Source organism: Caulobacter sp. Root487D2Y (genome assembly GCF_001427165.1).
Classification (GTDB): Bacteria; Pseudomonadota; Alphaproteobacteria; order Caulobacterales; family Caulobacteraceae; genus Caulobacter.
The window spans coordinates 220,033-446,924 of sequence record NZ_LMFD01000010.1 but is presented as its reverse complement, the minus strand read 5'-3'; the positions used below and the strand labels follow the sequence as shown (position 1 = coordinate 446,924).

General features: G+C 67.3%; 201 protein-coding genes and 2 tRNA genes (2 of these 203 only partly in view). 114 read left to right on the top strand and 89 right to left on the bottom strand.

The annotated features are described in order from the left end of the window. The 4 genes from leuC to ASD38_RS11925 form a co-directional block, all read right to left on the bottom strand. Positions 1 to 1,334, bottom strand: the 5' portion of a protein-coding gene (leuC, locus tag ASD38_RS11940; RefSeq protein WP_056440247.1) for a 3-isopropylmalate dehydratase large subunit. The gene continues 109 nt to the left of window position 1, outside the view; 1,334 of the gene's 1,443 nt are visible here — the first part of the coding sequence; its start codon is at positions 1,332 to 1,334; its stop codon lies off the left edge, out of view. Between the two features lie 449 nt (positions 1,335 to 1,783). Further along, the gene (gene rplS, locus ASD38_RS11935; RefSeq protein ID WP_156390679.1) at positions 1,784 to 2,173 is read right to left on the bottom strand and encodes a 50S ribosomal protein L19; all 390 of its coding nucleotides are present in this window, start codon (positions 2,171 to 2,173) and stop codon (positions 1,784 to 1,786) included. 4 nt (positions 2,174 to 2,177) lie between these two features. Beyond that, positions 2,178 to 2,915, bottom strand: coding sequence for a tRNA (guanosine(37)-N1)-methyltransferase TrmD (gene trmD, locus ASD38_RS11930; protein WP_056440249.1), 738 nt, complete (start codon positions 2,913 to 2,915; stop codon positions 2,178 to 2,180). 47 nt (positions 2,916 to 2,962) lie between these two features. Beyond that, positions 2,963 to 3,157, bottom strand: coding sequence for a hypothetical protein (locus ASD38_RS11925; RefSeq protein WP_056440250.1), 195 nt, complete (start codon positions 3,155 to 3,157; stop codon positions 2,963 to 2,965). Between the two features lie 283 nt (positions 3,158 to 3,440). Here ASD38_RS11925 and ASD38_RS11920 point away from each other — a divergent pair, with 283 nt between their 5' ends. Next, positions 3,441 to 4,241: an isocitrate lyase/PEP mutase family protein gene (locus ASD38_RS11920; RefSeq protein ID WP_056440252.1), complete on the top strand. Its 801-nt coding sequence runs from the start codon at positions 3,441 to 3,443 to the stop codon at positions 4,239 to 4,241. On the opposite strand, the gene ASD38_RS11915 is transcribed toward ASD38_RS11920, so the two are convergent. Further along, complete coding sequence (locus tag ASD38_RS11915) at positions 4,238 to 5,500, bottom strand: TonB family protein (protein ID WP_162250230.1); 1,263 nt, start codon at positions 5,498 to 5,500, stop codon at positions 4,238 to 4,240. The genes ASD38_RS11920 and ASD38_RS11915 overlap by 4 nt on opposite strands. 223 nt (positions 5,501 to 5,723) lie before the next feature. Between ASD38_RS11915 and polA the strand changes: the two genes are divergently transcribed. Further along, positions 5,724 to 8,630, top strand: coding sequence for a DNA polymerase I (gene polA, locus ASD38_RS11910; protein ID WP_156390678.1), 2,907 nt, complete (start codon positions 5,724 to 5,726; stop codon positions 8,628 to 8,630). A 295-nt stretch (positions 8,631 to 8,925) separates the two neighbouring features. Next, complete coding sequence (locus ASD38_RS11905; protein ID WP_056460288.1) at positions 8,926 to 10,851, top strand: methyl-accepting chemotaxis protein; 1,926 nt, start codon at positions 8,926 to 8,928, stop codon at positions 10,849 to 10,851. 68 nt (positions 10,852 to 10,919) lie between these two features. Here the strand turns inward: ASD38_RS11905 and ASD38_RS11900 are convergent, their stop codons facing one another. Next, positions 10,920 to 11,723: a LytTR family DNA-binding domain-containing protein gene (locus tag ASD38_RS11900; RefSeq protein WP_082554711.1), complete on the bottom strand. Its 804-nt coding sequence runs from the start codon at positions 11,721 to 11,723 to the stop codon at positions 10,920 to 10,922. An 87-nt stretch (positions 11,724 to 11,810) separates the two neighbouring features. On the opposite strand from ASD38_RS11900, the gene ASD38_RS11895 reads away from it, so the two are divergent. The 14 genes from ASD38_RS11895 to ASD38_RS11830 all read left to right on the top strand — a co-directional run bounded on the left by ASD38_RS11895 (position 11,811) and on the right by ASD38_RS11830 (position 30,527). Further along, positions 11,811 to 12,368 (top strand): DUF2306 domain-containing protein, encoded by a 558-nt coding sequence (locus tag ASD38_RS11895; RefSeq protein WP_056440260.1) that lies wholly within the window; start codon positions 11,811 to 11,813, stop codon positions 12,366 to 12,368. A gap of 89 nt (positions 12,369 to 12,457) precedes the next feature. After that, entirely contained in the window at positions 12,458 to 13,180 is a 723-nt protein-coding gene (locus tag ASD38_RS11890) for a TetR/AcrR family transcriptional regulator (protein WP_056440262.1), read from the top strand. A gap of 198 nt (positions 13,181 to 13,378) precedes the next feature. Next, the gene (locus tag ASD38_RS11885; RefSeq protein WP_056440264.1) at positions 13,379 to 15,634 is read left to right on the top strand and encodes a TonB-dependent receptor; all 2,256 of its coding nucleotides are present in this window, start codon (positions 13,379 to 13,381) and stop codon (positions 15,632 to 15,634) included. Between the two features lie 92 nt (positions 15,635 to 15,726). Continuing rightward, positions 15,727 to 17,058, top strand: coding sequence for a spinster family MFS transporter (locus ASD38_RS11880; protein ID WP_056440266.1), 1,332 nt, complete (start codon positions 15,727 to 15,729; stop codon positions 17,056 to 17,058). Positions 17,059 to 17,206: 148 nt separating this feature from the next. Beyond that, positions 17,207 to 20,518 carry a glycosyltransferase gene (locus tag ASD38_RS11875; protein WP_235523824.1) on the top strand — a complete coding sequence of 1,104 codons (3,312 nt, stop codon included), beginning with the start codon at positions 17,207 to 17,209 and terminating at the stop codon, positions 20,516 to 20,518. 240 nt (positions 20,519 to 20,758) lie between these two features. Next, positions 20,759 to 21,958 carry an ADP-forming succinate--CoA ligase subunit beta gene (sucC, locus tag ASD38_RS11870; RefSeq protein WP_056440270.1) on the top strand — a complete coding sequence of 400 codons (1,200 nt, stop codon included), beginning with the start codon at positions 20,759 to 20,761 and terminating at the stop codon, positions 21,956 to 21,958. A gap of 5 nt (positions 21,959 to 21,963) precedes the next feature. Continuing rightward, entirely contained in the window at positions 21,964 to 22,848 is an 885-nt protein-coding gene (gene sucD, locus ASD38_RS11865) for a succinate--CoA ligase subunit alpha (RefSeq protein WP_056460284.1), read from the top strand. 171 nt (positions 22,849 to 23,019) lie between these two features. After that, positions 23,020 to 25,983 carry a 2-oxoglutarate dehydrogenase E1 component gene (locus tag ASD38_RS11860; protein WP_056440274.1) on the top strand — a complete coding sequence of 988 codons (2,964 nt, stop codon included), beginning with the start codon at positions 23,020 to 23,022 and terminating at the stop codon, positions 25,981 to 25,983. A 155-nt stretch (positions 25,984 to 26,138) separates the two neighbouring features. After that, positions 26,139 to 27,374: a 2-oxoglutarate dehydrogenase complex dihydrolipoyllysine-residue succinyltransferase gene (gene odhB / locus ASD38_RS11855; RefSeq protein ID WP_056440276.1), complete on the top strand. Its 1,236-nt coding sequence runs from the start codon at positions 26,139 to 26,141 to the stop codon at positions 27,372 to 27,374. 127 nt (positions 27,375 to 27,501) lie between these two features. After that, positions 27,502 to 27,771 (top strand): antitoxin, encoded by a 270-nt coding sequence (locus ASD38_RS11850; protein WP_056440278.1) that lies wholly within the window; start codon positions 27,502 to 27,504, stop codon positions 27,769 to 27,771. Continuing rightward, complete coding sequence (locus ASD38_RS11845; protein WP_200941418.1) at positions 27,768 to 28,178, top strand: PIN domain-containing protein; 411 nt, start codon at positions 27,768 to 27,770, stop codon at positions 28,176 to 28,178. The genes ASD38_RS11850 and ASD38_RS11845 overlap by 4 nt, the downstream gene beginning before the upstream one ends. Beyond that, a complete protein-coding gene (locus ASD38_RS11840; RefSeq protein ID WP_056440281.1) occupies positions 28,175 to 28,534 on the top strand; it encodes a DUF3088 family protein in 360 nt (119 codons plus the stop codon). Before ASD38_RS11845 ends, ASD38_RS11840 begins: the two co-directional genes overlap by 4 nt. Before the next feature lie 187 nt (positions 28,535 to 28,721). Then, on the top strand, positions 28,722 to 30,122 hold the full coding sequence (gene lpdA / locus ASD38_RS11835; RefSeq protein ID WP_056440283.1) for a dihydrolipoyl dehydrogenase: 1,401 nt from the start codon (positions 28,722 to 28,724) through the stop codon (positions 30,120 to 30,122). Between the two features lie 78 nt (positions 30,123 to 30,200). Then, entirely contained in the window at positions 30,201 to 30,527 is a 327-nt protein-coding gene (locus tag ASD38_RS11830; RefSeq protein ID WP_056440284.1) for a hypothetical protein, read from the top strand. A 154-nt stretch (positions 30,528 to 30,681) separates the two neighbouring features. On the opposite strand, the gene ASD38_RS11825 is transcribed toward ASD38_RS11830, so the two are convergent. Beyond that, positions 30,682 to 32,664: a methyl-accepting chemotaxis protein gene (locus tag ASD38_RS11825; protein ID WP_056460282.1), complete on the bottom strand. Its 1,983-nt coding sequence runs from the start codon at positions 32,662 to 32,664 to the stop codon at positions 30,682 to 30,684. A 266-nt stretch (positions 32,665 to 32,930) separates the two neighbouring features. On the opposite strand from ASD38_RS11825, the gene ASD38_RS11820 reads away from it, so the two are divergent. Continuing rightward, positions 32,931 to 34,955, top strand: coding sequence for a sulfatase-like hydrolase/transferase (locus ASD38_RS11820; protein ID WP_056460280.1), 2,025 nt, complete (start codon positions 32,931 to 32,933; stop codon positions 34,953 to 34,955). Positions 34,956 to 34,982: 27 nt separating this feature from the next. Here the strand turns inward: ASD38_RS11820 and ASD38_RS11815 are convergent, their stop codons facing one another. Continuing rightward, positions 34,983 to 35,930: a tyrosine recombinase XerC gene (locus ASD38_RS11815; RefSeq protein ID WP_056460278.1), complete on the bottom strand. Its 948-nt coding sequence runs from the start codon at positions 35,928 to 35,930 to the stop codon at positions 34,983 to 34,985. 157 nt (positions 35,931 to 36,087) lie between these two features. Continuing rightward, a complete protein-coding gene (locus tag ASD38_RS11810; protein WP_056440292.1) occupies positions 36,088 to 36,768 on the bottom strand; it encodes a DUF484 family protein in 681 nt (226 codons plus the stop codon). Positions 36,769 to 36,935: 167 nt separating this feature from the next. Here ASD38_RS11810 and ASD38_RS11805 point away from each other — a divergent pair, with 167 nt between their 5' ends. After that, on the top strand, positions 36,936 to 39,098 hold the full coding sequence (locus ASD38_RS11805) for a primosomal protein N' (RefSeq protein ID WP_056460276.1): 2,163 nt from the start codon (positions 36,936 to 36,938) through the stop codon (positions 39,096 to 39,098). Positions 39,099 to 39,130: 32 nt separating this feature from the next. Here the strand turns inward: ASD38_RS11805 and ASD38_RS11800 are convergent, their stop codons facing one another. Beyond that, positions 39,131 to 40,714, bottom strand: a complete 1,584-nt coding sequence (locus ASD38_RS11800) for an MDR family MFS transporter (protein WP_056460274.1) — start codon at positions 40,712 to 40,714, stop codon at positions 39,131 to 39,133. Positions 40,715 to 40,926: 212 nt separating this feature from the next. Next, positions 40,927 to 41,706, bottom strand: coding sequence for a TerC family protein (locus ASD38_RS11795; RefSeq protein WP_056460272.1), 780 nt, complete (start codon positions 41,704 to 41,706; stop codon positions 40,927 to 40,929). Between the two features lie 118 nt (positions 41,707 to 41,824). On the opposite strand from ASD38_RS11795, the gene ASD38_RS11790 reads away from it, so the two are divergent. The 4 genes from ASD38_RS11790 to ASD38_RS11775 all read left to right on the top strand — a co-directional run bounded on the left by ASD38_RS11790 (position 41,825) and on the right by ASD38_RS11775 (position 46,010). Further along, positions 41,825 to 42,922: an acyltransferase family protein gene (locus ASD38_RS11790; protein WP_056461390.1), complete on the top strand. Its 1,098-nt coding sequence runs from the start codon at positions 41,825 to 41,827 to the stop codon at positions 42,920 to 42,922. A gap of 67 nt (positions 42,923 to 42,989) precedes the next feature. Beyond that, the gene (locus tag ASD38_RS11785; protein WP_156390677.1) at positions 42,990 to 43,694 is read left to right on the top strand and encodes a CHAP domain-containing protein; all 705 of its coding nucleotides are present in this window, start codon (positions 42,990 to 42,992) and stop codon (positions 43,692 to 43,694) included. A 51-nt stretch (positions 43,695 to 43,745) separates the two neighbouring features. Then, positions 43,746 to 44,705 carry a magnesium transporter CorA family protein gene (locus ASD38_RS11780; protein ID WP_056440302.1) on the top strand — a complete coding sequence of 320 codons (960 nt, stop codon included), beginning with the start codon at positions 43,746 to 43,748 and terminating at the stop codon, positions 44,703 to 44,705. A gap of 69 nt (positions 44,706 to 44,774) precedes the next feature. Next, complete coding sequence (locus tag ASD38_RS11775; RefSeq protein WP_056440303.1) at positions 44,775 to 46,010, top strand: pentapeptide repeat-containing protein; 1,236 nt, start codon at positions 44,775 to 44,777, stop codon at positions 46,008 to 46,010. A 23-nt stretch (positions 46,011 to 46,033) separates the two neighbouring features. Here the strand turns inward: ASD38_RS11775 and ASD38_RS11770 are convergent, their stop codons facing one another. Then, a complete protein-coding gene (locus ASD38_RS11770; protein WP_156390676.1) occupies positions 46,034 to 46,810 on the bottom strand; it encodes a MipA/OmpV family protein in 777 nt (258 codons plus the stop codon). 211 nt (positions 46,811 to 47,021) lie between these two features. Then, entirely contained in the window at positions 47,022 to 47,876 is an 855-nt protein-coding gene (locus ASD38_RS11765; RefSeq protein WP_056461387.1) for a crotonase/enoyl-CoA hydratase family protein, read from the bottom strand. Positions 47,877 to 47,979: 103 nt separating this feature from the next. On the opposite strand from ASD38_RS11765, the gene ASD38_RS11760 reads away from it, so the two are divergent. Further along, complete coding sequence (locus ASD38_RS11760) at positions 47,980 to 48,774, top strand: SH3 domain-containing protein (RefSeq protein WP_056440307.1); 795 nt, start codon at positions 47,980 to 47,982, stop codon at positions 48,772 to 48,774. A gap of 145 nt (positions 48,775 to 48,919) precedes the next feature. Here the strand turns inward: ASD38_RS11760 and ASD38_RS11755 are convergent, their stop codons facing one another. Further along, on the bottom strand, positions 48,920 to 49,378 hold the full coding sequence (locus ASD38_RS11755) for a DUF488 domain-containing protein (protein WP_056460267.1): 459 nt from the start codon (positions 49,376 to 49,378) through the stop codon (positions 48,920 to 48,922). Between the two features lie 73 nt (positions 49,379 to 49,451). Here ASD38_RS11755 and ASD38_RS11750 point away from each other — a divergent pair, with 73 nt between their 5' ends. Next, positions 49,452 to 50,372, top strand: coding sequence for an alpha/beta fold hydrolase (locus tag ASD38_RS11750; RefSeq protein ID WP_056460266.1), 921 nt, complete (start codon positions 49,452 to 49,454; stop codon positions 50,370 to 50,372). Next, positions 50,372 to 50,830 carry a hypothetical protein gene (locus ASD38_RS11745; RefSeq protein ID WP_056460265.1) on the top strand — a complete coding sequence of 153 codons (459 nt, stop codon included), beginning with the start codon at positions 50,372 to 50,374 and terminating at the stop codon, positions 50,828 to 50,830. The genes ASD38_RS11750 and ASD38_RS11745 overlap by 1 nt, the downstream gene beginning before the upstream one ends. On the opposite strand, the gene ASD38_RS11740 is transcribed toward ASD38_RS11745, so the two are convergent. From ASD38_RS11740 to ASD38_RS11715, 6 genes are all read right to left on the bottom strand, one after another. After that, positions 50,827 to 51,777: a thioesterase family protein gene (locus ASD38_RS11740; RefSeq protein WP_056460264.1), complete on the bottom strand. Its 951-nt coding sequence runs from the start codon at positions 51,775 to 51,777 to the stop codon at positions 50,827 to 50,829. The two genes, ASD38_RS11745 and ASD38_RS11740, sit on opposite strands and share 4 nt — an antisense overlap. 117 nt (positions 51,778 to 51,894) lie before the next feature. Next, on the bottom strand, positions 51,895 to 52,626 hold the full coding sequence (locus ASD38_RS11735) for a hypothetical protein (protein WP_056460262.1): 732 nt from the start codon (positions 52,624 to 52,626) through the stop codon (positions 51,895 to 51,897). 77 nt (positions 52,627 to 52,703) lie between these two features. Further along, complete coding sequence (locus tag ASD38_RS11730; RefSeq protein WP_156390675.1) at positions 52,704 to 53,192, bottom strand: Fur family transcriptional regulator; 489 nt, start codon at positions 53,190 to 53,192, stop codon at positions 52,704 to 52,706. 189 nt (positions 53,193 to 53,381) lie between these two features. Next, a complete protein-coding gene (locus tag ASD38_RS11725; RefSeq protein ID WP_056460260.1) occupies positions 53,382 to 54,146 on the bottom strand; it encodes an acid phosphatase in 765 nt (254 codons plus the stop codon). Between the two features lie 64 nt (positions 54,147 to 54,210). Continuing rightward, positions 54,211 to 55,263 carry a 1,9-bis(guanidino)-5-aza-nonane synthase gene (locus ASD38_RS11720; protein ID WP_056440320.1) on the bottom strand — a complete coding sequence of 351 codons (1,053 nt, stop codon included), beginning with the start codon at positions 55,261 to 55,263 and terminating at the stop codon, positions 54,211 to 54,213. A 294-nt stretch (positions 55,264 to 55,557) separates the two neighbouring features. Continuing rightward, positions 55,558 to 56,817, bottom strand: coding sequence for a type III PLP-dependent enzyme (locus tag ASD38_RS11715; protein ID WP_056460258.1), 1,260 nt, complete (start codon positions 56,815 to 56,817; stop codon positions 55,558 to 55,560). A gap of 306 nt (positions 56,818 to 57,123) precedes the next feature. Here ASD38_RS11715 and ASD38_RS11710 point away from each other — a divergent pair, with 306 nt between their 5' ends. From ASD38_RS11710 to ASD38_RS11685, 6 genes are all read left to right on the top strand, one after another. Beyond that, a complete protein-coding gene (locus ASD38_RS11710) occupies positions 57,124 to 57,936 on the top strand; it encodes a phosphonate ABC transporter ATP-binding protein (protein ID WP_056460256.1) in 813 nt (270 codons plus the stop codon). Beyond that, positions 57,933 to 58,970, top strand: a complete 1,038-nt coding sequence (gene phnD, locus ASD38_RS11705) for a phosphate/phosphite/phosphonate ABC transporter substrate-binding protein (protein WP_056460254.1) — start codon at positions 57,933 to 57,935, stop codon at positions 58,968 to 58,970. Before ASD38_RS11710 ends, phnD begins: the two co-directional genes overlap by 4 nt. 20 nt (positions 58,971 to 58,990) lie before the next feature. Next, positions 58,991 to 59,806: a phosphonate ABC transporter, permease protein PhnE gene (gene phnE / locus ASD38_RS11700; protein ID WP_056440329.1), complete on the top strand. Its 816-nt coding sequence runs from the start codon at positions 58,991 to 58,993 to the stop codon at positions 59,804 to 59,806. A gap of 160 nt (positions 59,807 to 59,966) precedes the next feature. Next, complete coding sequence (locus ASD38_RS11695; RefSeq protein WP_056460252.1) at positions 59,967 to 61,220, top strand: OprO/OprP family phosphate-selective porin; 1,254 nt, start codon at positions 59,967 to 59,969, stop codon at positions 61,218 to 61,220. 74 nt (positions 61,221 to 61,294) lie between these two features. Then, on the top strand, positions 61,295 to 62,338 hold the full coding sequence (locus ASD38_RS11690; RefSeq protein WP_056440333.1) for a substrate-binding domain-containing protein: 1,044 nt from the start codon (positions 61,295 to 61,297) through the stop codon (positions 62,336 to 62,338). 110 nt (positions 62,339 to 62,448) lie between these two features. Continuing rightward, entirely contained in the window at positions 62,449 to 63,741 is a 1,293-nt protein-coding gene (locus ASD38_RS11685; RefSeq protein ID WP_056440336.1) for a hemolysin family protein, read from the top strand. Positions 63,742 to 64,427: 686 nt separating this feature from the next. Here the strand turns inward: ASD38_RS11685 and ASD38_RS11680 are convergent. The 3 genes from ASD38_RS11680 to ASD38_RS11670 form a co-directional block, all read right to left on the bottom strand. Further along, entirely contained in the window at positions 64,428 to 65,537 is a 1,110-nt protein-coding gene (locus tag ASD38_RS11680; RefSeq protein WP_056460250.1) for an aromatic ring-hydroxylating oxygenase subunit alpha, read from the bottom strand. A gap of 176 nt (positions 65,538 to 65,713) precedes the next feature. Then, positions 65,714 to 67,186 carry a M20 family peptidase gene (locus ASD38_RS11675; RefSeq protein WP_056460247.1) on the bottom strand — a complete coding sequence of 491 codons (1,473 nt, stop codon included), beginning with the start codon at positions 67,184 to 67,186 and terminating at the stop codon, positions 65,714 to 65,716. Positions 67,187 to 67,288: 102 nt separating this feature from the next. Continuing rightward, positions 67,289 to 67,849, bottom strand: coding sequence for a sugar O-acetyltransferase (locus ASD38_RS11670; protein WP_056440342.1), 561 nt, complete (start codon positions 67,847 to 67,849; stop codon positions 67,289 to 67,291). An 81-nt stretch (positions 67,850 to 67,930) separates the two neighbouring features. On the opposite strand from ASD38_RS11670, the gene ASD38_RS11665 reads away from it, so the two are divergent. Further along, the gene (locus tag ASD38_RS11665) at positions 67,931 to 68,896 is read left to right on the top strand and encodes an NAD-dependent epimerase/dehydratase family protein (RefSeq protein ID WP_056460246.1); all 966 of its coding nucleotides are present in this window, start codon (positions 67,931 to 67,933) and stop codon (positions 68,894 to 68,896) included. A 229-nt stretch (positions 68,897 to 69,125) separates the two neighbouring features. Further along, on the top strand, positions 69,126 to 70,331 hold the full coding sequence (locus ASD38_RS11660; RefSeq protein ID WP_056460245.1) for an MFS transporter: 1,206 nt from the start codon (positions 69,126 to 69,128) through the stop codon (positions 70,329 to 70,331). A gap of 139 nt (positions 70,332 to 70,470) precedes the next feature. On the opposite strand, the gene ccrA is transcribed toward ASD38_RS11660, so the two are convergent. Next, positions 70,471 to 71,745, bottom strand: coding sequence for a crotonyl-CoA carboxylase/reductase (ccrA, locus tag ASD38_RS11655; protein ID WP_056460243.1), 1,275 nt, complete (start codon positions 71,743 to 71,745; stop codon positions 70,471 to 70,473). A 294-nt stretch (positions 71,746 to 72,039) separates the two neighbouring features. On the opposite strand from ccrA, the gene ASD38_RS11650 reads away from it, so the two are divergent. From ASD38_RS11650 to ASD38_RS11615, 9 genes are all read left to right on the top strand, one after another. Next, positions 72,040 to 72,771 carry an enoyl-CoA hydratase/isomerase family protein gene (locus ASD38_RS11650; RefSeq protein WP_056461379.1) on the top strand — a complete coding sequence of 244 codons (732 nt, stop codon included), beginning with the start codon at positions 72,040 to 72,042 and terminating at the stop codon, positions 72,769 to 72,771. Positions 72,772 to 73,140: 369 nt separating this feature from the next. Then, positions 73,141 to 73,266: a hypothetical protein gene (locus ASD38_RS23905; RefSeq protein WP_156390673.1), complete on the top strand. Its 126-nt coding sequence runs from the start codon at positions 73,141 to 73,143 to the stop codon at positions 73,264 to 73,266. A gap of 9 nt (positions 73,267 to 73,275) precedes the next feature. After that, positions 73,276 to 73,608: a DUF6481 family protein gene (locus tag ASD38_RS11645; RefSeq protein WP_056440355.1), complete on the top strand. Its 333-nt coding sequence runs from the start codon at positions 73,276 to 73,278 to the stop codon at positions 73,606 to 73,608. Further along, the gene (locus ASD38_RS11640) at positions 73,608 to 73,856 is read left to right on the top strand and encodes a hypothetical protein (protein ID WP_056460241.1); all 249 of its coding nucleotides are present in this window, start codon (positions 73,608 to 73,610) and stop codon (positions 73,854 to 73,856) included. The genes ASD38_RS11645 and ASD38_RS11640 overlap by 1 nt, the downstream gene beginning before the upstream one ends. 83 nt (positions 73,857 to 73,939) lie before the next feature. Beyond that, positions 73,940 to 74,170, top strand: coding sequence for a hypothetical protein (locus ASD38_RS11635; protein WP_056440358.1), 231 nt, complete (start codon positions 73,940 to 73,942; stop codon positions 74,168 to 74,170). Between the two features lie 312 nt (positions 74,171 to 74,482). Beyond that, entirely contained in the window at positions 74,483 to 76,642 is a 2,160-nt protein-coding gene (locus ASD38_RS11630; RefSeq protein WP_082560741.1) for a type I secretion system permease/ATPase, read from the top strand. Continuing rightward, entirely contained in the window at positions 76,639 to 78,060 is a 1,422-nt protein-coding gene (locus ASD38_RS11625) for an HlyD family type I secretion periplasmic adaptor subunit (protein ID WP_056460240.1), read from the top strand. Before ASD38_RS11630 ends, ASD38_RS11625 begins: the two co-directional genes overlap by 4 nt. A 704-nt stretch (positions 78,061 to 78,764) precedes the next feature. Further along, positions 78,765 to 79,313: a toxin-activating lysine-acyltransferase gene (locus tag ASD38_RS11620; protein ID WP_056460238.1), complete on the top strand. Its 549-nt coding sequence runs from the start codon at positions 78,765 to 78,767 to the stop codon at positions 79,311 to 79,313. A 211-nt stretch (positions 79,314 to 79,524) separates the two neighbouring features. After that, positions 79,525 to 82,179, top strand: coding sequence for a glycoside hydrolase family 3 C-terminal domain-containing protein (locus ASD38_RS11615; RefSeq protein WP_056460236.1), 2,655 nt, complete (start codon positions 79,525 to 79,527; stop codon positions 82,177 to 82,179). Positions 82,180 to 82,266: 87 nt separating this feature from the next. Here ASD38_RS11615 and ASD38_RS11610 read toward each other — a convergent pair whose 3' ends face one another. From ASD38_RS11610 to ASD38_RS11600, 3 genes are all read right to left on the bottom strand, one after another. After that, entirely contained in the window at positions 82,267 to 82,998 is a 732-nt protein-coding gene (locus ASD38_RS11610) for a helix-turn-helix transcriptional regulator (RefSeq protein WP_056460234.1), read from the bottom strand. Between the two features lie 235 nt (positions 82,999 to 83,233). Then, positions 83,234 to 84,325 carry a glycosyltransferase family 4 protein gene (locus tag ASD38_RS11605; protein ID WP_056460233.1) on the bottom strand — a complete coding sequence of 364 codons (1,092 nt, stop codon included), beginning with the start codon at positions 84,323 to 84,325 and terminating at the stop codon, positions 83,234 to 83,236. Then, the gene (locus tag ASD38_RS11600; protein WP_056440371.1) at positions 84,325 to 85,155 is read right to left on the bottom strand and encodes a UDP-2,3-diacylglucosamine diphosphatase; all 831 of its coding nucleotides are present in this window, start codon (positions 85,153 to 85,155) and stop codon (positions 84,325 to 84,327) included. Before ASD38_RS11600 ends, ASD38_RS11605 begins: the two co-directional genes overlap by 1 nt. A 275-nt stretch (positions 85,156 to 85,430) precedes the next feature. Between ASD38_RS11600 and ASD38_RS11595 the strand changes: the two genes are divergently transcribed. Together ASD38_RS11595 and ASD38_RS11590 are read left to right on the top strand one after the other, a co-directional pair. Continuing rightward, the gene (locus tag ASD38_RS11595) at positions 85,431 to 86,060 is read left to right on the top strand and encodes a TetR/AcrR family transcriptional regulator (protein WP_056440372.1); all 630 of its coding nucleotides are present in this window, start codon (positions 85,431 to 85,433) and stop codon (positions 86,058 to 86,060) included. A 124-nt stretch (positions 86,061 to 86,184) separates the two neighbouring features. Beyond that, entirely contained in the window at positions 86,185 to 86,742 is a 558-nt protein-coding gene (locus ASD38_RS11590; protein WP_056440374.1) for a dihydrofolate reductase family protein, read from the top strand. Positions 86,743 to 86,862: 120 nt separating this feature from the next. On the opposite strand, the gene ASD38_RS11585 is transcribed toward ASD38_RS11590, so the two are convergent. Then, a complete protein-coding gene (locus ASD38_RS11585; RefSeq protein WP_056460231.1) occupies positions 86,863 to 87,330 on the bottom strand; it encodes an Lrp/AsnC family transcriptional regulator in 468 nt (155 codons plus the stop codon). A gap of 119 nt (positions 87,331 to 87,449) precedes the next feature. Here ASD38_RS11585 and ASD38_RS11580 point away from each other — a divergent pair, with 119 nt between their 5' ends. Then, positions 87,450 to 87,710: a DUF6356 family protein gene (locus tag ASD38_RS11580; protein WP_056441146.1), complete on the top strand. Its 261-nt coding sequence runs from the start codon at positions 87,450 to 87,452 to the stop codon at positions 87,708 to 87,710. Positions 87,711 to 87,725: 15 nt separating this feature from the next. Here the strand turns inward: ASD38_RS11580 and ASD38_RS23900 are convergent, their stop codons facing one another. Further along, complete coding sequence (locus ASD38_RS23900) at positions 87,726 to 88,151, bottom strand: hypothetical protein (RefSeq protein ID WP_056460229.1); 426 nt, start codon at positions 88,149 to 88,151, stop codon at positions 87,726 to 87,728. A 335-nt stretch (positions 88,152 to 88,486) separates the two neighbouring features. Here ASD38_RS23900 and ASD38_RS11570 point away from each other — a divergent pair, with 335 nt between their 5' ends. From ASD38_RS11570 to ASD38_RS11555, 4 genes are all read left to right on the top strand, one after another. Next, a complete protein-coding gene (locus tag ASD38_RS11570; RefSeq protein ID WP_156390672.1) occupies positions 88,487 to 89,938 on the top strand; it encodes an amino acid permease in 1,452 nt (483 codons plus the stop codon). 38 nt (positions 89,939 to 89,976) lie between these two features. Then, positions 89,977 to 92,256, top strand: a complete 2,280-nt coding sequence (locus tag ASD38_RS11565) for a S8 family peptidase (RefSeq protein ID WP_056460225.1) — start codon at positions 89,977 to 89,979, stop codon at positions 92,254 to 92,256. Positions 92,257 to 92,420: 164 nt separating this feature from the next. Further along, complete coding sequence (locus tag ASD38_RS11560) at positions 92,421 to 93,569, top strand: acyl-CoA dehydrogenase family protein (protein ID WP_056440386.1); 1,149 nt, start codon at positions 92,421 to 92,423, stop codon at positions 93,567 to 93,569. A 138-nt stretch (positions 93,570 to 93,707) separates the two neighbouring features. After that, positions 93,708 to 95,300, top strand: a complete 1,593-nt coding sequence (locus ASD38_RS11555) for a globin-coupled sensor protein (RefSeq protein ID WP_056460223.1) — start codon at positions 93,708 to 93,710, stop codon at positions 95,298 to 95,300. Positions 95,301 to 95,521: 221 nt separating this feature from the next. Here the strand turns inward: ASD38_RS11555 and ASD38_RS11550 are convergent, their stop codons facing one another. After that, entirely contained in the window at positions 95,522 to 95,833 is a 312-nt protein-coding gene (locus ASD38_RS11550) for a hypothetical protein (RefSeq protein ID WP_012284370.1), read from the bottom strand. A 420-nt stretch (positions 95,834 to 96,253) separates the two neighbouring features. Between ASD38_RS11550 and ASD38_RS11545 the strand changes: the two genes are divergently transcribed. From ASD38_RS11545 to ASD38_RS11485, 13 genes are all read left to right on the top strand, one after another. Next, on the top strand, positions 96,254 to 98,221 hold the full coding sequence (locus tag ASD38_RS11545) for a methyl-accepting chemotaxis protein (protein ID WP_056440390.1): 1,968 nt from the start codon (positions 96,254 to 96,256) through the stop codon (positions 98,219 to 98,221). Then, a complete protein-coding gene (locus ASD38_RS11540) occupies positions 98,221 to 98,508 on the top strand; it encodes an STAS domain-containing protein (RefSeq protein ID WP_056460221.1) in 288 nt (95 codons plus the stop codon). The genes ASD38_RS11545 and ASD38_RS11540 overlap by 1 nt, the downstream gene beginning before the upstream one ends. After that, entirely contained in the window at positions 98,505 to 98,870 is a 366-nt protein-coding gene (locus ASD38_RS11535) for a response regulator (protein ID WP_056440394.1), read from the top strand. Before ASD38_RS11540 ends, ASD38_RS11535 begins: the two co-directional genes overlap by 4 nt. 50 nt (positions 98,871 to 98,920) lie before the next feature. Continuing rightward, a complete protein-coding gene (locus ASD38_RS11530; RefSeq protein WP_056460220.1) occupies positions 98,921 to 101,215 on the top strand; it encodes a chemotaxis protein CheA in 2,295 nt (764 codons plus the stop codon). A 4-nt stretch (positions 101,216 to 101,219) separates the two neighbouring features. Next, positions 101,220 to 101,687 carry a chemotaxis protein CheW gene (locus ASD38_RS11525; RefSeq protein WP_056440398.1) on the top strand — a complete coding sequence of 156 codons (468 nt, stop codon included), beginning with the start codon at positions 101,220 to 101,222 and terminating at the stop codon, positions 101,685 to 101,687. A gap of 1 nt (position 101,688) precedes the next feature. After that, a complete protein-coding gene (locus ASD38_RS11520) occupies positions 101,689 to 102,573 on the top strand; it encodes a CheR family methyltransferase (RefSeq protein WP_056460219.1) in 885 nt (294 codons plus the stop codon). Then, positions 102,573 to 103,601 (top strand): protein-glutamate methylesterase/protein-glutamine glutaminase, encoded by a 1,029-nt coding sequence (locus ASD38_RS11515; protein ID WP_056440402.1) that lies wholly within the window; start codon positions 102,573 to 102,575, stop codon positions 103,599 to 103,601. Before ASD38_RS11520 ends, ASD38_RS11515 begins: the two co-directional genes overlap by 1 nt. A 4-nt stretch (positions 103,602 to 103,605) precedes the next feature. Next, complete coding sequence (locus tag ASD38_RS11510; RefSeq protein ID WP_010918325.1) at positions 103,606 to 103,995, top strand: response regulator; 390 nt, start codon at positions 103,606 to 103,608, stop codon at positions 103,993 to 103,995. Further along, positions 103,992 to 104,567, top strand: a complete 576-nt coding sequence (locus ASD38_RS11505) for a chemotaxis protein CheD (RefSeq protein ID WP_056440404.1) — start codon at positions 103,992 to 103,994, stop codon at positions 104,565 to 104,567. Before ASD38_RS11510 ends, ASD38_RS11505 begins: the two co-directional genes overlap by 4 nt. Before the next feature lie 4 nt (positions 104,568 to 104,571). Beyond that, complete coding sequence (locus ASD38_RS11500) at positions 104,572 to 104,958, top strand: hypothetical protein (protein ID WP_056440405.1); 387 nt, start codon at positions 104,572 to 104,574, stop codon at positions 104,956 to 104,958. A 3-nt stretch (positions 104,959 to 104,961) separates the two neighbouring features. After that, positions 104,962 to 105,546 carry a response regulator gene (locus ASD38_RS11495; protein WP_056460218.1) on the top strand — a complete coding sequence of 195 codons (585 nt, stop codon included), beginning with the start codon at positions 104,962 to 104,964 and terminating at the stop codon, positions 105,544 to 105,546. After that, positions 105,543 to 106,022 (top strand): hypothetical protein, encoded by a 480-nt coding sequence (locus tag ASD38_RS11490; RefSeq protein WP_056460217.1) that lies wholly within the window; start codon positions 105,543 to 105,545, stop codon positions 106,020 to 106,022. The genes ASD38_RS11495 and ASD38_RS11490 overlap by 4 nt, the downstream gene beginning before the upstream one ends. A 333-nt stretch (positions 106,023 to 106,355) precedes the next feature. Beyond that, entirely contained in the window at positions 106,356 to 109,358 is a 3,003-nt protein-coding gene (locus ASD38_RS11485) for a TonB-dependent receptor (RefSeq protein ID WP_442857035.1), read from the top strand. A 109-nt stretch (positions 109,359 to 109,467) separates the two neighbouring features. On the opposite strand, the gene nagA is transcribed toward ASD38_RS11485, so the two are convergent. The 3 genes from nagA to ASD38_RS11470 are packed head-to-tail and all read right to left on the bottom strand — an operon-like array spanning position 109,468 to position 112,505. Continuing rightward, positions 109,468 to 110,619, bottom strand: a complete 1,152-nt coding sequence (gene nagA, locus ASD38_RS11480) for an N-acetylglucosamine-6-phosphate deacetylase (protein WP_056460214.1) — start codon at positions 110,617 to 110,619, stop codon at positions 109,468 to 109,470. Then, positions 110,619 to 111,710 carry an SIS domain-containing protein gene (locus tag ASD38_RS11475; protein ID WP_056440414.1) on the bottom strand — a complete coding sequence of 364 codons (1,092 nt, stop codon included), beginning with the start codon at positions 111,708 to 111,710 and terminating at the stop codon, positions 110,619 to 110,621. The genes nagA and ASD38_RS11475 overlap by 1 nt, the downstream gene beginning before the upstream one ends. Before the next feature lie 51 nt (positions 111,711 to 111,761). Beyond that, positions 111,762 to 112,505, bottom strand: a complete 744-nt coding sequence (locus ASD38_RS11470; RefSeq protein ID WP_056440415.1) for a GntR family transcriptional regulator — start codon at positions 112,503 to 112,505, stop codon at positions 111,762 to 111,764. 257 nt (positions 112,506 to 112,762) lie between these two features. Between ASD38_RS11470 and ASD38_RS11465 the strand changes: the two genes are divergently transcribed. The 8 genes from ASD38_RS11465 to ASD38_RS11430 all read left to right on the top strand — a co-directional run bounded on the left by ASD38_RS11465 (position 112,763) and on the right by ASD38_RS11430 (position 127,547). Then, the gene (locus ASD38_RS11465; RefSeq protein WP_056440417.1) at positions 112,763 to 115,549 is read left to right on the top strand and encodes a TonB-dependent receptor; all 2,787 of its coding nucleotides are present in this window, start codon (positions 112,763 to 112,765) and stop codon (positions 115,547 to 115,549) included. 269 nt (positions 115,550 to 115,818) lie between these two features. After that, a complete protein-coding gene (locus ASD38_RS11460; RefSeq protein WP_235523822.1) occupies positions 115,819 to 118,137 on the top strand; it encodes a family 20 glycosylhydrolase in 2,319 nt (772 codons plus the stop codon). Positions 118,138 to 118,164: 27 nt separating this feature from the next. Then, positions 118,165 to 120,675 carry a phosphoenolpyruvate--protein phosphotransferase gene (gene ptsP, locus ASD38_RS11455; protein ID WP_056460210.1) on the top strand — a complete coding sequence of 837 codons (2,511 nt, stop codon included), beginning with the start codon at positions 118,165 to 118,167 and terminating at the stop codon, positions 120,673 to 120,675. A 3-nt stretch (positions 120,676 to 120,678) separates the two neighbouring features. Then, positions 120,679 to 122,424 (top strand): N-acetylglucosamine-specific PTS transporter subunit IIBC, encoded by a 1,746-nt coding sequence (gene nagE / locus ASD38_RS11450; protein WP_056460208.1) that lies wholly within the window; start codon positions 120,679 to 120,681, stop codon positions 122,422 to 122,424. Positions 122,425 to 122,454: 30 nt separating this feature from the next. Continuing rightward, a complete protein-coding gene (locus tag ASD38_RS11445; RefSeq protein ID WP_056460206.1) occupies positions 122,455 to 124,029 on the top strand; it encodes a tryptophan halogenase family protein in 1,575 nt (524 codons plus the stop codon). Continuing rightward, positions 124,026 to 125,624, top strand: coding sequence for a tryptophan halogenase family protein (locus tag ASD38_RS11440; protein ID WP_056460204.1), 1,599 nt, complete (start codon positions 124,026 to 124,028; stop codon positions 125,622 to 125,624). Before ASD38_RS11445 ends, ASD38_RS11440 begins: the two co-directional genes overlap by 4 nt. Then, entirely contained in the window at positions 125,621 to 126,343 is a 723-nt protein-coding gene (locus ASD38_RS11435) for a DUF6445 family protein (protein ID WP_056460202.1), read from the top strand. Before ASD38_RS11440 ends, ASD38_RS11435 begins: the two co-directional genes overlap by 4 nt. 367 nt (positions 126,344 to 126,710) lie before the next feature. Further along, the gene (locus ASD38_RS11430) at positions 126,711 to 127,547 is read left to right on the top strand and encodes an alpha/beta fold hydrolase (RefSeq protein WP_056440430.1); all 837 of its coding nucleotides are present in this window, start codon (positions 126,711 to 126,713) and stop codon (positions 127,545 to 127,547) included. 180 nt (positions 127,548 to 127,727) lie between these two features. Here ASD38_RS11430 and ASD38_RS11425 read toward each other — a convergent pair whose 3' ends face one another. The 11 genes from ASD38_RS11425 to traA form a co-directional block, all read right to left on the bottom strand. Continuing rightward, entirely contained in the window at positions 127,728 to 129,419 is a 1,692-nt protein-coding gene (locus tag ASD38_RS11425; protein WP_056460201.1) for an alpha-glucosidase, read from the bottom strand. Positions 129,420 to 129,502: 83 nt separating this feature from the next. Further along, the gene (locus tag ASD38_RS11420) at positions 129,503 to 131,101 is read right to left on the bottom strand and encodes a hypothetical protein (RefSeq protein WP_056460197.1); all 1,599 of its coding nucleotides are present in this window, start codon (positions 131,099 to 131,101) and stop codon (positions 129,503 to 129,505) included. A 275-nt stretch (positions 131,102 to 131,376) separates the two neighbouring features. Next, positions 131,377 to 131,529 carry a hypothetical protein gene (locus ASD38_RS23895; protein WP_156390671.1) on the bottom strand — a complete coding sequence of 51 codons (153 nt, stop codon included), beginning with the start codon at positions 131,527 to 131,529 and terminating at the stop codon, positions 131,377 to 131,379. Between the two features lie 396 nt (positions 131,530 to 131,925). Continuing rightward, positions 131,926 to 134,604: a DEAD/DEAH box helicase gene (locus ASD38_RS11415; protein ID WP_056460195.1), complete on the bottom strand. Its 2,679-nt coding sequence runs from the start codon at positions 134,602 to 134,604 to the stop codon at positions 131,926 to 131,928. Continuing rightward, positions 134,601 to 136,244: a site-specific DNA-methyltransferase gene (locus tag ASD38_RS23390; RefSeq protein ID WP_082560740.1), complete on the bottom strand. Its 1,644-nt coding sequence runs from the start codon at positions 136,242 to 136,244 to the stop codon at positions 134,601 to 134,603. The genes ASD38_RS11415 and ASD38_RS23390 overlap by 4 nt, the downstream gene beginning before the upstream one ends. Beyond that, positions 136,241 to 138,031, bottom strand: coding sequence for an AIPR family protein (locus ASD38_RS23385; RefSeq protein WP_082560739.1), 1,791 nt, complete (start codon positions 138,029 to 138,031; stop codon positions 136,241 to 136,243). The genes ASD38_RS23390 and ASD38_RS23385 overlap by 4 nt, the downstream gene beginning before the upstream one ends. A 10-nt stretch (positions 138,032 to 138,041) precedes the next feature. Beyond that, entirely contained in the window at positions 138,042 to 140,360 is a 2,319-nt protein-coding gene (locus tag ASD38_RS11405; RefSeq protein ID WP_056460189.1) for an AAA family ATPase, read from the bottom strand. Continuing rightward, a complete protein-coding gene (locus ASD38_RS11400; protein ID WP_056460186.1) occupies positions 140,357 to 140,542 on the bottom strand; it encodes a hypothetical protein in 186 nt (61 codons plus the stop codon). Before ASD38_RS11400 ends, ASD38_RS11405 begins: the two co-directional genes overlap by 4 nt. Beyond that, the gene (locus ASD38_RS11395; RefSeq protein ID WP_056460184.1) at positions 140,539 to 143,394 is read right to left on the bottom strand and encodes an SNF2-related protein; all 2,856 of its coding nucleotides are present in this window, start codon (positions 143,392 to 143,394) and stop codon (positions 140,539 to 140,541) included. Before ASD38_RS11395 ends, ASD38_RS11400 begins: the two co-directional genes overlap by 4 nt. Positions 143,395 to 143,849: 455 nt before the next feature. Then, positions 143,850 to 144,539, bottom strand: coding sequence for a DUF6118 family protein (locus ASD38_RS11390; protein WP_056460181.1), 690 nt, complete (start codon positions 144,537 to 144,539; stop codon positions 143,850 to 143,852). A gap of 9 nt (positions 144,540 to 144,548) precedes the next feature. Next, a complete protein-coding gene (gene traA / locus ASD38_RS11385; protein WP_056460178.1) occupies positions 144,549 to 147,407 on the bottom strand; it encodes a Ti-type conjugative transfer relaxase TraA in 2,859 nt (952 codons plus the stop codon). 171 nt (positions 147,408 to 147,578) lie between these two features. Between traA and ASD38_RS11380 the strand changes: the two genes are divergently transcribed. The 3 genes from ASD38_RS11380 (at position 147,579) to ASD38_RS11370 (ending at position 150,476) form a co-directional block, all read left to right on the top strand. Further along, entirely contained in the window at positions 147,579 to 147,845 is a 267-nt protein-coding gene (locus ASD38_RS11380) for a conjugal transfer protein TraD (RefSeq protein ID WP_056460175.1), read from the top strand. Continuing rightward, complete coding sequence (locus tag ASD38_RS11375) at positions 147,826 to 148,167, top strand: conjugal transfer protein TraD (protein ID WP_235523821.1); 342 nt, start codon at positions 147,826 to 147,828, stop codon at positions 148,165 to 148,167. Before ASD38_RS11380 ends, ASD38_RS11375 begins: the two co-directional genes overlap by 20 nt. A 179-nt stretch (positions 148,168 to 148,346) precedes the next feature. After that, positions 148,347 to 150,476, top strand: a complete 2,130-nt coding sequence (locus ASD38_RS11370) for a DUF262 domain-containing protein (RefSeq protein ID WP_056460172.1) — start codon at positions 148,347 to 148,349, stop codon at positions 150,474 to 150,476. A 323-nt stretch (positions 150,477 to 150,799) separates the two neighbouring features. Here the strand turns inward: ASD38_RS11370 and ASD38_RS11365 are convergent, their stop codons facing one another. The 4 genes from ASD38_RS11365 to ASD38_RS23380 are packed head-to-tail and all read right to left on the bottom strand — an operon-like array spanning position 150,800 to position 152,583. Then, entirely contained in the window at positions 150,800 to 151,294 is a 495-nt protein-coding gene (locus tag ASD38_RS11365; protein WP_056460170.1) for a hypothetical protein, read from the bottom strand. After that, positions 151,287 to 151,628: a sigma factor-like helix-turn-helix DNA-binding protein gene (locus ASD38_RS11360; RefSeq protein WP_056460167.1), complete on the bottom strand. Its 342-nt coding sequence runs from the start codon at positions 151,626 to 151,628 to the stop codon at positions 151,287 to 151,289. The genes ASD38_RS11365 and ASD38_RS11360 overlap by 8 nt, the downstream gene beginning before the upstream one ends. Beyond that, positions 151,628 to 152,089 (bottom strand): hypothetical protein, encoded by a 462-nt coding sequence (locus tag ASD38_RS11355; RefSeq protein WP_056460165.1) that lies wholly within the window; start codon positions 152,087 to 152,089, stop codon positions 151,628 to 151,630. The genes ASD38_RS11360 and ASD38_RS11355 overlap by 1 nt, the downstream gene beginning before the upstream one ends. Beyond that, positions 152,086 to 152,583: a hypothetical protein gene (locus tag ASD38_RS23380; RefSeq protein WP_082560738.1), complete on the bottom strand. Its 498-nt coding sequence runs from the start codon at positions 152,581 to 152,583 to the stop codon at positions 152,086 to 152,088. The genes ASD38_RS11355 and ASD38_RS23380 overlap by 4 nt, the downstream gene beginning before the upstream one ends. 545 nt (positions 152,584 to 153,128) lie before the next feature. On the opposite strand from ASD38_RS23380, the gene ASD38_RS11345 reads away from it, so the two are divergent. Beyond that, positions 153,129 to 153,329, top strand: coding sequence for a helix-turn-helix transcriptional regulator (locus tag ASD38_RS11345; protein ID WP_056460159.1), 201 nt, complete (start codon positions 153,129 to 153,131; stop codon positions 153,327 to 153,329). Between the two features lie 44 nt (positions 153,330 to 153,373). On the opposite strand, the gene ASD38_RS11340 is transcribed toward ASD38_RS11345, so the two are convergent. The 8 genes from ASD38_RS11340 to ASD38_RS11305 all read right to left on the bottom strand — a co-directional run bounded on the left by ASD38_RS11340 (position 153,374) and on the right by ASD38_RS11305 (position 159,826). Continuing rightward, positions 153,374 to 153,964, bottom strand: coding sequence for a PIN domain-containing protein (locus ASD38_RS11340; protein WP_056460157.1), 591 nt, complete (start codon positions 153,962 to 153,964; stop codon positions 153,374 to 153,376). 3 nt (positions 153,965 to 153,967) lie between these two features. After that, a complete protein-coding gene (locus ASD38_RS11335) occupies positions 153,968 to 154,516 on the bottom strand; it encodes a helix-turn-helix domain-containing protein (protein ID WP_200946005.1) in 549 nt (182 codons plus the stop codon). 240 nt (positions 154,517 to 154,756) lie between these two features. Next, complete coding sequence (locus ASD38_RS11330; RefSeq protein ID WP_235523820.1) at positions 154,757 to 156,091, bottom strand: tyrosine-type recombinase/integrase; 1,335 nt, start codon at positions 156,089 to 156,091, stop codon at positions 154,757 to 154,759. Positions 156,092 to 156,214: 123 nt separating this feature from the next. Beyond that, a tRNA-Ser gene (locus tag ASD38_RS11325) sits at positions 156,215 to 156,304 on the bottom strand. 138 nt (positions 156,305 to 156,442) lie between these two features. Beyond that, positions 156,443 to 156,919 (bottom strand): PaaI family thioesterase, encoded by a 477-nt coding sequence (locus tag ASD38_RS11320; RefSeq protein ID WP_056460154.1) that lies wholly within the window; start codon positions 156,917 to 156,919, stop codon positions 156,443 to 156,445. 77 nt (positions 156,920 to 156,996) lie between these two features. Further along, the gene (locus tag ASD38_RS11315) at positions 156,997 to 157,839 is read right to left on the bottom strand and encodes an MBL fold metallo-hydrolase (RefSeq protein ID WP_056440474.1); all 843 of its coding nucleotides are present in this window, start codon (positions 157,837 to 157,839) and stop codon (positions 156,997 to 156,999) included. A gap of 110 nt (positions 157,840 to 157,949) precedes the next feature. Continuing rightward, complete coding sequence (locus tag ASD38_RS11310; protein WP_056460151.1) at positions 157,950 to 158,651, bottom strand: hypothetical protein; 702 nt, start codon at positions 158,649 to 158,651, stop codon at positions 157,950 to 157,952. Between the two features lie 107 nt (positions 158,652 to 158,758). Beyond that, positions 158,759 to 159,826 carry an RluA family pseudouridine synthase gene (locus tag ASD38_RS11305; protein ID WP_082560736.1) on the bottom strand — a complete coding sequence of 356 codons (1,068 nt, stop codon included), beginning with the start codon at positions 159,824 to 159,826 and terminating at the stop codon, positions 158,759 to 158,761. Positions 159,827 to 159,922: 96 nt separating this feature from the next. Between ASD38_RS11305 and ASD38_RS11300 the strand changes: the two genes are divergently transcribed. Continuing rightward, positions 159,923 to 162,445 carry a TonB-dependent receptor gene (locus ASD38_RS11300; RefSeq protein ID WP_056460149.1) on the top strand — a complete coding sequence of 841 codons (2,523 nt, stop codon included), beginning with the start codon at positions 159,923 to 159,925 and terminating at the stop codon, positions 162,443 to 162,445. 87 nt (positions 162,446 to 162,532) lie between these two features. On the opposite strand, the gene ASD38_RS11295 is transcribed toward ASD38_RS11300, so the two are convergent. Beyond that, positions 162,533 to 162,838, bottom strand: a complete 306-nt coding sequence (locus ASD38_RS11295; protein ID WP_056440478.1) for a ferritin family protein — start codon at positions 162,836 to 162,838, stop codon at positions 162,533 to 162,535. Between the two features lie 81 nt (positions 162,839 to 162,919). Between ASD38_RS11295 and ASD38_RS11290 the strand changes: the two genes are divergently transcribed. Next, the gene (locus tag ASD38_RS11290; protein ID WP_056461364.1) at positions 162,920 to 164,629 is read left to right on the top strand and encodes an alkaline phosphatase D family protein; all 1,710 of its coding nucleotides are present in this window, start codon (positions 162,920 to 162,922) and stop codon (positions 164,627 to 164,629) included. 43 nt (positions 164,630 to 164,672) lie between these two features. On the opposite strand, the gene ASD38_RS11285 is transcribed toward ASD38_RS11290, so the two are convergent. Then, positions 164,673 to 165,338, bottom strand: coding sequence for an O-methyltransferase (locus ASD38_RS11285; RefSeq protein WP_056460146.1), 666 nt, complete (start codon positions 165,336 to 165,338; stop codon positions 164,673 to 164,675). A 93-nt stretch (positions 165,339 to 165,431) separates the two neighbouring features. On the opposite strand from ASD38_RS11285, the gene ASD38_RS11280 reads away from it, so the two are divergent. Then, positions 165,432 to 166,070, top strand: a complete 639-nt coding sequence (locus tag ASD38_RS11280; protein WP_056461361.1) for a TetR family transcriptional regulator — start codon at positions 165,432 to 165,434, stop codon at positions 166,068 to 166,070. A 24-nt stretch (positions 166,071 to 166,094) separates the two neighbouring features. Here ASD38_RS11280 and ASD38_RS11275 read toward each other — a convergent pair whose 3' ends face one another. The 3 genes from ASD38_RS11275 to hisI all read right to left on the bottom strand — a co-directional run bounded on the left by ASD38_RS11275 (position 166,095) and on the right by hisI (position 168,163). Beyond that, positions 166,095 to 166,736, bottom strand: coding sequence for a LysE family translocator (locus ASD38_RS11275; RefSeq protein ID WP_056460144.1), 642 nt, complete (start codon positions 166,734 to 166,736; stop codon positions 166,095 to 166,097). Between the two features lie 59 nt (positions 166,737 to 166,795). Continuing rightward, entirely contained in the window at positions 166,796 to 167,602 is an 807-nt protein-coding gene (locus tag ASD38_RS11270) for a hypothetical protein (protein ID WP_056460141.1), read from the bottom strand. Positions 167,603 to 167,758: 156 nt separating this feature from the next. Further along, the gene (gene hisI / locus ASD38_RS11265) at positions 167,759 to 168,163 is read right to left on the bottom strand and encodes a phosphoribosyl-AMP cyclohydrolase (RefSeq protein ID WP_056461360.1); all 405 of its coding nucleotides are present in this window, start codon (positions 168,161 to 168,163) and stop codon (positions 167,759 to 167,761) included. A gap of 42 nt (positions 168,164 to 168,205) precedes the next feature. Between hisI and ASD38_RS11260 the strand changes: the two genes are divergently transcribed. After that, entirely contained in the window at positions 168,206 to 169,042 is an 837-nt protein-coding gene (locus tag ASD38_RS11260) for a DUF817 domain-containing protein (protein WP_056461359.1), read from the top strand. Here the strand turns inward: ASD38_RS11260 and ASD38_RS11255 are convergent. From ASD38_RS11255 to ASD38_RS11245, 3 genes are read right to left on the bottom strand one after another with little or no spacing between them, the layout of a single operon-like run. After that, entirely contained in the window at positions 169,039 to 169,359 is a 321-nt protein-coding gene (locus ASD38_RS11255) for a type II toxin-antitoxin system PemK/MazF family toxin (protein ID WP_056440484.1), read from the bottom strand. The genes ASD38_RS11260 and ASD38_RS11255 overlap by 4 nt on opposite strands. Continuing rightward, positions 169,353 to 169,619: an AbrB/MazE/SpoVT family DNA-binding domain-containing protein gene (locus tag ASD38_RS11250; RefSeq protein ID WP_056440486.1), complete on the bottom strand. Its 267-nt coding sequence runs from the start codon at positions 169,617 to 169,619 to the stop codon at positions 169,353 to 169,355. The genes ASD38_RS11255 and ASD38_RS11250 overlap by 7 nt, the downstream gene beginning before the upstream one ends. Before the next feature lie 43 nt (positions 169,620 to 169,662). Further along, positions 169,663 to 171,192 (bottom strand): UbiD family decarboxylase, encoded by a 1,530-nt coding sequence (locus ASD38_RS11245; RefSeq protein WP_056460137.1) that lies wholly within the window; start codon positions 171,190 to 171,192, stop codon positions 169,663 to 169,665. A gap of 140 nt (positions 171,193 to 171,332) precedes the next feature. On the opposite strand from ASD38_RS11245, the gene ASD38_RS11240 reads away from it, so the two are divergent. Continuing rightward, positions 171,333 to 173,123: a DUF4153 domain-containing protein gene (locus ASD38_RS11240; protein ID WP_156390670.1), complete on the top strand. Its 1,791-nt coding sequence runs from the start codon at positions 171,333 to 171,335 to the stop codon at positions 173,121 to 173,123. A gap of 180 nt (positions 173,124 to 173,303) precedes the next feature. Then, positions 173,304 to 174,419, top strand: coding sequence for a hypothetical protein (locus ASD38_RS11235; RefSeq protein ID WP_056460133.1), 1,116 nt, complete (start codon positions 173,304 to 173,306; stop codon positions 174,417 to 174,419). On the opposite strand, the gene ASD38_RS11230 is transcribed toward ASD38_RS11235, so the two are convergent. From ASD38_RS11230 to ASD38_RS11220, 3 genes are all read right to left on the bottom strand, one after another. Next, complete coding sequence (locus tag ASD38_RS11230) at positions 174,403 to 176,190, bottom strand: ABC transporter ATP-binding protein (protein ID WP_056460131.1); 1,788 nt, start codon at positions 176,188 to 176,190, stop codon at positions 174,403 to 174,405. The genes ASD38_RS11235 and ASD38_RS11230 overlap by 17 nt on opposite strands. A 48-nt stretch (positions 176,191 to 176,238) precedes the next feature. After that, positions 176,239 to 176,529: a DUF454 family protein gene (locus tag ASD38_RS11225; protein WP_056460128.1), complete on the bottom strand. Its 291-nt coding sequence runs from the start codon at positions 176,527 to 176,529 to the stop codon at positions 176,239 to 176,241. 622 nt (positions 176,530 to 177,151) lie between these two features. Beyond that, complete coding sequence (locus ASD38_RS11220; RefSeq protein ID WP_056460125.1) at positions 177,152 to 177,532, bottom strand: hypothetical protein; 381 nt, start codon at positions 177,530 to 177,532, stop codon at positions 177,152 to 177,154. An 88-nt stretch (positions 177,533 to 177,620) separates the two neighbouring features. On the opposite strand from ASD38_RS11220, the gene ASD38_RS23370 reads away from it, so the two are divergent. The 4 genes from ASD38_RS23370 (at position 177,621) to ASD38_RS23885 (ending at position 179,504) form a co-directional block, all read left to right on the top strand. Continuing rightward, positions 177,621 to 178,190, top strand: a complete 570-nt coding sequence (locus ASD38_RS23370) for a DUF4272 domain-containing protein (protein WP_082560735.1) — start codon at positions 177,621 to 177,623, stop codon at positions 178,188 to 178,190. Positions 178,191 to 178,284: 94 nt separating this feature from the next. Beyond that, positions 178,285 to 178,593 (top strand): hypothetical protein, encoded by a 309-nt coding sequence (locus ASD38_RS11215; RefSeq protein ID WP_056460123.1) that lies wholly within the window; start codon positions 178,285 to 178,287, stop codon positions 178,591 to 178,593. 112 nt (positions 178,594 to 178,705) lie between these two features. Further along, positions 178,706 to 178,993 carry a hypothetical protein gene (locus tag ASD38_RS23890; RefSeq protein WP_156390669.1) on the top strand — a complete coding sequence of 96 codons (288 nt, stop codon included), beginning with the start codon at positions 178,706 to 178,708 and terminating at the stop codon, positions 178,991 to 178,993. Positions 178,994 to 179,027: 34 nt separating this feature from the next. Continuing rightward, entirely contained in the window at positions 179,028 to 179,504 is a 477-nt protein-coding gene (locus tag ASD38_RS23885) for a hypothetical protein (protein WP_156390668.1), read from the top strand. Positions 179,505 to 179,538: 34 nt separating this feature from the next. Here ASD38_RS23885 and ASD38_RS23880 read toward each other — a convergent pair whose 3' ends face one another. From ASD38_RS23880 to ASD38_RS23360, 3 genes are read right to left on the bottom strand one after another with little or no spacing between them, the layout of a single operon-like run. Further along, positions 179,539 to 180,501 (bottom strand): hypothetical protein, encoded by a 963-nt coding sequence (locus ASD38_RS23880; protein WP_156390667.1) that lies wholly within the window; start codon positions 180,499 to 180,501, stop codon positions 179,539 to 179,541. Positions 180,502 to 180,509: 8 nt separating this feature from the next. Beyond that, on the bottom strand, positions 180,510 to 181,643 hold the full coding sequence (locus tag ASD38_RS23365) for an AAA family ATPase (protein ID WP_082560734.1): 1,134 nt from the start codon (positions 181,641 to 181,643) through the stop codon (positions 180,510 to 180,512). Next, complete coding sequence (locus tag ASD38_RS23360) at positions 181,640 to 182,803, bottom strand: DUF262 domain-containing protein (protein ID WP_082560733.1); 1,164 nt, start codon at positions 182,801 to 182,803, stop codon at positions 181,640 to 181,642. The genes ASD38_RS23365 and ASD38_RS23360 overlap by 4 nt, the downstream gene beginning before the upstream one ends. Before the next feature lie 293 nt (positions 182,804 to 183,096). Between ASD38_RS23360 and ASD38_RS11210 the strand changes: the two genes are divergently transcribed. Beyond that, positions 183,097 to 184,155 carry an IS110 family transposase gene (locus ASD38_RS11210; protein ID WP_056460120.1) on the top strand — a complete coding sequence of 353 codons (1,059 nt, stop codon included), beginning with the start codon at positions 183,097 to 183,099 and terminating at the stop codon, positions 184,153 to 184,155. Between the two features lie 564 nt (positions 184,156 to 184,719). On the opposite strand, the gene ASD38_RS11205 is transcribed toward ASD38_RS11210, so the two are convergent. Together ASD38_RS11205 and ASD38_RS11200 are read right to left on the bottom strand one after the other, a co-directional pair. Then, a complete protein-coding gene (locus tag ASD38_RS11205) occupies positions 184,720 to 185,106 on the bottom strand; it encodes a helix-turn-helix domain-containing protein (RefSeq protein WP_056460117.1) in 387 nt (128 codons plus the stop codon). Positions 185,107 to 186,261: 1,155 nt separating this feature from the next. Then, a complete protein-coding gene (locus ASD38_RS11200) occupies positions 186,262 to 186,654 on the bottom strand; it encodes a hypothetical protein (protein WP_200946004.1) in 393 nt (130 codons plus the stop codon). Positions 186,655 to 186,992: 338 nt separating this feature from the next. On the opposite strand from ASD38_RS11200, the gene ASD38_RS23875 reads away from it, so the two are divergent. Then, entirely contained in the window at positions 186,993 to 187,691 is a 699-nt protein-coding gene (locus tag ASD38_RS23875; protein WP_156390666.1) for a hypothetical protein, read from the top strand. 246 nt (positions 187,692 to 187,937) lie between these two features. On the opposite strand, the gene ASD38_RS11190 is transcribed toward ASD38_RS23875, so the two are convergent. After that, on the bottom strand, positions 187,938 to 188,180 hold the full coding sequence (locus tag ASD38_RS11190; protein ID WP_056460110.1) for a helix-turn-helix domain-containing protein: 243 nt from the start codon (positions 188,178 to 188,180) through the stop codon (positions 187,938 to 187,940). Between the two features lie 97 nt (positions 188,181 to 188,277). On the opposite strand from ASD38_RS11190, the gene ASD38_RS11185 reads away from it, so the two are divergent. The 6 genes from ASD38_RS11185 (at position 188,278) to ASD38_RS11165 (ending at position 192,756) form a co-directional block, all read left to right on the top strand. Continuing rightward, positions 188,278 to 188,835 carry a hypothetical protein gene (locus tag ASD38_RS11185; protein ID WP_156390665.1) on the top strand — a complete coding sequence of 186 codons (558 nt, stop codon included), beginning with the start codon at positions 188,278 to 188,280 and terminating at the stop codon, positions 188,833 to 188,835. A gap of 87 nt (positions 188,836 to 188,922) precedes the next feature. After that, complete coding sequence (locus ASD38_RS11180) at positions 188,923 to 189,132, top strand: hypothetical protein (RefSeq protein WP_156390664.1); 210 nt, start codon at positions 188,923 to 188,925, stop codon at positions 189,130 to 189,132. Positions 189,133 to 189,145: 13 nt separating this feature from the next. Continuing rightward, positions 189,146 to 190,834: a recombinase family protein gene (locus ASD38_RS11175; RefSeq protein ID WP_056460099.1), complete on the top strand. Its 1,689-nt coding sequence runs from the start codon at positions 189,146 to 189,148 to the stop codon at positions 190,832 to 190,834. A 322-nt stretch (positions 190,835 to 191,156) separates the two neighbouring features. Then, on the top strand, positions 191,157 to 191,405 hold the full coding sequence (locus tag ASD38_RS11170; RefSeq protein ID WP_056460096.1) for a hypothetical protein: 249 nt from the start codon (positions 191,157 to 191,159) through the stop codon (positions 191,403 to 191,405). 141 nt (positions 191,406 to 191,546) lie between these two features. After that, positions 191,547 to 191,681: a hypothetical protein gene (locus ASD38_RS24890; RefSeq protein ID WP_268760965.1), complete on the top strand. Its 135-nt coding sequence runs from the start codon at positions 191,547 to 191,549 to the stop codon at positions 191,679 to 191,681. 46 nt (positions 191,682 to 191,727) lie between these two features. Continuing rightward, positions 191,728 to 192,756 (top strand): UbiA family prenyltransferase, encoded by a 1,029-nt coding sequence (locus tag ASD38_RS11165; protein ID WP_442857029.1) that lies wholly within the window; start codon positions 191,728 to 191,730, stop codon positions 192,754 to 192,756. A 114-nt stretch (positions 192,757 to 192,870) separates the two neighbouring features. On the opposite strand, the gene ASD38_RS11160 is transcribed toward ASD38_RS11165, so the two are convergent. Beyond that, entirely contained in the window at positions 192,871 to 193,212 is a 342-nt protein-coding gene (locus ASD38_RS11160) for a lysozyme inhibitor LprI family protein (protein WP_056461355.1), read from the bottom strand. A gap of 70 nt (positions 193,213 to 193,282) precedes the next feature. Here ASD38_RS11160 and ASD38_RS11155 point away from each other — a divergent pair, with 70 nt between their 5' ends. Continuing rightward, on the top strand, positions 193,283 to 194,260 hold the full coding sequence (locus ASD38_RS11155; RefSeq protein WP_056460090.1) for a fatty acid desaturase family protein: 978 nt from the start codon (positions 193,283 to 193,285) through the stop codon (positions 194,258 to 194,260). Here ASD38_RS11155 and ASD38_RS11150 read toward each other — a convergent pair. Then, positions 194,257 to 194,703: a PEGA domain-containing protein gene (locus tag ASD38_RS11150; RefSeq protein ID WP_056460087.1), complete on the bottom strand. Its 447-nt coding sequence runs from the start codon at positions 194,701 to 194,703 to the stop codon at positions 194,257 to 194,259. The genes ASD38_RS11155 and ASD38_RS11150 overlap by 4 nt on opposite strands. Positions 194,704 to 194,820: 117 nt before the next feature. Here ASD38_RS11150 and ASD38_RS11145 point away from each other — a divergent pair, with 117 nt between their 5' ends. The 3 genes from ASD38_RS11145 to ASD38_RS11135 all read left to right on the top strand — a co-directional run bounded on the left by ASD38_RS11145 (position 194,821) and on the right by ASD38_RS11135 (position 196,614). Then, positions 194,821 to 195,492: a class I SAM-dependent methyltransferase gene (locus ASD38_RS11145; protein ID WP_056441162.1), complete on the top strand. Its 672-nt coding sequence runs from the start codon at positions 194,821 to 194,823 to the stop codon at positions 195,490 to 195,492. Between the two features lie 43 nt (positions 195,493 to 195,535). Continuing rightward, on the top strand, positions 195,536 to 195,880 hold the full coding sequence (locus tag ASD38_RS11140; protein WP_056460083.1) for a VOC family protein: 345 nt from the start codon (positions 195,536 to 195,538) through the stop codon (positions 195,878 to 195,880). A 245-nt stretch (positions 195,881 to 196,125) separates the two neighbouring features. Beyond that, on the top strand, positions 196,126 to 196,614 hold the full coding sequence (locus ASD38_RS11135; protein WP_235523819.1) for a YkgJ family cysteine cluster protein: 489 nt from the start codon (positions 196,126 to 196,128) through the stop codon (positions 196,612 to 196,614). A gap of 150 nt (positions 196,615 to 196,764) precedes the next feature. Here ASD38_RS11135 and ASD38_RS11130 read toward each other — a convergent pair whose 3' ends face one another. Then, positions 196,765 to 197,640 carry an NAD-dependent epimerase/dehydratase family protein gene (locus ASD38_RS11130; RefSeq protein WP_056460077.1) on the bottom strand — a complete coding sequence of 292 codons (876 nt, stop codon included), beginning with the start codon at positions 197,638 to 197,640 and terminating at the stop codon, positions 196,765 to 196,767. A gap of 46 nt (positions 197,641 to 197,686) precedes the next feature. On the opposite strand from ASD38_RS11130, the gene ASD38_RS11125 reads away from it, so the two are divergent. Together ASD38_RS11125 and ASD38_RS11120 are read left to right on the top strand one after the other, a co-directional pair. After that, positions 197,687 to 198,046 (top strand): MmcQ/YjbR family DNA-binding protein, encoded by a 360-nt coding sequence (locus ASD38_RS11125; RefSeq protein WP_156390663.1) that lies wholly within the window; start codon positions 197,687 to 197,689, stop codon positions 198,044 to 198,046. 63 nt (positions 198,047 to 198,109) lie between these two features. Further along, a complete protein-coding gene (locus ASD38_RS11120; protein ID WP_056440510.1) occupies positions 198,110 to 198,949 on the top strand; it encodes an aldo/keto reductase in 840 nt (279 codons plus the stop codon). A 24-nt stretch (positions 198,950 to 198,973) separates the two neighbouring features. On the opposite strand, the gene ppk2 is transcribed toward ASD38_RS11120, so the two are convergent. Then, on the bottom strand, positions 198,974 to 199,735 hold the full coding sequence (gene ppk2, locus ASD38_RS11115) for a polyphosphate kinase 2 (RefSeq protein WP_056460074.1): 762 nt from the start codon (positions 199,733 to 199,735) through the stop codon (positions 198,974 to 198,976). A 46-nt stretch (positions 199,736 to 199,781) separates the two neighbouring features. On the opposite strand from ppk2, the gene ASD38_RS11110 reads away from it, so the two are divergent. Then, complete coding sequence (locus tag ASD38_RS11110) at positions 199,782 to 200,498, top strand: 16S rRNA (uracil(1498)-N(3))-methyltransferase (protein ID WP_056460071.1); 717 nt, start codon at positions 199,782 to 199,784, stop codon at positions 200,496 to 200,498. Positions 200,499 to 200,633: 135 nt separating this feature from the next. Further along, a complete protein-coding gene (locus ASD38_RS11105) occupies positions 200,634 to 201,992 on the top strand; it encodes a glutamate--cysteine ligase (RefSeq protein WP_056460068.1) in 1,359 nt (452 codons plus the stop codon). A gap of 24 nt (positions 201,993 to 202,016) precedes the next feature. Here ASD38_RS11105 and ASD38_RS23870 read toward each other — a convergent pair whose 3' ends face one another. Together ASD38_RS23870 and ASD38_RS11100 are read right to left on the bottom strand one after the other, a co-directional pair. Beyond that, positions 202,017 to 202,172 (bottom strand): hypothetical protein, encoded by a 156-nt coding sequence (locus tag ASD38_RS23870; RefSeq protein ID WP_156390662.1) that lies wholly within the window; start codon positions 202,170 to 202,172, stop codon positions 202,017 to 202,019. 113 nt (positions 202,173 to 202,285) lie between these two features. After that, complete coding sequence (locus ASD38_RS11100) at positions 202,286 to 202,840, bottom strand: DUF427 domain-containing protein (protein WP_056440519.1); 555 nt, start codon at positions 202,838 to 202,840, stop codon at positions 202,286 to 202,288. A 183-nt stretch (positions 202,841 to 203,023) separates the two neighbouring features. On the opposite strand from ASD38_RS11100, the gene ASD38_RS11095 reads away from it, so the two are divergent. Both ASD38_RS11095 and ASD38_RS11090 read left to right on the top strand, forming a co-directional pair. Then, positions 203,024 to 204,925: a peptide MFS transporter gene (locus ASD38_RS11095; RefSeq protein ID WP_056440520.1), complete on the top strand. Its 1,902-nt coding sequence runs from the start codon at positions 203,024 to 203,026 to the stop codon at positions 204,923 to 204,925. 132 nt (positions 204,926 to 205,057) lie between these two features. Further along, positions 205,058 to 206,803 (top strand): flavin monoamine oxidase family protein, encoded by a 1,746-nt coding sequence (locus ASD38_RS11090; RefSeq protein ID WP_056460065.1) that lies wholly within the window; start codon positions 205,058 to 205,060, stop codon positions 206,801 to 206,803. Between the two features lie 12 nt (positions 206,804 to 206,815). Here the strand turns inward: ASD38_RS11090 and ASD38_RS11085 are convergent, their stop codons facing one another. After that, positions 206,816 to 207,283, bottom strand: coding sequence for a cupin domain-containing protein (locus ASD38_RS11085; RefSeq protein WP_056460060.1), 468 nt, complete (start codon positions 207,281 to 207,283; stop codon positions 206,816 to 206,818). A gap of 2 nt (positions 207,284 to 207,285) precedes the next feature. Further along, positions 207,286 to 208,032, bottom strand: a complete 747-nt coding sequence (gene gloB / locus ASD38_RS11080) for a hydroxyacylglutathione hydrolase (RefSeq protein WP_056460057.1) — start codon at positions 208,030 to 208,032, stop codon at positions 207,286 to 207,288. Between the two features lie 102 nt (positions 208,033 to 208,134). On the opposite strand from gloB, the gene ASD38_RS11075 reads away from it, so the two are divergent. Together ASD38_RS11075 and ASD38_RS11070 are read left to right on the top strand one after the other, a co-directional pair. After that, complete coding sequence (locus tag ASD38_RS11075) at positions 208,135 to 208,941, top strand: class I SAM-dependent methyltransferase (RefSeq protein WP_056440528.1); 807 nt, start codon at positions 208,135 to 208,137, stop codon at positions 208,939 to 208,941. A gap of 29 nt (positions 208,942 to 208,970) precedes the next feature. Beyond that, positions 208,971 to 209,315 carry a P-II family nitrogen regulator gene (locus tag ASD38_RS11070; RefSeq protein WP_012284474.1) on the top strand — a complete coding sequence of 115 codons (345 nt, stop codon included), beginning with the start codon at positions 208,971 to 208,973 and terminating at the stop codon, positions 209,313 to 209,315. A 9-nt stretch (positions 209,316 to 209,324) separates the two neighbouring features. Here ASD38_RS11070 and ASD38_RS11065 read toward each other — a convergent pair whose 3' ends face one another. Continuing rightward, entirely contained in the window at positions 209,325 to 210,881 is a 1,557-nt protein-coding gene (locus ASD38_RS11065; RefSeq protein WP_056460054.1) for an MFS transporter, read from the bottom strand. Between the two features lie 92 nt (positions 210,882 to 210,973). On the opposite strand from ASD38_RS11065, the gene ASD38_RS11060 reads away from it, so the two are divergent. Next, the gene (locus tag ASD38_RS11060) at positions 210,974 to 212,509 is read left to right on the top strand and encodes a phospholipase D-like domain-containing protein (RefSeq protein WP_056440531.1); all 1,536 of its coding nucleotides are present in this window, start codon (positions 210,974 to 210,976) and stop codon (positions 212,507 to 212,509) included. Here ASD38_RS11060 and ASD38_RS11055 read toward each other — a convergent pair. The 3 genes from ASD38_RS11055 to metX form a co-directional block, all read right to left on the bottom strand. After that, entirely contained in the window at positions 212,439 to 213,242 is an 804-nt protein-coding gene (locus ASD38_RS11055) for an endonuclease/exonuclease/phosphatase family protein (protein ID WP_056440533.1), read from the bottom strand. The two genes, ASD38_RS11060 and ASD38_RS11055, sit on opposite strands and share 71 nt — an antisense overlap. After that, positions 213,239 to 213,907: a methionine biosynthesis protein MetW gene (gene metW / locus ASD38_RS11050; protein WP_056440534.1), complete on the bottom strand. Its 669-nt coding sequence runs from the start codon at positions 213,905 to 213,907 to the stop codon at positions 213,239 to 213,241. The genes ASD38_RS11055 and metW overlap by 4 nt, the downstream gene beginning before the upstream one ends. A gap of 154 nt (positions 213,908 to 214,061) precedes the next feature. After that, positions 214,062 to 215,213, bottom strand: a complete 1,152-nt coding sequence (metX, locus tag ASD38_RS11045) for a homoserine O-acetyltransferase MetX (protein WP_056440536.1) — start codon at positions 215,211 to 215,213, stop codon at positions 214,062 to 214,064. Between the two features lie 77 nt (positions 215,214 to 215,290). On the opposite strand from metX, the gene ASD38_RS11040 reads away from it, so the two are divergent. The 5 genes from ASD38_RS11040 to ASD38_RS11020 are packed head-to-tail and all read left to right on the top strand — an operon-like array spanning position 215,291 to position 219,466. After that, positions 215,291 to 215,803 (top strand): SixA phosphatase family protein, encoded by a 513-nt coding sequence (locus ASD38_RS11040; protein WP_056460050.1) that lies wholly within the window; start codon positions 215,291 to 215,293, stop codon positions 215,801 to 215,803. After that, positions 215,800 to 216,144: a DUF952 domain-containing protein gene (locus ASD38_RS11035; protein ID WP_056460047.1), complete on the top strand. Its 345-nt coding sequence runs from the start codon at positions 215,800 to 215,802 to the stop codon at positions 216,142 to 216,144. The genes ASD38_RS11040 and ASD38_RS11035 overlap by 4 nt, the downstream gene beginning before the upstream one ends. Further along, on the top strand, positions 216,141 to 217,208 hold the full coding sequence (locus ASD38_RS11030) for a quinone-dependent dihydroorotate dehydrogenase (protein ID WP_056460044.1): 1,068 nt from the start codon (positions 216,141 to 216,143) through the stop codon (positions 217,206 to 217,208). Before ASD38_RS11035 ends, ASD38_RS11030 begins: the two co-directional genes overlap by 4 nt. After that, positions 217,205 to 217,942 carry a TVP38/TMEM64 family protein gene (locus tag ASD38_RS11025; protein WP_056460042.1) on the top strand — a complete coding sequence of 246 codons (738 nt, stop codon included), beginning with the start codon at positions 217,205 to 217,207 and terminating at the stop codon, positions 217,940 to 217,942. Before ASD38_RS11030 ends, ASD38_RS11025 begins: the two co-directional genes overlap by 4 nt. A gap of 9 nt (positions 217,943 to 217,951) precedes the next feature. Further along, positions 217,952 to 219,466: a sensor histidine kinase gene (locus tag ASD38_RS11020; protein WP_056440546.1), complete on the top strand. Its 1,515-nt coding sequence runs from the start codon at positions 217,952 to 217,954 to the stop codon at positions 219,464 to 219,466. Between the two features lie 53 nt (positions 219,467 to 219,519). On the opposite strand, the gene ggt is transcribed toward ASD38_RS11020, so the two are convergent. Further along, complete coding sequence (ggt, locus tag ASD38_RS11015; protein ID WP_056460039.1) at positions 219,520 to 221,235, bottom strand: gamma-glutamyltransferase; 1,716 nt, start codon at positions 221,233 to 221,235, stop codon at positions 219,520 to 219,522. A 228-nt stretch (positions 221,236 to 221,463) separates the two neighbouring features. On the opposite strand from ggt, the gene ASD38_RS11010 reads away from it, so the two are divergent. Beyond that, positions 221,464 to 221,540, top strand: a tRNA-Arg gene (locus tag ASD38_RS11010). Between the two features lie 119 nt (positions 221,541 to 221,659). Further along, the gene (locus ASD38_RS11005; RefSeq protein WP_056460034.1) at positions 221,660 to 221,968 is read left to right on the top strand and encodes a DUF1244 domain-containing protein; all 309 of its coding nucleotides are present in this window, start codon (positions 221,660 to 221,662) and stop codon (positions 221,966 to 221,968) included. A gap of 84 nt (positions 221,969 to 222,052) precedes the next feature. On the opposite strand, the gene ASD38_RS11000 is transcribed toward ASD38_RS11005, so the two are convergent. The 3 genes from ASD38_RS11000 to ASD38_RS10990 form a co-directional block, all read right to left on the bottom strand. After that, positions 222,053 to 222,892: an outer membrane beta-barrel protein gene (locus ASD38_RS11000; protein ID WP_056460030.1), complete on the bottom strand. Its 840-nt coding sequence runs from the start codon at positions 222,890 to 222,892 to the stop codon at positions 222,053 to 222,055. A 114-nt stretch (positions 222,893 to 223,006) separates the two neighbouring features. Further along, positions 223,007 to 223,645 (bottom strand): response regulator, encoded by a 639-nt coding sequence (locus ASD38_RS10995; protein WP_056440554.1) that lies wholly within the window; start codon positions 223,643 to 223,645, stop codon positions 223,007 to 223,009. A gap of 1 nt (position 223,646) precedes the next feature. Continuing rightward, complete coding sequence (locus tag ASD38_RS10990; protein WP_056460028.1) at positions 223,647 to 226,700, bottom strand: sensor histidine kinase; 3,054 nt, start codon at positions 226,698 to 226,700, stop codon at positions 223,647 to 223,649. A gap of 157 nt (positions 226,701 to 226,857) precedes the next feature. On the opposite strand from ASD38_RS10990, the gene ASD38_RS10985 reads away from it, so the two are divergent. Next, on the top strand, positions 226,858 to 226,892 hold the start of the coding sequence (locus ASD38_RS10985) for a hypothetical protein (protein WP_056460024.1). Its footprint extends 322 nt past the window's final position; 35 of the gene's 357 nt are visible here — the first part of the coding sequence; the start codon lies at positions 226,858 to 226,860; its stop codon lies beyond the right edge, outside the window.

Below are 226,892 nucleotides of genomic sequence, written 5' to 3'. Positions count from 1 at the left end.
CGGCCCTCGAAGTTGCGGTTGCTGGTCGAGGCGCAGCGCTCTTGCGGCTGCAGCTTGTCGGGGTTCATGGCCAGGCACATCGAGCAGCCCGGCTCGCGCCAGTCGAAGCCGGCGGCCTTGAAGATGGCGTCCAGGCCCTCTTCCTCGGCCTGTTCCTTGACCAGGCCCGAGCCCGGCACGACCATGGCCTTGACGTGCGGGGCCACCAGGCGGCCATGCAGGAAGGCTTCCTGCACCACGGCGGCGGCGGCGCGCATGTCCTCGATCCGGCTGTTGGTGCACGAGCCGATGAAGACCCGGTCGATACGGGCTTCCGAGATCGGCTGGCCGGCGGTCAGGCCCATATAATCGAGCGCCCGGTGGGCGGCGGCGCGCTTGTCCGGGGTGGCGAAGCTTTCCGGATCGGGGACGTTGCCGGTCACCGGGATGACGTCCTCGGGCGAGGTGCCCCAGGTGACCATCGGAACCAGGGCCGAGCCGTCGATCACCACGGTGCGGTCGAAATGGGCGTCCTCGTCGCTGACGAAGCTCTTCCAGTAGGAAAGCGCCATGTCCCAGGCCGCGCCCTTGGGAGCCGAGGGCTTGCCCTGGATATAGGCGAAGGTCTTGTCGTCCGGCGCGACCAGGCCCGCCTTGGCGCCGCCCTCGATGGTCAGGTTGCAGAGGGTCATACGGCCTTCCATCGACAGGTCGCGGACCACGTCGCCGGCGAACTCGATGACATAACCGGTGCCGCCGGCCGTGCCGATCTCGCCGATCACGGCCAGGGCCACGTCCTTGGCGGTGACGCCGGGGCCCAGCCGGCCGTCGACGCGGACCAGCATGTTCCGGGCCTTCTCCTGGCGCAGGGTCTGGGTGGCCAGGACGTGCTCGACCTCGGACGTGCCGATGCCGTGGGCCAGGGCCCCGAAGGCGCCGTGGGTCGAGGTGTGGCTGTCGCCGCAGACGATGGTCATGCCCGGCTGGGTGCGGCCCTGCTCGGGACCGACCACGTGGACGATCCCGTTGCGGATGTCGCCCATGGGGAAGAACTCGATGCCGTTGTCCTGGACGTTGCGGGCCAGGGTCTTCAGCTGCAGGCGCGCTTCCTCGTCCGCCACCGCGTCGACGCCCAGGGCCTGGCCCTCGGTCGGGATGTTGTGGTCGGCCACGGCGAGCGTGCGGTCGGGCCGGCGCACCTTGCGGCCGGCCGCGCGAAGCCCGGCGAAGGCCTGCGGGGTGGTGACCTCATGGATGAGGTGCAGGTCGATATAGAGGATCGCCTCGCCGTTGGTTTCGCTGACGACGTGGGCGTCCCAGATCTTGTCGTAGAGGGTCTTGCGTGCGCGGGTCATGATACCCGCGCATCTAGGCCCTGGGGACGGGCGCGTAAAGCGAGGAACGCCGAAAATTCACGTTCACCGGCCGGTGACGCGATCAATCCTGCCCCAAGGGCGCCGCATGCGGACGTTTTGACGCAGTTTCTTGCCTCTGAACACCGCCACGGGGCCTGAAATGGAAAGAGGGCGCGCTCTGTGGCGCGCCCTCATATCAAATTTCCTTCAGTGGCCATGACGCCGTTTCTGAAGAGGGCCACTCCCTTGCAAGGGGGCGGTCTATAAGCCCGTCGCAGAGCGGTGGGGGTGCATTCACCAAACACCAAAGAACGATGTTTTGTCAATATATTCGTGCGGTTGCACTGAAGCTTGACCATGCAAACCCCGGCTGCTCGCCGAAAAACCGCCCAAAGAAAAAGGCCCCGGCGTTTCCGCCAGGGCCTCGTTCAATTCGCTGGAAGCGAGCCCTATTCGGCGGCCTCGGTCTTGCGGACGTTCGAACGCTCGGCGATGCGGGCCGACTTACCGCGACGGTCGCGCAGGTAGTACAGCTTGGCGCGACGGACGACGCCGCGACGCTTGACTTCGATGCTTTCGATGCTCGGCGAGAGCAGCGGGAACAGACGTTCCACGCCTTCGCCGAACGAGATCTTGCGGACAGTGAAGCTCTCGTGCACGCCGCCGCCCGAACGGGCGATGCAGACGCCCTCGTAGGCCTGGACGCGCTCGCGCTCGCCTTCCTTGATGCGGACGTTGACGCGCAGGGTGTCGCCCGGCTCGAACTCGGGGATGGCGCGGGCGGCCAGCAGACGCTGGGCTTCTTCGCGCTCGAGTTCCTTGATGATGTTGATCGCCATAACTCTAGTCTCCTTTGGGCTTACCCGTTTTCGGGCCGCCTTTTGCCTGTTGATTGGCGAGATGCGCTTCCCAGAGATCTGGACGCCGCTCGCGGGTGGTTTCTTCACGCATGCTGGTCCGCCACTGGGCCACCTTCTTGTGGTCGCCCGACAGCAGCACCTCGGGGATATTCAAACCTTCGAACGTCCGCGGTCGCGTGTACTGCGGATGCTCGAGGAGGCCGTCCTCGAAGCTTTCTTCCTGCGTGCTCTCGAAATTGCCCAGAACCCCTGGAGCCAATCGAACGCACGCCTCGATCACGACCATCGCCGCCGCCTCGCCACCGGCTAGAACGGCGTCTCCGACCGAGACTTCCTCGAACCCCCGGGCGTCGAGCACCCGCTGGTCCACCCCCTCGAAACGGCCGCACAGGACGATGACGCCCGGAGCCTTGGCCCATTCCTTGACGCGCGCCTGGGTCAGGGGCCGACCCCGGGCGCTCATGTACAAAAGCGGCCGCCCACCGACCTCCACGCTGTCGAGCGCGGCGGCGATGACGTCCGCTTTTAGCACCGCTCCCACGCCGCCACCCGCGGGGGTGTCGTCGAGGAAGCCGCGCTTATCCTTGGAAAACCCCCGAATGTCCAGTGTTTCCAATCGCCACAGGTCCTGCTCCTTCCACGACGTGCCGATCAGCGAGACGCCGAGCGGGCCGGGAAAGGCCTCGGGGAACATGGTCAGGACGGTGGCGGTGAACGGCATGGGCGCTCCATAGCGCCCAAAGCCGCCAAAAATCTAGTTAGAGCAATCTAGGTCAGGATGGTTTTGGGCAGGGGTTTGCCGGCCTCGGCGGGCATCAGCGGCGGGGTCAGCTTGACCGGCTCGCTGGTCATGTCCGCGGGCGGCGCGACGTGATGCACGGGGGCCACGGCCAGCACGGCGGCGGTGGTCAGGGTGGCGGCGACGAGCGCCGTACCGACACGGATCTTCTTCCATGAAACCATGGGAAACGGACATCCTGCTGTTTTCTGGTTGCCCAAACCAAAGCCCGGGAGAGGAGGAGGTTCCCGTTTTTCAGCCCTGGCGGACGCTCTGCCTCTAGGTGAAGCAATCGACCTCGCCAAGGCGGCAATACGACGCGTTCGCCGCATTTCGCCGAACGCCGTCTTCGCGAGCAGCCGCCGCCAACGGATGTCAGCAGCGGGTCATCAAGGTCCGATTTCCGCGAGACGACTAGGGCTGGATTGCTCAATAATCCGGCCGCCTGATCCCCTGGGAGCCGCCGTCATGACCACGACCGCCGATCGCTTTCACGCCCTGCACGCCGGTCCTGACGTGCTGGTCCTGCCCAACGCCTGGGACGCGGCCAGCGCCGCACTGATGGAGGACGCCGGGGCCCGGGCGGTCGCCACCTCCAGCGCCGCCGTGGCCTGGGGCCGGGGCTATGCCGACGGCGACGCCCTGCCGGTCTCGGTCCTGATCGACGTGGTCGCCGGGATCGCCCGGGTGATCAAGGTTCCGCTGACCGCCGACATCGAGGGCGGCTACACCGACGACCTGCCGACCCTGGCGGAGACCATCAAGGCGGTGGTCGGGGCCGGGGCGGTCGGCGTCAACCTGGAAGACGGCCTCCGCGATCCGACGCTTCACGCCCGCAAGGTCGAGACCGCCCGAACCGCCGCCGGCCAGGCGGGCGTGAACCTGTTCATCAACGCCCGCACCGACGTCTATCTGAAGGGGCTGGCCGGGGGCGAGGCGGCCCTGGCCGAGACTCTGCGCCGCGCGGCGCTCTACGCCGAGGCCGGCGCCAGCGGCATCTTCGTGCCGATGCCGGTCGAGGAGGACCTGCTGTCGAAGCTGGCGGCCGGCATCGCCCTGCCGGTCAACGCCATGGGCCGCCCGGGCATGCCCTCGGCCAGCCGCCTGGCGCGGCTGGGCGTGCGCCGCCTGAGCTCGGCCACCGGCCCGTTCCGCGCCGCCTACGGCGCGATGCTGGCGGCGACCCGGACCTATCTGGAGGACGGCGACACCACCGGTTTCGCGGCCTCGGGCAAGGACCTGCCCGACCTCAACGACCGGTTCGGCTAAGGCTTGGCGGAGGGCGCGGGCGGGGTTGAGGGCGCGTCAGCGGGCGGGTCCTGCCAGTTGAACCGGATCGGCAGCACGATCGGCAGGCCGTCCAGCGGTTCGCCCTCCTTGCTCCAGGGGTTCATCGCCATCAGCTTGGCCGCCTCCATGGCCGCCGCCCCGAAGTCCAGGCCGACAGGATCCTCGCGCCGAACCTGGCAGTCGGTCAGCTCGCCCCGGATGTCGACGACGCAGGCGACCACGCCCGTGCCGGTCCTGACTCCGGCCTTCAGCGCCGCCTTGGGATAGGCCAGGGCCATGCCCTCGGCGGTCATGGTGCGAGTCCATTTCGGCTTGGTGATCTTGCGGGTGTCGGGACCCGCCGGATCCCGGAAATGGAAGGGCACATCGACGGTGTAGCTGCTCAGGGTCTTGACCTGATCTGGGGCGAAGGCGACCCCGAAGGCAGGCGCCAGGGAGCGCGCCGCCTTGCCGAAGCCCTTGTCCGCCGGGATTTCGGACAGGGTCCGGCAGAACTTCAGACCGCCCGTCCTGTTCAGTTCACAACGCAGCGTCACTTGACCGTTGGCGACGCCCGTGGCCTCGATGGGCCAGGCAGCGCGGACCTGCGCGCTAGTCGGAGTGCTGGTCCACGGCGGATCCAGAACTAGGCTGTTCACCGGGCCGTTAGGCATGGGCGCGTTTTCGAAGCCGTCCCAGTGGACGGGGATGGTGACCTCGCCTTCCACGGGCTTGCCGCCCCGGATCTTCGGCGTCATGCGGAACAGCGGCGAAAGCGCCAAGGCCGCGGCGCCGAAGCCCATGTTCTCCGGCGACTGTAGAGTGACCTGACAATCGCGCAGAAAGCCCTCTTCGTTCACCTTGCACTTGATCTCGGCTCGGGCGTTCGCCGGCGGCCTGTTTCGCGCCGCGACCGGATAGACGCCCATCAGCTGCGAAGCCGTGGGCTTGGTCGCCCAATCGGCGTTGGAATCGCCCGGCGCCAAGAACGAGAACCAGCTGTCGAACCGCTTGCCCACGATCGAAACGCCCATGGCGTCGCGGGTCTTGACCCGTTCCTTGGTCACCAGCGTCAGGGCGGCCTCGCCGAAGCCCATGCCGACGGGGTCTTCCTCAGCGACCTTGCAATCGACCTCGCGGCCCTCCCCGTCGGCCGTGCAGTCCAGTCTGACCGAGCCGGAAATCTTTTGGTCGAAGGCGGCCTTGGGGTAGGCCGCCTGGCGTTCGGCGTCGGTCACTTTGCGGGCCGTCTGCGCCATGACCCTCTCTTCGGCCATCGCCGCGCCGCTCGCTCCAGCCGTCGCGACCGCCGCCAGAATCCAAATCCGCATCATTCCCCCAAACGCACAGCGCTCCGACGCACCCCGCGAGGCGACTTCCCAACTCATGGTCGTGTTTAAAGGGGCTCGGTCGCGAGCGCCAGTATGGCAACGTACGTCTCGGGTGTTCCCGCCTCGCTCCTGACCGCCTATCTTCCCGACCATGACCGACACGCTCGCGCCCGATTCCGCCGCTCCGCCAGAAGCAGACCGCCCGCTGACCCAGGACGGCCCCGCCGTGCGGCTGTTCCTGGTCGACGGCTCGGCCTATCTGTTCCGCGCCTATCACGCCCTGCCGCCGCTGACCCGCAAGAGCGACGGCCTGCCGGTGGGCGCGGTCCAGGGCTTCTGCAACATGCTGTGGAAGCTGATGCGCGACATGCAGGGCGACGCGCCCACCCACCTGGCGGTGATCTGGGACCATTCCGAGAAGACGTTCCGGAATAACCTCTATGACAAGTACAAGGCCCACCGCCCGCCGCCGCCCGAGGACCTGATCCCACAGTTCCCGCTGGTGCGCGAGGCGACCCGCGCCTTCGGCGTTCCGGCCATCGAGCTGCCCGGCTACGAGGCCGACGACCTGATCGCCGCCTATGCCTGCAGGGTCCGCGATCTGGGCGGCGAGGCGGTGATCGTCTCGTCCGACAAGGACCTGATGCAGCTGGTCGGCGAGGGCGTGTCGATGTTCGACCCGATGAAGGGCGCGCGCATTGACCGCGAGCAGGTGTTCGAGAAGTTCGGCGTCTATCCCGAGCGGGTGGTCGACGTGCAGTCGCTGTGCGGCGACAGCGTCGACAACGTGCCCGGCGCCCCGGGCATCGGTATCAAGACCGCCGCTCAGCTGATCAACGAATACGGCGACCTCGACACTCTGCTGGCCCGGGCCGGCGAGATCAAGCAGCCCAAGCGCCGCGAGACCCTGATCGAATTCGCCGACCAGATCCGCCTGTCGCGCCAGCTGGTCCAGCTGGACTGCGACACCCCGCTGCCCGAGCCGATCGATGACCTGGTCGTGCGCGAGCCGGACAAGCAGGTGCTGGCCGACTTCCTGGAGCTGATGGAGTTCCGCTCCCTGGCCCGTCGGGTCGGCGACGGCAACGCCGCCGCCGCGCCGCGCACCCTCGATCGCCCGCCCAGCGCCCCGACCGCGCCGGTGCTCGGCGTGTCCTACATGGGCGCCGCGGCCCGGGCGGCGGCCAATCCGGTGGCCGAACCGGCCAACGTCGACACCGCCTCCTACGTCCGCATCCAGGACATCGAGACCCTGAACGCCTGGGTCGCCAAGGCGACGGCCAAGGGGATCGTGGCTTTCGACACCGAGACCGACGCGCTCTCGTCGGCCACGGCCGGCCTGTGCGGCGTGTCGCTGGCCATCGCGCCGGGCGAGGCCTGCTACATCCCGGTCGGCCACTGCGAGAAGGACGGCCTGGCCCTGGAGGCCGCCGCCGACCTCGTCCAGATTCCTCTGGAAGAGGCGATCGCCGCCCTGAAGCCGCTGCTGGAGGATCCGGCGGTGCTGAAGGTGGCCCAGAACGCCAAGTACGACATCGCCGTCCTGGCCCGTCACGGGATCGATGTGGGTCCGATCGAGGACACCATGCTGATCAGCTACGTGCTGGAGGCCGGACTGCACGGCCACGGCATGGACGAGCTGTCGGAGCTGTGGCTGGGCCACAAGCCCATTCCGTTCAAGCAAGTGGCCGGGACCGGCAAGGCGCAGATCAGCTTCAAGCACGTGGGCCTGAACGAGGCGACCGCCTATGCCGCCGAGGACGCCGACGTCACCCTGCGGCTCTACAACGTGCTCAAGCCGCGCCTGGCCCGCGAGGGTCTGCTGACGGTCTACGAGACCCTGGAGCGCCCGCTGCCGGCCGTGCTGGCGGCGATGGAGAACGACGGCATCCGCGTCGATCCCGAGACCCTGCGCCGGCTGTCCAACGAGTTCTCGATGCGCATGGTCCAGTACGAGGCCCGGGCGCAGGAACTGGTCGGCCGGCCGTTCAACCTGGGCAGCCCCAAGCAGATCGGCGACGTGCTGTTCGGCGAGATGGCGCTGAAGGGCGGCAAGAAGACCGCCACCGGCCAGTGGTCGACCGACAGCGACGTGCTGGAGGCCCTGGCCCTGGAGCACGAGCTGCCGCGCGTGCTGCTCGACTGGCGCCAGCTGTCCAAGCTGAAGGGCACCTATACCGAAAACCTGATCGCGGCGATCGCGCCGGGCGGCGGCAACCGGGTGCACACCTCCTACGCCCTGGCCTCGACCACCACGGGCCGGCTGTCGTCGTCCGACCCCAACCTGCAGAACATCCCGATCCGCACCGAGGAAGGTCGCAAGATCCGCAAGGCCTTCATCGCCGCGCCGGGCAAGGTGTTGATCAGCGCCGACTACAGCCAGATCGAGTTGCGCCTGCTGGCCCACATCGGCGACATCCCCCAGCTGAAGAAGGCCTTCCAGGAGGGGCTGGACATCCACGCCATGACCGCGTCGGAGATGTTCAACGTGCCGATCGAGGGCATGCCCAGCGAGGTGCGCCGCCGGGCCAAGGCGATCAATTTCGGCATCGTTTACGGCATCAGCGCGTTCGGTCTGGCCAACCAGCTGTCGATCCCGCAGGGCGAGGCGGGCGCTTACATCAAGACCTATTTCGAGCGCTTCCCGGGGATCCAGGCCTATATGGAGGCGACCAAGGCCTTCGTGCGCGAGCACGGCTATGTCACCACCATCTTCGGGCGGAAGATCAACATCCCCGACATCGGCGGCAAGTCGGTGGCCCACCGGCAGTTCGCCGAGCGGGCGGCGATCAACGCCCCGATCCAGGGCGCGGCGGCCGACGTGATGCGCCGGGCCATGGTCCGCATGCCGGGCGCGCTGAAGGCGGCCGGCCTGTCGTCGCGCATGCTGCTGCAGGTGCACGACGAACTGGTTTTCGAGGCGCCCGAGGCCGAAGCCGAGGCCACCTGCGCCGTCGCCCGCCAGGTCATGGAGACCGCGGCCGAACCGGCGGTGGCCATCACCGTGCCGTTGACGGTCGAGGCCCGAGCCGCCGCCAACTGGGACGAGGCCCACTGACGAGTCTCGCCGGGTCGAAATTTTTCGTCCCGGCGACATGCGCGACTTGAGGTTGGATCGCGCGAGAGAAGGCGCTCTATCCCCGACTCTGTGCAATCTTGGGTGAGTGTTACTCGCAGAACGTTGTTATTATTGAGGAATAGATTCCGCAGGTGCGACGTTGCGCCACAGCACGGTTAATGTCGCGGAAACCTCGCCGCCTTCACTGGTTAACCGTGCGACGCTTGCTTCTGGCTGCGGCTTAAAAATTCGTGGTCCATCAAGTTTGCGTCGCGGTCCAATCTGGAGCGCGGCCATGAAGTTCGGCGACCTGAAAATTCCGCATAAGCTGCTGGCGGTTTTCGCCGTGATGCTTGCGACCATCGCGGTGATGGGCGTGGTGCTCTTCGTCAACCAGATGGAATACGAAGGCTCGGTCCAGCGCACGGAGCGCGCGCACCAGGCGCTGCGCGCCGCCGACACCGCCGCCTTCCGCCTGACCCGCCAGGAAAACTCGCTGCGAGGCTTCCTGCTCTCGGGCGACGAGTACTACGTCAAGCGGCTGGAAGAGGCTCACAAGCCCAAGTTCCTGGCCGCCGTCGACCAACTGCGGACCCTGGCCGCCGGCGACGAGGCTCAGCTGGCCCGGATCGCCGCCGTCGAGGACGGCTACGCCAACTACCGCAAGCTGGCCATCGAGCCGGGCGAGACCCTGGCCCGCGATCCGGCCACCCATCAGCAGGCCGTCGACCTGGTCAAGCATGACGGCGTCGCCGACCAGGCGGTCTCGGTGGTCGAGGACGCCATCGAGGCGATCGTCAACACCTCGGAAGCCGTCGTCGCCGCCGAAGCCGCCGCCCAGAAGAAGTCGTCGCTGGAAGCGCGCCTGACCCTGCTGATCGGCACGGCCATCGCCATCGCCATCGCCTTTGGCGGCGGATTGCTGCTGTCGGGCGCCATCGCCGCGCCTGTGTCGGCCATGACGGCCGCCATGCGCCGTCTGGCCTCGGGCGACAACGGGATCGACATTCCGGCCACCGGCCGCAAGGACGAGATCGGCCAGATGGCCGCCGCGGTGGTCACCTTCAAGGAAGCCGCCCTGGCCAAGATCCGCCTGGAAGCCGCCGCCGAGGAGACCCGCCTGGCGGCCGAAGGCGAGCGCGCGGCCAATGACGACGAGCGACGCGTGGTCGCCGCCGAGCAGACCGCCGTGGTCGACGTGCTGGCCTCGAACCTGGCGCGGCTGGCCCAGGGCGACCTGACCTGCAGCATCGACGCCGAATTCACCGGCCGCTACCGCCAGTTGCGCGAGGACTTCAACCTGGCGGTCGTCAAGCTGCGCGAAGCCATGGAGGCGATCATCGTCTCCACCAACGGGGTCCGCAGCGGTTCCGACGAAATCGCCGACGCCTCCGACAGCCTGGCGCGCCGCACCGAACAGCAGGCGGCCAGCCTGGAGGAGACCGCCGCGGCGCTGGACGAGATCACCGCCACGGTGCGCAAGACCGCATCGGGCGCCAAGGAAGCCTCCACCGTGGTCGCCACCGCCCGCACCGACGCGGAGAAGTCGGGACGGATCGTCGCCCAGGCCGTTCAGGCCATGACCGAGATCGAAACCTCGTCGGCTCAGGTCAGCCAGATCATCGGGGTGATCGACGAGATCGCCTTCCAGACCAACCTCCTGGCCCTGAACGCCGGGGTCGAGGCAGCCCGGGCCGGTGACGCCGGCCGCGGCTTCGCGGTCGTCGCCCAGGAGGTCCGGGCCCTGGCCCAGCGCTCGGCCGAGGCGGCCCGGGAGATCAAGACCCTGATCTCGACCTCCACCCAGCAGGTCGGGGCCGGGGTCGACCTGGTCGGCCAGACTGGCGACGCCCTGCAGCGCATCGTCATCCAGGTGGCCTCGATCGACGAGCTGGTCACCGAGATCGCCGCCTCGGCCGTCGAGCAGTCGACGGGCCTGCAGGAGGTCAACAACGCCGTCAACCAGATGGACCAGGTGGTGCAGCAGAACGCCGCCATGGTCGAGGAGGCGACGGCCGCCAGCCACTCGCTGAAGAACGAGGCCAGCCAACTGGCGGCCCTGGTCGACCGCTTCCAGGTCGGCGAGGCGTCCGCCGCGGCCCCGGCCAAGCGCCCGCCCGCCGCTCGTTCGGCCCACGCCCGGCCCGCGACCTTCGTACGCCCCGGCAGGTCGGGCGGCGCCGCGACCGCGGTCAAGGCCAACGAGTGGCAAGAATTCTGATCGGCGTCCCCTCGACGATCGGATGACGGAAGGCTCCCCGATGTCCCTCGGGGGGCCTTTTTCCTATCTCAGTACCAGCCCGCTTCGCGCAGCGTCCGGGCATAGGCCCGGCTGACCGGCGCCTCGACGCCGTTGGCCAGGGTCAGGGTGGCGCGGCCGTCGCCGCGTTTGGCGTCGCGGACCGCGGCCTTGGCCACCCACCACGAGCGGTGGGTCTGGGCGCCCTCGATGCCCTCCAGCTCGGCCACGGCGTCCGACAGCCGCAGCAGGATCAGGTCCTGGCCCTTGGAGGTGTGCAGGCGCAGATAGTGGTCCTCGGCCTCGACCGCGTAGATCTCGCCGCCGCGCAGGCGCGGGGGCAGGCGCTCCAGGAAGCGCGGCGGCGGGGCCTCCGGCGGCGCGGCGTGGGTTTCGATCGGGCGACGGGTGGCCAGGGTCATCAGGGCCGTCATGCCGCTGGTCATCACCAGGGTGACGCCGAAATAGGTCGCCAGCACGCGCGGCGTCAGGCGCGCGTGGCCGCCGGCGAACCAGACCAGCGCCGTGAACAGCGGCGTCAGCACCGCCACGATGACCAGGGCCCGCCACCAGGTCGAGCCCAGGCCGGGCCAGACGCGGCCGACGATCTGGGCCGTCGTCGCGCCCAGCACCGCGCCCAGGACCGACAGGCCGATCCAGTAGGCCAGCCGCGGACCCAGCGGCATGTCGAGGGTGCCCAGCGCGCCGATCAGCGCCAGGAAGGCGCCGGCGACCACGGCGACGGCCAGCGGGCGGACATAGATCTGCAGAAAGGCCGGGACCGACGTGTTCGTTGGCGCTTCGCCACTGGCGGCGGCCCGCCGTTCACGAACTGCCGACGCTTTCTCACGCACCTTCGGATGACCCCTGCCGCCGTCGATCCTAAGCCGGATCCGACCTTGATCGCCCTACCACGGCGCGATCGCTTCGGGAGAAACAAGATGTCCGACACCAGCCTGTCAATCGGTCCGGCCCGCTTTCTGCGCATGGTGGTCGTCGGCCTGGCCGTCACCGTGGGCCTGATCCTGGCGGCGGGAGCGGCCCGAGGTCACGGGCCGGCCGCGATGCTGGCCGGCTTCCTGCATCTCAAGGGACAACTTCACACCCCAAACTTCGGGCTGCTGGCGGTCGCGCCGATCCAGATCAAGATTCACGTCGCGGCGGTATCCACGGCCCTGGCCATCGGGATCGTCCTGATGCTGGGCCTGAAGGGCAATACGGTTCACCGCACGCTCGGCTGGATCTGGGTGACGGCGATGGCGACGGCGGCGATCTCGTCGCTGTTCATCCATCGCGCCAACGCCGGAAGCTTCAGCTTCCTGCACCTGTTCGCGGGCTGGACCCTGATCGCCCTGCCCATGGGCGTGTTCGCCGCCCGCAAGCACAAGGTCCGCCTGCACGGTCGGACGATGACCGGGCTGTTCGTCGGCGGCCTGCTGATCGCCGGCGCCTTCGCCTTCCTGCCGGGCCGGCTGATGTGGCAGGTCGTGTTCGGCTAGAGGTCCAATGGGCGGCCGGGACGCGCCGCGCTTGCCAGGTCCGCGATAGGAGGCCTACGAACGGTCAAGCAATGCGCGGACCACAGAGCATGACGTCGCAAGTTCGAGCCCCTCGCGCCCAAGCGGCCCTTACCGCCAAGCCGGCCGGACGCGGCCGACCCTCCAAGGCCACCGGGCGGGACCTGAAGGAGACCATCCTCGACGCCGCCGAGGGGCTGTTCGCGCGCCACGGCTTCCACGGCGTCACCATCCGCCAGGTCGCCGCCGAGGCCGGCGTCGACACCGCCCTGATCCACTACTATTTCGGCGCCAAGCGCGAGCTGTTCGACTCGGTGTTCCTGCGTCGGGCCGAGATCCTCAACACCGCCCGCGGCCTGTCGATGGACGCCTACGAGAAGAGCCACGCCGGGACGATGACCGTCGAGGGGGTGATCGAAGCCTTCATCGAGCCGCTGCTGCGCATCTCCCAGGACGGCGGCCAAGGGTGGAAGAGCTATTTCGCCCTGGTGGCCCAGGTGAACAACACCCCGGCCTGGGGCGGCGAGACCATGGCGCGGTTCTTCGACCCCGTCGTCCACCGCCTGGTCGAGACCCTGAAGGTGGTGCGTCCGGACGCGGAATATCGCGACCTCTACTGGAGCTACCAGTTCCTGACCGGCTCGATGATGCTGGCCCTGTCGGAGACCGGCCGCATCGACTCCCTGTCGGAGGGGTTGTGCCATTCCAGCGACCTCCCCGCGGTGCGGGCCCGGCTGTTCGCCTACTGCGCCGCCGGCTTCGAGGCGGTGATCGCCCGCGCGCCGCAGGGCTGATTTCTCAACCTTTCCAAAAGCTTGAACAGCCTTGCGTCTTGATTTCATCAGATGATGAAAAAAAGCTGGCGCAAAGCTCCGGTCTGGGTGACAGTGTTATCCAATTCGCGGACAAATGAATTCGCGGAGGCCGGGAAATGCGTCCGTTCAACGGGCCGATCCGGCACGGGACGGAACGCATAGGGGAGGGGAAACCCAATGAAAACGATGCTCAAGCTGGCGTTGCTGGCTGGCGCGGCCTGGTCGGCCGCCGCGACCACCGTGGTCGCTCAAGAAGCGCCCGCCGGCGCCCCAACCAGCGCTGGGGCCGCGCAGGTCGAGGAACTGATCGTCACCGCCCGTCGCCGCGAGGAAACCCTCAAGGACGTGCCGGTCGCCGTTTCGGCCTTCAGCGCCGAGACCCTGGAGCGCCAGGCCGCCAACGACATCACCACCCTGTCGCAGACGACGCCGAACATCACCGTGCAGACCGCGCGCGGCTCGAACTCGACCCTGATCTCCTACATCCGCGGCATCGGCCAGCAGGATCCGCTGTGGGGCTACGAGCCCGGCGTCGGCCTCTATGTCGACGACGTCTACATCTATCGTCCGCAGGGCGCGGTGCTGGACGTGTTCGACGTCTCGCGGATCGAGGTGCTGCGCGGCCCGCAGGGCACGCTGTACGGCCGCAACACCATCGGCGGCGCGATCAAATACGTGACCAATCGCCTGGGCGACGAGGCCGGCGGCAAGGTTCGCGCCACCTACGGCAGCTACAATCAGACCGACCTGCTGGTCGAGGGCCACACCCCGGTCGCCGGCGGTCTGTCGGTGGGCGGCGCCTACGCCCTCTACAAGCGCGACGGCTACGGCAAGAACCTGACCACCGGCGCCGAGCACTACAACAAGGACGTCCAGGCCATCCGTCTGAGCGCCGAATACAAGCCCACCGAGGACCTGTTCTTCCGCCTGGCCTATGACAAGGTGGAGGACGACTCCAATCCCCGCCACGGCCACCGCGAAGTGCCGGCCCTGGTCGGCGGATACAAGGTGCTGGACGTCTACGACACCCAGGCCGGCTTTGGCGACGACAACTCGGTCGAGACCGAGGGCGTGGCGCTGACCGGCGAATATCACGCCAGCGAGAGCCTGACCTTCAAGTCGATCACCGCCAGCCGCAAGGGCCACACCGACACCGTCATCGACTTCGACGGCACGCCGGTGAACACCCTCGACGTTCCGGGCACCTATGACGACCGCTCGTTCTCGCAGGAACTGCAGGCGGTCTATTCGGACGAGACCGTCCAGGGGGTGTTTGGCCTCTACTACATGAACAGCCAGGCCTCGGGCGAGTTCGACACCATCGCCGGCAATCTGGGCGTGGCGATCGCCGACGGCGGCAAGGTCAGCACCCAGAGCTTCGCGGCCTTCTTCGACGTCAGCGCCAACTTCACCGAGCGCTTCAAGATCTCGCTAGGCGCCCGCGGCACGCGCGACCACAAGCGCAGCAACACCTTCCGCTACTACTACCTGGGCGCCACGCGCACGCCTTTCCAGGGCGGCACGCCGCGGCCGATCCTGCAGGTGCGCACCAACTACAGCGCCGAGAAGACCTTTTCGGAATTCACCCCGCGCCTGTCGGCCTCGTACGAGCTGACCGACGAGCTGAACAGCTATGTCTCCTATTCGAAGGGCTACAAGTCCGGCGGCTGGGACATGCGCGGCGACGCCTTCCTGACCCCCCAGACCGTCAACGGCTACAATCCCGAAACGGTCGACGCCTACGAGGCGGGCCTGAAGGGCAACCTGTTCGACCGCCGGGTGTCGTTCGCCTCGGCCATCTTCCTGTCGAAGTACAAGGACCAGCAGGTCACCACCCAGGTGGTCGTGCCCTCGGGCATCGCCAGCTCGGTCGACAACGCCGGCGCCTCGACGCTCTACGGCGCCGAGTTCGAAGCCAAGGCGGTGTTCGACCAGCACTTCTCGGGCACGGTGGCCCTGGGCTACATCCACGCCAAGTACGACACCTTCAACCGCTTCGTTCCGGCCGGCGCGCCCAATCCCATCGACCCGTCGCAGACGATCCCGGCCGGCGGGCAGGTCGTGAACGTGGCCGATCTCTACGGCTTCCAGAACACCCCGGAATGGACGGGCAATGTCAGCTTGAGCTGGCGCGGGGCCCTCGCCGGCGGCGAGCTGACGGTCACGCCGATGGTCAGCTATCGCGACAGCTACCAGCAGTTCGAACTGCCCCTGCCGCTGCTCGACCAGAAGGCCTTCACCCTGATCGACCTGACCGCCAGCTGGGCGCCCGAGAGCGGTCGCTACCGCATCTCGGTGGCCGGCAAGAACCTGACCGACGAGCGCTATCGGATCGGCGGCTACAACTTCGCCGGCGCGACCTACAACAACTCGGTGATCGGCTTCTACGGCCCGCCGCGCACCTACTCGGCCTCGCTCGAGGTCAAGTTCTAGATCCTTTCCACCCCTCGACTGACCGGCGGCGGCTTGCTGAAACGAGCCGCCGCCGTTTCTTTGTCCACCTTACGAATCTCGGCGGGACCCCGATGAGCGACACCAAGATCCAAGCCGCCGGCGGCTCGCGCTACCGCTACGTCGTGCTGGCCATGCTGATCCTGGTCTACACGCTCAACTTTCTGGACCGGCAGATCCTCGGCATCCTGGCCAAGCCCATCAAGGAGGAGTTCGGCCTGACCGACGGTCAGTTCGGCCTGATGAGCGGCCTGGCCTTCGCCCTGCTCTACACCACCCTGGCCATACCGATCGCCTGGCTGGCCGACCGCTTCAGCCGGGTGTGGATCATGACCACGGCCCTGACCCTGTGGAGCGGCTTCACCGCCCTGTGCGGCTTCGCCGGCGGGTTCCCGCAGCTGTTCCTGGCCCGGATGGGCGTGGGCATTGGCGAGGCGGGCGGGGTGGCCCCGGCCTATTCGATGCTGTCGGACTATTTCCCCAAGTCTCAGCGGGCCCGGGCCCTGGCGGCCTACGCCTTCGGCATCCCCCTGGGCACGGCGGCCGGGACCTTGGTGGGCGGCCTGCTGGCCGTGCATTTCGGTTGGCGCACGGCCTTCATCGTGGTGGGCCTGCTGGGCGTGGCCCTGGCCCCGATCTTCCGCCTGGTCGTGCGCGACCCGCGCCGCGGCGGGGCCGACATGGCCGCCGGCGACACCACCACCGTCCAGGCCCCAGCCGCGCCGCTGGGCGAGGTGGTTCGCGTGCTGGCCGCCAAGCCCAGCTTCTGGCTGCTGGCGTTCGGGGCGGCCTCATCCTCGGTCTGCGGCTACGGGGTGGCCCTGTGGCTGCCCTCGTTCTTCATGCGCAGCCTGGGCCTGACCCTGCGCGAGACGGCCTGGTACTATTCCGGCATCGCCTTCTTCGGCGGGCTGATGGGCATCTGGCTGGGCGGAGCTGTGGCCGACCGGCTGGGGGCCAAGTCCAAGGCCGGCTATCCGCTGACCCCGGCCGTCGCCTTCCTGATCTCGGTGCCCTGCTTCCTGCTGGCGATGAACAGCGGGTCGCTGGTCGGCGGCTTGGGTGGCCAGGGGGGCGGCGTCGCGGCCCTGGCCCTGGCCTTCGCGATCTTCCTGATCCCCACGGGGCTGAACCTGGCGTGGCTGGGACCGATCACGGCGGCCGTGCAGCATCTGGCCCCCGCGCCGATGCGCACCACGGCCTCGGCCCTGTTCCTGCTGATCAACAACCTCTTGGGAATCGCGGTCGGCACCTATTATTTCGGCCTGGTCTCGGACCTGCTGAAGCCGGCGTTCGGCCAGGAATCCCTGCGGTGGTCGATCTATACCGGCATGGGCTTCTACCTGGTCGCGGCCCTGCTGTTCTTCCTGGCCTCGCGCCGCCTGGCGCGCGACTGGGTGGAGTGAGCCGGGGTTCGAATAGACCCGCCGCCGAAAACGCCACCGTTCCGACACGTTCAGGTTTCAAGAGCCCGCTGACGAACGCGGGACCGCGACCATGGGCAGTGACGAGCGGCATATCTTCCACGACCCCACCGGACGGCGCGACCGGAGGATGCGGTTGATCCTGGGGATCATCCTGTCGGCCCTGGCCGCCATCGTCGCGGCCTTCCTGGCCACCCTGGCCTTCGCGCCGCGCCTGCCGTCGGTGACCTTGCGGGACCCGCATGTCCTGTCCTCGCTGCACAAGGAGTCGGCCCACAGGCTGAAGCCCGAGCTGGCCTGGCGCAAGGTTCCGCGGCCGACCGCCGCCGCCCAAGGCGAGGGCGCGGCCCAGGTGCGGCCGATCAGCGTCGGCTTCTATGTCAGCTGGGACGAGGACTCCCGCGAGTCCCTGCGCCGCAACATCGACAAGCTGGACGTGGTCTCGCCGCAATGGGTGGCGCTGAGGGGTTCCGACGGCGACGTCGCCCTCGACGACGATCCCCAAGGCGTGGCCCGGATCGCCGCCGCCCCCAACCATCCGGCCGTGCTGCCCCTGGTCCACAACTCGGCCAACGCCGCCTTCAACGGACCGCTGGCCGACGCCCTGCTGGCCAATCCGAAGGCCCGGGCCAAGTTGATCGCCGGTCTGGCCGACCTGGCGGTCAAGCGCGGCTACGGCGGCTATGTCTTCGACCTGGAGAACCTGTCGCCGAAGGGCCTGGCGAACTATTCCAAGCTGCTGAACGAGGCCCGGGCGGTCCTCAAGGCGCAGGGCCGCGAGGTCTGGGTCACCGCGCCGTTCGACGCGCAGGGCTGGCCGCTGAAGGCCTTGCAGGCCGCCTCCGACACCCTGGTCCTGATGGCCTACGACCAGCACTACGCCGGCGGCGATCCTGGGCCCAACGCCGGCCAGGACTGGTACGAGAGCGAACTGGCCAAGCGCTTCGCCAACCTGGATCCGGGCCGCACGATCCTGGCCCTGGGCGCTTACGGCTACGACTGGACGCTGAACAAGGCCGGCAAGGCCGTCGCCGGCTCGCCGGCGACCTTCCACGAGGCGATCCGCAACGCCCAGGACGCCGGCGCGACCATCGACATGGACGACGACGCGCTGAACCCGACCTACGACTATGTCGACGACAGCGGCGACAGCCACGAGGTCTGGTTCCTGGACGCCGCCACCTTGTTCAACCAGGTCAAGGTCACCGACGCCTGGAAGCCGCGCGGCTATGGCCTGTGGCGGATGGGCATGGAGGATCCGGGCGTCTGGAGCGTGCTGGGCAAGCCCTACGGCCGGGCCTCGGCGGCCGGCTTGGCCCGCATCCCGAGCGGTGCGAGCGTCGACTTCGACGGCGGCGGCGAAGTGCTGCGCGTCTCGGCCCTGCCCACGCCCGGCAAGCGGACCCTGGCGTTCGACCCCGACACCGGCCTGATCGCCGACCAGACCTACGACGTCCTGCCCAGCTCCTACGTGATCGAGCGCTATGGCCAGAAGCCGGGCCTGGTGGCCCTGACCTTCGACGACGGCCCCGACGCGCGCTGGACGCCGAAGATCCTCGACATCCTCAAGAAGAAGAACGCTCCGGCCACCTTCTTCGTGGTCGGCGAGAACATGCAGGCCCGGCCCGACCTGGTGAAGCGCGAGGTCGCCGAGGGCCATGACGTCGGCAGCCACACCTGGACCCATCCCAATATCGGCGAGACGCCGATCGCCCAGACCGACGTCGAGCTGAACGCCACCCAGCGGCTGTTCGAGGTGATCACCGGCCGCTCGATGCGGCTGTTCCGCCCCCCCTTCTTCGGCGACGCCGAGCCGTCGACCCCGCACGAGGTGGCCCCGCTGGTGATCGCCCAGACCCTTGGTTACATGGTCGTCGGCCTGCGGATCGACCCCGACGACTGGCAGAAGCCCACGCCCCAGACGATCATCGACCGCACCCTCCAGCGCCTGGACCATCCGGGCGACCGGCCGGGGCAGGTGGTGCTGCTGCACGACGCGGGCGGCGACCGCTCGCGCACGGTCGCGGCCCTGCCGGGCCTGATCGACGCCATCCGGGCGCGGGGCTACCGGCTGGTCACCGTCGGCGAGCTGGCCGGCATGAGTCCGGCCCAGGCGATGCCGGTCAGCGGCCGCGATCCGGTGGCCCTGGGTCTGGACCGGGTGGGTTTTGGCCTGTTCCGCGGCGTGAAGGTTCTGCTGACCACCCTGTTCCTGACCGCCATCGCCCTGGGCCTGGCGCGGCTGGTGTTCCTGGCGGGGCTGGCCCTGGTCCATCGCTGGACGCACGAGAGCCCCGAGAACCTGGATTCCGAGACCGGACCGCTGGTCAGCGTGCTGATCCCCTGCTTCAACGAGGAGAAGGTGATCGCCGCCTCGGTGGCGCGGATCCTGGAGTCGGAGTGGAGGAACATCGAGGTCCTGGTCCTCGATGACGGGTCCACGGACGCCACCGCCGACGAGGTCCGCCGGACCCACGGCGACAATCCGCGCGTGACCCTGCTCAGCTTCGAGAACGGCGGCAAGGCGCGGGCGGTCAATCGCGGCCTGGCCGTGGCCAAGGGCGATTATGTCGTGGCCCTGGACGCCGACACGCTTTTTCCGCCGAAGACCATTGGGCGCCTCGTACGCTGGTTCCAGGACCCCCGGATCGGGGCGGTGGCCGGCAACGCCATCGTCGGCAACCGGATCAACATGGTCACCCGCTGGCAGGCCCTGGAATATGTCACCGCTCAGAACCTGGAGCGTCGGGCCCTAGCGGCCCTCGGCGCGGTGACCGTGGTGCCCGGCGCGGTCGGCGCTTGGCGCAAGAGCGTGCTGGACGAGCTGGGCGGTTATCCGGCCGACACCCTGGCCGAGGATCAAGACCTGACCATCGCCTGTCAGCGGGCGGGTTGGAAGGTGGCCTTCGACCCCTCGGCCCAGGCCTTCACCGAGGCTCCCGACACCGTGAACGGCCTGCTCAAGCAGCGTTTCCGCTGGTCGTTCGGCACCCTGCAATGCGTCTGGAAGCACCGCGCGGCCCTGTTCAACCCCAAAACGCCCGCGCTCGGCTTCGTGGCCCTGCCGCAGATCTGGCTGTTCCAAATCCTGCTGGCGGTCGCCGCGCCCCTGGTCGACCTGGCGGTGGTCTGGAGCCTGATCTCGGGCCTCTACGGCGCGATCGCCCATCCGATGGAGTGGTCGCCCGACGACACGATCCGCGGCCTGCTCTACTGGGCGGTGTTCATCCTGGTCGACCTGTCGGCCGGCGCCCTGGGCATGGCCCTGGAGAAGCGCGCGCCCTGGGCCGACCTGCCGTACCTGCCCGTCCAGCGTTTCGGCTACCGCCAGCTGATGTACTACGTGGTGGTCAAATCGGTGCTGACCGCCGCGCGCGGCGGGCGCGTGGGGTGGGGAAAACTCGAGCGCCGGGCGACCGCGACGGTCAGGCCCGGGGTATGACAAGGCTGTCATTCGCGATTGCGAGTGGTAGCGGTACCTTCTTTCGTCATGACCAAGGGTCAGCTTGACCCTTGGGAACTCCTTGTTCGGTGAAAAAGCCCAAGGAGTTCCGGGCTTGCGCCAGTTGGGCCCACTTTTTCAGATAGGCCGAACAATCGGTCCAAGCGCGGTTGCGCCTGCGAAATCACGCTCCTATAACCCGGCCACAATTTCAGAAGCCGTCGTTGAGACCGGTCCCTCATGAACATCCACGAACACCAAGCCAAAGCCGTCCTCGCTGAGTTCGGCGCTCCAGTTCCGCGCGGCTATCCCGCCTTCACCGTCGAGGAGGCCGTCGCCGCCGCCGAAAAGCTGGGCGGTCCGGTGTTCGTCGTGAAATCCCAGATCCACGCCGGCGGGCGCGGCAAGGGCAAGTTCGAGGGCCTGGGCCCCGACGCCAAGGGCGGCGTCCGCGTCGTCAAGTCGGTGGAAGAGGTCAAGACCAACGCCGCCGAGATGCTCGGCCGCGTGCTGGTGACCCACCAGACCGGCCCCAAGGGCAAGCAGGTCAACCGCCTCTACATCGAGGAAGGCGCGGCGATCGCCAAGGAATTCTACCTGTCGCTGCTGGTCGACCGCGAGACCTCGATGGTTTCGGTGGTCGCCTCGACCGAAGGCGGCATGGACATCGAGGACGTGGCCCACGCCACCCCGGAAAAGATCCATAGCTTCTCGATCGACCCGGCGACCGGCGTGTGGCCGACCCACGCCCGCGCCCTGGCCAAGGCCCTGGGCCTGACCGGCGCCCTGGCCAAGGAAGCCGCGACCCTGCTGGGTCAGCTCTACACGGCGTTCCTGGCCAAGGACATGGCCATGCTGGAGATCAACCCGCTGATCGTCACCGCCGACGATCACCTGCGGGTCCTGGACGCCAAGCTGTCGTTCGACGGCAACTCGCTGTTCCGCCACCCGGACATCCGCGCCCTGCGCGACGAGAGCGAAGAAGACCCCAAGGAAATCGAAGCCTCGAAGTATGACCTGGCCTATATCGCCCTGGACGGCGAGATCGGCTGCATGGTCAACGGCGCGGGCCTGGCCATGGCGACCATGGACATCATCAAGCTGTACGGCGCCGAGCCGGCCAACTTCCTAGATGTCGGCGGCGGCGCCACCACCGAGAAGGTCACCGCGGCCTTCAAGATCATCACCGCCGACCCGGCCGTCAAAGGCATCCTGGTCAACATCTTCGGCGGCATCATGCGCTGCGACATCATCGCCGAGGGCGTCATCGCCGCGGTGAAGGAGGTGGGCCTGAAGGTGCCGCTCGTCGTGCGCCTGGAAGGCACCAACGTCGAGCTCGGCAAGAAAATCATTTCGGAAAGCGGCCTGAACGTCATCGCCGCCAACGACCTGTCGGACGGGGCCGAGAAGATCGTCGCCGCTGTCAAAGGGGCTGCGTAACTCTCATGTCCATCCTCATCGGTTCTGAAACCAAGGTCATCTGCCAGGGCATCACCGGCGCCCAGGGCACGTTCCACTCCGAACAGGCGATCGCCTACGGCACCAAGATGGTCGGCGGCGTCACCCCGGGCAAAGGCGGCCAGACCCACATCGGCCTGCCGGTGTTCGACACGGTCGGCGAAGCCAAGGAAGCCACCGGCGCCGACGCCTCGGTGATCTACGTCCCGCCGCCCTTCGCGGCCGACTCGATTCTGGAAGCCATCGACGCGGAAATCCCGCTGATCGTCTGCATCACCGAGGGCATCCCGGTGCTGGACATGGTCAAGGTCAAGAAGGCCCTGCAAGGCAGCAAGTCGCGCCTGATCGGCCCGAACTGCCCCGGCGTCCTGACCCCGAACCAGTGCAAGATCGGCATCATGCCGGGCTCGATCTTCTCGGCCGGCTCGGTCGGCGTCGTCTCGCGCTCGGGCACCCTGACCTACGAAGCCGTGTTCCAGACCACCAATGCGGGCCTGGGCCAGACGACCGCCGTCGGCATCGGCGGCGACCCGGTCAAGGGCACCGAGTTCATCGACATCCTCGAGCTGTTCCTGGCCGACGAAGCCACCAAGTCGATCGTCATGATCGGCGAGATCGGCGGCTCGGCCGAAGAGGAAGCCGCCCAGTTCATCGCCGACGAAGCCAAGCGCGGCCGCAAGAAGCCCATGGTCGGCTTCATCGCCGGCCGCACGGCCCCTCCGGGCCGTCACATGGGTCACGCTGGCGCGATCATTTCGGGCGGCAAGGGCGGCGCGGAAGACAAGATCGCGGCGATGGAAGCCGCGGGCATCCGCGTCTCGCCGTCTCCGGCCAAGCTGGGCGAAACCCTGCTCGAGGTGCTCAAGGGCTAATCACGACACCGAAACCCCGCCCCGCGCGGGGCCCAGGTTTTTTGCGACCGCCAGTCGACGATCCGAAAAAATCACCTGGGCCCCGTTCGTTATACGGGCGTCCGGTGATTGAGAGACTATATTTACGCAACGCGGTTAGCGGTGGCGTAAAAGGATCGTAAGGCAAAGACGATGGCGGACGACGCAGGCATCATCAATCAGGTCTTGACCGAGACCTCGTTCCTCTACGGCGCCAATGCGGCGTTCGTGGAAGATCTCTATGCCCGGTGGGCGGAGAACCCTGGATCGGTCGAACCTTCTTGGGGCGCCTTCTTCGCCACGCTCTCGGACCAGGCCGACCAGGTCAAGCGCGCCGCGCAGGATCCGGCCTGGACGCCGCGCCAGGCGCCGGCCGTTCGTCCCGAGTGGCTGTCGGCCATCGACGGCCAGTGGCCGACCGTGGCCCCCGCCGTCGAAGCCAAGATGACCAAGGCCATCGAGGCCAAGGCTCCCGGCTCCTCCGCCGAAGCCGTCCGCGCCGCCACGCTGGACAGCCTGCGCGCCATCATGATGATCCGGGCCTACCGGATGCGCGGCCACCTGGCCGCCAACCTCGATCCGCTGGGCCTGGAGCCCAAGGCCGCGGCCCCCGAGCTGGATCCGTCGACCTACGGCTTCTCGGAAGCCGACTACGACCGTCCGATCTTCCTGGACTTCGTGCTGGGTCTGGAGACCTCGTCGATCCGCGAGATCCTGTCGATCCTGCGCCGCACCTACTGCGACAATGTCGGCGTGCAGTACATGCACATCTCCGACCCGACCGAGAAGGCCTGGCTGCAGGAGCGCATCGAGGGCCGCGACAAGGAGATCGTGTTCTCCAAGGAGGGCAAGGTCGCCATCCTCAAGAAGCTGATCGAGGCCGAGGGCTTCGAGCGCTTCCTGCACAAGCGTTTCCCCGGCACCAAGCGCTTCGGCCTGGACGGCGGCGAGGCCTGCATCCCGGCGCTGGAGCAGATCATCAAGCGCGGCGGCGCCCTGGGCGTGAAGGACATCGTCCTGGGCATGCCGCACCGCGGCCGCCTGAACGTGCTGGCCGCCGTGATGGGCAAACCCTACCACGTGATCTTCCACGAATTCCAAGGCGGCTCGTCCGTCCCCTCGGACATCGAGGGTTCGGGCGACGTGAAGTACCATATGGGCGCTTCGTCGGACCGCGAGTTCGACGACAACAAGGTCCACCTGTCGCTGACCGCCAACCCCTCGCACCTGGAAATCGTCAACCCGGTGGTGATCGGCAAGGCCCGCGCCAAGCAGGCGTTCACCCTGCGCGAACAGCCCGACGCCGGCCGCGGCCATGTGCTGCCGCTGCTGCTGCACGGCGACGCGGCCTTCGCGGGCCAGGGCGTGGTGGCCGAGTGCTTCACCCTGTCGGGCCTGAAGGGCTACCGCACGGGCGGCACCATCCACTTCATCGTCAACAACCAGATCGGCTTCACCACCAGCCCGCGTTATTCGCGCAGCTCGCCCTATCCGTCGGACGTGGCGCTGATGGTCGAAGCCCCGATCTTCCACGTCAACGGCGACGATCCCGAAGCCGTGGTCTTCGCGGCCAAGGTCTCCACCGAATATCGCCAGATGTTCGGCAAGGACGTGGTCATCGACATGTTCTGCTATCGCCGGTTCGGTCACAACGAAGGTGACGACCCGACGATGACCTCGCCCTTGATGTACGCCAAGATCAAGGACCACATCTCGACCCGCGAACTCTACAGCCAGCGCCTGGTCGGCGAGGGCGTGGCCACGCAGGCCGAGGTCGACGGCTGGGTCACCGAGTTCGAGACCTTCCTCGACAACGAGTTCGAGGCCGGCAAGAGCTACAAGGCCAACAAGGCCGACTGGCTGGACGGCAAGTGGAAGGGCCTGGCCCTGCCCGGCGACGAAGAGCGCAAGGGCAAGACCGACGTCGCCAAGACCAAGCTGCTGGAGATCGGCCGTCAGATCACGACCATTCCGGACCGCATCAACGCCCACAAGACCGTCAAGCGCGTGATCGAGAACCGCCGCGAGGCGATCGAGAAGGGCGAGAACATCGACTGGGGGACCGCCGAGCACCTGGCCTTCGCCACCCTGCTCGACGAGGGCTTCCCCGTCCGCCTGTCCGGCCAGGACAGCGTGCGCGGCACCTTCACCCAGCGCCATTCGGACATCATCGACCAGACGACCGAAGAGCACTACACGCCGCTCAACAACATCCGCCCCGGCCAGGCCCACTATGAGGTCATCGACTCGGCCCTGTCGGAAGAGGCGGTGCTGGGCTTCGAGTACGGCTTCTCGCTGGCCGACCCCAACACCATGACCCTGTGGGAAGGCCAGTTCGGCGACTTCGTGAACGGCGCCCAGGTGGTCATCGACCAGTTCATCAGCTCGGGCGAGCGCAAGTGGCTGAGGATGAGCGGCCTGACCATGCTGTTGCCGCACGGCTACGAAGGCCAGGGCCCCGAGCACAGCTCGGCCCGTCTCGAGCGCTTCCTGCAGTCGTGCGCCGAAGACAACATGCAGGTGGTCAACTGCACCACCCCGGCCAACTACTTCCACGCCCTGCGTCGCCAGATGCACCGCGAGTTCCGCAAGCCCTTGATCGTCATGACGCCCAAGAGCCTGCTGCGCCACAAGAAGGCGGTCTCGAACCTGGCCGACATGGCCGAGGGCTCCAGCTTCCACCGCGTGATGATCGACGGCGCCGAAGCCGGTTGCGACGTCGGCGGCGTCAAGCTGAAGAGCGACGACAAGATCACCCGCGTCATCGCCTGCTCGGGCAAGGTCTATTTCGATCTGATCGACGCCCGGGCCAAGGCCGGCCGCGACGACATCTACATCGTGCGCCTGGAGCAGTTCTATCCGTGGCCGCTGAAGTCGGTGCTGGCCGTGCTCGGCCGGTTCAAGAACGCCGAGCTGGTCTGGTGTCAGGAAGAACCCAAGAACATGGGCGGCTGGACCTTCGTCGATCCGTGGCTGGAGCTGAGCCTGGCCAAGCTGAACGTCAAGGCCAAGCGCGCCCGCTATGTCGGCCGTCCGGCCTCGGCCTCCACGGCCGCCGGCATGATGAGCCGCCACATGAGAGAACTCGAGACCTTCCTGAACGAAGCCTTCGCCTGATCGCTTCGTCCAGAGCCCAAGCATTTTCGGACGAAGCGGACATCGGTTCGTCGTCCGAAAATGCGCTAAGAAAATGAGCTGGAGCGCCATCCGGTCCGATCGGATCGAATGGCGCTCCTACCCGCCCGGACCAAACAGAGACATCGGAACCCCACATGGCCGACATCATGACCCCCGCCCTCGGCGAATCCGTCACCGAAGCGACGGTGGCCCGCTGGACCAAGAAGGCCGGGGAGGCGGTGAAGAAGGACGAACTGCTCGTCGAGCTGGAAACCGACAAGGTCAGCCTTGAAGTCGTGGCGCCCGCCGACGGCGTCCTGGCCTCGATCGCCGCCGAAGAAGGCGCGACCGTGGTTCCGGGCACCGTGCTGGGCGTGGTGACCGAAGGCGGCGCGGCCGCCGCTCCGGCCGCCCCGAAGGCCGCCGAGCCCGCCAAGGCCGCGCCGGCGCCCGCCGCCGCCCCGGCCCCGGCTCCCGCGCCCGCCGCGGCTCCGGCTCCGGCTCCGGCCGCCGCCGCGCCGGTCAGCCCGGCCCCGGCCCGCATCGCCGCCGAGAACAACCTGGACCTCTCGAAGGTCGCGGGCACCGGCAAGGACGGCCGGGTGACCAAGGGCGACGCCCTGGCCGCCCTGGAAGCCCGCGCCAATGCTCCCGCGCCGGTCGCCGCCCCGGCCGCGCCGCGTCCGATCCACGAGCGCGAAGAGCGCGTGAAGATGACGCGCCTGCGTCAGACGATCGCCCGCCGCCTGAAGGAAGCCCAGAACAACGCCGCCATGCTGACGACCTTCAACGAGGTCGACATGAGCGCGGTGATGGCGCTGCGCAATGCCTACAAGGACGTGTTCGAGAAGAAGCACGGCGTGAAGCTGGGCTTCATGTCGTTCTTCACCAAGGCGGTGGTCGCCGCCCTGAAGGCCGTGCCGGACGTCAACGCCGAGATCGACGGCCAGGACATCGTCTACAAGAACCACTACGACATCGGCGTGGCCGTCGGCACCGACAAAGGCCTGGTCGTTCCGGTCGTGCGCGACGCCGACGTGCTGAGCCTGGCCGAGATCGAGAAGGCCATCGGCGCCCTGGGCAAGAAGGCCCGCGACGGCCAGCTGGCCATCGAGGACATGCAGGGCGGCACCTTCACCATCACCAACGGCGGCATCTATGGCTCGCTGATGTCGACCCCGATCCTCAACGCGCCGCAGTCGGGCATCCTGGGCATGCACGCGATCAAGGAGCGGGCCATGGTGGTCGGCGGCAAGATCGAGGTCCGCCCGATGATGTACTTGGCGCTGAGCTACGACCACCGCGTGGTCGACGGTCAGGGCGCGGTGACCTTCCTGGTCAAGGTCAAGGAAGCCCTGGAAGATCCGCAGCGCCTGCTGCTGGAGCTCTAGTCGCTCCAAGCGATCGAATGAATACGGAAGGGGGGCCGCGCGAGCGGCCCCCTTTTTCGTGCGGGCCGCTAAGTTGAAGCGAAGGCGCCTTTGATGTATCTATATGACGTAGATACAAGAGGTCGCGATGACCAAGCTCGATATCCAGCTGCCCCGCGCCAAGCTCTTCACACATGGCGGCAGCCAAGCTGTCCGACTGCCCAAGGCTTTCCGGTTCGAAGGCGTTGAGGTGACCGTTCGCCGCGAGGGCGATGCGGTGATCCTCGAGCCGGTCGCCGCCAAGCGGCCCCGCACGCAAGCCGATCTCGACGCCATGTGGGCGCGCATCGACGCGCGAGGCGGCGCCGATTTTCCCGACCGCGAACAGCCGCCCGAGCAGGAACGGGAGTTCTGGTGACTCTGGCGTTGGACACCAACGTCTTTGTCGACCTCATTCGGGGACGCAAGGCGATCATTCGTCAGCGCCGGGACAAGGCGATCTTGGCGGGTGAAGGCCTGGTGACCTCGCTGATCGTCTATCATGAGCTTCAGTTCGGCGTGGCGCTAAGCCGCGATCCGGCCGGGGAAGCCCTGAACGTGGCCGAGGTCCTGGAAGAAGTCATCATCGAGCCGCTGAACGAAGACGACGTGACAGCCGCCGCCCTTGTCAGGGCCAAGCTCAAGCCGCGCGGAAGCCCGGTCGGACCCTATGACGTGCTGATCGCCGGACAGGCCCTGGCGCGGGGCTGGACCCTGGTCACGTCGAACGCCGCCGAGTTCGCGCGGGTCGAGGGTCTTGAGATCCAGGACTGGAGCCAGCCATGACCGCCACCGTTCGTGACCGCCTCTTCCTCCTCCGCCCCGACTGGATCGACCAGGACCGGCCGTGGTTCTGCATGGCCTGCGCGGCGGTGGAGGGCTTCCTCGGCTACTACCCGGCGGTGCGCGACGCGCTCGACATCGCCTACCTGCCCCACGCGCGCCCGCGCCATCCGGTGGTCGACCTGCTGGGCGAGGCGCATCAGAATCTGCCGACCCTGATCCTGGCCGCGCCGTTCGCCCACCCGGACCTGCGCGACGGCGACCTCCAGCAAGCGAACGGCCTGTGGTTCGCCACCAATGAAGGCCCGATCACCCGCGTTCTCGCGGCCCGCCACGGGGGCTCGCCGCCGCATCCTTGAGGTCGGTATCAGGCAAGACCGCCACGAACTGAGCCTTTAACGCTGCTCTTGGGTTGATCCTTAAGGCAGAGGCGCTAGGAGTACCCGCGCCCAGTCACCCTCCCAAGCAAGTCACCCTTGGGAAACCGGGGGACAGGTCCCATTTTCTGTCCGGCGCCGAACGCGGCGCGTCTCAAGGCGAAGACCCATGGCTCAATACGACGTCGTCATCATCGGGGGCGGTCCCGGCGGCTACAATGGCGCGATCCGCGCCGGGCAGCTGGGTCTGAAGACCGCCATCGTCGAAGGACGCGGCAAGCTGGGCGGCACCTGCCTGAACGTCGGCTGCATGCCGTCCAAGGCCCTGCTGCACGCCTCGGAGATGTTCGAAGCCGCCAGCGGCGGCGAGTTCGCCAAGCTGGGCATCGAGGTCAAGCCGAAGCTGAACCTGGTGCAGATGATGGCCCAGAAGGCCGAGAGCGTCGAAGCCCTGACCAAGGGCGTCGAGTTCCTGATGAAGAAGAACAAGGTCGACTACATCAAGGGCTGGGGCCGCATCGATGGCCCGGGGCGTGTTGTCGTCAAAGGTGAAGACGGCGCGGAAACCGTGCTCGAGACCAAGAACATCGTCATCGCCACCGGCTCGGAGCCCACCCCGTTGCCGGGCGTGACCGTCGACAACAAGCGCATCGTCGACTCGACCGGCGCCCTGAGCCTGCCCGAGGCCCCCAAGAGCCTGATCGTGGTCGGGGCCGGCGTCATCGGCCTGGAGCTGGGCTCGGTCTGGAAGCGCCTGGGCGCCGAGGTGACCGTGGTCGAGTTCCTGGACCGCATCCTGCCGGGCACCGACACCGAAGTGGCCAACGCCTTCCAGAAGATCCTCGGCAAGCAGGGCTTCAAGTTCAAGCTGGCCTCCAAGGTCACCGGCGCGACCGCCTCGGCCAAGGGCGTCAAGCTGAGCGTCGAGCCGGTCGCCGGCGGCCCCGCCGAAACCCTCGAGGCCGACTACGTGCTGGTGGCCATCGGCCGTCGCCCGTTCACCCAGGGCCTGGGCCTGGAGACAGTCGGCGTTGTTCCCGACAAGCGCGGCATGATCGCCAACGACCACTTCAAGACCACCGCCCCGGGCGTCTGGGTGGTCGGCGACGTCACCAGCGGCCCGATGCTGGCCCACAAGGCCGAGGACGAGGGCGTGGCCTGCATGGAGCTGATCGCCGGCAAGGCCGGTCACGTGAACTACGACATCATTCCGGGCGTGATCTACACCAAGCCGGAAGTCGCCACGGTCGGTAAGACCGAGGAGGACCTGAAGGCCGCGGGCGTCGCCTACAAGGTCGGCAAGTTCCCGTTCCTGGCCAACAGCCGCGCCAAGATCAACCACGAGACCGACGGCTTCGTGAAGGTGCTGGCCGACGCCAAGACCGACCGCATCCTGGGCGCCCACGCCGTCGGCCCGAACGTCGGCGACATGATCGCCGAGATCTGCGTGGCCATGGAGTTCGGCGGTTCGTCGGAAGACGTCGCCCGCACCTGCCACCCGCACCCCACCCGCTCGGAGGCGTTCCGCCAGGCCGCGATGGGCGTCGAAGGCTGGACGATGCAGGCCTAAGGCCTCTGTCCGAGAGTTAACAAGCGCTTCGGCGCAATCCGGCGTAGCGTGGCGGGGTTTCGAGAACGGAGCCCCGCCATGCTTTTGTCCGCCCTGCTGCTGGCCGCCGCCATTCAAGCCGCGCCGACGCCGGACCCGTCCGCGTTGGGCGACCAGGGCGCCGCGGGCCAGACGACATTCGATCGTTCCATGGAAGAGGTTCGCGACGCCATCAAGGTGCGAGCGGCCTGCCGGACGTCGGGCGTCGAGCTGGCGGTCAACACCGAGCCCGCGACCCGAGCCGAGGTGAAGAAGCTCGGCGACCTGCCGCCGGCCAACCACACCCTGACCGTGCTGCGCAGCGTCGACGGCTGCCCGGTGTCGTCGACTGTCCGCTACAACGTGGATCGCCCGGCCGGGCGGTGACGGATTGATTGGGGACAGGCCTATGGGCCTGTTCCCGGCTCCACCAGCCGCGCCCACGAAAAAGCCCCGCCGGGGGCAACCGGCGGGGCTTCCTAGGTCCTCGAGGGGGAGGAGACGCCCTCAGTCACGCGAGAGCGGTACGCTTACTAAAACCCTAGAATTCTTCCCACTCTTCCGAGACCGGCTGGGCCGAGCCGGCGAAGGCGGCCAGCTTGGCCTGGGCCGCGCGCACCGGGTTGGCGCCGGGGCGGTTGGCCGAGGTGGCCGGGGCGAGGGACGGACGCGGCGCCGGACGTGACATCGAGGGCGGCGGCGCGGCGCGACGGGTCGTCGCGGTCTGGCCGATGGCGGCGCCGTTGACCTGGAAGCGGCCGATCATCTGCATCAGGCCGTTGGCCTCGCCCTTCAGGGCATGGCTGGCGGCGGTCGACTGCTCGACCATGGCGGCGTTCTGCTGGACGGTCTGGTCCATCTGGTTGACGGCGGCGTTGACCTCGTTGAGGCCGGTGGCCTGCTCGGCGCCGGAGGCGGCGATCTCGCTGACCAGGCCGTCGATCTCGCTGACCTTGCCGACGATGGCCTGCAGGGCGTCGCCCGTCTGGCCGACCATCGACACGCCCTGGCTGACCTGCTGCGAGGAGGTCGAGATCAGGGTCTTGATCTCCTTGGCGGCGTCGGCCGAGCGCTGGGCCAGGGCCCGGACTTCCTGGGCCACGACCGCGAAGCCGCGGCCGGCGTCACCAGCCCGAGCCGCTTCGACGCCGGCGTTCAGGGCCAGCAGGTTGGTCTGGAAGGCGATCTCGTCGATGACGCCGATGATCTGGCTGATCGACTGCGACGACTTCTCGATCTGGTTCATGGCCTCGACGGCGCTGCGGACGACCACGGCCGAGCGTTCGGCGTCCGAACGGGTCGAGGTGACGACGCGCGAGGCTTCGACGGCGCCGGCCGACGAACGCTTCACCGTGGCGGTGATCTCGTCCAGGGCGGCGGCGGTCTCTTCCAGGCTCGCGGCCTGCTGCTCGCTGCGGCGCGACAGGTCGTCGGCGGCCGAGGCGATTTCGTCCGAACCCGAACCGATGCTGTTGGCGGCGTGGACGATGGTGCGCATCGCCTCTTCCATCTGGGTGATGGCGCCGTTGAAGTCGCTCTGCAGACGCTGGTAGGCCTGCGGGAAGTCGGCGTCGACGCGATAGGTCAGGTCGCCCTCGGCCAGGCGGGTCAGGCCCGTGGCGATGTGCTCCATGACGAAGGCCTGCTCGCGGGCGGCGGCCTCGGCGGCCTCCTGGCTGCGCGCGCGTTCGGCCTCGGTCTCGGCGCTGGCGCGCTGCTGGGCGGCCTCGGCGGTGCGCAGGGCCAGGGCGTTGTCCTTGAACACCTGGACCGAGCGGGCCATGGCGCCGACCTCGTCCTTGCGCTGAGCGCCGACCACCTCGACGTCCACCGAGCCCTGGGCCAGGACCTCCATGGTGCGCGACAGGCCGCTCAGCGGAGCCGAGATCTTCGAGCGGCCGATCCAAAGGGCGAAGACCAGGGCGGCGGCCGAGACGATCAGGCCGAAGGCCATCGACATCATCGTGCCGGCGGCGGCCCGCTTGGCGGCCTTGGCCACCATGGCCTTGGTCTGGTCGTTATGGGTGTTGGTGTAGGTCGAGACGTCCTTGCTGAGGCTGGCGATGTCCGGGTCGATCACGCCCATGACCATCTTGGCCGCGTCGGGGGCGCTCTGCAGGCCCAGGTCCGCGCCTTGGCGGGCGCTGGAATAGATGCGGTCCAGGCGAACCTGGAAGTCGGCCACCTTCTTGGCGGCGGTCGGGTCGACGGCCTTGATCTTGCCCAGGGCGACCTTGCCCTCCTTGTAGGCGTTGTCGATCTCGTCGCTGGCCTGCTTGGCCTCCGGCGAGGCGGCGTCGTTGGCGATCGTGCGATAGGCGGCGTAGCCGATGGTCGCGACGCGCCGGTTGAACCGCGAGCCTTCCAGCTCGGCGGGGGCGCGCTGCTCGACGAGCACCTTGGTGGCGGCCTCCGACACCTTCGATTGCCAGGCGCCGAGGCCCGTGATGGCCAGGGCGACCACGGTCAGGATGACGGCCGGCAGGGCCACCTTGGTGGAAATCTTCAGATCGTCGAACTTCATCGCAAACCCCATGTCCGGAGCGCTCGCCAAGAGGAGGCGGGGGCCGGTCTTGAGGCCAGAAGCCGCCAACGCCGTAAAAACGCAGTTAACTGCAAGGCTTTGGCCGACCACGAGCGACGGAATGTCACAGTCGGGGCGGCGCGCGGGGTCTCAAGTTGCGTCCATAGATGGTTGCGACATCCATCTTTCAACCTAATAGTGCATGATCAGGCCGAGCCGCGCCGAGCGCGCCGCCCGACCTGGGAAGCCCTTTGGGGGAGACGGACATGACCGACGCGACCCGGCCCAACATCCTGCTGATCACTTGCGACCAATACCGATTTCCGCGGTTCTCCTACGGACCCGAGGCGGGATTCGCCGAGCCGCTGAAGCGGATTCTCGGCTTCCAGCGCGAGGACGACGGCGACAATCCCTACGCCAAGTTCTTCCCCGGCCTGCTGGCCCTGCGTCAGAACGCGGCGTTGCTGCGCAATCACACCATCGCCGCCAGCGCCTGCACGCCCAGCCGGGCGACGATCTACACCGGCCAGTACGGGACCAAGACCGGCGTCACCCAGACCGACGGCCTGTTCAAGAGCGGGGACTCCTACAACTTCCCCTGGCTGGCCGCCGACGGGATTCCCACCCTGGGGACCTGGATGCGCGCGGCGGGCTACTCCACCCACTATTTCGGCAAGTGGCACGTCAGCAATCCGCCCGAGCATTCGCTGGACCGCTACGGCTTCGACGACTGGGAGGAATCCTATCCCGAGCCCCACGGGGCGGCGATCAACAATCTGGGCGTCTATCGCGACGCAGGCTTCACCGATCAGGCCTGCGCGTTCATCCGCCGCAAGGCCCTGGCGCTGAACTATAACCGCGCGACCGCGACCGAGCAGGCCCAGGATCCCTACGCCAACGGACCCGATCCCGGCGACATCCCGCCGTGGTTCGCGGTGGCCTCGTTCACCAACCCCCACGACATCGCCACCTATCCCGCGGTGATCGCCCAGGCTCTGCCGACCCCCGACAATTCGGGCACGCAGTCGATCTTCGGTCCGCTGACGGTGCCGCTGCAGGGGCAGTTGAGCCCGCCGCCGACCACCGGCACGATCCAGATCGCCCTGAACGCCCTGGGCTTCCCGCAGGACTGCGCCCTGCCGTCGCCCACCCAGAACGAGTCCCTGGCCGACAAGCCCAGCTGCCAGCACGACTACGCCTACAAGGTGGGCCTGGCGTTGAACGCCAAGACCGGCTTCAACATCGTCAACGGCGCCCGCTCCCAGTTGGAGGCCAAGTTCCCCCGTCTGCCCGACAACGACGAGCGGGCCTTGGAGAACGCGGCCAAGCTGGCCCTGAAGGGCACGATCCCCTTCCAACTGAGCGACCAGCCGGAACGCTACGCTCTGGAGTTCCTGCAGCTCTATGCCTGGCTGCACGCCGTGGTCGACACTCACGTGGCCGCCGTCCTGAAGACGCTGGAGGACACCGGCCAGGCCGCCAACACCATCGTCATCTTCCTGGCCGACCACGGAGAATACGGCGCCGCGCACGGCAAGATGATCGAGAAGTGGCACACGGCCTATCAGGAGGCCCTGCACGTGCCGGTGATCGTGCGGTTCCCGCCCTCGATTCAGGTTCCGTCCGAGCCCGGCGCGGCCGACGGGCCGCTGGGCTTCACCCCGCGCCAGATCGACGCCCTGACCAGCCACATCGACATCCTGCCCACGGTGCTGGGCCTGGCCGGGGTCACGCCCGAGCAGCGGACGACCATCGCCGAGACCCTGGGCCGTCACCGCCCCGTTCCGCCGCTGCCGGGCGTGGACTTGTCGGGCCTGCTGAAGGGCCGGACCGATACGGTGGTCGAGCCGGACGGCCGCGAGCGACAGGGCGTGCTGTTCATCACCGACGACGAGATCACCGCCCCCTCGCCCTCGAACGACGATCCCGCCAACCTCAAGTGCGACAAGGAGTTCGAGGTCTATAACCTGGTGGTCGAGCAGGTGAACCTTGACCATCCTGCCGTGAACCTGGCGCCCAGCTCGGTGCGCCAGCCCAACCACGTGCGTTCGGTGCGAACCGCGCGCCACAAGCTCAACCGCTATTTCGATCCGTCCGGCCAGGCGGATCAGGAATGGGAGATGTACGACCTGCGCCTGGATCCCAACGAGGCGGTCAATCTGGTCGAGGTGAAGCGGTCGCCGCCCACCGCGCGGCCCGACCTGCCGTCACCGTTCGTGGCGGCCAAGGTCCAGGCCGAGGCCGACCGGCTGGCGGTTCTGCTGGCGGAGCTGGAAGCGCGGGATCTCTAAACACCGCTCAACCCCGGATCTAAAGGCTCAAGCCCGCGGATGGGCCTTGCCATAGGCCGCCAGCAAGCCCGCCGCGTCCACCTGGGTGTAGCGCTGGGTGGTCGACAGCGAGGCGTGGCCCAGCAGGTCCTGGATCGAACGCAGGTCGGCGCCCGCGCCCAGCAGGTGGGTGGCGAACGAGTGACGCAGGGCATGGGGCGTGGCGCGGTCCGACAGACCCAGGCGGCTCCTGAGGTTCTGCATGGTCGCCTGCACGTGGCGCGGCGACAGCGGGCCGCCGCGCTTGGCGCGGAACAGCGGATCGTCGGGATCCAGCGTGAAGGGCAGGGCGGCCAGATAGGCGTCGATTCGCTCGCGGACGATATCAAGCACCGGCACGATCCGGGTCTTGCCGCCCTTGCCGGTGATCCGCAGGCTTTCGACCAAGGGGGCGTCGCGGCGGGTCAGGGACAGGCCTTCGGAGATCCGCAGGCCGCAGCCCCACAGCAGGGTCAGCACCGCCTCGTCGCGGGCCACCTCCCAGTCCTCGCGGTCGGGATCCAGCGCCAGCTCGGCGATCAGGCCGTGGGCCTGGTCCTCGGACACCGGACGCGGGGCTCCGACCTTGATGCGCGGCCCGCGCACCAGGCCGATGGCGGCGTTGGGCGTGTCCAGGCGGTGGTCCAGATAGCGATGGAAGGCGCGGATCGACGACAGGCTCTGCGACAGCGAGCGGGGGGAGAGGCCGTCGTCGGCCTTCGAAGAGGAGGGGGCCGTTGAAGACGAGGGCTCGCGGCGGAAGGCCAGATAGGCCCGCAGCTCGGCGGCCGTGACCGTCCCCATGTCGGCGACCGACGTGGCCTCGCCGCGATGGCGCTCCAGGAAGTTCAGATAGGCCAGGACGTTGTCGCCATAGGCCCGCACGGTGCGCGGCGAGGCGCGCCGCTCGTTGGCCAAGTGGTCCAGCCAGGCGGTCAGGGCCTGGCGGGCGCTCATCTCCTCACCCGCAAAGCGGGGGAGGTGGCGCGATGCGAATACGCATCGTGACGGAGGGGGCGTGGGCGGGCAGGAGGGTTGGAGGCGCGGACGCCCCCTCCGTCGCGTCGCTGATAGCGACGCGCCACCTCCCCCGTTTCTCGGGGGAGGAGCAACCTCACAGGATCGGCCAGCGCTCGGCCGTGCGCTCGACGACGCGGGCCAGGAAGGCCACCAGGTCCGAACCCATGTCGGCCGTGAAGCCTTCGGGATCGGCCGAGCCGAAGGCCAGCAGGCCCTGGCGCGACGGCTCCCACAGGGCCATGCGGACCAGGGCCATGCTCTTGATCTCTTCGATGCGCTCGCCGAACAGGCCCAGCGCGGGGGCGTGGAAGCCCATGCGGGCCACGCCGTGGTCGCCCATGGTCATGTCGATCTGGCCGGCGATCAGGCCGTGCCAGCCGGCGGGCACCCGGCCCGGGCCTTCCAGAACGACGACGCCGGCGGCCAGGCCGAAGCGCAGGATGGCCATCTCGTCGACCCGGCGGGCCAGGTCGGAATGGTTGCGGGCGTCCAGCAGGTCGATCACCGCGGCGTGGGTCTGGGCCTGGGCCGAGAAGTTGGCGCGGGCGGTGGCCTCGATCTGGCGGCGGACCAGGGCCTCGCGCTCGTGGGCGGCCGAGACCCGGGCCAAGGCGGCGGGACCGAAGTCGACGATGTTGCTGGCGTCTGGACGCAGGCCCAGGTCGCTGAGCAGGTCGGGATCGCCGTGCAGGAAGTCGGGCTCGGCCAGCAGGAAGTCACGGATGATCGCGGGATCGACCGGCAGGGGCTGCCTGGCTTGCGTCGCGTCGGTCATGGGGCGGGCCTACTCCGTTCACACTTCGTCCCCATATGCGGTCACGGCCGGGGACGGGGTCGATGAAGCCCCAGTTCGGTTAACAGCCGCTTGATGGGCCGGCGACGGCTCCTCTCGACCTGGGGATCTTTCCGAGGCAGAACCCAAGTCCCTTCGTGTCAGGTCCCATGCCCCGCATAGCCTCCGTCCTGCTGCCCATGCCGCTGCCCGAGGCGTTCGACTACGCCGAGCCGGAAGGCCTGGGGCTGGAAGTCGGCGACCACGTGACCGTGCCGCTGGGGCCGCGCGTGATTCGCGGCGTGGTCACCGCCCTGCGCGATGGGACGGGCGGCAACCGGCCGCTGAAGCCGGTGCTGGAGCGGGTGGACGACCCGCCGCTGCCGCCGGGCGTCCTGACCTTCATCGAGTGGGCGGCGCGCTATTCGGTCGACATCCCCGGCTGGCCCCTGGCCATGGCCCTGCGCGGCCTGCGTCATCCGCCCGCCAAGCCCGACAAGGCCCTGGCCCTGACTGGAACCCAGCCGGCCAAGATGACGCCGGCGCGGCTCAAGGTGCTGGCGGCCGCCGAACATGGCCCGATGGCGTCCGGCGCCCTGGCGACCGCCGCCGGCGTCTCGACGGGCGTCGTCAAGGGGCTGGTCGACGAGGGCGTGCTGGCCGTCACCTGGATCGAACCGGACACCAGCTTCCCCCAGCCCGACCCGTCCCTGCCGCCCCAGACCCTCAATCCCAGCCAGCGGGCCTCGGCCGACGTGCTGACGCAGATGCTGGGCGACGGCGGCTTCCAGGCGGCCCTGCTGGACGGGGTGACCGGCTCGGGCAAGACCGAGGTCTATCTGGAGGCCGTGGCCGCCGCCCTGGCCGCCGATCCCGAAAGCCAGGTGCTGATCCTGCTGCCCGAGATCGCCCTGACCCAGGCGGTGATGGCCCGCTTCGAGAGCCGGTTCGGCGCGGCTCCGGTCGAGTGGCATTCGGGCGTCTCGCCGCCCAAACGCCGCAGGGCCTGGGAGGGCGTGGCCACCGGCGCGGCGCGGATCGTGGTCGGGGCCCGCTCGGCCCTGTTCCTGCCGTTCCGCAAGCTGCGGCTGGTGGTCGTCGACGAGGAGCACGACGGCTCGTTCAAGCAGGAGGAGGGCTTCATCTACCAGGCCCGCGACCTGGCCGTGGCCCGCGCCAAGATCGAGGGGGCGCTGGTGGTGCTGGCCTCGGCCACCCCGTCGCTGGAAAGCCTGTGGAACGCCCAGCAGGGCCGCTATCGTTGGCTGCGGCTCAGCGCCCGCCACGGCGCGGCCCAACTGCCCGACATCGACCTGATCGACATGCGCGAGACCCCGCCGGAGCCCGGCCGCTGGCTGTCGCCGCCGCTGGTCAAGGCGGTGTCGGTGGCGCTGTCGCGCGGCGAGCAGTCGCTCTTGTTCCTGAACCGCCGGGGCTATGCGCCGCTGGTGCTGTGCAAGGCCTGCGGCGAGAAGATGAAGTCGCCCGACACCGACAGCTGGCTGGTCGAGCACCGCTATACCGGGCGCCTGGTCTGCCACCTGACCGGCTTCTCGATGAAGAAGCCCGACGCCTGCCCGCACTGCGGGGCCAAGGACAGCCTGACCTCGATCGGACCCGGGGTGGAGCGGGTCGAGGAGGAGGCGCGCCACCTGTTCCCTGACGCCCGGGTGGCGGTGTTCTCGTCCGACACGGTGTTCGACGCGGCGGGCGCGCGGGCCCTGGTCGAGAGCATGGCGGCCGGCGAGATCGACATCCTGGTGGCCACTCAGGCCGCCGCCAAGGGCCACAACTTCCCGAACCTGACCCTGGTGGGCGTGGTCGACGCCGACCTTTCCCTGCGCGGCGGCGATCTGCGGGCCGGGGAGCGGACGTTCCAGCTGTTGGCTCAGGCGGCGGGCCGGGCCGGGCGGCACGAGAAGCCGGGCCGGGCGCTGCTCCAGACCTACGCCCCCGAGCACGGGGTGCTGCAGGCCCTGAAGGCCCAGGACCGCGACGCCTTCGTCGAGGCCGAGATGGCCATGCGCCAGGAAGCCGGCCTGCCGCCGTTCGGACGGCTGGCGGCGGTGATCGCCACCGGCCCCGATCCCGTGGCGCTGGAGGCCTATTGCAACGCCCTGGCGGCCGCGACGCCCAATGCCGAGGGGGTGGAGGTGTTCGGCCCCGCCGACGCGCCCCTGGCCCTGGTGCGTGGACGTCGACGCAAGCGGTTCCTGGTGCGGGCGGATCGGTCGGTGGACCTGCAGGGCTTCCTGGCCGCCTGGCGGGCGCGGGCCAAGGTCCCGAACTCCGTGCGGGTGGTGTTCGACGTGGACCCGTACAGTTTTCTCTAAGCACCGCGCCTGTCTCCAGTCGCGTCTCCGGCCTAAACCGGTTCCTTCTCCAGCACCGGCTCCGGTCCCGGCTGACGCCCGCGTAGCGGCAGCTCCGGGATCAGGAAGATCACCACCAGCCCCAGGGCGATCACCAACAACCCGGCGGCGAACACGCCGGTGATGGCGTGGGTCAGGGCCTGGGCCAGGCCCGCGTCGGCCTGACGGGCCGCGCCCCCGGCGCCAATGGGGGCTGTGGCCTTCAGCGCCAGGCCCTGCAGGGAGCCGAGGTCGAAGCCCTGGCCCTCGTCGGCCAAGCGATGGGTCAGCAGGGCGCCGAACAGCGCCACCCCGATCGTCGAGCCGATCTGGCGGAAGAACTGGTTGGAGCTGGTGGCCACGCCGATGTCGCGCACCTCGACGGCGTTCTGGGTGGCGATGTTGAACATGCTCTGGCCAGGCCCCAGCCCCAGGCCGACGATGGCCATCCGCCAGCACAGGTCGGGCAGGCTGGTGTGGACGGTCACCCGGGTCAGCAGCCCGATCCCCACAAGCAGCAGCACCGCCCCGCCGATCATCAGCGGCTTGTAGCGGCCGGTCTTGCTGACCACCTGGCCGGCGGCGGTCGAGGCGACGATCAGCCCGCCCATCAGCGGCAGGATGGCCAGGCCGCTGGTCGTGGCGTTCACGCCCAGGCCCAGCTGCATGTAGAGCGGCAGGTAGGTCACCACGCCCAGGAAGGCCATGGAGATCAGGAAGCCCGCCAGGTTGGAGGTGGCGAACACCGTGTTGCGGAACAGGCGCAGCGGCACCAGCGGGTTGCTGACCTTGGTCTGGGCGTAGAGGAACAGAGCCAGCGCCACGGCCGAGAAGGCGAACAGGCCCAGGCTCTGGGGCGAACTCCAGGCGAAGTCGTGCCCGCCCTGGCTGAGCGCCAGCAGCAGCGGCACGAAGGCGGCGACCAGCAGGATCGCGCCGACATAGTCGACCGCGCCGGTCCGCCGGTGCTCCAGCGGCGGCATTTTCACCAGGATCATGAACAGCGACAGCAGGCTGAGCGGCAGGTTGACGTAAAATACCCAGCGCCAGCCGGCGATCACGTGGCCGCCCAGAAGCACCGTCCCGTGGTCGGTGAAATAGCCGCCGATCAGCGGGCCCAGCACGCTGGCCAAGCCGAACACCGAGCCGAAGATGCCGGCGAACTTGCCGCGTTCGCGCGGCGGATAGAGGTCGGCGATGATCGCGAAGGCGGTGGTGAACAGCGCCCCGCCGCCGATCCCCTGCAGGGCTCGGAACACGATCAGCTGGACCATGCCGCTCATGCCCAGCACCGTCCCGAACTCGCCCGACAGGCCCGACAGCCACGAGCCGGCCAGGAAGATGGCGATGCCGGCCAGCAGCACCGGCTTGCGGCCGTAGATGTCGCCCAGCTTGCCCCAGATCGGCACCATCACCGTCGAGGTCAGCAGATAGGCGGTGGTCACCCAGGCGTAGAGGGTCAGGCCATTCAGTTCGGCGATGATCCGCGGCATGGCCGTGGAGACCACCGTCTGGTCCAGGGCGCTGAGCAGGAAGACGATCATCAGACCGACCAGGGTCATCCGGCGCTCGGTGTCGGTGAAGGTCTGGGCGGTCATGCTGTTCCCACTTACGTCACTGGGCCGCTTCATGCGGGCGAGCTTGGCGGTTCGCAAGCCGGAACGGCCCTCCCCCCGTGGGGGAGGTGTCGGCGCAGCCGACGGAGGGGGGAGTGGTCGGCAGTTGGCCGCCGCCCGGATCGACGATCCCAAAACTCCCCCCACCGATCGCTTCGCGATCGCCTCCCCCACAGGGGGAGGGGCGACGCTTCCTAGTGGCCCTTCTTCCCGCCCTTGCGGCGTGACATCATGTTCAGGCCCTCGACTCCGGCCGAGAAGGCCATGGCGGCGTAGATGTAGCCCTTGGGCACATGCACCCCGAAGCCCTCGGCGATCAGCACCGTGCCGATCATCAGCAGGAAGCCCAGGGCCAGCATGACCACGGTCGGGTTGGCGTTGATGAAGTTGGCCAGCGGGTCGGCGGCCAGCAGCATCACGCCGACCGCGACGATCACCGCCACGATCATGATCGCCAGGTGATCGGTCATGCCCACGGCCGTCAGGATCGAGTCTATCGAGAACACGATGTCCAGCAGGATGATCTGGAAGATCGCGCCGCCGACATTGGAGATCGCCGCCGTCTTGACGTCCGGCGCGGACTCGTCGGCGTTGGGATCGACGCTGTGGTGGATCTCCTTGGTCGCCTTCCAGATCAGGAAGACGCCGCCGGCGATCAGGATCAGGTCACGCCACGAGAAGGCCGTCTCGAAGCTGGGTTCGCCGTGCGACAGCGGGCCGGCGATCCCCAGGTCGAACACCGGGGCGGTCAGGCCGACGATGAAGGCGATGGTCGACAGCAGGACCAGCCGCATGATCAGGGCCAGGGAGATGCCGATCCGGCGAACCCTCTGTCGATGTTCGGGCGGCAGCTTGTTGGAGAGGATGGAGATGAACACCAGGTTGTCGATGCCGAGCACGACTTCCATGACGATCAGGGTGACCAGGGCGGCCCAGGCGGCTGGGCTCGCGGCGAGAAGAAGGAGTTCGTTCATCGGACCGATCTAAGTTCGGGTTCGGAAAACGCGTCATCGCCTATCCCCTCGATAGGCGCCGTTCATGCAAGGAACGCGACGGAAGCCCCCAGGCTTCGCCAAACCGAGAGTCGACATGATGCCCGACGCCGCCAATATCAAGCCCCTGACGGCCCTTCGGTTCTTCGCCGCCTTCTGGGTGGTGATGTTCCATTATTGGCCAAACCTCTCGGCGGCGGTCCCGCCGGCGATGATCGGCAAGGGCTATCTGGGCGTCGAGGCGTTCTTCACCCTGTCGGGCTTCATCCTCTGCCACGTCTATCTGCAGGGCGTCGGGAACGGGCGGTTCCGCTATGGCGACTTCCTGTGGAACCGGTTGGCGCGGGTCTATCCGCTGCACCTGGTCACCCTGGCGGGGGTGGGGCTGATGGCCGCCGCCGCGGGCCTGGCCGGGCTCGCCGTCGACCGCAACATGCTGGCCTGGAGCGCCCTGCCGGCCAATCTGCTGCTGGTCCAGGCCTGGGGCTTCGCGCCGGTCTCGGGTTGGAACCATCCGTCGTGGTCGATCTCGGCCGAGTGGTTCGCCTATCTCTGCTTCCCGGCCTTCGGCTGGGCCGCCTGGCGGCTGCGGGCGCGGCCGCGCCTTGCCGTCGGCCTGGCCCTGGCCTTGATCGCGATCCTCTATCCCGTCTTTCAGACCCTGGCGGGCTTTCCGCTGACCGAGGCGACCATCCGCTGGGGCTTCCTGCGGATCGTGCCGTGCTTCGCCTATGGCTGCGCCCTGCACGCCCTGTGGCGCTCGGGCGCGGTCACCGGCCGCTTTTCGGGGGTGGGCGCCTGCTTGGCGGGCGCCGCCGTGCTGCTGGCCGTGCACTTCAACGCGCCCGATCAAGTGATCGTCATGACGCTGGGCGGGCTGATCGTGACCCTGGCCGGCCTGGCCGCGACCGGGTCGCGCGTCGCGACTCAGGCCCCGCTCGTGTATCTGGGCGAGATCAGCTACTCGACCTACATGATCTGCATCCCGTGGAAGATCCTGGCGGTCAATGCAGCGCTCAAGCTTTTGAAGATCGAGGGCGATCAGCTTCCGCTCTATGCTTGGCTGGCGGTGGTGGCTGCACTCGTTCCGCTGTCGGCGATCTCGTACCATCTGGTCGAGAAACCGGCGCGAGAACGAATGAAATCTTGGGCTAACGGCTGGCGGGAGCGACGACCTGCCACGGCGAAAGTCGGATAAACAGACTTTTCATCTTTCCCTGCGAGGGTTATCCCTTAACCCTAGTGACGCGGGGAGTACCCACAGCATGACGAAACGGACGAGAGCCCTCTGGGGTTCCCTGGCCGCTGCCGCCATGATCAGCCTTGTGCCGATGTCCGGCGCGGTCGCTGACGGGTATTGGCAGTGCGTTCCGTTCGCGCGTCTAATGTCGGGAATCCAGATCTTCGGTGACGCCCGCACCTGGTGGAGCCAGGCCGTCGGCAAGTACGACACTGGTTTCGTCCCCCGCGCCGGGGCCGTCCTCTGCTTCAAGCCCACGGCCCGCATGAACCTCGGCCACGTCGCCTTCGTCAGCCAGGTGCTGACCGACCGCGTGATCCAGGTGACCCACGCCAACTGGTCGATCATCGACGGCGGCCGCGGCCAGGTCGAGCAGGACGTCACCGTGGTCGACGTCTCGCCGGCCGGCGACTGGAGCGAGGTCAAGGTCTGGTACGATCCGATCCGCGACCTGGGCACCACGGTCTATCCGACCCACGGCTTCATCTACCAGAACAACCAGGCGGTCACGATCGCCGCCGCGACCAGCAAGCTGGCCCTGGCCCAGAACGCCGCGGTCTCGCTGGCCAAGTCGGCCGCCAACCAGGTCGCCGCTTCGGTCCGCGCCAGCTCGCCGCTGGACATGATCAACCAGGCCGCCGACTCGACCGACCGCATCGCGGCCCTGATCGCGCAGTCGCAATCCCAGTCGTCGTCACAAGACACCGACAAGCCGCAAGCCGCGCGTTGACGCCGTGCGCGCTCTGGGCCATGCCCAGCGCGTGAGCAAGGCCATTTCCATATGCTGAGGGTGCTGCGCCACGGCGCGCCGGGTTTCGAGCCCGGCGGCTTGACGCCCGACTGGGCGCTGCCCGCCGACGCGGTGTGGATCGAGCTGGTCGATCCGACCCGCGCCGAGGAGGTGGCGGTCGAAAAATCGATCGGCCTGCTGCTGCCCACCCGCGAGGAAATGTCCGAGATCGAGGCCTCCTCGCGCCTCTACCAGGAAGACGGCGGCACGTTCATGACCGCCACGGTGCTGGTCAACGCCGACGGCGACCTGCCCACGGCCGCGCCGGTGACCTTCGTGCTGACCGGCCAGCGACTGGTCACCATCCGCTATGTCGAGCCCAAGGCCTTCGCGGTGTTCGCCGCCCAGGCCGAGCGCCAGCCCAGCCTGTGCCCCAGCGGCGCCCAGACGTTCCTGGGGCTGCTGGACGCGATGATCGACCGCACCGCCGACATCCTCGAGCGCACCTCCGCCGAGGTCGAGGCCCAGTCGCGGATCATCTTCAGCCGGCCGCGCGGCACGGCGTTCGAGGCGATCCTCAACCGCCTGGGTCGAGCCCAGATCATCAATTCCAAGGCCCGCGACAGCCTGGTCAGCCTGGCCCGCCTGCTCAGCTTCGCCGCCCTGGCCGACCAGTTCGCCGGCGAAAAGGAACTGCGCGACCATCTCAAATCGCTGCAGCGCGACGTCGTGTCGATCACCGACCATTCGGGCTATCTGTCGGGCAACATCACCTTCCTGCTCGACGCGGCCCTGGGCCTGATCAACATCGAGCAGAACGCCATCTTCAAGATCTTCTCGGTGTTCTCGGTGATGTTCCTGCCGCCGACCCTGGTGGCCGGCATCTACGGCATGAACTTCGTCCACATGCCCGAGCTGGCCTGGCTGCACGGCTACCCGTTCGCCCTGCTTCTGATGATCATCGCCGCGGCCGGGCCGCTGCTATGGTTCAAAAGACGCGGATGGCTTTGACTTTTCGGGACAAACCGAACCTTTCCTTAAAGCTGTGCTGCCAGGCTCGCTGAAAATAGAGCCCTTCGCATGTCCGCCGTCCCCTCCACCCCGCAGAGCCTGATCCGTTCGCTTCCGCCCAAGGCGCTGAAGGCCGCGATCGAGGCGCACGCCCGCTACCTCAAGGGGTTGCCGGCCGGGACTCGGGCCAACCTCTCCTATGTCGATCTCGACAACGTCAATCTGGAGGGCGTCGACCTTTCCGAGGCCGACCTGACCGGCGCCCGCCTGTCCGGCGCCCTGCTGGCGCGCGCCGTCCTGGCCCGGGCCACGCTCTACGGGGCCGACCTGCGCGACGCCGACCTGCGCGAGGCCAACCTCGCGCGCTGCGACCTGCGCGGCGTCTGTCTGCGCGGGGCCAATCTGAGCGGCGCCGACCTTTCCGGCTGCGACCTGCGCGAGGGCGTCACCGCCACCCAGGACAGCGTCGAAGGCTTCAAGATCCTGCAGCACCGGGCCCGGCGCGGCGAGCTGGGCCATGCCGTGATCCGCGGGGCCAAGCTGGACGGCGCTCAGGTGGGCGGGGGCTTCGCCCAGGTCGCCGACCTGACCGACGCGGATCTGTCCGGGGTCAGCCTGCAGGGCGCGCGGCTGAACCGGGCGACCTTGAACGGCGCCAACCTCACCCAGGCCAACCTCCACAACGCCGACCTCAGCGGCGCGTCGCTGCGCCGGGCGGTGCTGACCGGCGCCGACCTAGCCGGAACCACCTTCGACGGCGCCGACCTGACCGAGGTGCTGCGCGCCCCGCCGCCGCTGATCTATGTCGACGACGCGCCCCTGCACGAGGTGCTCGAGGCGCACGAGCTCTATGTGACCAGCGAGGGCGCCGACGGCGCGATCGCCAAGATCCCGATGGTCGACTTCCGGCCGCTGAAGCGCTTGCGCAAGCGACGGCTGGCCGGCCTGTCCGCCCCGGGGGCCATCTTCTTCGGCATGGACCTGGAGAACGTCGAGCTGCAGGGGGCCAACCTGGCCGACGCCGACCTGCGCGGGGTCAATCTGCGCGGGGCCGACCTGCGCGGCGCCCGGCTGGTCGGCGCCCAGCTGTCGCGGGCCGACCTCTCCGGAGCCAAGCTGGGGCCGCTGGCCATCGCCCCGGGCCGCGTCCTGCGCACCGACCTCAGCCGCGCCGTGCTGCGCGGCGCCGACCTGACCGGCGCCGGCGCCCGCCGCGTCCGTCTGATCGACGCGGACCTGACCCGGTGCAAGCTCGACGGCTGCGACCTGACCAGCGCCGAATTGCCGGAAGGGTTCGAGGTCTAGGATCCGCCCTCGATGCGGGTCCCTCACCTTCCCAGCGTGTAGCGGACGCCGAGGGTCGCGCTGAACTGATCCGGCGAGCCCAGGTCGGCGACGATCGGGCTGTCGGCCGCGTCGCCGAGCAGCCGACGATATTGACCGACGGCCGCCACGCTCCAATGACGGCTCACGCGGCGCTCCGCGCTGACCACGAGGCCGGCGGTCCAGGCGGCGCCGTCGGGCGCGTAGGGCGCGATCCCGAACGGACTGCGGGCGGCTTCGGTCGGATCGACGCTGAAATAGGTGCGGATGAATTTATCCTCGCCCCAGCACAGGCGTGGCCCGACCGACACGACGAGCGGCGCCTCGCGCCATATGAAGTCGGCTCCCAGGTCGGCCACCCATGCGCCGTGGCCGCCGAATCCGTGACGGGCCTCGCCGCGAAGGCGCAGCCAAACCTTGGGCCAGTAGTTCACGAAGGCGCCGGCTTCGACCGTTCCATCGATCTTCGCGAAGCCTGTCAGGTCGCCGTCGTCGTCGCGCCCGGAGCGCCAGCGCCCTGACAGGCCGGCCGACCAGTCCTGGCCGCCGAACAGACCAAGGCTCACGCCGTCGTCCGGAGCGCCGAAGGTGGGCTGTCGCCCCCGCCGCGAAATGTTGATGCTGCCGCTTGGCCGCAGGCGATAGTCGTCCGAGCCCATGTAATCGGGCGCGAAGCGCAGGCCGATGCGCAGGTTGCTCAGCGACCAGCCCAGGACGGTGGCGTCCGCCACGTCCGAAACCTGCGCATCGGCGGGCGCCGAGGACAGCACGAAGGCCGCCACGATCGCCGCCGCTGAAGAGCGGGCGAAACCGTTGTTTCTCGAAACCTGGCGCGCGCCAGCGATGGAACGGAGCACGGCCTAGCCTCCTTGACGCTGGAAGCGTCAGCCGTGCGGCGGGCCCCGCCAATGCGGGCAAACCCGTGGATAGGCTTCGTCGACTATGGACAAGGTTTGAAGGGAGGCGGGGCGAAACGAACCTCCGCCCCGCCCGCTACATCCGCTTCTTCAGCGGCGCCAGGTCCGGATAGGCCGGCTCGCGACCCTGGGCCTTGGCCTGGAAGGCCTCCATCATGTGCGGCGGCGAGAACATGCCGGTCTGCCAGGTGGCGATGTAGTCCAGGCCGTCCTTGATGGTGTGGTCGCGGGCGTAGTTGATCATCACCTTGCTGCCGGCCACGGCCAGCGGCGACTTGGACGCGATCTCGCGGGCGGTCGCCAGGGCGTGGGCGACCACCTCCTCGTGGGTGGCGAACACCTCGTTGACCAGGCCGATGTCGCGCGCCCGGGCGGCGAGCAGGCGGCGACCGGTGTAGGCCAGCTCGCGCACCCAGCCCTCCGGAATCAGCTTGCACAGGCGCGGGAAGGTGCCGACGTCGGCGGTCATGCCGATATTGATCTCGTGGATCGTGAAGAAGGCGTCGGCGCTGGCGTAGCGGATGTCGCAGGCGCTGGTGAAGTCGACCGCCCCGCCGATGCAGCCGCCCTGGATGGCGGCGATCACCGGCATGCGCGCCTCGTCCAGGCAGCTGAAGGTGTCTTGCAGGTGGTGGACATGGCGTCGGAAGCTCTCGGCGGCCACGAAGCGGTCGGCCGGCTCGCCGCCGGTCACGCCCTCGCCGTCGGTGAACACCGACAGGTCCATGCCGGCGCAGAAATGCTTGCCGGTCGAGGAGATGACGATGCAGCGGGCCCGGGCGTTATCGTTGATGTCGCGGATGATCGCCGGCAGCTCGTTCCAGAACGCCCGGGTCATGGTGTTGAGGGCTTCCGGGCGCTTAAGGCGCAGATGCGCCACGCCTGTCTCGATCTCGACATCGAAGCAGCTATAGTCTGGCTTGTCCTGCACGCGCGTTTCTCCCTTATCGTTGATCACTTTGTATCACGGGCGCGTCGGGCGCCAACGGGCCTTCAACCGAGGGCTCTAAGTCTTGCGAAGGAGACCTTCCCCCATGGTCAAACATTCGATCGCCACCAGCCTTTCGATCGGCGCCGTTCTCGCCTCGATGATCGCCGCGCCGATGCCGGCGATGGCCGCCCAGTCCAAAGGTATCGGCGGGCTGTTCGCCTGCGAGGGCTCGGGCAAGAAGCAGGAAGGCGGGGCCTTGATCGGAGCCGGGGTCGGCGCCCTGCTGGGACGCCAGGTCAGCAAGAACGAAAAGACGCTCGGCACGGTGCTGGGCGCGGCGGCCGGGGCGGCGGCGGGGGCCTATATCGGCTGCCGCATGCAGTCGACCGACCAAGCCATGGCCCAGCAGGCCACCAAGAAGGCCCTCGACAACGGCCAGTCGGAGACCTGGAGCAATTCGCGCACCGGCGCCTCGGGCCGCATCGACGTGGTGTCGTCCTCGTACGGCCCGCCGATCAGCGGCGACGGCCTGCGCTTCGGGCGCGGCGTGACGGTGCTGCCCCGCTACGACGCCGTCGGCGGCGACTACACCGCCCGTTCCACCGCCAATCTGCGCTCGGGTCCCTCGACCAGCGGCAAGGTGGTCGGCAAGCTGGCGGCCGGCGATCGGGTCCAGGTGCTGGGCGGCGCGCCGAACAGCAACTGGCTGCTGATCGGCCGCGACGGCTATGGCGTCGGCTACGTCTCGGCCGGGCTGCTCAGCCAGAGCGGCTACGGCCCGGCCCCCAGCTGCCGGATCATCAAGGCCTCGATCAGCACCCAGGGCGCGGCGCCCACCAGCGAGCGCTACAGCGCCTGCAAGGACACCAAGGGCGAGTGGCAGCTGACGCCGGCGTAAGTTCGGCGAGATCAGGTCAGCGAACACTTGCCCCCTACGGGTCGCTTCGCGACCGTCTTCCCCCAGAGGGGGAAGAGGAGCCGAGCGCGCGTCCTCCGCCCCCTATGGGGGCGGACAGGTGGGGGCAAGTGTTCACGGCACGGCGTCAGAGATCCACCACCTCGCACTTGAGCCGCGCCTGGATCTCGTCGGCCACGATCGCCCGGTGGCAACACCGGGCGTCGGTCTCGTAGCAGAGCAGGGCGATCCGCTTCTCGCCCGCCAGGGCGGTCGCCTGGCCCAGCGCCACCTGGGCCGTCGGCTCGGCGAGGTGGGCGTGGAAGATGCGGCGCATCTCTTCGGTGCGGCCCCGCCGCGCCGCCTCGCGCCCGGCCTTGGGCGTGCCCAGGGGCCGCAGGTGGACATAGTCGATCCCCTCGGCCTTCAGGCTGTTTCCCAGCAGGGTCTTCGAAAAGCCGGGCCGGCGAGAGGCGGCCACGGCGCGGACGTCGACGACCGTCTCGACTCCGGCGGCCTTCAGGCGGGCGATCACGCCGTCCAGGGTGTCGGTCTCATACCCGATGGTGGCCACGGGGCCAGGGGGCGGGCTTGCGGGCGGTTTCATGGGGCTCTCCATGGACGAGGTAACGCCGCGCGCCTACCTTAGGAGCCAGTGGCCGCAGCAGGAGCATCTCGCCATGGACGCGGCCGTCTTCCGTGACCCTCGCCGACGCTTCATCCCGATCGCCAGCCGCGCCGGGGCCGGCGAGATGGCGGTGCTGGAGTTCGGGCCCACCGACCGCCCGGTCGACGTGGTCTTCGTCCACGCCAACGGCTTCAACGGCCAGACCTACCGCGCCTTGCTGGCCCCGCTGTCGGCCGGCCTGCGGATCCTGGCGGTCGATCAGCGCGGCCACGGCTCCAGCCGCCTGGCGGCCGACCCCGATCACCGGCGCAACTGGCTGGACTTGCGCGACGACCTGCTGGCCCTGCTGGCCGCCCTGGACCAGACGCAGCCCGTGGTGCTGGCCGGCCACTCGATGGGCGGCACCGTCAGCCTGCTGGCCGCCGCCGCGGCGCCCGACGCCGTGCGCGGCCTGGTGCTGCTGGACCCGGTGATCATGCCCCGGCTCATGGCCTTCTACGCCCACATGCCCTGGACCTCCGGCGCGCTGTGGAGGCGCCTGCCGATGGTGCAGGGCGCGCTGCGCCGCCGCGCCGTGTTCGAAAGCCGCGAGGCCGCCTTCACCGCCTATCGCGGGCGCGGGGCGTTTCGCACCTGGCCCGAGGCGATGCTGGCCGACTATGTCGGCGGCGGCTTCCGGGATCGCGACGACGGCACGGTCGAGCTGGCCTGCGCCCCGGCCTGGGAGGCCTCCAACTACAGCGCCCAGGCCCACGATCCCTGGCGGGCGATGGGCGCCGTCCGCTGCCCGACGCGCATCCTCAAGGCCGAGAAGGGCTCGACCACCCATGTCGGCGGCGGAACCGGTCTGATGCGCCGCCATCCCCTGATCCGCGTCGAGACGGTGGCGGGCGCCAGCCACTTCCTGCCGATGGAGCGCCCGGACCTGGCGCGGGAAGCGATCTTCGAGATGGCGACCAGCGAACCGCGCTGATGGACGCCGCGACGCAACCCTATCCCAGCCAGATCGATTGCGGCTGGCTTGTCTCGGACGAGGTTGGGCATCTGGCCATGCTGATAACTGCAGGAGAGGGGCCCATCCCCGCGCTGGCCCTTGAAGGCTCGCGCCTGCCTCTGGATGATCTCGGTGGTCTCGTCGATGCACTGGAGATCTGTTCGGAGGTCGAGTTCGTCGTCGATGTGCCAAACCCCGCTTCCTTTATCGACCTCGCGCGTCGCGGCGTCTTCATGTTCGACTGGACTGACGTCCACCGTACGGAGGCAGGGCAGCGGGGCATCTACGAGTTGGTCGCGAAGCCGCGAACGCCAAGGGGTGTCGTCGATCTGCCTCCGGTCCTGACACAGGCGATCTCGGGCTTGGAAGTGTCCGGACGCTTCTCAGACCTCGGGGCGATCGATCCGAGCCGCTACTGGCGGGACCTTCGCGCCTAGAGCGCCAGCCCCGCCACCGCCGACTTCGCCAGCTCAGCGCGTGCGGCGTCCGAGATCGGCGCCACCTTCCGCGCGTCGAGGTCGAAGGTGATGGCCACGGCCTCGGAGGTGCCCCAGGCCTTGCCGGTGGTCGGGTCCAGCATCCAGTGCACCACGCGCATGGCCTGACCCTGCGTCCCGACCAGGCCCGAGCGAAGTTCGACCCGGTCGCCGGTCCGGGGCCAGGCCAGTTGGACCAACCGGTATTCCAGCACCGCGCCGCCGACCCGCGCCGGCTTGGTCTCGGCATGGGCGACCACGGTGTCGCGGAACGGACCGATGAACGCCCCGATGCCGTCCGAGACCCGGCCGATGAACTGCTCGGCGCGCATTCGTCCGAATACGTCGCAATCGGTCGGCGACAGGGCGCCCAGGCCGATCCGCTTCAGGCCCAGGGCGTCGGCGCGCTCCAGGCTGGCCGTCGTTTCGAACGGCGACAGGTCCAGGCTGCGGGCCCGGGCCTGCTCGGGAACCTCGACCTTCAGCGCCGCCGCCCGCGCGTGCACGACGCGCGGCCAGGGGAAGGCCTCGCCCTCGCGCGGGGTGACGTGGGCGATGGTGGTCTGGAAGGTGGCCGCCAGCTGGCCGGTGGCGGTGTGGACCAGCAGCTGCAGCACCCGCGCCTCGGTGTCGGAAATCTCGATTACCCCGCCCAGCATGTGCAGGGTCGCCCCGGCATGGGCCTCGCGCAGGAAGCGGATGTGCTGTTCGCGGACCACCACGGTGGCGTTGGCGTAGGGCGAGAAGGCGTGCGGCAGGCCCAGCTCGGCCGCCAGCCCCGCCAGGCCCTCCATGGCCCGCACGACGTAGAAGCGCACGTTCATGTGCCCCATCTCGTCGCAGTCCCAGGTGTTCACCCCGCCGCGCCAGATCTCGACGCCGGGGAAGACGGCTTCTTGGGTCGTCATGGCGGCGGTTCCGGGGAGGGTTGAACGGTCGTTCGAGTCTACCGGGGTTCGTACGAGGTTCGCAATCTCCGCCGGGGACATGCCCTCGCGGCGTGTCCCCAGAGACACCCCCGACGCCTAGTCCTTGGACCTCGTCCGGGGCTTCTCGTCGAGCGAGGGTTTCTCGTCGAGGCTGAGCTCGCTGAGATAACCCATGACGCCATGGTCGGGCCGTTCGCTGGTCGTGATCCTGACATAGCGGGCGGTGGTCTTGGGCAGGTCGAAATACTGCCAGCCGTCATTCGCCGCGACGTACAGGTTCAGGATCTGCACCTTGGCCAGCGGCCGGAACGGACCGGTCATGGCGTCGCCGACGGCGATCTCGATGGTGGCGGGATTTTCATCGGCCTTGGGGACCAGGATGCCGAAGCGGTCGAAGGTGGCGGGTCGGTCGTCCTGAAAGCCGAAGATGGCGAAGGCGTCGAGGAAGGTGATGGTCGTGCCTTCCGCCAGGACATCATCATTGGCCGACGACCAGGCCTTGGTCGGCGCCGCGACCAGGCGCCCGCCATTCTGCGGCGACAGCAGGTTTCGGCCGGGCGGTCCGGTCAGGGGCGGTCCGCTCGGCGGCGCGGCGGCGACGGACGGAGCGGGCGCGGCCAGGGTGGCGGCGGGCGTCGCCGTCGAGGGCGTGGCGGCTGGCGCGGCCGCCGCCGCGGCCGACCGTTCCGCACCGCCGCCGCCGATCACGCCGGCCTGGTGCAGGCCGACGACCAGGCCCGTGATCGCCGTGAGCAGGCCGGCGATGGCGCTCAGCACGACGGGCGCGCTGTGCCACCAGTGCGTCTTGGCCGGTTCACGATCGGTCATCTCGCTCTCCCAAAAGGCGGTGAGGCGGGTCTTCGATCGTTAAAAGTGTACAGACTTTGGCGAGGGCGCCTAGGCGCTTAGGCGTCGCGGCAATCGGCGCACAGCCCGTGCGCCTCGATCGTCACGCCGGTCAGGGTGTAGCCCGCCGAGGCGCCGGCGGCGATGATCTCGGCGCTGGCCTTGGGCTCGATCTCGCGAGTGGCGCCGCAGCAGTCGCAGATCAGGAAGGCGGCGGCGTGGCCGTCGGCCTCCTTGCGGCAGGCGACATAGGCGTTGAGGCTCTCGATGCGGTGGGCGAAGCCCTGTTTCTCGAGGAAGTCCAGGGCCCGGTAGACGGTGGGCGGCTTCGCGGGCGGACCATCAATGGCGAAGCTGGCGATCAGATCGTAGGCCTTCACCGGCTGGCCGGCTTGCAGCAGCAGTTCCAGCACCCGGCGGCGGGGCGCGGTCAGGCGTTGCTCGGCCGCCCCGCAGCGCGCCTCGGCGGCGGCGAGTTCGGCCGCAAGCGCCGAGCCGGCGACGCCGTGGTTGTGGTGATCGTGATCGCAAGCGGCGTGATGGGCCATGGCCAAGAGGTAGAGGGCGGGAAGGCCTCGCGCAACCGTTCCTCCCCCTGTGGGGGAGGTGTCGTCCCGGACTTGGTACGGGACGACGGTGGGGGGAGTGATGAGGCGATGGCCGGATATGCGATCCACGATCCTAAAACTCCCCCCACCGATCGCCGCGCGATCGCCTCCCCCCACAGGGGGAGGGTTTCAGGGCAGCGGCTGGGCCAGCAGCGCGGCTTCGGTCTCGCATCGGGCCTTGCCCGGGGCGGGCCCCGCCGCCCGCGCGGCGTCCAGCTCGGCGCCGACCGCCGCCAGGTCGGCCTGGAAAGCCGACGAGGCGCTCAGGGCGTCGACCAGGGCCGCGGCGTTGATCCGGCCGGCGTCCACCGAGGAGGCGTTGTGCACGCCGCAGACCACGCGGCTCTCGCCATAGGCCCGGGCGCGCTCGAGAATGGCGTCGGCGCGCTGCGGCTGGGCCTTGGCCAGGAGCAGGCCGACGGTCCAGCCCCAGGTGGCGTGGCCGGAAGGGTAGTCCGGGGTCAGGGCCACGATCATGCCGCTGCGGGCGCAGATCGGGCCGCGGTCCACTTGGTAGGGGCGCCTGCGGTCGTACAGCCGCTTGGGACCGGCGATGGCCGGCCGCACGTCGCGGCCGACCCGGCGCAGCATGGCCGCCAGCCGGGGCGTGGTCTGGCGGCTGGGCGTGACGCCGAGGGCGCAGCTGTAGGCGTCCATGATCCGGGCCTCATGGGCGTCCTGCTGGGCCAGGGACCAGCGCGGGCTGTCCTTCAGCTTTCGGGTTTCCAGGAACGTCCGGCGGTCCTGATCGTCGACGGCCGAGCCCCGGACGGGCGGCGGCGGCACGACCTGGCGCCCGTCATAGGCGCCCTTGGTCAGGTAGGCGTCGCCGCCAAGACCGGCGCAACCCGCCAACACCAGACCCGCCGCCGCGACAATCCATGATGCGCGCATGAAAAAAGGTCCCCGGAAGCACTCCGGGGACCCTGCATTCTCAAAGCATCCGTATCAAGACGCCTTACTTGGCGAACAGCTTTTGCCAGCGCGGCTTTTCGCGGCCCTTCCAGGCTTCGCGGTGATAGGCGTCCGAGGCGATCAGCGGCACCACGGTGGTGGCTTCGGCGAACACCATCTGCTCGTGGGTGGTGTTGACCTTGCCCCAGCTGGCGGCCTCCTTCAGCGTCGAGGAGCTGCAGGCGCCGTCGCGCACGTCGGCTACGGTGATCTGGATGGCGTACTTGTGCATGTCGGCTTCGACGCCGAGAATCTCGGCGCAGACCACGGTGTCCTGGGCGAAGTTCTTGGGCACGCCGCCGCCGACCATGAACAGGCCCGTGGTGCCGGCCGCGATCTTGATGTCCGTCAGTTCACGGAAGTCCGCGACCGCGTCGATCATCAGATAGGGCTGCTTGGCCGCGATGCGTTCCTTCTGGTGCTTGACCAGGCCGAAGCCGGCCGAGCTGTCGACGAAGGCCGGGCAGAAGATCGGCACGCCTTCCTCGTAGGCGGTCTGGATCAGCGAGCCGGGCTTCTTGGCGTTGCCTTCGGAGAGCCACTTGCCCATTTCCCAGATGAACTCGCGCGAGGAATAGGCGCGCGGCTCCAGGCGGTTGCAGATCTCCAGGATCGTGTGATCGCAGTTCTGGAGCTCTTCCTCGTCGATATAGGTGTCGTAGATGCGGTCGATGTAGTTGTCGCGCAGCACGTTGTCGTCGACCGGGCCGGCGGCCTGATAGTGCTTGAAGCCCAGGGCCTCGAAGAAGTCCATGTCGACGATCGAGGCGCCGGTGGCGACCACGGCGTCGATCATGCCGTTCTTCACCATGTCGCGGTAGACGTGCATGCAGCCGCCGGCCGAGGTCGAGCCGGCCAGTATCAGCCACGGCGAGCAGGACTTGTCCTCCAGCGCCATGTTGAAGATGTCGGCGGCGCGGGCGGTGTCGCGCGAGCTGAACGACATCTTGCGCATGGCGTCGATGATCGGGCGGGCGTCGAACGACGTGATGTCGATGTGCTCGACGACGTTCTGCAGCAGCTCGGCCTTGGTGTTGTTCGGAACGGGAGCGTTCATCGCTTCGGTTTCCCTGACTTTGGACGCCCGTCGTGAAAACAAACCCTTCGTCAGGACGGAGCGACCGACGGGGGCGATGGGGAATGCGGTTCGTATCCAAACGCTGAAGCGATGGATGCGGCGCGCGGTTTAACTCAGATTTGTCACGGTGCTTAGTGACGTTTTGACGTCGTGGGCTCGCCCTCGTCCTTCGACAAGCTCAGGATGAGGGCTATTGCAGCGGCGGTTCAGTCAAAATCCTCACCCTGAGCCTGTCGAAGGGCGGGGATTTTGTCCTCCGCCCTTCCAGGTTCATTACCGACGACGGCGCTTCTTGCCGGCCGCGCCCTTGGGACGCGAGAAGCGGACGATCTTGCGCTCCTCGGCCTCGGGCCGCGGGGTCGGGATCGAGCGCTTGGCCAGGCCGTACATCGAGGCCATCGGGGCGTCCTGGACCTCGACGGTTTCGGTGTCGCCAAAGCCGTTGAAGCGGGTCGACATCGCCACGCCATAGGCGCCCAGCATGCCGATCTCGATATAGTCGCCCTCGTCGACGCTTTCCGGCAGGTAGAACGGGCCGGGCATGTGGTCGACGCTGTCGCAGGTCGGGCCGTAGAAGCGGAACGGGCGCAGACCCTCTTCCACCACTTCGCCGTTCTTGCGGAACAACTTGACCGGGAACGGCCACTTCATGTGGGCCGCGTCGAACAGCGAGCCGTACGAGCCGTCGTTCAGATAGAGCGCGTCGCCCTTCTTCAGCTCGACCTTGACCAGCAGGGACGAGGCCTCGGCCACCAGAGCCCGGCCGGGTTCGCACCACAGCTCGGTGGTCTCGTGGACCATCATGTCGTTGAAGCCCCGGTCGATGGCGGCCAGGTATTCCGACAGCTCGGGCGGGGCCATGCCCGGATAGATCGACGGGAAGCCGCCGCCCACGTCGACGACGTCGGCCAGCACGCCGGCCCGCACCAGGGCGCGCGAGGCCTGGGCCATCGCCGCCTGGTAGGCGGTGGGGCGCATGCACTGGCTGCCGACGTGGAAGCTGACGCCCATCAGGTCCTGGGTGGCGCGGCGGGCGGCCAGCAGCAGGGCCGGGGCGTTGTGCGGCTCGACGCCGAACTTGCCCGACAGCGAATAGGCCGCGCCCTCGGCCTGCACGCCCATGCGGACGATCAGGTTCAGGTCCTTGGCCTGGCCGGTGGCGTCCAGGATCTTGGCCAGTTCCTCATGGGTGTCGAACGAGAACGTCCGCACGCCGTGATCGAAATAGGCGGCCGAAATCGCCACGCGGCTTTTCACCGGGTGCATGAAGGCCATCCGCGAACCGGGGGCGTGCTGGGCGACCAGCTCGACCTCGTTCAGCGACGCCACGTCGAAGGAGCGTACGCCGGCGTCCGCGAGCTCGCGGATCACCCACGGCGAAGGGTTGGCCTTCACCGCGTAAAAGACGTCGCCTTTGAATTCAGCCTGGAACCAGCGCGCCGCTACGGAAACCGCGTCGGGCCGCACGAGTGCGACGGGACGTTCCGGTGACCGCTCACGGACCAGGTCCAGGGGAGTATGGTACGTGTGCAATTCACGTAGACCCCTGCAGAAGTTAAACCCAGGCCGGCGTTAGCAGCGCTTATGAGGACTTCGGGTCCGCCGGAGCGAGCGAGATAGGGGCATACCCCGAGGATGTAAAGAGTCTTTTGGATCCGGGGTTCCCGCGGGGGCGCGAACCGTGTCCCGGCCAAGCTTCCGGCGCGGTTCGCGTTCCCCGTCGGTCGGCGCGGGCGGGGAAATCGATCCAACATCCGTCACAAATCCGTTGCGTCCGTGCCCCAAACCGACGAACGCATTTCCCAGCACTCGAAACCACGTTAAGGATTCGCCCCGACCATGAAGTCGGACCCAGTTCTCTCGATCCGCGCCGCCTCCAAGACCTTCGGGTCGCGCAGGGCGCTGGACGCCGTTTCGCTCGACGTGGGTCGCGGCGAGATGATCGCGCTCATCGGTCCCTCGGGTTCGGGCAAATCCACCCTGCTGCGCTCGATCGACGGCCTGCAGACCATCGACGCGCCAGCCCAGGAGAAGGGCGGCGAAGGCACGATCACGGCCTTCGGCGGTCCGGTCCAGGCCAAGGGCAAGGTCAGCGACCAGGTGCGCAAGGCGCGCGTCCGCATCGGCTTCATCGCCCAGCAGTTCAACCTGGTCGGCCGCCTGACCCTGTTCACCAACGTCGCCCTCGGCTCGCTGGGCCGGATCGGTTTCGCGCGCGGCCTGTTCGGCGCCTGGCCGGCCGAGACCCGCGGCGCGGTCATGGCCGCCCTGCATCGGGTCGGCGTGGCCGACTACGCCGCCCAGCGCGCCAACACGCTGTCGGGCGGCCAGCAGCAGCGCGGCGCCATCGCCCGCGCCCTGGTCCAGAAGGCCAAGATCATCCTCGCCGACGAGCCGGTCGCCTCGCTCGACCCCGTCTCGGCGCGCAAGGTCATGGAGATCCTCCGTGATCTGAACAAGACCGACGGCCTGACCGTGGTCGTCACCCTGCACCAGGTCGACTACGCCCTGCGCTATTGCGACCGGGTGGTGGCGCTGAAGGCCGGCAAGAAGGTCTATGACGGCCCGACCAACGGCCTGGGCCGCGACAAACTCATCGACATCTACGGCCCGGAATTCGAGGACGTATTCTGGGAAGGAGCTCCGCAATGATCCGCCGCACCCTAATCTCGCGCCGAGTGGTCGCCGGTCTCGGCCTCGTCGCCGCCCTGACGCTCGCCGCGTGCGGAGAGAAGAAGGCCGCCGCGCCGGCCGCCAAGGACACCATCGTGTTCTCGATCCTGTCGACCGAGTCGGCCCAGAACATGGAGAGCTACTGGAAGCCCATCCTGGCCGACATGGAGATGTCGACCGGCATGAAGGTGAAGCCGTTCTTCTCGTCCAACTACTCGTCGCTGATCGTGGCCATGGGCGCCAAGCAGACCGACGTGGGCTGGTTCTCCAACGCCTCGGGCCTGGAGGCCGTGCGCCGTTCGGGCGGCGAGGTCTTCGCCCGCACCTTCGACCCGTCGGGGACCGACGGCTACAAGTCGGTGATCATCGTGCCGGCCGACAGCAAGCTGACGGTCGAGGGCCTGCTCAAGTGCGACAAGACCCTGGATTTCGGCATCGGCGACAAGAAGTCGACCTCGGGCACCCTGGCCCCGATGACCTACCTGTTCATCCCGGCCGACAAGAAGCCCGAGACCTGCTTCAAGACCGTGCTCAGCGCCAGCCATGACGCCAACCTGTTCGCGGTGGCCAACCACAAGCTGGACGCGGCGACCAACAACTCCACGGCCCTCAGCCTCAACCGCCTGGCCAAGGGCGGCGCCCAGGCCGACAAGGTCAAGGTGATCTGGGAATCGCCGACCCTGCCCGAGGATCCGATCGTCTGGCGCAAGGACCTGGATCCGGTGGTCAAGGAAAAGGTGCGTCAGTTCTTCCTGACCTACGGCCAGGGCGACACCCCGGTCGCGGCCCAGCAGCGCGCCAACCTCAAGCGCCTGTCGATGGGCGGCTTCAAGGCCGCCGACGACACCCACCTGCTGGTGGTGCGCGAGATGGAGGCCCTGGAGCACGTGGGCCTGGCCCGCGAGTCCGGCGATGCGGCCAAGCTGGCGGCGGCCGAGACGGCCCTGGCCGGCATCAAGGCCGAGCGCGTGGCCGCCGAAGGCAAGGCCGGCCTCGCCGCGCCGGTCAACTGACCCGCCACGACCGACCCGCCATGAACGACGTCATTCCGCCCCCGCCCAGCAAGCCGATCTCGGCGCGCGCCTTCGATCTTCTGCTGTGGGGCGGGGTGATCGCCCTGCTGGTGATCAGCTTCAAGCCGGCCGAGATCGACAAGTTCCCGCAGCTGGTCACCGAAGCCGGCAAGATGCAGGAGTTCGGCCGCGGCTTCTTCTCGCCGTTCACCGATCCCAAGGCGTTCATGGCCGCCGACTGGCCGCTCTACATCGGCAAGATGTGGCAGACGATCCAGATGGCGCTGTGGGGCACGGCCCTGGCCATCCTGGTGGCGATCCCCCTGGGCCTGTTGGGCGCGCGCAACATCACCCCGTGGTGGATCCAGCAGCCCGTGCGCCGGGTGCTGGACATCATCCGCTCGCTGCCCGACCTGGTGGTGGCGCTGATCTTCATCACCGCCGTGGGCCTGGGCCCGTTCGCCGGGGTCATGGCCCTGATGTTCAACACCGGCGGCGTTCTGGCCAAGCTGTTCGCCGAGGCCGTCGAGTCGATCGACAAGGGCCCGGTCGAGGGCGTGCGCGCCACCGGCGCCGTCAAGCTGCAGGAAGTGGTCTGGGGGGTGATCCCGCAGGTCGCGCCCCTATGGACCAGCTACGCGCTCTACCGCTTCGAGTCGTCTAGCCGATCGGCCACCGTCCTTGGCCTGATCGGGGCCGGCGGCGTCGGCCAGGTGCTGCTCGATTCCATCAACGGCTTTCAGTACGACCAGACCGGCTGCATCGTCCTGGTCATCGTGGTGGCCGTCTCGCTGATTGACCTGCTTTCACAGATCATCCGCACACGTCTCCTCTGAGGTGCATTTATGTGGCCTCCGGGCCACAATTAACACCTTGAAAAGGCTTGTCATCGGTCTGTCATCAAAGGGTGGCGGAACCGTCACGGGACCCCCGTAAAGCGCTTCTACCTGATCCGGACCAACGGGCAGGGGGCAAAGCCTTAAGGGGAATTCTCACATGCGGAACAAGACCTCGCTGGTCAGCGGCGCGGCGCTGGGCGTCATGCTCGCCTGCGGCCTCGGCGTCGCGGCTCACGCGCAAGACACCACGGTCGCCTGGAAAGGCGCGCCGCAATGGACCAACGACGACGTCTACTTCAAGGTTCGCGGCCGGATCCTGCTCGACGCCGTTTTCCAAGACGTGGATAAGGACGGCGGTTCAGCCGGTGACTACAAGACCAGCAACGTTCGCGGCCGCCAAGCCTTCATCGGCGTCGAGGGCAAGCTGAACAACTACGTGGCCTATAAGGTCGAAGGCGGCGCGGTGAACGGCGGAGCCTGGGGCTGGGACGACGTGGTCCTCGAAGTCAAGCCGACCGAATTCACCAGCCTGCTGTTCGGCAACGTCAAGGTCGCCGGCCTGGAAAACCTGACCTCGACCCGCTTCACCACCTTCATGGACCGCGGCCCGTACGGTGACTTCGGCGTCGACAGCTACCAGCTGGGCGTCGTGGGCAAGTATGTCGGCCCGAACTACAGCGCCACTCTGGGCGTGCAGGGCGGCAGCCTCAACAACGCCGACGTGACGGCCGCCAACGCCGACGCCAAGGAACGTCTGGTCGTCACCGGTCGCGGCCACTGGGCGCCGATCGTCACCGACACCGACAAGGTCCACCTGGGCGCTTCGTACCGCTACCGCAACCGCGGCGACGAAGGCATGTTCGCCTATACCGGCCGCACCAACACCGCCTACAGCAACGGCACGCTGTACACGACCGGCGGCATCGGCAACCGTGACAACACCTGGGCCCTCGAAGGCGCCTGGATGCACGGTCCGTTCTCGGTGCAAGGCGAATATTCGAGCATCGACGTGACCCGCGCCGGCACGGCGGGCAGCGATCCGACCGTGAAGGTCGGCTACGCCTTCGTCAGCTTCTGGCCGACGGGCGAAACCCGTAACTACAACAGCGTCACCGGCGAGTTCGGCCGTCCGAAGATCCTGAACCCTATCACGGCCGGCGGCTGGGGCGGTCTGGAACTGGCCGTCCGCTACGACTTCGCCGACCTGAACGACGCCTACGACACCCTGAAGGTAAAGCCGGCGACCTCGCAGGCCGGCGAATACACCGCCTGGACCCTGGGCGCGAACTACTACCTGACCGGTTATGTCCGCTTCCAGGCGAACTATACCGACGGCAAGGTCGACAACATCGGCTTGAACCAAGACTACGACGTCAAGCAGTTCCAACTGCGCGCGCAGATGGACTTCTAAGACCCTTCCGGGCCGATCTTCGGGATCGGCCCGGATTCTTCTTTCAACGCTCCCAGAGACTCCAGGAGTCCTCCATGAAGAAGCTTCTTTCCTGCGCGGCCGCCGCCGTCGCCCTCTCGGGCCTCGCCGCCGCCCCCGCCCACGCCGCCCGCGACTATGTCTGGGCCGCCGGTTCCTCGACCGTGTTCCCGTTCGCCACCCGCACCGCCGAAAACTTCGCCAAGAAGTCCGGCAAGAAGGCCCCGAAGGTTGAAAGCCTCGGCACCGGCGGCGGCATCAAGCTGTTCTGCTCGGGCACGGGCGAAGGCTTCCCCGACATCGCCAACGCCTCGCGTCCGATGAAGAAGTCGGAATTCGACGCCTGCGCCGCCAAGGGCGTCAAGGACATCGTCGCCATCAAGATCGGCTTCGACGGCATCGTCGTGGCCACCGACAAGGACGGCGCTGACTACAACTTCAAGCGCGAACACCTGTATCTGGGCCTGTCCAAGCAGGTCCTGAAGGGCGGCCAGTTCGTGGCCAACCCTTACAAGACCTGGGACGAGGTCGGTTCGGGCCTGCCGGGCAACCGCATCAACGTCTACGGCCCGCCGCCCACCTCGGGCACCCGCGACGCCTTCGTGGAACTGGCCATCGAGGAAGGCGCCCGCAAGTTCCCGACCGCCGACGCCATCCGTTCGGACAACGAAAAGAAGTTCAAGTCGCTGGTCGATCCGCTGCGTAACGACGGCTGGATCGACGCCGGCGAGAACGATAACGCCATTGTCGGCACCCTGACCAAGACCCCCGGCTCGCTGGGCGTTTTCGGCTGGTCCTACCTCGAAGAGAACATGGACAAGATCAAGGGCGCCTCGATCAACGGCGTGAAGCCCTCGGCCCAGACGATCGCCGACGGCTCCTACCCGCTGTCGCGCTCGCTGTTCATCTACGTCAAGAAGGCCAATATCGGCGTGACGCCGGGCCTGGCCGAGTTCGTCTCCGAGTTCACCTCGGACGCGGCGAGCGGTCGTGGCGGCTACCTGCAAGGCCGCGGCCTGATCCCGCTGCCCCCCGGCCAGCACGACGCTCAGAAGCAAATCGCCGCCAACAAGACGGCGATGGCGCGTCCGGCTCAGTAAGCCGAACACCGCTTCGACAAGACGACGCCGCGGTCCCTGGTGGGCCGCGGCGTTTTCTTTTGTATAGTGGCCCAACCGCGCCCGCTGGGCCGCGCCAACCCTGAAGGGCCATGATCCTCCTCGCGCTCGTCGTCGTCTTGCTCCTCGTTCTGTTGAACGGGGTGTTCTCCATGTCCGAACTGGCGGTGGTCTCGGCCCGGCGGGCCCGCCTCCAGACCTATGCCGACAAGGGCGACAAGGGCGCCAAGCTGGCCCTGGCCATGGCCGAGCACCCGACGCGGTTCCTGTCGGCGGTGCAGGTGGGCATCACCCTGATCGGCATCCTGGCCGGCGCCTACGGCCAGGCGACGCTCGCCGCGGCCCTGGACGTCTGGCTCAAGGACAAGCCGGTGCTGGGCGCCCATTCCGAGGCGATCGCCACCATCGTCGTCGTCATCGGCCTGACCTATGTCTCGGTGATCCTGGGCGAGCTGGTGCCCAAGCGCCTGGCCCTGCTGTTCCCCGACGCCATCGCCCGCCGCATGGCCCCGTTCCTGGCGGTGGTCGCCGTGGTCCTGCGCCCGTTCGTGACGCTGCTGACGGTCTCGACCGCCACCATTCTCAAGCTGATGGGCATCCGCGACGAGCGCACCAACGACATCACCGCCGAGGAGGTCGAGATCGTCCTGGCCGAGGGGGCCGACGCCGGCCTGATCGAGCCGGAGGAGCGCTCGATGATCCAGGAGGTGCTGCGCCTGGGCGACCGCCCCGTGCGGGTGGCCATGACCCCGCGCCGCGACCTGTTCTGGATTTCGCTGACCGACAACCAGGAGGAAATCCTCCAGGAAATCCGTGACTGTCCCTATTCGCGCATCGTGGTGGCCAGCGAGGGCGACCTGGACGGCGACATCGGGGTGATCCTCAAGAAGGACCTGCTGGACGCCTGCCTGGGCGGCGAGGTCATCGACATCAAGAGCCACGTCCAGCAGCCGATCGCCATTCCGGAGACCATGTCGCTGCTGCGGGCCATGGCGGTGTTCAAGCAGACGCCGCTGCACATGGCCCTGGTGGTCGACGAGTTCGGCTCGATCCAGGGGGCGATCACCCCGCTGGACCTGCTGGAAATGATCGCCGGCGACTTCCCCGAGGACCACGACGAGAGCGACAGCCGCATCCTGCGCCGCGAGGACGGCACCTGGCTGGTTGACGCCCGCCTGGACATCCAGGAGCTGAACGACGCCCTGGGCGAGAACTTCGAGGCCGAGGGCGGCTACCACACCGTCGCCGGCCTGGTCCTCGACCGCCTGGGCCGCATCCCCCGCGAGGGCGAGATCGTCGAGCTGGGCGGGTTCGACGCCGAGGTCGTGGACATGGATGGGTCGCGGATCGACAAGCTGATCTTGCGGTGCGTACGGAAAGATTAGGGGGTGGCGGCTGACGATCTCGAAAGCGCATCACGCGAGCCGACGATGGAGGAGATCGAACGGGCTTGGCGCCGTCCGCGATCGGACATCAAGCCGACTGGATGGCGGCGTCAGTACTACGCGATAAATGCGTACTGTGCGCTCGTGTTTTCCTACGTATGGCGGGGTGTAGGCGTCGTCATCATCGTGGGGAACAGTTGGACGAGCTTGCGGGATCCAGCGCTTCGGAGGGAGTGGATGCCTCTCTGGATGAGCGCTTTGGTGCTCACCGCGGTATTGGTGATCGGCCACTTTATTGGCCGTCTGGCTTCATGGGGAACCCCATCCGCCCCGGATGGGGCCACGCCTTAAAGCCTTGGTGGATCGGAGCTCTGGCGTCTGGCCGTGTCAAGGACGGCGCGTCGCGCCGCCGCGACGCGGCCGCCAGGGGCGGTCCTTGACACGGCCAGACGCCAGAGCAGGCTCGCCATCAAGGTTTCAAGGCGCGGCCTCGCCGCTGCGGGCGGGTTCGTCACTCCCATACCCGCCGTCATTCCCGCCCTTGTGGCGGGAACCCCTGGTTCAGCTGATGGTGAAGCGCCTTGGCGCGCTGGCGCGCCGCACCTCCGCCCTTGCGGTGGAGAGAGGGGTTCCCGCCACAAGGGCGGGAATGACGGCTGAAAGGTGGGGAGGCTCCGGGAAAGCCCCTACGTCCGCCACCTCAGCGTCGTCTCCTCCACCGGATTGCTGAACGCCCGCCGTTCCCGCCGGCTGGCGTTCCATTCGCGCTTGAGCTGATGGTACCAGCGGCCCTGCTGGTCGGCGTCGCCCACCCACATCAGGGCCGGATTGTCCCGCAGGCCCCGGGTCTGGGCCTCGACGATCCTGCCGTCCTGGCGCAGGAAGGCGCGGGCGGCCATACGGATCACCGGATAGAGCAGGCTGAAGGCCGGGTGGTCGGACCAGATGATCTGGTTCATCCGGGTCTTGTTCGCGTTGATCGGGGTCATGGCCGACAGGGCCAGCACTTGCCGGTCGCCGACCTTCACATGCTCCCAGCGCAGCCCCGGCAGGCGGAAGGTGATCTCGGTCAGCGGCTCGCCGCCGAGGATGGCGTAGGCCTTGGAGTTCTTGCTGGGCTCGTGCCGCACCATGGTGAAGCCCGCCTCGGACGGCGCGAAGGCCTTGCGCTTCTCGTGCTGGCTGGCGCTGGTGCGCCACCACCACTGCTGGTGCACATAGGGGCCGTGGGCCGGGTCGATCAGGCCCAGCACGGCGTGGTCGATATGGATGTCGTAGTCCAGATGGTCGACCAGCTTGGGCTTGCCGCCGACCACGCCGGGGATCGTCGGCGGCGGCTCGGGCGGAACGCCGTCGAAGCGCGGGTCGGCCGACATCCAGATCCACACCAGGCCCTGGGCTTCGACCAGCGGATATTTCCGTACACGGACTTTTGAAACGTCCAGCGGGTTGTCGGCGGTCAGGGACGGGATCTTGGCGCAGGCCCCGTCGGTGTGGAACCGCCAGCCGTGATAGGGGCATTCCACCGTTTCGCGGCCGTCGGCGTCGGCGCGGACCTTGCCGGCCGACAGCTTGGCGGCGCGGTGCGGGCAGACGTCGCGCAGGGCGTAGACGGCCCCGGCCCTGGTGCGGCCGATCAGGACCGGCTCGCCAAGATATTCGCGGCTTTCCATCTTGCCCGGCTTCAGCTCGGGCGACAGGGCCGCCACGTACCAGGCGTCCATGACGAAGCCTTCGCCGAATTTCACGGCTTTCGGCGCCGGCCGCGAGGCCAGCAGTTGCGCGTCGTCAGCCATGTAAGTCGTCCGACTTTACAGCCTGTTCGCGCAAAATCCGTCCCCGCCCGAAGGCGGCCCCCGGATCAGGATTTCGCGACAAGCTGCTCCCCGGGGCTCACTAGGCCTCATTGTGAAGCTGCCGTCCAGCAAACGCCCGCCTGCGTTGCGTGAAGAGTTTGTGGCGCCTGAAAAACCTATCGCGCCGCCGTCTCCACCAGCCGCTGGTAGAACCGCACCATGCGCTCGACATTGGCCACCGAGATGTGCTCGTCGGTGCCGTGGATCATCTTGGTAGCGTCGACCGACAGCAGCAGGGGCTGGAAGCGGTAGATGTCGTCGGCGATCGGTCCCATGTAGCGGCTGTCGCTGGCGGCGGTCATCAGGGCCGGGGCGACGGGCGCGCGGCTCTCGTCGCCGGCCAGGGCGGCCAGGGTCTTCCAGCCGTCCGAGGTGGTCGAGGAGACCTTGCTGGGCTCGTCCGGCGTCTTCACCCAGGCCAGCTTGACCGGCAGGTCGCCGACCGCGCCCTTGGCCCGGGCCATCACGTCGGCCGAGGTGTCGCCGGGGGCGATGCGGTAGTTGATCCAGGCCTCGGCGTCCTGCGGCAGGACGTTTTCCTTGGGCGAGCCCTTCAGCATGGTCGGGGCGATGGTGGTGTGCAGCATGGCCGCGCCCGCCGGGGTCTTGGCGGTCTGGCTGATCAGCAGCGGCGAGAACAGCCAGGTGTTGGCCGCCGCCATCCTGATGGTCGTCGAGCTGTGCGGGGCCAGGCTCTTCAGCATGTCGGCGCCGGGGCCGGAGAACTTCATCGGGAACGGGTGGTCGGCGATGGCCAGCACGGCCTTGGCCAGGGTGGTCACCCCGGTCTGGGCCGGCGGGGCCGAGGAGTGGCCGCCGACCGCCGGGGCGGTGACGGTCAGGGTGGCGTAGCCCTTCTCGGCCGTGGCGATCAGGGCGACCTTGCCCTTCGTCACCGGATGGTCCTCGACCACCACCATGCCCTCGTCGAGCACGAACTGGGCCTTGACGCCGCGCGCCTTCAGCAGGGCCGCCGCGGCTCGCGCGCCGCCGCCGCGAACCTCCTCGTCATGGCCGCTGACCAGGATCACCGTGCGCCGGGGAACAAAGCCGGCCTTGGCCAGCCCGTCCAGGGCCTCGAACAGGGTGACCAGGCTGCCCTTGTCGTCGATCGAACCGCGACCCCAGACCGCGCCGTCGGCGATCACGCCGTCGAACGGCGGATGGGTCCACGCGCCCTCGCTGCCCGGCGTCACCGGCACGACATCCTGGTGGGCCATCAGCACGATCGGGGCCAGGGACGGGTCGGTTCCTTTCCAGGTGTAGACCAGGGCGTGGCCGGCCACGACCTCGCGGGTCATCGCCCGGTGGGCGTCGGGATAGGTCGCCTGCAGCCAGGCGTGCAGCTTGTCCCATTCGGCCGGCTGGTCCTCGGCCGGGTCCTGGTGGCTGACGGTCTGGAAGCGCACGGCCTCGCCCAGATGCCGGGCGGCCAGGTCGGCGTCGAAGGGACGGGCCGAGGCCAGGCGGATGCTGGAGGTGTCGACCGCCGCCGGCGCCTTGAACGTGGCCGTCCTCACCGCCACCACGGCCCCGACCGCCAGGACCAGGCCCAGGGCCGTCAACGCCGTCTTGCTCTTCCAGCCCATGGTTCACTCCCCCGAGACGTCTTAAGGCGAACGCTTGTTTGGCGGGACTGTGCGATGCGATCGCGGCCCTGCCAATCCCAAAAGCGGGAATGCGGCGCGGGCTCACTCCTCCGCGATGGAGCGGATGACCCTGGCCGGGTTTCCGCCGGCCAGCGTATTGGCGGGAACGTCCTTGGTGACGACCGAACCGGCCGCGACGACGGAATTCTCGCCCACCGTGACGCCGCCGATGATGGTGACCCCCGCCGCGATCCACACGTTCCGCTCGATGACGATGGGCCGCGCCAGGACGCCGTCACGCCGCCGCGACGGGGCGACGGGGTGTCCCTCGGTGATGAGGCTGACATTGGGGCCGATCAGGACGTCGTCGCCGAGGCTTATCGGCGCCAGGTCGTAGAACGTGCAGTTCTGGTTGATGAACACGTTGCGGCCGATGGCGATGTTCTTGCCGCAGGTCGTGTAGAACGGCGGCAGCAGGCGGAACTGGTCGTCCAGGTCCCGGCCGGTCAGCTCGCCCACCAGCCGCCGGATTTCGTCCGCGTCGTCGAAGGTCAGGCGGTTGAGGACCGGGGTGAGGCGCATCGCCCGTTGGACGTCGGCGACCATGGCGCGGGACTCGGCCGTGCGCCGGGCGATCCAGACCTCTCCGTCGTGCTTGGGCATGGCTGTCCTTCCATTGCCTTGTGACCCCGCCTCCCGCATAGCCTGACGCCTGCGATTCGACCTGGAGTTTGCGAGAGCGGCATGAGCGTCCTGGTGCTCGGAGGGACGGGTTTCATCGGCGGGCCGACGGTGGCGCGGCTGCTGGCCGACGGCGTCGAGACGGCGGTCGGGCATCACGGCGCGCGCACCGTTCCGGCCGGGGCGGCCTCGGTGGTGCTGGACCGCCGCGATCCCGCGGCCGTGCTCGCGGCGGTGAAGGACCTGGGCGTCGACACGGTGATCGACCTGATCGCCTACACCCAGGCCGACACCCTGCCGCTGCTCGACGCCCTGTCGGGCCGCGTCGCCCGCTGCGTGCTGGTCAGCTCGGTCGACGTCTATCGCAACTACGAGGGCCTGCACCGCAAGGGCCGGCCGACGCCGATCTGGGACCGGCTGGCCGAGGACGCGCCGCTGCGCGACAGCCGCTTCCCCTACCGCCTGGCCAAGCCGCGCGCCGCGAGCGACCCCCAGGCCTGGATGGACGACTACGACAAGATACCTCTTGAGGAGGCGGCTCGCGCCGCCGGTGGGCTCGAAAGCACCATCCTGCGCCTGCCGATGGTGTTCGGACCCGGCGACCGCCAGCGGCGGTTCTCGTGGGCGATCCGGCCGATGGCCCAGGGCCGGCCGCGCCTGGTGATCCCCCATCCGTGGGCCAGTTGGCGCGCGACCTTCGGCTATGTCGACGACGTGGCCGCCGGGATCGCCCTGGCCGCCACGCACCCCCGAGCCGGCGGCGAGACCTACAACCTCGGCCGGTCCAACACCCCGACCAACATCGCCTGGGCCGCCAGCTTCGCCGAGCATCTGAACTGGCCCGGCGAGGTCCAGCTGGCCCACCCCGACGTGGCGCGCGGCGCCCTGGCCAAGGCGGTGTCGGGCCTCGACCTCAGCTACCCGCTGTTCGTCGACAACGCCAAGATCCGCCGCCAGCTGGGTTATTGCGAGGTCACCGATTTCGACGAGGCCCTGGCCCGGACGGTGGCGGACGAGATGAGCCGATAAAGCCCATCCGAGACGCCCTCTCCCATGGGGAGAGGGAGGGACCCATGCGTGAGCATGGGAGGGTGAGGGGGTGGTGAGTCCGACGCCGTGCCGGCAGGGTGCTTGTGTGTGAAATCGGATAGGACGCAACCCCTCTCCCTCCCACGCCCTTCGGTCGCGGGCCCCTCCCTCTCCCTCTGGGAGAGGGTGAAGTTAGGGGATACCCTCTCCGCCAGAGGGGGAGGCGCTCATGAAACGAACTTGGCCCGTGTGGCTCGTCTGCCTGCTGGCGGCGATGATCGAGGGGTTCGACATCCAGTCGATGGGGGTGGCGGCGCCGCGCATGCTGCCGGCCCTGCACCTGACCCCGGGCCAGGCCGGCTGGGCGTTCAGCGCCAGCCTGATCGGGCTGATGGTCGGGGCCAGCTTTGGCGGAGTGATCGCCGACCGGATCGGGCGGCGCCCCGTTCTAACCGCCTCGGTGGCGGCGTTCGGGGTGTTCTCGCTGATCACGGCCCTGGCGAGCGGCTTCGAGCCGCTGCTGGCCGCGCGGTTCCTGACCGGCCTGGGCCTGGGCGGCGCCATGCCGATGCTGATCGCCCTGGCCTCCGAACAGGCCAGCCCGGCCCGCAAGGCGACCATGGTGGCCCTGGTCACCGGCGGCATGCCGCTGGGCGGGGCGATGGCGGGGCTGGTGGCGCGAACGCCGATGAGCCTGGACGACTGGCGGACGATCTTCCTGGTCGGCGGCCTGGCGCCGCTGGTCATCGCGCCGCTGCTGTATCGGGTGCTGCCGGTCGGGCGGCCCGATCGCGCCGCCCGCCAGAGCGGCGACGCGGCCCGCGCCCTGTTCGGGGCCGGGCGCTGGCCGGCCACGGCCTGCATCTGGGTCAGCTACGCCCTGGCCGCCCTGACCCTGCACCTGCTGCTCAACTGGCTGCCGACCCTGCTGGTGTCGCGCGGCCTGCCGCCGGCCTCGGCCTTCCTGGTCTCGGCGCTGTTCAATCTGGGCGGGGCGAGCGGGGGTCTGGCGTTCGGCCTGGTCGTCGACCGGCTGGGGGCGCGCTGGCCGCTGCTGGCCGGGTTCGCGGGACTGGCCGCGACCCTGGTGCTGTTGGCCGGGGCCAGCGACGAGACGACGATCGCTTTCCTGGCCTTCGCCGCCGGCTTTCTGCTGATGGGCGGACAATTCACCCTCTACGGCCTGACGCCGCCCTACTATCCGGCCGCCGTGCGGTCGACGGGCGTGGGCGCGGCCGTCGCCGCCGGGCGGGTGGGTTCGATCCTCGGCCCCCTGGCCGCCGCCGAACTGATCGGCGGCGGGGCGACCGGCGCGGCGGTGGTCGGGGCGCTGGTTCCGGTGGTGGTCGTGGCGGGCGCGGTGGCGGGGCTGCTGACCGTATTCCCTCTCCCAGAGGGAGAGGGAGGGGCCCAAGGCGAAGCCTTGGGAGGGTGAGGGGTTAGGGACAGCGGCCGGCGTGCCGGCAGGGCGCTCGTGTGAAGCCGGTGAGGGCGTCACCCCTCACCCTCCCACGCTTTCAGCGCGGGTCCCTCCCTCTCCCCTCCGGGAGAGGGTTGAGGAAGGGCGTCTCGGCTCACAGCCCCTCGCTGATCTCCACCACTTCCTCGAACGTCCGCAGTCCCGGCCGCTGAGCGCAGACCAGCACCGCCATGTTCCCGGGCAGATGCTGGTTGGCCAGCATCTTCTCGTGGGCGGCGGGGATGTCTTCCCAGGGGAAAACTTCCGACAGGCAGGGGTCGACGCGGCGGTCGATGACCAGCTGGTTGGCGGCGCTGGCCTGCATCAGGTTGGCGAAGTGGCTGCCCTGGACGCGCTTCTGGCGCATCCACAGGAAGCGGGCGTCCATGGTCAGGTTGAAGCCGCTGGTGCCGGCGCAGATGGCGACCATGCCGCCGCGCTTGACCACGAACACCGAGACCGGAAAGGTCGCCTCGCCCGGGTGCTCGAACACCAGGTCGACGTCCTTGTTGCCGGTGACCTGCCAGATGGCTTTGCCGAACTTGCGGCTTTCCTTCATGTAGTCGTTGAACTCGGGGCCGTTGACCTTGGGCAGCTGGCCCCAGCAGTTGAACTCCTTGCGGTTCAGCACCGCCTTGGCGCCCATGCTCTTCACATAGTCGATCTTGTCGTCGTCGCTGACCACGCCGATGGCGTTGGCCCCGACCACGGCGGCCAGCTGCACGGCGAACACGCCCAGACCGCCCGAGGCGCCCCAGACCAGCACGTTCTGGCCGGGCTTCAGCTCATGCGGCTTGTGGCCGAACAGCATGCGGTAGGCGGTGGCCAGGGTCAGGGTGTAGCAGGCGGCCTCTTCCCAGGTCAGGTGCTTGGGGCGCATCATCAGCTGGCGCGACTGCACCCGGCAGAACTGGGCGAAGCTGCCGTCCGGGGTCTCGTAGCCCCAGATCCGCTGGCTGGCCGAGAACATCGGGTCGCCGCCGTTGCACTCTTCGTCGTCGCCGTCGTCCTGATTGCAGTGGATGACGACCTCGTCGCCCAGCTTCCAGCGTTTGACCTTGGCGCCGACCTTCCAGACGATGCCCGAGGCGTCGGACCCGGCCACGTGATAGGGCTGCTTGTGGACGTCCAGCGTGCTGACCGGCTCGCCCAGGGCGGCCCAGACGCCGTTGTAGTTGACGCCGGCGGCCATCACGAGGACCAGAACCTCGTCCTCGCCGATCTCCCAGGTGGGCACGACCTCGACCTGCATGGCGACCGACGGCTTGCCGTGGCGCTCCTTGCGGATCGCCCAGGCGTACATGTTTTTCGGCACGTGGAAGGCCGGCGGGATCTCGCCGATCTCGTACAGGTCCTTCAACTCGGTCTTCTGCAGCGTGGCTGTGCTCATCTCACTCCCCGGGGTCTTCGGCGCTGCAACACAAACGCCGGATTGGCTCTCTGCGCTCCGTGGACCGTTCAGCGCGGGTCGAAACCCGGCGTCGATCCATCGTTTTGGGCTCCGCGGCGGAAATTCCGTCCCGAAGGCCGCCTAAGCTGTGACAACTGTTTAACTCTGGCAAGGGGAAAGTTGTTGCATCGCAGCATGGTTGCGCGTGAAACGACCGGTGTCGCGACGGTGGCGCCCGCCGTGGCTCAGCTTTCCATTCCCGCCGTCATCGGCCACGTTCGCGCGATGAGCGCGATGATCCACGTCAGCCGTCCCACCGGCTCGATCCTGCTGCTGGAGCTGGACGCCCCGCCGGCCAACGCCCTGGGCCTGCCCCTGAGGGCCGAACTGGCGCGGATCCTCGACGAGATCGCCGGCGACAACGACACCCGGGCGGTGGTGCTGACCGGCCGGGGCGGGGTGTTCTGCGCCGGCGACGACCTGCGCGAGGCGCACGGCCGGCCGGCCGGCAAGGCCCTGGCAGCGGTGGAGAACTTCAACCAGCTGATGGACTGGATCGAGGCCCTGCGCGTGCCGACCATCGCCGCCATCGACGGCTGGTGCTTCGGCGGCGGGCTGGAGCTGGCCCTGGCCTGCGACATCCGCCTGGCCAGCGACCGGGCGGTGTTCGCCGCGTCCGGCGTCAATATCGGGCTGATGGCCTCGGTCGTCCGCCTGCCCCGGCTGATCGGCGTGGCGCGGGCCAAGGCCCATCTGCTGACCGGCGCCCAGTTCGGCCCCGAGCGGGCCCTGGCCGACGGGATCGTCACGGCGGTCCACACGCCCGAGCGGCTCCTGCCGGAAGCCTTCCACCTGGCCGAATGGATCGCCTCGCGCGCGCCCCTGGCGGTGGAGGCCACCAAGCGGGTGGTCGACGGCCGGTCCCAGGTCGACAAGGAGCTGCCAGCCCTGGTGGCCAGCGCCGACCACCGCGAGGCGGTGGCGGCGTTCATGGCCAAGCGCACGACGCTGTTCAAGCGGGGGTAGGGCGGCCCCGCCGTATTTCCACCGGTCGGACCTCCGGATGTGATAGGGTCAATCCAAGGCGCTAGGACGCGCCGTCGACGAGTGCCGGTCCGCTTGGCGGGCCGTCTCGACGCACCCCGGAAAGGGGTCGCATGACCGTCAGTCGCCACGACCAGCGCCCTTCACGGACCTGATATCGCCTTCCACCGCGCGCGTTGCGCCGGGCCGCCTGGCCCGAGCGCCTGATCGCGCGCGTCCTCCCCCTGAAGGAACGCCCCTTGTCCAAAGGCAATCGCGAAGTCCGCAAGCCCAAGACCGCCAAGCCCAAGGTGATCGCCGCCGCCGCGCCGACCCTGCTGTCCCCGCTGCTTTCCAAGAAGAAATAGCCCCATGAAGACCTATCCCGGCACCCGGCCCTCGGGCCCCAAGGGCCTGAACGATCCCCGCTCGACCGGCGGCCAGCCCTCGCGGCCCCGGCCGATCGATCCCGACGCCCTGCGCGGCACCAAGACCTAAGAGCGCGCCATGAACGAGACCAAAGGCGCCAAGCTGGCCGATCGGCTGAAGACCGCCGCGCAGGCCAAGCAGGCGCTGCTCGCCAAGTTCAAGCCGAAGCCGGCGGTGGTCGATCCGCTGTTCGCCGAGCGCGGCGTCGAGGAAGCCGTCGAGCTGAAGGCCGTGCGCGCCGAACGCCAGGCGGTCAGGGCGGTCAAGAAGGAGGCGGCCACGGCGGCCGCCGCCGACGCGGCCGCCGTGGCCGGCCAGCGCGCCGAACGCAAACGCGCCAAGGTCCCGACCGAGGCCGAGGCCAAGGACAAGCGCGACGCCAAATACGCGGCCCGCAAGTCTCGCCGCTGATGGCCAAACGCGCGCCCGTTCCAGTCTCGCCGTTCGGGTCGCAGGACTACGAACTGCTGTGCGAGAACCTGGTCACCCTGCGCGAGGCCCATATCCGCTCGCGCGACGCCCGGCCGATGCGGGTGGGCGACGTCTGCACGCTCAGCCAGGACGGCGAAGTCTACGAGCTGGTGGTCACCGACTTCACCGATCGCGGCGGCGAGGGCTGGAGCGTTCGCTGCCGGGTCATCGACATGCACCATCGATGACCGCCTCGGCTGGACGACGACGGCGGCGGGCCTCGAGCGAGGGGGGCAGGCGGATCGCGAGCGGTCGCGGGACCGGAGGTCTCGTGCGTTGGCAAGGCGTCCCGCGCCGGGCCGGCGGCGCGCGGCTGGGCCTGTGGGCCGCGGTGGGCGTGGCCGCCCTGCTGCTGACCCTGGCCTTGATCGCCACCGGCACCGGCGGCGGGCTGCACTGGGGAAACCTGCTGCTGCTGGTCCCGGCCGGGGTGCTGCTGGCGGTGTTCGGAGCGGGTCTGGTCGCCATGCTTCGGCGGGCCGCGGCCTGGCTGGCGGGCTAGCGGCTTCCGGATGGCTCGGCGAGCCTCCGCCGCACGTTCGGCGCCACGCACGACCGCCATCGCGCCCGCCCGGACCATTGGCTCCGCGCGGACTCGCTCGCTGGGCGAATTGCACAGCTTATCGTCGATCATCGTCAGATTGTGGTTGCGGCGGTCATTTCCGATTTGCAACATGGGGTCGGTGGCTTCGGGGGTGTGTTTCAGTGCGTATCGACAGAGTGCGTCGACGAGCCGTTTTCCAGGCGGCGATCGTCTTCGCCGTATGGCGCCCGTTCCCGCCCGTGAGCTGTTCGGCGAACCTGATCGCGCGTCATGGGGGCTGACGGCGACCTCTCCATGGGCTCGGCCAGCGAGCCGCCGATGGGCGCGCCGGCGCTCATCTGCTTCGCCGCCATGCTGGGCTTTCTTGGCAAGCCGGCCGATCCGGATCACCTCCGTCACGACCTGGGGCTGGGCTCCGAAGAGGCCTCGGCCGACGATCTGCTGAGGCTGGCCAAGCGCCTGCAGGTGCGCGCCAAGGCGGTTCAGGCCGCGCCGGCCCTGCTGCATCGCCAGCCGCTGCCGGCCATGGCCCGCGTGACCGGGGGCTGGCTGATCGTCCTGCAGGCCGCCGCCGACCGGGTGCTGGTGTTCGACCCCGGCGAGCAGCGCCCGCGCGCCCTGACGATCGAGCAGTTCGCCGCCGTCCACACCGACCAGCTGTTGCTGATGACCACCCGCGAGCATGTCGCCGGCGCGGCCCGCGCCTTCGACGTGACCTGGTTCATCCCGGCCCTGGTCAAGTACCGGCACCTGCTGCGCGACGTCCTCGTCGCCTCCCTGTTCCTGCAGGTCCTGGGCCTGATCACCCCGCTGTTCTTCCAGGTGGTGATCGACAAGGTGCTGGTCCACAAGGGACTGACCACGCTGGAGATCCTGGCCGTCGGCCTGCTGGTGGTGTCGCTGTTCGAGGTCGCCATGGGCGGCCTGCGCACCTACCTGTTCTCGCACACCACCAGCCGCGTCGACGCCGAGCTGGGCTCCAAGCTGTTCTCGCACCTGACCCAGCTGCCGATGGCCTATTTCCAGGCCCGCCGGGTGGGCGACTCCGTGGCCCGGGTGCGCGAGCTGGAGAATATCCGCGAGTTCCTGACCTCTTCGGCCCTGACCGCGGTGCTGGACCTGCTGTTCGCGGGAATCTTCCTGGCGGTGATGTGGCTCTACAGTCCCTGGCTGCTGCTGATCGTGCTGATCACCCTGCCGCTGTACGCCCTGGTGGTGCTGTTGGTCGGGCCGGCCCTGCGCCGCAAACTCGACGAGAAGTTCGCCCGCGGGGCCGAGAACCAGTCGTTCCTGGTCGAGGCGGTGACGGGCGTCGAAACCCTCAAGGCCCTGGCCGTCGAGCCGCAGATGCAGGGGCGCTGGGAGCGCCAGCTGGCGGGCTACATCAAGGCCAGTTTCGACGCCCGGATGCTGGCTAATTGGGGCTCGCAGGCCATCCAGCTGATCAACAAGCTGGGCGGGGTGGCGCTGCTGTTCTTCGGGGCCCGCCTGGTGGTCGGCGACAAGCTGACGGTCGGCGAACTGGTGGCCTTCAACATGCTGGCCGGCCAGGTCGCCGGCCCCGTCCTGCGCCTGGCTCAGCTGGCCCAGGATTTCCAGCAGGCCCAGATCTCGGTGGCCCGGCTGGGCGACATCCTCAACAGCCCGACCGAGCCGTCGTCCTCGCCGTCGCGCTCGGCCCTGCCCGACATCGTCGGCCGCATCGCCCTGGAGAAGGTCGGCTTCCGCTACAAGATCGACGGCCCGGAAGTCCTGTCCGAGATCGACCTGGTGGTCGAGCCGGGCGAGGTGCTGGGCGTCGTGGGCCCGTCCGGCTCGGGCAAGTCGACCCTGACCAAGCTGATCCAGCGCCTGCACGTGCCCGAGCGCGGACGCGTGCTCGTCGACGGCGTCGACCTGGCCGTGGTCGATCCGGCCTGGCTGCGGCGCCAGGTCGGGGTGGTGCTGCAGGAGAACATCCTGTTCAACCGCACGGTCCGTGAGAACATCGCCCTGACCGATCCGGCCATGCCGATGGAGACCGTGGTCGCCGCCGCCAAGATGGCCGGGGCGCACGAGTTCATCCTGGAGCTGCCCGAGGCCTACGACACCCAGATCGACGAACGCGGCGGCAACCTGTCGGGCGGCCAGCGCCAGCGCCTGGCCATCGCCCGCGCCCTGGCCGGACGGCCCAAGGTGCTGATCTTCGACGAGGCCACCTCGGCCCTCGACGCCGAGAGCGAGGAGATCATCCAGAACAATCTGAAGGCCATGACCGCCGGCCGCACGGTGATCATCATCGCCCACCGCTTGTCGGCCGTCCGCCAGGCCGACCGGATCATCACCATCGAACGCGGCCGGATCACCGAGCAGGGCACGCACGCGACCCTGATGCGCCAGGGCGGCCGCTACGCCCAGCTCTACGCCAAGCAGATGGGAGTGCGGGCATGATCGCCGCCGCCTTGCGCGACTGGGGGCGCGACTGGGCCCGCCACTGGGGCGTTCTCGTCGAGAGCTGGCGCCTGCAGCGGGCGGCCGAGCGCGACCGCACGCCGCGCGACGAGACCGCCTTCCTGCCCGCCGCCCTCGAAGTGCTGGAAACCCCGCCCAACCCGCTGGGCCGCGCCGTGCTCTGGGCCATTCTGGGCTTCATCGTCCTGGCCCTGGCCTGGTCGATCCTCGGCAAGGTCGACATGGTCGCCGCCGCGCCGGGCAAGATCATCCCGCGCGGCAACGTCAAGCTGATCCAGGCCGCCGACTACGGCGTGGTGCGGGCCCTGCACGTGGTCGAGGGGCAGACGGTGCGGGCCGGCCAGCCCCTGGTCGATCTCGATCCCACCGCCACCGCGGCCGACGTCGCCCAGGCCCGCCAGGCCCTGCTCAGCGCCGACATCGACGCGGCCCGCGCCACCGCCCTGGTCGACTACGCCGGCGGTCGCGGCGCGGCGTTCCGCGCCCCCCAGGGCGCCGACCGCGCCTCGGTGGCCACCCAGCGCGCCTTCGTCGAGGCCAAGCGCCGCGAACAGGCCGCCACCCTGGCCGGGCTGAAGCAGGACCGCCTCCAGCGCCAGGGCGAGCTGGGCATGATCGAGAACGAGATCGTCAAGCTCAGCCAGCAGATCCCCCTGGCCGAGGAGCGGCTCAAGGGCATGCGCGAACTGGTCGTCAAGGGCTACGCGCCGCGCATGAAGGTCTCGGAGCTGGAGCAGCAGGTGGTCGGGATGCGCCAGGACCTGGCCATCCGCCGCGACGAGCGCCTGAAGGCCGAGGCCGCCGTGGCCGGGGTCGACCAGCAGATCGCCAAGGCTCAGGGCGAGTTCTCGCGCGAGGTGCTGGACGCCCTGACCGAGGCCCAGGCCAACCAGCGCCTGCGCGGCGAGGAGCTGTCCAAGGCCAGCGACAAGGCCGGGCTCACCGTCCTGACCGCCCCCATGGACGGCGTGATCCAGCAGATGCAGGTCCACACCCTGGGCGGCGTGGTCAAGCCGGCCGACCCCCTGATGGTGCTGGTGCCGCGCGGCGGCGAGCTGATCATCGAGGCCCGCGTCCAGAACCGCGACGCCGGCTTCGTCCACGAGGGCCAGCCCGTCGAGATCAAGCTCGAGGCCTATCCGTTCACCCGCTACGGCGTGGTCCACGGGGTGATCGAACATATCAGCCGCGACGCGGTCGAGGACGAGAAGGAGGGGCTTGTCTTTCCCGCGATGGTGAAGTTGACCCAGCCCTGGATACTGGTGGATGGGCGCCGGCTCGCCTTGGCGCCGGGCCTGTCGGCCACGGTCGAAATCAAGACAGGCGAGCGCCGGATCATTGGGTTCCTGTTGTCGCCCCTGGCGCGTCGGGTCAAGGAGGCGGGCAGGGAGCGGTAGGGGCGGGCGCCACGCCGGATCCTCGGCCTAGCTCTCCAGCGGCACGGTTCGGCGGACGCCGAGCGCGCTCAGCTCGGCGCTTGAACGGGCTTGTGCCTGGCTCGGTCCAGAGGGGGGCGGATCTGGAGCGATGACGAAGTCTAGGTTGAACGACTATCGCAGAGTTACGGGTGGCCTGGCAAAATCTCGACAGCCGACAGGGGTATATTATGTGGAGATGTGACAGCTCATATCCCCCTAGAATATGGGATGACGCTCGGAATCTCGTACTTAGGGTCGAGAAAACTAGATTTGTAAGGCCATTTTACGTCGATAAAAGTAACGAAGAATACATAAAATTCTCGGCGTACAGTAAGTTCACGCAATCCGGAGGGGTTATCTCCAAGAGTCGCGACGTTGTTACGTGGTTTGTCCCTACGGACGGTGGAGGTGGGAGTCCTTCCGATAGAAGAGCGATTATTGAAGAAGTTCTGACCATATATAGAGGTAACTGGGGAGATCCCTCTGAGGTTGAGAACAAGCATTTGTCTGTAAAGGTCGTTTTTGACGCCCCCGCGTACGACCCCGCCGACTAATTTTTCCACGCCGCTGGATAGCCATAAGGTAGATCGACATGACCGTGATTTCGATCCCGACGCTCCCTGGCGCGGCCCTGCCCAATCTCCGGCGCCGCTGACGGCGTCGCCTGACATTCGAGGACGACAATGACGAGTTTTTCCTCCGCGGCTCCGCATGACGGCGCCCCGCGCACGGTCGCCGAAGCCATAGGCCAGATCGTCTGGCTGCTCAGCCAGTCGTCCCTCCACCGCGAGCTGAAGATCAAGGCTCTGGAATCGTCGTTCATGCCGGCCGTGGTCAGCGAACAGTTCCGGATCTTCCGGTTCGGACCGACGCCGGGCCTGAGCGACGCCGATCCGGCCTCGTTCGCCCAGTTCGGCCTGACGCGGGAGGGTCTGGAGACCATGCCGCTGGGCGTGGCGATCTGGGCCCGGTTGTCGCAAGCCGCCGAGGCCAAGCTCGAGGCGGGCGAGCCCCTGGCGCCCGCCGACTGGACCTCCGGAGACCGGACCTGGCTCGTCGAACTGATCTCGCCGTTCGCCACGCCCGAGAACAAGCTGACCCAGATCATGTTGCTCGACCTGATCAACGGCCCCTTCAAGGGACGGACCTTCCATCTTCACCGGACGGATCCGAACACCGGAAAGCGGGAAAAGGTCACCCTGGGCGAAGAGGAGCCGGTCTCTTCCGTGTGACGGCCACGGCGGCCAAGGCGGCCGATGCGCCGATGAGCCGAAGGTCCCAAAGGGCGCCTGGACGCGGCGCGGACATGGCTCTGCCTTCACCCTAAAGGTACCGGTACCTTTTCGCTGTCCCCAAGGCGCGGCTTGTGTCTAAGATGCCCCTGACACCGGTGTCGCGCCGGTAGAGACGACCCTGCAAGGGTCGCGAGGCAAGGGGAAACGCGTGAAGGCTTCAGCGATCCATCCGTCGAGCCGCGCGCTCGTCATCGCCGCCGGTTGGGCCCTGACCCTGGCGGCCGCCGGCATGGCCTCCAGCGTCCACGCCCAGGCTCCGGCGGCGTTCCTCGACCCGTCCCTGACGCCGCCGGCCCGCGCCGCCGCCCTGGTCTCGGCCATGACCCTGGAGGAGAAGGCCGGCCAGCTGAAGCACGCCGCCCCCGCCATCCCGCGCCTGGGCGTGCCGGCCTACAACTGGTGGAGCGAAGGCCTGCACGGCGTGGCTCGGGCGGGGGAGGCGACGGTCTTCCCGCAGGCGATCGGCATGGCCGCCACCTGGGACGCGCCGATGATCCATGGCGTCGCCGACACCATCGCCACCGAGTTCCGCGCCAAATATGTCGAGAAGCGCGCCCCCGACGGCGGCTCGGCCCAGTATCGCGGCCTGACCGTCTGGTCGCCCAACATCAACATCTTCCGCGACCCGCGCTGGGGCCGGGGCCAGGAGACCTGGGGCGAGGACCCGCACCTGACGGCCGAGATGGGCGTGGCCTTCGCCACCGGCCTGCAGGGCGACGACCCGACCTATTACAAGACCGTGGCCACGGCCAAGCACTTCGCGGTCCACAGCGGCCCCGAGGCGGATCGTCACCGCGACGACATCCACCCCTCGGCTCACGACCTGGAAGACACCTACCTGCCGGCCTTCAAGGCGCTGGTGACCCGGGCCAAGGTCGAGTCGGTGATGTGCGCCTACAACGCCGTCGACGGCGCGCCCGCCTGCGCCAACAGGCCCCTGCTGGTCGACCGGCTGCGGCGCGACTGGGGCTTTTCCGGCCATGTGGTGTCGGACTGCGCGGCGATCGCCGACGTCTTCCAACCCACCTCGCACGGCTATGTGAAAACCGCCGAGGAAGCCGCCGCCGTCAGCATCAAGGCCGGGACAGACCTGTTCTGCGCCGAGTTCGGACCCAACAAGAGCAGCGACATCGCGCCGATCGTCGACGCCGTTCGCCATGGCCTGCTCAGCCAGGCTGAACTGGACCAGGCCGTCGAGCGCCTGTTCATCGCCCGCCTGCGCCTGGGCCTGTTCGACCCGCCCGCCAAGGTCCCGTACTTCAAGATCACCGCCGCCGACAACGACACGCCCGCCCACCGGGCCCTGTCGCTGGAGGCGGCCAAGGCCTCGATGGTGCTGCTGAAGAACGACGGCCTGCTGCCGCTGAAGGCCGCGCCCGCCCGCATCGCGGTGATCGGCCCCAACGCCGACAGCCTGGACGCCCTGGTGGGCAACTATAACGGCACGCCGTCCAAGCCGGTCACCGTGCTGGCCGGGCTGCGCGAGCGCTTCCCCGACGCCAGGATCGACTTCGTCGAGGGCACGGGCTGGACCGCCGCCCCGCGCGAGGACGTGCCGGACGCGGTGCTGAAGGACCTCAAGGTCGAGACCTTCCAGGGGCTGGACCTGGCCGGACCGGCCAGCGCCGCCGAGGCGGCGGCCAACGCCAGCTTCAGCTGGGGCCGGCCCCAGCGCCAGGCGCGAACGACGTCGATGCGCTGGACCGGCGTGCTGACCCCGACCGAGACCGGCGTCCACCGGTTCACAGTCAGCGGCGAGGGCGGCTACCGGGTGATCGTCGACGGCAGGACGGTCGTCGACGCCTGGACCCGGGCCAGGGACTCCGCGCCGGACGGCGAGGTCGCCCTGACGGCCGGCAAGGCCAGCGCCATCGTCGTCGAGGCCAACCAGTTGGGCGAGCGGGGCGAGCTGCGCCTGCAGTGGAGCCGGCCCAGCCGCGGCGCCGACGCCGCGGTGGCCGCCGCCAAGGACGCCGACCTGGTGGTCTTCGTCGGCGGGCTGACCGCCAAGCTCGAGGGCGAGGAGATGTCGGTGCGGGCCCCCGGCTTCGTCGGCGGCGACCGCACCAGCCTGGATCTGCCCGCGCCCCAGGAGGGGCTGCTGGAGCGCCTGCGGACCACCGGAAAGCCGGTCGTCCTTGTGCTGATGAACGGCTCGGCGATGAGCGTGAACTGGGCCGACGCCCACCTGCCGGCCATCGTCGAGGCCTGGTATCCGGGCGGCGAGGGCGGCCGCGCCGTCGCCGGCCTGCTGGCGGGCGACTTCAGCCCCGCGGGCCGCCTGCCGGTGACCTTCTACCGCTCGGCCGACCAGTTGCCGGCCTTCAAGGACTACGGCATGGCCGGCCGCACCTATCGCTATTTCGCCGGCGAGGCGCTGTATCCGTTCGGCCATGGCCTCAGCTACACGCGGTTCGCCTACGGCAAGCCGGTGCTGGCGCGGGCGGCGGTCAAGGCGGGCGACAGCCAGAGCGTCTCGGTCGCCGTCACCAACAGCGGCGCGCGCGACGGCGACGAGGTGGTGCAGCTGTACGTCTCGCGCGACGTGACCGGCGCGCCGGTGCGGTCGCTGCACGGCTTCCAGCGGGTGCGCCTGAAGGCCGGCGAGACGCGCCGCGTGAGCTTCCAGCTCGACGGCGCGGCGATGAGCGTGGTGGCGGCCGACGGTTCGCGGTCGATCGCGTCCGGACCGGTCAGCCTGTGGATCGGCGGCGGCCAGCCCGTGGCGCGGCCGGGGCTGGACAAGCCGGCGGGCGTCGAGGCGCGGTTTACGGTGTCGGGGAGCAAGGGGTTGGCGAACTGAGCCGGGGACATGCCCTTGCGGCGTGTCCCCATCGGCATCCACGGAGCAAGACTTGGGGACACGCCGCAAGGGCATGTCCCCATCCGCTCATCCCACCTTCACCAGCAGCCCCAGCTCCCCGGCCTTCATCACCGCCTCCTGCCGCTTGATCACGCCGAGGCGTTTCTTGGCGGCCTCGATGTGGTGGTGGACGGTGCGGGGCGAGAGGGCGAGGATCGCGCCGATCTCCCAGTCGGTCTTGCCCCGGCTGGCCCAGTACAGGCACTGGGTCTGGCGCTGGGAGATCACCCCGTAGTCGGGGTTGTCGTCCTGCAGCTCCCAGTGCTTGAGCATGATGGTGCCGAACACCGTGGCCAGGCTTTCCAGCACGGCGCGGGCGGTGGGGTCGGTGGTCGTCGCCTCCGTGGCCATGCGGATCAGCACCTCGTGGCCGGCCGGGCCGAACACCCGCACCACATAGCCGTCGTTCATGCCGAATTCCGAGGCCTCGCCCCACATCGCCCGGGCCCGGTTGTCGCCCAGCGGCTTGGCGTCGGTCCAGGCGAAGCTGCGGCCGGATTTCCGCAGCAGCTTGATGCACGGATCGTGGACCACGTGGCGCTCGCCCCAGTAGCGGGCGTCCCAGGCGTCGAAGTCCCTGCGGGCCAGGGTAGGCGGCTCGCGGCCCAGCTGCTCGGCGTTGATCAGGGTGGCGCAGAAGCGATCATAGCCGAACGCCGCGATCGCCCGGCCGAAATGGGCCTCGACCTCGTCGGGCGCGGCATAGTGCGGCGCCTTGCTGAGAAAGCTCCAGGCTTCCTGTTCGGCCGTGTTCAACACGTGGAGATGCTCACCCCTGAGCGGGTCAGACTAGGGGAACACGCGGAGGTCGGCCAGGGGGCGGTGTCTCGGTGGTGAGACGGATTGGGAACGGTGGCTCACCCACTTGCCCCCACCTGACCGCTTCGCGGTCTGTCCGACCCATAGGGGGCGGAGGACGCGCGCGGGGCTCCTCTTCCCCCCGTGGGGGAAGACGGTCGCGAAGCGACCCGCAGGGGGCAAGTGCTAGCCGGTGCTAAGCCGCCGGCTTGCGCCGCAACCGCGCCAGCCGCCGCAGCCGCCGCCAGAATCGGGTCTTTTCCGGCTCGGGATAGGGCTGCAGGTTCTTGTAGAACTCCTCGGCGCAGGCGCGCCACGAGAAGCCCTCGGCGAATTTGCGGACCACGACGTGGTCGATGTCCAGGCACGCCAGGCAGGCCTCGCGCAGGCCGTCGGTCTGGCCGGGGGCCAGGGCGCCGGCGCCGGAGCCCGGGATGATGTCGATCGGCCCCGGGGCCGAGAACGCCGCCACCGGCACGCCGGCGGCCATGGCCTCCAGAATCACCAGGCCGAAGGTGTCGGTCAGGGACGGGAAGCAGAAGACGTCGGCGCTGGCGAAATGGCGGGCCAGCTCCTCGCCGAACTTGGCGCCGGCGAACACCACGTCCGGGTACTTCTCGGCCAGCTCCTCGCGTTGCGGGCCGTCGCCGACGATGACCTTGGTGCCGGGCAGGTCCAGGCTGGCGAAGGCCTCGATGTTCTTCTCGACGGCCACGCGGCCGACATTGAGGAAGATCGGCCGGGCCAGGCCCGCGAACACGTCGGCGTCGCCCTCCGCGCGGGGCTTGAACACGTCGGTGTCGACGCCGCGCGTCCAGGGCGAGATGTTGCGAAAGCCGTGGCGGATCAGCTCGTCGCGCATGGTCGGGGTGGCGACCATCAGCCGGCCCGACGGCTTGTGGAACCAGCGCATGTAGGTGTAGCCGGCCGACAGCGGCAGCGGCAGGCGGGCCGAGACGTATTCCGGGAACCGCGTGTGGTAGCTGGTCGTGAACGGCAGCTTCCATTCCAGGCAGATGCGGCGGGCGGCCAGGCCGATCGGACCCTCGGTGGCGATGTGGATCGCCTCGGGCTCGAACGACTTGAAGCGCTCCATCACCGGCTCGTAGGCGCCGATGGCCAGCTTGATCTCCGGATAGGTCGGAAGCGGGAAGGTGGGGAACTGGTCGGGGCTGACGACATCGACTTCATGGCCCATGGCTTTCAGCTCGGCCATCACCTTGGTGAGGGTCCGAACCACGCCGTTGACCTGCGGTTCCCATGCATCGGTGGCGAGTAGTATCCGCATCAGGCGGCGGCAGGCTCCGCAATGGGGGGCTCGATGGTGAGCGCCCTTGCCCGGTCGATCACCGACCAGGACCTAAGCTTGGACCATTCCAGGATTTCGAGCCGTCCGTCCATATGTTCCACGAGCGCGGTGCAGCTTTCCACCCAATCGCCGTCGTTCACATAGAGCACGCCGTCGATCTCGCGCATCTCGGCCTTGTGGATGTGGCCGCAGATCACGCCATCGACGCCGCGCCGGCGCGCTTCGTCGGCGACCGCGGCTTCGAAATTCTCGATGAACTGCAGCGCGTTCTTCACCTTGACCTTCAGATAGGCCGAAAGACTCCAGTAGCCGAACCCCAGCTTCCGACGCGCGCGGTTGAGCAAGGTGTTCAGCATCAGGATGGTCCTATAGGACCAATCGCCCAGGAAGGCGAGCCACTTGGCGTGCTGCACCACCCCGTCGAATTCGTCGCCGTGGACCACCAGGTAGCGCTTGCCGTCGGCGGCCTCGTGGATCACGTCGCGGGCCACCACCACGCCGCCGAAATGCACGCCGCAGAAGTCGCGGACCCGGTCGTCGTGGTTGCCGGGCACATAGATCACCTCGACGCCCTTTCGCGCCAGGCGCAGGATCTTCTGCACCACGTCGTTGTGGCTCTGGGGCCAGTACCAGCCGCTGCGCAGCTTCCAGCCGTCGATGATGTCGCCCACCAGGTACAGCTTGTCGCATTCGACGTGGCGGATGAAGTCCAGCAGCAGCTCGGCCTGGCAGCCGCGCGTGCCCAGGTGCACGTCGCTGATGAAGATCGAGCGGTAACCGCGGATCTCGGTGTCGGTTTCGGTGACCATGCTAGCCCCTCCGGCGGTTCTGGTCGGCGTTCGGACGCCGGTCCCCCCGGACCGGCGGTGACCCCAAGTCCCGTCGGGGGCGCATGGGCCGCGATTAAGCTGATTGCATGTCGCTTTCGTGAAACGACGTTCCGCGCCCCCACCCCCGTCCAGGCGCGACGCTGCGCCGCACCAACGCCCGAAATTTCACCATTGGATAAATCAAGGGGAGCAAGGCAAAGCTTTACCGGCGCTGTGCTGTTGCAGCGCAACATCGCATTGACTAGATCAGGATCATGGACGCCGCTCGCCTCGCCAAGGATACGCCCAAGTCGCTGAAGACCCGGGCGCGCATTCTCGACTGCGCGATGCGGCTGATCGCCGAGATCGGCTATCACGCCGCGGCCAATCCGGTGATCGCCGACGCCGCCGGCCTGACGCGCGGGGCGATGCTCTACCACTTCCCCACCCGCGAGGCGCTGGTCGAGGCGGCCGTGGCCCACGTCCAGGCCGAGCGCTCGGCCCTGTTCCGCGCCGCCGCCGACACCCTGCCGCCGGGCGCCGACGTCACCGAGCACGCGATCGACAGCTACTGGGACCTGCTGCATTCGGTGCCGTTCCTGGCCTTCGCCGAGCTGGAGGCCGCCGGCCGCACCGACCCGGCCGTCCAGGCCCTGCTGGCCCCGGCCCAGGCCGAGTTCGATCGCGCCCAGGCCGGCGACCACTTCCTGAAGATCCTCCACGCCGGGGCGGGCCCTCGGTTCCAGGCCAGCCGGGACCTGGCGCGGTTCATGCTGGAAGGCCTGGCGCGGACGACCCTGACCTACGACAGCGACGGGCGGCGCGAGCGCCTGCTGATGCTGATCAAGCGGGCCACGCACATGCTGAACCGCAAGGGGGATGTGCAGGACCTGTGGCCGGACTGAGCTGGGGCGGGAGGTCTGTTTCGGGGCAGGGGCAGGGGCCGGGGACTGCTTTCGACCCGTTGCGGAAGTTCAACATCGACCCCGAGCAATTGGCGTACGCCATGGCATGGCTTAGACTCGCCGCATGGGACTATTGACCTTCAGCCTCAACCTCACCCTGGACGGCTGCGTCGACCACCGGGAGGGGATCGCCGACGACGAGACGCACGCCTTCTTCACCCGCCTCATGGACGAGGGCGGGGCGATGCTGTGGGGTCGCGTCACTTACGAGATGATGGAGAGCTACTGGCCGGCGGTCGCCCGCGGCGACGTGGAGGCGCCGCCGGCGATACGCGAGTGGGCGGTCAAGCTGGAGGCCAAGCCGAAGTACGTGGTGTCGTCGACGCGAACGGCCTTCCCGTGGACCAACAGCCGCCACATCGCCGGCGACCTGCGCACGGGCGTGCAGAGGCTCAAGGACGCGACCCCGGCCGGCGTGCTCCTGGGCAGCGGCAAGCTCGCGACCGAGCTGGACCAGCTGGATCTGATCGACGAGTACAAGTTCCTCGTCCACCCCCGGATCGCCGGCCACGGTCCAACCCTCCACCAGAGCGGGCTGCCCGGCACGCGACGGCTCGAGCTGATCTCGGCCACGCCGCTCCGTAACGGCGTCGTCGCCATGCATTACCGGCGCGCCCGCTAATCCAGAGCAGCCGCTTCGCATCCGCTCGCGCGCTTGCGCCTCCATTTTTGGAACCGTCATCCTCGGACTTGTTCCGAACCCCTCGTTCAGCCGGGTTGTCGGCGGTAACAAGGTCGCGCCTCACCCCATCGCGATCGGCAGGGCCGTCGTGAACTTGATCTGCTCCATCGCGAAGCTCGACGACACGTCGGTCAGCGGAGCGGTGGCGATCAGGCGGCGATAGAAGCGGTCATAGGCGGCGATGTCGCGGACCACGACCTTGAGCAGATAGTCGACGTCGCCGCTCATCCGGTAGAACTCGACCACCTCGGGCAGGGCCTTGGCGCCGGCCGCGAAGGTCGCAAGCCACTCCTCGTCGTGGCGGCCGGTCTTGACGGCCACGAACACCGTCAGCGGCAGGTCCAGGGCCTCGCGGTCGATCAGGGCGACGCGGGCGGTGATCACGCCGCTATCCTGCAGCCGCTTGATCCGCTTCCAGCACGGGGTCTGGGACAGGCCCACCCGTTCGGCCAGCTCGGCGATCGGGACGGTGGCGTCCTGCTGCAGAATCGCCAACAGGCGGCGGTCGATCTGGTCGAGCGAGATCATTCTATATCGCGGCCCATTTGGAGAATTCAATTCTCCCTAATTGCCACGAAGCCGTGTTTCAGACCATGTCATTCTCTCGAAGCGCGGCATCATGGAAAGGCGCAAATCCGAGGATGCTGATGCTCGACGCCTTCACCCGCCATCCGCGTTCGGTCGACGAGACCTATGGCGAGCACATGGCCGTGGCCTGGAGCTTCGCCTTTCCGATGCTGCTGGGCGGCCTGGCCTGTTTCGTCCACGGGATCTTCCCGTTCCTGTTCGAGACCACGGGCAGCCGCTGCGTGAAGCTGCTCCACACCCGCATCGCCAATCGCGGCCGCAAGTCGGCCGGGACCGACGCGCCGGTTCCCAACTGGGCGGCCTTCGACGCGGTGATCTGAGCTCAGGCGGCGCCGCTAGCCCGGACGATAGGCCCCCGTGCGGCGATCGAAGATGTAGCGCTGCACGAGAACGCCGCCTTCCGTCGTCACGACGTCGGCGGTGATGGAGTCGGCGTCGGTCTCCTTGACGGCGCCCAGCTTGACACGGGGATTGGCCTGGTACTGGAGGTAGCTCTCCATGTAGGCCTTCACGTCGGCCGCGCCGAGGTTCAGGCTTGATTGGCGAGCGCCCCAGCCGGGGCCCATGTAGCCGCAACCGGCGCACCAGGTCCCGTTGTGCATCATCATGCCGGGACCCATCATGCCGCGCCCCATCATGCCGCGGCCCATCATGCCCCCAGTCCCGGCGCCCAGGCCGGGTCCGGATTGGGCGATGGCGAGGCCCGCCACGGCCAGGGCCATGGCGATCGCCGCCCCGGTGGCGATTTTGGAAACGCGCATTGGACGTCCTCCTGTTTGATTTCCAACAGTCTTGCGAGCTGGATGTGACTGACGGTGCGCGCCGCCGCGATCGAGGCCTTGATCGACATCAACCTGACGCCGCCTCGATCGAGAGGCGGCTTCCGACCCCGATGTGAGCGTCAGCTGTACAAGCTTGTCAGGAAACGTCGTCGGCGGAGCAAATTCTCCCCCTTGGCGACGCGGCGCGCCTAGCCCATCGTCCCCGCCCGCGCCTGTCCCTAGGGGACAGACGCGAATCAAACATTCAGAGCGTGGCGGGCGCCGAAACCGGCATCCGCTTTCGGCCGCCACGCTCTGGAGCCGGGGAGGACTTGATGAGTTTCTGGAACCGCCGCAAGGCGATCGACACCGCCGCCGGCGATCCCGCCCACGCGCTGAAAAAGACCCTGAGCTGGTATCACCTGATCGCGCTGGGCGTCGGCGCCATCGTCGGCACGGGCATCTACACCCTGACCGGCGTCGGGGCGGGCCTGGCCGGGCCGGGCGTGATGCTGTCGTTCCTGATCGCCGGGGCGGTCTGCGCCTGCGCGGCCCTGTGTTACGCCGAGCTGTCGACGATGATCCCGGCCTCGGGCAGCGCCTACACCTACAGCTACGTGGCCATGGGCGAGCCGGTCGCCTGGTTCGTCGGCTGGAGCCTGATCCTCGAATACACCCTGGTCTGCGCCGCCGTGGCGGTGGGCTGGTCGGCCCACGCCACCGGCCTGTTCCGCATGGCCGGCTTTCCCGAATTCCTGCTGGCCGGACCGCACGTCGAGTTCGCCGACGGCACGCATGGCCTGGTCAACCTGCCGGCCGTGATCATCTCGTTCGCCGTGGCCGGGCTGCTGGCCCTGGGGACCAAGGAAAGCGCCACGGTCAACATGGTCCTGGTGGTGATCAAGATCGCGGCCCTGGCCCTGTTCGTGGTCCTGTGCCTGCCGGCCTTCGACGCCGGCCACTTCACGCCGTTCATGCCCCAGGGCTTCGCCGCCCATACCGTCGCGGGGGCGGCTGGACCGGACGCGATCAAGGTCGGGGTGATGGCCGCCGCCAGCCTGATCTTCTTCGCCTTCTACGGCTTCGACGCGGTCTCGACCGCCGCCGAGGAGACCAAGAACCCCAAGCGCGACCTGACGATCGGCATCGTCGGCTCGATGCTGATCTGCACCCTGATCTACATGCTGGTCGCCGCCGTCGCGATCGGCGCCTCGCGGGCCGAGGTGTTCTCCAAGAGCGAGGCGCCGCTGGTGTTCATCCTGGAGACCCTTCAGCATCCGAAGATGGCGCAGCTGGTGGCCCTGGCCGCGGTGGTCGCCCTGCCGACCGTGATCCTGGCCTTCATGTACGGCCAGAGCCGGATCTTCTTCGTGATGGCCCGCGACGGCCTGCTGCCGCCGGCCCTGTCGCGGGTGAACGCCAAGACCGGCACCCCGGTGCTGATGACCCTGCTGACCGGGGCCTTGTCGGCGTTGCTGTCGGGCCTGCTGTCGCTGAAGGACATCGCCGAGCTGGCCAACGCCGGCACCCTGGCGGCCTTCATCGCCGTGGGCCTGTCGGTGATCGTCCTGCGGGTGCGCGATCCCAGCCGGCCGCGGGTGTTCGCCACGCCGCTGTGGCAATTGGTGGCGCCCGGCGCCATCCTGGGCTGTCTCTATCTGTTCTACAGTCTGCCGGCCAAGACCCAGCGCTACTTCCTGTACGCCCACCTGATCGGGGCGGCGGTGTATTTCCTCTACGGGGTGCGACGCAGCGCCCTGGCGCGGGCCGAGGCCGGCAAGGGGTAGGCTGCTCGCGACAGACCCCGGGGGTGATTTTGCGACGCTTGATTTGGTCTCGACTGTATCGCCCCAGGATCTGGCGGCCCAGCGTCTGGGTGCTGCTCGCCGCGATTCCGCTGGTCGCGTGCGGCGGAGGCGGCGGCGGGGGTTCGGGACCGTCTCCGGGCGTCGTCACACCGCCTCCCCCGCCGCCACCGCCACCACCCCCGCCGCCTCCGCCGCCGCCGCCGGCCTATCCCACCGCCGGAACCGCCGAATACCAGCGCGGCTGGAACCTCTCGGCGATCAACGCCGACGTCGCCTACGCCAAGGGCGCCAGCGGCCAGGGGATCACCGTGGCGGTCATCGACACCGGCGTGGACGCGACCCAGCCAGACCTGATCGGCGCGGTGTCGTCGGACTCCACCGACATCATCGGGCGCGGCGCCCTGGTCGGCTCCAGCCGCCACGGCACGCGGGTGGCCGACATCATCGCCGCGCGCTTCAACGGGGCCGGCACCGTGGGGGTCGCCTACGGCTCCACCATCCTGTCGATCCGGGCCGACGACAGCCGCAACTCCACCCCCGGCTGCCCCGACTGCGTCTTCGATTCCGACGACCTGGCCGACGCCCTGGACTACGCCGTGGCCAAGGGCGCCAAGGTGGTCAACCTGTCGCTCGGGGGCGATGGTCCGGAGGGGCCGAAGTTCGAGGGGGCCCTGACCCGGGCCGCCGCCGCCGGGACCGTGGTCGCCGTCTCTTCGGGCAATGACGGGGCCGCCGATCCGGAGTGGCCGGCCCGCTACGCCGTCGATCCGCGCTACGCCGGCTCGGTGATCGCGGTCGGCGCCCTGACCTCGACCGGGGCGATGGCCAGCTATTCCAACCGGGCCGGCGTGACGGCCAACGGCTATCTGGCCGCGCCCGGCGACGACATCCAGACCGAATGCGACGGTTCGGGGTGCTCGCTGGTGTCCGGCACCTCTTACGCCGCGCCCCAGGTGTCCGGCGCCCTGGCCCTGCTGCTGCAGGCCTTCCCCAATCTCTCGGGACGCGACGCGGTCGACATCCTGCTGCGCACCGCCAGCGATCTGGGGACGGCGGGAACCGACTCCACCTACGGCCGGGGCGGTCTGGACCTGGCCCGCGCCTTCGCGCCGGTGGGGACCAGCAGCCTGTCCCTGCCCGACGGCGGCGCGACGACGCTGACCGCCCCCGGCGTGGGCGGCAATGTCGCCTCGGCCTTCGGCTCGGCCCTGCGGCGCGCCGACGGCCTGCGCACGGTGATCCACGACGACTACAATCGCCTGTTCTCGGTCAACCTGGCCGACGGCCTGCCGGGCGACCGGCGCGGCGCCCTGCTGACCCCGCCGCCGATCCAGGCCTCCAGCCAGGTGGTGCTGGGCGGACCGGCCCTGGGCGGGCTGAACCTGGCGGTGTCGGTCGAGGGGCCGATCTTCGACGAGCGCGCCCACGAGCCCGAGCCGTCGCTGACCCTGGGTCCCCAACCGATGCGGTCGATGCGGATGCAGGTCGCCTATGGCCGCCTGAGCCTGTCCAGCTGGAGCGGCGAGGGCGGGGCGGCGGCCCCGGCCGGTCCGGCGGGCCGCGACGCGTTCCAGACCATCGCCCAGCCCGACCGCAGCACCCAGGCCGCCGTGCGCCTGGGCCGGTTCGCCCTGCTGGCCGAACAGGGCTCGGCCCATCCGCGCCGGCCGCTGCAGATCGTCGAGATCGAGGGCTCCAGCTACACCTCGGCCACGGGCATGATGGAGGTCGGCGACGCCCTGTTCAGCCTGACCGGCGGCGCGCTGGACGAGCCGCTGGGGCCGCTGGGCTCATACCTGACGCCCGGCACCACCCTGGCCCTGCCGGCCAAGACCCGGTTCGGGGCGGCGGCGCTGGACCTCTATCCGCGCCCCGGCCTGACGCTGCACGCCGACCTGTCGATCGGCCGCACGGGGGTGGAGGGCGGCCTGCTGTCGCTGGACAGCGCCATCAGCAGCGCCTGGCGGCTGGAAGCCGGCGCCGACTGCCGACTGGTCGGCTGGGCCTGCTCGCGCCTGACCTTCGGCGTCTCCCAGCCCCTGCGCATCGAAGGCGGCAGGTTCCAGGCCATGCTGGCCGACGTGCCGCTGGCCTATGACGACCCGCTGACCTTCTCGACTCGCCGGTTCAGCGCCGCGCCCGACGGTCGCGAGATCGATCTGAGCCTGGGCCTGGAGCGCGCCTTCGGCCCCTGGCGCTCGCTGGTGGTGCGCACCAGCCTGGCCCTGCAGCCGGGTCACCAGGCCGATGCGGCGCCGGAGGTCGGGGCCTTGGCGACCTGGCGATCGCGGTTCTGAGGCGTTTCGAGCGAAGTGGACGCCGGTTCGCTTGAGGAACCGCGCCAAACAAGAAGCCAGGGCGGGTTCGGCTTCTTGGCGATGAACCCGCCCTAACCTCTTTCCTTCCGGCGTTCCGCCGCTACAGTCTGCTCAAAACAAGTGTTTGAAGCGGAAGGAACGCCATGGCCCTGGACCTCGAGACCCGCGAGCAGCTGATCGACACGGTGCGCCGGTTCGTCGCCGAGCGGCTGCGCCCGATCGAGGCCAAGGTCGCCGAGGACGACGCCGTGCCGGCCGAGATCATCGAGGAGATGAAGGGGCTGGGACTGTTCGGCCTGTCCATCCCCGAGGACTTCGGCGGCCTGGGCCTGAACATGGAGGAGGAATGCCTGGTCGGGATCGAGCTGGGGCGGGCCTCGCCGGCCTTCCGCTCGGCGTTCGGCACCAATGTCGGCATCGGCAGCCAGGGGCTGGTGATGTTCGGCACGGACGACCAGAAGGCCAAGTGGCTGCCCGGCATCGCCTCGGGCGAGATCGTCACCTCGTTCGCCCTGACCGAGCCGGAGGCCGGGTCCGACAGCGCCGCGGTCCAGACCCGGGCCGTGCTGGACGGCGACGACTACGTGCTGAACGGCTCCAAGCGCTACATCACCAACGCCGGCAAGGCCTCGCTGTTCACGGTGATGGCCCGCACCAATCCCGAGGCCAAGGGCGGTTCGGGCGTCTCGGCCTTCCTGGTGCCGCGCGATCTGCCCGGTCTGTCGGTCAGCAAGCCCGAGAAGAAGATGGGCCAGCAGGGCGCCCACATCCACGACGTGACCTTCGACAATGTCCGCGTGCCGGCCTGGAACCGGCTGGGCGAGGAGGGCGAGGGCTTCAAGGTGGCCATGCAGGTGCTGGACCGGGGGCGGCTGCACATCGCCAGCGTCTGCGTCGGGGTGGCCGAGCGGCTGCTGGTCGACTGCGTGGCCTATGCCAGCGAGCGCAAGCAGTTCGGCCAGCCGATCGCCAGCTTCCAGCTGATCCAGGCGATGATCGCCGACAGCAAGACCGAGGCCCTGGCGGCCCGGGCGCTGGTCCTGGAGACCGCCCGCAAGCGCGACGCCGGCGAGGGCGTGACCCTGGAGGCCGCGGCCGCCAAGCTGTTCGCCTCGGAAATGGTCGGCCGGGTCGCCGACCGGGCGGTGCAGATCTTCGGCGGGGCCGGCTATGTCGCCGATTACGGCATCGAGCGCCTGTATCGCGACGTGCGGATCTTCCGGATCTACGAGGGCACCAGCCAGATCCAGCAACTGGTCATCGCCCGGGAAACGATCAAGCGGGGCGGGTAGGCTGGTCCGATCTCCGTGCGGCCGCGACCTTTTCGTGAATGCGTCGACTTGCCGCGCGCGTGGCGAGAATTCTTAAGACCTCGTTATCCATGCTGACCGAGGTTCCTCCCACGCCAATTTGCACGGGAACGACCGACGATGACGCACGACCGGACGATCAGTGAAAGGGTTGCGTTCATCGGCCTGGACGACAAGGCGAGGACCGCGTTGCGGGATCTTCGCCCGCTGATCCAGAAGGAGGTCGGCCCGGCCCTCGCCGCGTTCTACGCCAAGGTCCAGAACACGCCGGAGACCCGCGCGTTCTTCAAGGACGAGCGCCACATGGACTCGGCCAAGGATCGCCAGCAAGACCACTGGGGCGCCATCGCCGAGGCCGATTTCAGCGACTCCTACATCCAGGCCGTCCGCACGGTCGGCGAGGTCCACGCCCGGATCGGGCTGGAGCCGCGCTGGTATATCGGCGGCTACGCGGTGGTCGTCGATCACCTGATCCGGGCGACGATCCAGTCGTTCTGGCCGCGGGGGCTGATGTCGAAGGGCGATTCCAGCAAGGCTGGCGAGGCTGTCGGCGCGCTTGTGAAGGCGGCCCTGCTCGACATGGACTTCGCCATCTCGACCTATCTCGAGGCCATCGAGACCGAGCGCCAGAAACTCGATGCGGCGCGGCTTGAGAACGAGGCTAGCCAGACGGCGCTGGTCGACGCGCTCGCCGGCGCCCTGGAGCGCCTGGCGGCGGGCGACCTGGTCGGCCGCATGACGGCCGAGGTGAAGCCGCAGTTCCAGAAGCTGAAGGACGATTTCAACACGGCGATCGATACGCTCGAGGTGGCGATGTCCCGCGTGACCGCGGCGACGGGCGGCATCCAGGCGGGCTCGGACGAGATCGGCGCCGCCGCCGACGACCTGTCGCGCCGCACCGAACAGCAGGCCGCCAGCCTGGAGGAGACCGCCGCGGCGCTGGACCAGATCACGGCCACCGTCCGCCGCTCGGCGGCCGACGCCAAGCAGGTCTCCGAAGTGGTCGCCGGCGCCAAGACCGAGGCCGAACGTTCGGGTGTCGTCGTCGACCAGGCGGTGGCGGCCATGGGCGGGATCGAGACCTCGTCGCGGGAGATTAGCAACATCATCGGCGTCATCGACGAAATCGCCTTCCAGACCAACCTGCTGGCTCTGAACGCGGGGGTGGAAGCCGCTCGTGCGGGCGACGCCGGCCGCGGCTTCGCGGTCGTCGCCCAGGAGGTGCGGGCCCTGGCCCAGCGCTCGGCCGACGCGGCGCGGGAGATCAAGACCCTGATCGGCGCCTCGACCGCCCAGGTGGCCGCCGGGGTCGGCCTGGTGGGGCAGACGGGCGAAGCCCTGCGCGGGATCGTCGACAAGGTGGCGGAGATCGACACCCTGATCCTGCAGATCTCGGCCTCGGCCCAGGAACAGGCCACGGGCCTGGCCCAGGTCAACACCGCGGTCAATCAGATGGACCAGGTCACCCAGCAGAACGCCGCCATGGTCGAGCAGACGACCGCCGCGACCCATTCCCTGAAGGGTCAAACGGCCGAGCTGGTCAATCTGATCGGAGCGTTCACGGTGGGCCAGCGGGCCGAGGCCAGCCCCGCGCGGCGGCCCGCGGCGCGATCACCGGCGCCGATCCGACCGACGGCCCGCCCGGGCGCGACGGCGCGCCCGGCGGCTCGGGCCGGCAACACCGCGGTCAAACAGGAGTGGCAGGAATTCTAGACCGCGACCGCCCGTTTGTCCGGCCGGGGGACTCTCCCCGGCCGAATGGCGGGCGGCCCGGCGAGCGTTCGCCGCGCCCCATCGGCGCCGATGGGGTCCCCAAACGCAAAACGCCCCCGCTGGCCCCTAGCCGGAACGTCCCCTGTAAGGACGCTCCGGCGGAGCCAGCGGAGGCGTGTTCAGGTCCCCCCAAGCAAGGCCTGGAAAAGGAGCTTTAAAACTTACGCGCCGCCCGGGAAGCGGAAGGGCACCTTCACGGTGCCGGTCTTGGCGCCCATCGGCAGCTTTTCAGCGATGCACATGGCGGCCTTGTCGAAACCCTTGCCCGCGGCGCTGTTGTCCACGACCTTGCATTCCGTGAGCTTGCCCGCGTCGGCGGTGCATTCCAGCATCACCTGAGCGGCGTCGCGGGTGTTCGCGAATTGCTGCAGGCAACGGCCCATTTGGTCTTCGAAACCACCAGCCGCCGAGGCGGCTTGGGCGACGAAAAAGCTGCCTGCGATTCCCGCGGCAATAGCGATCGGATATTTCATCCCGCTGCTCCTAGTAGTGTTGTCTCGCCCTTCGGACGGTCGCGTCGTCCGGACGCCTGAGCTTTTTCGCATAAGCGAGTTAAAATATTCTGAGTCATCGAAAGATGGCTTTATTTACTCATTGATAACCACGATTATTTGGCGAATACGCTCGTTTCACTCGAAACTAGACTCTGATTTCGCCTTTTAAGACTCCGCTCCCCCGCGAGCGTGACTCACGCGCGCGCGCGGGCTCATTCCAGATTCCCAGGGCCAGGAGGGCTTGGAGGACGGCGAACGGCGGGAAATTCCGGGGGGTGCGACAGGCCCTGCGGCAAAGGCTCTTAACCAAAGTCAGGAACTATTAGGAATATGTCGTGATGATCCCCCTCGACGTTGGTGATCCGTGCGCACGGACCACCGCTAGAGGGGACCAATCCGATGAAGCGATTCCGGCTCGTCGATCTTCCATTGATCATCAAAATCGGCTTCGCGCCGGCGTTCGCCCTGCTCATGCTGGCCCTGATGGCCGGAGGGGCGATCGTCGTCCAGAAGAGCCAGTCCGCGGCGCTCAAGCAGGTCGTCGAACAGGACATGCGGATCAACAGCGAGATCCAGTCGCTGTCGCGCCGCATCACCAAGGCGCACGGCACGCTCTATCAGATCCTGGCCTCGAAGGCCGATCCGATGGCCCCGCCGGCCGGACCCCGCATCACCGAGCTGCTGGCCGAGTTCGACGCCCTGGGCAAGGAAACCAAAGGCCTCTCGTCCAAGCTGCCCGCCTCGGAGCGTCCGAAGATCGAGTCCCTGGTCAAGTCGCTCGACGAATGCCGCAGCGCCATCGACACGGTCAGCGGCATGATCGATGTCGACATCGGCATGGCCAACAGCTTCGCCGGCAGCTTCGAAGACACCTACGTCAAGATGGCCGCCCAACTGCAGAAGGTCGTCGACGACGCCGCCGCCCGCGCCACGACCCAGGCCGCCAAGCGTCAGGCCGAAGCCGCCGCCGCGATGAGCGCCACGATCGTCCTGTCGGTGATCACCCTGCTGGCGGTCGCCGGCCTGGCCTTCATGACCGTCATGACCACCCGCAAGTCGATCGGCGACATCGCCGGCGCGACCGAGCGTCTGTCGAAGGGCGACAATACGATCGACCTGGAGAAGATGACCCGCGGCGACGAGCTGGGCGCCATCGTCCGCTCGCTGAAGGTCTTCCGCGACAATCAGGTCCACCTCGAGCAGATGCGCGCCGAGCAGGAAAAGAACGCCGCCCTGACCGCCGACGAGCGTCGCGCCAAGGAAGAGTCCGCCGCCGCCGCGGCCCGCGAGAACGCCCTGGTGGTGTCGTCGCTGGCCGAGGCCCTGGAGCACCTGGCCAAGGGCGACCTGACGTTCCGCGTCCAGGCCGACTTCCCGGGCGACTACCGCAAGCTGAAGGACGACTTCAACGCCGCCATCACCCAGCTGCAGGAAACCATCAAGGTCATCGCGGCCTCGACGGACGGCCTGCGCACCGGCGCCGACGAGATCGCCCACGCCTCGGACGATCTGTCGCGCCGCACCGAGCAGCAAGCCGCCTCGCTGGAAGAGACCGCCGCCGCCCTGGACGAGCTGACCGCCACGGTGCGCCGCACCGCCAGCGGCGCCAAGCAGGCCTCCGAAGTGGTCTCCAGCACCCGCGGCGAAGCCACCCATTCGGGCCAGGTCGTGCACGAGGCCGTCTCGGCCATGGGCGCCATCGAGGACTCGTCCAAGCAGATCAACCAGATCATCGGCGTGATCGACGAGATCGCCTTCCAGACCAACCTGCTGGCCCTGAACGCCGGCGTCGAAGCGGCTCGCGCCGGTGACGCCGGCCGCGGCTTCGCGGTCGTGGCCCAGGAAGTCCGGGCCCTGGCCCAGCGTTCCGCCGAAGCGGCCAAGGAGATCAAGACGCTGATCTCGTCCTCGACCCAGCAGGTCAGCCAAGGCGTCAGCCTGGTCGGCCAGACCGGCGAGGCCCTGCAGCGGATCGTGGTCAAGGTCGGCGAGATCGACGCCCTGGTCACCGAGATCGCCGCCTCGGCCGCCGAACAGGCGACCGGCCTCAACGAAGTGAACACCGCCGTCAACCAGATGGACCAGGTCACTCAGCAGAACGCCGCCATGGTCGAGCAGTCGACCGCCGCCACCCACTCGCTGAAGGGCGAGACCGGCGAGCTGGTGCGCCTGATCGGCCGCTTCCGGGTCGGCGACGGCCGCCAGCAGACGGCCTCGTACGAGCGTCCGCAGATGGCCGATCCCGCCCAGCACGCCCCCGCCGCCAATCCGGTGGCTGAACAACGCGCTCGCCTCAACGCCTTCGCCCGTCCCGGGCGTGGCGGGGCCGCGACCGCCCCCGCCGCCGACGGCTGGGAGGAGTTTTGATGTCGACCGCGATCGCTCTGCCTGAAACCCTTGATCTGAAAGCGTCGGCGCCGCTCAAGCAGGCGTTCGTCGAACGCCGCGGCCAGGACATCGAAGTCCATGCCGACCAGGTCCGCCGTCTCGGCGGCCTGTGCCTTCAGGTCCTGCTCGCCGCCCGCAAGGCGTGGGACGAGGACGGCAAACCCTTTCTGATCACCGCGCCTTCCGAGGCGTTCGTGGAAACCATCCGTCTGTTCGGGGCCGAAGGGGCTTTGCTTCAGACTGACATCCAAGGAGCTGCATCGTGACGCGTACTGTCCTCACGGTCGATGACTCGCGTACGATGCGGGACATGCTGCGCATGGCCCTGTCCGGCGCCGGATTCAACGTCGTCGAAGCCGTCGACGGCGAACACGGGCTGGAAGTTCTGTCCGCCCATCGCCCGGACGTGATCATCACCGACATCAACATGCCCAAGCTGGACGGCTTCGGCTTCATCGAGGCGGTGCGGATCGACGACGATTATCGCGCCATCCCGATCCTGGTGCTGACCACGGAAAGCGATCCCAGCAAGAAGCAGCGGGCTCGGGAAGCCGGCGCGACGGGCTGGATCGTCAAGCCGTTCAACCCGGAAAAGCTCGTTGAGGCGATCCGCCGCGTCGCGGCCTGATCGCACGAGTGCTCTAGGTACTTTGAAGACGCTTTGTAGGAAGTCGGGGAATGGACGAGCTAGAGGCCATCAAGGTCACCTTCTTTCAGGAATGCGAGGAACTCCTCGCGGATCTTGAAGGCGGGCTCTTGGCCATGCAGGACGGCAACGACGATGGCGACACCGTCAACGCCGTTTTCCGGGCCGTGCACTCGATCAAGGGCGGGGCGGGAGCCTTCGGCCTGGAACCGCTGGTGCGCTTCGCCCACGTGTTCGAGACCCTGCTCGACGCGCTGCGTTCCAATGAGATCCCCAGCACGCCGGACCTGACCGCGGTCCTGCTGCGCGCTTCGGACGTGCTGGCCGACCATGTCAGCGCCGCCCGCGGACTGGGCACGGTCGACATGGCCGCCTCGGCCGCCATGGCCGCCGAACTGAAGATCTGGACCGATCCCAACGCCGCTCCGGCGCCCGCCGCCGCCGCGCCGGTCGAAACCTCCCAGTATGTCGACGCCGCGCCGATCGTCATCGGCGCGGACGACGACGGCATGGACGACGACGATCTGGGCTTCGACTTCCAGCCGATGACCATCAGCCTCGACGCGCAGGCCGAAGACGCCGCCGTGCTCGAGGACAACGTCTGGACCGTGTCGATCCGTCCGAAATCGGACCTCTATCGCAAGGCCAACGAGACCGCCCTGCTGTTGCGCGAGCTGAGCCGGCTGGGTCCGGTCCAGGCGACGCTGGACGACAGCGCCCTGCCGGCCCTGGAATTCCTCGACCCCGAAGCCGCCTACGTCACCTGGAGCGTCCGGCTCGAGACCGAGCAGGGCGAAGAGGCCATCCGCGAAGTCTTCGAATTCGTCGACGGCGACTGCGATCTGGAGATCACCCGCGGCGAAGCCCCGGTGGCCGACGTGCTGGCGAGCCTGCTGAATGTCGCCGCTCCGGCGCCCGAACCCGAAACGGCTTTCGAAACCGCGTCGGCGCCGGAAACGGCCCTGATCGAAGCCCCCGTCGAAGCGCTCGCTCCGGTGGTCGAGGCCGCCGCTGCGGCTCCCGTCACGGCTCCGGCCCCCGCCGCGCCGCCGGTCGCCGCCAACGCTCCGGCCGCCCCGGCGGCGAAGCCCGCGCAGATCGACGTCCCCGGTCCAGGCCAGTCGGTGATCCGCGTCGATCCCGAGCGCATCGACCACCTGATCGACCTGGTCGGCGAGCTGGTCATCAACCAGGCCATGCTGGCCCAGCGGGTCGGCGAATACGGCATCGCCCCGTCCTCGAACCTGGCCATGGGTCTGGATGAGCTGGAGCAGCTCACCCGGCAGATCCAGGACAGCGTGATGGCCATCCGCGCCCAGCCGGTGAAGTCGGTGTTCCAGCGCATGCCGCGCCTGGTCCGCGAAGTCGCCAACATGACGGGCAAGCAGGCCCGCCTGGTGATGGACGGCGAGAACACCGAGGTCGACAAGACGGTCATCGAGCGTCTGGCCGATCCGATCACCCACATGCTGCGCAACGCCATCGACCACGGGCTGGAAAGCCCCGAGGAGCGCAAGGCGGCCGGCAAGAATCCGGAAGGCGTCGTGCGCCTGGCCGCCCTGCACCGCAGCGGCCGGATCGTCATCGAGGTCCAGGACGACGGCAAGGGCATCAACCGCGAGCGGGTGCTGTCGATCGCCGTCAAGAAGGGCCTGATCTCGCCCGACCTGACCCTGACCGACGAAGAGATCGACAACCTGATCTTCCTCCCCGGCTTCTCGACCGCGGACAAGATCTCGGACGTCTCGGGCCGCGGCGTCGGCATGGACGTGGTCAAGCGTTCGGTGCAGGCCCTGGGCGGCCGCATCTCGATCACCTCGCGTCCGGGCCTGGGCTCGACCTTCACCCTCAGCCTGCCGCTGACCCTGGCCGTACTGGACGGCATGGTGGTCGACGTGGCCGGCGAGACCCTGGTCATTCCCCTGGCCTGCATCGTCGAAAGCCTGCGCCCCAAGGCCGAGGAAATCCGGCCGCTGGGCCCGACGGGCTCGGTCCTGGCCGTGCGCGACAGCTTCGTGCCGCTGATCGATGTCGGCCTGACCCTGAACTACCGCACGACCTCGCCGCCGGCGACCGACGGCGTGGTGCTGCTGGTCGAGGGCGAGGACGGCTCGCGCGCCGCCCTGGTGGCCGACGCTATCCACGGCCAGCGCCAGGTGGTCATCAAGTCGCTGGAGCAAAACTACCAGCAGGTCGAGGGCGTCGCCGCCGCGACCATCCTGGGCGACGGCCGGGTGGCCCTGATCCTCGACGTCGACGCGGTGATCAATCTGCGCCGCCGCGGCCCGCCGGTTCCGTCCGATCCCACTCTCATCGCCGCGGAATAGCCCGATGAACGAACCCACACACATCGCCAGCAAAGAAACCCGCGAACTGATCTCGTTCCGCGTGGGTGAGCAGGAATACTGCGTGGACATCATGGCCGTCCGCGAGATCCGCGGCTGGAGCCCGGCGACCACCCTGCCGCAGTCGCCCGCCTACATGCGGGGCGTGATCAACCTGCGCGGCGCGGTCCTGCCGATCATGGACCTGGCGTGCCGGATCGGCATGCAGACCACCGAGCCGAACGTGCGCAGCGTGTTCATCGTCGTCCAGGCCGGCGACCGCACGGTCGGCCTGCTGGTCGACGCGGTGTCCGACATCCTGTCGATCACCGACGAGATGTGCCAGCCGACCCCGGACATCGCGTGCGAAAACGTTCGTCACTTCGTGCGCGGCATCATTTCCATCGAAGGGCGAATGATCAGCGAAATCTCGCTGGATCGCCTGCTCCCCGAGCGCGAGGCCCTGGCCGCTTAAGATGACCACACCCTCAGCCTCCTTCACGGATCGCCGCGAGGCCCTCGTCGATGGCGAGTTCGCCTTCACGAGCGCCGACTTCAAGCGGATCGCGGCCCTGCTGTACGATCAGGCCGGCATCAGCCTGCCTGACAGCAAGGCGACGCTGGTCTATTCGCGCCTGGCCAAGCGCCTGCGCACCCTGGGCCTGAAGACCTTCGCCGAGTACTGCACGTTCGTCGCGCAGGACGGCAATGTCGAAGAGCAGCAGAACATGCTCCGGGCGCTGACGACCAACGTCACCCGGTTCTTCCGCGAGCCGCATCACTTCGACGACCTGCGCGCCAACATCCTGGAGCCCATGGCCGACAAGGTGCGGGCCGGCGGGCGCCTGCGCCTGTGGTCGGCGGCCTGCTCGTCGGGCCAGGAACCCTATTCGATGGCCTTCACCGTGCTGTCGGTGTGGCCGAACGCCGCCGATCTGGACATCCGGATCCTGGGCACCGACATCGACACCAACGTGCTGGCCACCGGCCGGACGGCTGTCTACGAGGAGCAACTCCTCGAAGGCATCCCCCCCAACATGCGCGGCCAGTATTTCGAGCGTGACGCCGATGACCGTCGCAGCTTCCGCGTCTGCGAGGCCGCCCGCCAGATGGTGGCGTTCCGCGAGCTGAACCTGAACGGCCCCAGCTGGCCGATGAAGGGCCCGTTCGACGCCATCTTCTGCCGCAACGTCGTGATCTATTTCGACGAACCCACCCAGGAACGGGTCTGGCAGCGCTTCGCGCCGCTGGTGTCGCCGGGCGGCAAGCTCTATGTCGGCCACTCCGAACGCGTGGGCGCGTCGGTCACGGCGTTCGAAAGCGCCGGCCTGACCGCCTATCGCAAGGTGGGAGGTCGCTGATGGCCAAGATTCGCGTTCTCGTCGTCGACGACTCCGCCACCATGCGGGGCCTGATCACGGCCGCCCTGACCCGCGACCCCGAGATCGAGGTGGTCGGCGCCGCCGGCGATCCGTTCGAGGCCCGGGGCATGATCAAGGCCCTGAACCCCGACGTCGTCACCCTCGACATCGAGATGCCGAACATGAACGGCATCGAGTTCCTCGAGAAGATCATGCGCCTGCGGCCGATGCCGGTGGTCATGGTCTCGAGCCTCACCCAGGCCGGGGCCGAGATGACCCTGCGCGCGCTGGAGCTGGGCGCGGTCGACTGCGTGGGCAAGCCCACGACGGCGACCGGCACGGCCGAGGCGCTGGCCGAGGTGACCGACAAGGTCAAGGCCGCCGCCCGCGCCTCGGTGCGGACCAAGGCCGACGCCGCGCCGGCGACGCCGCGCCGTCAGAACTACCTGCCCTCGGGCGACATCGTGGCGATCGGCTCGTCGACCGGCGGGGTGGAAGCCCTGCTGTCGATCCTCAGCCAGTACCCCGAGACCGGCCCGCCGACGGTGATCACCCAGCACATGCCGGCCACCTTCACCGCCAGCTTCGCCGCCCGGCTCGACCGGGCCAGCGGCGCCAAGGTGCAGGAAGCCGTCGACGGCGCCCTGCTGGAGCCGGGCAAGGTCTATGTCGCTCCGGGCGGCGCGACCCACCTGGAAGTCGTGCGCTCGGCCGGGCTGCGCTGCCGCCTGACCCAGGGCGACCCCGTCAGCGGTCACCGGCCTTCGGTCGACGTGCTCTTCAATTCGGTGGCCCAGGCCGTCGGAGACAAGGCGGTCGGCGCCATCCTGACCGGCATGGGCCGCGACGGCGCGCAGGGACTTCTGGCCATGCGCAAGGCCGGCGCCCGCACGATCGGCCAGGACGAGCAGAGTTGCGTCGTCTACGGCATGCCTCGTACGGCTTTTGAACTCGGCGCGGTGGAGAAACAGGTCACCCTGTCCTCCATGGGCCAAACCATTCTCGATCTGGCCTCCGCGAGGCGATGAACCCATGCCCCAAGCAAGCACCATTTCCGTTCTCGTCGTCGATGACCAGCTGACCATGCGGGCGTTGATCCGCAACGCCTTGCAGCAGATCGGCTTCAAGGACATCCGCGAGGCTCCCGACGGCGAGGAGGCTCTGAAGAACCTGCTGGCCAAGCCGGCCAACCTGGTCATCTCGGACTTCAACATGCCGAAGATGGATGGGCTGGCGCTGCTGCGCGCGGTGCGCTCGCACCCGCCGATCCGCCAGACGGCCTTCGTCATGCTGACCGGCCGGGCCGACCGCGAGCTCGTGCAGCGCGCGGTGCAGTTCGGCGTCAACAACTACTGCGTCAAGCCGTTCACTGTTCAGGGTCTGAAGGAAAAGATCGAACAGGTCTTTGGCCAGCTGACATGATCCATCGAGATCCCCACCCCGACGAAGCGGGTCCGGCGATCAAGGTTCACGTCACTCAGGGCGAGAGCCACGTGTCGGCCGACCCCAGCGTGGTGATGACCACGGTGCTGGGATCGTGCATCGCCGCCTGCCTGCGCGATCCGACCACCGGCATCGGCGGCATGAACCACTTCCTGCTGCCCGACACCGGCGGCCGCGCCAACAACGACAATGGCGACGCCGTCCGTTACGGCGCCTACGCCATGGAGTTGCTGATCAACGGCCTGCTGAAGAAGGGCGCGCGCCGCGACCGTCTCGAGGCCAAGATCTTCGGCGGCGGCAAGCTGTTCGACGGCCTTTCGGACGTGGGCGCCAGCAACGCCGCGTTCGCCGAGCGCTTCCTGCGCGACGAAGGGATTCCGATCGTCTCGTCCAGCACCGGCGGCCTGTCGGCCCGGCGCGTCGAGTTCTGGCCGGCTTCCGGCCGGGTTCGCCAGCGCCTGGTCGCCGTCGACAACGCGCCGATGGAAGTCCGTCGTCCCGCGCCCATGCCCGTCCCCGCCGCCCACAGCGGCGAACTGGAGCTGTTCTGATCCTATGACCGCCCAGCCGCGCGCCTTGCCTCATGCTGACGAGACCCCCGGGCAACTGCGGGTGGGCGAGCTGTCGCGTCGGCTGGCGGCGGAACTGATGGCGGCGGCGGCGATCTGCCGCGACTGCGAACACATCGCCGGCGATCTGGCCGGCGGCGGCGCGGCGTTGGAGAACCTGTCGCGTCTGCAGGCCCTGGACGAGTTGAGCCAGCGCCTGCACGGCCTGTCGGACGTCCTGACCCGCATCGGCCAGCACGCTTCCGGGGAATGGAGCATGGCCGTCGAGCCGCTGCTCGAAGGGCTTGGCCTGGCTGATCTGGTGGTGCGTCTTCGCGACGCCGAAAACCATTCGGGCTGGGACGCCGAGGCCGGCGAACTCGACTTCTTCTAGACCATGCGCGAACCGCTTCACGCTTCGACCCGCATCAATCTCGAAAAGGTCGAGCTGCTGCTCGTCGACGACAGCGTCCCGTCCCTGAACCTGCTGGCCCAGGTGCTGGTCGGCTTCGGCGTCACGAACCTGACGCGCGCCGACAGCGCCAAGGCGGCCCAGACCCTGCTGCGCGAACGCACCTTCGACCTGGTCATCAGCGCCACCAACATGGCCGGGGTCGACGGTTACGAACTGGTCAAATGGCTGCGCCGCGGCGCCCTGGAGGCCAACCGCTACCTGGCGGTGATCCTGGTTTCCGGCCACACCCCGCCGTCGCACGTGTTCAAGGCGCGCGACGCCGGCGCGAACTTCACGATCGCCAAGCCGATCACGCCCAAGATCGTGCTGGAACGCATCCTGTGGGCGGCCAAGGAAGATCGCCAGTTCATCGAATGCGCGACCTATCTGGGCCCCGACCGGCGGTTCAAGAACGACGGGCCCCCGCCCGGCGCCAAGGGGCGCCGTCGCGAGGATCCCCCGCAGGCGCTCCGGCCGCCGGCCGCGCAGGCCCAGGGCGGGGCCGACCCCGAGAAAGTGAAACCATGAACACCGTCCGCAAATTCCGAGCGCCCAACCGGCTGTCGATGCTGGTCCGGGCCGACGGCGGCGTGATGGCCAAGGACGCCCTGGCGGCCGCCGACGCGGCGCTAGAGCCGTTGCGCGCCGAATCGCTGGCGGTGCTCGACGCCGCCCTGGCCGAGATCGAGAGCCGGTTCGGCAAGTCGGCGGCGGCCACCCGCGCCGCCGGCGTCTATCAGGACCTCTACACCCTGGCCCTGCGGATCATCGACGTGTCGGGCTTCCTGCCGGGGTCCTGCGTCGATCAGGCGGCGATCTCGTTCTGCGCGCTGGTCGACAACTGCGCGGAGGCCGACGCCTGGCGCTGGGACGCCGTCGACGTCCACATCAACGCGCTTCGGCTTTTGCGGACGGCCGATCTGGGTCCCGACCAGCGGCGCGCGGTGATCGAGGGGCTCAACAAGGTCAGCCAGCGCGGGTCGAAGGCGACCGAGGGGCTTTAGGCCGCGGGCCAAGCTTGGCCTGAATGTGACCGAAACGACACGATCGCGGACCCGCTACGTTTCGCCACGCTTCAGCCATCTTGTGAATACCGGTTTCATTTGATACCGCTGACATTGCTACCGGTGTCAGGACAACATCTCACAGAGATGTGACACCGGTGTCAAAATGACGGCCTGGGGGCGGTCGCGCGGGAAGTGAAGCGCGTACGCACCCTCGGCCGGGCGATGCGAGAGCGTCGTTCAAAAGAAACGTGGTCACGGGAGGAGGATACATTGTCTCAGGTCTCTAAGCAGCGCGTTCGCGCGCTGAAGCTCGGTGCTTCCAGCGGCGCCATGCTCATGGCGCTGGCGATGGCCGGAGCCGCCGCCGCGCAGGAAACGCCCGCGCCCGCGCCCGCCGACGACACCGTCGAGGCGGTCGTGGTCACGGGCTTCCGGGCCAGCCTGGCCAACGCCCTTGACGTGAAGCGTCGCGAAAACGACCTCGTCGACGTCATCAAGGCGCAAGACATCGCCGACTTCCCCGACCTGAACCTGGCGGAATCGCTGCAACGCGTGCCGGGCGTGTCGATCGACCGTGACGGCGGCGAAGGCCGCACCATCACCGTCCGCGGCCTGAACGCCGACTTCACCGTCGTGCGCCTGAACGGCCTGGAAGCCCTGGCCACCACGGGCGGCAAGGACGGCTCCGGCGGCGCCAACCGCAGCCGCCAGTTCGACTTCAGCATCTTCGCCTCGGAACTGTTCAACAGCGTCACCGTGCGCAAGTCGACCTCGGCCTCGAACGAAGAAGGCTCGCTGGGCGCGATCATCGACCTGCAGGCCTCGCGCCCGTTCGACTTCAGCGGCCCGGCCATGAGCATGGGCGCCAAGCTCGGCTGGAACGACCTGTCGCGGAAGACCGATCCCCGCTTCACCTTCCTGGCCAGCAACCGCTGGGACACCGGCATCGGTGAAATCGGCGCCCTGATCTCGGTGGCCTACGCCGAGCGCAAGACGCTGGAAGAAGGCTCCTCGACCGGCCGTTGGGAAAACCCCAGCGTCAGCAGCAACTCCTCGACCATGTTCCCCGGCCCTGCCGGCTCGACGGGGGCCGGCACGCCGGCGGTCTGCAACAACAACGGCAATTATAATCCCGTCAGCGGTCCGCCGCTGACCTGCGCCCAGATCGGCGGCGTCACCGGCGGCACCACTGTCACCGACGCGGCTGAAACTGGCACCGCCAACAATCTGTGGCACCCCCGCATTCCGCGTTACGGCCGCCTGGAGTACAACCAAAAGCGCCTGGGCGTGACCGGTTCGCTGCAATGGCGTCCGACCGAGAACTCGACCCTGACCTTGGACGCCCTGCTGGCCAAGTTCACCAACGACCGCGACGAAACCTATCTGGAAATCATCTCGTTCAGCCGCAGCGGCCAGGGTCTGCCCCAGACCGACGTGGTCAACTTCGCGGGCGACAACAAGGGCAACCTGATCAAGGGCACGTTCGACGACGTCGACGCCCGCGTCGAGTATCGCCACGACGATCTGTCGACCGAGTTCAACCAGTTCACCCTGACCTACGACACCCGGTTCGGTGATCGCGGCCACTTCAGCGCCATCTACGGCCAGTCGCGTTCGATCCAGGACAACCCGGTCCAGACGACCTTCTCGTTCGACCGCTACGACAGCGACGGCTACAGCTACGACTACTCGGCCAACGACAAGCTGCCGTCGTTCAACTACGGCTTCGATCCGACCAATCCCGCCAACTTCCAGTACAGCAACAGCACCGCCAAGGGCGACGCTTCGCTGCTGCGCATGCGTCCCAGCAAGGCGGTCAACACCTTCAAGACGTTCCGCGCCGACGTCGACTACGAAGTCATGGACGGCTGGAAGCTGCGCGCCGGCGCGGCCTGGAAGGAATTCGGCTTCAACTCGTGGGAAAAGCGCCTCTATTCGCGTAACCTGGCCGCGACCGGCAGCACCTACACCGCCGAGGCGGGCTTCGCTCTGCCGGGCGGCGCCACGGTGGCCGACGTCTCGCGCCTGATCACCGGCTTCGGCCGCGGTCTGGATCTGCCGGCCGGCACCCCGACCTCGTGGATCGCCCCCGACCTGGCCAAGCTGCAGTCGGTCTACGGCTACAACTGCGACTGCATCAACAACTACGGCGACTTCCGTCTGAGCGTCCTGAACCAGCTGGGCGCCTTGCGCGAAATCACCGAGAAGGACAACGCCTTCTACCTGCAGGCCGACTTCGACCAGGACCTGTTCAACATTCCCGTGCGCGGCAACTTCGGCGTGCGCTACGTGAAGACCCAGCAGGACGCCCTGGGCCACTACAACAAGGGCAGCACGGCGCCGGTCCCGGTCACCCTCGGCAACGGCACGATCATCAACGAAACCGTGCCCGTCGACGCGGTCCAGACCACGTCGCGCGAATACACCAACACCCTGCCGTCGCTGAACATCTCGGCTCAGCCGCTGGAGAACTTCTTCATCCGCTTCTCGGCCGCCAAGACGATGACCCGTCCGCAGCTGCAGAACCTGACCCCGGGCTACACCGGCATCAGCCAGTCCAACCAGACCCTGACGCGCGGCAACCCCGAGCTGGACCCGATGCTGTCCAACAACCTGGACCTCAGCTTCGAATGGTATCCGGACAAGGAAACCCTGCTGTCGGCGGGCTTCTTCCAGAAGGACATCAAGTCCTACATCCAGACTTCGGCCGTCGTCATGCCGTGGTCGGAAACCGAGCTGCCCGACAGCCTGCTGTCGAACGGCAACACGGCTGACACGCCGTTCACGGTCACGACCCAGATCAACACCCCCGGCGGCAAGCTGAAGGGTTACGAGCTGAGCATCCAGCGTCCGTTCACCTTCCTGCCGGCGCCGTTCGACAAGTTCGGCGGCATCCTGAACTACACCCACGTCAAGAGCGACATCCAGTACGTCATCAAGAACCCGACGTACGGCGGCACGCCCCGTGTCCAGACCGCCCCGGCGGTGCTGCTCACCCAGCCGCTGGTGAACCTGTCGCCCAACGCCTACAACGCCACGCTCTACTACGAGAATGGTCCGTTCAAGGCCCGCGTCTCGGCGTCGTATCGCGACGAGTACCTGATCCAGGTCGCCCCGGCGGCCACGAACAACAACGATGTTCGGATCAAGGAAGACACCATGAACGTCGACACGCAGGTCAGCTACGAGTTCGGCAAGTTCACGGTCACCTTCGAGGGCATCAACCTCACCGACCAGGCCGACAGCAAGCTGGACGACTCGGTCCGCCGCATCTCGGAAGAGTACGTGCACTTCGGTCGCCAGTACTATCTGGGCGTGAAGTACAAGTTCTAGGTCGCATTTCCTCCCCGAAACGACCAAAGGGCGCTGGTGAAAACCAGCGCCCTTCTTTTTGTCTTCTCTGGATCCGCCGATCCCGGCGTCCGCCGGACAGGCGGCAATCCTAGGTGTTGGAGACGCCGTCGATCCAGGTCCGGCGCACCTGGAGGTCGTCGTCCAGCAGCACCAGATCGGCCGCCAGGCCGGCGCGGATGGTCCCGCGCTGGCCCGCCAGGCCCAGGAAGGCGGCGGGCGTCGCCGAGGCGATCGACACGGCCTTCTCCAGCGACAGGCCCAGCATCGACATGGCGTTGCGCACCGCGCCGATCATGTCGAGGTCCGAGCCGGCCAAGGTGCCGTGATCGTCGACGCAGACCCCGTCGACCACCCGGATATGCCGACCCTGAAGATCGAAGCTCTTGTCGATCATGCCAACCGTCGGCATGGCGTCGCTCACCAGCATGAACCGGTCCAGCGGACGGGTGCGCAGGGCGATGCGCAGCACGGCCGGATCCACGTGGCGGCCGTCGACGATGATTCCGCACCAGGCGGTCTGGTTTTCCAGGGCCGCGCCGACCACGCCGGGCTCGCGGCTGGCCAGCGGCGACATGGCGTTGAACAGATGGGTGAAGCCGGTCAGGCCGGCGTCCAGCGCCTTGCGCACCGTGGCGTAGGCGGCGTTGGTGTGGCCCGCGGCGACGCGCACTCCGGCGACCGTCAGACGACGGACCATCTCGGGCGTGGTGGTCTCCGGCGCCAGGGTCACCAGGGTCCTGCCGCGCTTGAGCGAGCTCAGCAGGGTCACGGCCTCGTCGTCGAGGGTCCGGAACTTGCTGGAATCGTGGATGCCCTTGCGCTTCACATTGAGGAACGGGCCTTCGATATGGACGCCCAGCACGCCGGGCACGCCGGCCTCGATGGCCTGTTCGGTCGCCCGCATGGCCGCGTCGACCACGGTCAGGTCGTCGCTGATCAGGGTCGGCAGGAAGCCGGTGGTGCCGTAGGGGCGGTGGGCGGCGCCGATGGCGGCGATCGCCGCGACGGTGGGCGAATCGTTGAACAGCACCCCGCCGCCGCCGTTGACCTGGGTGTCGATGAAGCCGGGGACCAGCAGGCCGCCGCCCAGGTCGTGGCGCGGGGCGCCGCCAAACGACCCTGGCGGCGTGTCAGCGCTGTCCATGACGCCGTCGATCCGTCCGTCGCGGATCGCCACGGCCTTGCCGTCGACGATCCCTTCCGGCGTCAGGATGCGGCCATTGACGAGAACAGACTGCATCAGACGGTTTCTGTGACCTTGTTGAGGTGCGGCGGGCTGTCGGGATCATAGCCGCGCGCCACCGACAGGGCGTTGGCCATGCGATAGAAGCTCTGGATCATCAGGATCGGCTCGATCACGGGGTGGGCGGCCAGGGCGGGCAGCACGCCGGCGCCTGTTTCTCCGGCGCCGGCCAGCAGGACGTCGCCGCCCCGCTCGGTCACGCCCTTGGCCATGGCGTCGACGCTGTCGCGGCTCTCGTCGTTCTGGGCGAAGACCAGCACCGGGAAACCCGTCTTCACCAGCGCCATCGGGCCGTGCAGCACCTCGGCGGCGCTGAAGGCCTCGGCGTGCAGGCCGCAGGTTTCCTTGAACTTCAGGGCCGCCTCCTGGGCGACGCCGAAGCCGACGCCGCGTCCCAGCACATACAGATTGCGGGCCAGTTTCAAGCGTTCGACGGCCGGCGTCCAGTCCAGGGCCCAGGCTTCGGCGAGCAGGGCGGGCAGGGTGGACAGGGCGGCGGTCAGGTCGTCGTCCTGGGTCCAGGCGGCGACCAACTGGACGATGGCGGCCAGGGCGGCGATGTAGGACTTGGTGGCCGCGACGCTCAGTTCGGGGCCGGCGTGCAGCGGCAGCACTTCGTCGGCCAGGGCGGCCAGGGGCGAGCCGGTGTCGTTGACCAGGGCGATGACGAAAGCGCCGGCCGCCTTGGCGGCCTGCACCGCGGCCAGCAGGTCGGGGCTCTTGCCCGACTGCGAAATGGCCAGATAAAGCACGTCGCCCAGGTCCTGATGGGCGGCGTAGACGGAAGCGACCGACAGGGCGGCCGAGGAGGTCAGAACGCCGGTGCGGGTCTCGACCAGATACTTGGCGAAGGTGGCGGCATGGTCGGAGCTGCCGCGCGCGCAGGTGACGACGGCGCGGGGCGGGTTGGCGCGCAGGCGCTGGGCGATCTTGGCGGCGCGGGCGGCGTTGGCGCTCAGCTGGGCGGCGACGGCTTGCGAGGCCTGGCCGGCCTCGAGGAACATGCGGGTCGATTCCGCCGTCAGCCGCCCACGCCCGGAAGAGGGTTCGGCGGGGGGTGCGGGTCGGGTCAAGACGTTGGCCTCCAAGACGCGTTCCTTCACATAAGCGCGCGGGGCGGACCCCGTTCAGTGCGGCCCTCAGGAGAGGGCGTTCAGCTCGGCGACGAAGTCATAGGCGTCGCCCCTGTAATAGGATTGAGTGACCTCCACCGTGCGGCCGTCAGGCAGGAAGCTCCGGCGCTCGATCAGCAGGCCGGCGTCCTTGACCGGCACGCCCAGCAGAGCGGCCTGCTCGGCGGTGAACAGCACCGCGCGCAGCCGTTGCAGGGCGCGCGCGGGCCGGTGGCCAGTGGCTTCCAGCGCCTCGTAGAGGGAGACGCCCACCACCTCGGCCGAGGGCAGGGCGAAGCCGGCGATCGTGGAGTACTCCAAGGCCATCGGCGCGCCGTCGGCGTAGCGGATGCGGGCGAAGCGGAAGACGGGCGTGCCGGGCGACAGGCCCAGGGTCAGGGACTCCTCGGGGGTGACCGAGCCCTCGGCCTTGCTGATCCATTCGCTGCGCGGCGTGCGTCCGCGCGAGATCATGTCCTCGGTGAAGGACGACAGCTTGGAAAAGCTCTTCTCGACCCGGGCGGCGACGAACGTGCCCGCGCCTTGGCGACGAGTCAGCAGGCCCTCGCTGACCAGGCCGTCCAGGGCCTTGCGCACGGTGATGCGCGAGATGCTGAACTCCTCGGCCATGTCGCGTTCGGCGGGCAGGGCGTCGTCGGGCGCGAGGATCTTCTTCTGGATGGCTTCGCGCAGCGCGCGCTGCAGCTGCTTGTAGAGCGGCGCGTGATCCTGGCCCTGCGGGTCCAGCCCTCCGATCCGTTCAGAAAACATCGTCAATTCGGCACCCCCGCGCAAATCCGCGCCACCCCATGACCACCGGGATAGCATATGACCATTTTCGTACCAATAAGAACATGGTCTGTAATTGGTTCTTTTTTGGCCTTGTCATCCGATAAATTTCCGTCACAGTCGCCTTCCGAGGCCCGAGAAGTACCGCATTCTACGGATGTCCGCAGATAATTGGTATCAGATTGGGCTTGGGGTTCGGCTCCGGGCCCAAGGGTCCGGAAAAAGGGGAGAAGCCGGGTATGCGAAATTTCCACAAGACCATTCTAACAGCGTCCGCCAGCGTTTTGGCGGTGATGGCGGCCGCGCCCGCGTTCGCGCAGGATAAGCCCACCACCGTCGATGAAGTCGTCGTCACCGGCATTCGTGCTTCGCTGCAGGCTTCGGTCGACGCCAAGCGCAACGCCGACGCCGTGATCGACGTGATCACCGCCGAAGACATCGGCAAGTTCCCGGACAAGAACGTCGCTGAGTCTCTGCAGCGCGTTCCCGGCGTCACCATCCAGCGCGAGTTCGGCGAAGGCGAGCGCATTTCGGTTCGCGGCACCGCCCCGACCCTCAACCGCACCCTGCTGAACGGCCACGCGGTCGCCACCGCCGACTGGTTCATTCTCGACCAGTTCAAGGCCAGCCGCAGCTTCAACTATCTGATGCTGCCGTCGGAAATCGTCGGCAAGGTCGAGGTCTTCAAGAGCCCGGTCGCCGACATCGACGAAGGCGGCGTGGGCGCAACCGTCAACGTGCATACCCGCAATCCGTTGGACCTGGCGCCGATCTCGATCTCGGGTTCGGTCCAGGGCGTGTGGGACGAGAAGTCGGACAAGACCACCCCGAGCGCCTCGGCCATGCTCAGCTGGCACAACGACGCCAAGACCTTCGGCGTTCTGGGCGGCCTGATCTACGACAAGCGCGAGATCCGCCGCGACGGCATCGAGGTGCTGGGCTACGAGAACGTCACCAACGCCTCGGGCAACGTCACGGGCCTGCCCGCCGGCCAAACGGCGGTGACCCCCAGCCTGATCGGTTCGTCCTACTTCAAGCAGACGCGCGAGCGTAAGGGCGCGAACATCGGTGTCCAGTGGTCGCCGACCGACAAGCTCGACGTGAATTTGACCGGCCTCTATTCGAAGATGGACGCCGACAACATCAACCAGAACTACATGGCCTGGATCACCAACAAGATCTCGGGCCTGGGCGCCGCCGGGGCCAACTTCAACATCCAGCAACTGAGCAACGGCACCGCGACCAAGGGCACGTTCAACGCGATCGGTGGCCAGGGCGTTGTGTTCGACGCCATCGACCGCATCGCCCACACCCAGGTCCGCTCGATCGACCTAGACACCACCTATCGTCCGGCCGACGACTGGACGTTCCACGCTCGCGTTGGCTACACCGACGCCGAGGGCGCCACCGACCTGCAGCCGTTCTGGGAAACCAGCGCGGCCACCGGCGTCAGCTACGACCTCTCGGGCGGCCTGCCCAAGGTGTCGTTCAGCAGCATCAATCCGGCCACCGCCGATGATGAGATGGAACTGGGCTGGGCCTCGGCCAACACCACCGCCAACGACGACAACGAATTCTACACCTTCGTCGACGGCGAGAAGTTCATCGAAGGCAGCGTCTTCACCTCGGTCAAGTTCGGCCTGAAATACACCGACCACGATCGCGACGTGGACCAGACCTATGGCCAGCGGCGCGCTCTCCTGCCCTGGACCGCTCCGGGCGCCACCGCTTGCGGCGGCCATCCCTGCTCGCTCGCCGACGTTCAAGGCGGCCTGACCCCCAGCGACTATCTGGAGGGCATCAAGGGTCCGGGCGTCATCAGCAGTTACCTGACCGCCGACAGGAACAAGATCGAGGCGATCTACGCCGCGCTGCCCAAGGCGGCGGTGTGGAACTCCGCGATCGGCGCCACCCAGGCCGCCGGCTGCGACGGCCTGCTGAACTGCGACCACTTCGGCCCGCTGGAAAGCTTCACGTTCAACGAGAAGACCGTTGGCGGTTATGTCCTCGGCAAGCTCAAGGGCGAGAACTGGCGCGGCAACGTTGGCCTGCGCGTCGTGCAGACCAAGGTCGAGACCTCGGCCTGGAAGGTCGGCGTTCCGACGGGCACGCCGGGCGCGGTCAACAACCCGTTCGGCCTGATCGCTCCGGTGGACGCTGGCCAAGAGTATACGGACGTCCTGCCGAGCGCGAACTTCTCGTTCGACCTGCGCGACGACCTGGTCCTGCGTCTGGCCGCTGGCCGCACCTTGTCGCGCCCGGACTACGCCCAGATGGCCGCGTTCACCTCGCTGACCGAGTCCCTGCTGACCGGCAGCGGCGGCAACCCGAACCTCGATCCGTACCGCGCCAACCAGTACGACGCGTCGGTGGAATGGTACTTCGCGCCGCAGTCGATCCTGGCGGTCGGTTTGTACTACAAGGACATCTCGACCTACATCGTCCAGGGCGCGTTCGTGGAGCGCCAGCCGCTCCAGCTGAACGACCCGACCGATGCGCGGATCACCAACCCGGCCAACAACTGCGTGCTGACCGGAACCAACCTTTACACCTGCAACTACCGCATCGGCCGTCCGATCAACGTGGCCGGCGGCGAGAACAAGGGCGTCGAAATCAACTTCCAGATGCCCGTCTGGAACGGCTTCGGCGTGCTGGCCAACTACACCTACTCGGACGCTTCGTCCTCGTCGGGCGTGCCGGTGCCTTCGAACTCGAAGAACATCTTCAACGTCAGCGGCTACTACGAGAACGAGCGTTTCAGCGCCCGCCTCTCGTACAACTACCGGTCCAAATTCTTCGTCGACTACGACGCCGAGCGCGGTTTCCGCGAGCTGTGGTCGGACTCGATCAAGTCGCTGGACGCCTCGGCCAGCGTCAACCTGACCGAGAACATCTCGCTCAGCGTCGACGCGATCAACCTGACCGACGAGAAGCTGACCGAGAGCTACGACAACGACAAGAACCGTCCGGCCCGTATCTACAAGAACGGCCGCATGGTCTTCGGCGGCGTCCGGTTCAAGTTCTAGTCCGCGTACCGGGGCCTTCGGCGTTCGCGCCGGAGGCCCCGTCCTTCCTCCCGAGATCGTTGCATCGGAGGCGGCATGGTTCAGGATCACCTCATGACCTGCTCGCCGCCGATCGCAGCCAAAGTCCTCCTGACTGCAAGCACGGAGCTGGGGCGGAGCGGTCAAACGCTCCGCCCGCTTTTTGCCGCCGGCCAGCGGGTGAGCGATCCCTCATGACCTTTCCGACCCCATGCGCTCCGACGACCGTCAGGGGGCGCGCCCTGAGAGCCTTGGCGGTCCTTTCGGCGTCCGTCGCCGCGCTGACCCTGGCGTCCGCGGCGTTCGCGGCTTCCCCCGCGACGAACGGACCGGACCTGACCCTCACCCCGGCGCCGGCCCAGGCGACGATGGGGCAGGGGACCTTCGCCCTGACCGCCAGGACCCGGATCTTCGTCGCCAAGGGCGATGTCGAGGCCCGCGTCGTGGCCGGCCAGCTCTCCGACATGCTGCTGAAGGCCCGGGGCCTGAAGCCCGCCGTAGTGGAGGGCGCGCCGCCCGCCGGCGAGGCCGCCATCGTCCTGGCGCGCGGCGCGACCTCAAGCGACAAGGCCGAAGCCTACGCCCTGAGCGTCGCCCCGACCGGCGTCACCGTCACCGCCGCCAAGCGCGCCGGCCTGTTCTACGGCGCGGTCAGCGTCTGGCAGCTGGCCGTGCAGGACGCCGCCAAGGGTCCCGCCCAACTGCCCGCCGTCGCCATCGACGACGCCCCGCGCTTCGCCTGGCGCGGCTTCATGCTGGACAGCGCCCGCCACTTCCAGAGCGTCGATACGATCAAGGCGATCCTCGACGCCATGGCCGCCCACAAGCTGAACGTCCTGCACTGGCACCTGGTCGACGACCAGGGCTGGCGGCTGGAGATCAGGAAGTACCCGAAGCTGACCAGCGAGGGCGCCTGGCGCGTCCCGGCCGGGGCGGCGGGGCGTGATCCCAAGACCGGCAAGCCGATCCGGTACCAGGGCTTCTACACCCAGGACCAGGTGCGCGACCTAGTCGCCTACGCCGCGGCGCGCGGGATCACCATCGTCCCCGAGATCGAGATGCCCGGCCACGCCCTGGCGCCCTTGGTCGCCTATCCCCAGTTCGGCATGACCAAGACTCCGCCGCGCGAAAGCATGGGCGACTGGGGCGTGTTCCCCTACCTCTACAAGCCCAGCGACGAGACGTTCGGCTTCCTCAACGACGTGCTCGACGAGGTCATGGACCTGTTCCCCTCGCCCTACATCCACGTCGGTGGCGACGAGGCCGTCAAGGACCAGTGGAAGGCCAGTCCCGAGGTCCAGGCCCAGATCCAGGCCCTGGGCGTCAAGGACGAGCACGGCCTGCAGAGCTGGTTCATCCAGCGGGCCGAGAAGCACATCAACGCCCGCGGTCGCCGCATGATCGGCTGGGACGAGATCCTAGAGGGCGGCCTGGCCCCCAACGCCACGGTGATGTCCTGGCGCGGCGTCGAGGGGGCGGTGGCCGCCGCCTCGCAGGGCCACGACGCGGTGCTGGCGCCTGACAGCACGCTCTACATGGACCGCCGCCAGAGCGCCTCGGCCGACGAGCCGCCCGGCCGGATCAAGATCGTCAGCCTCAAGGACGTCTACGACTTCGACGCCGCCCCCGCCGCGCTCACGGAGGCCCAGCGCGCCCACATCCTGGGCCTGCAGGCCACCGCGTTCACCGAGCACATGCGCACCGACGACCGGCTGGAGACGATGACCTTCCCCCGCCTGATCGCCGTGGCCGAGAATGGCTGGACGCCGGAGGCCAAGCGCGACTGGAAGAGCTTCTCCGACCGTCTGCCGGCCGAGACCGCGCGGCTGGACGTGCTGGGCGTGGCCCACGACACCGTGCCCTACGAACCTCAGGCCACCCTGCGCCCCGCCGACGGCGGCCGGGTCTCGGTCGCCCTGGCCTCTGGCCTGGGCCTGGGCGAAATCCGCTACACCCTCGACGGCAAGGCCCCGACCAAGGCGTCCGGCCTCTACGAAACGGCCCTGGCCGTCGCGCCGGGCAAGACCGTCCGGGCTCGGACGTTCCTGGGCGACGACGCCCTGGGTCGGATCCGCGACTACCCCGTCAGCCTGCTGGCGGCCAACACCCGCAACAGCCACCAACTGGAGCTCTGCGGCGACGGCATCAACCTGTCGCTTGAAGACGACGCGCCGGTGAACGGGCCTCGCGCCGTGTTCGCGGTCAACCTGATGAACGCCTGCTGGGTGTGGAAGGGCGCGGACCTGTCCTCGCCCCTGACCCTGAGCGCCCGCATCGGCCAGGTGCCGTTCAACTTCCAGATCGGCGCCGACAAGGCCAAGATCCCGCTGCGCGCGCCGGCCACGCCCGAGGGCGAGCTGGAGGTGCGGATCGACGGCTGCGGGGGCCAGCGGATCGCCGCCATCCCGCTGGGCGCCGCCGCCCGCGGACCGGGCCTGGCCACGGTGTCGGGCGTGCTGCCCAAGCGGGGCGGCGTCCATGACCTCTGCCTGACCTTTACAGCGCGCACGGTCGAGCCGACGCTGGTTCTGGACCAGGTCACGCTGACCCCGACCAAGACCAAGAACTAGACTCTCCAGGAAGCAGGAAGCGTACCGGTGGCCAATCTCGTACTGTCCTCGCCGCTCAAGGGCTGGATCGCCCCGCTCGACGAGGCGCCCGACGCGGTGTTCGCCGAGCGCATGCTGGGCGACGGCCTGGCCATCGATCCGCTGGGCTCGACCCTGCACGCCCCCTGCGACGCCCGGGTGATCGCCGTGCACGCCACCCGCCACGCCGTCACTCTGCGGGCCGACAACGGCGCCGAGATCCTGATGCATGTGGGCCTGGAGACCGTCGGCCTGGGCGGCGAGGGCTTCGAGGTCCACGTCAAGGACGGCGACGCGGTGAAGGCCGGCGACACGCTGATCAGCTTCGACCTGGACCTGCTGTCGCAGCGCGCCAAGAGCCTGATCACCCCGGTGGTGGTCACCAATCCCGACGCCTTCCAGATCGTCCGCCGCGAGCAGGACCACGTCGCCTGCGTCGGCGACTTCCTGATGGAGCTGGCCCCGGTGGGCGGCGCGGGCGCGGTCCTGGCGATCGCCGAGGGCGAGGTGTCGCGCGAGGTCGTCGTGCCGCTGCAGCATGGGGTCCATGCTCGCCCGGCGGCCCGCATCGCCGAAAGCGCCCGCAAGTTCGCCGCCGAGGTGGCCCTGGTCGCGGTCAACCGCCGGGCCAGCGCCAAGAGCCCGGTCGGCGTGATGTCCCTGGCCATCCGCCACGGCGACCGCATCAGCGTCGTGGCCTCGGGTCCGGACGCCGACTTCGCCGTGGCCGCCATCGTCGAGCTGATCGAGAGCGGCATGGGCGAGAGCGCGGCCTTGCCGCCGACCGCCACGCCGGCCGCCGTGGTCGAGGCCGTCCGCGCGGCGCCGCCCAGCGAGCCCGGCCTGCTGCGCGGCGTGATGGCCGCTCCGGGCCTGGCGATCGGCCAGGCCGTGCGCTTCGTCTCCAACGACATCGTCGTGACCGAGGCCGGAGCGGGCGCCGGGCATGAACGCGCCGCGCTGGAGGACGCCCTGGCCCAGGTGAGCGCCAGGATCGAGAAGGCCGCCGGAAAGGGCGACACCGCCCGCAAGGCCATCCTGGGCGCCCACCTGGCCTTCCTGGAAGACCCCGAACTGACCGCCTCGGCCCACCGGCTGATCGCCGACGGCAAGAGCGCGGGCTTTGCCTGGCGGCGCGCCGTGGGCGGCTATGTCGAGGCCCTGCGCGGCCTGGGCGACCGCCGCCTGGCCGAGCGCGTCGACGACCTGATCGACCTGGAGCGCCAGGTGCTGCGCGCCCTCAGCGGCGAGGAGGACGAGGCCCGGACCCTGCCGGTCGGCGCCATCCTGCTGGCCGACGAGCTGTTGCCCTCGCAACTGATGGGCCTGGAGGCCGGCCAGGTCGCGGGCTTCTGCACCGCCAAGGGCGGGCCGACCTCGCACGTGGCCATCCTGGCCGCCGCCATGGGCATCCCGGCCGTCGTCGCCGCCGGCCCGGGCGTGTTGGACGTCACCGAGGGCGCGGGCCTGATCCTCGACGCCGAGAACGGCACGTTGCGCGTCGGCCCCGACGCCGCCCAGCTGGCCAGCGCCCAGACCGCCATCGCCGCCCGCCACGAGCGCAAGGCCGCCGCCAAGGCCGCCGCCCACCAGGAGAGCCGCACCGCCGACGGGACGCGCATCGAGGTGTTCGGCAACGTCGGCTCGCTGAACGACGCCCTGGCCGCCGCCGTCAACGGCGCGGAGGGCAGCGGCCTGCTGCGCACCGAGTTCCTGTTCCTGGAGCGCGAGACCCCGCCCGACGAGGATGAACAGGCCCGCCAGTACCAGGCCATCGCCTCGGCCCTGGACGGCCGCCCGCTGATCATCCGCACCCTGGACGTCGGCGGCGACAAGGCCGCGCCCTACCTGCCGATCCCGGCGGAGGACAACCCGGCCCTGGGCCTGCGCGGCGTGCGCGTGTCGCTGTGGCGGCCGCACCTGCTGAAGACGCAGCTGCGGGCCATCCTTCGTGTGAAGCCGCTGGGCCAGTGCAAGATCATGGTCCCGATGATCGCCAGCCTCGACGAACTGCGCGCCGTCCGCGCCGTGCTCGAGGAGGCCAAGCGCGAGATGGGCGTCACCGAGCGCGTCGAGCTGGGGGTGATGATCGAGACCCCGGCCGCCGCCGTCACCGCCGACCTGCTGGCCGCCGAGGCCGACTTCCTGTCGATCGGCACCAACGACCTGACCCAGTACGTGCTGGCCATGGACCGGGGCAATCCGGAGCTGGCCGGCCGCATCGACGCCCTGCACCCGGCCGTGCTGCGGATGATCGCCCAGACCTGCGCCGGCGCGGCCAGGCATCGGCGCTGGGTGGGCGTCTGCGGGGGCCTGGCCTCCGACCTCGTCGCCGTGCCGGTGCTGATCGGCCTGGGCGTCACCGAACTGTCGGCCACGGCCGCGACCGTGCCGGAGGTCAAGGCCCTGGTCCGGACGCTGAATGTCGAGGCCTGCCGGGCCCTGGCCCGCCAGGCGCTGGACCAGACCTCGCCCGAGGCCGTCCGAGATCTCTGCAAAGCCTTCCAGGCTGGAGCCTAAGCGATGAAGTCCCCGCTCGAATTCCTCCAGCCCCTGGGCCGCGCCCTGATGCTGCCCATCGCCGTCCTGCCGGTGGCGGGATTGCTGCTGCGGCTGGGTCAGCCGGACCTGCTGAACATCGCCTTCATGGCCGCGGCCGGCGACGCGATCTTCTCCAACCTGGGCCTGCTGTTCGCCATCGGCGTGGCCGTGGGCTTCGCCAAGGAGAACAACGGCGCGGCGGGTCTGGCGGGCGTGGTCTGTTTCCTGATCGCCACCGAGGGCGCCAAGGCCCTGTTGCACGTGCCGCCGGACGTCACGGCCGGCTTGATCAAGGCCCATGCGGATCTCGCGTCGGCCGCCTACAAGGCCAAGGCCCTGGCCAAGCTCAGCGTGCCGGTCGGCATCGCCTCGGGCCTGGTCGGCGGGGTGTTCTACAACCGCTTCTCGACGTTCAAGCTGCCCGAATACCTGGCCTTCTTCAGCGGCCGGCGCTTCGTGCCGATCATCAGCGGCGTGGCCGGCCTGCTGATCGCCGTGCTGATCGGCCTGGGCTACGACGGGATCAACGGCGCGGTCGACGGGGCCAGCCGGGCCATCGTCGGCTCGGGCGAGCTGGGGCTGCTGGTCTACGGCTTCCTGAACCGGATCCTGATCGTCACCGGCCTGCACCACATCCTCAACAACATCGCCTGGTTCGTGATCGGCGACTATCACGGCGCCACCGGCGACCTGCGGCGGTTCTTCGCCGACGACCCCAGCGCCGGCGGCTTCATGAGCGGCTTCTTCCCGGTGATGATGTTCGGCCTGCCCGCCGCCTGCCTGGCCATGTACCACACGGCCCGTCCGGAGAAGAAAAAGGCGGTCGGCGGCATGCTGACCTCGCTGGCCCTGACCTCCTTCCTGACCGGCGTGACCGAGCCGATCGAGTTCAGCTTCATGTTCCTGGCCCCGCTGCTCTACGCGGTGCACGCGGTGCTGACCGGCGTGGCCATGGCGGCGATGAACGCCCTGGACATCAAGCTGGGCTTCACCTTCTCGGCCGGCCTGTTCGACTACGTCCTGAACTTCGGCAAGGCGACCCATCCGCTATGGCTGCTGCCGTTGGGCGCGCTGTACGCCGGCGTCTATTACGGCCTGTTCCGGTTCTTCATCGTCAGGTTCGACCTGAAGACCCCGGGGCGCGAGGCGGACGACGCGGTCACCGTGGAGGCCGCCACGACCGGCGGCGGCCGCGGGGCCGACTTCGTTCTGGCGCTCGGCGGGACGGGCAATCTGGTGTCGGTCGACGCCTGCACCACGCGCCTGCGCCTGATCGTCGTCGACCAGGGCGCGGTCAGCGAACCGGCCCTGAAGGCCCTGGGCGCGCGCGGCGTGGTCAGGCCGTCGGACAAGGCCCTGCAGGTGGTGCTGGGCCCGATCGCCGACGGCGTGGCCGGCGAGATCCGCGCGGCCATGGGTGCGCCGGCTCCAGCCGCCAAGCCGGTCGCCGTCGCGGTCAAGGCCGCCGCCTTGCCGACCGCCGTCGACGACAGCAGGGCCGAGGCCCTGATTCTCGCCCTGGGCGGTTCGACCAATGTCGAGGCGGTGGGCGCCTGCTCCAGCCGCCTGCGTCTGGTGGTCCGCGACAGCGGCCGGGTCGACGAGGCGGCGCTCAACGTCCTGGACTCGCGCGGCGTGGTTCGGGTCGGTGAGCGGTCCGTGCACGTGGTGCTGGGTCCCGACGCCGAGCGAATCTGCGACGCTGTGCGCTGCCTGCTGCCGGGTTGATGGAAGCGGCGCCACTTTGAGGGGGAAGGCGTGACAAAGCCGATCAATGAAGTCCTGATCGTCGGCGGCGGTACGGCCGGCTGGATCACCGCCGCCTACCTGGCCCGCAAGCTGGGCGCCAACCGTCCCGACGGGGTCCAGATCACCCTGATCGAGTCCAGCGAGATCGGCATCATCGGGGTGGGCGAGGGCACGATCCCCACCATCCAGACGACGATGCGCGAAATCGGGATCGACGAGGCCCGATTCATGCGCGGGGCCGGCGCGACCTTCAAGCAGGGCATCAAGTTCGTCGACTGGACCACGGCGCCGGTCGGCGGCTCGCACAGTCACTATTACCACTCGTTCAGCCGACCCCACACGCTGGGCGGCCTGGACCTGGCCCCCTACTGGATGCTGGGCTGCGCGGGCGATGCGCCGTTCTCCGAGGCCGTGACCCTGCAGGACACGGTCTGCGAGGCCGGCAAGGGCCCCAAGCTGATCGACGATCCGCAATATTCCAGCCCGCTGGGCTACGCCTATCATTTCGACGCCGGCAAGCTGGCGACGCTGATGCGCGACGTCGGCAAGGAACTGGGCGTGCGCCACCTGATCGGCAATGTCGAGGGCGCGCGACTGGATGAGACCGGCGCGATCGCCGCGATCGTCACCCGCGAGCACGGCGAGCTGACCGCCGGTCTCTATGTCGACTGCAGCGGTTTTTCGGCCAAGCTGATCGGCGAGGCGATGGGCGTGACGTTCGTCGACGACAGCGACACGCTGTTCGTCAACCGCGCGGTGGCCATCCAGGTCCCCTACGACCGGGCCGACGCGCCCGTGGCCACCACCACCATCTCGACCGCTCACGAAGCCGGCTGGACCTGGGACATCGGCCTGCCTGAGCGGCGGGGCGTCGGCTATGTCTATTCCAACAACCACACCAGCGACGACCGCGCCGAGGAAGTCCTGCGCGCCTATGTCGGCCCGGCCGCCGAGGGGCTGAACGCCCGCCAGCTGAAGCTGCCGATCGGCCATCGCCAGAAGCTGTGGGTCAAGAACTGCGTCGCCATCGGCCTGTCCGGCGGCTTCCTGGAGCCGCTGGAGGCGACGGGCATCATGCTGATCGAGGCGGCCGCCTGGATGCTGGGCCGGTTGTTCCCGCGTTCGGGCGACCTTGCGCCGACCGCCGCCCAGTTCAACGAGGCGATGGGCCTGCGCTACAAGGGCGTACTGGACTTCATCAAGCTGCACTACTGCCTGACCCAGCGCACCGACAACGACTTCTGGATCGACAATGCGCGGCCCGAAAGCATCCCGGACTCTCTGCGGGCCCTGCTGGAGATGTGGAAGACCCGCGCCCCCGACCCGTTCGACTTCGGCACCGTCCATGACAGTTTCGAGGTCTTCAACTACCAGTATGTTCTCTACGGCATGGGCTTCAAGACCGACCTCTCGGCCAATCTTTCGGCCTATCCGCACCTGGAGGCGGCGCGGCGCGAGTTCGCGCGGCTGAAGAACGCGGCGGGACGGGCGGCGGCGGCCATGCCCGACCATCGGACCCTGCTGGACGAGATCTACCGCAGCGGTTTCCGGCGTCCCACCCCTCTGGGAGCGGCGGCGCGATGAGCGACGCGCCGTCGATCGACCACATCCTGATCGTCGGCGGCGGCACGGCCGGCTGGATGACCGCCGCCTACCTGGCCCGGCGGCTGGGCTCGACCCGGCCGGACGGCGTGCGCATCACCCTGATCGAGTCCAGCGAGATCGGCATCATCGGGGTGGGCGAGGGCACCTTCCCGACCATCCAGAACACCATGCGCACGATCGGCGTCGACGAGGCGCGGTTCATGCGCGAGGCCGGGGCGGCCTTCAAGCAGGGCATCAAGTTCGTCGACTGGAAGACCGCGCCCCAGGACGGGGTCCACAGCCACTATTACCACCCGTTCGCCCAGCCCCGGCTGCTGAACGGCGGCCTGGACCTGGCGCCCTACTGGCTGATGGGCGAGGCGGGGAACATCCCGTTCTCCGACGCCGTCACCCTACAGGACAAGGTCTGCGACGCGATGCGCGGGCCCAAGCGGCTGGACGATCCGCAGTACGGCGGGCCGATGACCTACGCCTACCATTTCGACGCCGGCAAGCTGGCGGGCCTGCTGCGCGACGTCGGCAAGGCCACCGGCGTCAAGCACGTGCTGGGCAACGTGCTGAGCGTCAACAAGGCCGAGGACGGATCCATCGCTTCGGTGACGACCCGCGAGCACGGCGACCTGGTCGCCGACCTCTATATCGACTGCACCGGTTTCGCCGGGGCTCTGATCGGCGAGGCCATGGGTTCGGCCTGGATCGACAAGGGCGACACCCTGTTCGTCGACCGCGCCCTGGCCCTGCAGGTCCCCTACGACCGCCCCGACGCCCCGGTGGCCGCCACCACCATCTCGACCGCCCACGAGGCCGGCTGGACCTGGGATATCGGCCTGCCCGACCGGCGAGGCACGGGCTATGTCTATTCCAGTCGTCACACCACGGACGATCGCGCCGAACAGATCCTTCGCGGCTATGTCGGCAAGGCGGGCGAGGAGCTGAGCCCGCGCCTGCTGAAGCTGAAGGTCGGCCACCGCGACCGGCACTGGATCAAGAACTGCGTCGCCGTCGGCCTGTCGGGCGGCTTCCTGGAGCCGCTGGAGTCCACCGGCATCGTGCTGATCGAGGCCGCCGCCTACATGCTGGCCCGCAACCTGCCGCGCCGGGGCGGGATGGAGGCCGCTACCCGCCAGTTCAACGCGGCGATGACCGACCGCTACCTGCGGGCTATCGACTTCATCAAGCTGCACTACTGCCTCAGCCGGCGCACCGACGACGGCTTCTGGACCGACAACGCCGACCCGGCCTCGATCCCCGAAAGTCTCCAGGACCACCTGGCGATGTGGAAGCACCGGCCGCCCAACGTGTTCGACTTCCCGAACCTGCACGAGAGCTTCAAGTACTTCAATTACCAGTACATTCTGTACGGTATGGGCTTCGAAACGACGGTCGATCCGGCCGCCCACGTGCATGGCGACCTGGCGCGGGCCGACTTCGGCCGGGTGCGCGAGGCGGGGCTGCGCGCCGCCGCCAGCCTGCCCGACCATCGCGCCCTGCTGACCGACGTCTATACGAAGGGCTTCTCGACCAAGGCTCCCGACCTCGCCACCGCCGAGGCCGGCGAGGCGCCGCGGCGGTGAGCGCCGCCGCCTTCGCGCCGGGTCTCGATCCCCGAGTCGAGCTGCTGCGTATCGGCCGTGAGGCCCATCCGGTGCTGATCCTCGACGGCTTGCTGACCGGCGCGGAAAGCCTGGTCGACTACGCCGCCGACACGGCCGTCCTGGCCCCGGTCAAGGCCGCCGCCAACTTCTATCCCGGCGTCCGGGCGCCCGCTCCGCCGGGCTATGTCCAGGCGTTGATCACCGCCCTGCGGCCGCATCTGGCGGAGACGTTCGGCGCGCCGGCGGGCGGCAAGGCCCACCTCACCTGCGCCCTGTCGATGGCCACCCTGCCGGCCGACCAGGCCGGCCTGGCCCAGCGTCTGCCGCACATCGACACCACCGCGCCCAGTCAGCTGGCGATCCTGCACTATCTGTGCGGTCCGGAGCACGGCGGCACCGCCTTCTACCGCCATCGCGCCACCGGCTTCGAGGCGGTCGGCCCCGAACGTGGCGGGGCCTATTTCGCCGCCCTGCGCCAGGAGATGCAGGCCGCGCCGGCCACCGACGGCGGCGGCTACATCGTCGCGTCCAACGCCCTCTACGAACAGACCGGCGTGGTCGCGCCGGCCTTTAATCGCATCATCGTCTACGCCAGCAACCTGCTGCACGCCGGTGTGCTGCCCGACCGCCCCGTCAGCCTCGACCCGCGTCGCGGACGGTTGACGGCCAACACCTTCTTCCGCTTCGAGACCGCCTGACCGCCAGCCTAATCGCGCGCGGTTGCATGAATTTGCGACGTGCGGCGCTCCGGCGTGCGGAACCTTCAAGTCACCGCAAGCATGTCCAAGCCCGGGCTGGCGAAAACGCCTAGCTTCCGACGGATTTCGGCGACACGCGCCGGATCGACAGCGAGGCGAACGCATGGCCACATCCTCCGGTGAACAGGGTCCGCGCGAGCAGGGCTTCGGCGAACAGGGTCCGGGTGAACGAGACGGGGCGTCGCGGCGCCACGTGGTCACCAGCGGCCTGAGCCTGGCTCTGATGAGCGCGCTTCCGTCCCTCTCCGCGTCCACATCGTCGGCGGCGACTCCCAAGGCCTCGCCCAAACTTCCAGGAGACAGCATCATGAGCAGCGGCTTCGTCACCACCAAGGACGGCACGCAGATCTTCTACAAGGACTGGGGTCCCAAGACCGCCCAGCCGATCGTGTTCCACCACGGCTGGCCGCTGAGCGCCGACGACTGGGACAACCAGATGATGTTCTTCCTGGCCGAGGGCTTCCGGGTCATCGCCCACGACCGTCGCGGCCACGGCCGGTCGACCCAGACCGACACCGGCAACGAGATGGACACCTACGCGGCCGACGTCATCGCCCTGGCCGACCACCTGGACCTGAAGAACGCCGTCCATGTCGGCCACTCCACCGGCGGCGGCGAGGTCATCCACTATGTGGCCCGCGCCAAGCCGGGCCGCGTGGCCAAGGCCGTGCTGATCGGCGCGGTGCCGCCGATCATGGTCAAGTCCGCCAAGAACCCGGGCGGCCTGCCGATCGAGGTGTTCGACGGCTTCCGCGCCGCCCAGGTCGCCAATCGCGCCCAGTTCTTCCACGACGTCGCGGCCGGCCCGTTCTACGGCTTCAACCGCCCGGGCGCGAAGGTGTCGCCGGCCACGGTCGAGAACTGGTGGCGCCAGGGCATGATGGGCGGGACCAAGGCCCACTACGACTGCATCAAGGCCTTCTCGGAAACCGACTTCACCGAGGATCTCAAGTCGGTCGACGTGCCGGTGCTGCTGATGCACGGCGAGGACGATCAGATCGTGCCGATCGCCGACTCGGCCCTGATCGGCATCAAGCTGCTGAAGAAGGGCACGCTGAAGACCTATCCGGGCCTGCCTCACGGCATGTGCACGACCCACCCGGAGGTCGTGAACCCGGACCTGCTGGCCTGGATCAAGGCCTAGGGCGGGGGGCGAACCTCAAGCTTCGTGCGTTCTCCTCGTCCTTCGACAAGCTCAGGATGAGGAGAATGGCGGACGCCCTGCAACGGAGCGAGACGCTCTAAGTTCGACCTCGTCCTGAGCTTGTCGAAGGACGAGGTCGTGCACGGCGCTTGAATGTCGATACGCCCCTTGTTTTCGCGGCTAGACGTCTCGAACCGCCAGGATCACCGAGGCCCAACCCGCCAGCGTCACGACCTGGCCTTCGACCTCGGCGGCCCCGAACGCCGCGCCCTCGACCGTCAGGCCGTCGGGCAGCGCATAGCGCACCGTCTCGCGGCCGAAGTTCAGCAGCACCAGCAGGCGCTCGCCCCGGCGATAGGCGAAGACCTGTTCGTGGTCGGGGTCGATGTCGCGGTAGCCGCCCTCGCGCAGGTCGGCCGATCCGCGCCGGAAGGCGATCAGGGCGCGCGTGTGGGCCAGCACCGAGCCCGACCGCGCCGCCTGGTCTTCGGCATTGATCGTCGACGCGTTCGGATTGACCGGCAGCCAGGGCTTGCCGCTCGTGAAGCCGCCGTTCGGCCCGGACGTCCACTGCATCGGCGTGCGGGAATTGTCGCGGCCCATCGCGCGGGCGTTGGCCAGGTATTCCGCTTCCGACACCCGGTGCTTCACGTCGCGCCAACGGCCCCAGACCTCCAGGTCGTCGAAGTCGTCCAGGGTCTGGAACGGATAGTTGGTCATGCCCAGCTCCTCGCCCTGATAGAGGAACGGCGTGCCGCGCTGGGTCAGGATCAGGGTGTTGAGCACCTTGGCCGAGCGCTCGACCCAGGCCGGATCGTCGTCGCCGAAATGCGAGACCGAGCGCGGATTGTCGTGGTTGGACAGGAACTGGGTGTTCCAGCCGAACGGCCCGGCGGCCTGGTCCAGTTCGGTGTAGAGGGCCTTCAGCCGGGGCAGGGTCCAGGACGTCTTGCGCCAGCCGTCGATGTCCATCCGCACGATGTCGAAATTGATCACCAGGTCCAGCTCGCGGCGGCGGCTGTCGATCAGGTCGCGGGCGTCCTCGGGCCGCAGGCCGAACGCCTCGCCGACGGTCATGGTGTCGTAGCGGTCCAGGACCTCGCGGCGCATCTCGCGCAGATAGTCGTGCAGCTTGGGGCCGGCGGCGTAGACGAACTGCGGCGCGCGGCGCTCCGCGGGCGTCAGGTCCGGCAGGCCCGGCTGTTTCGAAATGAACGGGATCACGTCCATCCGGAAGCCCGACACCCCCTTGTCGAGCCAGAACCGCATCAGGTCGTGGACTTCCTCGCGGACCTTGGGGTTCTCCCAGTTCAGGTCGGGCTGCTTGGCGGCGAAATAGTGCAGGTAGTACTGGCCGGTGCTTTGATCGAAGGTCCAGGCCGGCCCGCCGAAGAAGGCGCTGTAGTTGTTGGGCGGGCCCCCACCCAAACTGGCGTCGCGACCGGCACGCCAGATATAATAATCCCTATACGGATTATTGCGTCCCTTGCGGCTCTCGACGAACCAGGCGTGTTCGTCGCTGCTGTGGTTGACCACCAGGTCGATGATCAGCCGCATGCCGCGCGCGGTCATGCCGGCCAGCATGGCGTCGAAGTCGGCCATGGTCCCGAACTGGGCCATCACCTTGCGGTAGTCGCGGATGTCGTAGCCGTTGTCGGCGTTGGGGCTGTCGAAGTGGGGCGACAGCCACACCACGTCGACGCCCAGAGCCTTCAGATAGTCCAGCTTCGCCGTGATGCCCGGCAGGTCGCCCACCCCGTCGCCGTCGGTGTCGAGGAACGATCGCGGATAGATCTGATAGACGACCGCGTCCTTCCACCAGGGGCGCCCGAGGGCGGTGTCGGCGGTCGGTGTCGGTTGGTCATCGCGCACGAACGGTCTCTCCCAGGCCTGGCCCGGGCGACGCTAACCGATTTCGACGCCGAGGTCAGAGGGGGCCGGCCCCCTTTCCCTTGTCAGAACGCGATGATGGCCTGCACCATCGGCACCCAGGCCGTCATGCCGGCCGTGTAGGGGGTGAAGGTGCCGCTGTAGGGCACGTTGACCGTCCGCATCAGCTCCGCGGACAGCCACATGCGCTCGGTCGGGACGAAGTACCACTTCAGGCCCACGCCCGCCTCCCAGGAGTCGCGGAACTCTCCGAACACCCTCGAGCCGCGGCCGTACACCATCAGCTTCTGGGGAGCGATGAACGTGGCCGCCGACAGCTCGAAGCCGTGATCGAACATGTGCTTGATGGGAATCGGACCGTCGGCCTCGAAGTCATCCACCCAGCGGAAGTAGTACTGGCCGTTGAGCGACCACCCGTTCCGTTTGACGCCCCCGTCGATCGCCCACATTTCGTAGGTGGCCTTGTCCACGGTCACGCCCGGCGCGAAGGCCCCGGTGCTGAAGGTCAGCACGCCGTCCGAGTTGTACATCGACGTGTTCTCGGGGCTCGACTGGTCGAGGTTGGTGAAGCGGTCTTCCCTCGACCGCGTGTACGACGTGCCCAGGCGAATGCGCAGATCCGACGAGGCGTAATAGTCGTCGTACATGTTGCGCGACTTGCCCGGCGGGCCGTAGTCGCCGAGCGGTTCCCACCAGACGCTGCCCGAGCCCATCAGATTGGTGTCGATCTTGGCGGCCGAGATGTTCAGCGTGTTGAGCCCGTTGCCGACGAACGCCAGGTAATGCAGGCCGTGCGGGAGGTCCCCGTTGGCCCAGATCCCCTGGGTGAAACCAGGACGGAAGAAGTTGTCCGCCATGGTGCGGTCGGTCGACTGGAAGAACGGGAAGGTGTTCACCAACGAGCGGCTGCCGGGAACGCCCGTATAGCCGCCCCAGAGCGTGAAGGCCTTGTTGAATTGCCAGCCGATGTTCCCCGCCACGACGATCGAGGCCGACCCGGCGGACGTCCACACGGTGGAGCTGTAGCGCAGTCTCCGGTCAAAAATGTAGCCGCCCAGGATGAACATCGAGCGGTTGACGGTGATGTCGTTGCGCGGATTGACGGTGCGAACGACGCCCAGATGATCGGTGAAGGTTTCGTCGGTCGAGGTGGTGTTGAGGTACCGGACCTGGGTGTTGACGTTGAACTTCAGCAGGAAGGGGACCTTGGCGTCGTCGGGGTTCTCCCAGATGACGATGCCGTCCTGGTAGCGGTCGACAAGTTTCCGCGTGACTGAATCTTCCGGTTCCGTCGCGGCGGGCGGCGCCGAGGCCGCCACCTGGAGCGGCGCTGTCGCGGGCGCCGCGGCCGCGACAGGCGGCGGGACGGGTCGCGGGGCCGCCGGCGTGGTCTGACCGCCCAGCTGTTGCTCCAGCCGGTCGAGCGTCTCCGTCAGCGCCTTTTGCTGTTCCTGCATGGCGCGAAGCTGCTCTCGCACCGCCGTGACCTGCTGTTCCAGTTCGGCGGGCGTGGCCGGCCGCGCGGGCGCCTGCGCATGGGCGGCGGTCGCGACCATCGTCGTCAGGGCGCCGACCGCGATGGAAAGCCCCAGGCGCGCGCGCCGTCGTCCGCGGCGATCGCGCGACCCGGGCTCCTGCCCCGAACTGGCGATCGGTCGCGCCATCGCCCGCCTCAGCCGAGCCTGACGGAGACGGCGAGACCGCCTCGGGAGGCCTTGGCGGTCGGGGCTCCGGTCGACAAGGCCCTGGCGCCGCGCGCCATGAAGGCGCGACGCTCTGATCCGGCCGGGGGTTCGCGCATGTCCAATCGCGGAACCGGACTGGAATTCTCTGACGCGACGTCGCTTGCCATCACCCCGAACCTTTCGAAGGCTTCTAGAGCGTGGACGGTCCGATTTTTAGCTGGGGCGGGGCATAGGGTGAAATGCTGAGGCCGGCGTCACGTCGAACCCAGGTTCAGCCCATGGTCGGCGATGCGGGCCGCCCCCGGCGGCGCGCCGGACGTCGTATGCTTTTCGTCGGTCGAGACGACCGACTCCGGCCTGGCGTTTCCGGCCCTGACGCCGCCCACGAGCCACGTTGATCGCGTCATCGGCTAGAGGTCGCCGCAAAGCCTTTGCAGGCAAGCGGATTTCGAGACGGCTACGGCCGTCTACGAACATCTATGAACAAGGGGGTGGCGGAGAGGGTGGACACTCAAGTTCCGTAAAATATTAATAGTTACAAATGGTTAGGTTGCTTTTGGCGAGGCTTCGTCCCACAAATCGATCCGCAAAGTTCCAAAATATGAGCAGGTCTCAGGTTATGCTGCTGAGTAGGATCGCGATGGCGCGCGACCTACTGGTCGTGCACTTGATTGTCAAAAGGGCCGTCTCATGCTTGAGCGACGTCCTCGTCACTGGAAGGGTTTGTCTGTCAGTGGTGCCAAACACACCGCCGTGCGGCACCTCAAACCGAAATGTGCTCCGCGTGGCGATTTAAGTATCGCCTAAGCGAACTGCTTGACTAAGAAGTCGAGCGTCATGTTCTCAGCAATCGCGTCGTGGGGGATCAAGGCATATTGCCATGTCTTCCCGCCATAGGATCTCGCGTGCTCTGACGCCCAGCCGCACCATTGTATGGCGACGTCCCTCTTGGCGAGAACATCCTTGTCCTTCATCTGCGTCGCCATTTTCGGTTCCAGCATCAAGATGCGACCCTCGGTCTCAGCGACAAAGTCCGGCTGGTATTCGAGGTGGTCGTTGCCGCTGCGATAGAACATTTGAAACTGCCCCTTCGCAGGTCGCATCCATTTGAGCGACTCGCGCTCCAGGATGACGGACAGCTTACGTTCCGAGTCCGATTGGAACTTTGTGACGGTCGAAAGGCACTTCGTGAACCCACCGAACAGGTAGCGCGCCATGTTGCTCTTGTCGGCCGGCGCGAAACGATAATCCAAAGGAGCTTCACGTAGCGCGGTGTAGGCGCTTTCTCTTAGCTCGGTGAAGCCCTGCCTGACCTCGTGGTGATACTCTACGGTGTCGTCTTTCCAGAAATGATCCTGCATCTGGGCGTGCACGGCGCGAGCGATTTCCCGCTGATGCAGCGCCAGCACTTGGCCAGCTTCATTTTCGGGGAGATAGCCGAGCAAGTGGCCGACTACCTGTCCGGCCAACTCGTAGAGCAGGTCGGCGTGGTCGTCATAGGCAATGTCGGGGAAGTCGATGAGACCGCTGACGACATAGTCCTCCAACCGTCGCTCCACGAGGCTGGCTTGGGATAGTCCGATAACGTCAACCTGGTCGGTGCGCAGGTGCTTGGCCCAAAGTTCGGCGCTGGGCGCTGGATAGCGCATCCCCGCAAGGTCGAGTGCAAAAGGCTTAAACCCTGCCTTGACCTCGCCCTTCGGCATGACCGTGATGCGCGGAATGTCGATCGTGCGCTCGACCATGAGTTTTGCGGTAGCGGCGATGACCGCCGCCATGTCGGGGATCGGCTTGGCAATCCCCTCCAATTCCATCTGCGCCGGCTGATACTGGGCTTGCACCTCGCGAACGACCTGCTCCTGCACGGCTGGGCGCGAGAGGTAGGACACGCTTGGCACTTTGTCGGGCTCGCGCGCCAGTTTGCGGAAGACGTCATAGGCCAGGCGTGCGACGCGGAGGTCTTCGGGGTCGGCAAAGGCCAGTTCTGGTGCTAGTCCGGCAACCGCCGCGCCACCTTCGCTCTGTGCTGTTTGCAGGCCCAGACTTCCAAGGATCGAGGGGGCGGCGACCACCGTCACTGTCTTGCGTTCAAGGTCGCCGGCGTCGAGGACCAACTGCTTCAGGCGGATGGGCGAGTTCGGGTTATGCGCCTCCTCCACAATTTCCTGAAATCGGTCATGTGCGATGATGTTGAGCCGGTCAACGGACGTCACGCCTGTGCGCTTGCCGTAGGGAAGGCGCAGGCCGCGGCCGATACTTTGCTCGATCAGGGTTCGGGCATTGGCGGCCCGCAGGGGGATGATTGTGTAAAGGTTGGTCACGTCCCAACCCTCTTTCAGCATGTTGACGTGAATGACGATCTCGACAGGGTTGTCGCTGTGTTCGACGGTCAGCAGCTTTTCGACCGTCTCTTCCTCCTTCACGCTGGAATCCACTTGGATAACTTTGGCGGAGTAGCGGCCCTGGAAGAACGCATCGGATTGGATCAGCGCCATCAGCTCGGCGGCGTGGGTCGTGTCGCGCGCGATCACGAGGACAAACGGCTTGACGATCCTTTCACCGTTCTCACGGGCGTAAGTCTCAAGATCGACCTTTACGCTTTCGTGCAATCGAACGCCGTCCTCCAGCTTCATCAGCTGAACGGCATCGGGCGATTTACCCGCCGGATTGAAGTCCTTGCGAGTGACGACGGCGGGCTCTTTGACGAACCCGTCTTCCATTGCACGGGCGAGTGGGTAGTCGAAGATGACGTTACGAAACGCCACTGGACCGCGCGGGCTTTCGACAAACGGCGTGGCCGTAAGCTCTAAGCCTAGGACAGGTTTCAATTCGTTGATGGCCCGCATTCCCGCCGTGGCTCGGTAGCGGTGCGATTCATCCATCAACAGCACCAAGTCCGGCAGACTTGCGAGATAGTCGAAGTAGCTCTCACCGATTTCCTCGCGGAAAGAGCGGATGCGCGGCGAACGGCCGCCGCGCACCTCAGACGAGATCTTCGCAATATTGAAAATGTTGATGGTGGTCGGGAAGAGCTGGCCGCCCGATGCAATCTGCCGCTCATAGGTCTCGCCTGTGGTCAGAACAGGCGGCGAAATGGCGAACTCCGAAATTCCTCTGAAGACGTACTTGGCCGTGTTCGGCGTAAAGTCGACAATCAGCTTGTTGTAGATAGTCAGGTTGGGTGCCAGCACAAAAAAGTTGTCGATGCCGTGCGCGAGCTTCAGGTAGGCGATGAACGCGCCCATCAGTCGCGTCTTCCCCACGCCCGTTGCCAGCGCGAAACAGAGCGACGGAAAACTCCGTTCAAAGTCCTGTACGCCAGGAAATTCGCTGCTGATGATATCGTGAGCGGTAGCGAGATCGTTGGACCGAGCCAGTGACACGATCTCGGTCACTCGGTCCAGAATCTCAAGACTACGGCGCTGCGGCGGTCGCAGGCTCAGACGCCCGGCAATGGCATTCACATGACGGAGGTTGCTCATAAGGCTTCCCCGTCATCGAACAATCCCGGCTGGGCTGCGGTCGCCCGCGTCACTTCCGTTTGTGGGAGATTGGCGACATTTAAGCTGTAGTCATCGTGACCCCATTCGCATCGAGCGCGAATATGATTGGGAATCTTGCGAAGCGTCAGGTTGGGCCAGAGTTCGGGATTCGCGCGGAATGCAGCGCACAGGATCAATAGCGAGCGATCACTCCCAACCTCTTCGCTGAGCGCAGCCAGCTCCTCAGGCCCCAGCGATTGGGTCGTTACATAAAGGAAGTCTCGCTCCGACGAGTGGCCATGTTGCCAATACACATCAGGGCTGGGCTCGTACGCGAAGCCCTCCAGCTTGCACAACGCCTGCGCCAGCATAGCTGGATTATAGTCTTTCGAAATGACCTCGCGGCCCCATTTGTCTTTTTCCAGTAAGGATGGTGCAAGCTCATAGTACCGAAAGCCGCCGCCGCCTTTCCATTCCACTACTTTGCTAATGCCGCCTGGGTCAGCGCCATCGATAACTTTCTTCAGGCGTGGGACTGTATGTGTGTCGCAAGTTTCTTCGAGCTCGACCATAATCCAGCGGCGCCCCATCTTTTGTGCCACCGCGCCCGTCGTGCCAGATCCGGCGAACGAGTCCAGAACGAGGTCATTTGGCTTTGTAGAGATCTGAAGGATGAGCTGAAGCAGCTCCTCGGGCTTCGGTGTAGAAAAGGGCTCGATATCCGGAAGCAATTTTCTTAGGTGGTCCCGCTTGGCGCTTTGATTGGTTCCAGCCTCTGCTGCTGTCCAAAATGTTCTGGGAACGACGCCTTGTTGTACTTCCGTCAAATACCGTTTGATGACAGGCATGCTGTCGCCCTTGGCGCCGAAGTGCACCCGCCCCTCAGCACGAGCGGTTTCGAAATTCTCTCTCGAAAATCGCCAGTAGTTTCCTGAGGGTGGGGTAACTATACGGCCAGATGGGAGCGTGATTGGAAAGCGCGCCCCCTCCGAACCGCTCTTAGCTGTTCCATTGTCGCCTTGCAGCCAACGACCTCTCGGGTCTTGATCAGGATTCTTATATCGAGCTTCCTGGTCTGCTGTTCGCGGCAATAGATTCCTTATCTTGCGCCAAATCTCGCGGTTCTTGGCGTATAGTAGGATGTGATCATGTGCCGACGAAATGTCCGTGTCCCCCCGGCGTCCTTGGTCTTTTTCCCAGGCAAATGAAGAAACGAAATTCGTTCGGCCGAATATCTCATCGCACACTACCTTGAGGTAATGCGCTTCATTGTCGTCGATTGTGATCCAGAGAGAACCATCTTCAGACATCAGTCGCCGAATAATCTCAAGACGGTCGCGCATAAGGCCGAGCCAAATTGAGTGCTCAAGACCATCATCGTAGTGTGTAAAGGCGCTTCCTGTATTGTAGGGTGGGTCGATAAAGACACATTTCACCTTACCCGTATATTCGGCTTCAAGGGCCTTCAAAGCGAGGAGATTGTCGCCATGAATTAAAACATTATCGAAGATGTCGGCCGGTCCCACCTGCGCGGCAGCGTGATAGCTCTTCGAGGCATCCTCGATAAGTATGCGCGGCTCCAACCGGGGGCGATTTTCCTTGCCCACCCACGTTAGCTCGAGCTTCTGCTTTTTACTCATGTCACATCGCCAGCTTGGGGAGCTTTGCTCGAAAGATAGCCGAATAGTCGCTCTGGATAAGCCTGTTGTTCAGTGTTGAGAGCGAGTAGAGGCCCTAACGCCTTGTCTTCTTTCAGCCCATAATCTGCAACCATCAGCCCCCTAATGATTGCGGTTACATCTGCCTGATTTCGAAAAATGGCCAGTGGGCCTCGTTCTGCTAGGAATTCTTGGATTTCATCCCACAACCTCTGGCGAAGGCTATCCAGCAGCGGTCCAGCGACCGCAGCCAATTTGTGGGGCTCGACGCTAGCTTGACCATCTATCGAAACGCTAAACCGCTTCATGAGAATGAAAGCTAGCACATAGGCCCCATGCCTATACGCGAGGCGTTCTTGCTGACTTTGAGCGGCAGATGCCTCCTGATTCATACGGGTCATGATGTATCGAAATACATCGACCGCGTTGCGAATTTGATAGGCCGAAAGCGCGCCGGTAAAGATCGCGTTGTAGGGATACTCACCGACCATCTGCAGTGCGGCGGAGCTGCGTTTTGCTATTACCGGTAGGCGCGGATCCACACCTCGCATAGCGAGCGCGTGTGCGGCCTCTTCAACACGAATGGTGGCCGGGTCCGCGTGATCCTGGGCTTCGGCCTGGTAGGCGTAGCGAATACCGAGGAGCGCCAATTCGCGACGCAAACGCTCTTGCTCTGGATCGAGAGCTGTAAAGTCCGCCGCCTTAACCGTGTTTTGGTGATTACGCGACCGAGTCACGCTTCGACCAAATTCATCATCCTCATCGGCGGCAATAATGGTAACTAGAACTCGCGCAGCATCAATATTTCCGCTTTCTGAAAGTTCCAGAAACCGGGCTGCGGAGGCAACCGTTTGCGCGCCATTCACGATCGAAAGCCTATCGATTTTGAAGTTCTTCGTGTCGCGAGAACCCCTCCGCCCTTCGATTCGCTTACACAGCATAGTTACGCCGTTGTTGAGAAATTCAAATTGAGCAGGCTCCTGCGCCAGGGTCTCAGCGATTGCTATATTTACATCGGTCCGGTGACCCAAAGAGGCGCGAATATTCTTTGCGTATAGCGCGCGCCCATGAAGTTGGTGAAGGCGCGCAAGATCGCCCAATTTGGCAAAGCCTATGTATGCTTTCCTGCTGCCGGAGGTGCCGGCCCAGTCCTGGAGCTGGAGGTTACAATTTACGTGTTCGTGGGCATGAACGCCTCGGAGTGCGGCCAGGATCTCGCTCGAAGAAAAGTCTTTTACCTGATTGACGAAACGCTCTTCGCCGTGGGCGTTGTCAGCAATTAGGTCGGCAATTGCATTGGCCGGGTATTGCTTAATTACGTCGCCTAAATGAGCGACAACGAGCTGAATCTTTTCGCAATTATCTAATGCATCCTCAATTTCAGCCGTTCTGTCGATAATATTTTGGTTGAATCCTTCAAAGTCGCAGGAAATTAACTTGCGAACACCCTGGCAAAAGCCATTGGCTTCTTCTTGGGAGAATTCATCGGACGCCTTGAGTTTGCTCTGCACAAGATACAGCGTCAGGTCGTCCCTGTTGTAGAATATTGCGTCGATGCCAAGATCGCCAAAATCGTCCACGACTGACGCGCAAGCGTCAGTTAACGGCGCGCCACACAATTGATGAAGAGCGAACGCACTGAGAGCGCGTGAGATATTTTTTTGAATGTTCTGTGGCGCATTTGTCGACGGCTTAAGCAACGGTGGTAGCTGGCCGATATATACTTCGGACAAATGAGTTCGGAGCAACGACTGCTGAGTGTGATCCATTTTGGGGGTCTCAGCTCGGCTTCTTGAGAGGATGCAGACGGCGCGAATCGGCGCTGTTTCGCCAGTAGCTGCCAGACTTATCGTTGCTAGGCCAACCGTGTTCCCGGTGCGTTAGGGCGTCCACCAGCTGCTCGACTTGTTTGGCGAAGCCAACCGCGTCGGCGTCTAGCATTTCGAAGGATATGGCTTTGAAATGTGCGCCAAAAGCGTTCCGCGCCTGCGCAATGCGAGCCAGCTCATCAAGGATCGGTTTTAGGGCGACCGTAGCTGATGGCGGAGCGGCAGGGTCGGTGATGCCGTCCCGAATTTCGACCTTTAGCGCGTCGCGCAGCTTGCTGTTTATCGCGGGCAATAGGTCGCCCAATGTGTACGCGGCCCCCTGGCGGCGAGGGACGGCGCATTCATATTTTTGAGTGAGGTAGTCCAGCGCCGCTTCAAGGATCACGCCGGCCTTACTGCAAATCGCCTGCGGATCATGGGGCGAAGCGGCGAGGAGCGACTTGAGTCGGTCGATCTCAGGCAACGAGCTGGTGACACGGATGCCGTAGTCAATGCCCCAGTTCGTCAATTCTACGAACTGACATGGCTGGCCCGGCTTCAGCCAACCCCAGCGGTATTTCTCCCTCCAGGGACGATAGTGGGTCGTCACGATGGTATGACGGAACTTGCCGCTGACCTCGTAGACCATGCCGATGACGCGCTCGACATGCGGCTCGTCTATGCTGCCCAGCACGTCATCCAGGATGAGAATGGTATCCTCGGGCCGATCGCGTAACGCCAAGGCGAGGAATACGCAAAGGCCCAGCGTGTCCAAATGCGACTGGCTGAAATACGCCTGTGGTGGCGCATCCTGGCCGGCGAACTTGGCCTTCAACTCCATCGACGCGCGCTTGGCGGGATCGAGGGGGAGCGCAATGGCGTCCAGCCCTTCGCCGGGATGGACGGCTTCGTAGAGCTTGCCCACGTCTTGGGCGATCTCTGAGATGATGCCATCGGTGAACCTTTGACGTTCCTCGACACATTCGGTTAGAGCTAACTCGATCTTGGGCGTCAACGCCGCGAGTTCTTTGCCGCGCGTGACGTTGGAATCATACCGCTCCGCGGCCCCTTTCAGGGCTGCGATGAACTTCGTCTCCTCGTGCCAGGACGCCTCCACCGCAGGCCATGAAGTCGCAATATCGGCGCTGTTCGCCAGCCACTGTTCCAGCTTGGTGTGATCGGTGGGAGACGTGGTCGGCAGTTTAACTTCGGGCTTCCAGCTATGTCCTGTCAGGGCTGCTGCGAACGCAGCGGTCGCCGTCTGGAAGTCCGTTTCGACACGCGCCAAACTGCTCTGGGCGGCAGCGAGCGCTGCCTGGCTGTTCTTCTTGGCCGTGTCGGCGGCCTTAAGCGACGCGAGGTTTTTGAGGCGCTCTCCAATGGACGCCTTCAACCCACTGATGTTCTCAGCACTGCTACAGAGGGGACATTCAGCAGCATCGGGATTGGCGTGCAGATAGACACTCCCCGCTTCCAGGACCGCGAGCGCCTCCCCGGCACCCTCGGTCGCCAATGCGAGTGCTTCGGCGAGAGCCTTGTTCGCGGCCGGCAAAGCGCCCTCCGTCGTGGCGACTGCCGCCCGACCGGTGGCAAACTTATCAGGATAGGGCTTGAGTGCCTCGAACGCCGTACGCAGCTCGCCAATGGCGGCAATGTCGGCGGTAAGGTTGGTCGCGGGCTCGGCAAGTTTTTTCTTCGCCCAGGTAACTGGGTTGAGGCCGGCGGGATTACCCGCAGCATCGTAGAAATTCTGTAACGCCGCCAGGTTTTCGTTTTCGGCGTCCAGGGCCTGCTGCTTCTCCGTGCCGAGCGTCTTGCCGAGTTGCCGAAGCGCCTCCTCGGAACGCTCGAACGCCTCAATGTCGATGAAGCGCTTTATCTTGTCGTAGCGCGCCGCCGGCTGGGCCTGGATCAGTTCTAGGATCTGGCGCTGGCGCAGCAACTCGATGCGCGGTCGTGCCGATTCCGGCGACACCAACACCTTCTTGCTGACGATCTTGCCGGTGCAGGTGCCGGCGCTCGTTTCCAGGGCCACATGGACAGCGGAGGCTGCCTTTCCGGCCGTCGGCCAGAATTTGTCCAGCCCCTTGCCCATGCCTCGGTCTTCGATGGAGCCGACTCTATCGAATGCCAGAAACTCGAACGCATCACAGATTGTAGTCTTGCCGGTGCCGTTCTCGCCATAGATCAGGGTGAGCTTTTTTCCCTTCTCGAAGTTGAGATTGAACGTCGCTGCAGAGCCCCGAAAAGCCGTAAGCGTGAGGGATTTTAACATCGCTGGCGCGGTCATGAATTTCCCGCCTTCATCGACGCGAGGTCGATCTCACTTTTCCAGTCTTCGCCCTTCATGGTGCCCGCAGCGACCTTCTCAATGAGGGCGGCGCGCTTGTCCGCTCGCAGTAAGCCGGACTTGATCAATCGGTCCACCGTCAATGCCGCGAGCTCTTCAGAGGGAACGCCACTGCCGCTCATGTCAGCCTCCAACGAACGGTGAAGAGCGACTCGACACCAACTTTCTGCTCTAGCTTACCTTCGATCTGGGCGATCAGCTCGGTACGCTGTTCGTCGATCTTGTCCTGCGCATCGAACAGGGAACGGCGCTTTCCCGACCGTTCCGCTTCGAGCGCCTTAACCGCCTTCTGCCCCGCCAGCTTCTCTTCGAGCGTCAGGGCGACAGTCGCGGCGCGACGAGCTTCCTTTATCTGGCGGTCCAGCTCCTTCAGCTCCCGCTCCAGACCGACCTTCAAATCGTCGGCCCAGCCGTCGAGCTTGTCCGCTTCCGCCTCGAAGAACCGCGCATTGCGCTCGGAAATGTTGCGGCGAATGGCGGCCTGCTGCTCCGACAATGCCTGCCCCAGAATCGTCGAAGCCCTGTCTGACAGAACGGCTTCGGCCGTTACTGAACCGCCGACCGTCATCAGCCGGGAAGAAATCTCATTGCTTAGCGGCACACCCGCGTCGGTCACGCCTGACAATAGCAAGTGGTCTTCGCTCTGACCGAGCGCATCTACGGATAGAAGCGACGCCGTCAGCCAGCCGGCCTGCCCCACCAGCGGTTCGACCTGGGAGATGCGGCCCTCGTGATGGGAGTAATCGAATGCGATTTCGACGGTGGGAAGCGCGCGCGATCGCGAGCGGGAGATAATCGCCTCCCCGAGAGGATGGTTGACGCGGAAGAGATGTGCCTCGCCGGTTCGGCGTGGAAGTTCGTAGAGCCCTGTCGGAACGCTCGTTTGGTCAACCCAGTCCGGTAGGATCTGGAGCCGGAAGGACGAGGTGTCGACAAACTCCGCCAGGCCATCCAGCTCATGCTTGGCGAGCCGCATCAGCTGCTGCTCAAAATAGTTGAGATGCAGGTTGGTGTCGGCGTTGCGGACCTTCAATTTCTCCCGCACCTCGTCGTCGAAATTTTCCAACAGCTTCCGGCGGGCATGCGTCATGGCCTGGTTGATTTCGAGGGTCAACTCCTGCTGGAGCTGGTCGAAGGCCGCCCGGATTTCGCCGGTCTTCCGGCATTGCTGGTAGATTCCGGCGATGCGCTTCTCGAAGTCCACGCCGGATTCGATGGCGCCCAGCACCTCATCGCTTGCGCCGAAGACTCCCTCGAACAGTTGGAATTTTTCCGAGAGAAGTTCGTAGACGCGCTGGTCGGCTTCGTTCTTCTGGTTAAGGAAATTGACAACCACCACGTCGTGCTTCTGACCGTAACGATGGCAGCGACCGATCCGCTGCTCGATCCTCTGGGGGTTCCAAGGCAGGTCGTAATTCACGACCATGGCGCAGAACTGGAGGTTGATGCCCTCTGCTCCCGCTTCGGTGGCGATCATGATCTTGCCCTGGTCACGGAAATAATCGACCAGCGCGGACCGCATGTCGGCGGTCTTCGATCCCGTGACGCGGTCCGACCCGACGTGGCGCGCGAGCCAGGCTTTGTAGATCGCCTTGGATTCGTCGTCGGTGTTCGAGCCATTGAACAGGACGATATGGTCCGCTAACGGACTGTCCGCCAAAACCCGGAGCAAGTAAGATTGAGTGCGGCGGGACTCCGTGAAGATGATTGCCTTCTCGTCCGCGCCGAATTCCCGCGCCTTCGCAAAGCCGACCTCCAGCGCCTTTAGCAGCGCCCGGCCTTTGGCATTCTGCTCGATAGAGGTCGCCAGTGCTGCGAACTCCTGTAGCTCCGCGATCTCCAGCTCAAGCGCGTGTTGGTCCGCCTCGGTGAGCACCTCGGTGTCGTCATCCAACCATTCTTCGGCAGTCTCTTCGAGCGCCTCGTAGTCCTCGTCCAACTCGTCGATGAGTGACGCAGGCTGGCTTTGGTCGAGGCGTTTTTGAAGCCGGTTGGAAATGGACGACAACGCGCCGGCAATGGCAAAGGTGGATGACGCCAGCAGCTTGCGCAGAACAAGCGTCATCAACGAGCGCTGACTGGGCGGCAGCGCCTGAAGATTTTCGCGCTGGAGATAGGCTGTGACGAGATTGTAGAGCCGTTCCTCCGCGTCATCCGGATCGAACTTCTCCAAGATCGCGTGCCGCTTGGTGTATGGGACGTAAGCGGTCACCTGGCGTCGTAACGTGCGGTGGCAGATCGGCTTGAGCCGCTCCTTCAAAATCTGAAACGTTCGCTCCTGCGACGTATTTGAGAACTGCTCCCGGAAGCTCTTGAGATCGCCGAACGTGTGCTCGTCGATGAAACTGATGAGGCCGTAAAGCTCCAGCAGGGAATTCTGCAGGGGGGTGGCGGTCAACAGGAGCTTGTTGCGCTCGGCCAAAGCGCCCTTAAGCGTGTTGGCGATGATGTTGGACGGTTTGTAGACGTTACGGAGCCGGTGGGCTTCGTCGATCACGACGAGATCCCACGGAGTGGCCCGCACGTCGGCCGCCTTGTTACGTGCGAATTGATACGAGCAAATCACGATGCTGTCGGACTGCTCGAACGGCCGGAAATTTCCAGCCTTGATCTCGGCGTTGTAGGATTTCGACTCCAGGATCGTGCAGGGGATGAAGAACTTTTCGTTCAACTCCTGGTGCCATTGCTTGCGGAGATTGGACGGCGCGATGATCAGAATCCGCCGCTTTCTCTCAGCCCAGCGCTGCGAAATAACGAGTCCGGCTTCAATCGTTTTCCCAAGGCCGACCTCGTCCGCGAGCAGCGCGCCTTTTGACAGGGGCGAGGCAAAGGCAAAAAGCGCGGCATCCACCTGATGCGGATTCATATCGACCTGCGCACCTGCGACCGCGACGGCTAGCTTGTCGCTGCTATCTGAGGGGCGCCGGCGGCTCAGGTCGTTGGAAATATATTTTGAGTGATAGTCGGTGATCATTCCTGCCAACTATCTATATTTATACACGTTTTTGGTTCTCGGCTTTTACTAGCGTCGGTGCAGACTACGTCGGCAGGTCCTAGTTCGGTGATTCCGCATGCTCAGCCCTCAAGGCTAAGCTAGCAAGCGCTAAAGTTGCGTCCAGCGCTGATCAATCGGATTCCTATCAGACGCCACAACGCAGAACATGCACCGCTAACACTTCGAACGACGAGCCTCTGGAAATGGATCTGTGTCATCCCGGAGCTAGCGAAGGACCATAGCCGCAAAGCGGACTTTTGGAACTTTGCCTTTGGGTCAGGACTGCGCATTACAATCCCGGGGGGCGATCTTCGCGCCGACTAATCACCGCATATGGTGCGGGGAATAAGGCCATTAATCTCCGCAGAAGGTCGCTGCTGGCCTATCTCCCGCGCCTCAACCTGGGCATTCGCGAGAAATGGAATTGCCGAACCTCAGATACCCAGCTGGATCAAACACCGCTGGGGACGTCTAGCTGGCCTCAAATCTCTCGCGCACTTGGCGAGCACGTCTCGGTTCTGCGCAACGATCGCCGCACCGTCGCGGCTGTCCTGCCATTTCCGAGCATCGGCAGTCTCCAACAGCCGCTCACCAGCGGACCAGAGATCCCGGCGAAGCGTGCGTGCAGCCATCTTCTCGGGCCAGGCCCATTGATCGGGTGCAGCCCGAGCAACAACGCCAGGCAACCAACCGCCGAATAGTCCACCGGCTAACATCCCAACGAGCGCCATCTGGATGAGCCGGCGATTTTGGAGGCGCGCTAGCCGCGCGGTGTTGACCCAGCCGCGAAGATCGTCGGCTGCTCGTTGAAGTATCTCCTGGGCCTGATGCAACGTCGCGCGGTCCTGTCGCCGGGCCTCGTCACCGGCCGCCGTGATCTGCCGCGCGATCTCAGCGGGCGTAGCCGCCAACGCCGGACTCGTCGCCAGCTTCCCTATCCGTCCAACTGCGACCCTCACGCCCTGAGCGATCTCCCCCAACGTCTCGCTGTAGTCTGGCGCCGACGCGCGTTCGGCGGCCAGCCCTGCCAGAGCCACGTTGAGCAAGGCCACCTCCCGCCGCAACGCCTCGAACGCCACCGCCGCCGGATCGACTGGCGCTTCTGATCCGATGTCCTGATCCATCCCATCCTCCTACAAGCCAAGTCCTCGGCCACGCCCGATGCCGAGGTAGTCAGAGAGCCCCTGGCCCACGCTGCGCCCCATCTCGGCAGGAAGCCCAAGCTCCGGCCGTCGGGCGCGCAGCAGTGAGTCCACCTGCGGATCGCGCTCCAAGCTCTTGGCCATCGCGCCCATGCGCGCCTTGACCTGGCCGGCGCCGGTCATGTCGCCCGTGCGATGAAGCGCCGAGCGCTGGCGCTCAAGGCCCTGCCAGCGCTCCACGAAGCGATCGGCCCGCAGACGCGGATCGGCCCTGACCTCGGCCTCAAGCTGAAGGACGCGGATCGCTCGCTGCGTGCGGCCCGAAGCCGTCTCGCCGGCCAAGGTCGGATCGCGCACATAGGCCCGCTCCAGATCCTTGGCCGCGTGCGGACCGATCTTCCCCACGGCCTCGCGCGCCTCCTCCAGCGCCCGCCGCTGATGGGCCAGCACCGGCAAGCCGCGGTCGTTCATGCGCATGACGTCGCCCGCGGCTCGTGCGTGGCGCTCGATCGCTCGGCGCTGCGCAAGCTGGTCGTCATCGCGCGCCGGCGCCAACGGTTGATGCGCTGGGATGGCCGATCGGAACCCGGCGAACATCCCGCGCTCGCGCTGCGGCGGCTCCTTGGGCCGCATCGAGGCCGGCACATGAATGTCGCGCCGTTCGGCGAAGTCGCTGGCCATGTCCTTGGCCCGCTCGCGCGACAGCACGCGGGTCAACTTGCTCAGGTCTTCGAACTCGTCTCGGCCGTAGTGGATCTGCACGCTGTCGCGATGCCGCGACAGAGCGACATAGGCGCCGTGGCGGTCCATCCCCGGCGTCGCCAGCACATGGGTCCGATCGACAGTGACGCCCTGGCTCTTATGGATGGTGGCCGCATAGCCGTGATCGACCTGGGCGTAGTCCTTCAGGTCGAAGGCGACCGATCGTCCAGCGTCGAGCCGCACGGTCATCTGGGTAGGTGAGACCTGCTCGATCTCGCCGAGCATGCCGTTCTTCACACCCAGCCCACGATCGTTCTTCAGGAACATCAGCCGATCGCCGGCCGCGAAGGCGCGCTCGCCGCGCTCGGCCTTGACCGTCACGTCCTCGCCCAAGGCACCGGCCCCGCGCAGCCGATCACGCGCCGTCAGATTGAGATCGCGGACCTCATCGTTGGTGTGGGTCAGGATGATGCGGCTCTTGCCCGGCTCGGCGACCCGATCGCGATCCCACCGCTCGACCAAGTCCTCGCGCGCCTGGTCGCGGGTCACGGCGGCATGGACCATGCCACGCGCCTCGTAAGCGGCCAGCGCCTCGCCCGTCCGTCCCGTCGCCAACTGCCGCGTGGCGTCCCGCTGCCAGTCCTCATGCTGCCGGCGAACCTGGGTGATCTCGACATGAGAATGACGCTCGGCGATCGACCGGAACGCCGCCCCGGCCTCGATCGCCTGAAGTTGTTCGGGATCGCCGACCAACACCACCTTGGCCCCGGCCTTCTCGGCCGCCGACAGCAGCCGCTCCATCTGCCGCGAGCCGATCATCCCGGCCTCGTCGATCACTAGCACGTCGCGCGCGTCCAGCAGTTCGCGACCCTGCGCCCACTGATGTTCGAGACTGGCGATGGTGCGCGACGCAATCCTCGATCCGCCCTCCAGGTTCTCAGCGGCAATACCCGACAAGGCCAGGCCTTGGACGCGATAACCCGCGTCCTCCCAGGCCTCCCGCGCCACGCCAAGAAGCGCCGACTTGCCTGTGCCGGCGTAGCCGACCACCACGCCCAGATCGCGCGCCTGGGTGACGTGCTCGAACGCCGCCTTCTGCTCGCCGGACAGGACAAGACCGCGTTGCGCGGCATGGGCCAGGGCGCGGCGCTGATCTAGCTCGCTGACTCGATGCGCACGGCGTTCGGCCATCACGGCCGAAGCGCGATGCAGACGGTCCTCGACCGCGATCATCTCGCGGCTGGTGAAACGGTCCTGGCCGCGTCCGTCCTGGCCCAAGGCGATCATTTCGGGGGAGGTCTGCACCGCCCCCATGGCCCGGTCGAACTGCTCCTTCCCATCCGAGTGGCTGTGAATGAACATCGCCAGATCGCGGCGGGTGAAGGTCGCCTGCTGCTTGGTGATAGCGTCCAGGGCGATGTTCGGATCGGCGATGATCCGCTCGCCGTTGGCCCGCGCGATCTCGTGGTGCTCATCGAGCCGATCAGCCTCCAGGCCCTCGTCGGCCCTGTGGCCAGCGGCCGGACCGATCTTGTTCTGCGGCTCAAGGTCGATGCCTTGGGCGGCCAGGCTGCGATGATCGACCCGCGCGTCGATGTCGAGTTGCGCCAGCCGCTCATTGACGTGGTCGGCCCAAGCCTCGCGCCAGTGCTCGACCAGCTCGGTGCGGTTCCAATCGCGGACCTTGGCACCGAACCCGTCCTTGCCCACCTCGCGCATCGACAGCATGACGTGGGCGTGGGGCTTGGCCAGGCCGTCAGCTCCGACGTCCCAATGCACATTGAGGTCGGCGACCATGCCACGATCGACCATCTCGCGCTGGACGAAGTCGCGCGCCAGTTCGATCCCCTGGGCTTGGTCCATCTCGCGCGGGATGGAGAACTCGACCTCGCGCGAGAGCTGGGCGTCCTTGCGCTTCTCGCCGGCTTCGACCGTGTTCCACAGCGCCGCGCGATCGGCCAGGTGCTCCGGCGCGCCGTCCGGCAGCATGACCTCGGAATGGACGACGCCGCTCTTGTTGGTGAAGTCGTGATCGCGGTCCAGCCGCTCATCGTGCAGCCGCGAGGCCGAGCGATAGGCGGCCGAGGCCACGGCGCTGGCCCCGGTGGCGCGGCTGATGACTTTGACGGAGAAGTGGAAGATCGCCATGGCGACAGACCACTTACTGCCTTAAGCGCACGTCGGCACGACGTATAAGCGCGCCCTCCAAGATTAAAATCTCGGGAGGGACCGGACCGTCCCAATGTGTTCCGGCGACCTTACAGCATTCCGAGGTCCGCTGTTTTATCCTGAGCGCACCCCGCCATCATGGAGACTGCGATGCGCAAACCTCGGGACTTCGACGCTGAGCTAAAGACGCTAGGGGACAAGGCCAGGACGCTGAAGGAGCGGAAGATCAAGCAACTCGGCGAACTGGTGATCGCCACCGGGGCGGACGCGCTGGACGTCGAAACCTTGGCGGGCGGGTTGCTCGGCCTAGTCGACAGCGGTGACGCGACCCGCAAGGCGGAGTGGCGCAAACGGGGTGCCGGGTTCTTTCGCAGCGGGAAGGCAGACCCTGCGCGAAATGCTGGTGGCGACCAATGACGCGACCCGGCGAACCACGGCGGCGCGACACCGGCTTGAGGCGCGACGGGCCAGGACGGACACGCGGGCCTGGGTGATGCAACGCCGGGAGCGGACTCACCACCTGATCGAACTGGGCGGCCTGGTGCAAAAGGCCGAGCTCGTCGAGCTGACCGGTGACGATCGCGCCGCCCTTTACGGCGCGTTCCTGACGCTGGCGATGATGCTCCAAGGCGAGGACCGCGAACATACCCTGGCCCTTTGGCGGCGCGGCGGAAAGCGGGCCTTCGAGGCGGAGACGTCAGTGTGTCACTCCATCAAAACTGGATCAGAGTCATTTTGAACACCGTCCAGCGGCGCAGCAGCGGGACCGTGCCTTACCGTTGCTCGGGGCAGCTTGCCTGCGACGGCTCGCCAGTTTGATGTTGATGGATCGAAGGCACCACGCGGCTCAACCGAAAATGGTTGTGACGGGCGACCTAGCGAATAGTCTCCGCCTGAAGTCTGAATTGGGGGAGGCGCATGAAGCCGTATACGCGATCGATAATCGAGCTGTTCGACGGCAAAAAGCGCTACCTCATTCCTTTGTATCAGCGGCAGTACGCCTGGAAAGTTGAACCGCAACTTGAACTGCTTTGGGAGGATATCGAGCGCGCGGTTCGTCGAGTGAACACAGATCGTGCCTCGCTCACCCCGCATTTCATGGGCGCGATTGTGATTGCGCAGATGAAGACTTTTGGAAAGCAGGTCCAAGCGTTCGAAATCATCGACGGCCAGCAACGCCTCACCACCTTCCAGCTTCTGCTGTCGGCGATACGTGACGTAGCAGCGGCGAACGGATCGAAATATGCCGACGAGCTTCAAAAGTATTTGCTCAACGATGGTGTGATGGAGAACGCCGAAGCTGAGCGTTTCAAGCTTTGGCCCTCGCTGACGGATCGTCGCGCTTTCGTTGGGCTGGTGGATCCCACCACCGATCTGGATGCAATAACGCCAAGGCCGGCTGACGAAGATGGATTTGTCCGGCGCGCCGTCGCCGCCCACGCATATTTCAAAGCGCAGATTGAGGGGCACGTTCAGCTTGATGGTGTGTTCGAGGAGCACCGCCTAGAGACGCTGTTTGAGGCGTTGAAAGAGGGCCTAGCCATCGTCTCGATCGAGCTTGAGCGTGGTGACGACCCCCAGACAATCTTCGAGACACTCAACAGTCGCGGCGTCGAATTGACCCCCGGCGACCTCATGCGCAACTTCATCTTTCAGCGCGCGAAAGGCATGGGACAAAGCGAGGGATCGCTGGTCGTCGACAAGCTGTACGAAAAGCACTGGTTGCCGCTGGATCGCGCGTTTTGGAGCCAAGTGGATTCCCGGGGGCGGCAATCCCGCCAGCGCCTGGATTGGATGCTGACCGATCACCTGTCGATGCACATAGGCAACCTGGTGTCAGTGGAAACGCTGTTTGAAGGCTACCGGCGATGGATCTTGAACGAGACGCCGTTTCCGACGGTCATTTCGGAACTCGAATCCATCACCGCAACGGCGGCGGTAGAGAAGCGCCTATTCGAACAGGTCAGAGGTGATCCTCTTGGCGATTTCGGCCGGTTCGCCGACGCTTTCGACGTCTCCACCGCAATGCCGCTTGTCGTCTATCTTGCGACAAGCGCTGACAGCGCCGGCGAACTTTCACGCGGGCTCGCCGTGCTGGAAAGTTACATCCTCCGGCGTGACATCTGTGGTTTGACGACCAAGAACTATAATCGCCTTTTCATTGGAATTATCGACCGACTTCGGGCGGCGGAAGGCAATCGGGTTGATGCCCTCATCGCCTATCTTTCCAGTCGACACTCTGAAACGGATCGATGGCCGGATGACGCGGAATGGCGTCAAGGTTGGCTTGGGCGGGATCAGTACAAGGGGGCTCGCCAGCCAAGGCTGCGTTTCTTGTTCCAAGCGATAGAGCAAGCAAAGCGCTCAGCTCTAAATGAGGACATCGAAATCAAGTCGGCGCTAACGGTTGAACACATCATGCCGCAGGGCTGGCATAATTCGTGGCCCGTAGTTGGGCTCGATCATCTGGATGATCTGGATCCCGAACGCCTTGCTCGCGACATGGAACGAACGGGGGCGATCAATAAGCTCGGCAACCTCACCCTTCTCACCGGGGCGCTCAACTCTTCGGTCTCCAACGGACCTTATTCGGTCAAGATGCCCGCCGTTCGTTCGCATTCCAGCTTGGCGCTCAACCGAGAGCTAAACGGGTATGAGGTATGGAATGAGGAACAAATCGCCGCGAGGGGCGCCGCGCTCTTTAAGATCGCCCGTGAAATTTGGCAGGCTCCCGACCGCCGAGATGGCATCAATCCAATATCTCCGGCGTGGGCCGACATAGCCGCTCAGCGTTCAGGCTTGCCCGCCGATAGCACCGCCTGCCGGTTCACCTATTTTGGCAAATCCTATGCTGGTCGGATCGAGGGCGGCGCGCTTGTGATCGATGGGATCGAAGGTCGATTCAACTCCTTCTCTGCCGCTTCTCGAGCAGTTACCGAGACGAACCGTAACGGCTGGAATGATTGGCACATTCAGGAGAAGGGCGGCTGGACGCTGGCTGACGATTGGAGAAAGCGGCCAGCCCTAGAAGCTGAGCAAACTTTCTGAGGTTGCCTTGGGCGGTGACTGAGGCGGGGTAACGGCGCCAAAATCCAAAACGGATTGTCGTCATTGCGGAAGCGGACAGCCGCCGCCGACCTTCGCTCGGAGACAAGACGCCCTGGATCGCTTGGTGGAACAAGGGCCGGACGGGCTGGCGCGCGTCAAGGGTGCGCCCTGCGGGCGCATCGCGGAGCGACGGCGAAGCCGCCCTTGACCCGCACCATCCCGCCCGGCAGAGGCTCTCCAAGCGCTCCAGGGCGAGCACCGACCGTTCCGGTCCTGGCTCCCGCAGGTTGGGGAGGGCAAGGCGGCTGCCATGGGTGGCTAGGCTAGCGCTTGCAAACGGGCGCCCCGCAGTGCGGACAGCGCGCGATGCGCAGCTCATCCATCGTCGCCTTGAAGAGTTCGTATCCGTCGCCCTGCTGATGGACCATGACCTGTAGCGCCACCTCCAACTTGGCGGCGACGCCGTGCATGTCGTGCGCGCGAACTTTGGGCAGGGCTTCGAGCCATGCCTCGCGTTGGTCGAATAGCGGTTTCAACTGCTCGTCGATGGCGTCCATCTCTTCGGAGGGCAACAATTCCCCACGCTCCTCTGGCGTCATGCGCTCCCATCGCTTCTGACGCACGAGGATGGTTTCCAGGTCCGACCAGCGCAGACCCAGACGGTCGATCTCCGCGTCGAGCGCCAACCACTCGGCGCAGCGGGCAACGGCCGCGTCCGGGACTGCGGCGCCACCGGCCCCGGCGACCACCGGTGCGGCGCTGGCCGCGCCGATGACGACGCGCCGGGAAACGGCGAAGGGCTCCTTGTCGTCAGACATCGGGATGCTCCGCGTTGGACAGGTTGATGGGCTTAGGGCGGACGCGCTCGATCAGATCGACCGTGCGGGAGATCTCGCAGAGCGCGTCGGCCAGGCGCGCCTGAACGTTGCCGACGGAACGTCCCAGGTGGCGAGCGATCAGCGCGTAGTCGAGCGCCTCGATGTTGTTGAGCAGGAAGACATCCCGCGTCTCGCGTCGAAGGCGGAGCACCGCGTAGGACATGACTTGCTGGGCGTCGTGTGGATCGAAGACACGGCCACGCCAGAGATAGGGATGTCGCCAGCGCCACCCCTGGCTGACCACAAGCGGCCAAGGCATGCGCAGGCGCAACATCACGCGGTGCCCTCATGATCAGAAGCTTCGCGTCCGCCGGCCACGGCAATGGCGTCGATCAGGTCCCGGACCGTCGAGCAGGCCTGCGACCAGCAGACCGATGCGATGGCCTCGGGCGGCATCTGTGAAATAGCATGGACTTGGTAGTACGGGCCAAGAAGCGCGGCCAATTCTGGAAGAGCCTCTGGGGTGCCGTTGAACCCCGCGCGCCCTGCGAACCTCAACGCCTTGCTCAGGTCGTGGCGGAGATAGACACGGTTCCAGTCGTCGCTGATCCCCCGGTGCAGGAGGTGCGCCTTGAGCGCCAGTTCGATCGCGATGGCCAGGAAGTAGCGGGTTGCCTCGGGATGTCGCGGCAGCGCCGCTTCGGCCGCTTTGTGGAAGCCGGCCGCGTTACGGCGGAACGTCGCCGCCAGCGGGCGGTCAGCGCCGTCGCGTCGCCGGGCACCCCGGTGGGTCACTTGCCACCGGAGGAGAACGTCGCGAGGTCGCGGACCGCGCGGGTGATCAGGCCGTGGGCTTCGGGATGATCTTCCACGAAGATCAGGCGGGCCGCCACCGCCAGGTTGGCAACGACCGCCTCGATGCTCTTTGCGGGCTTCGGCCGCATGGACTTCAGGAGGGCGTGCCCCTCGACCTCAAGCACGTCGAGCCGTGCGTCGATCTTGGCAAGCCTGGCGCCTTCGGGGATCGCGGCCTGCTGGTCCGGTGAAAGGCGATACCAGTTGCGCTTGGTCATCAGCCAGCCTTCGAGCGTGCCCCATTCTAACTGGAGGCGCCGTTGTTCGGCTTCGATGGTCAGCCAGCGGTGGCAGATGACGACTGACGGGTCAGTATCAGCTGCGACCGTGCCCCCAGCCACAAAGGGTGCTGCGGAGCCGACAGCGAGCACAGAGCGCCGTGATAACTGCGGCGCGCGCACATCCGCACTCTCCGCCTTGCGGCGCGAGTCCATGGCCTGAACCTTTCTGTTCACGTAAGAACAGTGTCGTACCACGTCGTAACGCACCGAAGCAACAGAAAATGTTCTCTTCGGAACATGAAACGTTCACAATGCTCCTTACTGCTTCGCAGATCAGGGCCGCGCGCGCTCTCCTGGAATGGTCCCAGCCTCAGCTCGCTGAAGCTGCTGGTCTCTCCATGATGAGTATCCGACGTATGGAGGGGCCATCTGGACCCGGCCAACGATCCGCCGGCAACGTGGAGGCCGTGAGAAAGGCCCTGGACGACGCTGGTGTAATATTCATTTCGGCAGACGACGCGGCTGGTCCAGGCGTGCGGCTGAAGAAGTAACGCGCGCGTCGCAGCGGACCGCCGCCAACATCATCAGAGCGCTACCACCGGCGCGGGGGCGCGTTGAGCCTACGCTAGAGGGCGCCCAGAGCCTGTCTTAGTACGCTTCCGTACCCTTTGGCCCCGCGAGGCCTTGCGGCCGCCGCTCACCGATCCAATTCTGGCTCATCGAATGCCTTGAGATCCCAGTCTGTGGAGCTTGCAACGATGGCCGACCTCGACCGCATAGTCCGCCTCAAGACCGTGCTTGCGCGCACGGGCCTTAGCCGATCGACCCTCTATCGGAAGATCAGCGAAGGCTCGTTCCCCAAACAGGTTGCGATCAGCGCTCATGGCGCGGGGTGGCGGGAGTCGTCGATCAATCGCTGGATCTCTGACCCAGTTGGATATCGACACGAGGCCAGCTAGGCCTTCCCATTCCCGCAGCGCGGAATGACTCGACCAAGCCGCAGCTATAGCGAGGCAACATGGGGTCGAAGGACATCGACGGTTTCGGTCAGGCCCTCGGCTTCCATGTCGAGGAGCAAGACCTCGGCGGTCTTCTCGGGTCGCTTGAAGCGCTCGCGCATCGTACGCACTGCGGCCACGGCGCGACCGGGATCAAGCGCGATCGTATCGGCGATAAAATCGTCGGCTGAGCGCGCCTCAAGATTCAATGGCCCCAGAATGTCGGCCGGAAAGTCTTTCAGGTTATCGGTGACGATGATCGCCGCGCGCGTCTTCAGCGCGGCGGCAAGAACATGGGCGTCGCCGGGGTCGGGCAGGGTATCGCAGGCGCAAAGCATGCTCTGGTAGTCACCGACGTCGGCTTCCTCGAATGCCGTCTCCATCGCGCCGCGAGCGCGGCGCGCGCGCTCCGCCGCGTCCGCCACGCCTCGGGCGACGAGAATGCGTTCGATCGCTCTTTCCGTTTCGTCGAGAATGGCCTGCGACCAGCGCAGCCGAAAGAAGTCCGCTTCGGCAAGTGTCAGAAGCAGATTCCGCTTTAGCGTGCCTGCTAAACAGCATGCGTCGACAAGTGCGGTGAAGCGGTTGGCAAACACGGACTACAGAAGCTCCGCATCCAGGGCAGCCAGCTCCGACAGCGCCGCAGCTCGTTTTCCGTCGCGCCCTTGCTTGTAGTCGAAGAGATGCTCAGCCTTGATCCGGCGATGCCGTCCAACGAGGGAATGGGCGATCTCGCCCTTGTCTAGGAGGCCGACAAGGTAAGGGCGCGACACATTCAAGATGTCAGCGGCCTGTTGCGTCGTCAGCATCTGGCTGACGGGCACGAGCGTCACCGCATCGCCACGCCCGACGTGACGAAGCACCTCCATCAGCAGGCGCGAAAGCGCCGGAGTGAGCACGACCTCAGAGGTCGTCTTATCTTCTTGGAGAAGACGTAGCGTGGACTCGGCTTCGCCGGTCGCCTGCGCCGCCAGGATCTTGCGAAGTTGGTTGGCGGCGGCGCGCTCATCGGCAGACGGAAGCCTATCGCCAAGCTCCTTGGCGAATGCAGGCATAGTCATTTTGGTGCTCCCGGTTGAGGACGGGTTGTACCCCTTAATCGAATTAAACGCAATAAACGAAATGAACGAAAGCGGGTCGAGATCCATCCCGATCTATGAGGCAGACCCTGCTCGCCGCTTGCGGCGGCGGTCCGCCAGAAGTTGGCGTTTTCGAGTGGATCGCCGCACAGGAAGGGGGGCAGCGTGTCACTGCCATTTATGAAAGGCGACGCGGCGCACGGCCTTTCACAAGGTGCGTAGCGATAACCCCACCTTTCACTAGATCGCTTGTGGTTCGCGGATGCCGGATACGGCTTTAGCAAGCGTGTGACGAACAGCCGGAGCTGATCAGGCGGAGTGGGTTTGAGGCACACTCTGTGCGCCTGGGGCAGGCTTCGCCGCCCGGTGTGCGCGGCCAGCGGCGACGGCCCAGTCGTCCATCAGCAGTTTGCGCTTTTCGAATAGGTCGCCGCGCCGGTAAGCGGCTTCGACCTTGTTCCCGATCGTGTGGGCGAGGGCCATCTCGACAATCTCGCTTCGATACTCGGTGGTCTCGGCGGCCCAATCGCGGAAGGTGCTGCGAAAGCCATGGGCGGTGAGGTCTTCGCGCTTCATTCGCTTCAGCACCGCCAGCATCGCCATGTTGCTCAGCTTCTTACCAAACAGCGTGCCCCAGAAGAGGGGGCCGACGGGTGGTATATCGTCTGGAATTGGCTGCCTTTTGGATTCGAGAACGCGCCGGATCACGGCGGCGTAGTCCGCCTTCCGCCCTTCAAGGATCTCTATCAAGGGCGCCGTGAGGGGAACGCGGTGTTCCTTGCGCCCCTTCATTCGGTCGGCCGGGATGATCCAAACTTGGCCAGCTAGATCAATCTCGCTCCATTCCGCGCCGATGACCTCTCCGGTACGGGCGGCGGTGAGGATCGTGAACTCAAGAGCCCGCGCCCCGGCGCCTGGTTGGTCATTCAGTGCAGCCATGAATGCGCTCAACTCGGCGTAGGGCAGGGCGGCGTGATGCTCGACCTTATGGACGCGCGACTTCGCCGGCAGCAGCTTTTCAAGGTGCCCCTTCCAGCGCGCCGGGTTCTCGCCTTCGCGCAGCCCTCTGGCGGTCGCCCAATCGAGCACCGCCTCAACGCGCCCTCGCACGCGGCTGGCGGTCTCGGGCTTGGTGGACCAGATCGGCTCTAGGACGGCCAGCACCAGCCCTGTGTCGATGTCCGAGACGCCGCGACTTCCGAAGATCGGACCGGCGTAGGTCGTCAGGGTGCTCTCCCATTGCTGGGCGTGCTTTTCATTGCGCCAGCCGGCCTTGTTCGCGCGGATATACGCGGACGACGCCTGCTTGAACGTGAAGCCCTTGGCGGCTTCCAACGTGGAGCGTGTGCGAGCCAGTTGACGTTGCTCGATCGGGTCGATGCCGTCGAACTTCAGGCGGCGGGCGTCGCGCGCCATCGCGCGCGCTTCCGACAAGCTGATCGTATGGGCCGGACCTAGCCCCATCTCGCGGGCGCGGCCCTGGAGCATGTAGCGATAGACCCAGGACTTACCGCCGCCCTTCTGGACCATCAGATAGAGGCCGCCACCGTCCGGGTGCATTCCCGGCCGTGTCGTCCTTTTGACCTGCAGCGCCGTCAGGCGTTCCCAAAGTCGGGCCATTTTGTCCCACACTTCGTCCCACAAATGAGACTCGGAGCGTGTTGGATCGCGTGAGACGTGTCGAAACACGTTTTCGCGATTATCCCTTATGGTTCAGGGATTTGCGGGACGCCCGGGGGCGTTCTGGCACTGACTGGGATGGGGTGGTGGCGGAGAGGGTGGGATTCGAACCCACGGTGCCCTTCCAGGCACGCCGCATTTCGAGTGCGGTACATTCGACCACTCTGCCACCTCTCCAGGGGGTCTTCGGGGCCTGCCCGGGGGCTGGCCTTGAGTGAGGGCGGGATACCTAGCGGCGCCGCCGAAAGAGTGCAAGGGCCTGTGACAAGCTTTTGTGTCGCGGGGCGCGGTTTCCCGTCGCGGGGCGGGCCCGGCCTACGCCTTGGGATAGAGAACCATCTGGGTGCAGCGGAAAAGCGCGATGGTCTTGCCGGTCGCCTCGGCGGTGACGACGGCGTCCCAGACCTGGGTGTTGCGGCCGCCGTGGACCAGGGTCGCCTCGCAGGCCACGCCGCCGCCCTCGCGCACCGTGCCCAGGAAGTTGGACTTCAGCTCGATGGTGGTGAAGCCGCTGGCCCCCTCGGGCAGCGAGACCACGCAGCCGTAGCCGCTGGCGCTGTCGGCCAGGGCGATGACGCTGGCGGCGTGCAGGAAGCCGTTGGGGGCCATGTGGCGCTGGGTCACGGTCATGCGCCCGCGCACGCGGCCGGGCGCCGCTTCCAGCCATTCCAGGCCCAGCAGATCGGGCAGGTGGCCCTTCTGGCCGGCTGTCAGAGCGGCGCTGCGATCGCCGTCGCCGACGTTCCGCGCGGCTTCGAGCGGGGATGGGGCGGCGCTGTTGTCTTCGGCCATGGGGCGTCTCCTTCGCGTGCCCAGTTCTTCGCGTGCGAAGCATCTACGCGCCGGGACGGGGCGAGGCAAGTTCGTTTTTAAATAGAACTGATATCGACGGGCTGGAAGCGCTTGCCGTCCTCGCCCTCCGGCGGCAGGCGGAAGGCGCGGATTCCGACCTGCAGGGCCGGGGCGGCCAGCGGACCGGGCGCGGCCGCCACGGCGGCGCGGCGGGCGACGAAGGCCTGCGCCGAGACGGCGTCGCCGGCGTCGATGTTGCGGGCCTTCTGCTCGGCGACCGTGGTGCTCCAGGCGTCGATGACGTCGCCGGTCCAGCCGACCAGGATCCGGGTCGCCGGCGGCAGGTTCAGCAGGCGGCGGGCGGCGGCGTGCAGGCCGGCGGGGTCGGCGCCGGGGGCGGCGCTGTCGTCCAGGCCCTGGTCCGGCGGCAGGATGGCCGAGCCGGCGAAGACCACGTCGCCGACCTGATAGGCCGTGGCGCCGGGCAGGCGGCCGGGCAGGGCGATGGCGGTGATCTCGATCCCGCCCATCGGCAGGGCCTCGCCGTCCTGGGCCAGCTTGTCGAAGTCCCAGCCGTCCAGGTCGACGCCGTCGCCGCCGAGCACGGGGACCAGGCGCTTGAGGCTGTCCAGCACCGAAGCGCCGATGCAGATCGAGGCGCCGGTCTCGTATTTCACGTGGCCGGCCGCCGACAGGTGGTCGGTATGCAGACCGGTCTCCAGGATCCAGGTCGGGCCCAGGTCCTTGGCGCGGACGTCGGCGATGATGGCGTCGATGAAGCGGGTGTCGACCGCCTGGGTCAGCGGATCGTAGTCGAGGACGGGGTCGACGAACGCGCAGAGCAGGGTGGCCGGATCGGCGATCAGATAGGTGACCCGTCCGGTGGCGGGGTGGTGGAAAGCGGTGATTTCCGGCTGCATAGATCGGTCCGATGACGCCCTGAGGCGGGCACCTTGACCGGAAGCTCTTAAGTATCGGCGAACAAGACCAGCCTGCTCGCCCCCGAGGCGATTCGTCTCAGGGGTGAGACCTATGGGCGTTCCGCGGCCGCCGCGCAGCCCTTGTCGCCGCGCATTTCGGTGACCCACACGGGCTCGACATAGCGGTCGCCGTCGCGGAATCCGGGGGCGCAGCCGTCCGGCGTGTCGGACTTGTCGTGCTTGCCGCCGCCGCGCATGTCCAGCGACAGGGCCAGGGATTGGGAGGATCCGCCGCGCGGTCCCCAGCCATAGCCATAGCCGCCGCCATAGCCGTAACCACCGTAACCGTAGCCGCCGTGCTTGCCGTAGTCGGTCTTGCCGACGGCGACGCCCAGGGTTCCGGTCTCGCCGATCGGGATCAGGCTCGAGACATAGCCGCTGCGATAACCGCCGGTGCCGACGCTGACGCCCATCTCGCCGTGGACCTGGCGCTTGCCGTCCTTGTCCAGGGGGTAGCCGTTGACGTCGAGGTCGGCGCGCGGGGCGTAGTCGATCGAGCCCCCCTGGATCGGCGGGGCGTCGGCCATCCAGGCGGAGAGCGGGTCGACGACGGCCGGCTTGGCGCGTTCGGCCGCGTCGCGGGCCTGGGCGTCGGCCTTGGCTTTGGCCAGTTCGGCCTCGGTCGGCGGGCGGGTGGCGCGGGCGGCGGCGGTGGTCACCACCTCGTCGTCGGCCGAACGGGCGAGCGCCGCGCCGGGCAGGGCCAGCGGCAAGGCCAGTAGGGCGGCGAGGGCGATGCGGGACGCGAACATGGACGAAACCTCCGACCCCGCCACAGTGGGCTCGGTCTGCAACCGAATTAGGGCCTGAATGTATCGCTTAAGCAAGACAAGGAGGGCGCAAGCCGAAGCTCGCGGCGTCACAGCGCCTCGAGCGCGGCTTCCAGCGCCGCCATGTCCGGGGGCAGGGGGGTCTCGAAGCGCAGGGTCTCTCCGGTGATCGGGTGGACGAAGCCCAGCACGGCCGCGTGCAGGGCCTGGCGGGAGAAGCCGATCTCGGTCAGCGCCGCCTTGACCGGGGCGGCTGGCGCGCCGGCCCCGTAGACCGGGTCGCCCAGGCAGGGGCTGCCCTTGCTGGCCATGTGCACGCGGATCTGGTGGGTGCGGCCGGTCTCCAGCCGGCAGGCGACGCGCGCCGCCAGCGGAGCGTTCTGGGCCTTGCCCGACGACCCGAAGGTCTTCTCGACGCGATAGTGGGTGATCGCCTCGCGGCCGCCGGACTTCAAGACGGCCATCTTCTTGCGGTCGCCGGGCGAGCGGCCCAGCTGGGTGACGATCGTCCCGACCGCCGGATGCGGCGCGCCGCGGGTCAGGGCGACGTACATCCGGTCGATGTCGTGCTTGGCGAACAGCGCCGACAGCCCCTGGTGGGCGGCGTCGGTCTTGGCCGCCACCATCACGCCGGAGGTTTCCTTGTCCAGGCGATGGACGATGCCGGGCCGGGCGACGCCGCCGATGCCGGACAGACTGTCGCCGCAGTGGAACAGCAGGGCGTTGACCAGGGTGCCGGTCTCGCAGCCCGGGGCCGGATGGGCGGCCATGCCCGGCGGCTTGTCGATGACGATCAGGTAGGCGTCCTCATAGAGCACGCTGAGCGGGATGTTCTCCGGCTCGGGCTCGGCGGCGACCGGGGGCGGGATCAGCACCTCGTAGACGCCAGCCGGAGCCTTGGCCTTGCCGTCGGTCATGGCCCGCGGTGCGCGGCCCTCGACGACCAGCGAAACCTGGCCGGCGGCGATCAGGGCCTGCAGGCGGGCCCGCGACAGGTCGGGCGCGGCGGTGGCCAGGGCCTTGTCCAGCCGCTGACCGGCCAGGTCCGCGCCCAGCTCGATCCGCACGACGTCGCCGCCGGCGGCCGCTTCGGGGGCGCCCAGATCGTCGATCTCGTCGTCGATCAGCGTCTCGCTCGGGTCGGGCGGCTGGATCAAGGCGTCTTCACGGCTCCGTCATGGCTATGTCGTATCGGGGACATCGCCCGCGCCTAACGGCTCAGGTTCAAGCCTAGCGTCCGAAGGGGATAGTCGATGCGCGCGATCCGCACCACCTTGCTCATGACCGCCGTCAGCGGCCTGGCGCTCTGCGCCGGATTGGCCGCCGGAATGGGCGCCGGCGTCGCCCACGCGGCCGAGCCGGACGCCACCGCCCCGGAACAGGTCGAGGCGCTGATCGTCACCGCCCAGAAGCGCGAACAGCGGGCCCTGGACGTGCCGATCGCCCTGACGGCCTATTCGGGCGCCATGCTCGACCGGCTGGGCGTGCAGGAATTCGACAAGCTGTCGGCCTTCGTGCCGGGCTTCCAGGTCCAGAACCAGTCACCCAACAACCCCGGCTTCGTGATGCGCGGCATCACCTCCGACAGCGGCGAGGCCACGGTCGAGCCGCGGGTGTCGGTGTTCCAGGACGGCGTGTCGATCTCCAAGTCGCGCGGTTCGTACGTCGAGCTGTTCGACGTCCAGCGCATCGAGGTGGCCAAGGGCCCGCAGTCGACCCTGTTCGGGCGCGGCGCGATGATCGGGGCGGTCAACATCATCCAGAACAAGGCCGACGTGCACGCCCTGGACTGGCGCGTGGGGGCCGAGCTGGGCGACCACGGCTACGGCCTGTTCGAGGGCATGGCCAACGTGCCGCTGAGCGACACCTTCGCGGTCCGTTTCGCCGGCCGCTACAAGGAGCGCGACGGCGCGATCGAGAACGTGCTGGGCGGCAGGAACCTGGGTTCGACCGACACCGGCGCGGCCCGCCTGTCGTTCCGCTGGACCCCGACCGACAAGCTCGACGCCGACCTGATCCTCAACTACGAGGCCGACCATCCGACGGGCACCTCGTTCAAGTCCAACGCCTTCAACCCGACCAACACCGCCACGGGCCAGGCCCTGGGCGACCGCGACCCCAACAGCCCGGCGGGCCTGTCCAGCGGCTACGGCTTCGAGGGCGGCGCGCCGCTGGGCCTCAAGCGCTTCGTGCAGGGCGCGACGGCCCTGGTCGACTACCGCTTCAACGACGCCTGGAGCCTGTCGTCGATCACCGCGGCCCGCCACTTCGCCAGCGACGAGGTGTTCGACCCGGACGGCTTCTCGCTGCCGATGTTCGTGTTCGCCGAGGACGCGCGCGGCACGCAGTACAGCCAGGAGCTGCGCCTGAACCACGACAACGGCGGCAAGATCAGCTGGTTCGGCGGCGTCAGCTATTTCGACGAGGACGCCCGGACTCGCGTGCCGCTGCAGTTCGACGAGCGCTACGCCCTGGCCCTGCTGACCGGACAGCTCAGCAAGCCCAACCCGCAGCCGACGGCGGTGTTGACCAACACCACCTTCCTGGCGGCCCTGGTCACCGGCCTGACCGGCGGCGCGGCCAGCGGTCCGACGGCCCAGGGCATCGCCAACAATCTGGGCGTCCACACCGAGCAGTTCACCAACTACGGCACGACCAAGTCGTGGGACGTCTACGGCGACGCCACCTGGCATGTGACCGACCGCTTCGAGCTGTCGGCCGGCCTGCGCTACACCAATGACGACAAGTCCAGCGGGATCGCGTCCCGGGTCAGCCAGCGCTCGATCCTGGGCGGAACGATCGGGGCGCTCAGCCAGCCGGCGGCGACGCGGCAGGCCATTCTCGGCGCCCTGGCCGTTCCGGGCGCGGCCAACATCCCGACCTCGGCCGGCTATCCGATTCCGATGTTCGGCCTGTTCGCCCAGCCGACCACCGGCAACGGTCAGATCTCGACCCAGGACTTCACCGACGACGGCCTGACCTGGCGCCTGGTGGGCCGCTACGAGATCACGCCCGAGGCCAGCCTCTACGCGTCCTACGCCCGCGGCCGCCGCCCCAAGGTGCTGTCCTCGGCCGCGCCCGCCGCGCCGATGTCGCCGGGCAAGTTCACCCCGGTCTCGGCCGAGACCGTCGACAGCTACGAGGCCGGCGCCAAGAGCCGGCTGCTGGGCGGCGCGCTCTATGTCGAGGGCGCGGTCTACTACTACACCTATGACAACTTCCAGACGTCGGTGCAGGAAGGGGCCCAGATCATCACCACCAACGCCGGCAAGGCCGAAAGCTACGGTTTCGAGGGCCAGGCCACCTGGCAGGCGGCCAGCTTCGCCGAGGTGTTCGCGACCTACGGCTACAACCACGGGCGCTTCAAGGCCGGCATCCGCGACGGCAACCGCTTCCGCCTGTCGCCGGACAACAAGGTCTCGCTGGGGACCAGCCTGCACGCCGACCTGCTGAACGGCCGCTTCACCTTCACGCCGATCTACGCCTGGCAGTCCAAGGTGTTCTTCGACGACGACAACGACATCCCGGCCCTGCAGAAGAACAATCTGATCCCCGACCTGGTGCAGGACGAGTTCCAGAAGAGCTACGGCCTGCTGGACCTGCGCCTGCAGTACCAGCCGTCGTTCGCCCACTGGACGGTCGGGGCCTTCGTGACCAACGCCACCGACGAGAAGTACGTCAAGGACGCGGGCAACACCGGCGACGGCTTCGGCATCCCGACCTTCATCGCCGGCAACCCGCGCTACTACGGCGTGACGTTCTCGCTGCGGCGGTAGGGGTTTCGTCGGGGACACGCACTCATACCCGACGCCCTGCGATTAGGGCGCGGATCGTGGGATGAGTGCGTGTCCCCGTTCGTAGCCCTACGTCTCCGCCTCTTCCTCGCGGCCGGTGATCGATCCGTCCGTGAACAGATATTCCTTCAACTGCGCGTCGGTCTCCGGATCGCTGCGGCGCAGCCATTCCAGCACCATGGCCGCGTGCTCCAGCTCCTCGCGGGCGTTGTGCAGCAGGATCTTGCGCAGCTCCGGGTCATCGCAGTCGTCGGCCCGCTGGCGATACCAGTCCACCGCCTCCAACTCCTCGATCAGCGAGGTGATGGCGTAGTGCTGGTTGAGCGTCTTGCCGCGCAGCTTTTCTCGCGGGACATGGAGTCCTTCGCTGGACATGCATTGTCATCCTACTGTTGTCTCTAGGGGCTAACGCACGAGAAGACCAAGCGGCGCCGTGAGCCTTCCGGGGAGTTGAGCATGACCATCGACAGACGCAGGGCCCTGGCCCTCTTTGGCCTGGGGGGCGCGGGCGCGGCCGGCGAGGCGATGGCGGCGACGCCCCGGGCGCCGTTCGCCGGCCGGGTCGCGTTCATTCACGGCGTCGCTTCGGGCGACCCGCTGGACGACCGGGTGGTGCTGTGGACGCGGGCGACGGCCGAGGCGACGACGGCCCCGATCGCCGTGCGCTGGGACGTGGCCGCCGATCCGGCCTTCAAGACCATCGTCCGCCAGGGCCAGGCCACGGCCGTCGCCGCCCGCGACCACACGGTCAAGGTCGACGTCACGGGTCTCAAGCCGGCGACCGACTATTTCTACCGCTTCCGGCACGTGAAGAACGGCAAGCCGTCCGGCAAGGGCGTGAGCGGCCGCACCCGCACCCTGCCCAAGGGCCCGACCCGCGACGTCGTCCTCGCGGTGGCCTCGTGCAGCCTGTATCCGAACGGCTATTTCAACGCCTATGACGCGATCGCCAGGCTGCCGCGCGTCGACGCCGTCCTGCATCTGGGCGACTACATCTACGAGTATGGCGCCGCGCCCGACGACTACGGCATGGCCTCGCCCACCGCCAAGACCCGCGTGCCGGACCCGCCGCGCGAACTCCTCTCCCTGGAGGACTATCGCCGCCGCCACGCTCTGTACAAGACCGACCCCGCCCTGCAGGCCGCCCACGCCCGCGCGCCGTGGATCGTGGTCTGGGACGACCACGAGACCGCCGACAACAGCTGGATCGGCGGGGCCGAGAACCATCAGCCCAAGACCGAGGGCGACTGGGCCAAGCGCAAGGCGGCCGGGATCAAGGCCTATTACGAGTGGATGCCGATCCGCGAGCCGGCGGCCGGGACCCTGCCCGAGGCGTCCTGGCGGCGCTTCCAGTTCGGCGACGTCGCCACCCTGCTGATGACCGAGACCCGGCTGACGGCGCGCAGCCACCAGCTGGACTATGGCAGCGACCTGCCGGTGAAGGACGGCAAGCCCGACTTCGCGGCCTTCGCCGTCAAGCTGGCCGACCCGGCCCGGCGGATGATGGGCCAGGGCCAGGAGCAGTGGTTGGCCCGCGAGGTCGACGCCTCGATGAAGGCCGACACCGCCTGGCAGGTGCTGGGCAACCAGGTGGTCATGGCCCGGGTGATCCCGCCCGACCTGAAGGCGGCCATGGGCGACGCGGCCTATGCGGCCCTGCTGGCCAAGCTGCCCGACTATGTCGCCAAGCCGGTCGAGCAGAGTCGGGGCCTGTCCCTGGCCGGCGCGCCCGGCAACCTGGACGCCTGGGACGGCTATCCGGCCGACCGCTCGCGGGTCTACGACATCTTCAAGGCCGGCAAGGCGCGGCCGATCGTGCTGGCCGGCGACAGCCACGCCTTCTGGGCCAACGAGCTGTGGGACGACGCGGGGACGACGCGGGTGGCCGCCGAGTTCGGCGTCACCTCGGTGACCTCGCCGGGCTACAGCGACTACCTGCCGGGCGCGCCGCTGGACCAAGCCTATGTGGCGCGCAACAAGGAGGTGAAGTTCACCGACCAGGGCGCCAAGGGCTTCCTGCTGTTGACCCTCGAGCACGGCCGGGCGACGGGCGAGCTGGTCGCCGTTTCGACGATCCTGGACACCCAGTACCAGACCCGGGTGCTGAAACGGTTCGTGGTCACGCCGGGCGACGAGGGCGGGGTGAAGGCGCTGGCGGAGGGGTGAGCTGGAAGCGCGGCGCCCAGGCGCCGCGCTCCCGGATTTGAACTCAGCCGATCCGCATGGACAGCTCGACGTCCTCGGCGAACGGCGTGGACAGGTAGCCCGCCGCCGGCGAGCGCACGCGCGCCAGGTAGTCGGGCGCGTGGTCGGCGTTGTCGGCGACGATCAGGGCGCCGGGCCGAAGGCGGCTTTCCAGCAAGTCCAGGATTTCGGGATACAGCGCCTTGGCGCCGTCCAGCAGGACCAGATCGATCGTCTCGGGCAGATCGACGGCCAGGGTCCGCAGGGCGTCGCCTTCGCGGATCTCGACCAGGTCGATCAGGCCGCCGGCCGTCAGGTTGTCCCGGGCCCGCGCCACCTTGGACGGCTCGAACTCGCTGGTGATCAGGCGTCCGCCGCCGTTGTCGCGCAGGGCCGCGGCCAGGTGCAGGGTCGAGATGCCGAACGAGGTCCCGAATTCGACGATCGTGCGAGCCTTGGCGGCGCGCGCCAGCATGTAGAGCAGGACGCCGGTCTCGCGCGAGACGGCCAGGGGCATGTCCTTCATCTGGCCATAGAAGTCGACATAGTCGGTTTTGCTGCGCATCAGCCGGGCGAGGTCCTCGGGCGTGAGGGCGGCCGCGCCGGGCAGGTCCATCGGCGAGGTCTGGTCGGCCTGCGCGAACAGGCGCTCCAGCAAGGGCGCCAGCGGGGCGGTGGTCAGGGTGTTCATCGGCGTTTCCAGATGCAAAAGCGCGTGTCGTTGCGCCGGGCAAAAAATGCGACTAATTCGTCATGTTTCCTATTCGCATTGCCCGCGCACGCCATGACCGATCGTCCAAGTCCCCGGATTTCCTCGCGGAAACAGCCTCGCCAGGCCCGCTCCAACGAGCTGGTGGCGGCGATCCTGCAGGCCGCTGTTCAGGTTCTGGCCAAGGAGGGCGCCGGGCGCTTCACCACGGCGCGGGTGGCCGAGAAGGCTGGGGTCAGCGTCGGCTCGGTCTATCAGTACTTCCCCAACAAGGCGGCGATCCTGTTTCGGCTGCAGAGCGACGAGTGGCGCCAGACCACCGACCTGCTGCGCGACATCCTGGCCGACGTCGCGCGGCCGCCCCTGGATCGGCTGCGGACCCTGGTCCATGCCTTCGTCCGCTCAGAATGCGAGGAGGCGGGCATGCGCGTGGCGCTTAGCGACGCGGCCCCGCTCTATCGCGACGCGCCCGAGGCCCAGGAGGTCCGAGCGGCCGGCGGCGACATCGTGCGCGACTTCATGCGCGAGGCGCTGCCCATGGCGACCGACGCTGTCCGCGATCTGGCTGGCGACCTGATCAAGACGACGCTGAGCCAGGTGGGCAAGGCTTTCTCGGAAACGCCGCGCACGGCCGTCGAGATCGCCGCCTATGCCGACGCCATGGCCGACATGTTCGGCGCCTATCTGGACCGCCTGGAGCGCGGGCCGGCCTAGCGCCGCGCTTGCCTTGAAACGGGCCTAGCGCCGCTCCAGCGCGATCCGCACGCCGAACGCGACGAACACCCCGCCGGTCACCCGGTCCAGCCACTTGACCACGCCCGGCTTCCTCAGCGCCCGGGCGATCGGCGCGGTGGCCAGGATCAGGCCACCGGCCCAGGCCAGGCCCATGACCACGTGGATCGACGCTAGCAGCAGCCCGAAGGCGGCGGGGCCGGCGCCGGTCGGGATGAATTGGGGCAGGAACGACACGTAGAACACCCCGACCTTGGGGTTCAGCAGGTTGTTCCAGAAACCCTTGGCCAGCGCCGCGGCCAGTCCTCCGCCCCAGTCCTTGGCCGGCGGGGCCGCGCCCGCGTCCGCGTCGAAGGCGGCGCGCGGCTTGCGCAGCAGGTTCAGGCCCAGCCAGACCAGATAGGCCGCGCCGGCCCATTTCAGGATCGTGTAGGCGGTGTGTGAGGCCACCAGCAGGGCCCCGGCTCCGAACGCCGCCGCCGCGCCCCAGGCCAGGCACCCCAGCCCGATCCCCACCGCCACGGCGGTCGCGCGCCGCCAGCCCTCGGCGGCGGCCGTGCGCAGCACCAGGGCGGTGTCCAGTCCCGGCGTGATGGTCAGCAGGCCGGCGGCGAGGGCGAAGGCGATCAGGGCCTGGGCGGTGGTCATGTCGATCCTGTGCGTCGTCCGGCCGGCGGGCGCAAGCCGGACTTGGCCGCCCTGGCCCGTCAGCCGGTGATGTGGCCGATGGCGGCGGCGATCGCCTGCCAGGCCGGCGATTCCGCGACCTGGACCTGGGTGATGTGGAGCAGCAGCATCAGCCCTCCGCCGATCAGGTAGACCGGATGAGGCCGCCCCCGGGTGCGCCAGTCCACCCACATGGCGACGAACAGCAGAATGTCGCCGATCAGGGCGGGAGGAACGGCGACGAAAACCGGCGGCGCGAACACCGCGGGCAATCCGGGCGGCGGGGCCGGCGGCGGCGGGGCCGACGGCGCGAGCAGCGTCAGGAACCACCGCGCGATCGGCGCGCCCAGCAGCGAGATCGTGGCCAGCAGCAGCAGGCGCTTGTGCGTCTCCGGCCGCCTGACCTCGACGATCGCCAGGGCGAACGCGCCGATGAAGAAGCCGATGCCGCCGATGCTCACCCAGGCGAAGGCCCGCACCCCGTGCGCCAATCCCTCCGGCTGGCCGGGCAGCGAGGCCTGGGAGATCCGCAGCGAGACAATGGCGGTGACCACGAACACCATGGCGGTGGCGATGGACACGCCCAGCACGCCCCAGGTGCGGTGGGCCAGGGTCTTGCCCCGCGCCACCAGCCAGGTCTGGGTGCAGAAAAACGCCATCCAGGCGAACAGCACGAGGCCGTGGATGTGGACCAGCGGCGGGCCCTTGAACTTGCCCTCGACCATCGGCACGAAATAGGTCGGCATGAAGCCGAGCACGGCGATGATCAGGCAGGTCAGCGCCATCGCGAAATAGAATTGGCGCGAGACGTTCGCCCGCGCATCGGTCTGCAAAGCCGCTTCGGCCATGTGTCGCCCCCTCGAAACCCCGAAGGACGATGACACAAATCCGCTCGTTCGCAACTTTGGTCGACCGGCGTTCTCCAGGGGGTCTTGACGCCGCCTGCACACGCCCTGGCCGCCGGCTTCACGCGGGCGGGGCAGGCTGGCGGGATGAGAAGAGCCCTACGCCTCGCGCTCGACCAGCGCCCCGTTCTCCCAGACGCGGTAGAAGCAGGAGCGGAAACCCACGTGGCAGGCGCCCCCGTCGCCTTGCGGGCGGACCTTGATCAGCACCGCGTCCTGGTCGCAGTCGATGCGCAGCTCGGTGACGATCTGCAGCTGGCCGCTGGTCTCGCCCTTCTTCCAGAGGCTGCCCCGCGAACGGCTGAAATAGTGGGCGATCCCGGTGTCGAGGGTCAGCTTCAGGGCCTCGTCGTTCATCCAGGCGAACATCAGGATCTCGCCGGTGTCGACGTGCTGGGCGATGGCGGCGACCAGGCCGCTTCCATCAAAGCGGGGAGCGATGGCGGCGCCGCGCTCCAGGGCGGTCTTGTCGGCGGCGGGCGGGAAGATCGAGGAGGTGGTCATGGACGCACATATGGCGCCCCCTCGCCGGGCGTCAAAGCGTGGATCAAGGAACGGGTCGCGGCGCTGGACGCCTGGGCGCGGCCCTGGGCCGAGCGCGGTCGGCTGAACGGCTGGGCCTACGAGTTCCTGCTGTTCGGCCTCAAGCAGGCCTGGGCCTGTCTGTTCGGCGGCCTGATGCTGGCGCTGATCGTCGGCACGCATCTTTGGTGGCCCGCTGGCGCGCCGCTGGCGCGCTACGACTTTCTCGTCATCGCCTCGGTCGCCATCCAGGCCTCGCTGCTGGCCCTGAAGCTGGAACGTTGGGACGAGGCGGCGGTGATCGGCGTCTTCCACATCGTCGGCACGATCATGGAGGTGTTCAAGACCGCCCACGGCTCGTGGATCTATCCCGAGCCGGGCCTGCTGAAGATCGCCGGCGTGCCGCTGTTCAGCGGCTTCATGTACGCCTGCATCGGCAGCTACATCGCGCGGATCTGGCGATTGTTCGACGTGACCTATGTCCGCTACCCGCCGATCTGGACCACCTGGGTGCTGGCGATCCTGGCCTACGCCAACTTCTTCACCCACCACTACGGGCCCGACATCCGCCTGGGCCTGTTCGCGCTGTCGGTCGTGATCTTCGGACGGACCTGGTTCCTGTTCACGCCCGACCGCGTCGCGCGACGCATGCCGTTCCTGCTGGGCGGTCTGCTGGTGGCCCTGTTCATCTGGTTCGCCGAGAACCTCGGCACCCTGGCCGGCGCCTGGGTCTATCCCAGCCAGCGCCACGGCTGGACGATGGTGCCGATCGGCAAGCTGGGGGCCTGGTATCTGCTGATGCTGCTCAGCTACGTGCTGGTGACGGCGGTGCATCGGCCGAGGACGGCAGGATGCGACTAGTTTTCGAAGATGGTCCGGATCACGCCGAGCAAGGCCTGGAGGTCGTCTTCAGGCAGCATTCCCAACTTCTTGCGCAGGCGCCGGCGATCGATGGATCGCATCTGGTCGGGAACGATCAGGCCGTCCCGGTCCTGGAACACGACCGGCACGCGAAACGATGTGGTCCAGCCGCCGGTGGTCATCGGCGCGATGAGGACGGTCCGCACGACCTTATTGAGTTCGTCCGGCGAGATGATGACGCAGGGCCGAGTCTTCTGGATCTCGTGGCCCACGGTCGGATCAAGGTCGGCAAGCCAGACCTCTCCGCGCGTCACCATTCGCCGTCCCATTCCTCGACATCGAAGTCATTGCCGAACTCAGGCCAGACGAGCCCGTCAGCCCCGGCTTCGGCCATGGCGCGGGCCTCTTCCTCCCAGCCTTCACGAGGATGCTTCTTCGGCGCGGCGACGATGATGATGCGGTCGTCCTCCATCGTCACGTCCACGGCGTCGCCGGCTTCCGCGCCGATGCTGGCCAGGAAGGGCTTGGGCAGGATCACCCCCGCCGAATTGCCGATCTTGCGCACCGAGGATCGCATGACGCCGTCTCCGTTAGAACGGAGTTATAACATTTTCTGGCCGCTACTTCCAGATCGGCTTGCCGTCGCCCGGCAGCCCCAGTCGCGCCCACTTCTCGCTGACCGCGTCGATCACCGCCTGGTCCATGCGGATCTCGTTACCCCACTCGCGGTGGGTCTCGGGCGGCAGCTTGTCGGTGGCGTCGAGGCCGATCTTCGACCCCAGGCCGCTCTCGGGGCTGGCGAAGTCGAGATAGTCGATCGGGGTGTTCTCGATCACCGTGATGTCCCGCGCGGGGTCCATCTTGGTGCTGATCGCCCACATCACGTCCTTCCAGTCGCGGGCGTTGATGTCGTGGTCCACGACGATCACCCACTTGGTGTACATGAACTGGCGCAGATAGCTCCAGACGCCCAGCATCACCCGCTTGGCGTGGCCCGGATAGGCCTTCTTCATCGACACCACGGCGATGCGGTAGCTGCAGCCCTCGGGCGGCAGCCAGAAGTCGACGATCTCGGGGAACTGCTGGCGGATCAGCGGGATGAACACCTCGTTCAGCGCCTCGCCGAGCACGGACGGCTCGTCCGGCGGCCGGCCGGTGAAGGTGGTCAGGTAGATCGGCTCCTTCCGCATGGTGATCGCCGTCACCTGGAAGACCGGGAACTTCTCGACGCTGTTGTAGTAGCCGGTGTGGTCGCCGTAGGGGCCCTCGTCCGCGTACTCGTCGAGCAGGACGTGGCCCTCGATGACGATCTCGGCATGGGCCGGCACCATCAGCGGCACGGTCTTGGCCGGGACCAGGTCGACCTTGGCCCCGCGCAGCAGGCCGGCGAACTGGTACTCGGACAGGGTGTCGGGCACCGGCGTGACGGCGGCCAGGATCGTGCCGGGATCGGCGCCCAGCACGGCGCAGGCGGGCAGGGGCTCGCGCTTTCCGGCCTTCTTGTGGCGGGCATAGTGCTGAGCCCCGCCGCGATGGGCCAGCCAGCGCATGATGCAGCGGTCCTTGGACAGGACCTGCATGCGGTAGATGCCCAGGTTGAAGTCGTCCTCGCGGTCCTTGCCCGGGCCCTTGGTCACCACCAGCGGCCAGGTGATCAGCGGCGCCGGCTCGCCCGGCCAGCAGGTCTGGACCGGCAGCTTGGTCAGGTCGATGTCGTCGCCGGTCAGGACCACCTCCTGCACCGGGGCCTTCTTCACCGTGCCCGGCCGCATGGCCATCACGGTCTTGGCCAGGGGCAGCATGTCCAGGGCGTCCTTCAGCCCCTTGGGCGGCTGGGGCTGGCGCAGGAAGGCCAGCAGTTCGCCGACCTCGCGCAGCTCGCCCGCCGTGGTGCGCGGCTCGCCGCCCAGGGTGACGCCCATGGCCACCCGCTTGACCGTGCCGAACAGGTTGGCCAGCGCCGGCATCGGCGAGCGCGTCCCGTCGGGCAGGATCACGTTCTCGAACAGCACCGCCGGACCGCCCGTGGCCAGCAGCCGGGTCTGGATCTCGGTCATCTCCAGCACGGTCGACACCGGCTCGGTCACCCGCACCAGCTCGCCCTTCGCCTCGAGGACGTCGATGAATTCGCGAAGCGAGCGATAGGCCATGCCGGGGAACTCCTGAACGCGGCGGAACCTAGAGGCCGCCCCGCGTCGCGGCAAGCGCGGCCCCGCAAGCTTAACCCTAGGCGCCGCCCGCGCGACGTGATCCTGTCCACCCCGACAGCTCAGGTTGAAAGAGTCCGACGATGACCGATGCTTCCTCCAGCGCCCCGCTCGACACCATCGATTCCCGCGCCGCGCGGCAGGCGACGATCCTCCGCCTGGCCACCGGCCTGATCCAGGGTCTGCTGCTGTACGGCCTCTGGCAGGCCGACAAGTCCAAGGTCTGGCCGGCCACCCAGCACGAGGTCTACGCCGCCTTCCTGATGGTCGTCCTGTTCGTGCCGTTCGTGGGGCTGGCCGGGGTCTCGGCCCTGCGTCTGCGCACCCTGGCGGTCTGGAAGGTCGTGGCCGCGATCCTCGCCGCCGGCCTGGGCGCCTATGGGGTCTGGAGCGGAGATCCCGCCGCCCGGGGCGTCGACGGCCTGGGGCCGCAGACCTTCCTGGCCGTCGCCGCCCTGATCTTTATCGGCCACCACCTGGTCCAGCCGGCCGACATGGAACGGCGGCGCATCGCCCGCTATCCGACCTATTTCGACGTCACCTGGAAGCACGGGGTGCAGGCGGTGCTGTCGCTGGGCTTCACCGGCGCCTTCTGGCTGCTGCTGTTCCTGGCCGCGGCCCTGTTCAAGCTGATCGGCGTCGACGCCATCCAGAAGCTGATCCGGCACGAGTGGTTCGCCTACCCCGCCACCACCCTGATGTTCGCCGCCGCCGTGCAGCTGACCGACGTGCGGGCCAACCTGGTGCGCGGCGTGCGCACGGTCGCCCTGACCCTGCTGGCCTGGCTGCTGCCGCTGATGGCGCTGATCGCCGCGGCCTTCCTGCTGACCCTGCCGTTCACCGGCCTGGAGCCGCTGTGGAAGACCAAGAGCGCCACGGCCATCCTGCTGACCGCCGACGCCTTCCTGATCCTGCTGGCCAACGCCGCCTACCAGGACGGAACCGAGAAGACCGCGGTGGTCCTGAAATGGGCCGCGCGGCTGGCCGGCCTGCTGCTGATCCCGATCACCGTGCTGGCGGCCTATGGCCTGAGCTTGCGGATCGGCCAGTACGGCCTCAGCCCCGACCGGATCGTCGCCGCCGCCTGCGTGCTGGTCGCGGCGGGCTACGCCCTGGGCTACGGGATCGCCGCGGTGCGGCCCGGCGCCTGGATGAAGACCTTGGAAGCCGTCAACATCGCCATGGCCTTCGTGGTGATCGCCGTGCTGCTGGCTCTGTTCACCCCGATCGCCGATCCCCGGCGGCTGTCGGTGAATGACCAGGTGGCGCGGCTGAAGAGCGGCAAGGTCACGGCCGACCAATTCGACTACGTCGCCCTGCGCTTCGACGACGGCCGCTTTGGCCGGAAGGCCTTGGAGAGCCTTGAGCGTGATCCCAATCCGGCGATCAGGGCCAAGGCTCTCGAGGTCGGCAAGCTCGACAACAAGCCCTATGCGTCCTTGCTGACCGCGGCCCCCGACCGTTTCAAGAAGACCAAGATCTATCCGAAGGGCCAGGCCTTGCCCAAGGGCTTCGTCGACCAGACCTGGAACGGCGGGGATGAACCCACCTGTCTCGCGGGCTATCTCGACTGCCGGGCGCTGTTGACCGACACCGACGGCGACGGCGTGGCCGAGGTGCTGCTGTCCTACGGCCAGACCTTCGAGATCTTCAAGGCCGATGCGGCCGGCGTTTGGACCAAGACGGCCGAGACCTCGATGTTCTGCGGGGACCTCGACAAGGCGCTCGAGACGGGCGACGTCCATGTCGCGCCATCCGCGCCGGCCCAGGACCTGGTCATCGGCGGCAAGTCGATGAGGATCGATCCTTCGCCCTCATGCGCCAAGGACGGCGGCCGGACAGACGCGGTGATCATGAGCGGCGTCAAGCGCTAGCCAAGACTCTCGCCGACCGCGCCGGCTTAGGCTCGCCGTTGGCCGCCTCGGCTCCCTCTTCGCGGGATTCGACGTCTAGCCGCGCGTCCGGGTTGTGTTAAGATAACACTGTTCTTTGAAATGGCCCGGCCATCGGCGGGGCCGGTGAAGCGTGCGCGTTCGACCCCCGGGAGGACAGCCATGGACTGGGACACCATCGCCGCCAAGCTCAAGGAAGGCTTCGACGAAGACACCGTCGAGGACCTGATCGAGACCCTCAAGAAGGCCGTCAACCCACCGGGCGGCGCGAACCCGGCGGGCGGCGCCGGTGCGACCCCCGACGATATCGCGGCCGCCCTGGGCCGCATCCTGGGCAAGTTCGGCGGCGGCGTGGCCGGCGGGGCCACCGGCCTGGATCCCGACCTGCTGAAGCTGTTGCTGGAGCTGCTGGGCCCGCTGGCCCGCGACCTTCTGGCCCGGCTGATCGAGCGCTTCGTCGGCGGCGGAGAGCGCTACCGGACCGAGCACCAGGGCGGGCACAAGTACAGCAAGATCGTCCGCCATCCGAAGGACGTGTTCGACCTGGTCGAGGACCTGGCCCCCGACGTCTTCGTCACCGACAACCTGCGGCCCGAATGCAAGGGCGACAGCGTCCAGTTCACGCTCTCATTGAAGGTCGTCTGCCAGGAAGAGCCGATCCGGTTCATCCAGGTGCAGAGCATGGGACCGGCCGGCTCCCAGGCCTATCCGCGCATCACCATGGCGGGCGATCCCGGCTCGAAGCTCCCCAAGCGCGACGACCAGGAGGTGGACGCCAGCTACGACGTCCAGTTCACGATCGACGTGCCCTGCACCGAGATCTTCAAGAACGGCGGCACGGTGATCTTCGTGATCACCGTCCAGGACTTCGACGGCAACCAGGTGGTCGATTTCTGCGAGGCCGAGGCCGCCGACTTCGTGCTGAAGAACAAGTGCTGCGGCACGAATGTCGACGAGGTGTTCCGCGCGCGCCTGCTCGATCTGATCCGCACCGGCATGCGGCCCCTGACCCCGGGCGACCTGGAGAAGCTGATCGAGCTGATCGTCCGTCCCAAGACCGAGGCGCGCCCCGCCCCGTCGACGCCCGCGCCGCCGCCCGAGACCGCGCCGAAGACCCCGGCGCCCAAGATCCCGCCCAAGAAGACCGGGGCCGGCGTCAAGCTGGGCGAACTGCTGGTCGAGATTCCGATCGAGGATCTCGAGGCGTTCGAGGACGACCTGGAGGTCCAGCCGCCGCCGGAACGCCGGGGCGGCCCGTCGACTAAACGCCCTCGCTGACCGCGTTCAGCCGCGCATAGACCCCGCCGGCCGCCTTCAGCTCGCCGTGGCGGCCTTCCTCGACGACGCGGCCGTTCTGGAAGACCAGGATGCGGTCGGCGCCGCGCACGGTCGACAGGCGGTGGGCGATGACGATGGTCGTGCGGCCGTGCATCAGGGCCTCGGCGGCCTCCTGGACCTGGCCCTCGGTCTCGACGTCGAGCGAGGAGGTGGCCTCGTCCAGCACCAGGATCGGGGCGTCGGTCAGGAAGGCGCGGGCGATGGCCACGCGCTGGCGCTCGCCGCCCGACAGCTTGACCCCGCGCTCGCCCACCAGGGTGTCGTAGCCCTGGGGCAGGCGCAGGATGAACTCGTGGGCGCGGGCCTTCTTCGCCGCCGAGACGATCTCGTCCTCGGTGGCGTCGGGGCGGCCGTAGGCGATGTTGTCGCGCAGGGTGCGGTGGAACAGGGCCGGGTCCTGCGGCACCACGGCGATGGCGCGGCGGAGCGACCCTTGGGTCACGTGGGCGACGTCCTGGCCGTCGATGACGATCCGCCCGCCCTGCAGGTCGTGCAGGCGCTGGACCAGCTTGACGAAGGTCGACTTGCCCGAGCCCGTCGGCCCGACCAGGGCCACGCGCTCGCCCGGCGCGATCTTCAGCGAGAAATGGTCGTACAGCGGCGCGCCGGCCGACTTGTAGCGGAAGGTCACGTCCTCGAAGGCGATGGCGCCCGGCCCGCGCTTGAACGCCGGCGCGTTCGGCGCGTCGGCGATCTGCGGGGCCAGGCCTTCCCAGGCGGCCAGGTCCTCGGTGTCGTCCAGGCCCTTCTGCAGCATGCGGATGTTCTCGCCCATGTTGCGCAGATAGCCGCTCATCAGCATGAAGGCGGTGATGGCGAAGGCCACGTCGCCGGGGGTCGCGGTCCCCTTGGCCCAGGCCTGGATCATCGCCGCCGTCAGCCCGCCCTGCAGCAGCACCAGCAGCAGGTTCTGGCCCAGCCAGACATTGGTGAACTTGTGCCAGGTGACCATCACCGCCTCGCGCCAGGCGGCGGTGACCTCGGCCACGCGGGCGCTCTCGCGGGCCTCGGCCCCGAAGCTCTTGACCGTGGGGTTGGAAGTGACGGCGTCGGCCAGGCTGCCGCCGATCCTGGAGTCCAGGGCGTTGGACTTCAGGTTGGCGGGGCGGACATAGGCGGTGGTGACCACCAGGTTCACGGCGATGTAGGCGGCGACCACCACCAGGGCGACGACCCCCGCGAGGGGCTGGCGCAGCAAGAGCATCACCGACAGGCCGACCAGCACGATCAGGCTGGGCGCCAGCCAGATGGTCACCGCGTCGGTCACGCTGTCATAGCCCCACATCGCGCGGGTCAGCTTGCGCACCGTGGCCCCGGCGAAGCTGTCGGCGTGCCAGTCGGACGAGAAGGCCTGGACGCGGGCGTAACCCTCGTTGGTCATCTCCTCCATGTTGCGGGCGGCCAGCGGGATCCAGAACCGCATGGCCAGGTTGCGGATCAGCGAGAAGCCCAGATAGACGCCGACGAAGGCCGCCCAGGCGACCCAGGCCGCGTCGATGGCGGACGGGCCTTTCGTGACGGTGTCGATCAATTGGCCCGAGGCCCAGGGCAGGGCCAGGTCGAAGCCGATGGCCGCCAAGGTCAGGCTCACCCCGGCCACGAACAGGCCCTTCCGACGCAGCCAGAAGCGCGCGATGAAGCCCAGCACCCTGGCGTTGCTCAGGGCGCGGCGAGGTTCGCCGTGTTCATCTTGGTCAGCCGCGTCGGTCATGGTGGGGGGTAGATAGGCGCTCGACGTCCTGGAGGCGAGCGGCGGCTCTCAAGCCTTCGGGGAAGTGTTGCCCCGGCGCCGCGCTCCGCCGAACGGCCGCCAGCGCAGGTACCAGCGGATGGCCGGCCCGATGATCGGCGTGCGCAGCAGCGGCCGCACGGCGTGGGGCCGGGTCTTCAGGAAGCACATCACCGCCCCGATCCAGAACACCGTGGTCGGCATGCCCGGCACGACCGCCCCGACCGCCCCGGTGGCCAGCAGCGCGACGCCCAGGCCGTCCAGCACCCAGTGGATCGGGCGGGACAGGCGCTTGCGGGGCGAACGAGGGGCGTCGGTCATCAAGGGGAATGTGGCGGCTGCACGCGCCGGCCGCCACCCCCCTTTTCGCGGTCTGGGCGGCCGGATCGTCAGGGGCGTTTCCGAAATGGCGTTTCCCTCCCCCCTGCGGGGAGGGTGGCGGCGAAGCCGACGGGTGGGGGACGGGTGCAGGGTGTCGGACGGGGGGCTTATCTGCTGATTCAGCAGCCCCCACCCGACCCTGGCGCTGCCAGGGCCACCCTCCCCGCAGGGGGGAGGGAAGGGTTTGCGCTCGGCGCATAGCGAGCAAAGCCCCGTGTTTTCAATGCTCTAATTTTTCTCGACCCGATTTGGTCCTCACCCCTCCAAACCGCCCTGATAATAATCCCACCTGAAGGCACGGGGAGGGCGCACGTACGGCGACCGATGCGGCCTTCAGGGGTGGACGAGCGGGAAGGCTTGTTCGCCGTGTCTTTTTCGGAAGACGCCCAAGGCCGGTTCGGAGCAGGTTCGCCTTAGTCGCGACGAAGCTCCGGCGCCTGGGGTAGGCGGATCAGGCCAGCAGGCATGCGGGGGTTACGCATGCGGTCCGACGCCTTCCTGAACCGACACAAGCTCTCGGTGGCGATTTAATGCCAAGAAGCGGAGGTAGTGGCCGCCGTTTTCAGGGTGGGGAACGGACTTGAGCCGGCGCTTCGTAAATGACGAACCTAGCGACCTTGGTGGAGGACATTGCCTTCGCAAGTTCGCGATCATGATAGCCGGGCAACGCTTTCAGCCAGGCGACAAAGTCATGAACCCCATTCGCTTCCAAGGGAAAGATACCCGTCGGCGCTGCGGCTTCGGCGTAGAGTAGGAACACGACGTCCTCGCCCCAAGGTCCACTGTCGTCCGTGGCGATGACGACACGCCGCATCTCACTCGCCAGAAGCGTGCGTTCGGTGCCCTGACCATCGTTGATCACGATGACGCCATCGACGACCGTGACCGTCCAAGAAGGCGGCTTGCCTCTAGCTATCCATTTCTTCAACCATCTGAACACCATGAAGCTACGCTATGGATCGAGGACCATGTCTGCAACGGGTAGAGGGGCGGACGTTGCTTCAAACTGCGCTGCGCTTCACCATGCATTGATGGAAGACCAGCTTGAACCCGACATTATTCGCTCGCCGGAAGAGGTAGCTCGGAGAGCCCTTGCTCTGTTCTCGATTGTCGGCATCGCCCTTGGCGCTCCGAGGTCGGACGTCATCGACTGGCTGGATAGGACCGGGCTTAGAACCGATCTCGCACCCTCCGAAGAACGGTTTATCGCGACGCCAACCCCTTCCGAGCGGGAAATTATCGATGCGGGATGGTTGTCTGAACGTCTCGTCGTGCTTTGTTGGGCGCTATGCGAGGTTGGCGAATTGCCGCGCCCCGACGAACAATGTGACACAGGTTCCTTTCAGGAAATTCTCCCCCCGTTCGCTGATGTAGACACGACGAGCTTCATTGCTGGAGCAAAGCTGCGATCCGATGGCGACCTCATCGCGAAAGCCGATGAAATTCTCCGGCAGCATTGGGAAGCCCGAAACGCGAAGCTGACCGGCAAGATGCCACGCATCCCGGTAAATATCGGGATCGCCCAAGAGCGGCATCACGCAATCAATTGGGTCATTGGATACGATGGATTGCCTTGGGATGAGGTCACAAGAGATACTTGAGACTTGGCGCTCGACTTGGGTCGAAAGCGCGAAATGCCGGCCGTGCGCCGGAGATGGACCTTGGGCCTTACCGCTCGACAGATAGGGGAAGAGAATGACGGCCATTCGCTGGGAGGTGTTGGAGCAGCTCGTCAAAGAGGCCAGGAACGGCGGTCACGACCTTATCGCTCGGGCAAGTCTGTACGCAGCCGCCGATGCTTTCGCAACGCAGGCGACCCGAATGCTGCTTGAGGATGGGGCATCCATCCACGACGCAGGGTTCGGCTATCTGGGGGGCTTTCTAAGCAATTTCGCCATCGGCCTAGGCTTCGGCTCGCTCGATGCTCCAGGCAGCGATCCACTCCGCTTCATCGGCATAGCGGACGAAGACCTCTACAAAGCGCGCGGGCAGTTCGCCCGCTAGGCACGGTGCAGGCTTTGTCGAGGCCAATCGAGGTCCGACGAGGGGCGCGGATGGCGCCCGCTATCGCGGGTCGGGCGCTTCCCTCAAGGGGCGTGGTTTGGGAGGGGAGAAGATGACACAAACCATCCTGGCATGGAGCATCATCGTTCTGGGACTGGTTGCAGCGTTGCTCTGGCTGCGCGCGAGCGTTGTTAGAGTAAGCTCCGATAAACATCTCGCCAAACTTAGAGCGCGTGGCGAGCTTGGCCCCAATGAATCGCCCTTCCAAATCACTGAAAACGGTTACGACGTCCTCGAGTCCATGAAAGCCTCCTCTGTTTGGAATGCTTGGGCAGCTGGTGTCACAGCGCTGACCGTTCTTCTCCAAGCAGCGTCAAACCTATTGTCGCGATTGGGCTGACCTATCGCGTTATTTGCAGGGCAGATGTGCGACCATGGACGATAGCCCGTACGAGTTGCCCCACGGCGACGAATTCGATCCTGACACGCCAGCAGCCGCTATGGCGCGATTGCGGGACCGACTGAACGCCATCCACCCGCAGGCGGCAGCGATTATCACCGCACATACAGCTCTAGAACTGGAAGTAGACCAGGTGCTGAAGCGGTTCCTTACCCGCCCCAGCAAATTGCCCAGACTGAGCATGGACCATCAATTGGGCCTGCTTCGAGCGCTCGTGGGCGACCCATGGCTCGATCTCGTTCTAGATGCAATTGGCGCCTATGGCGGACTACGCAACTCTGTCGCGCATGGCGATAGCGCGAGCGTAATTGCCAAGGCGTTAGGCCGGCTCGGCGACAAGACGCGCGAAATTGGAATGCCGCTCACTCCCCAGACCAACCTAGGGTCTTTCGCTATGGGGCTTGCTGCTGCTCTCCACGTAGGTTCAGAAGGCCAGCCCGGCTTTCGCTGAAATCATAGTCACGTAGGCTCTGCGCCCTAACCGGTCATCCGATCCCGAGTTTTCTACCGACGTGTCCAATTAGCGCGTGACGGAAAGGTTCGGTCTGCAACTTGAAATGAATCCGCCCTTCGGCAGGGCCAAAATCAGCATGATCGCTGAACGTTTGGACCTCTCCTTGCTCGTCGTTGAAATTCACCAAGCCCTTGTTGATCCGCGTGCCACTCTCTGGCCTGACGAAAAACTTCCACGTTGGCACTCCGGCAGAACTACTCGACCATGCGCCGACATCGTCATTTATGTCACTGAGGCGTTTCGCGGCACTAACAAGAACGCGGTCGCCGAATTTCAACTGTTCTATCTGCGCTCTTACCCTAGGTATGAACCGCAAGTAGGGAAATATCTCTTCACGACGTGCCCATAGCTCCGAGCCGTCGGAGAATGCGGGGATTGCTGAAGCACGCAAGAACTCCGCAAAAGTCACGACGTCAGACGATTGTGCGACATTCTTCGCGGATACAATCGCTTCCGAAATTTCCCCTGTATCTGAATCGAGCTCTATTCGATTGAGCGGAATGGAAGTAGCGAACCAAAATGGGTGGGAAGCAAAGCTAACGCCCAACCCATCCAGCAAATAGGACAGTCCAAACGCCTTCGCTTCCTTACCGGCGAATTCATGCTCGCCTGTTGCTATTCGATATTCTACCATAGATTGGTCAGGGGCACCTAGAAGCTCCACAACTTTATCAAATGGCGATCGATCTTGTAGCCTTTTGAGGAATTGCCCTTCCTCGACACACATACTTGCGTTTCTTAAGGCCGCTATTGAGTATGTTTCGCCGATAGATATCGCATTCAGCTCAATATCGCTGTTAAGGATCACATCTGAGCTGAGTTTTCGAAGTTCTCGTATGACGCTGACCAAAGATCTCAGGTGTTCACACGCAGGTTCTAGCGCTATAGCGCCGTCGGGCGTCGAGAGGTCGTTGAGGAAAATCTCGAAGGACATTTTGCAGATCAATCGAGAAGTTGATCGAGGCTGCGTTCCCACTGGTCAAAAAAACCGGACGGCCAATATGAGAGCCGCCCTTCTTTTGTCAGGCTGGGTGTCTCAAACGTGCTCTGATCCCCAGGCTCCCGATGAAAGAAGTGGAATGCTGTCGCAGCTGCGTCGAGATGGCCGTCCTTCACGGCTAACCTGATGCCGTTGAGGACGTGATCGCTGTGGCTCTCTGCAATGACCTGCACGCCGCCTGCTGCGGTCAAAGCAAGAAGCCGCCCGATAGCGACCTGCCCTTTGGGGTGAAGCTGTGCCTCTGGATTTTCAACAACGATGAGTGAGCCGGGCTCGGCGCCTAGGCATGCCGTGATGACCGGCAAAGCATGAGTGAGGCCAAACCCTACGTTTGTTGGCCGGAGTGGTGCGCCGTAGCTGACGCCCTGGCCTCGGTAGGAGAATGCTAGTCGAACGAAATCAGTCATGGGCACCGGATGGGGCTCTACGCGTACACCGGGACTGAATTCCTGAAGCCAAGCGTTCACTTGCGCCAAAAGGCTACGCGCCTCTGGCTCGGAAGGATGAACCAGCTTTGAGTTTGAGATCTTCTCGTCGCCGAATTCGAGAAGGTAATGAGCAGTAAAATCACCCCTAGGGCCGATAAATCTCTGATGCCTAACGGCATGATGCGACTTTGGAAATGTTACGGAGGGCGTAATCCGATCAGCACGTAGAAACTGGAATCCAGAATCCAGCAGATTGAAAATCTGTAGCTCTCCGTGAGCTCCAGATATGCCATGGCTGGGCCGATCTGAGCACGTAAGAACATCTGCGCTCGTATCAATCGGCGCAGACCAACGTAAAACGTGTTCCCCCAGAGCATTTCGAATTGATACGTCGATTGCTATTTCTGCATCATCAAACTGATGGTTGAGAATGTCGGCGCCGGTTCCCAGCTCAACTAAATCGCCATTAAGTATTAGATCGCCAGACATCAAAAACCCGCCATCCCAGGATTGCCTAAGCAATCCTAGCGCCTGAAGAACAGTGCTCTTGCCGCTGCCATTCAACCCAGATAGCAGTGTTAATTGAGATAGCGGGATAGTTGCTTCCCGAAAGGCTTTGAAATTCTTTAGTCTAAGGGCTTCGATCATCCTACCGCGCCCGCGAAAAGTTCTTGTATTCTAGTGAATCTGCGATTTACCTTCGCGACATCACCCGTGCCTTGCGAAATCGCGGAATCGAAAGATCGATCGCCACAAAGCACCATAAAGCCGGATCGAACAGCATCTCGATTTTCGATTAGGCGCGTCATTGTGGCGTCGTCTGTATTCGCAAGATTGACCGATATTGCTTCGAATAGAGCCTTATTGATGGGCAGCCGGCCCACGTTCGGAGAATACCTCTTTCTAAAAGCATCATCTCCGAATATCGCCGTCGCAGCCATCATCGAGCGCTGGAATACTAACTTGCTGTAGGTGATTTGCTCGGCGGTGAGTTCGTTGACCGCCTTCATCGCCTTTATGAGAAAGCCATCCATATCAGGCTGCTTATATTGCACCAGCCCAAGGCCGAAGAATGCGAGGAACCGCAACACCAGCTCTCGGTCATCCATCCGTATGGGGCGCACGCTCCCATCGGTTGCTTGGATAAATTCTGGCATGGACGCCCATTCTTCCAAGACATTTCGCGCCGCCCCTGGGGTAATTGCATGCCTAAGTTCTTGGGGGGAAAGAGCTATGCCACCAGTATTAATGCGAGCAAAAATGTTGAACTTGACCTCCGCCGGAGTTCCCTTGCGGATTAGGTGGATAACAAGTTCCGTCTCTCGCAATCTTAACTGAAGTCGAGGGCTAAGTTCCTCGAATCTTTTCCCGTCATACACGCCGAGGTATTCCAACCCGGTTAGAACGAGTGGAGATTCGCTTATGATTGTTGAATCTATAAAGCGTGAAATCGTTGACAGGCGTTGGATGCCGTCTACCACTTCCCATCGCTCATCCTCGTCTTCAGCTGCGTACAAGACTGGGAGTGGAATTCTCAAAAGAAGAGATTCAATCAGCCGACTTTGACGCTTTGAGTCCCAAACGCCCCAGCGGCGTTGAAAATCGGGTTGGAGATCGATCATCCCCGAGCGAGTACGCGAAAGGAGAAGGTCGACGGTCATCGTTTTGGTGACGACGTCGATGTCCTCCGGGTCAAACGGTTCGGCGATTTTTTCAGCGTCGTCCGGTGCCGTTTCCTCGCGCTCAACCCCCGTAGAAAGGCCTTGGAGGTCTAGCTGCTCGTATACCGTCGCGTCGTCCGCGGACATTTGGCTCGCTCACTGAAGCTTGTCGTTCACCATGGGAAGTCGCAGTGCTTCGGTCAACGTGGAAGCGAGCGACACATAGAGTCGTGACCATAGAGGCTAAACACCCGCAGGGCATGGAAATGACCTCTGCGCTCCTGCGTGCGGTGGATAGCTGGAAGTGCAGGGTTTTTGGACCAAAAACTTAGGGCTCGCCAAATCGCGCTCGGCGACACGGCGGACCTCAAGGGCCTTTGAACGGCGGCCCGCCGCGCCTGGTGCGATGATCGAGAGATCTTCGACAGGAGGGCTCTGAAATGGATCTGTACGCAGGACTGGATGTCGGCCTGAACGAGACGAGCATTTGCCTCGTCGACCGCGAGGGCAAAACCATTCGAGAATGGAAGATCGCCACCGACCCGGCCGGCGCGGCCGAGGCGCTGGCGCCCTACGCCGCCGAGCTGCGACGGGTGGGCGTGGAGGCCTCGTCGCTGGGCCTTTGGCTCTATCGCGGCCTGCACGCCGAAGGCCTCCCGATGGTGATGGCCGAGGCCCGGCACATGAGCGTGTCGCTCTCGACGATGCGCAACAAGACCGACCGCAACGACGCCCGAGGCATCGCGCAGATGATGCGCCTGGGCTGGTTCCGGGCCGTCCATGTGAAGAACGTCGAGACCCAGAAGCTGGCCACGCTGCTGACCCAGCGCAAATTCCTCAAGCGCAAGCTGATCGACCTGGAGAACCACATTCGCGGCGCCTTGCGGGCCTACGGCATGCTGGTCGGACCGGTCGGGCGCAAGGACTACGACCGTCGCGTCCGCGAGCTGATCGCCCACACCGACTACGTCTTCATCCGCCTGATCGAGGCCATGCTGGACGTGCGCGCGGGCGTGCTGGAGGGCTATGACCGGCTGCATAAAATCCTGCTGCTGGTGGTCCAGCACGACACGGTTTGCCGGCGGCTGATGACCGTCCCGGGCGTGGGGCCGGTGACCGCCCTGGCCTTCAAGGTGGGGGTGGACGACCCGCACAGATTCCGACGATCACGCACCGTCGCCGCCCACTTCGGACTGACGCCTAGACGCATCCAGTCGGGCACCATCGATATCGAGGGGCGCATCAGCAAACGCGGCGACCGGATGGTGCGAGAGGCGCTGTGCGAGGCCGCCGCGAGCCTGCTCAACCGGGTCAGACGCTACTCGGCGCTGCGGGCCTGGGGGCAGCGGATCGCCAAGCGAAAAGGCGCGATGTGCGCCATCGTCGCCATGGCCCGCAAGCTGGCCGGCATCCTGCATCGCATGTGGATCGCCGAGGCCGACTTCGAGCCGCTGCGGGGCGCCAAGATCACCCAGAAACTGAAGTTGAAGCCGGCATGAGGCGGCTTCCCCAACCCTCTTCGCCAGGTCGCCGGCCCGCCGACGCCTGGCCCAACAGGAGCGAAAACCGAGATCCGCGCGCGCGGTGAGCGTCCCCTGGCGGGGCCGCGAGACAGGGTATGTCCGCCATCTTGCCTGCTCCTTCCTCCTCGGAGAACGAGAGCGCGGTAATGCTTGGACCGCCCTGTCATTTACACAGACGACGAGCCTGCGACGGCCCTGGCGCCGAACGCGAAGGAACGCATGGACCCCGCCTGGAGATAGCCGACCGCCTGCGCCGATGACCGAACCCGCGCGGCCTGGACGCGGGCAGAAAGGAGCACGGCCATGACTGAGCCAAGAGACCGACAGCCGGAAAAAGCTTGGCGATCGTTGACTTTAGACCCGCGATTAGGAAGGCAAGATAAAGCTACGGCACCACCCAAGAGGGGTGTCTCCGTAAGTCATTGTCTGCACATCGTTTCTAGCTTCACCAGAATGGCGCCATGGCTCCCGAAATGGAGCCATTTAGCGCCATTGAGCGCTAAGTCTTTGGAGTATAAAGGGTTTTTATGGTGCCATACGTCAGGAGGCCGCCATCACCTGCGCCAAATCGACAAGGACACGACGCTGATCGGCCGTCAGGGTCCGATAGGCCTTCACCAGTTCTGTTGAACCATTGAGCACCAGGAAATCACCAAACTCGGAAAGGACCGACGGGTCAGCTCCGCTTTCCTCCAGGTCGCTGAAGAAGCTGGCGACCGGTACCCCTAGCGCTTGAGCGATGGCGAAGAGCTTGGACGCGCTGACGCGGTTGCTGCCGAGCTCATACTTTTGCACCTGCTGAAAGGTCACGCCGATCGCCGGCGCCAGGTCATGCTGGGAGACGCCGATCGCACGCCGCCGGGCGCGGATCATCTTCCCAACGTGCACGTCGATAGGGTCAGGGCTCTCCGCAGGCGGTTTGGGCATGAGCAAGCTCCTCTTTCTTCAGAGCGGGAGCACTAGCATGCCACGCGGGCGCAGAGGCGACCTTGCCAAGGTCCGCAAGGGGGGGTGGAGGACGTTAGTGCGCGGGCTCATTCTCGCAGTTTTGAGAGAGAAACGCGTCCACTTGATTCGCCGCATCTAGGTCGGTCGGAAACTGCCAGCGAAGGAAAGGCGAGACCTCCTCGAAAGAAAGGTCCGAGGCAGATACTGTGACGCTGCACGCAAGCTTCATGGCCAGAGAGTCCTGGTAACGGGAGAGGCGCGACAAAATCCACTTACAGCGAAACCGGAGGTAGTTGATATCCTCGCGTTTCGGACGTGGCCCTTTTTCCGCCGTTCTACACTGTCGAAGTGCCACTTCACATGCGTAATAGGCAGGTTCATCTTCCTCCGCCTCATGCGAAGCCTGAGCAAATAAGACATTTGCGAGCACTGGCGCTGCGTCGCTAGGTTCAGTGCTGCCATATATTCGGAAGACGCGCCTCAGAAGTGTCAGGGACTTACCAAAGCGTTGCTGCGAAAGGGCCCTTGACGCCCGAGCAATATAAAAGTCAGCCAGCAGCTTTCTCATGATCGGGGACGGCTCCTCGTAACTCGATGAAAGCAAGTCGACTGAGTTCGCGTCAACGTAGCGCTTTTACGGCGGCAAACGAACAAGGTCCGACTGGGGTCGGGAACGGAAGATCACCTCGTTCCGGAAGCCGGACGCTCGCGGCACGCCGCCTCGCGCAGCTCAAGGTCGGCTTTGTGGCGGTGGGCTAATTTCCCCTCCCGACCCAAGTCGGACTCTTCTCAGCGCTAAGCGAGCTTGCCCGAATCCAGTTCTGCGGTGCAGCTTAGAGGTGAATTTCAGCGAGACGGCTTATGCAAGCACTTCCCGACAGCCTGCTCACAATCGCTGCAATCCTTTCCATTGTTCCTTCGCTGCTGCTCGCTGTGCCCAGTGCAATGATCCTAGCGAGGGTCGGTCATAGCCCTTGGTGGGCGTTGCTCGTGTTCGTCCCGATAGTGAACTTTGTCGCTCTATGGGTTTTCGCTTTTGGTCGGTGGCCTGCAAGCACGCCACGAATATAGGTTCCGACTTCGACCCTACCGGTGCGGCCCTGACGTCCAACTTCCACCCTGAGCAGAAGTTAGCTAGGTCGGCGTGTCGGCGAATGGGTAGGCCGCGACTTGGTGTTCGTCTTCGTAGATTACGTAGCCTGGTCGCTCGGTACGCAGGACATCGACACTGACATCGTGGGCCTCCAACACACGCTGGAGATCACGCATCTTGGCGATGTGGACGGCGCTAGCAGCTTTGAACCAACTCAACGCCTGACCTTTCGCGTGAGGGCGACTGGAGATGGAGAACCGGTCAGGCTTTTCCAGGTTGTCCCTGAACCAGTTCAACACGCCTTGGTAAGCGTCGATCTCGTGCGGCGCGAGAACCCCGCGAGCTTCCAGAGAAGCGGCGGCTTGGAAAAGCCCTTGGCGTCGTCCGGAGTCAGGATCGAGTTGGCTAACAACGAAGCGAAGATGAATGGCCACGCTAGGTGTTTAATGGAGCTGGGTATGGCGCGCCAGCAATGCTGCTTCCCACCCCTAGCGGACCTTCCGGGCGTCCGCTCTGGGCGGCAAGGTCCAAGGTCCGCTGTCGGCGACGGGACCAATTTCCGGACCCGACCCTGAGCGGAACTTGTGGTTGTCCGCTCTAGGGAATCCACCAAGGGAACGCTAGCACAATCCCACTACAATTTCGGATGTAAATCCTTTTGCACTTTCCGCGCGCGCCTCTCTAGATTGCGCCTGTGAGCCGGGGGAATTGCATGAGACATCGATCGATCGGACTAGCCCTAGCGATCTGCGCATTGTCGTCGGCGCCGGTGATGGCGCAAGAATCGACGCAGGCGCCTGAAGCCGTCGCAGTGCTTAAGTCCGTCGGTGCGCCCAGTGTACACTCGGCGGGGCTGCTTAAACGCGGCGACGTTATCGTGGGCCTTCCCGTGACCCATGGGCTGACGGGCGTGTTGCGCCAGGCGGCGCAGAAATCCGGTTTCGCAAATCGACCGTCGATCCCTGCGGGAGCCGTCGTTTATGGGATTCCGGTGTCGGAACATCTCAGGCAGAGCATCACTTGGTGCGCGCCCACCGACATTTCGCATCCAGACAAGCCGGCGTGGGACGCGGTTTGTTTTCCGCAGGCCGACGATGGCATTTACCGTTGGATATCACCGCTTCAGCCCCTGTTTCCCACTTCCTTCTTGTTTTCGACGAGATCACCGACCGCTTCGGTGGTCGATGTCGAGCGGAAGCCAGTGGATCTGCCGGTCATGCAGTTGGTGTTCAAGTTCGCTAAATGGGGCGCGAACGATGCCATCGTAGTCGTTAGCGTCGATGCGCCCGGCGCAGACGGCTTTATCGACAATCGCAGCCTGCGTCGCTTGCCCGATGGCAGCGCGCGGCTCAAGGCCTTCGGTGGCGAGTTCAAGCTGACCCAGGTCGGAACTGATCGCAACGCCGCCATGCTGGAGGTAATCACGCCGCCGAGCGACGCGCCAAAGCCCGAGTTCGGATCTACCCGCTAGCGCGACATGACGGTGCTCGGACCGGCTTCTGTGATCCACCCTTGGCAGAACTTCGAAACGTCCGCGGTCAGTGCCTCGCGGATCGGGCGTAGGTGCCGGACGGCAACCTGCCCCTCAAGGGCGGCTACGCCGTCGCCTACGGCGATGCGCTTTGCGCACCCTTGACCGTCAGCTTGCCGCCCGGCCAGGGCTCGGCATGCGGTTTAAGCCGAAGCAGGCGCCAGGCGCCTGCGGCTTAACCGCGATCTAGGCTTTGAGGCGCACCCCCGGGCCACCCGGCTTCAACTCTCCAGCGTCCATAAATACGACGCCCACCCCCTCTAGCGCCTTGCGTACGGCATCGACGTTTGCCGCCGTGCTGCGACCCGGACCAAGCGGCCCTTCCATGCGGCGGATGGTGGGCATGGACAGGCCCGACGCCTCGGCAAGCTGAGGCTGACTCCAATCCACCAGAGCGCGCGCAGCCTTGATTTGCTCGGCGGTCAGCATGAAATTATCACTTTATGATCTGTCATAATCGTTTTGTGTTGATTTGGCCGACTCGGAATGATATGAAAATGATAACCACTGAACCGGGATGTTCGCTATGGGCTCGCGTCGAAAGACGGGCGGCGAAGACGTGCGCCTGCCTGACCTCACCAGACGATCTGTTATCAGCGCTGCTACCGCCGCGCCCGTTCTAGCAAACGCGGGCAGTGAGGCCTCAGCGGCGGACGACCTCATTGTCCGCTGCGCCAGCTTCGTCGCCATCGACATCAGGGTAGGCCGCTTGGTGCGCCGCTGGGGTGATCTGGAGAGCGAGGCGTTCGCGCTGCCCGGCTGGTTCGACCTGTCGAAGCAAGAGCAGTTGGCACATCCCAAGGGCCGGGAAATGGCCGAGATTGACCGGATGCTCTCCAGCCTGTTTGACCAGCGATGGAAGCTTCTAGCCGATCTGCCAACCGTTGCCGCCAACGACCCTACCGGCGTCGCCGCCAAGATCGCGGTGGCCGCCAGGGCGGTCGATCCCGAAGACCACGAAGAGGCCCACAACCTCATCGCTGGCGCGGCCCGTGATCTGGCCAACATGCGCTGTCCCGACTGTCATCGCCCCCTGGTGCTTGAGGGCTGGATCGACTGGTCGATCCGTACCGGACGGGAGTGAAAGCGGGTGAGCCGCGCTCTAACCGTCGTTGAGGCCTTGCGGGTCTGGATCGAGGCTTGGCGTTTCGCTCGTCAGGAATCGCCCGCCATGACCGACGACACACGCCCCGCGCTCCAACGCTTCCGCCCCGCCAACGAAGACGCCGCCCTCTACGCCGTAGGTACGGTTTCGCCGCAGCAAGACGCGGTTCTGGCCCTGGCCCGCTTGATCGGCCGCCAGATCGCCCGAGAAGAGTTCCAGCGCAGCTTTGCGCCCGCCAACGACCAACGCCCGCGATCGGAGACCGACCAGGGCTAGCCAGGAGATCGTCATGACCCGCGTGGCCATTTACGCCCGCTATTCCGACGACAAGCAAAGCGCCCACTCGATCGAGGATCAGGTCCGCATCTGTCGCATGCACGCCGACAAGGCGGGGTGGCGGGTAGTCGAGACCTACTCGGACGCGGCCATCTCCGGTTCGACCGTCATCCTTCGCCCTGGCGTTCAGGCCCTGTTGCGCGACGCCCTGGCCGGTGAGTTCGATGTCGTCCTGGCCGAAGCCATGGACCGGCTCAGCCGCGATCAGGAAGACATCGCCGGGCTCTTCAAGCGGCTGCGGTTCGCGGGCGTGCCGATCGTCACCCTTTCAGAGGGCGAGGTCTCCGAGCTGCACGTCGGCCTCAAGGGCACGATGAACGCCCTGTTCCTCAAGGATCTGGCCGCCAAGACCCATCGCGGCAACCGGGGCCGCGTGGAGGCCGGCAAGGTCGCGGGCGGCAATTCCTACGGCTACAAGGTCGTTCGCGAGATCGACGCGGCCGGCAAGGTCACCACCGGCGAGCGGGAGATCATCCCCTATGAAGCCGACATCGTGCGCCGCATCTTCCGCGACTATGTCGCCGGCAAGAGCCCGCGCCAGATTTGCATCGAGCTGAATGCCGAGGGCGTCGCCTCGCCCCGAGGCCGGGCCTGGGGCGAGATGACCATCCGGGGCCATCTGTCGATTCAGTCCGGCATCCTCAACAACCATTTCTATATCGGCCAGATGGTCTGGAACCGGCGCCGGGACGTGCGCAACCCCGACACCGGTCGGGCGCGCCACCGCGTGAACCCGCAAAGCGAATGGGTCTACGCCCAGGCGCCCCATCTGCGGATCATCGACGATGACCTCTGGAATGCGGCAAAGGCCCGCCAAGAGCATCACGCCAGGGCTTATCAAGCCGCCGTCGCCAAGGGCGCGCCGAGCTTCCAGGCGGCGGCCACCGGTCGCCGCCCCCAGACCCTGCTTTCCGGCCTAATCACCTGTGGACTGTGCGGCGGCACGGTCGCCAAGCGCGGGAACAACCGCTTGGCTTGCGTCGCCCACATCAAGGGCCAGGGCTGCACCAACGCCAGCGCGGTTCGCAGCGACAGCCTCGAAGCGCGGGTTCTTGTCGGCCTCAGAGAGCGCTTGATGGCGCCCGAGGTCATGGCCGAGGCCATGCGGGCGTTCATCGAGGAGACCAACCGCCTCAACCACCATCGCCGGGCCAACGAGGCGGCCGACCGGCTACGGCTGGAGAAGGTCAGGAAGGCCATCGCGGGCATTGTGTCGGCCATTGAGGATGGCGGTTATACCCGCCCCCTCATGGAGCGCCTGAAGAGCCTGGACGCCGAGGTCGAGACGATTGAGCGTTCCCTGGCCGAGGCCCCGCGCGACGTGCCCGACGTTCACCCCAATGTCGCCGAGCTTTACCGCCGTAAGGTCGAGCGGCTGGTCGAGGCGTTGAACAACCCGGCCGACCGCACCGAGGCGGCGACGGCCCTTCGCGCACTCATCGAGAAGGTGGTGGTCACGCCGACCGGGCGGCGTGGAGAGGTGGATGTTCGGCTGTTTGGCGATCTGGAAACCGTGCTGGCCTGGGCTGAGGACAAAGACGTGGGGTTTCGCAGCCCCGCGACGCTTTTCCTGAGGGCCGCCGGGGACGGTCTGTGGCCCGCCCGTCGGGGGCGCGAGCGAAAGCGTCCGGAGAAGGGCTAAGACCCCTGCCTGCCGGACCGCTCCCGAACAACGGCTCCACGCGAAGCGCTCGTCTTCGTCGAAACGGTATTCAAACTGCAAATCCTCCGGGCGAGGCCCGGGCGCTTCGCACCTTCCCCACCAGCTCAGCGGGTTTCCGCGTGAGGACGAGAAGTCGTGCATCCAAGTCCCTCCCCCCGTGGGGGAGGTGTCGGCGCAGCCGACGGAGGGGGGAGTGATCGGCCGATGGCCGGACCCACGTCGGCGACCCCAACACTCCCCCCACCGATCGCCGCGCGATCGCCTCCCCCACGGGGGGAGGATCTAGAAGGAACCGACGCCCATGTCCGAAGACCGCAAGCCCAAGCCGCGCTGCCCCATCCAGGCGCGTCTGCAAGCTCTCGAGGCCGCCAAGCTCCGACACTACAATCTGACCAGGATCGCGCGCCTGGAACGCGAGGTCGCGGCCCTGCCGGATCCGGAGTCGCCCAGCGCCTACGAGATGTCCAGCCGGGCGTCGGACGCTCGAATCCAGGGAATTCTGCGCGACTTGGCCGGAATCCGGGCGGCCTGCGAACCGGAGGGCCGCTGACCACCCCCTTGCCCCCACTGACCGCGCGCGGGGGTCTCAGGGTTTTACCCGAGAAAAACCAGGGAACTCCTGATGGTGGAGCTGTCGTGACCGGTATCAACCTGCCGGCGTCCACTGTCCTGCTGGCGGGAGCCGAGGCCCATGAGGATCGAGCGTCCCGCGACCGCCAGGATCGTCGTCGCCGCCTATCTGGCGGCTTTCCTTCTAGCCTGTCTGCTGATCCTGGCCCTGGCCCTGGTCCTGCCGGTCGCGGCGCCGAGCCTGGCGGGGGGCTAGCGGGGACACGATCCCGTTGCGCGAGACGGGAGGCGGGGGCTAAGCCTTGGCGATGAGTTCGCCCGACACCGCCATCCTGCCCGACGCCGCCGCCGGCAACTGGGTCGACCGCCATGCGCCGCCGGCCCTGCGGCCGTGGCTGAAGCTGGGCCGGTTCGACCGGCCGGCGGGGATCTGGCTGCTGATGCTGCCCGGCTGGCAAGGCATCGCCCTGGCGGCGGCCGGCAAGGGCCAGTGGCCCAATCCGTGGCTGCTGATCGCCTTCTTCGTCGGGGCCGCCCTGATGCGGGCGGCCGGCTGCGCCTTCAACGACATCGTCGACCGCGACTTCGACGCCCAGGTCAGCCGCACGGCCCTGCGCCCGATCCCGGCCGGCCTGATCAGCGTCAGGCAGGCCTGGGCGTTCGTGATCGGCTGCTGCCTGGTCAGCCTGCTGATCCTGCTGTGCCTGAACCCGCTGTGTCTGCTGCTGGGCGTGCTGTCGCTGGGCCTGGTGGCGGCCTATCCGTTCATGAAGCGCATCACCTGGTGGCCGCAGGCTTGGCTCGGCCTGACCTTCAACTGGGGGGCGCTGCTGGGGTTCGCGGCGGCGAACGGCGGGGTCTCAACTCTCATGTACGCCGTCGGCGGGATCATGGTCGCCACTGGCCACTGGGCGGGTTTCGGGGTTGCCCACATCGGCGGCCTCACCTGGGCCGCCGTCCTGCTCTACGCCTCCGGCATCTTCTGGACCCTGGGCTACGACACGATCTACGCCGTGCAGGACCTCGAGGACGACGCCCTGGCCGGGGTGAAGTCGTCGGCGCGGCGGCTGGGCGAGCACACGCGGATCGGGGTGCTGGCCTTCTACATCGCCTGTTTCGTGCTGGTGATCGCGGCGGCCTGGGTCGGCGGCCTGGGACCGCTGTTCCTGCCCCTGGCCGCCCTGTTCGCCGTCCACCTGTCGCGTCAGGCGGCCCGGCTGCGGACCGACGACCCGACCCTGGCCCTGGCGCTGTTCAAGTCCAACACCCAGGCCGGCTTCGTGCTGTTCCTGGCCCTGGCGGCGGGGATGTGGCAACCGCCGGGGCTTTAGGCGTCGTGCGTCCTTCGAGGCTCGCCAAGGGCTCGCACCTCAGGATGAGGAACTCAGCAACAAGGTTCCTCATCCTGAGGCGCCCGCGCAGCGGGCCTCGAAGGACGCACGGCCTCAGAACGGCCCGTTGCGATAGATCCGCTCCATGCTCCGCTCCAGCTCTCCCAGCCGGCGGTCGTAGGCGCGGTTCAGACACGCGCGGTTCGCCCCGCACCTGCGGCGGTCTCGCAGCCACTGTTGCTGATCGTCCATCAGCGCGCCGCGGCCGCCCATGGCCAGGGTGTGCTTGTTGATGTCGTAGAGCAGCGCCATCTTCACGTCCTTGTCGTTCAGGGGCAGGTTGGCGCAGATCGCCTTCTCGTCCGGCGCCCTTGCCCGGGCGCAGTCATAACTGGCGGCGTGAGCCGCCGCGGGGACCGCGAGGATCAGGACGAGGGCGGACAGAAGCAGGCGCATGGCGGTCTCCGAAAGGACGTGACGTCGGGTCATTCTGTAAGCCGGAAGCTGAATGTGACATGATGGTTCCATGGCCGTCGCGTCCCGGATCAAGCCGCAGGAACTGTTCACGCCCGACGAATGGGCGCCCTTGTCGGCGCGCTCGTCCTGGAAGGGCCTGCTGATGGTCGCCCACGCCTGGGCGGTGATCGTCGCGGCCGGCGCGGTGTTCGTGATCTGGCCCAACCCGCTGACCTACGTCCTGGCGGTGATGCTGATCGGGGCCCGCCAGCTGGGCCTGGCGATCCTGATGCACGAGGCCGCGCATGGAGGCCTGCATCCAAACCTCAAGATCAACGACTGGGTCGGCGAGTGGCTGTGCGCCGCCCCGACCGGCGCGTCCCTGGCCAAGTACCGGCCCTATCACCTGACCCATCACAAATACGCCCAGCAGGCCGAGGATCCGGACCTGGTGCTGTCGGCGCCGTTCCCCACCACCCGCGCCAGCTTGCGCCGCAAGATCGTCCGCGACCTGACCGGCCAGACCTTCTTCAAGCAGCGGTTCGGTCCGCTGCTGGGCAAGCTGAAGGGGCGGGAGGACGGTCAGTCGGCCAAAATCTCCGCAAGCGCGGTGTTCGCCGGCGAGGCGGCGCGGCAGAAGCCGTTCCTGTTGTGGAACCTGGGCCTGCTGATCGTGCTGAGCGCGGCGGGCCTGTGGTGGGCCTGGCTGGCGCTGTGGATCGTGCCGATGGCGACCTGGTTCCCGCTGGTCACCCGGCTGCGCAACATCGCCGAACACGCCCTGGTGGCCAAGGACGAGCCCGACCCGTTCCGCCACGCGCGGACGACCCAGGCCAACTGGATCGAACGGGCCCTGATCGCGCCCTACCACGTCAACTTCCACGCCGAGCATCACCTGTTCATGCACATGCCGTGCTGGAACCTGCCCAAGGCGCATAGGCTGCTGGAAAAGAAGGGCCTGACGGGCGGCATGCTGACCGCGCCCGGCTATCTGTCGGTGCTGAAGGCGGCGTCCGGCAAGGCGCCGGCCGCCGCCCAGCAGGTCTAGTTGGCCGGAGCCGAAGCCGCCGGGGCCGCGTCCGCGACCTTGGCTTCAGGTTCCAGGGTGACCTTCAACGGATTGGGCGTCAGATCCTTGCTGGCGCCGGTCATGGCGTCGACGCCGAGACCGACCACGCCGCCGACCAGCACGTTGCCGGCCAGGGCCGCGCCGCCCTTGCCGCTGATCTGGTTGGTGATGCTGGCGGTGTAGGGCTTGTAGCCGGCCTTGGTGATCGTGACGTCGAACTCCTTCTTGCGTTTCATCTTGAAGGTGCAAGGCGTGGCGTCGCACTTGAAGCCGCTCGTGGTGGCGACCGCCGCGCCGCCCGGCGTGGTCTCGACGGTCCAGGCTTGGCTGGAGCCGCGGGTGACGGTGGCGCAGGCGCCGAGGCTGAATGCGGCGCACGCCAACAGGGCCGCCCGAAGGGCGAGCCGGGTATCGAACTTCATGGTATTTCCCCCGAAAACAATGACAGCGCTAACTTGGCTGTCGTGCAACCGCTAAACGGTTACGCTTGTTCGTCAAGGACCTTTGGTTGTCACCTATCCGACGTGAAAGTCTCCAGCATCGACCAGACCCTGACCGGCCGCCGGGCCTTTATCCTGGAGAACACAAGGCTCCAGGCCCCGCCGCACACGCCCGAACTGGTGCTGCATCTGGCCGATGAAATCACCCCGATCTGGCGGCTGACCGAGGAGGCCCTGGCCGAGATCGGCCTGCCGCCGCCGTTCTGGGCCTTCGCCTGGGCCGGCGGCCAGGCCCTGGCGCGCTATATCCTCGACAATCCCGCGATTGTTTCCGGAAAGCGGGTGATCGACTTCGCCAGCGGCTCGGGCCTGGTGGCCATCGCCGCGATGAAGGCCGGCGCGGCCAGCGTGCTGGCGGCCGACATCGACGTGTTCTGCGAAGCGGCCATCGGTCTGAACGCGGCGGCCAACGGCGTGGCGACGGCCTTCACCGAGGTCGACCTGCTGGGCGCCCCGCCGCCCGTCGGTCCCCCCTCTGGCGCCGAAGTGCTGCTGGCCGGCGACATCTGCTACGAGCGGCCGATGGCCGAGGCCGTGATGGCCTGGCTGGCCCAGGGCCGGGCGGCGGGGGCCACCGTGCTGATCGGCGATCCCGGCCGCACCTACTTCCCCAAGGACGGGCTGGTGAAGCTGGCCGAATACCAGGTGCCGACCACCCGGGAGCTGGAGGACATGGCCGTCAAGCGCACCAGCGTCTGGACTCTGCCCTGACGGCGTTCTAGAACATAATAAGAACAAACCGGGAGGCGCGACCATGCGCGAAGACGGCAAGATCGACTATATCGAATGGCCCGCCGGCGACCTGCCGGCCACCAAGGCTTTCTACACCGCCGCCTTCGGCTGGAGCTTCGTCGATTACGGCCCCGACTACGCGGCCTTCGAGGGGCAGGGCGCCGACGGCGGCTTCTGCACGCCGCAGGAAGGCTCGACCGACCGGCCGCTGGTCGTGCTCTACGCCCACGACATCGAGGCGATGCTGGCCAAGGTCACGGCGGCGGGGGCGGTGATCACCAAGCCGATCTTCAGCTTCCCCGGCGGCCGCCGCTTCCACTTCAACGACCCGTCCGGTAACGAGCTGGCGGTGTGGAGCGAGACTTAAAACCCGCTCATCCCGGCGAATGCCGGGACCCAGATGGATTGGCTTTGAGGCTGACGCCATGAGCTCAGCGCTCTTCCCATCAGCCACACCGCGATAGGATCTGGGTCCCGGCATTCGCCGGGATGAGCGGTATTGAGGGCAACAGAAAAACCGTCACGAAACCGCGATAAATCCGTCTCCGGATGTTTATGGGGTGGCGGACGGTGGGCGAGGCGACGCAAGCCAGAACCTGCGGCGACTGCGGGATGTGTTGCAAGGTCCTGCACATCAGCGAGCTGGACAAGCCGGCCGGCCAGTGGTGCGGCGTGTTCCGCAAGGGCGCGGGCTGCGGCGACTACGAGGGCCGGCCCCAGGCCTGCCGGAGCTTCCACTGCCTGTGGCTGACCTCGGAAAGGCTGGACGCCGCCTGGCGGCCCGACAAGGCCGGCTTCCTGATGTACCCCGACCGCGACGGCAAGCGGCTGAACGTGGTGGTCGATCCGGGCAAGCCGGCGTCGTGGCGGCGCGAGCCCTACTATTCGCGGCTCAAGGCCATGTCGCAGCGGGCCTATGAAGGCTACGAGCTGCTGATCTGCATCGGCGACCGCCGGGTGGTGATGTTCCCCACCGAGGACGTCGACCTGGGCGTGCTCAATCCCGACCACAAGCCGGTCAGCGGCTATGTCGACAAGGACGGCGACAAGGTCCCGTTCGCCATGGTGCTGAGCGACGTAGAGGCGGCGGAAGCCTCCTAGCTTCTTGGGTTGTCATCCCGGAAAGCGCGCGGCGCTTGTCCGGGACCCAGGTGAACCGCACCGCACTCGCCCAGCCCCCTAGGTCCCGGACAGCCTCTACGAGGCTTCCGGGATGACAACCGTGAGGGGCGACTTCTCGCAATCGCCCCCTCAGAACCGCGGCCTGAACTCCCGCGGCGCCCAGCCGAAGTCGCTTCGCGCCGGGGCGTCGTCGAAGGTCAGGTCCTGGGCCATGCGGTCGCCCATGGTCGCCGTGGCGCCGGGATAGAACGGCTTGGCCAGGGTCAGCAGCAGGCGAAACAGCCAGGCCGGCAGGGGCAGGATCGCCGGCCGACGGCCGAGGCCCGCATAGATCCGCTCGGCCATCGTCCGGTAGGTCAGGGTCTCGCCGCCGACCAGGTCATAGGCCTTGTCCCGCGCGGCCGGCGCCTTGGCGGCGGCGATCGCGCCTCCGGCCAGGTCGTCGGCGTGCACCGGCTGGCGCAGACCCTCGCCCTTGCCCGACAGCGGCAGCACCTTGAAGCGGCGGATCAGGCCGGCCAGGCGGCTGACATTGGCGTCGCGCCCTTCGAGATAGATCAGGGTCGGCCGCAGGATGGTCCAGGCCACGCCGTGCTCGGCGCAGAAGGCCTCGACCTTGGCCTCGGACTCGGCCAGGGCCTTGGCGACGGCCCGCTCGGAGGCCTCCGACGAATCCTGCTTGGTGAAGCGGCTGGTCGAGGAGAAGGCGACCAGCCTTGTCATGCCGCGCGCCTTCAAGGCGGGCAGGGCCTGGGGCAGCAGCCAGATCGGCGACAGCGAGAACACCGTGGCGATCGGCGGCAGCTCGCCGGCCAGGTTCGGGTCGGCCAGGTCGCCGTCCACCCAGCAGACGTCGTCGCTGGGCGGCCGTCGGCTCAGCGAGATGGGCGTGATCCCCACGGCGTTCAGCCGCGCCAGCAGGAACTCGCCGATCAGGCTGGTGGCCCCCAGAACCAGGACGGGCGAGGTCAGGCCGGAAGGGGAGGGGAGGGTTTCAGCGTCCATCTTTCCCCTATAGTCGCGCCGCAAGCGGCGACCCAGGACTTTGGTCATGACCTTCGATGATGTTCGCGCCTTCGCCTTCAAACTGCCCGGCGTGGCCGACGGGACGGCATACGGCCATCCGTGCCTGAAGGCGCACGGCAAGTTCCTGACCCGCGTGTGGGATGATGGCGACACCCTGGTCTGCCCGGGGGTCACGTTCGACGAGCGCGAGATGCTGATCGAGGCCGAGCCCGAGACCTTTTTCGTCACCGACCACTACCGGAGCTATCCCTACGTGCTGATCCGTCTGTCGCGGGTCGACGCCGCCACGGTGGAGCGGTTCCTCGAGCGACAGTGGCGCGATCGGGCGCCGAAGAAGGTGCTCGCGGCCTACGACGCGGCCCGGGACGCGACGAAGGGCGGCTGACGCGGAAGGCGCGAGAGCCTATATCGGCAGACCTCCTCCTCCCTCGCCCTTGGAAGATCCGTCATGCCCCATTCCATCCCCGACATCCGCGCGGGCGACGTGGCCATGCCGGTCATCGGCCTGGGCACCTGGCAGCTTGACGATGGCGCCGCCCAGCCGATCGTCGAGAAGGCGCTGGAGCTGGGCTACCGCCACATCGACACCGCCCAGGCCTACCGCAACGAGCAGGACGTCGGGGCGGCCCTGGCGGCGACCGGCGTGCCGCGCGACCAGATCTTCCTGACCACCAAGGTCTGGGTCGACCAGTTCGCCCAGGGCGACCTGCAGCGGTCGGTCGAGGGGAGCCTCAAGCGCCTGAGGGCGCCGCAGGTCGACCTGCTGCTGCTGCACTGGCCCAAGCCCAAGCCGGCCCTGGCCGAGACCATGGCGGCGCTGAACGACGTCCACGCCCGCGGCCTGGCCCGCGCCATCGGCCTGTCGAACTTTCCCTCGGTCCTGATGGCCAAGGCCCAGGCGGCCTCGGAAGCGCCGATCGCCACCAACCAGGTCGAGTATCATCCCTACCTGTCGCAGAAGACCTTGCTGGCCAAGGCCAAGGCGATGGGCTCGACGATCACCGCCTGGTCGCCCCTGGCCCAGGGCAAGGTGGCGACCGACCCGGTGCTGATCGAGATCGGCGAGGCCCACGGCAAGACCCCGGGCCAGGTGACCCTGCGCTGGCAGGTCCAGCAGCGCGTCGCGACCATCCCGCGGACCCGCAACCCGGCCCGCCTGGCCGAGAACTTCGACATCTTCGACTTCGCCCTGTCGGACGCCGAGATGGCGCGGATCTTCGCCCTGGCCCGGCCGGACGGACGGCTGGGAAACTGGCTGGATCCGGCGTTCGCGTGGGACGTGGACTAAGGCCTTCGACCAGAGGGGAAGGATCTACCGCGCCAGCCGTCCGTCCGTCAGCGCCGTCGGCTCGAAGCTGAAGATCACCTCTGGGTCCGGTGACTTGAGGCCCTTCAGCAGCTTCTTGGGCGCCGCGACATGCAGGATCCAGCGCAGGATGTTCAGCCGCGCGGCCTTCTTGTGGTTGGCGCGCACGCAGATCCACGGGACCGGCGTGGAGTGGGTGCGCATCAGCATCTCGTCGCGGGCCGCCGTATAATCGTCCCACTTGGCCTGGGCCACGGCGTCCAGGTCGCTGACCTTGAAGGCCTTCAGCGGCTCCTCGCGGCGGGCCTTCAGGCGCTTGGCCTGGGTCTCCTGGTCGATGTCGAGCCAGAACTTGGTCATCCTGACCCCGTTCTCCACCAGCATCAGCTCGAAGGCCGGCGCGTCGCGCAGGAACTGCTCCTGCTCCTGGGGCGTGGCAAAGCCCATCACCCGCTCGACCCCGGCGCGATTGTACCAGGAGCGGTTGAACACCACGGCCTCGCCGGCGGCGGGCAGGTGGCGGACATAGCGCTGGAAGTACCACTCGCTTCGCTCGCGGTCGCTGGGCGCGGGCAGCGACATCACGCGGGTGGCGCGGCGGTGGGCGTGTTCGGTCACCCGGGCGATGGCCCCATCCTTGCCGGCGGCGTCGCGGCCCTCGAACAGGGTCACCGTCTTCCAGCCCTCCTTGATCGCCTGCCGCTGCAGGCCGATCAGCGCCAGCTGCAGATCGCGGAGCTCGGCTTCGTAGTCTTCGGACTTGCTCATGGCGCGAGCCTACCCCCGGACGGTTCAGTTGCGCTAGAAGAGCGGCATGATCCGTCTTTTCGTTCCCCATCCGCTCAAGGCCGGCGCCGGCGTCGCGCCCACCGTCGACCAGTCGCGTTACCTGACCGCCGTGATGCGGCTCAATGTCGGCGACGAAATCCTGGTGTTCAACGGCCAGGACGGCGAATGGCGCTGCAGCCTGACCGAGGCCGGCAAGCGCGGCTGCCTGCTGCGCTGCGAGGTCCAGACCCGCGCGCAGGACCACGCCCCCGACCTCGACTTGGTGATCGCCATGGTCAAGCGCGGCCGGGTCGAGACGATCGTCGAAAAGGCCGCCGAGCTGGGCGCGCGCCGGGTGCGCCTGACCCAGACGCGGCGGACCAATGTCGACTTCCTCAAGCTGGGCCGCCTGGACGCCATCGCCATCGAGGCCGCCGAACAGACGGGCCGCCTGGACGTGCCGACCATCGACGACCCCATGAAGCTGGACAAGATCCTCGATACCTGGGATCCGGCCCGCCGCCTGGTCTTCTGCGACGAGGGCGGCGACGCCAAGGGCATGATCGAGGCCCTGGCCGGGACGTCGGCTCCCGCCGCGATCCTGATCGGTCCGGAAGGCGGCTTCGCGCCGGAGGAGCGCGAGCGCCTGCGGTCGCTGCCCTTCGTCATCCCGGTGTCATTAGGCCCTCGCATCCTGCGCGCCGACACCGCCGCCATCGCCGCCATGACCTTGTGGCAGGCGGCGGTCGGGGACTGGCGGTAGCAGGGTCTGTTGCGAAAGGCTGGGCGGCCCCCTTGAGGTTCGCTAAGAAAACGCCCAACTGCGCAGCACGATAGTTCGCGGCCTGGTCGGAGGGACGTCCCCTCCCTTCTTGAAGCGTGTTTGGGAGGGAAGCCGATGGCCGAAGCCATGAGCCAGGAGCGTCCGCTGACGCTGGACGATCTGACCGCCTATTTCGCGCAGGGCTCCAAGCCCAAGGACCAGTTCCGCGTCGGCGCCGAGCACGAGAAGTTCGGCTTCTACCTGGGCTCGCACGCGCCGGTGCCCTACGAGGGCGACAAGGGCGTGCACGCCCTGCTGACCGGCCTGCAGCGCTTCGGCTGGAAACCGGTGATGGAAGGTCCGACGATCATCGGGCTGGAGCGCAACGGCGCCAATGTCAGCCTGGAGCCGGGCGGCCAGTTCGAGCTTTCCGGCGCGCCGCTCAAGACCATGCACGATATCTGCGAGGAGACCGGCCAGCACCTGGACGAGGTCAAGACCGTGGCCGACGAGCTGGGCCTTGGTTTCCTGGGGCTGGGCTTCTCGCCGGTGTGGAAGCGCGAAGACGTGCCGGTGATGCCCAAGGGGCGGTACGTCATCATGCGCAACTACATGCCCAAGGTCGGCGGGCTGGGCCTGGACATGATGCTGCGCACCTGCACGGTGCAGGCCAATCTCGACTTCTCCAGCGAAGCCGACATGGTCGCCAAGTTCCGCATGAGCCTGGCCCTGCAGCCGATCGCCACGGCCCTGTTCGCCAATTCGCCGTTCACGGAAGGCAAGCCCAACGGCTTCCTGTCGGCCCGCGCCAACGTCTGGACCGACACCGACGCCGACCGCACGGGCTTGCTGGACTTCGTGTTCGAGGACGGTTTCGATTTCGAGCGCTACGCCCGCTACGCGCTGGACGTGCCGATGTACTTCGCCAAGCGCGGCGACAGGTACATCGACCTGGCGGGCCGCAACTTCCGCGACTTCATCGACGGCAAGATCCCCGAACTGCCGGGCGAGCACGCCTCGATCAAGGACTGGGCCGACCACACCACCACCCTGTTCCCCGAAGTGCGGTTGAAGACCTATCTGGAGATGCGCGGCGCCGACGCCGGGCCGTGGAGCCGTCTCTGCGCCCTGCCGGCCCTGTGGACGGGCGTGTTCTACGACGACGCGGCCCTGGCCGCGGCCTGGGACCTCTGCAAGCATTGGACGGCCGAGGACCGCGCCGGCCTGCGCCGCGACGTGCCGAAACTGGGCTTGAAGGCCGTGGTGGCCGGCCGCACGGCCCAGGACGTGGCCAAGGATTTCGTGGCCATCGCCAAGTCGGGCCTGAAGTCGCGCGCCCAGCTGAACGGCGGCTTCCTGGACGAAACGATCTATCTGGGCGACCTCGAAGAGATCGCCGCCAGCGGGATCACTCCGGCCGAGCGGCTGCTGTCGCTCTACAACGGCGCCTGGAACGGCGACATCAACCGGGTGTTCGAGGACTTCGCGTACTGAGGCGCGGGGAGCGCGCCCCGGCGGTCAGAAGATCGCGCGGACCGCCGCGATGATCCCGACCCACGCCAGGACGCTGGTCAACACCACCGCCAGCCGGCCCCAGGCCAGCTTCGCGCGAGCGGGGCGTGACAGCGTGCCGGACGACGGCCGCAAACCGGAATCATAACCGACGTAAGCCACGACGTTTCTCCCAGGGCGCCTCTCTGCGGGAGGCTTCACGCTTCAGCGTTCAGGCCATTGCAGCGCTTGAAAGGTTAACGAACACTTTACAGTTGCAGGTGGTGGAACGTGGCTCAGATCGATCCGGTTCCCTCGTAGGGCCGCGCCACCGTCCCGGGTCCGTCCTCGCGGATGTCGTCGCCCTCCCAGGCCTGGTCGTCGGGCATCGAGACGTTGGCTTCCCAGTGCTCGGCCTGGCTGGCGCCGGAGCCGCTGTCGGTGTGGCGGACCACCTCGTTGACGTCGATGGCCTTGGTTTCTGCCGCGGTCAGGCCGGCGCGCTTGAAGTCCACATGCTCGGGATAGAAGGCCAGGCGACCGGCGATCTGGCTGACGCCGGGCAGGGGGTTCTCGTACGACCAGACCGCGTTCTCGATGATCTGGGCGTCGCGATGGATCGTGTAGTAGCTGGCCTGGCCCTTGTGGGGGCAGTAGGTGACCTTGTCGGTCTTCCGCAGGAAGTCCATGGCCACGTCGGCGCGCGGGAAGTAGCGCACCGGGGCGTAGTCGGCCTCCTTGAGCACCAGCACATCGCCGCTGTCGGCGATCTCGTGGCCCTCGAAAAGCACCTCCACCCGCCCGTCTTCGCGCGAGCAGGTGATGGGATGGTCCTGGGTCGGATTGGTCATGATGAATCTCCCGCCTGACAGGGGCGTCGCCTAGGAAACGCGCGGCGGGGGAGCCCGGGTCCGAAGCGGCAAGCCATTGCTTGTGAAACGCAAAGCGCCGTGATCTTCTCCCCGCCAATTGGGGAGGGGAGGGCGAAACCACCTGTCGGTCGCCCGACCACTTGTACGTTTCAAGGTTCGTGAATGAATATCGTTGTCGCCGCCGGCATCCTGGTCACCCTCGTGACCGGTATTCCCGTGCTTATTCAGCTGCTGCGGGGCCATCCGCGCGGCCTGATCATCTGCTTCCTGGCCGAGATGTGGGAGCGCTTTTCCTACTACGGCATGCGCGGGCTGCTGATCTTCTATCTGACGCAGCATTTCCTGTTCGACCCCAAGGTCGCCAGCGGCCACTACGGCTCCTACACCTCGCTGGTCTATATCGTGCCGCTGCTCGGCGGCTTCCTGGCCGACCGTTACCTGGGCACCCGCAAGGCCGTGGCCTTCGGCGCCATCCTGCTGGTGGCGGGACACCTGGCCATGGCGGTCGAGGGCCGTCCGGCGACCCAGACGCTGACCTACGCCAACCAGACCTACGAGTTCCAGGTCGAGGGCCGCGGCGAGGCCCGCGTCGCCCGGATCGTCGTGGACGACAAGCCCTATGAGGTCGCCGCCAACGACAAGGGCGACTTCGAGATCAAGAACCTGCCAGCCCAGGCCGCCTTGCCGGCCGTCCTGGCCAAGGGCCAGTACAAGCTGGGCGTGAAAGACCGCGATCCGCTGTACCTGAACATCTTCTGGCTGGCCCTGTCGCTGATCATCGTCGGGGTGGGCTTCATGAAGGCCAATGTCGCCACCCTGGTGGGCCAGCTCTATCCGCAGGGCGACCCGCGCCGCGATCCGGGCTTCACCCTCTACTACTACGGCATCAACCTGGGTTCGTTCTGGGCGGCCATCCTCTGCGGCCTGCTGGGCGTCAACCTGGGCTGGGCGGCGGGCTTCGGCATGGCCGGGATCGGCATGCTGGCCGGCTTCGTCATCTTCGTGCTGGGCAAGCCCTGGCTGCTGGGCAAGGGCGAGCCGCCGGAAATGGGCAAGCTGAAGGCCCCGGTGCTGGGCCCGATCAATCGCGAGGGCCTGATCTACGCCGCCTCGCTGGGCGTGGTCGGACTGATCTTCTTCCTGGTTCAATTCACCCCCGTGGTGAACGTCACCCTGATCGCCGGCATGTTCGGCTCGCTGGGCTACATCCTGTGGTTCGCCTTCGCCAAGTGCGAGAAGGTCGAGCGCGAGCGGCTGCTGCTGGCCACGGTGCTGGTGCTGGGCGCGGTGGTGTTCTGGACCCTGTTCGAGCAGGCCGGCTCGTCGCTGAACCTGTTCGCGGCGACCAACGTCAACCTGGTCCTGCTGTCGCATCCGGTTCAGTGGTTCGGCGGCGCGGTCGTGCTGGGCGCGCCCGAGCAACTGGCCGCGGCGGGCTGGAGCACGTCCGGCAAGCTGTGGGTCAACACCTCGTTCAACGCCGCCCAGACCCAGGCGATCAACGCCGGCTGGATCCTGATCTTCGCCCCCGTCTTCGCAGCCCTCTGGACTGTCCTCGGCAAACGTGGCCGCAATCCGGGCCCGATGATCAAGTTCGGCCTGTCGCTGATCCAGGTCGGCGCGGGCTTCCTGATCCTGCTGCTCGGCGCCCACTTCGCCGACGGCGCGTTCCGCATGCCGCTGATCTTCCTGGTCGTCATGTACATGCTGCACACCTCGGGCGAGATGTTCATGTCGCCGGTCGGCCTGTCGCAGATGACCAAGCTGTCGCCGCTGTCGATCGTCTCGTTCGTGATGGCGGTCTGGTACATGGCGCTGGCCATGGCCAACCTGTTCGGCAGCTGGATCGCGGCGATCGCCTCGTCCGAGACCATCGGCGGCCAGGTGCTGGATCCGGGCGCGGCCATGATCCAGTCGCTGCTGGTGTTCAAGATCATCGGCCTGATCTCGATCGGCATCGGCGTGCTGTTCCTGGCCCTGTCGCCGATCCTCAAGAAATGGTCGCACGGCTCGGACGACACCAACCCCGAGCCGGCCGCTGGGCCGGCCTCGATCGCCCCCTAACGACGAAGGCCCCGGAGTGATCCGGGGCCTTTTTCAAGCCCGACGCCCAAGCTCCAAGTTGACGCGAAATGTTCGCCAGCGCACGCTAGGGTCGACTTCAGCGGCGCGAAGCCGCCGTCTCGGGAGGGCGTCATGGGAACCACCTACACCATCTTCGGCGCGGGGCCGGCGGGCCTCTACACGGCCTGGCGGCTGATCACCGGCGGCAAGGCCGTGGCGGGCGACAGCGTCGAGCTGATCGAGTGGGGCGACTACGCCTTCGACGGTCCGGGCTCGGGCACCCGCCTGCCGGCCGGACGGATCGTGACCCATTTCTGCGACGACGACCCGACCCAGTCCTATGTCGAGGCCGGCGGCATGCGGTTCATCGAGTGGGACGGGACCCAGGGCCACCAGCTGGTCACCCTGACGATCAACATGCTGGGCCTGACGCCCAAGGTGGTGCCGTTCAACACCACCACCGACCCGCTGCTCTATCTGCGCGGCGAGCACATCTACCAGAAGAACCTGGCCACCCAGAACGCGCCCTACAACACGCCGGGCAACAACGCCGCCCCGGCCGCGACGCTGTTCGCCAACATCTCCAACCTGATCACCGGCGTCCCGGCCCCCTCGACCCGCACGGCCCAGTGCGCCTTCTATGGCGACGGGACCCTGCCCTCGACCTTCAACTCGTTCGTCTATGCGCCGCGCTCGACCGCGGGCAACATCGGCTACTGGAACATCTTCTACGACCAGGCCGGCAACGAGGGCTACGAATACGCCTCCGACGCCGGCGGCTACACGTCCAACGTCATCAACTGGAACGCCGCCAACGCCGCGGTCTACAACAGCGAGTTCGCGCCCGGCGGCCAGTTCAAGACCGTGCAGGGCGGCTATTCCCAGGTCTTCGTCCAGCTGTTCCAGCAGACTCGGACCGCGGCCCAGACGGCCAGCGTCGCGTTCTCGCTGCAGGCCAATACGCGGTTGCACTCGATCTGGCTGGCGGACGGGGTGATCCATTACCGCCTGGCCAGCGCGGCCGACCCGTTCAAGGGCGGGGCGACCCTGACCACGCCCAACGCCTTCCTGGCCATGCCGCCGGCCTCGCTGGACCTGGTGGCCGAGGCCACGCGCTACGCCGACCTGCCGGAGGGCACGCTGGACGTCATGAACGCCCGGCCGGTGCAGCTCTATATGGACGGGGTGATCCGCCAGCCTTCGATGCGGGTGATGCTGTTCTTCGACAGCCCCTGGTGGCTGGACTGCCCCTATCCGCCGGACCTGACCAGCGACGGCCTGCCCAACACGTTCGGCCCGACCATCACCGACCTGCCCCTGCGCCAGGTCTACTATTTCGGCGACAACAGCGACGGCAATCCCAACCCGGTCTACGGCGTGCTCGCCTCGTACGACGACATGCAGTACGTGCAGTTCTGGCAGGAGCTGGAGCTTCACGTCGACGAGCGCCGCACCATTCCGCTGGAAGAGGACTACCAGGTCCTGCACGCGCCGGCGCCGGCCAACGAGACCATGATCCGCATGGTGCTGCTGGAGCTGGCCAAGGTGCACTACGGCAGCCCCGACGACGCCTACAAGATCCCGTATCCGGTCTCAGCGGTGTACAACGACTTCTCGTTCAACCCGTTCGGAGCCGGCTACCACGCCTGGGCGGCGCACTACGACATCTGCGACGTGATGCAGCGGATTCGCCAGCCCACCGGCCTGGTGGACGGCGCCCCGGCCGCCAACCTGTTCATCATCGGCGAGGCCTATTCCAATGACCAGGCCTGGGTGGAGGGGGCGTTCTGCACGGCGGAGTCGGTGCTGGTCGACTACTACGGCATGACCACAATCGCCGACACGACCAACTATCCGCTGATCTGCGCCTGCCCCTAGAGCCGCGCCAACCTAGGGACGTCGCGGCTTCTGGGAGTGGGGTCGCCAGTCCTTGGGCGCCAGTTCGAAGCCGTCGAAATCGAACCCCGGGGCGACGGTGCAGCCGACCAGGGTCCAGGCTCCGAGGCTGGCCGCGGTCTGCCACCAGCCGGTCGGCACCACGATCTGCGGGCGGGCGCCGGCTCGCAGGTCGGGACCCAGGATGTGGCTGGCCGCGGCCTGGCCGTCGGGGGGCGACAGGGTGAGCGACAGGGGCGCGCCCGCGTAATAGTGCCAGACCTCCACCGCGTCGATCTTGTGCCAGGCCGACCGCTCCTCGGCCTGCAGCATGTAGTAGATCGCGGTCGAGGACGGGCGGCCCTCTTCGGCGGGCATGTCCTTGAAGGTCTGCCGGTACCACCCGCCCTCGGGGTGCGGCTGCAGGTCCAGCAGGCGAATGATCTCGTTGCCGCTCAGGTCGCTGGAGATTTCCGACAACATGCTCACCCCTTGAAGCTGTCCTTGGCGGAGCGAATCTCGCCGAACGCCTCCGCGGGCGCCAGATGGGGACGCAGCAGGGGCGCGCGCAAGAACGGATTTGTCGCCTTTTCAAGGCCGATGGTGGTCGGCACGGTCGGTTCGCCGCGCTCGCGGGCGGCGAACACGGCCTCCGCGCGATCCTTGAGCGCCGGATCGTCGTCCACCGACAGGGCGAAGCGGGCGTTCGAGGCGGTGTACTCGTGGGCGCAATAGACGGTGGTGTCGTCGGGCAGGGCGGCCAGCTTGGACAGCGAGCCCCACATCTGTTCGGCCGTGCCCTCGAACAATCGGCCGCAGCCCAGGGCGAACAGGGTGTCGCCGACGAAGGCGATATGATCCTGGGCGTCGTGATAGGCGATGTGCCCCAGGGTGTGGCCGCCGGTGTCGATCACCGCCAGGGGCGTGTCGCCCAGCATCACCGTGTCGCCCTGGCCGACGGCGCGGTCCAGCGGCGCGATACGGGTGACCTCCGACGGGCCGACGATCGTCGCGCCGGTCGCCGCCTGCACGGTCGCGTTGCCGCCGGCGTGGTCCGGGTGCCAGTGGGTGTTGAGGATCAGGTCCAGTTTCCAGCCCAGCTTGGCCAACTGCGTCAGGATGGCGTCGGCGTCGGGCGTGTCGATCGTCGCCGTGGTTCCGGTGGCGTCGTCGCGCACGAGAAAGCCGTAATTGTCCGACAGGCAGGCGAACTGGTGGACGGTCAGCGACATGCTCTCGACTCCGAACTAGGGGCAGCCATGCTCTTTAGGTGTTGGGCGTGACGCGAAGGGCGGGCCCGCCTACATAGATGAAGCGATCGATCGGGAGACTCAATGCGCCGCGACGTGCTCGATCTCAGAGCCTTCTACGCCAGTCCGCTCGGACGCGCGGCCCGCGAGATGCTGGGCCGCAAGGTCGAGGAGGCCTGGGGCGACGCGCGCGGGCTGGACGTCCTTGGCCTGGGCTACGCCACGCCCTTCCTGGAGAAGGCCCGCACCCAGGCCCGCCGGGCGGTGGCGGCCATGCCGGCCACCCAGGGCGTCGAGGTCTGGCCCAGCGGCGGCGCCAACGCCGCGACGCTGGTCGAAGAGACCGCCCTGCCGTTCGCCAACGCCATGTTCGACCGCATCCTGGCCGTCCACGCCCTGGAGGAGGCCGACGACCCGGCCGCGGTCCTGCGCGAGATCTGGCGGGTCATGGCGCCCTCGGGCCGGCTGATCGTCGCCGTGGCCTCGCGCGACGGCCTGTGGGCCGGGGCCGAGAGCACGCCCTTCGGCCACGGCCGGCCGTTCAGCCGCCATCAGCTGGAGGCCCTGCTGCGCGAGGCGGACCTGGAGCCCGCCGGCTGGACGAGAGCCCTCTACGCCCCGCCCATGCCGGTGGCGGCCCGCTGGGCCGAAGGGTTCGAACAGGTGGGCGCCCGCCTGTGGCCGCGTTTCGCCGGCCTGATCCTGATGGAGGCGGTCAAGCAAACCTTCGCGGTCAAGCCGCGCGGCAGCCGTGAACGGGTGCGGGTGTTCGCGCCGGGCGTGCTTTCGCCCTCGCCGGGCGGTCCGGCGCCTGTTCGAAAGGCGCCGCGTAATCTAAATGCCGCAAAGCCCTTGGAGCCATCGATTCCCGGGCCTAGCCTCAGGTCGTAGAATAAGCCGTCGTCAGCGGGAGCCGCGCCATGAAGATGATCGTCGCCGTAATCAAGCCCAGTCGTCTGGACGCCGTGCTTGAGGCGGTCACCGAGGCGGGCGCCTCGGGTCTGACGGTCACCGAGGTGCGCGGCTATGGCCGACAGAAGGGCAAGACGGAGGTCTACCGCGGCGCCGAGTACGAGGTGAAGCTGCTGCCCAAGGTCAAGCTGGAGATCGCCGTGGCCAACGACGTGGTCGAGCCGGTGGTCGAGGCCCTGCAGCGCACCGCCAACACCGGCAAGATCGGCGACGGCAAGGTGTTCGTCATGGACCTGGAACAGGCCCTGCGCATCCGCACCGGCGAACGCGACGCCGCGGCGATCGCGGGCTAGCCCCTACCCCTACCCCTCCAGCTCCCGAAGGTCCCGTCCGCGGGTCTCGGTCCCGAACCATGAGACCAGCGCCAGGGCGAGCGCCAGCGGCGCGATGATCATCAGGGCGGCGATCTTCAGGGGCGGCACCGCCGCCAGGATGCCCAGAAGTTGGGCGATCAGCCCGCCCGACTTGCTGCACGCCGCCACCCAGCCGGTGGCCCGGCCGCGAATCCGCAGCGGGAAGCTCTCGGCCGTATAGGGCAGCAGGATGGCCAGCAGGCCGTTGGTGCCGATGATCATCAGGGCGACCGGCAGCACCGGGCTGACGCCGGGGCCGATGGTCAGCACCCCGGCCACGCCCAGGGCGCTGATCGCGATAGTCGTCGCCAGCGCCCACTTGGTGCTCCAGCGGCTGTAGAGGAAGGCGCAGACGAAGACGGTCGGAAAGGCGATCAGGGCCGACTTGGCCAGCAGCTGGCTCGAGACGCCGACGCTGTGGCCCTCGGCGACCAGCTCGGCCGGCAGCCACAGCAGCAGGCCGAAATTGACCAGGCCCCAGGCCACCGCCGCGATGCTCAGCGCCACCGTCTTGCCGATGAAGCGCCGCTCGACCGGCGGCGGGGTCAGGACGTGATGATGATCCTCGGGGTTGTCGGCCTTCTCGCGGACCACCGAGCCAAACCGCTTCATCACCGCGTGGGCGGCGTCGGTTCGGCCGATCGTGACCAGGAACTTGGCCGATTCCGGGATCGCGCCGGACAGGGCGATCAGGATCAGGCCGGTCGGCAGGTTGAGGAACCACATGATCCGCCAGCCGAACTCCGGCTGCAGCCAGGCCGAACAGCCGGACGAGGCCAGGTAGCCGCCCACCGCGCCCAGCCCGCCGACCAGCACGAGGGCCCAGCCGCGATGCTTGGAGGGCATGGTCTCGGCCAGAAGGGCGTAGACCACCGGCAGCAGCCCTCCGGCCGCCGCGCCCATCATGAAGCACATGATCACGTTCCACCAGAAATCGGGCATGGCGCCGCAGATCGAGGTGCCGACGAACATCACCGCCGACAGCAGGATCGAGGCCCGCCGCCCGAAGACGTCGGCCAGGGCGCCCCAGATGATCGAGCCGGTCACCGTGCCGCTCAGGGCGGCGAAGGGCAGCCAGGCGACCATGGCCTTGCTGACTCCGTATTCCTTGATCATGCCGGGCACCACGAAGCCCAGGCTGGCGGGCTTCATGATGTCGATGATCAGGGCCACGACCAGCACCAGCATCAACCTCCAGTGGGCCAGCCCCAGCGGGGCGTCCTCCGGCGGGGTGACCTCGATCGTGTGCTCCAGGTGGTGGTCGATCCCGCGCCGAGGCAGCAGGCCCCAGCCCGCCAGGGCGCAGCCGGGCGGAATGATCAGCATGCCCACGGTCATGCCCAGGTCCATCTTCATCCCGGACAGCTGGTAGCCGATGTCGGCGCCCATCAGGTACATCGGCACGTGCAGGACGACGCCCGTGGTGACCACCAGGCAGCCCAGCCAGAAGGCCCACAGGCGCTGGCGGTCGGCGAGGACGTGGTGGGCGGGCGTCTGGGTTGTCATGGGCGTCCAACAAACATGCGGGAGACTTCTATCCAAGCGGAGCCATAACATGGGTCCGCGCGTTGACGAATTTCCATGGCACAAGGGGCGATATGGCCGACGACGCATCCTCGCTGACTTCCGTTACGCTGCTCCGACCGGGCGCCACGTGCTGGCGCGTGGAGCAGGCCGACCGGCTGGCGCTGTTCATCGACAACGACGAGGCGTTCGACGCCCTGAAGGCCATCCTGTTGTCGGCCAGGAAGTCGATCTGGATCCTGGCCTGGGTGTTCGACCCGCTGACCCGACTGGACCCCGATCGGGTCAGGAAGAGCCGCGACCCGGCCCATGTCGACCGCATCGGCCTGTTGCTGCGCCGGCAGGCGGCGCTGAACCCGGCGCTGGACGTGCGGATCCTGGTCTGGGACATGCCGTTCCCGATCGCCGCCTCGCAGCTGTTCGGCCCGCATCGCGGCCAGGTGTTCTTCACCGGCTCGCGGGTCAAGTACCACCTGGACAACACCCTGCCGGCCAGCGCCTGCCATCACCAGAAGGTGGTCGTGGTCGACGGCTCGGTGGCCCTGGTCAGCGGCGGCGACATCGGCGTCGACCGCTGGGACACCACCCAGCACCTGGACAACGACCCGCGACGTCGCCTGCCCACGGGCCATCATTATCCTGCTCGCCACGAAGTGGCGGCCCTGGTCGACGGCAAGGCGGCCGAGGCCCTGGGCGACCTGTTCATCGCCCGCTGGAACCGTTCGACCGGCGAGGCGCTTGAGCGGTCGGAAAAGCCCGAGGAGACGCCCTGGCCGGACTATCTGGTCCCCGACCTGCGCAACGCGCCCGTCGGCGTCTGCCGCACCCAGCCGGCCTGGAAGAGCGATCCGGAGATCAACGAGTCGATGCTGATGCACCTGGCCAGCATCAGGTCGGCCAAGCGCCTGATCTATCTGGAGAACCAGTACCTGACCTCGCCGATCATCGTCGAAGCCCTGGCCGATCGCCTGGCCGAGCCGGACGGCCCCGAGGTGGTGACCGTGGGGCCGGCTCAAAGCCCTAGCTATTTCGACCAGATGACCATGGACAGCGCCCGCACCTCGGCGATCAATCGCCTACGCGAGGTCGACGCCCACGGCCGCTTCTCGGCCTTCAGCGCCCGCACGCCCAAAGGGGGGGCGATCATCGTCCATTCCAAGGTGACGATCATCGACGACCGCTTGCTGCGGCTGGGCTCGGCCAACCTCAACAACCGCTCGATCGGGCTCGACACCGAATGCGACATCGCCTTCGAGGGAACCGACGAGACCAGCCGCGCCGCGATTCGCGCCTTCCTGGGACGGCTGATCGGCCACTTCCTCGACCACGAGACCGAGCACGTGCTCGAGACCTACGATCGCCTGGGCGGCCTGGCGGCGACGATCAACGAACTGGATCGCAAGGGCGGGGCGCCGCGCCGCCTGGCCCCGGTGCCGATCAAGGCGCTGACCGGCGTGCAGCAGTTCATCGCCGACTGGAGCCTGGGCGACGCCATCTCGCCCATCGACGCCTGGCGGCCCTGGGGCCGCCGCAAGCGCCTCAAGCGCGAGCTGCACCGCCTGATGGACGGTCATCAGTCGCCGCTGCTGCCGGGTCACCTGCAGGACTGATCTCCAGGTCGATCACCAGCGGCAGATGGTCCGAGGCGGTCCGCGCCAGGGCGCCGTAGGGCGAGCGCACCCCCACCGTCTCCACGCCCTTGGTCAGGAAGACGTGGTCGATGCGCATGAACGGGAAGTTCGAGGGGAAGGTCGCGGTCGGCGTCCGGGTCCAGGACGCGCTCCGGGTCTGAGCGTCGCGCAGGACGGTCTTCAGCAAGCGGTAGGTGGCCGAATAGGGCGTGGCGTTGAAGTCGCCCAGCAGGATGCCCGGAGCCTTCCAGTCCTCGTGCGCCATCCATTGTTCGCCCAGCAAGGCCGCGGCCTGACGCTTCTGCTCCTGGGGCACCAGGCCCAGGTGGGTGTTGATGATCTGCACGGGCGTGCCGCCGACGTCGACGGTGACCCAGATCGCGCCGCGCGGCTCCAGGCCAGGAATGAGCGGATACAGCGGCAGGCCGCCGGCCCTGACCTTGCGCTCGGGCAGGGCGGTCAGGATGGCGTCGCCGTAGAGCTCTTCCTCCACCGCCATGGCCGGATGGAAGTGCGAGCGCATCTTCAGCAGCTCGGCCAGGCGGTGAGCCTGGTCCACGCCCTTGGTGCGGGCCCGGCGGACGTCCAGCTCCTGAAGCGCCACCACGTCGGCGTTTTCCGCAGCGATGACCTCGGCCACCCGCTCGACATCGAGCTTGCGGTCCGTGCCCACGCAACGGTGGACATTGTAGGTCATGAGACGAAGCTTCATCCGTCGAAGAGATCGCCTGAAGGCGCTGGAGGTTCCGCCGATGACAAAGGCTGGGCGGGCTCGGGATTGCGGCTGAGCATGAACAGGCAGGTTTCCGCCCGCCAGTTCTCGAGGGCCTTGGTCGGGTCGATCTGCCGGGCCGGACCCTTGCCCGCGAAGGCGGCGCAGGCGTCGATGCGGACGCCGAGGTCCTCGGTCAGGGCCAGGAAGTCGGCCAGGGTGCACAGGTGGATGTTGGGCGTCGCCCACCAGGGCAGGGGCAGGGCCTCGGTCTCGGGCATCCGCCCGCGATGCAGCAGCGACCAGCGCACGCGCCAGTGGCCGAAATTCGGGAACGACACCACGGCCCGGTCGGCGATCCGCAGCAGCTCGTCCAGCACGTGACGCGGCCGGCGCGTGGCCTGCAGGGTCTGGGACAGCACGGCGTAGTCGAAGGTGCGGTCGGGGAAGTGGTCCAGGTCCTGGTCGGCGTCGCCCTGCACCACCGACAGGCCGCGCGACATGCAGGCGGCCACGCCCTCGGCGCTGATCTCCAGCCCCCGGCCGTCGACCTGCTTTTCCTTCGTCAGCAGGTCCAGCAGCACGCCCTCGCCGCAGCCGACATCCAGCACGCGGGAGCCCGGACGGACAAGGCGCAGGATCTCCTTGAAGTCTTCGCGGATCATCAAGCTCCTCCCCCCATGGGGGAGGTGTCGGCGCAGCCGACGGAGGGGGGAGTGATCGGCAGGTGATCGGAACCCGGATCGACGATCCGAAGACTCCCCCCACCGGCCTTCGGCCGCCTCCCCCACAGGGGGAGGGCCTGGTTCACGCGAACCATCACAGTCCTCTTTCCCGTTCCACCGAGCTCAGGAAGCCCTGCAGCGCCGCGTCCATCACCGGCTCGTCCAGCAGGAAGGCGTCGTGGCCCTTGTCGCTCTCGATCTCGACGAAGGCCGCGCGGCAGCCGGCGGCGGTCAGGGCGCGGACGATGTGGCGGTTCTCGGCGGTCGGATAGAGCCAGTCGCTGGTGAACGACAGCACGCAGAAGCGCACGTGGCGCGCCTTGGCGAAGGCCTGGGCCAGCACCCCGCCATGGCTGGCGGCCAGGTCGAAATAGTCCATCGCCCGGGTGATGTAGAGGTAGGAGTTGGCGTCGAAGCGGTCGACGAAGGTCGCCCCCTGGTGACGCAGGTAGCTCTCCACCTGGAAGTCGGCGTCGAAGCCCCAGGACAGGCCGTCGCGCTGCAGTTCGCGGCCGAACTTTCGCTGCAGGGCCGGTTCGGACAGATAGGTGATGTGAGCGGCCATCCGCGCGACGGCCAGGCCCTTTTCCGGACGCGACTTGCCCTGGGCGTAGGCCCCGGCCTTCCAGTCGGGGTCGGCCATGATCGCCTGGCGGCCCACCTCGTGGAAGGCGATGTTCTGGGCCGAGTGGCGCGAGGCCGAGGCGACGATCACCGCGCTGAACAGCTTGTCCGGGTAGTCGGCCGCCCACTGCTGGACCTGCATGCCGCCCATCGAGCCGCCGACCACGGCCAGCAGGGTTTCCACCCCCAGCGCTTCGACGAGCATGGCCTGGCCGCGCACCATGTCGGCGATGGTGATCACCGGGAAGGTCAGGCCGTAGGGCTGGCCGGTGGCCGGGTTGATCGAAGCCGGGCCGGTCGAGCCCATGCAGCCGCCGACCACGTTCGAGCAGATGATGAAGTGCTTGGCCGGGTCGATCGGCTTGCCCGGGCCGACCAGACGGGTCCACCAGCCGGGTTTGCCGCTGACCGGGTGGGTTCCGGCCACATGCTGGTCGCCGGTCAGGGCGTGGCAGATCAGGATGGCGTTCGTGCCGTCCGGGTTCAGCGTGCCCCAGGTGCGGTAGGCGATCTCCAGGTTTTCCAGATGAGCGCCGGAGTCGAGCCGCAAGGGCTGGTGGGGCGGGAACCGCCAGGTTCCGCCCTCCGACAGCACAGCCCCGGCGAAATCGAGATTTGCCATGCCCGCCTTGGACCGCTTGGCGCCTTCCGTGTCAACCGCGCGCTTCCGGAGCGCTCCGGTGAAGGCTATGGAGGATCATGGACCGACTGATCCTCATGCGCCACGGCAAGGCCGAGCAGCACGCCGCTTCGGGCGGCGATTTCGAACGCGCCCTGGCGTCGCGCGGCCAGAACGACGCCGCCCTGATGGGCAAGGTCCTGGCCAAGGCGGGCCTGTCGCCTGACCTCGCCCTGGTCTCCTCGGCCCGCCGCACCCGGGAGACCTGGGAGGCGGCCGCGCCGGCCTTTTCCAAGGCGCGGGTCGAGACCCGCCGCGATCTCTATCACGCCGAGCCCCAGGACGTGCTGGCGGCGATTCGCGACGACGCGCCCGATACCGGAACCGTCATGGTCGTGGGCCACAATCCCGGCCTGCACGAACTGGCCCTGCGCCTGGCCATGGGCGGCCCGGCCGACCCCGCCAAGCTGGCCCAGCTGCGCGGCAAGTTTCCCACCGCGACCGTCGCGGTGTTTTCGATCGATCCCGACGGAGCCCCGACCTTGAGCCACCTGTTCTATGCTTCGGAAAACGGCGGGCACGGCGGCGAATGAGCAAGATCTACAAGATCCTTCCAAAAGCCGAGTGGGACGCCGCCCGCGCCGCGGGGGCCTTCGCCGGTTCGGCGGTCGATCTGGCCGACGGCTTCATCCACTTCTCCGGTCCGGACACCGCTCAGCGAACCGCCGAGCTCTACTTCAAGGACCAGGCCGGCCTGATGCTGCTGACCGTAGAGGCCGACGACCTGGGCGAGGCCCTGAAATGGGAGGCCTCGCGCGGCGGGGCCCTGTTTCCGCACCTGTTCCGCGACCTGAAGGCGGACGAGGTGATCGCCGAGCGTGCGCTCGAACTCGACGCCGACGGCGTGCCGATGCTGGGCGAGCTTGCCGCATGAGCCTTCACGACATCGCCTCGCGCGCCCTGCACGCGCTCGACCCCGAGGACGCCCACGGCTGGGCGATCAAGGGCCTGAAGATGGGTTTGGGTCCGCGCCAGATGGACGTCGACGACCCCATCCTGGCCTGCACGGTCGCAGGCTTGCCGCTGTCCAACTGCGTGGGCCTGGCCGCCGGCTTCGACAAGAACGCCGAGGTCCCCGCCGCCATGTCCCAGGCCGGCTTCGGCTTCGTCGAATGCGGCACCGTCACGCCCCTCGCCCAGGCCGGCAATCCGCGCCCGCGCCTCTTCCGGCTGACCGAAGACCAGGCGGTGATCAACCGCATGGGCTTCAACAATGAGGGCCTGGAGCCGTTCGCCGCTCGCCTGTCGGCCCTGAAAGCCCGGCGGGCTGGGGGCGTGGTCGTCGGCGCCAACATCGGGGCCAACAAGGACGCCACGGACCGGATCGCCGATTATGTCACCGGCCTGACGCGACTGTGGGGCCTGTCGGACTATTTCACCGTCAACATCTCCTCGCCCAATACGCCGGGCCTGCGCGCCCTGCAGACCAAGGCGGCGCTGGAGGAACTGCTGGGCAGGATCGCCGAGGCGCGCGGTCTGCTGAAGGCGGCCGGCACGGTCGACTATCCGATCTTCCTGAAGGTCGCGCCCGACCTGGAGGACGGCGAGGTCGAGGCCATTGTCGAGACGGTCACGGCCAACGGCCTGAACGGCGTCATCGTCAGCAACACCACCATCGCCCGCCCCGCCGACCTGGTCTCGCCCCACAAGGGCGAAAGCGGCGGTCTTTCCGGCAAGCCGCTGCTGAGCGCCTCCACCGCCATGCTGGCCCGCTTCCACGCGGCCAACCGCGGGCATCTGGCGCTGATCGGCGCGGGCGGGATCGCCAGCGGGGCCGACGCCCTGGCCAAGATCCGCGCCGGAGCCTGCGCCGTGCAGCTCTATTCGGCCCTGGTCTATGGCGGGCCGGGCCTGGTCCAGCGGATCAAGACCGACCTGGCCGCCCGGCTGCGCGCCGAGGGCTTCGCCTCGGTGACCGACGCGGTCGGCGCGGGATGACGCCCGACGCCACCCTGGCCTGGCTGCGGCGCTTCGGGCCGTTGGCCGCTTTGCTTATCCTGCTGGTCGTGGCCCTGGCCACCGGCCTGGCGGGCAAGCTGAACCTCGAGACCCTGCAGGCCCAGGGCCAGGCCTTGCAGGACTACGCCGCGGTGAACCCGCTGAAGACCGCCGCGATCTACATCCTGCTCTATGTCGCCACCGTCTCGATCTCGCTGCCCGGCGCGCTGATCCTGTCCCTGACCGGCGGCTTCCTGTTCGGACCGATCGGCGGCGGGGCGGCGGCGGTGACCGGCGCGACCGGCGGCTCGACCGTGGTCTATCTGGTCAGCCGGTCGGCCTTCGGCAACTTCCTGCGCCGCAAGCCCGGCGCCTTGCTGGCCCGGGTCGAGGAGGGGTTCAAGGCCGACGCCTTCTCCTATCTTCTGACCCTGCGCCTGATTCCGGCCTTTCCCCTGCTGCTGGTCAACGTCGCCTCGGGCCTGATGAACATCCCCGTGCGCACCTACCTCTTGGCCTCGTTCCTGGGGATGATCCCCAGCTCGTTCGTCTATGCCGGCATCGGCGCGGGCCTGGGCCATATCTTCGCCAGCGGCGAGCCGGTGACGATGCACACCCTGTTCTCGCCGCGCATCTATCTGCCGATCGCGGCGATGGGCGCCCTGGCTCTCTTGCCGCCGCTATGGCGCTATTGGCGACGCCGACGCGTTGCCGAAGCCCCAGACCTGAAGTAACCCAGACAGATGACCGAGCCGGTCACGCCGTCCGTTCCGGAAAAAGCCAAGCCAGGGCGTCGCTTCCCATGGCCCGGCGGCCTGTCGGCGCGTCTGCTGCTGCTCACCGCCCTGTTCGTGGCCCTGGCCGGCGCCGTCATCCTGCCCCCCGCCCTGGCCTATTTCGAGGAGCAGTGGCTGCTGGACCGCGTGCGAGCCGCCGAACTGGCCTCGACCATCGCCGACGCCGATCCCGAGCGGCGGGTGACCGACAAGGTCTCCCAGCAGCTGCTGGACCAGGCCGGGGTGGTGATCGTGGCGCTGGAGGTCGACGGCGCCCGCCGCCTTGTCCTGCCGTCCGAACCGCGCGGCCTGAAGATCAAGCCGCCCTATCTGGTCGATCTGCGCCGCCAGAACCCCGGCTCGTGGCTGGCCGCCCCGTTCTTCACGCTGAAGAGCGCGCCGGGCAGCATGGTGCGGGTGATGGCCGAGCCGCGCTTCCGCCAGGAGGCCGAGTTCGTCGAGATCGTCCTGCCTGACGCCCAGCTGAAGGCGCAGCTGGTCGCCACCCTGGGGCGCCTGGCCGCCGTGACGCTGTTCGTGGCGGGCCTGGCCGGGGGGTTGATCTATCTGTCGCTGAACTTCCTGCTGGTGCGGCCCATGCAACGCATCACCCAGGCCATGGAGCGGTTCCGCGCCGATCCCGAGGATCCGGCCGCCCGGGTCGTGGTCTCGCGTCGCCGCGACGAGATCGGCCGGGCCGAGCGCGAGCTGGACATGATGCAGTCCGACCTGATCACCGCCCTGCAGGCCAAGGCCCGCCTGGCGGCCCTGGGCGAGGCGGTGGCCAAGATCAATCACGACCTGCGCAACATGCTGACCAGCGCCCAGATGGCGTCCGACCGCCTGGCCGCCCTGGGCGATCCCAAGGTGGCCCAGGCCCTGCCGCGCCTGGAACGCGCCCTGGACCGCGCCATCACCCTGGCCAGCGACGTGATGGCCTACGGCAAATCCAAGGAGCCGGCCCCGGCCTTGCGCACCACGCCGTTGCGCGCCGCCCTCGACATGGCCGCCGAGGACGCCGGCCTGCTGCCCTCCGGCGTGGCCCTGGAGACCGTGATCGACAGCCGTGAGCAGGTGATCGCCGATCCGGACCAGCTGCACCGCATCCTCACCAACCTGCTGCGCAACGCCCGCGAGGCCATCGAGGGCGCGCCCGACCGGGGCGGCAAGGGCCGGGTGTTCGTCGAGCTGCGCCGGGCCGAGGGCATGAGCGTCCTGCGGCTGTCCGACGACGGTCCGGGCGTGCCGGAGAAGGCGCGCAACAATCTGTTCCAGCCGTTCGTGGGCTCGGTGCGGCGCGGCGGCACGGGTCTTGGCCTAGCCATCGCCCGCGAGCTAGCCCAGGGCCACGGCGGAGACCTGGCCCTGGTCGAGACCGGACCGGGCGGTTCGGTGTTCGACCTGACGCTGGCGGGGACGCCCGAGCCGCTGCCGGAAGCGCCGCCCGAGCCGGTGAAGCCCAAGGCCAAGTCCAAGCCCTAGGCATCTAGATCACCGCTCATCCCGGCGAATGCCGGGATGAGCGGATGTAAGAACTACAGCCCCTTCGCAACCCCCTCGCGTCGGGGATCGGCCCCGCCTTCCAGAACCCCGCCCGGCCGCACGATCACGCCGTGCAGGCCTGAGTTCTCGTTCTGGCCGGTCCTCAGCGCCACGCCCCGCGCCTGCAGGGCCGCGGTCATCTGCGGACCGAACTTCTCGACGTCGCCCGAGAAGCTGTCGCCGCGCGCCACCAGGTTGGGCAAGGCCACGGCCTGCTGCATCGTCAGGCCCCAGTCGAACACCCCGACCATGGCCTTCAGATTATAGGACAGGATCGCCGAGCCGCCGGGCGAGCCCAGCGCGGCCAGGAACTTGCCGTCCTTGTCGAGGACGACGATCGGGACCATCGACGAACGCGGCCGCTTGCCGCCGGCCACCGCGTTGGCGGCCGGCGCGCCGTCGCCGTCATGCGGGTCGAAGTTGAAGTCGGTCAGCTGGTTGTTGAGGAAGAAGCCGCCGACCATCCGGCCCGAGCCGAACACGCTCTCGACCGTGGTGGTCATCGACACCACGTTGCCCATCGGATCGACGATGACCATGTGGGTCGTGCCCGCCGGCTCCTGGGTCTTGTCGGGGCCGACGACCGGCGCGCCCTTGGGCTGGCCGAAGCTTGGGGCCGGACCGGCGGTCTGCCCGATCAGCTTGGCGCGCTCGGCGACATAGGCCGGGTCCAGCAGGCCTTCGACGGGCACCTTCACGAACGAGGGGTCGCCGACATAGCGGTCGCGGTCGGCGTACATCACCCGTTCGGCCTGCGCCAACAGGGTCCAGGCGACCGGATCGTTCGGCCCGCGCTGGGCGATGTCGGTGTGCTCCAGCATCATCAGGGCCTGGATCACCGACACCCCGCTCGACTGCGGATTGGGCACGCAGACGGTGTAGACCTTCCACGGCCGGCACAGGGCGTCGGCCGAGCGCGGCTTGTAGGCCTTCAGGTCCGCCAGGGTCATGGCGGAGGCCAGTTCGCCCTGGTGCAGCCGGTCGACGATCTTCTGGGCCAACGGGCCCTCGTAGAGGGCGCTGGGGCCCTTGCTGGCCAGGCCGCGCAGGGTGGCGGCGTAGGCCGGATTCCTCAGCGTGTCGCCGGCCTGGTAGCGCTGGCCGTTCGGCTTGGTGAAATAGGCGACCGCGTCGGGCGCCTGGCCCTGCGGGATGCGGGTGCTGTTGATCATGCCCGCCAGGCGCGGGCTGACCGTGAAGCCGTTGTCGGCCAGGCCCTCGGCGTCCTTGAACAACGTGCTCCAGGCGGCCTTGCCGTGCTCCTTCTGGGCCTGGGCCAGCATGCCCACGGCCCCCGGCACGCCCGTCGAGCGACCTGAAAGAACGGCGGCCACGAAGCTCAGCGGCTTGCCGTCGGGACCCATGAACAGCTGCGGGGTCGCCCCTTGCGGCGCCTTCTCGCGGCCGTCATAGGCGGTCACCTTGCCGGTCTTGGCGTCGTAGAACATCAGGAACGAACCGCCGCCCAGGCCCGAGCTCTGCGGCTCGACCAGGCCCAGCACGGCCTGCACCGCCACGGCCGCGTCCACCGCCGTGCCGCCGTCGCGCAGCACGCGCAGGCCGGCCTCCACCGCCAGCGGATTGGCCGCCGCCACCATGCCGCTCGGCTTGTAGGCCGCCGCCGCAACCGCGACCGGAGGTCGGGCCTCCGCCGAAAGCGGCGCGCAGCCGGCGAGCAGGGCGAGGAGCAGCGGAGCAATCAGGCGCATGGCGAACTTTCGACGAAGGACCCCGGTCATGGGAGGCCTGGCACGGAAACGGGGAGCTTGCCGTCGCGATCCCCGCGCGGCCAGACCCTCTTCCTCAAGAAGGGAGCGGAGCCTCGCGGGTCAAGGCCCGCAAGCCCTTCTCCACAAACTTCGCGCATTCTGCATCAAAAGCCGCTTGCGTCCCGGGATCGTCCGGGCTATCTCCCCCGCCTCGCCGAAAGGCAGTGCGCGCCCGTAGCTCAGCTGGATAGAGCATCAGACTACGAATCTGAGGGTCGGACGTTCGAATCGTTCCGGGCGCGCCATCTTTCCTCCAGGAAATCGAAAACGGATCCCGCTCCATTGGGCGTGCGATGTCGGCTGCGATTGCCGATCTGGCCGTGAGCCGCCAAATGGTGGCGCAGGACAATCCAAGCGAGCCGCCATGACCCTTCCGATCGACGACCATCTCGCCGCCGCCGCCTTTCGCAGGCTTGTCGAGCATCTACGTCTGCGGACCGATGTCCAGAACGTCGATCTGATGGGCGTGGCGGGCTTTTGCCGCAACTGCCTGGGGGACTGGGTGAGCGAGGCCTCGGAGGGCGCGCTGAGCCGGGATCAGGCCCGCGAGGCGATCTACGGCATGCCGCAATCGGAATGGAAGGCGCGCCACCAGGCGCCGGCGACGCCCGAGCAATTGGCGCGGATGGACGCCAGCGTGGCGCTCAACGCGCGACCGCGGGCCGGACGCTAGAGCCTCCCCCGACCCGATTGGATCAGGCCGGGGCTCTAGGTCTTCACGCGAACCGGTGTCTACTTTGCTTGAGGGCGTGGCGGGCTAGAAGGCGGCCTGCAGGAAGAGGGCGGGGCCCTTGAAGGTGTAGGCCACGTCGCCGTCCCAGCGTTCCTTCTCGATGCCCAGCTCGTAGTCGACATAGCGGTACATCACGCCGATCCCGACATTCTCGAACACGCGGTACGAGACGCTGGCCTGGGCGTTGATCAGGCGGCCGTCATAGTCCGAGACCTTCAGCGACAGATAGTCGATCCGCCCGCCCACGGTCAGCTTGGGCGTCGCCTGGTAGATTCCGTAGGCGCCGAGCGTCGGCAGGGGGGCGAGGGCGTCGCGCTGGCGGGCCTCGGTCTGGACCGCGGCGTTTCCGACATGGCCCTGGCCCTCCAGTCCGACCGTGAACTGGGTGACGTGAAGCCCGACCACCCCACCCAGATCGAGCTTGTCGTTGCGGACGAAGGCATAGCCGACCGCCACCCGATAGACGTCGGTCTTGAACTCGCTGGCGATGGTCACCCCGGCCGGATAGGTGACGTCGTCGAAGGTGAGGTCCCGGCCAGCGGTGGCCGAGGCGCTGCGGTTGAGGGCGTAATATTCACCGACGACCGACCAGCGATCGCCGATCCTGGCTCCGGCGAAGAAGGCCGGAAGGGACTTTCGATCGCTCAGCTTGAGGTCGGATTCCAGGTCGATCTTCGTGCCGATGGTCCCGGTCTTGTTCGACACGGCGACCGTGGTGTCGATGTCGGGCCAGAAGGCCTGGGCCTGCAACCAATAGCGATCGTCCAGGGCCTGGGCATGGGCGGAAGAGGCGAAGGCGACGAAGACTGCTCCGACCGCCGCCCCCGACGTCAGGAAGCAGGACTTCGTGGACGATCGGGCCATGGCGTCTCTCCGCGTGTGCCCGTCAAGCTGAGCCTGGAAGGGCCGCGAACCAATCGGGAGAATTCTCAATTCGCCCCCGGATTTTACACTAGCCCGGCCCAGGTTTGTCTGGAGTTAGATTTCAATGACGCCGCGTCTGGCCGCCACGGTGACGGCGTGGGTGCGGTCGGCGACGTCGAGTTTGGCGAAGATGCTCTTCAGGTGGGCCTTCACCGTGTCTTCCGACAGCGACAGGTCCCAGGCGATCTGCTTGTTGGCCCGACCCGCGGCGACCAGGCGCAGCACGTGGATCTCGCGCTCGCTCAGGGTCTCGTCGATCGCGTGGATGGCGATCTCGTGGGCGACCTCGGGCTGCAGGTGGCGCCGGCCGGCGTGGATGTTTCGGATCGTGTCCAGCAGTTCGCGTCGCAGGGCGCCCTTGAGCAGATAGCCGGTGGCGCCGGCCTTCAGGGCGCGCAGGGCCTGGACGTCGCCGGCATAGGTGGTCAACACCACGATCCGGGCGGCCGGGAACTCGGCGCGGATGGCTTCGATGGCCTCCAGGCCGCTCATTCCCGGCATCTGCAGGTCCATCAACGTCACATCGGGCCGCAGGTCCCGGTAGCGCGCCAAGGCCTCGGCGCCGTTCTCGGCCTCCCCGACCAGCACCATGTCCGGCTGCAGGGCCAGGACCGCCGCGACGCCTTCGCGCAGCATCGGGTGGTCGTCGACGACCAAGACGCGGATTGGCTGGCCGGCGGGGGCGGCGGTCATGTCAGCGCTCGCTTGTCAGGGCGCGGCGCGCGGCGAAGGGCCATGCGCGGCGACCGAGACTGAGGTAGGCGACGCCGGCCGGGATGGTCAACTCGATCTCCGCGCCGGCGCCCGGACGGCTGCGGATCTCGAACTCCGCCTGGATCTTGCGAGCCCGTTCGCCCATCCCCGTCAGGCCGAAATGGCCTTCGCGCCCGCCGCTGTCGAGCACGGCCTGGTCGAGGCCGACCCCGTCGTCGCGGAAGCGCACGTTCAGGGCGCCGCGGCCATAGCCGACGTCGATCTCGACCGCGCGGGCCTGGGCGTGGCGCTGGGCGTTGAACAGGGCCTCGGAGGCGATCAGCTCGATCTCCTCGCGGACCAGGGGGTGCAGGCGGCGGGGCGTGCCCTCGACCACCATGCGGACCTTGATCGCCGGCTCCAGGCCGAGCCGCTCGACCAGTTCGGCCAGGATGTCGTGCAAGTCGCCGGCCTTGTCGGCGCGCAGGCTCTTCACCCGGTCGCGGCCCTCGACGATGACGTCGTCGGCGCGGTCGAGCGCGCCCTCGAGCGCCTGGCGGGCCGGGAGGTCGGCGGGGATCTGATCGACGACCGACTGCAGGCGCAGCATCAGGCCCTGGATGCCCTGCAGCAGGGTGTCATGCAGCTCGCGGGCGATGCGTTCGCGCTCGGCCATCCGAACCTGCAGCCGACCATGGATGCGATCGGACACTTGCCGCAGCCGCAAGGCGTAGAGGCCCCAGAGCAGGCCGATCAAGGCCAGGATGCAAAGGGCCCGGAACAGATTGGTCTGAATGAAGGTCGGCGGAATCTCGATCGCGAGGGCCGCGCCCTGGTCGTTCCACACCCCGTCATTGTTGGCCGCCACGACCTGGAAGCGATACCGGCCGGGCTTGAGGTTGGTGTAGAAGGCCTGCCGCCGGCCGCCGACATCGACCCAGTCCTTGTCGACGCCCTCCAACCGGTAGCGGAAGCGCACGCGTTCGGGGATGCCCAAGCTCAGGGCCGTATAGTCGATCTGCAGCTTGGACGCGCCCTTGGGCAGGGTCAGGTCGCGGGGGTCGCGATAGACGCGGCCGTCGACCGTCAGGGAGCGGATCGAGACGGGCGGCGGCAGGGCGTTGCGGGCGATGTGGGCCGGATCGATCCAGGCCACGCCTTCGAGCGTCAGGATCCAGATGCGTCCGTCGCCGCCCATGACGACGTCCCTGACCCCGTTTTGCTGGGGCGGGCCAGGCAGCCCGTCCCTCAGATCGAACAGCCGGTAGTTCAGCGGTCGCGCGGGATCGTCGAACGCCCGCGCGAGGTCTTTCGTCCGTATCTGGACGACGCCGAGCGCGCCGAGGATCCAGGTTTCGCCGTTTGGGGTCTGAACGACGCCCTGGACGCCCTTGGCCCAGGGAAAGCGGGCGACCTGCAGGGCCTGGAACCGGTCGCCGGTCAGGCGCAGCAATCCGAATTCGCAACCGATCAGCAGGTCTTTCGGCCCCTGATAGATCGCGCGCAGGCCGCCCACGGCAAGCTTGGGCGAGGGGCGAAGGGTCTGAACGGCGCCGTCCGCGGCCACCCGCGACAGCGTCCTCGGCGTCGGCAGCAGCAGGCGGCCCTGACGATCGATCGTGATATTGCTGTGGACCAGCTCGGGGGCCAGCGGCGGAAACACGGTCCATCGGCCCCTGGCGTCAAGCCGGCCATAGCCCGTCGCGAACAGGGCCAGCCAGAGGTCTCCGCGGTCGTCCACCACGCATCCGGAGTAGGGATCGTCTCGGGCGACGGGCGGCTTGACCGTTCGCGGCCGGCCGCCCAGCCGCGTCAGGCTGTTGTTCGCGCCGAGCCACATCGCGCCAGCCTTGTCCTGGCAAAGCGCCGTCGGATTGTCGAGGCGGTCGCGGATCATTCTGGGCGCCTGGCCGGGCGAGGCCCGGTAGACCGTGTCGCTGTCGGCCGTCCAGATCGCGCCGTCACGGTCGACGAACTGCATGTAGCCGAAGCGTGAGGACCGGGCGATCCCGGGCTCGACCACGACGTTGGCCGTGCGCAGGCGGTCGAGGCCCGCGGAGGTGCCGATCCAGATGTTGCCTTCGTGATCCTCCAGGATCGGCACGGCCTTGTTGGAGCTCAGCCCGTCCTTGGCCTCGTAGGTTTCGGCGCGCGGCCTTGATGTCCGTTCGTTGGTCGCGAAGGCGACGTCCGGCTTGGCGACGCGAAAGGCGCCGGTCGAGAAGGTCGTGCCCCAGAGGCTGCCGTCGCGGTCGAACAGGATGCGGGCGTACCGGGCGGAGTCCGACACGATATAGCCCGCCGGCGCGCCGCGCCTGGCCGTTTCGCCCTTGGCGACATTCGGGAGGGGGCGGGCCCCGAGGGAATCCGAGACCCACAGACGCCCGCCCGCGTCTTCCGTCAGACCGGCGCCGGCCCCCATCACCACATCGGTGCGTTCAAAGCGTCTCGCACCGCGCCGCAGGAAGGAGAGGCTGCCGTCGATCGCCACCCACAAGGTGCCGTCGCGGGTGACCCTCAGGTCCATGATGTAACCTTCGGGCAGGTTCCACGACGCGTCCACGTCCTGCTGCTTGCCGCCGACGAACCGCGCCAGATTGTGCTTGGGCGTGCTGAACGCGGCCCAGACGGCGCCGTCCTGGTCCTCGGTCATGGTCAATATTCCTTCGCTGCCGGCTTGCGGAAATTCCCGCAGCTTGCCATCGCGAAAGATCGCGACGCCGCCCCGACGATAACCGGCCCAGAGCTCGCCCGACCGGGTGACCAGCAGGGCGTTGATATGATGGGAGTGCGAATAGTGGTCGTCGGCCAGCGGGATGGCTTCGAACGTCACGCCGTCGAATCGATAGAGGCCGCTGGCCGCGCCCAGCCACAGATAGCCGTCGGCCGATTGGGCCAAGGCCCAGATGTTGGTCGGCGCCCCGTCCTCCGCCGTCCAACTGGTGTGCTTGAACTGGGGGATCGTCCGGGCCGGGTCCAGGGCCCGGGCCGGACCGCCCAGCGCCAGGCCCAGAAGAACGGCGATCGCGTACAGAAGTCTGGCCGCCGTCTTCATGCTTGATCGTCTCCGCCGGCCGCGAACGTTCGAGCCTTGCTTTCACGAGCCAAGCCCACGCGAAATCTCGAAAGAGTGACGCGCGGCTCCCCCGTTGGAAGCTTAACGAAAGGGTGTCGATCGAGATAGCGCTGTGGCTTCGAACAGGACGCTTCTCATGTTTCTCGGCGCCATGTTTCCAGGCGGTCTGAT

Excerpts from the sequence above, each read along its gene's own strand:
- ASD38_RS11070 (WP_012284474.1), top strand. The coding sequence starts at position 208,971 with ATGAAGATGATCGTCGCCGTAATCAAGCCCAGTCGTCTGGACGCCGTG.
- ASD38_RS11925 (WP_056440250.1), bottom strand. The coding sequence starts at position 3,157 with ATGGTTTCATGGAAGAAGATCCGTGTCGGTACGGCGCTCGTCGCCGCC.
- ASD38_RS11465 (WP_056440417.1), top strand. The coding sequence starts at position 112,763 with ATGCGAAATTTCCACAAGACCATTCTAACAGCGTCCGCCAGCGTTTTG.
- ASD38_RS11660 (WP_056460245.1), top strand. The coding sequence starts at position 69,126 with ATGAAACGAACTTGGCCCGTGTGGCTCGTCTGCCTGCTGGCGGCGATG.
- ASD38_RS11130 (WP_056460077.1), bottom strand. The coding sequence starts at position 197,640 with ATGGACGCTGAAACCCTCCCCTCCCCTTCCGGCCTGACCTCGCCCGTC.
- ASD38_RS11320 (WP_056460154.1), bottom strand. The coding sequence starts at position 156,919 with ATGGCCGAAGACAACAGCGCCGCCCCATCCCCGCTCGAAGCCGCGCGG.
- ASD38_RS11785 (WP_156390677.1), top strand. The coding sequence starts at position 42,990 with ATGACGAAACGGACGAGAGCCCTCTGGGGTTCCCTGGCCGCTGCCGCC.
- ASD38_RS11065 (WP_056460054.1), bottom strand. The coding sequence starts at position 210,881 with ATGACAACCCAGACGCCCGCCCACCACGTCCTCGCCGACCGCCAGCGC.
- ASD38_RS11840 (WP_056440281.1), top strand. The coding sequence starts at position 28,175 with ATGACCGCCACCGTTCGTGACCGCCTCTTCCTCCTCCGCCCCGACTGG.
- ASD38_RS11490 (WP_056460217.1), top strand. The coding sequence starts at position 105,543 with ATGAACACCGTCCGCAAATTCCGAGCGCCCAACCGGCTGTCGATGCTG.
- ASD38_RS11630 (WP_082560741.1), top strand. The coding sequence starts at position 74,483 with ATGGGGGCTGACGGCGACCTCTCCATGGGCTCGGCCAGCGAGCCGCCG.
- ASD38_RS11665 (WP_056460246.1), top strand. The coding sequence starts at position 67,931 with ATGAGCGTCCTGGTGCTCGGAGGGACGGGTTTCATCGGCGGGCCGACG.
- ASD38_RS11270 (WP_056460141.1), bottom strand. The coding sequence starts at position 167,602 with ATGGCCGAAGCGGCTTTGCAGACCGATGCGCGGGCGAACGTCTCGCGC.
- ASD38_RS11390 (WP_056460181.1), bottom strand. The coding sequence starts at position 144,539 with ATGGATCAGGACATCGGATCAGAAGCGCCAGTCGATCCGGCGGCGGTG.
- ASD38_RS11245 (WP_056460137.1), bottom strand. The coding sequence starts at position 171,192 with ATGGCCTATCGCTCGCTTCGCGAATTCATCGACGTCCTCGAGGCGAAG.
- ASD38_RS11180 (WP_156390664.1), top strand. The coding sequence starts at position 188,923 with ATGACCGACGACACACGCCCCGCGCTCCAACGCTTCCGCCCCGCCAAC.
- ASD38_RS11895 (WP_056440260.1), top strand. The coding sequence starts at position 11,811 with ATGTCCGACACCAGCCTGTCAATCGGTCCGGCCCGCTTTCTGCGCATG.
- ASD38_RS11440 (WP_056460204.1), top strand. The coding sequence starts at position 124,026 with ATGAGCGACGCGCCGTCGATCGACCACATCCTGATCGTCGGCGGCGGC.
- ASD38_RS11485 (WP_442857035.1), top strand. The coding sequence starts at position 106,356 with ATGCTCATGGCGCTGGCGATGGCCGGAGCCGCCGCCGCGCAGGAAACG.
- ASD38_RS11545 (WP_056440390.1), top strand. The coding sequence starts at position 96,254 with ATGAAGCGATTCCGGCTCGTCGATCTTCCATTGATCATCAAAATCGGC.
- ASD38_RS11030 (WP_056460044.1), top strand. The coding sequence starts at position 216,141 with ATGAGCCTTCACGACATCGCCTCGCGCGCCCTGCACGCGCTCGACCCC.
- ASD38_RS11240 (WP_156390670.1), top strand. The coding sequence starts at position 171,333 with ATGACCGATGCTTCCTCCAGCGCCCCGCTCGACACCATCGATTCCCGC.
- ASD38_RS23880 (WP_156390667.1), bottom strand. The coding sequence starts at position 180,501 with ATGTCCTTCGAGATTTTCCTCAACGACCTCTCGACGCCCGACGGCGCT.
- ASD38_RS10990 (WP_056460028.1), bottom strand. The coding sequence starts at position 226,700 with ATGAAGACGGCGGCCAGACTTCTGTACGCGATCGCCGTTCTTCTGGGC.
- phnD (WP_056460254.1), top strand. The coding sequence starts at position 57,933 with ATGATCCGCCGCACCCTAATCTCGCGCCGAGTGGTCGCCGGTCTCGGC.
- ASD38_RS11295 (WP_056440478.1), bottom strand. The coding sequence starts at position 162,838 with ATGTCCAGCGAAGGACTCCATGTCCCGCGAGAAAAGCTGCGCGGCAAG.
- ggt (WP_056460039.1), bottom strand. The coding sequence starts at position 221,235 with ATGCGCCTGATTGCTCCGCTGCTCCTCGCCCTGCTCGCCGGCTGCGCG.
- ASD38_RS11825 (WP_056460282.1), bottom strand. The coding sequence starts at position 32,664 with ATGAAGTTCGACGATCTGAAGATTTCCACCAAGGTGGCCCTGCCGGCC.
- ASD38_RS11190 (WP_056460110.1), bottom strand. The coding sequence starts at position 188,180 with ATGCTGACCGCCGAGCAAATCAAGGCTGCGCGCGCTCTGGTGGATTGG.
- sucC (WP_056440270.1), top strand. The coding sequence starts at position 20,759 with ATGAACATCCACGAACACCAAGCCAAAGCCGTCCTCGCTGAGTTCGGC.
- ASD38_RS11880 (WP_056440266.1), top strand. The coding sequence starts at position 15,727 with ATGAGCGACACCAAGATCCAAGCCGCCGGCGGCTCGCGCTACCGCTAC.
- ASD38_RS11020 (WP_056440546.1), top strand. The coding sequence starts at position 217,952 with ATGACCGAGCCGGTCACGCCGTCCGTTCCGGAAAAAGCCAAGCCAGGG.
- ASD38_RS11585 (WP_056460231.1), bottom strand. The coding sequence starts at position 87,330 with ATGATCTCGCTCGACCAGATCGACCGCCGCCTGTTGGCGATTCTGCAG.
- polA (WP_156390678.1), top strand. The coding sequence starts at position 5,724 with ATGACCGACACGCTCGCGCCCGATTCCGCCGCTCCGCCAGAAGCAGAC.
- ppk2 (WP_056460074.1), bottom strand. The coding sequence starts at position 199,735 with ATGAGCAAGTCCGAAGACTACGAAGCCGAGCTCCGCGATCTGCAGCTG.
- ASD38_RS11735 (WP_056460262.1), bottom strand. The coding sequence starts at position 52,626 with ATGACCGATCGTGAACCGGCCAAGACGCACTGGTGGCACAGCGCGCCC.
- ASD38_RS11470 (WP_056440415.1), bottom strand. The coding sequence starts at position 112,505 with ATGTTTTCTGAACGGATCGGAGGGCTGGACCCGCAGGGCCAGGATCAC.
- ASD38_RS11250 (WP_056440486.1), bottom strand. The coding sequence starts at position 169,619 with ATGCGATCCTCGGTGCGCAAGATCGGCAATTCGGCGGGGGTGATCCTG.
- ASD38_RS11395 (WP_056460184.1), bottom strand. The coding sequence starts at position 143,394 with ATGATCACCGACTATCACTCAAAATATATTTCCAACGACCTGAGCCGC.
- ASD38_RS11805 (WP_056460276.1), top strand. The coding sequence starts at position 36,936 with ATGCCCCGCATAGCCTCCGTCCTGCTGCCCATGCCGCTGCCCGAGGCG.
- lpdA (WP_056440283.1), top strand. The coding sequence starts at position 28,722 with ATGGCTCAATACGACGTCGTCATCATCGGGGGCGGTCCCGGCGGCTAC.
- ASD38_RS11540 (WP_056460221.1), top strand. The coding sequence starts at position 98,221 with ATGTCGACCGCGATCGCTCTGCCTGAAACCCTTGATCTGAAAGCGTCG.
- ASD38_RS11055 (WP_056440533.1), bottom strand. The coding sequence starts at position 213,242 with ATGAAGCTTCGTCTCATGACCTACAATGTCCACCGTTGCGTGGGCACG.
- ASD38_RS11235 (WP_056460133.1), top strand. The coding sequence starts at position 173,304 with ATGGACTGGGACACCATCGCCGCCAAGCTCAAGGAAGGCTTCGACGAA.
- ASD38_RS11100 (WP_056440519.1), bottom strand. The coding sequence starts at position 202,840 with ATGACCAATCCGACCCAGGACCATCCCATCACCTGCTCGCGCGAAGAC.
- ASD38_RS11040 (WP_056460050.1), top strand. The coding sequence starts at position 215,291 with ATGGACCGACTGATCCTCATGCGCCACGGCAAGGCCGAGCAGCACGCC.
- ASD38_RS11860 (WP_056440274.1), top strand. The coding sequence starts at position 23,020 with ATGGCGGACGACGCAGGCATCATCAATCAGGTCTTGACCGAGACCTCG.
- ASD38_RS11415 (WP_056460195.1), bottom strand. The coding sequence starts at position 134,604 with ATGAGCAACCTCCGTCATGTGAATGCCATTGCCGGGCGTCTGAGCCTG.
- ASD38_RS11205 (WP_056460117.1), bottom strand. The coding sequence starts at position 185,106 with ATGCCCAAACCGCCTGCGGAGAGCCCTGACCCTATCGACGTGCACGTT.
- ASD38_RS11175 (WP_056460099.1), top strand. The coding sequence starts at position 189,146 with ATGACCCGCGTGGCCATTTACGCCCGCTATTCCGACGACAAGCAAAGC.
- ASD38_RS11755 (WP_056460267.1), bottom strand. The coding sequence starts at position 49,378 with ATGAAACCGCCCGCAAGCCCGCCCCCTGGCCCCGTGGCCACCATCGGG.
- ASD38_RS11530 (WP_056460220.1), top strand. The coding sequence starts at position 98,921 with ATGGACGAGCTAGAGGCCATCAAGGTCACCTTCTTTCAGGAATGCGAG.
- ASD38_RS11095 (WP_056440520.1), top strand. The coding sequence starts at position 203,024 with ATGAATATCGTTGTCGCCGCCGGCATCCTGGTCACCCTCGTGACCGGT.
- ASD38_RS11595 (WP_056440372.1), top strand. The coding sequence starts at position 85,431 with ATGGACGCCGCTCGCCTCGCCAAGGATACGCCCAAGTCGCTGAAGACC.
- ASD38_RS11370 (WP_056460172.1), top strand. The coding sequence starts at position 148,347 with ATGAAGCCGTATACGCGATCGATAATCGAGCTGTTCGACGGCAAAAAG.
- ASD38_RS11690 (WP_056440333.1), top strand. The coding sequence starts at position 61,295 with ATGAAGAAGCTTCTTTCCTGCGCGGCCGCCGCCGTCGCCCTCTCGGGC.
- ASD38_RS11680 (WP_056460250.1), bottom strand. The coding sequence starts at position 65,537 with ATGGCTGACGACGCGCAACTGCTGGCCTCGCGGCCGGCGCCGAAAGCC.
- ASD38_RS11670 (WP_056440342.1), bottom strand. The coding sequence starts at position 67,849 with ATGCCCAAGCACGACGGAGAGGTCTGGATCGCCCGGCGCACGGCCGAG.
- ASD38_RS11090 (WP_056460065.1), top strand. The coding sequence starts at position 205,058 with ATGGGAACCACCTACACCATCTTCGGCGCGGGGCCGGCGGGCCTCTAC.
- gloB (WP_056460057.1), bottom strand. The coding sequence starts at position 208,032 with ATGTCGCTGACCGTCCACCAGTTCGCCTGCCTGTCGGACAATTACGGC.
- ASD38_RS11905 (WP_056460288.1), top strand. The coding sequence starts at position 8,926 with ATGAAGTTCGGCGACCTGAAAATTCCGCATAAGCTGCTGGCGGTTTTC.
- ASD38_RS11150 (WP_056460087.1), bottom strand. The coding sequence starts at position 194,703 with ATGAAGTTCGATACCCGGCTCGCCCTTCGGGCGGCCCTGTTGGCGTGC.
- ASD38_RS11220 (WP_056460125.1), bottom strand. The coding sequence starts at position 177,532 with ATGGTGTTCAGATGGTTGAAGAAATGGATAGCTAGAGGCAAGCCGCCT.
- ASD38_RS11290 (WP_056461364.1), top strand. The coding sequence starts at position 162,920 with ATGACCATCGACAGACGCAGGGCCCTGGCCCTCTTTGGCCTGGGGGGC.
- hisI (WP_056461360.1), bottom strand. The coding sequence starts at position 168,163 with ATGACCACCTCCTCGATCTTCCCGCCCGCCGCCGACAAGACCGCCCTG.
- ASD38_RS23365 (WP_082560734.1), bottom strand. The coding sequence starts at position 181,643 with ATGATCGAAGCCCTTAGACTAAAGAATTTCAAAGCCTTTCGGGAAGCA.
- ASD38_RS23885 (WP_156390668.1), top strand. The coding sequence starts at position 179,028 with ATGGACGATAGCCCGTACGAGTTGCCCCACGGCGACGAATTCGATCCT.
- nagA (WP_056460214.1), bottom strand. The coding sequence starts at position 110,619 with ATGCAGTCTGTTCTCGTCAATGGCCGCATCCTGACGCCGGAAGGGATC.
- ASD38_RS11275 (WP_056460144.1), bottom strand. The coding sequence starts at position 166,736 with ATGACCACCGCCCAGGCCCTGATCGCCTTCGCCCTCGCCGCCGGCCTG.
- metW (WP_056440534.1), bottom strand. The coding sequence starts at position 213,907 with ATGATCCGCGAAGACTTCAAGGAGATCCTGCGCCTTGTCCGTCCGGGC.
- ASD38_RS11600 (WP_056440371.1), bottom strand. The coding sequence starts at position 85,155 with ATGGTCACCGAAACCGACACCGAGATCCGCGGTTACCGCTCGATCTTC.
- ASD38_RS11650 (WP_056461379.1), top strand. The coding sequence starts at position 72,040 with ATGATCCACGTCAGCCGTCCCACCGGCTCGATCCTGCTGCTGGAGCTG.
- sucD (WP_056460284.1), top strand. The coding sequence starts at position 21,964 with ATGTCCATCCTCATCGGTTCTGAAACCAAGGTCATCTGCCAGGGCATC.
- ASD38_RS11170 (WP_056460096.1), top strand. The coding sequence starts at position 191,157 with ATGTCCGAAGACCGCAAGCCCAAGCCGCGCTGCCCCATCCAGGCGCGT.
- ASD38_RS11810 (WP_056440292.1), bottom strand. The coding sequence starts at position 36,768 with ATGACCGACGCGACGCAAGCCAGGCAGCCCCTGCCGGTCGATCCCGCG.
- ASD38_RS11300 (WP_056460149.1), top strand. The coding sequence starts at position 159,923 with ATGCGCGCGATCCGCACCACCTTGCTCATGACCGCCGTCAGCGGCCTG.
- traA (WP_056460178.1), bottom strand. The coding sequence starts at position 147,407 with ATGGCGATCTTCCACTTCTCCGTCAAAGTCATCAGCCGCGCCACCGGG.
- ASD38_RS11510 (WP_010918325.1), top strand. The coding sequence starts at position 103,606 with ATGCCCCAAGCAAGCACCATTTCCGTTCTCGTCGTCGATGACCAGCTG.
- ASD38_RS10995 (WP_056440554.1), bottom strand. The coding sequence starts at position 223,645 with ATGACCGCCGCCCCCGCCGGCCAGCCAATCCGCGTCTTGGTCGTCGAC.
- ASD38_RS11060 (WP_056440531.1), top strand. The coding sequence starts at position 210,974 with ATGGCCGACGACGCATCCTCGCTGACTTCCGTTACGCTGCTCCGACCG.
- ASD38_RS11375 (WP_235523821.1), top strand. The coding sequence starts at position 147,826 with ATGCTGGTGGCGACCAATGACGCGACCCGGCGAACCACGGCGGCGCGA.
- ASD38_RS11850 (WP_056440278.1), top strand. The coding sequence starts at position 27,502 with ATGACCAAGCTCGATATCCAGCTGCCCCGCGCCAAGCTCTTCACACAT.
- ASD38_RS11110 (WP_056460071.1), top strand. The coding sequence starts at position 199,782 with ATGATCCGTCTTTTCGTTCCCCATCCGCTCAAGGCCGGCGCCGGCGTC.
- ASD38_RS11005 (WP_056460034.1), top strand. The coding sequence starts at position 221,660 with ATGACCCTTCCGATCGACGACCATCTCGCCGCCGCCGCCTTTCGCAGG.
- metX (WP_056440536.1), bottom strand. The coding sequence starts at position 215,213 with ATGGCAAATCTCGATTTCGCCGGGGCTGTGCTGTCGGAGGGCGGAACC.
- ASD38_RS11695 (WP_056460252.1), top strand. The coding sequence starts at position 59,967 with ATGCGGAACAAGACCTCGCTGGTCAGCGGCGCGGCGCTGGGCGTCATG.
- ASD38_RS11135 (WP_235523819.1), top strand. The coding sequence starts at position 196,126 with ATGTGTTGCAAGGTCCTGCACATCAGCGAGCTGGACAAGCCGGCCGGC.
- ASD38_RS11745 (WP_056460265.1), top strand. The coding sequence starts at position 50,372 with ATGGACGCCGCGACGCAACCCTATCCCAGCCAGATCGATTGCGGCTGG.
- ASD38_RS11380 (WP_056460175.1), top strand. The coding sequence starts at position 147,579 with ATGCGCAAACCTCGGGACTTCGACGCTGAGCTAAAGACGCTAGGGGAC.
- ASD38_RS11640 (WP_056460241.1), top strand. The coding sequence starts at position 73,608 with ATGGCCAAACGCGCGCCCGTTCCAGTCTCGCCGTTCGGGTCGCAGGAC.
- ASD38_RS11775 (WP_056440303.1), top strand. The coding sequence starts at position 44,775 with ATGTCCGCCGTCCCCTCCACCCCGCAGAGCCTGATCCGTTCGCTTCCG.
- ASD38_RS11920 (WP_056440252.1), top strand. The coding sequence starts at position 3,441 with ATGACCACGACCGCCGATCGCTTTCACGCCCTGCACGCCGGTCCTGAC.
- ASD38_RS11185 (WP_156390665.1), top strand. The coding sequence starts at position 188,278 with ATGGGCTCGCGTCGAAAGACGGGCGGCGAAGACGTGCGCCTGCCTGAC.
- ASD38_RS23380 (WP_082560738.1), bottom strand. The coding sequence starts at position 152,583 with ATGGACTCGCGCCGCAAGGCGGAGAGTGCGGATGTGCGCGCGCCGCAG.
- ccrA (WP_056460243.1), bottom strand. The coding sequence starts at position 71,745 with ATGAGCACAGCCACGCTGCAGAAGACCGAGTTGAAGGACCTGTACGAG.
- ASD38_RS11790 (WP_056461390.1), top strand. The coding sequence starts at position 41,825 with ATGCCCGACGCCGCCAATATCAAGCCCCTGACGGCCCTTCGGTTCTTC.
- ASD38_RS11215 (WP_056460123.1), top strand. The coding sequence starts at position 178,285 with ATGACGGCCATTCGCTGGGAGGTGTTGGAGCAGCTCGTCAAAGAGGCC.
- ASD38_RS23890 (WP_156390669.1), top strand. The coding sequence starts at position 178,706 with ATGACACAAACCATCCTGGCATGGAGCATCATCGTTCTGGGACTGGTT.
- rplS (WP_156390679.1), bottom strand. The coding sequence starts at position 2,173 with ATGGCGATCAACATCATCAAGGAACTCGAGCGCGAAGAAGCCCAGCGT.
- ASD38_RS11280 (WP_056461361.1), top strand. The coding sequence starts at position 165,432 with ATGACCGATCGTCCAAGTCCCCGGATTTCCTCGCGGAAACAGCCTCGC.
- ASD38_RS11590 (WP_056440374.1), top strand. The coding sequence starts at position 86,185 with ATGGGACTATTGACCTTCAGCCTCAACCTCACCCTGGACGGCTGCGTC.
- ASD38_RS11210 (WP_056460120.1), top strand. The coding sequence starts at position 183,097 with ATGGATCTGTACGCAGGACTGGATGTCGGCCTGAACGAGACGAGCATT.
- ASD38_RS11875 (WP_235523824.1), top strand. The coding sequence starts at position 17,207 with ATGCGGTTGATCCTGGGGATCATCCTGTCGGCCCTGGCCGCCATCGTC.
- ASD38_RS11500 (WP_056440405.1), top strand. The coding sequence starts at position 104,572 with ATGACCGCCCAGCCGCGCGCCTTGCCTCATGCTGACGAGACCCCCGGG.
- ASD38_RS11285 (WP_056460146.1), bottom strand. The coding sequence starts at position 165,338 with ATGAACACCCTGACCACCGCCCCGCTGGCGCCCTTGCTGGAGCGCCTG.
- ASD38_RS11780 (WP_056440302.1), top strand. The coding sequence starts at position 43,746 with ATGCTGAGGGTGCTGCGCCACGGCGCGCCGGGTTTCGAGCCCGGCGGC.
- ASD38_RS11525 (WP_056440398.1), top strand. The coding sequence starts at position 101,220 with ATGAACGAACCCACACACATCGCCAGCAAAGAAACCCGCGAACTGATC.
- ASD38_RS11515 (WP_056440402.1), top strand. The coding sequence starts at position 102,573 with ATGGCCAAGATTCGCGTTCTCGTCGTCGACGACTCCGCCACCATGCGG.
- ASD38_RS11620 (WP_056460238.1), top strand. The coding sequence starts at position 78,765 with ATGACGAGTTTTTCCTCCGCGGCTCCGCATGACGGCGCCCCGCGCACG.
- ASD38_RS11520 (WP_056460219.1), top strand. The coding sequence starts at position 101,689 with ATGACCACACCCTCAGCCTCCTTCACGGATCGCCGCGAGGCCCTCGTC.
- ASD38_RS11645 (WP_056440355.1), top strand. The coding sequence starts at position 73,276 with ATGAACGAGACCAAAGGCGCCAAGCTGGCCGATCGGCTGAAGACCGCC.
- ASD38_RS11230 (WP_056460131.1), bottom strand. The coding sequence starts at position 176,190 with ATGACCGACGCGGCTGACCAAGATGAACACGGCGAACCTCGCCGCGCC.
- ASD38_RS11255 (WP_056440484.1), bottom strand. The coding sequence starts at position 169,359 with ATGGTGACGCGCGGAGAGGTCTGGCTTGCCGACCTTGATCCGACCGTG.
- ASD38_RS11075 (WP_056440528.1), top strand. The coding sequence starts at position 208,135 with ATGCGCCGCGACGTGCTCGATCTCAGAGCCTTCTACGCCAGTCCGCTC.
- ASD38_RS11000 (WP_056460030.1), bottom strand. The coding sequence starts at position 222,892 with ATGGCCCGATCGTCCACGAAGTCCTGCTTCCTGACGTCGGGGGCGGCG.
- ASD38_RS11580 (WP_056441146.1), top strand. The coding sequence starts at position 87,450 with ATGCTCGACGCCTTCACCCGCCATCCGCGTTCGGTCGACGAGACCTAT.
- nagE (WP_056460208.1), top strand. The coding sequence starts at position 120,679 with ATGAAGTCCCCGCTCGAATTCCTCCAGCCCCTGGGCCGCGCCCTGATG.
- ASD38_RS11160 (WP_056461355.1), bottom strand. The coding sequence starts at position 193,212 with ATGCGCCTGCTTCTGTCCGCCCTCGTCCTGATCCTCGCGGTCCCCGCG.
- ASD38_RS11550 (WP_012284370.1), bottom strand. The coding sequence starts at position 95,833 with ATGAAATATCCGATCGCTATTGCCGCGGGAATCGCAGGCAGCTTTTTC.
- ASD38_RS24890 (WP_268760965.1), top strand. The coding sequence starts at position 191,547 with ATGAGGATCGAGCGTCCCGCGACCGCCAGGATCGTCGTCGCCGCCTAT.
- phnE (WP_056440329.1), top strand. The coding sequence starts at position 58,991 with ATGAACGACGTCATTCCGCCCCCGCCCAGCAAGCCGATCTCGGCGCGC.
- ASD38_RS11365 (WP_056460170.1), bottom strand. The coding sequence starts at position 151,294 with ATGTCTGACGACAAGGAGCCCTTCGCCGTTTCCCGGCGCGTCGTCATC.
- ASD38_RS11430 (WP_056440430.1), top strand. The coding sequence starts at position 126,711 with ATGAGCAGCGGCTTCGTCACCACCAAGGACGGCACGCAGATCTTCTAC.
- ASD38_RS11915 (WP_162250230.1), bottom strand. The coding sequence starts at position 5,500 with ATGGCGCAGACGGCCCGCAAAGTGACCGACGCCGAACGCCAGGCGGCC.
- ASD38_RS23390 (WP_082560740.1), bottom strand. The coding sequence starts at position 136,244 with ATGAGTAAAAAGCAGAAGCTCGAGCTAACGTGGGTGGGCAAGGAAAAT.
- ASD38_RS11555 (WP_056460223.1), top strand. The coding sequence starts at position 93,708 with ATGACGCACGACCGGACGATCAGTGAAAGGGTTGCGTTCATCGGCCTG.
- ASD38_RS11625 (WP_056460240.1), top strand. The coding sequence starts at position 76,639 with ATGATCGCCGCCGCCTTGCGCGACTGGGGGCGCGACTGGGCCCGCCAC.
- ASD38_RS11560 (WP_056440386.1), top strand. The coding sequence starts at position 92,421 with ATGGCCCTGGACCTCGAGACCCGCGAGCAGCTGATCGACACGGTGCGC.
- ASD38_RS11025 (WP_056460042.1), top strand. The coding sequence starts at position 217,205 with ATGACGCCCGACGCCACCCTGGCCTGGCTGCGGCGCTTCGGGCCGTTG.
- ASD38_RS11225 (WP_056460128.1), bottom strand. The coding sequence starts at position 176,529 with ATGACCGACGCCCCTCGTTCGCCCCGCAAGCGCCTGTCCCGCCCGATC.
- ASD38_RS11685 (WP_056440336.1), top strand. The coding sequence starts at position 62,449 with ATGATCCTCCTCGCGCTCGTCGTCGTCTTGCTCCTCGTTCTGTTGAAC.
- ASD38_RS11740 (WP_056460264.1), bottom strand. The coding sequence starts at position 51,777 with ATGACGACCCAAGAAGCCGTCTTCCCCGGCGTCGAGATCTGGCGCGGC.
- ASD38_RS11125 (WP_156390663.1), top strand. The coding sequence starts at position 197,687 with ATGACCTTCGATGATGTTCGCGCCTTCGCCTTCAAACTGCCCGGCGTG.
- ASD38_RS11505 (WP_056440404.1), top strand. The coding sequence starts at position 103,992 with ATGATCCATCGAGATCCCCACCCCGACGAAGCGGGTCCGGCGATCAAG.
- ASD38_RS23370 (WP_082560735.1), top strand. The coding sequence starts at position 177,621 with ATGGAAGACCAGCTTGAACCCGACATTATTCGCTCGCCGGAAGAGGTA.
- ASD38_RS11830 (WP_056440284.1), top strand. The coding sequence starts at position 30,201 with ATGCTTTTGTCCGCCCTGCTGCTGGCCGCCGCCATTCAAGCCGCGCCG.
- ASD38_RS11795 (WP_056460272.1), bottom strand. The coding sequence starts at position 41,706 with ATGAACGAACTCCTTCTTCTCGCCGCGAGCCCAGCCGCCTGGGCCGCC.
- ASD38_RS23900 (WP_056460229.1), bottom strand. The coding sequence starts at position 88,151 with ATGCGCGTTTCCAAAATCGCCACCGGGGCGGCGATCGCCATGGCCCTG.
- ASD38_RS23895 (WP_156390671.1), bottom strand. The coding sequence starts at position 131,529 with ATGACGCGATCAACGTGGCTCGTGGGCGGCGTCAGGGCCGGAAACGCC.
- ASD38_RS23905 (WP_156390673.1), top strand. The coding sequence starts at position 73,141 with ATGAAGACCTATCCCGGCACCCGGCCCTCGGGCCCCAAGGGCCTGAAC.
- ASD38_RS23385 (WP_082560739.1), bottom strand. The coding sequence starts at position 138,031 with ATGGATCACACTCAGCAGTCGTTGCTCCGAACTCATTTGTCCGAAGTA.
- ASD38_RS11730 (WP_156390675.1), bottom strand. The coding sequence starts at position 53,192 with ATGGCCCATCACGCCGCTTGCGATCACGATCACCACAACCACGGCGTC.
- ASD38_RS11760 (WP_056440307.1), top strand. The coding sequence starts at position 47,980 with ATGGTCAAACATTCGATCGCCACCAGCCTTTCGATCGGCGCCGTTCTC.
- ASD38_RS11405 (WP_056460189.1), bottom strand. The coding sequence starts at position 140,360 with ATGACCGCGCCAGCGATGTTAAAATCCCTCACGCTTACGGCTTTTCGG.
- odhB (WP_056440276.1), top strand. The coding sequence starts at position 26,139 with ATGGCCGACATCATGACCCCCGCCCTCGGCGAATCCGTCACCGAAGCG.
- ASD38_RS11360 (WP_056460167.1), bottom strand. The coding sequence starts at position 151,628 with ATGTTGCGCCTGCGCATGCCTTGGCCGCTTGTGGTCAGCCAGGGGTGG.
- ASD38_RS11420 (WP_056460197.1), bottom strand. The coding sequence starts at position 131,101 with ATGGCGCGACCGATCGCCAGTTCGGGGCAGGAGCCCGGGTCGCGCGAT.
- ASD38_RS11085 (WP_056460060.1), bottom strand. The coding sequence starts at position 207,283 with ATGTTGTCGGAAATCTCCAGCGACCTGAGCGGCAACGAGATCATTCGC.
- ASD38_RS11725 (WP_056460260.1), bottom strand. The coding sequence starts at position 54,146 with ATGCGCGCATCATGGATTGTCGCGGCGGCGGGTCTGGTGTTGGCGGGT.
- ASD38_RS11105 (WP_056460068.1), top strand. The coding sequence starts at position 200,634 with ATGGCCGAAGCCATGAGCCAGGAGCGTCCGCTGACGCTGGACGATCTG.
- ASD38_RS11120 (WP_056440510.1), top strand. The coding sequence starts at position 198,110 with ATGCCCCATTCCATCCCCGACATCCGCGCGGGCGACGTGGCCATGCCG.
- ASD38_RS11310 (WP_056460151.1), bottom strand. The coding sequence starts at position 158,651 with ATGTTCGCGTCCCGCATCGCCCTCGCCGCCCTACTGGCCTTGCCGCTG.
- ASD38_RS11345 (WP_056460159.1), top strand. The coding sequence starts at position 153,129 with ATGGCCGACCTCGACCGCATAGTCCGCCTCAAGACCGTGCTTGCGCGC.
- ASD38_RS11885 (WP_056440264.1), top strand. The coding sequence starts at position 13,379 with ATGAAAACGATGCTCAAGCTGGCGTTGCTGGCTGGCGCGGCCTGGTCG.
- ASD38_RS11315 (WP_056440474.1), bottom strand. The coding sequence starts at position 157,839 with ATGCAGCCGGAAATCACCGCTTTCCACCACCCCGCCACCGGACGGGTC.
- trmD (WP_056440249.1), bottom strand. The coding sequence starts at position 2,915 with ATGCCGTTCACCGCCACCGTCCTGACCATGTTCCCCGAGGCCTTTCCC.
- ASD38_RS11570 (WP_156390672.1), top strand. The coding sequence starts at position 88,487 with ATGAGTTTCTGGAACCGCCGCAAGGCGATCGACACCGCCGCCGGCGAT.
- ASD38_RS11035 (WP_056460047.1), top strand. The coding sequence starts at position 215,800 with ATGAGCAAGATCTACAAGATCCTTCCAAAAGCCGAGTGGGACGCCGCC.
- ASD38_RS11800 (WP_056460274.1), bottom strand. The coding sequence starts at position 40,714 with ATGACCGCCCAGACCTTCACCGACACCGAGCGCCGGATGACCCTGGTC.
- ASD38_RS23875 (WP_156390666.1), top strand. The coding sequence starts at position 186,993 with ATGGCGCAAGAATCGACGCAGGCGCCTGAAGCCGTCGCAGTGCTTAAG.
- ASD38_RS11890 (WP_056440262.1), top strand. The coding sequence starts at position 12,458 with ATGACGTCGCAAGTTCGAGCCCCTCGCGCCCAAGCGGCCCTTACCGCC.
- ASD38_RS11400 (WP_056460186.1), bottom strand. The coding sequence starts at position 140,542 with ATGAGCGGCAGTGGCGTTCCCTCTGAAGAGCTCGCGGCATTGACGGTG.
- ASD38_RS11140 (WP_056460083.1), top strand. The coding sequence starts at position 195,536 with ATGCGCGAAGACGGCAAGATCGACTATATCGAATGGCCCGCCGGCGAC.
- ASD38_RS11155 (WP_056460090.1), top strand. The coding sequence starts at position 193,283 with ATGGCCGTCGCGTCCCGGATCAAGCCGCAGGAACTGTTCACGCCCGAC.
- ASD38_RS11335 (WP_200946005.1), bottom strand. The coding sequence starts at position 154,516 with ATGGATCTCGACCCGCTTTCGTTCATTTCGTTTATTGCGTTTAATTCG.
- ASD38_RS11815 (WP_056460278.1), bottom strand. The coding sequence starts at position 35,930 with ATGAGCGCCCGCCAGGCCCTGACCGCCTGGCTGGACCACTTGGCCAAC.
- ASD38_RS11605 (WP_056460233.1), bottom strand. The coding sequence starts at position 84,325 with ATGCGGATACTACTCGCCACCGATGCATGGGAACCGCAGGTCAACGGC.
- ASD38_RS11710 (WP_056460256.1), top strand. The coding sequence starts at position 57,124 with ATGAAGTCGGACCCAGTTCTCTCGATCCGCGCCGCCTCCAAGACCTTC.
- ASD38_RS11495 (WP_056460218.1), top strand. The coding sequence starts at position 104,962 with ATGCGCGAACCGCTTCACGCTTCGACCCGCATCAATCTCGAAAAGGTC.
- ASD38_RS11720 (WP_056440320.1), bottom strand. The coding sequence starts at position 55,263 with ATGAACGCTCCCGTTCCGAACAACACCAAGGCCGAGCTGCTGCAGAAC.
- ASD38_RS23360 (WP_082560733.1), bottom strand. The coding sequence starts at position 182,803 with ATGTCCGCGGACGACGCGACGGTATACGAGCAGCTAGACCTCCAAGGC.
- ASD38_RS11820 (WP_056460280.1), top strand. The coding sequence starts at position 32,931 with ATGACCGACGCGACCCGGCCCAACATCCTGCTGATCACTTGCGACCAA.
- ASD38_RS11750 (WP_056460266.1), top strand. The coding sequence starts at position 49,452 with ATGGACGCGGCCGTCTTCCGTGACCCTCGCCGACGCTTCATCCCGATC.
- ASD38_RS11675 (WP_056460247.1), bottom strand. The coding sequence starts at position 67,186 with ATGGGCTGGAAGAGCAAGACGGCGTTGACGGCCCTGGGCCTGGTCCTG.